The sequence below is a fragment of the Streptomyces sp. WMMC940 genome, from assembly GCF_027460265.1.
Lineage (GTDB): Bacteria > Actinomycetota > Actinomycetes > Streptomycetales > Streptomycetaceae > Streptomyces.
Genome location: NZ_JAPZBC010000001.1, coordinates 7,188,919 through 7,419,604 on the forward strand (window position 1 = coordinate 7,188,919; position 230,686 = coordinate 7,419,604).

169 protein-coding genes, 1 tRNA gene, 2 pseudogenes and 1 riboswitch (2 of these 173 running past the window's edge) are annotated in these 230,686 nt (G+C 72.7%); of the genes and pseudogenes, 99 read left to right on the forward strand and 73 right to left on the reverse strand.

Going from position 1 to position 230,686, the window contains the following annotated elements; all coding sequences use genetic code 11:
* From O7595_RS31690 to O7595_RS31715, 6 genes are all read left to right on the forward strand, one after another.
* Positions 1-156 carry the end of an ABC transporter permease gene (locus O7595_RS31690; RefSeq protein ID WP_269732014.1) on the forward strand. It extends 690 nt beyond the left edge of the window, so 156 of the gene's 846 nt are visible here — the last part of the coding sequence; its start codon lies beyond the left edge, outside the window; its stop codon occupies positions 154-156.
* Complete coding sequence (locus tag O7595_RS31695) at positions 153-1,097, forward strand: ABC transporter permease (RefSeq protein WP_269732015.1); 945 nt, start codon at positions 153-155, stop codon at positions 1,095-1,097. Before O7595_RS31690 ends, O7595_RS31695 begins: the two co-directional genes overlap by 4 nt.
* 4 nt (positions 1,098-1,101) lie before the next feature.
* A complete protein-coding gene (locus tag O7595_RS31700) occupies positions 1,102-2,229 on the forward strand; it encodes an ABC transporter ATP-binding protein (protein WP_269732016.1) in 1,128 nt (375 codons plus the stop codon).
* A gap of 66 nt (positions 2,230-2,295) precedes the next feature.
* The gene (locus tag O7595_RS31705) at positions 2,296-3,618 is read left to right on the forward strand and encodes a flavin monoamine oxidase family protein (protein WP_269732017.1); all 1,323 of its coding nucleotides are present in this window, start codon (positions 2,296-2,298) and stop codon (positions 3,616-3,618) included.
* Positions 3,619-3,625: 7 nt separating this feature from the next.
* Complete coding sequence (locus O7595_RS31710; protein WP_269732694.1) at positions 3,626-5,020, forward strand: aldehyde dehydrogenase family protein; 1,395 nt, start codon at positions 3,626-3,628, stop codon at positions 5,018-5,020.
* A 182-nt stretch (positions 5,021-5,202) separates the two neighbouring features.
* The gene (locus tag O7595_RS31715; protein WP_269732018.1) at positions 5,203-6,105 is read left to right on the forward strand and encodes a class I SAM-dependent methyltransferase; all 903 of its coding nucleotides are present in this window, start codon (positions 5,203-5,205) and stop codon (positions 6,103-6,105) included.
* Here the strand turns inward: O7595_RS31715 and O7595_RS31720 are convergent.
* Entirely contained in the window at positions 6,092-6,745 is a 654-nt protein-coding gene (locus O7595_RS31720; protein ID WP_269732019.1) for a hypothetical protein, read from the reverse strand. The genes O7595_RS31715 and O7595_RS31720 overlap by 14 nt on opposite strands.
* A gap of 39 nt (positions 6,746-6,784) precedes the next feature.
* Here O7595_RS31720 and O7595_RS31725 point away from each other — a divergent pair, with 39 nt between their 5' ends.
* Positions 6,785-7,390: a hypothetical protein gene (locus O7595_RS31725; RefSeq protein WP_269732020.1), complete on the forward strand. Its 606-nt coding sequence runs from the start codon at positions 6,785-6,787 to the stop codon at positions 7,388-7,390.
* A gap of 449 nt (positions 7,391-7,839) precedes the next feature.
* Positions 7,840-9,012: pseudogene (locus O7595_RS31730) on the forward strand (MFS transporter); the annotation flags it as partial.
* Between the two features lie 274 nt (positions 9,013-9,286).
* Here the strand turns inward: O7595_RS31730 and O7595_RS31735 are convergent.
* Positions 9,287-10,003: a trimeric intracellular cation channel family protein gene (locus tag O7595_RS31735; protein WP_269732021.1), complete on the reverse strand. Its 717-nt coding sequence runs from the start codon at positions 10,001-10,003 to the stop codon at positions 9,287-9,289.
* A 513-nt stretch (positions 10,004-10,516) separates the two neighbouring features.
* Positions 10,517-11,878: an FAD-dependent oxidoreductase gene (locus O7595_RS31740; protein ID WP_269732022.1), complete on the reverse strand. Its 1,362-nt coding sequence runs from the start codon at positions 11,876-11,878 to the stop codon at positions 10,517-10,519.
* 218 nt (positions 11,879-12,096) lie between these two features.
* Between O7595_RS31740 and O7595_RS31745 the strand changes: the two genes are divergently transcribed.
* Complete coding sequence (locus O7595_RS31745; RefSeq protein WP_269732023.1) at positions 12,097-13,398, forward strand: 4-hydroxybenzoate 3-monooxygenase; 1,302 nt, start codon at positions 12,097-12,099, stop codon at positions 13,396-13,398.
* A 121-nt stretch (positions 13,399-13,519) separates the two neighbouring features.
* Here the strand turns inward: O7595_RS31745 and O7595_RS31750 are convergent, their stop codons facing one another.
* Positions 13,520-15,097 carry a glutamate synthase subunit beta gene (locus tag O7595_RS31750; RefSeq protein WP_269732024.1) on the reverse strand — a complete coding sequence of 526 codons (1,578 nt, stop codon included), beginning with the start codon at positions 15,095-15,097 and terminating at the stop codon, positions 13,520-13,522.
* A 358-nt stretch (positions 15,098-15,455) separates the two neighbouring features.
* On the opposite strand from O7595_RS31750, the gene O7595_RS31755 reads away from it, so the two are divergent.
* Positions 15,456-17,498 (forward strand): transglycosylase domain-containing protein, encoded by a 2,043-nt coding sequence (locus tag O7595_RS31755; protein WP_269732025.1) that lies wholly within the window; start codon positions 15,456-15,458, stop codon positions 17,496-17,498.
* A gap of 23 nt (positions 17,499-17,521) precedes the next feature.
* Here O7595_RS31755 and O7595_RS31760 read toward each other — a convergent pair whose 3' ends face one another.
* A complete protein-coding gene (locus tag O7595_RS31760; protein WP_269732026.1) occupies positions 17,522-19,240 on the reverse strand; it encodes an alpha/beta hydrolase in 1,719 nt (572 codons plus the stop codon).
* A 293-nt stretch (positions 19,241-19,533) separates the two neighbouring features.
* On the opposite strand from O7595_RS31760, the gene O7595_RS31765 reads away from it, so the two are divergent.
* The 3 genes from O7595_RS31765 (at position 19,534) to O7595_RS31775 (ending at position 23,635) form a co-directional block, all read left to right on the forward strand.
* Positions 19,534-19,878 carry a hypothetical protein gene (locus O7595_RS31765; RefSeq protein WP_269732027.1) on the forward strand — a complete coding sequence of 115 codons (345 nt, stop codon included), beginning with the start codon at positions 19,534-19,536 and terminating at the stop codon, positions 19,876-19,878.
* Positions 19,879-20,189: 311 nt separating this feature from the next.
* Complete coding sequence (locus tag O7595_RS31770; protein ID WP_269732028.1) at positions 20,190-21,416, forward strand: MFS transporter; 1,227 nt, start codon at positions 20,190-20,192, stop codon at positions 21,414-21,416.
* Positions 21,417-21,835: 419 nt separating this feature from the next.
* Entirely contained in the window at positions 21,836-23,635 is a 1,800-nt protein-coding gene (locus O7595_RS31775) for a S8 family peptidase (RefSeq protein WP_443071780.1), read from the forward strand.
* A 253-nt stretch (positions 23,636-23,888) separates the two neighbouring features.
* On the opposite strand, the gene O7595_RS31780 is transcribed toward O7595_RS31775, so the two are convergent.
* On the reverse strand, positions 23,889-24,362 hold the full coding sequence (locus O7595_RS31780) for a lamin tail domain-containing protein (RefSeq protein ID WP_269732029.1): 474 nt from the start codon (positions 24,360-24,362) through the stop codon (positions 23,889-23,891).
* A gap of 596 nt (positions 24,363-24,958) precedes the next feature.
* On the opposite strand from O7595_RS31780, the gene O7595_RS31785 reads away from it, so the two are divergent.
* Both O7595_RS31785 and O7595_RS31790 read left to right on the forward strand, forming a co-directional pair.
* Positions 24,959-25,525: a PadR family transcriptional regulator gene (locus tag O7595_RS31785; RefSeq protein WP_269732030.1), complete on the forward strand. Its 567-nt coding sequence runs from the start codon at positions 24,959-24,961 to the stop codon at positions 25,523-25,525.
* A gap of 121 nt (positions 25,526-25,646) precedes the next feature.
* On the forward strand, positions 25,647-27,365 hold the full coding sequence (locus tag O7595_RS31790) for an acyl-CoA dehydrogenase family protein (protein ID WP_269732031.1): 1,719 nt from the start codon (positions 25,647-25,649) through the stop codon (positions 27,363-27,365).
* Between the two features lie 269 nt (positions 27,366-27,634).
* On the opposite strand, the gene O7595_RS31795 is transcribed toward O7595_RS31790, so the two are convergent.
* Positions 27,635-28,342, reverse strand: coding sequence for an AAA family ATPase (locus tag O7595_RS31795; RefSeq protein WP_269732032.1), 708 nt, complete (start codon positions 28,340-28,342; stop codon positions 27,635-27,637).
* A 337-nt stretch (positions 28,343-28,679) separates the two neighbouring features.
* Here O7595_RS31795 and O7595_RS31800 point away from each other — a divergent pair, with 337 nt between their 5' ends.
* The 6 genes from O7595_RS31800 to O7595_RS31825 all read left to right on the forward strand — a co-directional run bounded on the left by O7595_RS31800 (position 28,680) and on the right by O7595_RS31825 (position 42,090).
* Positions 28,680-30,086 carry an MFS transporter gene (locus O7595_RS31800; RefSeq protein ID WP_269732033.1) on the forward strand — a complete coding sequence of 469 codons (1,407 nt, stop codon included), beginning with the start codon at positions 28,680-28,682 and terminating at the stop codon, positions 30,084-30,086.
* A 163-nt stretch (positions 30,087-30,249) separates the two neighbouring features.
* The gene (locus O7595_RS31805; protein ID WP_269732034.1) at positions 30,250-31,545 is read left to right on the forward strand and encodes a non-ribosomal peptide synthetase; all 1,296 of its coding nucleotides are present in this window, start codon (positions 30,250-30,252) and stop codon (positions 31,543-31,545) included.
* A 374-nt stretch (positions 31,546-31,919) separates the two neighbouring features.
* On the forward strand, positions 31,920-35,051 hold the full coding sequence (locus O7595_RS31810) for a non-ribosomal peptide synthetase (protein ID WP_269732035.1): 3,132 nt from the start codon (positions 31,920-31,922) through the stop codon (positions 35,049-35,051).
* Positions 35,051-37,015: a non-ribosomal peptide synthetase gene (locus tag O7595_RS31815; protein WP_269732036.1), complete on the forward strand. Its 1,965-nt coding sequence runs from the start codon at positions 35,051-35,053 to the stop codon at positions 37,013-37,015. Before O7595_RS31810 ends, O7595_RS31815 begins: the two co-directional genes overlap by 1 nt.
* Before the next feature lies 1 nt (position 37,016).
* The gene (locus tag O7595_RS31820) at positions 37,017-38,897 is read left to right on the forward strand and encodes a non-ribosomal peptide synthetase (RefSeq protein ID WP_269732037.1); all 1,881 of its coding nucleotides are present in this window, start codon (positions 37,017-37,019) and stop codon (positions 38,895-38,897) included.
* A complete protein-coding gene (locus tag O7595_RS31825; protein WP_269732038.1) occupies positions 38,887-42,090 on the forward strand; it encodes a condensation domain-containing protein in 3,204 nt (1,067 codons plus the stop codon). Before O7595_RS31820 ends, O7595_RS31825 begins: the two co-directional genes overlap by 11 nt.
* Before the next feature lie 166 nt (positions 42,091-42,256).
* Here the strand turns inward: O7595_RS31825 and O7595_RS31830 are convergent, their stop codons facing one another.
* Positions 42,257-44,371, reverse strand: a complete 2,115-nt coding sequence (locus O7595_RS31830; RefSeq protein ID WP_269732039.1) for a SpoIIE family protein phosphatase — start codon at positions 44,369-44,371, stop codon at positions 42,257-42,259.
* 962 nt (positions 44,372-45,333) lie between these two features.
* On the opposite strand from O7595_RS31830, the gene O7595_RS31835 reads away from it, so the two are divergent.
* Together O7595_RS31835 and O7595_RS31840 are read left to right on the forward strand one after the other, a co-directional pair.
* Entirely contained in the window at positions 45,334-45,762 is a 429-nt protein-coding gene (locus tag O7595_RS31835) for a TIGR03668 family PPOX class F420-dependent oxidoreductase (protein WP_269732040.1), read from the forward strand.
* Between the two features lie 129 nt (positions 45,763-45,891).
* Positions 45,892-46,254: a DUF4180 domain-containing protein gene (locus tag O7595_RS31840; RefSeq protein ID WP_269732041.1), complete on the forward strand. Its 363-nt coding sequence runs from the start codon at positions 45,892-45,894 to the stop codon at positions 46,252-46,254.
* Positions 46,255-46,314: 60 nt separating this feature from the next.
* Here the strand turns inward: O7595_RS31840 and sbnA are convergent, their stop codons facing one another.
* Entirely contained in the window at positions 46,315-47,298 is a 984-nt protein-coding gene (gene sbnA, locus O7595_RS31845) for a 2,3-diaminopropionate biosynthesis protein SbnA (protein WP_269732042.1), read from the reverse strand.
* A 774-nt stretch (positions 47,299-48,072) separates the two neighbouring features.
* On the opposite strand from sbnA, the gene O7595_RS31850 reads away from it, so the two are divergent.
* The 4 genes from O7595_RS31850 to O7595_RS31865 all read left to right on the forward strand — a co-directional run bounded on the left by O7595_RS31850 (position 48,073) and on the right by O7595_RS31865 (position 54,655).
* Positions 48,073-50,616 carry a non-ribosomal peptide synthetase gene (locus tag O7595_RS31850; protein WP_332328336.1) on the forward strand — a complete coding sequence of 848 codons (2,544 nt, stop codon included), beginning with the start codon at positions 48,073-48,075 and terminating at the stop codon, positions 50,614-50,616.
* A gap of 79 nt (positions 50,617-50,695) precedes the next feature.
* Positions 50,696-51,697: a TauD/TfdA family dioxygenase gene (locus O7595_RS31855; protein ID WP_269732043.1), complete on the forward strand. Its 1,002-nt coding sequence runs from the start codon at positions 50,696-50,698 to the stop codon at positions 51,695-51,697.
* Between the two features lie 134 nt (positions 51,698-51,831).
* Positions 51,832-52,869 (forward strand): 2,3-diaminopropionate biosynthesis protein SbnB, encoded by a 1,038-nt coding sequence (sbnB, locus tag O7595_RS31860; RefSeq protein ID WP_269732044.1) that lies wholly within the window; start codon positions 51,832-51,834, stop codon positions 52,867-52,869.
* A gap of 436 nt (positions 52,870-53,305) precedes the next feature.
* Positions 53,306-54,655 (forward strand): PP2C family protein-serine/threonine phosphatase, encoded by a 1,350-nt coding sequence (locus O7595_RS31865; RefSeq protein ID WP_269732697.1) that lies wholly within the window; start codon positions 53,306-53,308, stop codon positions 54,653-54,655.
* Positions 54,656-54,940: 285 nt separating this feature from the next.
* On the opposite strand, the gene O7595_RS31870 is transcribed toward O7595_RS31865, so the two are convergent.
* Positions 54,941-55,702 carry a hypothetical protein gene (locus O7595_RS31870; RefSeq protein ID WP_269732045.1) on the reverse strand — a complete coding sequence of 254 codons (762 nt, stop codon included), beginning with the start codon at positions 55,700-55,702 and terminating at the stop codon, positions 54,941-54,943.
* Positions 55,703-56,066: 364 nt separating this feature from the next.
* Positions 56,067-56,993, reverse strand: coding sequence for an endonuclease/exonuclease/phosphatase family protein (locus O7595_RS31875; RefSeq protein WP_269732046.1), 927 nt, complete (start codon positions 56,991-56,993; stop codon positions 56,067-56,069).
* A 288-nt stretch (positions 56,994-57,281) separates the two neighbouring features.
* Here O7595_RS31875 and O7595_RS31880 point away from each other — a divergent pair, with 288 nt between their 5' ends.
* The gene (locus O7595_RS31880; protein ID WP_269732047.1) at positions 57,282-58,694 is read left to right on the forward strand and encodes an MFS transporter; all 1,413 of its coding nucleotides are present in this window, start codon (positions 57,282-57,284) and stop codon (positions 58,692-58,694) included.
* On the forward strand, positions 58,691-59,530 hold the full coding sequence (locus O7595_RS31885; protein WP_269732048.1) for a PIG-L deacetylase family protein: 840 nt from the start codon (positions 58,691-58,693) through the stop codon (positions 59,528-59,530). The genes O7595_RS31880 and O7595_RS31885 overlap by 4 nt, the downstream gene beginning before the upstream one ends.
* A 133-nt stretch (positions 59,531-59,663) precedes the next feature.
* Here the strand turns inward: O7595_RS31885 and O7595_RS31890 are convergent, their stop codons facing one another.
* Positions 59,664-62,822 carry an AfsR/SARP family transcriptional regulator gene (locus O7595_RS31890; RefSeq protein WP_269732049.1) on the reverse strand — a complete coding sequence of 1,053 codons (3,159 nt, stop codon included), beginning with the start codon at positions 62,820-62,822 and terminating at the stop codon, positions 59,664-59,666.
* Positions 62,823-63,113: 291 nt separating this feature from the next.
* Between O7595_RS31890 and O7595_RS31895 the strand changes: the two genes are divergently transcribed.
* A complete protein-coding gene (locus tag O7595_RS31895; protein ID WP_269732050.1) occupies positions 63,114-64,160 on the forward strand; it encodes a class I SAM-dependent methyltransferase in 1,047 nt (348 codons plus the stop codon).
* A gap of 107 nt (positions 64,161-64,267) precedes the next feature.
* On the opposite strand, the gene O7595_RS31900 is transcribed toward O7595_RS31895, so the two are convergent.
* A complete protein-coding gene (locus tag O7595_RS31900; RefSeq protein ID WP_269732051.1) occupies positions 64,268-64,531 on the reverse strand; it encodes a GlsB/YeaQ/YmgE family stress response membrane protein in 264 nt (87 codons plus the stop codon).
* A 313-nt stretch (positions 64,532-64,844) separates the two neighbouring features.
* Positions 64,845-65,252 carry a MerR family transcriptional regulator gene (locus O7595_RS31905; protein ID WP_269732052.1) on the reverse strand — a complete coding sequence of 136 codons (408 nt, stop codon included), beginning with the start codon at positions 65,250-65,252 and terminating at the stop codon, positions 64,845-64,847.
* Between the two features lie 420 nt (positions 65,253-65,672).
* On the opposite strand from O7595_RS31905, the gene O7595_RS31910 reads away from it, so the two are divergent.
* Together O7595_RS31910 and O7595_RS31915 are read left to right on the forward strand one after the other, a co-directional pair.
* On the forward strand, positions 65,673-67,163 hold the full coding sequence (locus O7595_RS31910) for a SulP family inorganic anion transporter (RefSeq protein ID WP_269732698.1): 1,491 nt from the start codon (positions 65,673-65,675) through the stop codon (positions 67,161-67,163).
* A 180-nt stretch (positions 67,164-67,343) separates the two neighbouring features.
* Positions 67,344-67,838 (forward strand): hypothetical protein, encoded by a 495-nt coding sequence (locus O7595_RS31915; RefSeq protein WP_269732053.1) that lies wholly within the window; start codon positions 67,344-67,346, stop codon positions 67,836-67,838.
* 285 nt (positions 67,839-68,123) lie between these two features.
* On the opposite strand, the gene O7595_RS31920 is transcribed toward O7595_RS31915, so the two are convergent.
* Together O7595_RS31920 and O7595_RS31925 are read right to left on the reverse strand one after the other, a co-directional pair.
* Entirely contained in the window at positions 68,124-68,960 is an 837-nt protein-coding gene (locus O7595_RS31920) for a DUF1206 domain-containing protein (RefSeq protein WP_269732054.1), read from the reverse strand.
* A gap of 285 nt (positions 68,961-69,245) precedes the next feature.
* Entirely contained in the window at positions 69,246-69,983 is a 738-nt protein-coding gene (locus O7595_RS31925) for a restriction endonuclease (RefSeq protein WP_269732055.1), read from the reverse strand.
* Between the two features lie 241 nt (positions 69,984-70,224).
* On the opposite strand from O7595_RS31925, the gene O7595_RS31930 reads away from it, so the two are divergent.
* Complete coding sequence (locus O7595_RS31930; protein WP_269732056.1) at positions 70,225-70,443, forward strand: hypothetical protein; 219 nt, start codon at positions 70,225-70,227, stop codon at positions 70,441-70,443.
* A gap of 17 nt (positions 70,444-70,460) precedes the next feature.
* Here O7595_RS31930 and O7595_RS31935 read toward each other — a convergent pair whose 3' ends face one another.
* Positions 70,461-70,802 (reverse strand): DUF5713 family protein, encoded by a 342-nt coding sequence (locus tag O7595_RS31935; RefSeq protein WP_269732057.1) that lies wholly within the window; start codon positions 70,800-70,802, stop codon positions 70,461-70,463.
* A 277-nt stretch (positions 70,803-71,079) separates the two neighbouring features.
* Between O7595_RS31935 and O7595_RS31940 the strand changes: the two genes are divergently transcribed.
* Both O7595_RS31940 and O7595_RS31945 read left to right on the forward strand, forming a co-directional pair.
* A complete protein-coding gene (locus O7595_RS31940; RefSeq protein ID WP_269732058.1) occupies positions 71,080-72,171 on the forward strand; it encodes an NAD(+)/NADH kinase in 1,092 nt (363 codons plus the stop codon).
* Positions 72,172-72,540: 369 nt separating this feature from the next.
* Complete coding sequence (locus O7595_RS31945) at positions 72,541-73,380, forward strand: alpha/beta fold hydrolase (RefSeq protein WP_269732059.1); 840 nt, start codon at positions 72,541-72,543, stop codon at positions 73,378-73,380.
* 338 nt (positions 73,381-73,718) lie between these two features.
* Here O7595_RS31945 and O7595_RS31950 read toward each other — a convergent pair whose 3' ends face one another.
* Positions 73,719-74,087, reverse strand: a complete 369-nt coding sequence (locus O7595_RS31950; RefSeq protein ID WP_269732060.1) for a hypothetical protein — start codon at positions 74,085-74,087, stop codon at positions 73,719-73,721.
* Positions 74,088-74,664: 577 nt separating this feature from the next.
* On the opposite strand from O7595_RS31950, the gene O7595_RS31955 reads away from it, so the two are divergent.
* Both O7595_RS31955 and O7595_RS31960 read left to right on the forward strand, forming a co-directional pair.
* The gene (locus O7595_RS31955; protein ID WP_269732061.1) at positions 74,665-74,991 is read left to right on the forward strand and encodes a hypothetical protein; all 327 of its coding nucleotides are present in this window, start codon (positions 74,665-74,667) and stop codon (positions 74,989-74,991) included.
* Positions 74,992-75,155: 164 nt separating this feature from the next.
* Positions 75,156-75,971 carry an SGNH/GDSL hydrolase family protein gene (locus tag O7595_RS31960; RefSeq protein ID WP_269732699.1) on the forward strand — a complete coding sequence of 272 codons (816 nt, stop codon included), beginning with the start codon at positions 75,156-75,158 and terminating at the stop codon, positions 75,969-75,971.
* Positions 75,972-76,107: 136 nt separating this feature from the next.
* On the opposite strand, the gene O7595_RS31965 is transcribed toward O7595_RS31960, so the two are convergent.
* Positions 76,108-76,332, reverse strand: a complete 225-nt coding sequence (locus O7595_RS31965) for a response regulator transcription factor (RefSeq protein WP_269732062.1) — start codon at positions 76,330-76,332, stop codon at positions 76,108-76,110.
* Positions 76,333-76,660: 328 nt separating this feature from the next.
* On the opposite strand from O7595_RS31965, the gene O7595_RS31970 reads away from it, so the two are divergent.
* The 4 genes from O7595_RS31970 (at position 76,661) to O7595_RS31985 (ending at position 81,352) form a co-directional block, all read left to right on the forward strand.
* Complete coding sequence (locus tag O7595_RS31970) at positions 76,661-77,671, forward strand: glutathione S-transferase family protein (protein ID WP_269732063.1); 1,011 nt, start codon at positions 76,661-76,663, stop codon at positions 77,669-77,671.
* Between the two features lie 343 nt (positions 77,672-78,014).
* Positions 78,015-78,410, forward strand: coding sequence for a TOBE domain-containing protein (locus tag O7595_RS31975; RefSeq protein ID WP_269732064.1), 396 nt, complete (start codon positions 78,015-78,017; stop codon positions 78,408-78,410).
* A 91-nt stretch (positions 78,411-78,501) separates the two neighbouring features.
* Positions 78,502-79,308 (forward strand): molybdate ABC transporter substrate-binding protein, encoded by an 807-nt coding sequence (modA, locus tag O7595_RS31980; protein ID WP_269732065.1) that lies wholly within the window; start codon positions 78,502-78,504, stop codon positions 79,306-79,308.
* 100 nt (positions 79,309-79,408) lie between these two features.
* Positions 79,409-81,352 (forward strand): ABC transporter permease, encoded by a 1,944-nt coding sequence (locus tag O7595_RS31985; protein ID WP_269732066.1) that lies wholly within the window; start codon positions 79,409-79,411, stop codon positions 81,350-81,352.
* 430 nt (positions 81,353-81,782) lie between these two features.
* Here O7595_RS31985 and O7595_RS31990 read toward each other — a convergent pair whose 3' ends face one another.
* A complete protein-coding gene (locus tag O7595_RS31990; RefSeq protein ID WP_269732067.1) occupies positions 81,783-82,133 on the reverse strand; it encodes a hypothetical protein in 351 nt (116 codons plus the stop codon).
* A gap of 408 nt (positions 82,134-82,541) precedes the next feature.
* Here O7595_RS31990 and O7595_RS31995 point away from each other — a divergent pair, with 408 nt between their 5' ends.
* A complete protein-coding gene (locus O7595_RS31995) occupies positions 82,542-83,462 on the forward strand; it encodes a hypothetical protein (RefSeq protein WP_269732068.1) in 921 nt (306 codons plus the stop codon).
* Positions 83,463-83,639: 177 nt separating this feature from the next.
* Positions 83,640-84,200, forward strand: a complete 561-nt coding sequence (locus O7595_RS32000) for an FABP family protein (protein ID WP_269732069.1) — start codon at positions 83,640-83,642, stop codon at positions 84,198-84,200.
* A 108-nt stretch (positions 84,201-84,308) separates the two neighbouring features.
* Here the strand turns inward: O7595_RS32000 and O7595_RS32005 are convergent, their stop codons facing one another.
* Positions 84,309-85,160, reverse strand: coding sequence for a class I SAM-dependent methyltransferase (locus tag O7595_RS32005; protein WP_269732070.1), 852 nt, complete (start codon positions 85,158-85,160; stop codon positions 84,309-84,311).
* Between the two features lie 731 nt (positions 85,161-85,891).
* On the opposite strand from O7595_RS32005, the gene rfbA reads away from it, so the two are divergent.
* The 4 genes from rfbA to rfbD all read left to right on the forward strand — a co-directional run bounded on the left by rfbA (position 85,892) and on the right by rfbD (position 89,659).
* The gene (gene rfbA / locus O7595_RS32010) at positions 85,892-86,836 is read left to right on the forward strand and encodes a glucose-1-phosphate thymidylyltransferase RfbA (protein WP_269732071.1); all 945 of its coding nucleotides are present in this window, start codon (positions 85,892-85,894) and stop codon (positions 86,834-86,836) included.
* A 50-nt stretch (positions 86,837-86,886) separates the two neighbouring features.
* Positions 86,887-87,516: a dTDP-4-dehydrorhamnose 3,5-epimerase family protein gene (locus O7595_RS32015; protein ID WP_269732072.1), complete on the forward strand. Its 630-nt coding sequence runs from the start codon at positions 86,887-86,889 to the stop codon at positions 87,514-87,516.
* Between the two features lie 269 nt (positions 87,517-87,785).
* Positions 87,786-88,760 carry a dTDP-glucose 4,6-dehydratase gene (rfbB, locus tag O7595_RS32020; RefSeq protein WP_269732073.1) on the forward strand — a complete coding sequence of 325 codons (975 nt, stop codon included), beginning with the start codon at positions 87,786-87,788 and terminating at the stop codon, positions 88,758-88,760.
* Positions 88,757-89,659, forward strand: a complete 903-nt coding sequence (gene rfbD, locus O7595_RS32025; RefSeq protein ID WP_269732074.1) for a dTDP-4-dehydrorhamnose reductase — start codon at positions 88,757-88,759, stop codon at positions 89,657-89,659. The genes rfbB (O7595_RS32020) and rfbD overlap by 4 nt, the downstream gene beginning before the upstream one ends.
* A gap of 188 nt (positions 89,660-89,847) precedes the next feature.
* Here rfbD and O7595_RS32030 read toward each other — a convergent pair whose 3' ends face one another.
* Both O7595_RS32030 and O7595_RS32035 read right to left on the reverse strand, forming a co-directional pair.
* Complete coding sequence (locus tag O7595_RS32030) at positions 89,848-91,122, reverse strand: glycosyltransferase (RefSeq protein ID WP_269732075.1); 1,275 nt, start codon at positions 91,120-91,122, stop codon at positions 89,848-89,850.
* Positions 91,123-91,128: 6 nt separating this feature from the next.
* Positions 91,129-91,731, reverse strand: coding sequence for a tetratricopeptide repeat protein (locus tag O7595_RS32035; RefSeq protein WP_269732076.1), 603 nt, complete (start codon positions 91,729-91,731; stop codon positions 91,129-91,131).
* 637 nt (positions 91,732-92,368) lie between these two features.
* On the opposite strand from O7595_RS32035, the gene O7595_RS32040 reads away from it, so the two are divergent.
* Positions 92,369-93,832 carry an FAD/NAD(P)-binding protein gene (locus O7595_RS32040; RefSeq protein ID WP_269732700.1) on the forward strand — a complete coding sequence of 488 codons (1,464 nt, stop codon included), beginning with the start codon at positions 92,369-92,371 and terminating at the stop codon, positions 93,830-93,832.
* Positions 93,833-94,125: 293 nt separating this feature from the next.
* Here O7595_RS32040 and O7595_RS32045 read toward each other — a convergent pair whose 3' ends face one another.
* The 4 genes from O7595_RS32045 to O7595_RS32060 form a co-directional block, all read right to left on the reverse strand.
* Positions 94,126-94,260: a hypothetical protein gene (locus O7595_RS32045; RefSeq protein WP_269732077.1), complete on the reverse strand. Its 135-nt coding sequence runs from the start codon at positions 94,258-94,260 to the stop codon at positions 94,126-94,128.
* A 212-nt stretch (positions 94,261-94,472) separates the two neighbouring features.
* A complete protein-coding gene (locus tag O7595_RS32050; RefSeq protein ID WP_171053232.1) occupies positions 94,473-94,613 on the reverse strand; it encodes a DUF6126 family protein in 141 nt (46 codons plus the stop codon).
* The gene (locus tag O7595_RS32055) at positions 94,603-95,280 is read right to left on the reverse strand and encodes a helix-turn-helix domain-containing protein (protein ID WP_269732078.1); all 678 of its coding nucleotides are present in this window, start codon (positions 95,278-95,280) and stop codon (positions 94,603-94,605) included. The genes O7595_RS32050 and O7595_RS32055 overlap by 11 nt, the downstream gene beginning before the upstream one ends.
* 477 nt (positions 95,281-95,757) lie before the next feature.
* A complete protein-coding gene (locus tag O7595_RS32060; RefSeq protein WP_269732079.1) occupies positions 95,758-96,240 on the reverse strand; it encodes a winged helix-turn-helix transcriptional regulator in 483 nt (160 codons plus the stop codon).
* Between the two features lie 96 nt (positions 96,241-96,336).
* Between O7595_RS32060 and O7595_RS32065 the strand changes: the two genes are divergently transcribed.
* Positions 96,337-96,822, forward strand: a complete 486-nt coding sequence (locus tag O7595_RS32065) for a PaaI family thioesterase (protein ID WP_269732080.1) — start codon at positions 96,337-96,339, stop codon at positions 96,820-96,822.
* Positions 96,823-96,938: 116 nt separating this feature from the next.
* Here the strand turns inward: O7595_RS32065 and O7595_RS32070 are convergent, their stop codons facing one another.
* The gene (locus O7595_RS32070; protein ID WP_269732081.1) at positions 96,939-97,193 is read right to left on the reverse strand and encodes an EF-hand domain-containing protein; all 255 of its coding nucleotides are present in this window, start codon (positions 97,191-97,193) and stop codon (positions 96,939-96,941) included.
* 332 nt (positions 97,194-97,525) lie between these two features.
* Complete coding sequence (locus O7595_RS32075) at positions 97,526-97,780, reverse strand: hypothetical protein (protein WP_269732082.1); 255 nt, start codon at positions 97,778-97,780, stop codon at positions 97,526-97,528.
* A gap of 161 nt (positions 97,781-97,941) precedes the next feature.
* Between O7595_RS32075 and O7595_RS32080 the strand changes: the two genes are divergently transcribed.
* Together O7595_RS32080 and O7595_RS32085 are read left to right on the forward strand one after the other, a co-directional pair.
* Positions 97,942-99,072 carry a sensor histidine kinase gene (locus O7595_RS32080; protein WP_269732083.1) on the forward strand — a complete coding sequence of 377 codons (1,131 nt, stop codon included), beginning with the start codon at positions 97,942-97,944 and terminating at the stop codon, positions 99,070-99,072.
* Entirely contained in the window at positions 99,069-99,722 is a 654-nt protein-coding gene (locus O7595_RS32085; protein ID WP_269732084.1) for a response regulator transcription factor, read from the forward strand. The genes O7595_RS32080 and O7595_RS32085 overlap by 4 nt, the downstream gene beginning before the upstream one ends.
* Positions 99,723-99,800: 78 nt before the next feature.
* On the opposite strand, the gene O7595_RS32090 is transcribed toward O7595_RS32085, so the two are convergent.
* Positions 99,801-100,082, reverse strand: a complete 282-nt coding sequence (locus tag O7595_RS32090) for a hypothetical protein (RefSeq protein WP_269732085.1) — start codon at positions 100,080-100,082, stop codon at positions 99,801-99,803.
* 333 nt (positions 100,083-100,415) lie between these two features.
* On the opposite strand from O7595_RS32090, the gene O7595_RS32095 reads away from it, so the two are divergent.
* Positions 100,416-101,684 (forward strand): ROK family transcriptional regulator, encoded by a 1,269-nt coding sequence (locus O7595_RS32095; RefSeq protein WP_269732086.1) that lies wholly within the window; start codon positions 100,416-100,418, stop codon positions 101,682-101,684.
* Between the two features lie 86 nt (positions 101,685-101,770).
* Here the strand turns inward: O7595_RS32095 and O7595_RS32100 are convergent, their stop codons facing one another.
* Positions 101,771-102,676, reverse strand: coding sequence for an NmrA family NAD(P)-binding protein (locus tag O7595_RS32100; protein ID WP_269732087.1), 906 nt, complete (start codon positions 102,674-102,676; stop codon positions 101,771-101,773).
* A 271-nt stretch (positions 102,677-102,947) separates the two neighbouring features.
* Here O7595_RS32100 and O7595_RS32105 point away from each other — a divergent pair, with 271 nt between their 5' ends.
* Positions 102,948-103,427 (forward strand): MarR family winged helix-turn-helix transcriptional regulator, encoded by a 480-nt coding sequence (locus tag O7595_RS32105; RefSeq protein ID WP_269732088.1) that lies wholly within the window; start codon positions 102,948-102,950, stop codon positions 103,425-103,427.
* A gap of 247 nt (positions 103,428-103,674) precedes the next feature.
* Here the strand turns inward: O7595_RS32105 and O7595_RS32110 are convergent, their stop codons facing one another.
* The 3 genes from O7595_RS32110 to htpX all read right to left on the reverse strand — a co-directional run bounded on the left by O7595_RS32110 (position 103,675) and on the right by htpX (position 106,470).
* Positions 103,675-104,148 carry a VOC family protein gene (locus O7595_RS32110; RefSeq protein ID WP_269732089.1) on the reverse strand — a complete coding sequence of 158 codons (474 nt, stop codon included), beginning with the start codon at positions 104,146-104,148 and terminating at the stop codon, positions 103,675-103,677.
* Positions 104,149-104,870: 722 nt separating this feature from the next.
* The gene (pspAB, locus tag O7595_RS32115) at positions 104,871-105,488 is read right to left on the reverse strand and encodes a PspA-associated protein PspAB (RefSeq protein ID WP_269732090.1); all 618 of its coding nucleotides are present in this window, start codon (positions 105,486-105,488) and stop codon (positions 104,871-104,873) included.
* Between the two features lie 67 nt (positions 105,489-105,555).
* Complete coding sequence (gene htpX, locus O7595_RS32120) at positions 105,556-106,470, reverse strand: zinc metalloprotease HtpX (RefSeq protein ID WP_269732091.1); 915 nt, start codon at positions 106,468-106,470, stop codon at positions 105,556-105,558.
* A gap of 318 nt (positions 106,471-106,788) precedes the next feature.
* Here htpX and O7595_RS32125 point away from each other — a divergent pair, with 318 nt between their 5' ends.
* The 3 genes from O7595_RS32125 to O7595_RS32135 all read left to right on the forward strand — a co-directional run bounded on the left by O7595_RS32125 (position 106,789) and on the right by O7595_RS32135 (position 111,541).
* A complete protein-coding gene (locus O7595_RS32125) occupies positions 106,789-108,555 on the forward strand; it encodes an ABC transporter transmembrane domain-containing protein (protein ID WP_443071784.1) in 1,767 nt (588 codons plus the stop codon).
* The gene (locus tag O7595_RS32130; RefSeq protein WP_269732093.1) at positions 108,552-110,396 is read left to right on the forward strand and encodes an ABC transporter ATP-binding protein; all 1,845 of its coding nucleotides are present in this window, start codon (positions 108,552-108,554) and stop codon (positions 110,394-110,396) included. Before O7595_RS32125 ends, O7595_RS32130 begins: the two co-directional genes overlap by 4 nt.
* Positions 110,397-110,473: 77 nt before the next feature.
* The gene (locus tag O7595_RS32135; RefSeq protein WP_269732094.1) at positions 110,474-111,541 is read left to right on the forward strand and encodes an iron-siderophore ABC transporter substrate-binding protein; all 1,068 of its coding nucleotides are present in this window, start codon (positions 110,474-110,476) and stop codon (positions 111,539-111,541) included.
* 99 nt (positions 111,542-111,640) lie between these two features.
* Here the strand turns inward: O7595_RS32135 and O7595_RS32140 are convergent, their stop codons facing one another.
* The gene (locus O7595_RS32140) at positions 111,641-111,850 is read right to left on the reverse strand and encodes an MbtH family protein (RefSeq protein WP_269732095.1); all 210 of its coding nucleotides are present in this window, start codon (positions 111,848-111,850) and stop codon (positions 111,641-111,643) included.
* A 78-nt stretch (positions 111,851-111,928) separates the two neighbouring features.
* Positions 111,929-131,077 carry a non-ribosomal peptide synthetase gene (locus O7595_RS32145; RefSeq protein WP_269732096.1) on the reverse strand — a complete coding sequence of 6,383 codons (19,149 nt, stop codon included), beginning with the start codon at positions 131,075-131,077 and terminating at the stop codon, positions 111,929-111,931.
* A 171-nt stretch (positions 131,078-131,248) separates the two neighbouring features.
* Between O7595_RS32145 and O7595_RS32150 the strand changes: the two genes are divergently transcribed.
* From O7595_RS32150 to O7595_RS32160, 3 genes are read left to right on the forward strand one after another with little or no spacing between them, the layout of a single operon-like run.
* The gene (locus O7595_RS32150; protein WP_269732097.1) at positions 131,249-132,289 is read left to right on the forward strand and encodes a FecCD family ABC transporter permease; all 1,041 of its coding nucleotides are present in this window, start codon (positions 131,249-131,251) and stop codon (positions 132,287-132,289) included.
* A gap of 3 nt (positions 132,290-132,292) precedes the next feature.
* The gene (locus tag O7595_RS32155) at positions 132,293-133,402 is read left to right on the forward strand and encodes a FecCD family ABC transporter permease (protein WP_269732098.1); all 1,110 of its coding nucleotides are present in this window, start codon (positions 132,293-132,295) and stop codon (positions 133,400-133,402) included.
* Positions 133,403-133,407: 5 nt separating this feature from the next.
* On the forward strand, positions 133,408-134,355 hold the full coding sequence (locus tag O7595_RS32160) for an ABC transporter ATP-binding protein (protein ID WP_443071786.1): 948 nt from the start codon (positions 133,408-133,410) through the stop codon (positions 134,353-134,355).
* 72 nt (positions 134,356-134,427) lie between these two features.
* On the opposite strand, the gene O7595_RS32165 is transcribed toward O7595_RS32160, so the two are convergent.
* Complete coding sequence (locus O7595_RS32165; protein ID WP_269732099.1) at positions 134,428-135,375, reverse strand: methionyl-tRNA formyltransferase; 948 nt, start codon at positions 135,373-135,375, stop codon at positions 134,428-134,430.
* Positions 135,376-135,494: 119 nt separating this feature from the next.
* Here O7595_RS32165 and O7595_RS32170 point away from each other — a divergent pair, with 119 nt between their 5' ends.
* The gene (locus O7595_RS32170; protein ID WP_269732100.1) at positions 135,495-136,832 is read left to right on the forward strand and encodes a lysine N(6)-hydroxylase/L-ornithine N(5)-oxygenase family protein; all 1,338 of its coding nucleotides are present in this window, start codon (positions 135,495-135,497) and stop codon (positions 136,830-136,832) included.
* Positions 136,833-137,119: 287 nt separating this feature from the next.
* Here O7595_RS32170 and O7595_RS32175 read toward each other — a convergent pair whose 3' ends face one another.
* Positions 137,120-137,533 (reverse strand): arsenate reductase ArsC, encoded by a 414-nt coding sequence (locus O7595_RS32175; RefSeq protein WP_269732101.1) that lies wholly within the window; start codon positions 137,531-137,533, stop codon positions 137,120-137,122.
* Between the two features lie 133 nt (positions 137,534-137,666).
* On the opposite strand from O7595_RS32175, the gene O7595_RS32180 reads away from it, so the two are divergent.
* Positions 137,667-137,981: an ArsR/SmtB family transcription factor gene (locus O7595_RS32180; RefSeq protein ID WP_269732102.1), complete on the forward strand. Its 315-nt coding sequence runs from the start codon at positions 137,667-137,669 to the stop codon at positions 137,979-137,981.
* 41 nt (positions 137,982-138,022) lie between these two features.
* Positions 138,023-138,820: an aquaporin gene (locus tag O7595_RS32185; RefSeq protein WP_269732103.1), complete on the forward strand. Its 798-nt coding sequence runs from the start codon at positions 138,023-138,025 to the stop codon at positions 138,818-138,820.
* Positions 138,821-139,184: 364 nt separating this feature from the next.
* Here O7595_RS32185 and O7595_RS32190 read toward each other — a convergent pair whose 3' ends face one another.
* Entirely contained in the window at positions 139,185-139,568 is a 384-nt protein-coding gene (locus O7595_RS32190) for an ArsR/SmtB family transcription factor (RefSeq protein ID WP_269732104.1), read from the reverse strand.
* Positions 139,569-139,917: 349 nt separating this feature from the next.
* Between O7595_RS32190 and O7595_RS32195 the strand changes: the two genes are divergently transcribed.
* From O7595_RS32195 to O7595_RS32215, 5 genes are all read left to right on the forward strand, one after another.
* Positions 139,918-141,285, forward strand: a complete 1,368-nt coding sequence (locus O7595_RS32195) for an NAD(P)-binding domain-containing protein (protein WP_269732105.1) — start codon at positions 139,918-139,920, stop codon at positions 141,283-141,285.
* A 26-nt stretch (positions 141,286-141,311) separates the two neighbouring features.
* Positions 141,312-141,785: an ArsI/CadI family heavy metal resistance metalloenzyme gene (locus O7595_RS32200; protein WP_269732106.1), complete on the forward strand. Its 474-nt coding sequence runs from the start codon at positions 141,312-141,314 to the stop codon at positions 141,783-141,785.
* Between the two features lie 158 nt (positions 141,786-141,943).
* The gene (locus O7595_RS32205; protein ID WP_269732107.1) at positions 141,944-142,465 is read left to right on the forward strand and encodes a putative immunity protein; all 522 of its coding nucleotides are present in this window, start codon (positions 141,944-141,946) and stop codon (positions 142,463-142,465) included.
* Between the two features lie 311 nt (positions 142,466-142,776).
* Positions 142,777-143,517 (forward strand): lysophospholipid acyltransferase family protein, encoded by a 741-nt coding sequence (locus O7595_RS32210; RefSeq protein WP_269732108.1) that lies wholly within the window; start codon positions 142,777-142,779, stop codon positions 143,515-143,517.
* Positions 143,518-143,857: 340 nt separating this feature from the next.
* Positions 143,858-144,475 carry a TOPRIM nucleotidyl transferase/hydrolase domain-containing protein gene (locus tag O7595_RS32215; RefSeq protein ID WP_269732109.1) on the forward strand — a complete coding sequence of 206 codons (618 nt, stop codon included), beginning with the start codon at positions 143,858-143,860 and terminating at the stop codon, positions 144,473-144,475.
* A gap of 135 nt (positions 144,476-144,610) precedes the next feature.
* Here the strand turns inward: O7595_RS32215 and O7595_RS32220 are convergent, their stop codons facing one another.
* From O7595_RS32220 to O7595_RS32230, 3 genes are all read right to left on the reverse strand, one after another.
* Entirely contained in the window at positions 144,611-145,633 is a 1,023-nt protein-coding gene (locus O7595_RS32220) for a polyprenyl synthetase family protein (RefSeq protein WP_269732702.1), read from the reverse strand.
* Between the two features lie 83 nt (positions 145,634-145,716).
* A complete protein-coding gene (locus tag O7595_RS32225) occupies positions 145,717-146,913 on the reverse strand; it encodes a tetratricopeptide repeat protein (RefSeq protein WP_269732110.1) in 1,197 nt (398 codons plus the stop codon).
* A 597-nt stretch (positions 146,914-147,510) separates the two neighbouring features.
* On the reverse strand, positions 147,511-147,738 hold the full coding sequence (locus tag O7595_RS32230; protein WP_269732111.1) for an ATP-binding protein: 228 nt from the start codon (positions 147,736-147,738) through the stop codon (positions 147,511-147,513).
* A 401-nt stretch (positions 147,739-148,139) separates the two neighbouring features.
* On the opposite strand from O7595_RS32230, the gene O7595_RS32235 reads away from it, so the two are divergent.
* On the forward strand, positions 148,140-150,854 hold the full coding sequence (locus tag O7595_RS32235) for a LuxR C-terminal-related transcriptional regulator (RefSeq protein WP_269732112.1): 2,715 nt from the start codon (positions 148,140-148,142) through the stop codon (positions 150,852-150,854).
* Positions 150,855-151,054: 200 nt separating this feature from the next.
* Here O7595_RS32235 and rfbB (O7595_RS32240) read toward each other — a convergent pair whose 3' ends face one another.
* From rfbB (O7595_RS32240) to O7595_RS32255, 4 genes are all read right to left on the reverse strand, one after another.
* A complete protein-coding gene (gene rfbB / locus O7595_RS32240) occupies positions 151,055-152,008 on the reverse strand; it encodes a dTDP-glucose 4,6-dehydratase (RefSeq protein WP_269732113.1) in 954 nt (317 codons plus the stop codon).
* A complete protein-coding gene (locus O7595_RS32245) occupies positions 152,005-153,069 on the reverse strand; it encodes a glucose-1-phosphate thymidylyltransferase (RefSeq protein ID WP_269732114.1) in 1,065 nt (354 codons plus the stop codon). Before O7595_RS32245 ends, rfbB (O7595_RS32240) begins: the two co-directional genes overlap by 4 nt.
* A gap of 199 nt (positions 153,070-153,268) precedes the next feature.
* Positions 153,269-154,489: a cytochrome P450 gene (locus tag O7595_RS32250; protein WP_269732115.1), complete on the reverse strand. Its 1,221-nt coding sequence runs from the start codon at positions 154,487-154,489 to the stop codon at positions 153,269-153,271.
* Complete coding sequence (locus O7595_RS32255) at positions 154,486-155,745, reverse strand: glycosyltransferase (protein WP_332328357.1); 1,260 nt, start codon at positions 155,743-155,745, stop codon at positions 154,486-154,488. The genes O7595_RS32250 and O7595_RS32255 overlap by 4 nt, the downstream gene beginning before the upstream one ends.
* 406 nt (positions 155,746-156,151) lie before the next feature.
* Here O7595_RS32255 and O7595_RS32260 point away from each other — a divergent pair, with 406 nt between their 5' ends.
* The 14 genes from O7595_RS32260 (at position 156,152) to O7595_RS32325 (ending at position 175,884) form a co-directional block, all read left to right on the forward strand.
* Positions 156,152-157,666: a flavin monoamine oxidase family protein gene (locus tag O7595_RS32260; RefSeq protein WP_269732117.1), complete on the forward strand. Its 1,515-nt coding sequence runs from the start codon at positions 156,152-156,154 to the stop codon at positions 157,664-157,666.
* Positions 157,663-160,929, forward strand: coding sequence for a ferritin-like domain-containing protein (locus O7595_RS32265; RefSeq protein ID WP_269732118.1), 3,267 nt, complete (start codon positions 157,663-157,665; stop codon positions 160,927-160,929). Before O7595_RS32260 ends, O7595_RS32265 begins: the two co-directional genes overlap by 4 nt.
* 80 nt (positions 160,930-161,009) lie before the next feature.
* The gene (locus O7595_RS32270; RefSeq protein WP_269732119.1) at positions 161,010-162,269 is read left to right on the forward strand and encodes a cytochrome P450; all 1,260 of its coding nucleotides are present in this window, start codon (positions 161,010-161,012) and stop codon (positions 162,267-162,269) included.
* Positions 162,270-162,312: 43 nt separating this feature from the next.
* Positions 162,313-163,140, forward strand: coding sequence for a methyltransferase domain-containing protein (locus O7595_RS32275; RefSeq protein ID WP_269732120.1), 828 nt, complete (start codon positions 162,313-162,315; stop codon positions 163,138-163,140).
* Positions 163,141-163,157: 17 nt separating this feature from the next.
* Entirely contained in the window at positions 163,158-164,591 is a 1,434-nt protein-coding gene (locus tag O7595_RS32280; RefSeq protein ID WP_269732121.1) for an NDP-hexose 2,3-dehydratase family protein, read from the forward strand.
* On the forward strand, positions 164,584-165,609 hold the full coding sequence (locus O7595_RS32285) for an NAD-dependent epimerase/dehydratase family protein (protein ID WP_269732122.1): 1,026 nt from the start codon (positions 164,584-164,586) through the stop codon (positions 165,607-165,609). Before O7595_RS32280 ends, O7595_RS32285 begins: the two co-directional genes overlap by 8 nt.
* A 67-nt stretch (positions 165,610-165,676) precedes the next feature.
* On the forward strand, positions 165,677-166,786 hold the full coding sequence (locus O7595_RS32290) for a DegT/DnrJ/EryC1/StrS family aminotransferase (RefSeq protein WP_269732123.1): 1,110 nt from the start codon (positions 165,677-165,679) through the stop codon (positions 166,784-166,786).
* 55 nt (positions 166,787-166,841) lie between these two features.
* The gene (locus O7595_RS32295) at positions 166,842-167,462 is read left to right on the forward strand and encodes a dTDP-4-dehydrorhamnose 3,5-epimerase family protein (RefSeq protein WP_269732124.1); all 621 of its coding nucleotides are present in this window, start codon (positions 166,842-166,844) and stop codon (positions 167,460-167,462) included.
* 230 nt (positions 167,463-167,692) lie between these two features.
* Positions 167,693-168,535, forward strand: a complete 843-nt coding sequence (locus O7595_RS32300; RefSeq protein WP_269732125.1) for an SAM-dependent methyltransferase — start codon at positions 167,693-167,695, stop codon at positions 168,533-168,535.
* 105 nt (positions 168,536-168,640) lie between these two features.
* Positions 168,641-170,281: an FAD-dependent monooxygenase gene (locus O7595_RS32305; RefSeq protein WP_269732126.1), complete on the forward strand. Its 1,641-nt coding sequence runs from the start codon at positions 168,641-168,643 to the stop codon at positions 170,279-170,281.
* 326 nt (positions 170,282-170,607) lie between these two features.
* Entirely contained in the window at positions 170,608-171,522 is a 915-nt protein-coding gene (locus tag O7595_RS32310; RefSeq protein ID WP_269732127.1) for a DUF4396 domain-containing protein, read from the forward strand.
* 271 nt (positions 171,523-171,793) lie between these two features.
* On the forward strand, positions 171,794-173,146 hold the full coding sequence (locus tag O7595_RS32315; protein ID WP_269732128.1) for a DUF2254 domain-containing protein: 1,353 nt from the start codon (positions 171,794-171,796) through the stop codon (positions 173,144-173,146).
* A gap of 398 nt (positions 173,147-173,544) precedes the next feature.
* Positions 173,545-174,051: a hypothetical protein gene (locus tag O7595_RS32320; RefSeq protein ID WP_269732129.1), complete on the forward strand. Its 507-nt coding sequence runs from the start codon at positions 173,545-173,547 to the stop codon at positions 174,049-174,051.
* A gap of 270 nt (positions 174,052-174,321) precedes the next feature.
* Positions 174,322-175,884: an MFS transporter gene (locus O7595_RS32325; protein ID WP_269732130.1), complete on the forward strand. Its 1,563-nt coding sequence runs from the start codon at positions 174,322-174,324 to the stop codon at positions 175,882-175,884.
* A gap of 251 nt (positions 175,885-176,135) precedes the next feature.
* Here the strand turns inward: O7595_RS32325 and O7595_RS32330 are convergent, their stop codons facing one another.
* A complete protein-coding gene (locus tag O7595_RS32330) occupies positions 176,136-177,938 on the reverse strand; it encodes a S8 family serine peptidase (RefSeq protein ID WP_443071788.1) in 1,803 nt (600 codons plus the stop codon).
* Positions 177,939-178,369: 431 nt separating this feature from the next.
* On the reverse strand, positions 178,370-181,183 hold the full coding sequence (locus tag O7595_RS32335; RefSeq protein ID WP_269732131.1) for a LuxR C-terminal-related transcriptional regulator: 2,814 nt from the start codon (positions 181,181-181,183) through the stop codon (positions 178,370-178,372).
* Positions 181,184-181,475: 292 nt separating this feature from the next.
* Here O7595_RS32335 and O7595_RS32340 point away from each other — a divergent pair, with 292 nt between their 5' ends.
* From O7595_RS32340 to O7595_RS32360, 5 genes and pseudogenes are all read left to right on the forward strand, one after another.
* Positions 181,476-181,925 (forward strand): hypothetical protein, encoded by a 450-nt coding sequence (locus tag O7595_RS32340; RefSeq protein ID WP_269732132.1) that lies wholly within the window; start codon positions 181,476-181,478, stop codon positions 181,923-181,925.
* A gap of 689 nt (positions 181,926-182,614) precedes the next feature.
* Entirely contained in the window at positions 182,615-183,739 is a 1,125-nt protein-coding gene (locus O7595_RS32345) for a PP2C family protein-serine/threonine phosphatase (protein WP_269732133.1), read from the forward strand.
* Positions 183,740-184,070: 331 nt separating this feature from the next.
* On the forward strand, positions 184,071-185,435 hold the full coding sequence (locus tag O7595_RS32350; protein WP_269732134.1) for a transaminase: 1,365 nt from the start codon (positions 184,071-184,073) through the stop codon (positions 185,433-185,435).
* 5 nt (positions 185,436-185,440) lie between these two features.
* On the forward strand, positions 185,441-185,881 hold the full coding sequence (locus O7595_RS32355) for an Lrp/AsnC family transcriptional regulator (protein WP_269732135.1): 441 nt from the start codon (positions 185,441-185,443) through the stop codon (positions 185,879-185,881).
* Positions 185,882-186,024: 143 nt separating this feature from the next.
* A pseudogene (locus tag O7595_RS32360) lies at positions 186,025-186,204 on the forward strand (enoyl-CoA hydratase-related protein); the annotation flags it as partial.
* Between the two features lie 67 nt (positions 186,205-186,271).
* On the opposite strand, the gene O7595_RS32365 reads toward O7595_RS32360, so the two are convergent.
* The 7 genes from O7595_RS32365 to aceA form a co-directional block, all read right to left on the reverse strand.
* Positions 186,272-187,780, reverse strand: a complete 1,509-nt coding sequence (locus O7595_RS32365) for a PepSY-associated TM helix domain-containing protein (RefSeq protein ID WP_269732136.1) — start codon at positions 187,778-187,780, stop codon at positions 186,272-186,274.
* 224 nt (positions 187,781-188,004) lie between these two features.
* Positions 188,005-188,697, reverse strand: coding sequence for a hypothetical protein (locus O7595_RS32370; protein ID WP_269732137.1), 693 nt, complete (start codon positions 188,695-188,697; stop codon positions 188,005-188,007).
* A gap of 140 nt (positions 188,698-188,837) precedes the next feature.
* Positions 188,838-189,209 carry a hypothetical protein gene (locus O7595_RS32375; RefSeq protein WP_269732138.1) on the reverse strand — a complete coding sequence of 124 codons (372 nt, stop codon included), beginning with the start codon at positions 189,207-189,209 and terminating at the stop codon, positions 188,838-188,840.
* Positions 189,210-189,312: 103 nt separating this feature from the next.
* On the reverse strand, positions 189,313-191,631 hold the full coding sequence (gene metE / locus O7595_RS32380; protein ID WP_269732139.1) for a 5-methyltetrahydropteroyltriglutamate--homocysteine S-methyltransferase: 2,319 nt from the start codon (positions 191,629-191,631) through the stop codon (positions 189,313-189,315).
* A 166-nt stretch (positions 191,632-191,797) separates the two neighbouring features.
* Positions 191,798-192,019: riboswitch (cobalamin riboswitch) on the reverse strand.
* 180 nt (positions 192,020-192,199) lie between these two features.
* On the reverse strand, positions 192,200-193,069 hold the full coding sequence (locus O7595_RS32385) for a 3-hydroxybutyryl-CoA dehydrogenase (protein ID WP_269732140.1): 870 nt from the start codon (positions 193,067-193,069) through the stop codon (positions 192,200-192,202).
* Positions 193,066-194,664 carry a malate synthase A gene (aceB, locus tag O7595_RS32390; RefSeq protein WP_269732141.1) on the reverse strand — a complete coding sequence of 533 codons (1,599 nt, stop codon included), beginning with the start codon at positions 194,662-194,664 and terminating at the stop codon, positions 193,066-193,068. The genes O7595_RS32385 and aceB overlap by 4 nt, the downstream gene beginning before the upstream one ends.
* A gap of 102 nt (positions 194,665-194,766) precedes the next feature.
* Positions 194,767-196,050: an isocitrate lyase gene (gene aceA, locus O7595_RS32395; protein WP_269732142.1), complete on the reverse strand. Its 1,284-nt coding sequence runs from the start codon at positions 196,048-196,050 to the stop codon at positions 194,767-194,769.
* 380 nt (positions 196,051-196,430) lie between these two features.
* On the opposite strand from aceA, the gene O7595_RS32400 reads away from it, so the two are divergent.
* The 4 genes from O7595_RS32400 (at position 196,431) to O7595_RS32415 (ending at position 200,260) form a co-directional block, all read left to right on the forward strand.
* Positions 196,431-197,837, forward strand: coding sequence for a short-chain fatty acyl-CoA regulator family protein (locus O7595_RS32400; protein ID WP_269732143.1), 1,407 nt, complete (start codon positions 196,431-196,433; stop codon positions 197,835-197,837).
* Positions 197,838-197,982: 145 nt separating this feature from the next.
* A complete protein-coding gene (locus O7595_RS32405; RefSeq protein WP_269732144.1) occupies positions 197,983-198,618 on the forward strand; it encodes a metal ABC transporter ATP-binding protein in 636 nt (211 codons plus the stop codon).
* Positions 198,615-199,481, forward strand: a complete 867-nt coding sequence (locus O7595_RS32410; RefSeq protein ID WP_269732145.1) for a metal ABC transporter permease — start codon at positions 198,615-198,617, stop codon at positions 199,479-199,481. The genes O7595_RS32405 and O7595_RS32410 overlap by 4 nt, the downstream gene beginning before the upstream one ends.
* A complete protein-coding gene (locus O7595_RS32415; protein WP_269732146.1) occupies positions 199,439-200,260 on the forward strand; it encodes a metal ABC transporter solute-binding protein, Zn/Mn family in 822 nt (273 codons plus the stop codon). The genes O7595_RS32410 and O7595_RS32415 overlap by 43 nt, the downstream gene beginning before the upstream one ends.
* Before the next feature lie 237 nt (positions 200,261-200,497).
* On the opposite strand, the gene O7595_RS32420 is transcribed toward O7595_RS32415, so the two are convergent.
* Both O7595_RS32420 and O7595_RS32425 read right to left on the reverse strand, forming a co-directional pair.
* Positions 200,498-202,180 (reverse strand): class I adenylate-forming enzyme family protein, encoded by a 1,683-nt coding sequence (locus O7595_RS32420; RefSeq protein ID WP_269732147.1) that lies wholly within the window; start codon positions 202,178-202,180, stop codon positions 200,498-200,500.
* Complete coding sequence (locus O7595_RS32425; RefSeq protein ID WP_269732148.1) at positions 202,177-203,958, reverse strand: CoA transferase; 1,782 nt, start codon at positions 203,956-203,958, stop codon at positions 202,177-202,179. Before O7595_RS32425 ends, O7595_RS32420 begins: the two co-directional genes overlap by 4 nt.
* A 144-nt stretch (positions 203,959-204,102) precedes the next feature.
* On the opposite strand from O7595_RS32425, the gene O7595_RS32430 reads away from it, so the two are divergent.
* Entirely contained in the window at positions 204,103-205,311 is a 1,209-nt protein-coding gene (locus O7595_RS32430; protein WP_269732149.1) for an acyl-CoA dehydrogenase family protein, read from the forward strand.
* Here O7595_RS32430 and O7595_RS32435 read toward each other — a convergent pair.
* The gene (locus O7595_RS32435; protein WP_269732150.1) at positions 205,298-206,377 is read right to left on the reverse strand and encodes a sugar ABC transporter permease; all 1,080 of its coding nucleotides are present in this window, start codon (positions 206,375-206,377) and stop codon (positions 205,298-205,300) included. The genes O7595_RS32430 and O7595_RS32435 overlap by 14 nt on opposite strands.
* A gap of 8 nt (positions 206,378-206,385) precedes the next feature.
* A complete protein-coding gene (locus O7595_RS32440) occupies positions 206,386-207,516 on the reverse strand; it encodes an MFS transporter (RefSeq protein ID WP_269732151.1) in 1,131 nt (376 codons plus the stop codon).
* 250 nt (positions 207,517-207,766) lie between these two features.
* Between O7595_RS32440 and O7595_RS32445 the strand changes: the two genes are divergently transcribed.
* Both O7595_RS32445 and O7595_RS32450 read left to right on the forward strand, forming a co-directional pair.
* Entirely contained in the window at positions 207,767-208,558 is a 792-nt protein-coding gene (locus O7595_RS32445; protein ID WP_269732152.1) for a hypothetical protein, read from the forward strand.
* A gap of 140 nt (positions 208,559-208,698) precedes the next feature.
* A complete protein-coding gene (locus O7595_RS32450) occupies positions 208,699-209,373 on the forward strand; it encodes a sigma-70 family RNA polymerase sigma factor (RefSeq protein ID WP_269732153.1) in 675 nt (224 codons plus the stop codon).
* A 130-nt stretch (positions 209,374-209,503) separates the two neighbouring features.
* On the opposite strand, the gene O7595_RS32455 is transcribed toward O7595_RS32450, so the two are convergent.
* Entirely contained in the window at positions 209,504-210,202 is a 699-nt protein-coding gene (locus O7595_RS32455; protein ID WP_269732154.1) for an NADPH-dependent FMN reductase, read from the reverse strand.
* Between the two features lie 709 nt (positions 210,203-210,911).
* On the opposite strand from O7595_RS32455, the gene O7595_RS32460 reads away from it, so the two are divergent.
* Positions 210,912-213,131, forward strand: a complete 2,220-nt coding sequence (locus tag O7595_RS32460; RefSeq protein ID WP_269732155.1) for an MMPL family transporter — start codon at positions 210,912-210,914, stop codon at positions 213,129-213,131.
* A 235-nt stretch (positions 213,132-213,366) separates the two neighbouring features.
* Here the strand turns inward: O7595_RS32460 and O7595_RS32465 are convergent, their stop codons facing one another.
* From O7595_RS32465 to O7595_RS32495, 7 genes are all read right to left on the reverse strand, one after another.
* Positions 213,367-214,566, reverse strand: a complete 1,200-nt coding sequence (locus O7595_RS32465; RefSeq protein ID WP_269732156.1) for a vWA domain-containing protein — start codon at positions 214,564-214,566, stop codon at positions 213,367-213,369.
* 13 nt (positions 214,567-214,579) lie between these two features.
* Positions 214,580-215,791 carry an AAA family ATPase gene (locus O7595_RS32470; protein WP_269732157.1) on the reverse strand — a complete coding sequence of 404 codons (1,212 nt, stop codon included), beginning with the start codon at positions 215,789-215,791 and terminating at the stop codon, positions 214,580-214,582.
* Positions 215,788-217,560 carry an ankyrin repeat domain-containing protein gene (locus O7595_RS32475; RefSeq protein WP_269732158.1) on the reverse strand — a complete coding sequence of 591 codons (1,773 nt, stop codon included), beginning with the start codon at positions 217,558-217,560 and terminating at the stop codon, positions 215,788-215,790. Before O7595_RS32475 ends, O7595_RS32470 begins: the two co-directional genes overlap by 4 nt.
* Positions 217,557-218,018: a hypothetical protein gene (locus O7595_RS32480; protein ID WP_269732159.1), complete on the reverse strand. Its 462-nt coding sequence runs from the start codon at positions 218,016-218,018 to the stop codon at positions 217,557-217,559. Before O7595_RS32480 ends, O7595_RS32475 begins: the two co-directional genes overlap by 4 nt.
* Positions 218,019-218,081: 63 nt before the next feature.
* Positions 218,082-218,157 (reverse strand) — tRNA-OTHER (locus tag O7595_RS32485).
* A 383-nt stretch (positions 218,158-218,540) separates the two neighbouring features.
* Positions 218,541-219,659, reverse strand: coding sequence for a site-2 protease family protein (locus O7595_RS32490; RefSeq protein WP_269732160.1), 1,119 nt, complete (start codon positions 219,657-219,659; stop codon positions 218,541-218,543).
* Positions 219,660-219,783: 124 nt separating this feature from the next.
* A complete protein-coding gene (locus tag O7595_RS32495; RefSeq protein WP_269732161.1) occupies positions 219,784-220,101 on the reverse strand; it encodes a hypothetical protein in 318 nt (105 codons plus the stop codon).
* A gap of 205 nt (positions 220,102-220,306) precedes the next feature.
* Between O7595_RS32495 and O7595_RS32500 the strand changes: the two genes are divergently transcribed.
* Positions 220,307-220,858, forward strand: coding sequence for a retropepsin-like aspartic protease (locus O7595_RS32500; protein ID WP_269732162.1), 552 nt, complete (start codon positions 220,307-220,309; stop codon positions 220,856-220,858).
* Between the two features lie 718 nt (positions 220,859-221,576).
* Here the strand turns inward: O7595_RS32500 and O7595_RS32505 are convergent.
* Positions 221,577-221,999, reverse strand: coding sequence for a DUF5959 family protein (locus O7595_RS32505; RefSeq protein WP_269732163.1), 423 nt, complete (start codon positions 221,997-221,999; stop codon positions 221,577-221,579).
* Between the two features lie 393 nt (positions 222,000-222,392).
* Positions 222,393-224,150 (reverse strand): lysyl oxidase family protein, encoded by a 1,758-nt coding sequence (locus O7595_RS32510; protein ID WP_269732164.1) that lies wholly within the window; start codon positions 224,148-224,150, stop codon positions 222,393-222,395.
* Between the two features lie 417 nt (positions 224,151-224,567).
* On the opposite strand from O7595_RS32510, the gene O7595_RS32515 reads away from it, so the two are divergent.
* Both O7595_RS32515 and O7595_RS32520 read left to right on the forward strand, forming a co-directional pair.
* Entirely contained in the window at positions 224,568-226,220 is a 1,653-nt protein-coding gene (locus tag O7595_RS32515; protein WP_269732165.1) for an alkaline phosphatase D family protein, read from the forward strand.
* An 83-nt stretch (positions 226,221-226,303) separates the two neighbouring features.
* Positions 226,304-226,543, forward strand: a complete 240-nt coding sequence (locus tag O7595_RS32520; RefSeq protein ID WP_269732166.1) for a hypothetical protein — start codon at positions 226,304-226,306, stop codon at positions 226,541-226,543.
* Positions 226,544-226,555: 12 nt separating this feature from the next.
* Here the strand turns inward: O7595_RS32520 and O7595_RS32525 are convergent, their stop codons facing one another.
* Both O7595_RS32525 and O7595_RS32530 read right to left on the reverse strand, forming a co-directional pair.
* A complete protein-coding gene (locus O7595_RS32525) occupies positions 226,556-226,987 on the reverse strand; it encodes a hypothetical protein (protein ID WP_269732167.1) in 432 nt (143 codons plus the stop codon).
* A 40-nt stretch (positions 226,988-227,027) separates the two neighbouring features.
* Complete coding sequence (locus O7595_RS32530) at positions 227,028-228,155, reverse strand: NADH:flavin oxidoreductase (protein WP_269732168.1); 1,128 nt, start codon at positions 228,153-228,155, stop codon at positions 227,028-227,030.
* Between the two features lie 114 nt (positions 228,156-228,269).
* Between O7595_RS32530 and O7595_RS32535 the strand changes: the two genes are divergently transcribed.
* Positions 228,270-228,704 (forward strand): MarR family winged helix-turn-helix transcriptional regulator, encoded by a 435-nt coding sequence (locus O7595_RS32535; RefSeq protein ID WP_269732169.1) that lies wholly within the window; start codon positions 228,270-228,272, stop codon positions 228,702-228,704.
* 253 nt (positions 228,705-228,957) lie between these two features.
* Here O7595_RS32535 and O7595_RS32540 read toward each other — a convergent pair whose 3' ends face one another.
* Positions 228,958-229,380: a hypothetical protein gene (locus tag O7595_RS32540; RefSeq protein WP_269732704.1), complete on the reverse strand. Its 423-nt coding sequence runs from the start codon at positions 229,378-229,380 to the stop codon at positions 228,958-228,960.
* Between the two features lie 239 nt (positions 229,381-229,619).
* Positions 229,620-230,686 carry the 3' portion of an NAD-dependent formate dehydrogenase gene (locus tag O7595_RS32545; protein WP_269732170.1) on the reverse strand. The gene runs 97 nt beyond the window's last position, so 1,067 of the gene's 1,164 nt are visible here — the last part of the coding sequence; the start codon falls outside the window, past its right edge; the stop codon is at positions 229,620-229,622.

Below are 230,686 nucleotides of genomic sequence, written 5' to 3' on the forward strand. Positions count from 1 at the left end.
GGCAACCTGATCCAGGACAAGTTCTTCCAGGGCCAGAACTGGCCGCTGGGCTCAGCGCTCACCATGCTGATGATGGCCGTGCTGTTCATCGGGATGCTCGGCTATCTGCGGCGGGCCCGCAAGGACGAGATGGACCAGGCGGAGGCAGGCCGATGACACTCCGCCCGGCCCTCAAACCGAAGCCCCGTCCCGCGGACGGGACGGCGCGTACGCCCGGCCCCCGCAAACGCGGCAGCCGCCCGGGGACCGCAGAGCGCTCCCGCCCGACCCCGCGCCGGGGCCGCCGCGGCACCGAACGCAAGCCGCGCTTCGCCATCGCCGTGACCGCCGCCTTCTTCGCGCTGCTCTACCTGCCGATCGGCGTCGTCGCCCTCTTCTCCTTCAACTCCCAGAAGTCCCTCACGGTGTTCAAGGACTTCAGCCTCCGGTGGTACGGGGCCTTCCTCCGCGACGACGGTCTGCTCGAGTCGCTCGACATGAGCCTGCGGGTCTCGCTGGTGGCCATGGCCGGCTCTCTGCTGCTGGGGGTGACACTGGCCCTCGGACTGGTGCGCTGCCGAAGCCGGCTCGGCTCCCTCGCCGGACTGATCATGCTCATTCCCCTGATCACTCCGGAGATCGTCACCGGGGTCGCGGCCATGCTGCTCTTCAAGGGCATGGGCATCACCCTGTCCACCACGACGGTGATGCTCGCCGAGATCACGTTCTCCATCTCCTACGTGACGGTCGTCCTGCGCTCCCGGATCGCCGCACTCAACCCGGAGACCGAGGAAGCGGCGATGGACCTGGGCGCCACCCGCTGGCAGGCCCTGCGGCTGGTCACCCTGCCCGCGCTGCTGCCCAGCATCCTGGCCTCGGGGGTCCTGATCTTCGCCCTGGTCTTCGACGACTTCGTCCTCGCCTACTTCACCACCGGCGTGGACCCGCAGCCGCTGTCCGTGCGGATCTACTCGGCGATCCGCTTCGGGGTCCAGCCCACCATCAACGCGGTGGGCACCCTGATGCTCGTCGGCTCGATCCTCCTCATCGTCCTCGCCCTCTTCATCCCGCGCCTGTTCGGTCGTCGCGGCGGCCTCGATCTGCTCTCCGGGAAGTGACACCGTGACGCCCACCGCCTCCTCGAAGCCCACCACCCCCACCTCCACCACCGCGCCGACGGGGGACCCCGCACCCGCCGTCCGGCTCGACGGGATCAGCAAGAGCTACGGCGACTCCTACGCCGTGCACGAGCTCTCCCTGGACATCGCCCGCGGTGAGTTCTTCTCGCTCCTCGGCCCCTCCGGCTGCGGCAAGACCACGACGCTCCGGATGATCGGCGGCTTCATCGACCCCACCGACGGCACCGTCCTGCTCGGCGGCGAGGACGTCACCGCCCTCCCGCCGAACAAGCGCGACGTCAACACCGTCTTCCAGAGCTACGCCCTGTTCGACCATCTCTCGGTCGCGGACAACGTGGCCTTCGGTCTCAAGCGCAAGGGCGTCGCACGTGCCGAGATCCGCGAGCGGGTCGGCACCATGCTGGAGCGGGTCCAGCTCGGCGGTCTCGGCGACCGCAAGCCCCGGACGCTCTCCGGCGGCCAGCGCCAGCGCGTCGCACTCGCCCGCGCCCTGGTCAACCGCCCGCAGGTGCTGCTCCTCGACGAGCCGCTCGCGGCCCTCGACCTCAAGCTCCGCCGCCGGATGCAGGTCGAGCTCAAGCAGATCCAGCGCGAGGTCGGCATCACCTTCGTCTTCGTCACCCATGACCAGGACGAGGCGCTGACCATGTCCGACCGGGTCGCGGTGATGAACGAGGGACACGTCGAACAGTGCGGAACCCCCGAGGACGTCTACGAGCGTCCTTCCGGCAGCTTCGTCGCGTCCTTCATGGGCACCTCCAACCTGGTCCCGGGCACCTATCGCGCCGGCGAGATCGTCGTCGACGACGGACCCGCGCTGCCCGTCGGCACCCGGGCCGGAATCGCCGACGGCAGCCGCGTCAGCCTCTCCATCCGCCCCGAGAAGATCTGGTTGTCCGACTTCGAACCGGGTATGGCCCTGGCCTCCGGCGTCATCCGCGAGACCGTCTACTCGGGCGCCACCACCACCTACCTCATCGAGCTCGTCCCCGGCATCACGCTCTCCGTGCTGGAGCAGAACACCGCCCGTTCCCGTATGGAGGACCGCTGGACCGGCGGGGAACGCGTCGAGTTCGGTTGGAAGCCCGAACACTGCCTCGTCCTGGACTGACCCCAGCCGCCCTGCCGCGCCCTCCGGCAGCGGCCGGCGCCCCATCCAGCGAAGGAACCAACGCCCATGAACCATGACGTCATCGTGCTCGGCGCCGGACTCGCCGGCCTCGCCGCCGCACGGGACCTGGCGGCCGGCGGCGCCGACGTGCTCGTCCTGGAGGCCCGGGACCGCGTCGGCGGACGCGTCGAGCAGACCGCGCTCCCCGACGGCCGGCTCGTCCAGCTGGGCGGGGAGGTCGTCGGCCGCGCGCACACCGCCTACCGCGAACTCGCCGCGGAACTCGGACTGACCCTGGTCCCCAGCTATGTCGCGGAACCCGGCCACATGGCCAGGGCCACCCCGGAGGCCGTCTCCGTGGGCGACCCGCCCCACTGGTTCGGGCCCGGCGACGACGCCTGCCACCGGCGCGTCACCGCCGCGTTCACCGCCCTCGCCGAGGGAGTCGATCCGGACGACCCGTGGTCCCACCCCGAAGCCGGCGCCCTCGACGCGCTGTCGGTCGCCGACTGGCTCCGCTCCGAAGGGGCGGGTCCGGCCGTCGTCCGCCTGTGGGAGATCGGGCAACTCGCCCTCGCTAGCGGCTCGTACGAGCGGACCTCGTTGCTGTCGGCCCTGCGCAAGCACGCCGCGGTCCCCGGCGGGGACGCACGCGAACACTACGACTACGAGGACTGGGAAGGACTGCGGGTCGCGGAGGGCTCCGCCACCGTCGCCCTCCGCATGGCGGGGGACCTCGGCCACCGTGTCCGTACCGGCGCGCCCGTGGACCGTCTCGCCGTACGCCCCGGCGGCTGCTCCGTACGGCTCGCCGGCGGCGAGACGCTCACCGCGGGCGCCGTCGTCAGCGCCCTCCCCGTGGGCCCGCTGCGCGCGGTCGCCGTCAGCGGCGTGTCCGACGAACGGCTCTCCTCGCTGCACCGGCAGCGCCAGGCCGTCGCCGCCAAGTTCACCGCCGCCTACGACAAACCCTTCTGGCGCGACAGCGACCTCAACGGGCTCTCCGAGTGCGAAGGCGTACTCGGCTCCACCTGGCCGCAGAACGAGGGAGTCCTCTCCGCCCTGGTGCCCCCCGAACGGTACGGCGTGCTCCTCGGCATGCCCGGCGCCCTGCGCACCCGGGAACTGCTCGCCGACATCGCCCGCCTCTACGGCGAGGAGGCCCACACCCCGCTGAGCACCCACATCCGGATGTGGGGCACCGATCCCTGGACCCAGGGTTACGTCACCCAGTGGGTCCCCGGCGACGTGATGGCCGTCGGCCCCCGGCACGGCACCCACGAACCACCCTTCTACGTCTGCGGATCCGACCAGTGGGTCGCCGGCTACATGGAAGGCGCGGTGCGCACCGGCCGCGCAGCGGCGAAGGAGGCACTGCGCCGTGGCTGACGCGCCGATGACCGTCCTCAACCACATCGGGGGAGCGGACGTCCCCGCCGTGTGCGGTGCGACGACGCAGCTGGTCGACCCCACCAGCGGTCTGGCCCGGGGCACCGCACCGCTGTCCGGCGCGGCCGACACCGACGCCGCCTGCGCCGCGGCGGCGGCCGCGTACGACCACTGGTCGCTGACCACCCCGGCCGAGCGGCAGCGCGCCCTGCTGCGCATCGCCGACGCCATGGAGGACCACGCGGACGCACTCGTGGCCGCCGAGACCGCGGACACCGGAAAGCCCGCGGCCCTGTTCCGAGCCGACGAACTGCCCGCCGCCGTCGACACCGTGCGCTACTTCGCGGGCGCCGCCCGGAACCTGCCGGGAGCCGCCGCCGGCGAGTACACCGAGGGGCGCACCTCCCTGCTCCGGCGCGAACCGGTAGGCGTCTGCGCCCAGATCACACCGTGGAACTACCCGCTGATGATGGCCGTGTGGAAGATCGCCCCCGCGATCGCCGCCGGGAACACCACGGTCCTCAAACCCGCCGACACCACCCCCTCGTCGTCCGCCCTCCTCGCCCGGCTCGCCGCCGAACACCTGCCGCCCGGCGTCGTCAACGTCGTCTGCGGCGACCGAGACACCGGCCGCGCCCTCGTCCAGCAGCCGGCCGTCCGACTGGTCGCCGTCACCGGAAGCGTCCGCGCCGGGCGGGAGATCGCCGCCGTCGCGGCGGCCGACCTCAAACGCGTCCATCTGGAACTCGGGGGCAACGCCCCCGTCATCGTCCACGACGACGCGGACATCGAGACCACCGCCGCCGAACTCGCCGCCGTCGCCTACTACAACGCGGGCCAGGACTGCACGGCCCCCACCCGCGTCCTGGTGCACGCCGCCGTGCACGACGCCTTCCTCGCCGCGTTCGCGGCGCAGGCGGAGAAGCAGCGCCCGGCGGCCGACTTCGGCCCTCTCAACAGCGCCGCCCAACTCGCCGCGGTCGAAGGCCTGCTGGAGCGTCTGCCGGCCCGTGCGGAGATCGTCGCCGGCGGCTCACGCGCCCTGCGGCCCGGCTACTACCACGAGGCCACCGTCGTCACCGGCGTCCACCAGGACGACGAGATCGTCCAGGAGGAGGTGTTCGGTCCGGTCGTCACGGTGCAGCGCTTCACGGACGAGGCCGAGGCGTTCCGGCTCGCCAACGGTGTACGGCTGGGGCTCGCCGCCGGTGTCTGGACCACGGACCACGACCGGGCCATGCGCGCGACCCGAGCGCTCCACACCGGGATCGTCTGGGTCAACACCCACGGGACCACCGTCTCGGAGATGCCGCACGGCGGCGTCAAGCACTCGGGCTACGGAAGTGATCTGTCCCTGGCAGGTCTGCTCGACTACACGCAGGTCAAGCACGTGATGCTGTGACCACCGGACGGTGCGTGGGCCGGTTGGCCCCGTACGCGGCGCGCCTCGGCCGGACGGCGGGGACGGCCGGGAGGATCGCTTCCGGGGTGGCACGCGACACGGCCGCCCGGAGCCCGTCCCCCGCACGACGAAGAGGTCCCCGCCATGACCGTGACCGACACCGCGGCCCTCGCCGTCCGGCCGTGACGCGCCCCGAGCACGGCGGTGCCGCCCGCCGCGACGCGCACGACGACGGCCGCTACGGCGAGGAGGTCTTCCCTCCCGGGCAGGCGGGCGAGGACGACCGGATCGACCTGGGCGCCCTCGCGTACGACGAGACGACCCTGGCCCGTCTGACGGCCCTCGGCGCAGGGCCGGACTGGCACTGCCTCGACATCGGTGCCGGTACGGGAACCGTGGCGCGCGCTCTGCTGCACCGGGCGGGAGTGCGGTCGGTACTCGCCGTGGACCGGGACGTCCGGTTCCTCGCGGCCCGGCCGACACCGGGACTCACCGCGTTGGAGGCCGACGTCACCGACCCGGCGTTCGACCCCGGCCGGTTCGACCTCGTCCACGCGCGGTTCGTCCTGATGCACCTTCCGGAACACGAGGAGCTCATCGCCAGGCTGAGCCGCCTGCTCACCCCCGGCGGCGTCCTCGTCCTCGGCGACGCGATCGACCTCACCACGGCGACGGCGCCCACCAATCCGTACACCCGGGTCATGCGGGCGATGTGGGAGGGGCTGCGGGACACCATCGGCACCGATGTCTCATGGGTGCCCCGCTACCCCGAACTGCTGCGCGGTGCGGGCCTCGTGTCCGTGGGTGCCGAGATCCATGTGCCGCCGCTGCTGCCCGGCAGCCCCATCAGCCGTTTCTGGGCGGAGACCTGGGACCGGGCGCGCGACGCGATCCTGGCCACGGGCCACGTGGACGACGGCGCGATCGACGAGGCCGAGGCGTATCTGGACTCGCCCGACTGCGCCGCGCTCTCGGCCGGGATGATCACGGCCTGGGGGTGGGACCCCGAGAGGCCGCCCCCGGCCGGCCGGCGGCCGGGGGCGGCAGGGGTGCACCGCGAGCGGCGGACGTCTACCAGTAGATGACGGCGTATCCCGCGCCGCCGTCCTCGCCGTCCTCACCGGGGCGGGCGAAGAACTCGTCGTCCTCGCCGTCGCCGCCGTCACCGCCGCTGCCACCGACGGCGGCATGGGCGGGCAGCGCGACGATGCCGTCGGCGACGGTCCCGCCCCCGTTGCCGGAAGAACCGTCCGAACCGGGCCGGTTCACACCGCCGGTGGTGCAGGAGCTGTCGCCGCCGTCCCCGCCGGCACCGGGCGCACCTGCGTCGGTGTCGTCGGACGTGCCTCCCTCACCGCCGCCACCGCCCTCGGCGGAGAGCAGCACGGTGCCGTTCGGGGAGTGGAAGGAGGTGGCGCCGCCGGACGACCCCTCCCGGCCGTCCCGGCCGGGGGCACCGCCGGATCCGTTGTCACCGGCGGTTCCGATGTCCACCAGGTAGTTCTTGCCCGGCTTGACCGGGACCAGGCACCAGGTGAATCCACCGCCGCCGCCACCGCCGCCGTCACCGCCGTCGGCTTGCGGCGTGCTGCCTCCGCCCCCTCCTCCGGCTCCACCGCCGCCACCTCCCCAGGCCTGGACGAACACCGAGGTGACGCCCGCCGGAGGGGTGAAGGTGTCGTCTTCGTTGAACTGCTCGATCCCGTGCAGGACTTCGGGGCGCATCGGCCTGTTCTTGCCGTGGTCCCAGCCGAACTCCTTGCCGTGCCCCTTCTTGACCTCACCACGGTGCCCGCCCTGGGCTTCGCGCTTGCCGCCCTGGCCCTCGCGCTTGCCGCCCTGGGCTTCGCCGTGGTTCGCGTCTTCGTCTTCCCCTTCGTCTTCGTCCCGGCCCTCGCCGTGGTTCGCGCTCTGTTCCCTGCCTTGTTGTTCCTGGCGGTTGTCGTCGCGGTCGGTTTCTTCGTCTTCGTCTTCGTTTTCGTCCCGGCCCTCGCCGCGGCCCTCGTCGCGGTCTTCGCCGTGGTTCGCGCTTTGTTCCCTGCCTTGTTGTTCCTGGCGGTTGTCGTCGCGGTCGGTTTCTTCGTCTTCGTCTTCGTTTTCGTCCCGGCCCTCGCCGCGGCCCTCGTCGCGGTCTTCGCCGTGGTTCGCGCTTTGTTCCCTGCCCTGGTCCTCCTCGCGGTCACCGTCCTGTTCCTGACCGCGGTCCCCGTCCTGGTTCTCGGCCCGGTCCTCCTCGCGGTCACCGGACGAGGAGGGACGGCTGTCGGCCGACTGGGGCCGGTGGTCGCCGCGGGGTTCCGGGTCGGCTGCGTGAGTGGTAGGGGCCGTCACCAGAAGCTGGCCGGTCACAGTGACCACGCCGGCGATTGAGGCAAGCAGGACCCGAGCGCGTCGCGCCCGGGGCAGTCCCATCGGTATACGAGTGTTCATGTCTTGGCTTCCTTCCCCGCGGTCACGAGGGACTGCGCGGGAGAGCTGGGTAACAGAGCACGGACCGACGGCCCGTACGTGGCCATCCCAGCCTTCGGTACCGGGGCTCGCGCGCCGCCCGCACACCGCAGTGATCCGGTCAGGTGATCGTTCTACCTGACTGGAGTCAGGCGCGGTCGGCGGAGGCAGCCTCGGCTTCCGCCAGGGACGGGATGCGTGCCCACGTCGGGCCCGGAGAGCCCGACGCCGGCGAGGGAGCCGACCGGTGGCGCCGTTCGTCCTCGTGCGCCACTCCCGCGGCCCGCGGCCGGATGCCGTCCCCGCCCCGGAGCGGGACAGTGGTCCGGATGGGCACCTTCAGGGAACTGACGCCGCAGCAGCGCGCGGCCATGATCGCCACCGTCACCGCGAGCGTGCTGCTGTTCTCCAGTCTGACGAGCGTCATCGTCGCCCTGCCCCGGATCCAGCGGGACTTCGGACTGGACGGTTCCACCCTGCACTGGGTCGTCGTCGTCGCCCTGCTCCCGCTGTGCGCCGTCGCCCTGATCAGCGGGCGGCTCGGCGATGTGCTGGGGCGGCGCCGGGTGTTCCTGCTGGGCATGGCCTGCTTCGGGATCGGTTCGGCGCTGTGCGCGGCCGCGCCCGACGGGCTCGTGCTGGTGGCGGCCCGCGGTGTGCAGGGGCTCGGCGTCGCCCTGGCCGTGCCGCTCGCGCTGGCCAATCTGACCGCCGCGCTGCCCGAGCGGCGGCACGGCTGGGCCATCGGGGTCCAGACGGCCGTCACCAGCTTCTTCGGCGTGGCCGTACCGCTGGGCATCGCGCTGCTCGTGGAGTTCGGCAGCTGGCGCTGGGCGTTCGCCGCCTGCGTTCCGCTGAGCGCGATGGTCGTCGTCACGGCCCGCAGGCACCTCGTGGAGAGCCGGGCGCCCGCCGGGACGTCCATGGACGTCCCGGGCGCGGTGCTCATCGCCGCCGGTCTCACCCTCGTCGTGCTCGCCTGCGAGCGTTCCTCCGATCTGGGCTTCGCCGCGCCGGGCACCCTGCTGCCGCTCGTCACGGGCGCCGCGCTGCTCGCCCTCTTCGTCGCGGTGGAGCTGCGGACCGCCGAACCGCTGCTGGACCTGCGTCCACTGCGTTCCCCGAAAGTCTCCGTCCCGATGACCGCCCTGGCCCTGGTGCAGTGCACCTCGCTCGCCGTCGCCGTCTATGTGACGCTCTATCTGCAGCACGTGCTGGATCTCGGCGCACTGCGCACGGGACTGCTCCTCACGGCGTCCAGCGTCGGCACGGTCGTGCTGTCGCCGCTCGTCGGACGGCTCACCGACCAGGGGTACGGTCGACGGCTCATCCTCACGGGACTGGCGGTGCTCGGCTGCTGCCTGCTGTGGCTGACCTACGGGGTGGCGAACCGCCACGGCACCCTGCTCGTCCCGGCCCTGCTGGTGTTCGGTCTCGCGCCGCCCCTGGTCTACCCGGCGGCGACCGCCCTGATCATGGCGTCCGTGCCCGGCTCGGCGCGAGGCGTCGCCGCGAGCCTGTCCGTGCAGAGCCGTCAGATCGGCGCGGCTGTCGGGCTGGCCCTGCTGAACGCGCTGTTCACCACGGCCGAGTGGGACGAGCGCAACGACCTGTTGGCCTCGGCCGCCGGTGACGGCGACGACTTCACCCCGCGGGAGCAGCGCGCCCTGGACACCGTGCTCTCGCGTGAGGAGGAGCGGCAGGAACTGCTCGCCCGGCTTCCCGGCGCCGCGCACGAGCGGGTCGGGGCGGCGGCCGACAGCGCGTTCGTGACCGCGCTCGAGGTCAGCCTGCTGACGCTGGGAGGTCTGATTCTGTTCAGCGCAGCCCTGCTCGCCCTGGTGGGCGGCCTCGGCCGAAGCGCCGTGCCTCCGGACGGGGCGGCGCCGGCCGCTCGCTCCTCCAGGCGAGCGGGCCCTTCCAGCCGTAGCGCAGGGCCAGCAGCCGGAGAACGAAGGTGGCGAGCATGGCGGCGGCGCTGCTGACCGGTCCGAGCAGGCCGAACTGCAGCAGTACGGCCACGGTGCCCGCGCCGAGCACGGAGGGCAGCGCGTACATCTCGCGGTCGCGGCGCAGCAGCGAGGGCACCTCCATGGCGAGCAGGTCCCTCAGTACGCCGCCGCCCACGGCCGTCGCGACCCCGATGGCGGCGGCGTGGAACGGCTCGATGCCCCACAGCGCGGCCTTGACCGTGCCGGCGACGCTGAACAGCCCGAGCCCTGCCGCGTCCACGACCTGCACCGCTCCGCCGATGCGGTTGATCGCGGGATGCAGGAAGAACACCAGCGTCCCGGCGATGATGGGGGTGACGAAGTAGCCCATGTCCCGGAAGGCAGCGGGCGGGACGTCGCCGATGACGAGGTCCCGGAAGATGCCGCCGCCGAGTGCGGTGATCTCGGCGAGCGCCATGATGCCGAAGACGTCGAACTTCATGCGCACGGCCACCAGCGCACCGGTGACCGCGAAGATGAAGATGCCCGAGAGGTCCGCCACCAGGTGCACCGAGTGATCGAAGATCTCGTAGGTCTGCGCCACTCCCGATCTGTTCCTGGCACGGTGGACCGCGAGGCTCCGCCATTGGGGCGACCCGGCGGGGCCGGAGCCCGGTGATCGCCGACACCCCTGCGGACCGGCGCCCCGGGCGGGACGGAGGCGGCGGACCGGCGAGCGTCGACCGCACCACGCGTGAGGCGGGTGGCGCCCTCCGGACCCGCCGGACGGCGCCCGGGGCAACGAGGTCCGTGCGGTCTTCCGGTCCGGACCGCTCCGACTCCCCGCGGCGGCCTGCCCCGCCGGAGCGTGCGCGCCCATGCACGTCGACGGGGCGAGCAGGCCGTGCCGAGAACGTGCCCGCCGTACTGAGAGCCGTCCCCGTTCGGAAACCGTGGCGGAACCCGCCCGCAGTGCCGCACCGAGTGGCGGGTCACGGCCGTGCGGGCGCGGTGGCCGCCCCGGCATGACCGGCAGCGGCCCCGGCGGGCAGCCGCACGGCCGTACAGCCGTGTGCCCGGTGCCGATGGGGCACCCCGGGGCCGCAGGCCCCGTCCGTCAGGCGCCGCTCGCGCGGAGCATCCCCTCGCGGTCCACGATCTTCACCCGCTCGCGGCCCTGGGGCTCACCCAGCGCGCGCTCGGCCTCGTCCAGCCGGTACCAGCCGTCCCACGTGGTGTACCGGACGTCCCGGTTCTCGAGGAAGGCCACGACCGCCTCGGGGTCCGGCGCCGACGGCGTGTGCAGACGGTCGTTGGCGTGGTCGTCGAGGAGGCTCGCGACCGTCTCGTTGGCATCGCCCTTGGTGTGGCCGATGAGTCCGACGGGTCCGCGCTTGATCCATCCGGTGACGTACGTCGACTGCAGGTGCTTCCCGGCCTCGACCACGCGGCCCGCCTCGTGCGGCACCGTGCCGCTTCCCAGGTCGAAGGGCAGTTTGGCGACCTCCTCGGAGAGGTAGCCGACCGCTCGGTACACCGCCTGGACGTCCCAGTCGTGGAACTCACCCGTGCCGGTGACGTTCCCGCTGCCGTCGAGCGCCGTCCGCTCGGTGCGCAGCCCCGTCACCCTGCCGTCCTCGCCCACGACCTCGATCGGGGACTCGAAGAAGTGGAGGAACAGCTTGTGCGGCCGGTCGCCGACGTCCCGGATCGCCCAGTTCTCCAGCGTCTTCGCGACCATGTCCGCCTGCTTGTTGGCGCGGCGCGTGGCGATGGAGCCCTCGTCGTAGTCGATGTCCTCGGGGTTGACGATGACCTCGATGCTGGGGGAGTGGTCGAGTTCGCGCAGCTCCATGGGGCTGAACTTCGCCTGCGCGGGGCCACGGCGGCCGAACACGTGCACTTCGCGGGCCCTGTTCACGGCCAGCCCGTCGTACACGTTCGGCGGGATCTCCGTGGGCAGCAGTTCGTCGGCGGTCTTGGCGAGGACACGGGCCACGTCGAGCGCGACGTTGCCGACGCCGAGCACCGCCACCTTCTCCGCCTCCAGCGGCCAGGTACGCGCCACGTCCGGGTGGCCGTCGTACCAGGACACGAAATCGGCCGCGCCGTAGGAGCCCTCGAGGTCGATGCCGGGTATGTCGAGCGCCCGGTCGGCGTTGGCGCCCGTGGAGAAGACCACCGCGTCGTAGAAGGTGCGGAGGTCGTCGAGGCCGATGTCACCCGGGTAGTCGACGTTGCCGAACACCCGGATCTGCGGCTTGTCGAGCACCTGGTGGAGGGCGGTGATGATGCCCTTGATCCGCGGGTGGTCCGGTGCCACGCCGTACCTGATCAGCCCGAACGGGGCCGGCAGCCGCTCGAAGAGGTCGATGGACACACCGGGGTCGGCGGCGGCCTCGGACTTCAGCAGGGCGTCGGCGGCGTAGATCCCCGCGGGTCCGGCTCCGACGACAGCGACCCGCAGGGGGCGAGGCATGACGATTTCCCTTCGAACGGCAACGACGGTCTCGCCGATCACTCTCTCACCCGGATGACCTGGTCAGGTAAGGGGGCCCTAATTTATGACCTCATAAGCGGGGCTTATGGGTTCTCAAAGTGGACGCCGATGAGTGCGTGTCGTTCCCGGCCGGACCCCTGCGGGGCGGGGCTCCGTGCCGCCCCGATGTCTTGACTGATCACCGTCATAATGGCCGGGTGACTTCCGACACCCCCACTCCGTCACCGGCCGCTCCCACGTCGTCACCCACCGCGGCCCCCGCGCCGCGCCCCGCCCCCACGACGTCCCCCGCGACCTCCGCGGCGCCCGCACCGCACCGCACCCGTGTCGTCGTCGTGGGGGCGGGCCCCGCCGGGCTCACCGTCGCGAACATCCTTCGGGCCGCCTCCGTCGACTGCCTCGTGCTGGAGACCGAGAGCCGCGCGTTCATCGAGCAACGGCCTCGGGCCGGATTCCTGGAGGAGTGGGCGGTGCGGGCCCTGGAGCGGCGCGGCCTCGCCGACGGCCTGCTGGAACGGGCCGAGGCGTACGGCGAGTTCGAGTTCCGGTTCGCCGGCGAACGCCATCGCTTTCCGTACGGCGAGCTGGCGGGACGCCGTCACTTCGTGTACCCGCAGCCGCTGCTGGTGACCGACCTCGTGCGCGGATACGCGGACGACATGGGCGGTGACATCCGGTTCGACGTCCGCGACGTGGAGTTGCACGGTCTCGACACGGACCGGCCCTCCGTCACGTACACGGATCCGGACACGGGCCGGCGGCAGCGCGTCGACTGCGACGCCGTGGCCGGGTGCGACGGCGCGCGAGGGGTGTCCCGCGGAAGCGTGCCACCGGAGCACTCCACCGTCGCCAGGCACGACTACGGCATCGGCTGGCTCGCCCTCCTCGCCGAGGCCCCGCCCTCCAGCGACTGCGTCGTCCTCGGCGTCCACCCCGACGGCTTTGCCGCACACATGGCCCGCAGTCCCCGGGTCACCCGCTACTACCTCGAGTGCCCGCCGGGGGACGACCCCGCGAACTGGCCGCACGAACGCGTGTGGTCCGAGCTGCGCCGCCGGCTCGCGGCCGCGGGTGCGCCGCCGCTCACCGAGGGCCGGCTCATCGAGAAGCGCGTGCTCGACATGCACAACTACGTCGTGGAGCCCATGTCGTACGGCCGGCTCCACCTCGCCGGGGACGCGGCGCACCTCACCGCTCCGATCGCCGCGAAGGGGTTGAACCTGGCCCTGTACGACGCACTGCTGCTCGGCGACGCGCTCGTGGCGTACTGCACCGCGGGTGAGACCCGTGGGCTGCGTGCGTACTCGGCGGAGTGCCTGCGGCGGGCGTGGCAGTACCAGGAGTTCTCGCAGTGGCTCTCGGAGGTCATGCACGGTGCCTCCTCGGGCGATCCGTTCCGCGCGGGCATCGCGACCGCCCGCCTCAGGCGCATTTTCGACTCGCCCGCCGCCGCGGCCGCGTTCGCCGAGCTGTACATCGGCAAGGAGATCGACTGCTGACCGGCCGCCCGGGGCCGGTGCCGACGCCCCGGGGACGCCGGCGGCGTCCGGTCCTGGGGTGCCCGGGCCCCGGTGCTCATCCGCCCGGATCCACGCCCTCCCGCGTCCCGGGCGCCGGTGCTCAGGCGACCAGGGGACGGTCCCACGGTGCGATCGGCGCCGGCAGCACCGTGGAGCCGGTGAGATAGCGGTCCGCCGCCGCGGCGGCCGCCCGTCCCTCCGCGATGGCCCAGACCACCAGTGACTGCCCGCGTCCCGCGTCGCCGGCGACGAACACCCCCTCCGTGCGCGGGTGCTCGCCGTCCCGCCCGGCCCGACCCGACGCGGGGTCCGCACCGGTCGGGGAGTCCCGTCCACCGGCGGCGTCACGGCCCGACGGAGGTGCCGGCAGGGCGCCGAAGTCACCGCCCCGGGCGAAGTTGCCCCGGCCGTCCACGGACAGCCCCAGCTGCTCCATCAGGCCCGAGCCCTGCTCGGGCCCTGAGAAGCCCAGGGCGATCAGCACCAGCTCCGCCGGCAGGACCCGTTCGGTCCCCGGCAGCGGACTCCTCGCCGCCGGCTCCACCTCGGTCAGGCACAGCCGGCGCACATGCCCCGCCGTATCGCCTTCGAAGTGAAGGGTCGCCGAGGAGAACAGCCGAGGGTCGATCCCCTCGCGACCGCGTGCCTCCGCGTGGGCGTGGGATATCCGGTACACCTTCGGGTGCGTCACGGGCCACGGCTGCGCGTGCGGCCTGGCCTCCCCGGGCTCCGGATTGATGTCCAACTGAACCGCGGAGAGCGCACCCTGGCGCAGGACGGTGCCGAGGCAGTCGGAGCCGGTGTCCCCGCCCCCGACGATCACGGCGTGCTTGCCCTCGGCGGTCACCGGGGGAGCGGCGTAGTCGCCCTCCTGGACGCGATTCGCGTACGTCAGGTAGTCCATGGCCTGGTGGATGCCGAACAGCTCCCGGCCCGGCACCGGCAGCTCGCGCCGCTCCGTGGCGCCCACCGCGACGATCAGCGCGTCATGGCGCCGTCTGAGCTCGGCGGCGTCCAGCTCCCCGCCGACGTCCACACCCGTCCGGAACTTGGTCCCCTCCTCACGCATCTGGTCGATGCGGCGGTCGAGATGGCGCTTCTCCATCTTGAACTCGGGAATGCCGTAGCGGAGCAGGCCGCCCAGCCGGTCGTCGCGCTCGTAGACGACCACGGTGTGGCCCGTGCGGGTCAGCTGTTGCGCCGCCGCCAGTCCCGCCGGACCGGACCCGACGACGGCCACGGTCCTGCCGCTGAGCCGCTGCGGCGGCTGCGGCGGCGCGTACCCGCGCTCCCACGCCTCGTCGGCGATGGTCTGCTCGACGTTCTTGATCGTCACCGGGTCGGTGTTGATCGCCAGGACGCACGCGTCCTCGCACGGCGCCGGACACAGCCTCCCGGTGAACTCGGGGAAGTTGTTCGTCGCGTGCAGCCGTTCCGCCGCGGCCTGCCAGTCCCCGCGCGAGGCGTACGCGTTCCACTCCGGGATGAGATTGCCCAGCGGACAGCCGCTGTGGCAGAAGGGGATGCCGCAGTCCATGCAGCGCAGGGCCTGCTCGGACACGAGCGGGAGCAGCGCCTGCCCCGCGTAGACCTCCCGCCAGTCGTCCAGGCGCTCCTCGACGGGGCGCGGCGGGACGGGCCGCCGGGGGATCCTGAGGAAGCCGCGTGGGTCGGTCATGCGCCGCCTCCGTCATCCACTCTCACCGCACTGCGACGTTCTGACCAGCCTACGCCTGGTTCGTCCCGTCTTGTCACGGTCCGAGGAGCACCCGGCTGCGCACGGCCGTGCGCAGCCGGGTCCACGCATGCCGCACCTGCACGCCGGACCGCTCGAGCACCGGCGGTGCCGCCGTGCCCCTGGACGTGACCCGCCGGTAGCGCCACGAGGCGGAAATCGGCCCCGGGGTTCCCGTCGCGCGGCGTGCCGTCCTTCACAGTGCCGCCGGGCAACGCCGGGGCCGCGCGCAGCGTATTGCTCGGTGAGACCGCGTGCCGCGGGGGCGTGCGCGCGGGGCCCGACCGAGGAGCAGCCGCAGATGAGCGAAGAAGCCCAGCCGTCCCGCTCGCGCCTCCGGCGGAGCGTGCCGAGTCGCCGCCGCCGGATCGACTACCCGCGCCGCGGCAGACAGGGTTTCCGGCGGTGGCTCCCCTCCTGGAAGCTGCTCCTGGGCGCCTTCTCGACCGCGGTCGTCGGGCTGCTGGCGCTCTTCGCCGCCGTCTACGCCTATGTCGACATTCCCAGCGAGAACGCGGCGGCGCGCCAGGAGGCCAACGTCTACTACTGGTCCGACGGGACCCAGATGGTGAGCGTCGGCGCGGTGAACCGGCAGAACCTGCCGCTGTCGCGGATCCCCGTCTCCGTCCGCAACGCCGCCATCGCGGCCGAGAACGCCCGCTTCTACGAGGACTCCGGCGTCTCGGTCTCCGGTCTCGCCCGGGCCGTCGCGAACATGGCCCGGGGCCAGGAGACCCAGGGCGGCTCCACCATCACCCAGCAGTACGTCAAGAACACCTACCTCTCGCAGGAGCAGACGCTGTCCCGGAAGGTGCAGGAGTTCTGCATCGCACTGAAGCTCGACAGCCGCAAGACCAAGGACGAGATCCTCCAGGGGTACCTGAACACCAGCTGGTTCGGCCGCGGCGCCTACGGGATCCAGGCCGCCTCCAACGCGTACTACGGCATCGGTGCCGAAAAGTTGAATCCCAGTCAGGGAGCTTTTCTCGCCGCCCTGTTGAAAGGCGGCAACGACTACGACCCGGCGCTCGGCGCGAGCCGGCACAAGCGCGCGGTGGAGCGCTGGTCCTGGATCCTGGACCGCCAGGTCGAACTGGGCATGATGAGCGCGGGGGAGCGGGCCCGGTACAAGGCGTTCCCGGCGCCCCGCCCCCAGTCCAAGTCCACCAATCTGAGCGGACAGACCGGCTATCTCGTCGACCTCGCCAAGCGCTACGTCAAGAAGCGGACCGACCTCACCGACGCCGACCTGGACCGCGGCGGCTACCGGATCCACACCACGTTCGACCGGGCGGCCGTCCAGCAGCTCGAACGCTCCGTCCAGGGCGTACTCAAGCGGAACATCGACCCGAAGTCCCGTGCGGAGGACCGCCACGTGCAGGTCGGCGCCGCCTCGGTGCGGCCCGACGACGGCGCGATCGTCGCCGTCTACGGCGGCCCGGACGCCACCGCGCACTTCACCAACAACGCCGACACCTCCGGGGTGCCCGCGGGCTCGGTCTTCAAGCCGTTCGTCCTCGCCGCGGCGCTCCAGCACGGTGCCGTGGCCGACGACGGCTCCGTGCAGGCCGTCTCCACCGAGAGCGCCTTCGACGAGTCCGGCCGGCTGACCACGGGGCTCTCGCCGGTACGGCAGGAGCGGGCGTTCGTGTCCCCACTGGACACCGCCCGCGGCCTGCTGACCCTGCGCAAGGCGATGGCTGCCGGTGTCAACGCCCCGTTCGAACGCCTGGGTTCGGCCATCGGACTGGCACGGGTCGAGGACATGGCGGTGGGAGCGGGCATGCTCCGGGACAGCATGGCGCCCCGTACCCGGGAGTTCCCGCTCGGCACCTCCTCGCCCAGCGCCATCCGGGTGGCAGGCTCGTACGCGACCTTCGCCGGCGCGGGCGTGCGGCACGAGCCGTACTCCGTCACCAAGGTGCTCCGCGGGGACGAGCCCGTCGCCGGCCTCGCACGGCCCGCGTCGCGCCGCGTCATGGACCCCGAGGTGGCCCTCGACGTCACCTCCGTACTGGAGGACACCGCGTTCGGCACCCCGGCGGCGTCCGCCACCGGCGCCCTCGGCCGGTTCGCCGGTGCGGCCACGGGGCGGAGCGACACCCAGCGTGCGGCATGGTTCGCCGGGTACACCGGGAACCTGTCCACGGCCGTGACGATGTTCCGTTCCCAGCCGGGGAAACCGCTTCTCCCCATGGCCGGCACCGGCGGTGAGGGAACGGTGCGCGGCAGCGTCTTCCCGGCCCGGATCTGGGCGGACTACATGACCTCCGACGCCCTGCGGAAGATCGCGCCGACCCGGCCCGTCGCGGCCCCGGCCCCCACCGCCCCGTCGCCGGAGTAGGGGGCCGCCGTCCGGCCGGGGCCTCAGGTGCAGTGGGTGCCGTCCGCGGGTGGCACGCCCTCGATCAGGTACCTGTCGACGGCCCTGTCGACGCAGACGCTGCCGACGTTGTACGCGCTGTGCCCGTCGCCCTCGCGGGTCAGCAGCACACCGGACTCCAGCTGCCCGGCCAGGGACTCCGCCCAGTCGTACGGCGTCGCCGGGTCCCGGGTGGTGCCCACGACCAGGATCGGCGGAGTGCCCGGAGCGGAGACCGTGCGCGGCGTGCCGACGGAGTCGACGGGCCAGTCCGCGCAGCCGAGCGCGGCCCAGGCGAGCCATTCGCCGAACACGGGGGACGCCTCCCGGAAGGAGGGCAGCGCGGCCTGCAACTCCTCGGCCGACGTGACGGCCGGCGGCAGGTCCAGACACGAGATCGCCAGGAAGGAGTGGCCGTACGAGTCCTCGCCGGCGTCTGCGACCATCCCCGAGAACTCCGTGCCGTTGCCCGCGAGTGCCGCGGCGACGGCTGACTCCAGCACGGGCCAGGAGTCCCTGCTGTACAGCGACTGCGCCATGATCACCACAGCGCTGTCCCGGTCGAGGAGTTCGGTGCCGCTCACCGGGAGCGGGGCACGGTCCAGCCGTGCCAGCAGATCGGTCAGGCGCTTCGCCGCCCTGGCCGGATCGGTGCCGAGGGGGCACTCCGGCCGGCTCGCGCAGTCGGCGAGGAAGGCGTCCAGGGCCCGCTGGAAACCGGCGGCCTGGCCGCGGAGCGACTCCAGCGCGTCCAGCCGGGGGTCCACCGCGGCGTCCAGGGCCAGCCGGCCGACCCGGTCGGGGAAGAGGTCGGCGTACAGCGTGCCCAGGTACGTGCCGTAGGAGACGCCCAGGAAGTTCAGCCCGGGATCGCCCAGGACGGCGCGGAGCACGTCCATGTCGCGGGCCGTCTCCAGGGTGGACACATGGCCCAGGCGCGGTCCCGTCACGGAGCGGCAGGCGGCCCCGGTCTCCCGGGTGGTCCGGACGAGTCCGTCGACCTCGGCCGGGGTGTCGGGGGTGATGTCGACCGGGCCGGCGTCCCCGGCCGCCCGGACGGGCGCACAGCGCACCGGGGCGCTCTCGCCGACACCGCGCGGATCGAAGCCGACGACGTCGTACCTGGCGGCGAGTTCGGGGGTGGTCGGCAGCTCGGCAGCGGACTTCACGGCATCGACGCCCGACACACCGGGCCCTCCGGGGTTGTAGAGCAGCGAGCCGAGCCGGCGGTCGGGATCGGCCGCCCGCACGCGGGCGAGCGACAGCCGGATGGTGCCGGCGGCCGGGTCGGCGTAGTCCAGCGGTACCTCCAGCAGGCCGCACTGGACGTCGGTGCCGCAGGTCTCCCAGTCGATCCGCTGCGCGTAGTACGGGCGGAGCCCTTCCGGGACGGAGGAGGGGATGCTCGCCGCGGTTCCCTGGGAGCGGGTCGCCGAGCTCCCGTCGTCGGCTGCCGCCGAGGCCGGGAGCCCCGCTCCGGCGGTCAGCGCCAGCGGCACGGCCGACAGCAGCGCCGTCGCCCGGCGACCGCGCAGGTCCGCGGGCCGGTCGCGGCCGGAGCGTTTGATCGGCGCGCCGGCGGCGGCCACGGCCCGGTACAGGGCCGCTCGCAGCCCGGCCGCCCGGCGTCGGGCGGCCCGGCGCGCACGGCCCGGGACGCCGCGCGCGGGGCCGGCGTGCACGGGCCGGCCGGGGCGGTCGTGGCCGGGCACTCGGGTGTTCATCGTCGCTCCCTTCTGCGGACGGCCGCGGCAGCGGCCCACTCCCGAGTGAAGCGGCGGAGCGCGCGCGGGAACACGTCCGGGAATGCGTGGCTTGACAGTCCGGGCACCCTCTGGAACGGGGTGTATGCGCAGGTCGGAGGCGGGGTGCCGCGATCCGTCAGGTCCACCGCCCGCGAGATCGTGTGATGACGTGGTTTTGGCGGCGTACGGGTGATGTGCGGGACGAGCAGGAACCGCTACGCCGCCGGGGAGCGCCCTCAGTGGTGTCAGTGACGCAACCACTGGAGGCTTTCATGACTGCTGAGCCCCTTCTTTCGCTGTCGTCGGTGCTGTCGGAGGCGGGCGCCGATCCCTACCGGGTCCCCGGTGCGCGTGACATCGACGGGCTGTACCCCGCGATGGCGGGTGACGGAGCCGAACTCCTGCCGCCCGCCCCGCGGGAGCGGCTGCCCATCCCGCTCGCGGCGCACGACCGGCGGCGACTGGACCTGCACTCGGCCCTGACCGCCAACGGCGTCGCGCCGCTGCCGGGGGACCTAGACGCGATCAACATCCTGAGCGCGCTCGACGACCGGACGGTGGAGACCATCCTGCACTGGATCACCGTCCCCGGCCCGAGGCCGGCCCGCGCCAGTTGACCGCCCGGTGCGACGGGCCGTTCCCGAACGCCGCGAAGGGCCCGGAGTCGGGGGAGGGAGCACCGCGAGCGTACGCCCGCGACCGCCACGGCGGCCGCGGGCGTACGTCTGTCCCGGGCCGGCGCACGCCACGAGGGCGCGGTTGCGGCTGATCGTCTGATGGACACGGGCAGCGCCGTCCGCCACGGCCCGCCTGTGTCATGAGTGCGGGTGCTCCGAACACGCGGCCTCGTCACCTCCGGCCGGCGGACCGCGACGCCCGTACGTCGTGGCGGGCGTCCCGGACGGCGCACCGCTCGTAGGGTGCCGGGATGGCGGACGGCACGGGCGGAACAGGCGGGGTGGGGCAGGGCGGAGCACGAGGGGGAGGACGCCCGGGATATCCGGCGGCTGCCGCCGTGTTCGCGATCGGCATGGCCGGGACGACCCTCCCCACGCCGCTGTACGGGCTCTACCAGGAACAGATCGGCTTCTCCGAGCTGATGGTGACGGTCGTCTTCGCCGTGTACGCGGTCGCCGTCATCACCGCCCTCCTCGTGGCCGGCAACTACTCCGACGTCGTCGGGCGCCGGCCCGTACTGCTGGCCGCCATGGGCTTCTCGGCGGCCAGCGCCTGCTGCTTCCTGCTCGAGACCGGTCTGCCGTTGCTGTTCGCGGGACGGCTGCTCTCGGGCTTCGCGGCCGGGCTGCTCAGCGGTGCCGCGACGGCCGCCGTCATCGAACTCGCCGCGCCGGCGAAGAAGGCGCGCGCCGCCTTCGCGGCCACCGCCGCGAACATGGGCGGCCTGGGCTGCGGGCCACTGCTGTCCGGACTGCTCGCGGAGTACGCGCCGTGGCCGCTGAAGCTGGTCTTCTGGGTGCACCTCGGACTGATCGCGGCGGCCTGCGTGCTGACCTGGCTGCTGCCGGAGACGGTGGAGGACCCGCGGCGATGGCCCCGGCTGAGCCCGCAGGGGCTCTCCGTGCCGCCCGGGGTGAAGGGCGTCTTCGTGCCCGCGTCCGTCGCGGCGTTCGCCGGGTTCGCCCTGCTCGGCCTCTTCACGGCCGTGGCGCCCAGCTTCGTCGCGCGGACCCTGGACGTGCACAACCTGGCCGTGACGGGCGCCGTCGTGTTCTCCGTGTTCCTGGCCTCGACCTTCGGCCAGTCGATGACACCGAAGGTCGGCGCCGCCCGGGCGCTCCCCGCCGGCTGCGGCGTACTCGTCGTCGGGCTGCTGTTCGTGGCCTCGTCGCTGATCGTCCAGTCCCTGCCGCTGCTCGTTCTCGGCGCGCTCTTCGGCGGCGCCGGCCAGGGCCTCGCCTTCCGCGCCGCCCTCACCCTGGTCAGCGGCGCGGCGCCGGCGCACCACCGGGGCGGGACCATCTCGGCGTTCTTCGTCGTCGCGTACGCCGGGATCTCCTTGCCCGTGGTCGGCGTCGGCGCCCTGGCCATGGGGCTGGGGCTGCGCACCGCGGGACTCGTCTTCGCCGGCTGTGTCACGGTGGTCGCCGCCTGCGCGGGCGCGTACGCGGCACTCCACCCGCCGAGCCAGGGCTGACGGTCCCGCGTCGCGCGGGCCCCGCCGTTCGGCGTGCTGCTGAGCACTCCACTTCGGCAAGGCGCCCCGCCGGACCGATGCGCATCCGTTTCGTGCGCCGCCCGGCCGTGCCGTCCCCGCGGCGCTGCAACGGCCGCCGCCCGCCGTGACCCGCGGAGTCCGTCTCCGCGGGTCACGCATGCACCGTCAGCCCGCCTGCCACCGTCCGCATGCCGGGGGCGCGTGGCCGCCCGCCGGTGAGACAAGCCGTCCGACTGAGGCTCAAAACAGGCGGAATGGACGCCAACCATTTGTGTTCCGGGGCCAGTTGGGCGACGGAACACCTTCCCTTGCGGCGTCGTCGTCTGAGATCTTGCGTCCATTCCGTTCATCACACGCCCGGTGCGCGCCTCGGCGCGGCCGGGCTCTCGGAGGACGCATTGCCTACCCCCCTCATATCCAGCCGACTGAGACGTCCGCTCGTGGCGGCCGCCGCCATCGGCGCGGCCCTGGTGACCGCGGTCCCCGCGAGCGCGGCGCAGGCCGCGCCCGGAGCGGCGAGCGGTCCCACCACGTCCGCGGCGCCCACCGCGCCGCAGGCCGCGTGGGCCGCCGGGACCCGTGCGTACCTGGTGATCACCGCACCCGGTGACACCTCCGCGGTGCGCGGCGCGGTCACCACCAACGGCGGCACCGTGTTCGCGCACTACGACGCGATCGGTGTGATCGTGGCGCACTCCACGTCCTCGGCGTTCGCCGGCAGCATGCGCGGCGTCGCCGGGGTGCAGCAGGTCGGCGCGACCCGCACCTCGGACGTCCCCGCTGACGCGTACAACCCCGCGCTGCCCGCGACCCCGTCGCAGTCGCCGACCACCCTCACCGAGTCCAACCGCTGGGACATGACCCAGATCAAGGCGGACAAGGCGTGGGCGGTCAGCACCGGTTCCTCCTCGGTCAAGGTCGGTGTCCTCGACACCGGCGTCGACGACCTGCACCAGGACATCGCGCCCAACTTCAACGCGGCGGACTCGGTTTCCTGCGCCTACGGCCGGCCCGACACCCGTGCCGGTGCCTGGCGCGACATCGGCGACCACGGCACGCACGTCGCGGGCACCATCGCCGCGGCCAGGAACGGCAAGGGCGTCATCGGTGTCGCCCCCGGTGTGCGGATCTCCTCCGTCCGTATCGCCGAACCCACGACCAGCATGTTCTTCGCCGAGAACACCATCTGCGGTTTCATGTGGGCCGGTGACCACGGCTTCAAGGTCACCAACAACAGCTACTACACCGATCCGTGGATGTTCAACTGCCCGGACAACGCCGACCAGGCCGCGATCATCGAGGGTGTGAAGCGCGCCCAGCAGTACGCGGAGGGGAAGGGCTCGCTCCAGGTCGCCGCCGCAGGCAACTCCAACTACGACCTGGCGAACAAGCGCACCGACCGCTCCAGCCCCAACGACTCGAATCCTGTGACCCGCACCATCACCAACGCCTGCATCGACATCCCGACCGAGTTGCCGGGCGTCGTCACGGTCGCGGCGATGGGGAACGGCAACGTCAAGGCGTCGTACTCCAACTTCGGGCGGAGCATCATCGATGTCGCCGCACCCGGCGGTGACGGTGCGTCAGGGGTGTACTCCACGCTCCCGGGCGGCAAGTACGGCAACATGAACGGCACGTCGATGGCGTCCCCGCACGTGGCGGGAGTCGCGGCGCTGCTGGCGAGCACCGACCCGGGCGCCACACCGGCCGATCTGCGTGCCCGGCTCGCCGCGCAGGCCAACGACACCGCCTGCCCGTCCGACAGCCGCTGCACGGGTACGACCGCCGACAACGCCTTCTTCGGCGAGGGCCAGGTCGACGCGCTGAAGGCGGTCGGCGGCACGCCGCCCCCGGCCCGCTACTTCGAGAACACCACCGACGTGGCCGTCAACGACAACGCCACCGCCGAGTCGTCCATCGCCGTGACCGGGATCGCGGGCAACGCCCCGACGGCGCTCAAGGTCGGTGTGGACATCAAGCACACGTACCGAGGTGACCTGGTGCTGTCCCTCGTCGCCCCGGACGGCACGGTGTACCCGCTGGAGGACTTCCCGGACGGCGACAGTGCCGACAACGTCGTGAAGACGTACACGGTGAACGCCTCGTCGGAGGTCGCCGCCGGCATCTGGAAGCTGCGCGTACGGGACACCGCAGCCCAGGACACGGGTCGTATCGACGCCTGGAACCTCACCTTCTAGCGGTTCGGGCCGAGCGCAACACGGGCCCCGGGGAGCGCATCCGTGCCTTCCCCGGGGCCCGTCCGTGCCCGGGCCCCGGAAGGGGCGGTTCCCGCGAAGGCCGTCAGCCGCGCGGTCGGGGAAGGCGTGGCGAGCGGCCGGGCGGTCCGTGGATGCATAGGTTCTGCACCATCACCGTCCGAAAGGTGCAAAGTGGACATGGACCGGGGCCCGGCCGCATCGAGCGGCCGGGCCCCGGGTGTGCGGTGCCGCGTCAGCGGCGGTGTCCGAACCGTCCCCAGGACTTGGTGTCGAGGACGCGCCCGCGGTCGTTCCGGAGGGTCGCGGTGTCGCGGTTGTCCCAGACGTAGTTGCGGCGGTCCTGGTAGACGTCGGTGCGGGTGTCGCGGCCGATGCCGGTGTGCACCCGGACGCTGGAGCGTCCGCCCAGGCGCAGGTTGTCGAAGCGGTAGCGGTTGCCGTCCCGGTCGCTGAGGGTGTAACCGCGGAGGTTGACCGCGTGCCGGCCGGTGTTCCTCACCTCGACCCATTCGGCGTTGAGGCTGCGGTTGGACCGGTCGTCCCTGCCGGGGCTGTCGTACTGGACCTGCCCGATGACGACCGTCGACCGGAAGGAGTGGTGCCGGTCGTGGCCGGCAGCCGTCGCCGGCAGCGCGGCTGCCGCGACCAGAGCACCGGAGGCGAGTGCGGTGGCGACGACGCGGCGGGTGATGCGAGAAGCAGACATGGAATGCCCCTTCGAGGACGTGCCCGACAAGACCCTGCTCAGGGCCTCTGCGTGGCGGTTCGGGTTCCCGGCTTGCTGCCGAGGGCCCTCACTCTGGCCTGGTCGTGGGCCCTACGAGACGCAAACCGGACGCTATGACGAAATGCGGACATCTCCGTAACTCTTGCCTGTATGGATCAACCTTTTCGCGTCCACCGCGATCGAAGATGGTTTCATGTTGCATCGATCGGTTGACTGATCAACAACAAGCGGTTTCCGGCGCCCCGCGCGCCCCTCGCTCACGCATGTGCGCGCCCCCGGGAGGGGGTCCGATTTATGTAACAGTGCCCGTGTCGTCAGGGTCGAACGAGTGGCCCTGAGTCCAGCTTCCGTGCGAATTCCCACTACTCGCAGGGCCGGTGACTCGACAGGGCCGGCGCCTCGGCGGCTCGTCCGGCCGTGTGCGGCGCGACGTGGTTCCCTCTCCCGGATCGGCAGGTGGGCGGTCGAGCTGAAGGGTTCGGGGGAGTGGCGTCGCGACCTGCCTCGGGTGAGCCGCGTCTCATCCGCTCGCGGTGCCTTGTCTATGCAACGAGTTGCATAGAAGGATCGGGAGCATGGCGCTCGAACACGCGATCCTCGTCTCGCTGCTGGAGAAACCCGGCTCCGGCTATGAGCTCGCCCGCCGGTTCGAGCGGTCCATCGGGTACTTCTGGACCGCCACCCACCAGCAGATCTACCGCGTCCTCAAGCGCATGGAGGGCGACGGCCTGCTGGAGGCCCGCGAAGTGGCCCAGCAGAGCCGTCCGGACAAGAGGGAGTACTCCGTCGCCGGCCCCGGCCGCGCCGCCCTCTCGCGGTGGCTGCACGAGCCGGTCGAACCGGAGAGCATCCGGCACGAACTCGCCGTGAAGATCAGGGGTGCCGCCTTCGACGACCCGGCGGCGCTGATCTCCGAGGTCGAACGGCACCGCAGGGCGCACGGCGACCGGCTCGCGCACTACCTCTCGGGGGAGCGGCGGGACTTCACCGGTCCGGAGGCGTCCCTGCCGCTCGACGCCGGCCAGGAGCTCCAGCACGTCGTGCTGCGCGGCGGCATCGCCTACGAGCGGATGACGATCGCCTGGCTCGACGACGTCCTCGTCACCCTCCATCGGCTCGGGGCCGCTCGTCCGCGCACCTGAACCGCGCCGGCCGCGTGACGGCGCACCGGTCGCGCCGGCACACCCGTGGCCACCCACCCGTACCCGCTCCGCACCACCCTCGACGCACCGCATCCGACCCCGACCACGGAAGGCGTACCCCATGGCCGACCAGCTCCTGTTCAACCCGCGCACCTACGACCCGGCGCACTTCGACCCCGAGACCCGCAGGCTGCTGCGCGCCACGGTGGACTGGTTCGAGGCCCGCGGCAAGCGCAGGCTGATCGAGGACTACCGTTCCCGCGTCTGGCTGGAGGACTTCCTCGCCTTCGCCGCCAAGGAGGGCCTGTTCGCCACCTTCCTCACGCCGGCCCCCGACGCCGCACGGCCGGACCAGCGCTGGGACACCGCGCGTATCGCCGCGCTCAACGAGATCTTCGGGTTCTACGGCCTCGACTACTGGTACGCCTGGCAGGTCACCATCCTCGGCCTCGGGCCGGTGTGGCAGAGCGACAACGCCGCCGCCCGGGCACGCACGGCCGAACTGCTCTCCCAGGGCGAGGTGTTCGCGTTCGGTCTGTCCGAGAAGAGCCACGGCGCCGACATCTACTCCACCGACATGCTGCTGGAGCCCGACGGAGACGGCGGATTCCGGGCGACCGGTTCCAAGTACTACATCGGCAACGGCAATGCCGCCGGGCTCGTCTCCGTGTTCGGCCGCCGCACCGACGTCGAGGGCCCGGACGGCTACGTCTTCTTCGCGGCCGACAGCCGCCACCCGGCGTACCGCCTGGTGAAGAACGTCGTCGACTCCTCCAAGTACGTCAGCGAGTTCCGTCTCGAGGACTACCCGGTGGCGGCCGAGGACGTCCTGCACACCGGCCGCGCGGCCTTCGACGCCGCCCTCAACACCGTCAACGTCGGCAAGTTCAACCTCTGCACGGCCTCGATCGGCATCTGCGAGCACGCGATGTACGAGGCCGTCACCCACGCCCACAACCGCATCCTGTACGGCCGCCCCGTCACCGCCTTCCCGCACGTGCGGCGCGAACTGGCCGACGCCTACGTACGGCTCGTCGGCATGAAGCTGTTCAGCGACCGAGCCGTCGACTACTTCCGCTCCGCCGGCCCGGACGACCGCCGCTACCTGCTCTTCAACCCGATGACCAAGATGAAGGTCACCACGGAGGGCGAGAAGGTCATCGACCTGATGTGGGACGTCATCGCGGCCAAGGGCTTCGAGAAGGACAACTACTTCGCCCAGGCCGCCGTGGAGATCCGGGGCCTGCCGAAGCTCGAGGGCACGGTCCACGTCAATCTCGCGCTGATCCTGAAGTTCATGCGCAACCACCTGCTGGACCCGGTCGCCTATCCGGAGGTGCCGACCCGGCTCGACGCCGCCGACGACGGCTTCCTCTTCCGGCAGGGCCCTGCCAGGGGCCTCGGCTCCATCCGCTTCCACGACTGGCGCACCGCGTTCGACGCCTACGCCCGGGTGCCCAACGTCGCCCGCTTCCGCGAACAGGCCGACGCGCTGTGCGAGTTCGTCACCACCGCGGCCCCCGACGAGGCGCAGAGCCGTGACCTGGACCTCCTGCTCGCCGTCGGCCAGCTGTTCGCCCTGGTGGTGCACGGCCAGCTGATCCTCGAACAGGCCGGGCTGACGGGCCTGGACGAGGACGTGCTCGACGAGCTCTTCTCGGTCCTCGTCCGCGACTTCTCCGGCTACGCCGTGGAACTCCACGGCAAGGACTCCGCCGACGAGCGGCAGCAGAGCTGGGCGCTGGGGGCCATCCGCCGGCCGGTCGTCGACGAAGCCCGTTCCGCGCGCGTCTGGGAGCGCGTCGAGGCACTCTCGGGTGTCTACGAGATGGCTCCGTAGGCCACGAGGCCGACGTCCGCGGGTGCGCGACGGCGGCCCGCCCGGGCCGGCCGCCGGTCCGTGGCTCCGGGCTTCCGCCCTCCGCGCGGCGGTTCCGCGGCACCGCCGGAACCGCCGCCCGGCGGAAGGCCGCCCCTGCTCCGGAACTCCAGTGCATCCGATGGTGGATCGGGGGCAGAAGAAGACGCCGGAGCCCCTGTCCCACACGTCGGCGGGGCAGGGGCTCGTCGTATGCGTGAGGCCGGTGGGCCGCGCGGGGGAGGGGCGGCTCAGCCGAGGACGTGGCGCAGATAGGACCGCGGGTCGGCGAGATAGCGGCGCCAGTGGTCCACGAGGGCGAGCCGGTCCCAAGCGGTCCGGCGCATGCCGTGCTCGCCCACCTCCACGATGTCGGCGCCCGGGAGTGCGGTCAGCAGCGGGGAGTGGGTGGCGCAGACCACCTGTCCGCCCCTGCTCACCAACTCGTCGATGTGACCGAGCAGTTCCAGGCACGAGCCGAACGACAGGGCGGCTTCCGGCTCGTCCATGACGTAGAGGCCGGGCAGCAGGAACTTGTGCCGGAAGGCCGCCAGGAAGCCCTCGCCGTGACTGACGGAGTCCGGTGCGAATCCCTCCCGGTCCAGTGCGTCCAGTGCCGTCTCGGCACGGAGGAAGAAACCCTTGCGCGCCGACCAGCTGCCCATCATGCGCCGTCCCCGGGGCGCGGCGTCGAAGCGGATCCGCTCGCCCAGGGCGGACTTGGGGCGGTGGCCGGCGTAGCGCCAGTCGTGCGAACCGCCCCAGGAGTCGAGCCCGAAGCCCTCGGCGAGTGCTTCGACGAGGGTCGACTTGCCCGAGCCGTTCTCCCCGACCAGGAACGTCACCGGTGCCGTGAAGCGCAGTCCGTCCGCCAGCAGGGCACGTACGCACGGCACGTTCCACGGCCATGCGTCCTCGCGGTGCGGACCCACGGCTGCGTACGCGCGTTCGATGATCACCGACCGAGTCTCTCACGGCGTGTGTCCCCCGGTGTCGCTCACGTTCCCTAGCTGGCGGAATGACCGGTTCAGTCCCGCGGCGATCGTAGGTGGTTGTTTTCGGTCAGGATTTGAGTGGTCACGCTATGTGGCGGGTCGTGGGTGGGGATTCCGGGAGCCGCTCGCCCCGTCCCGGCTCCCCGTGTCCGGCGCGGGTGGGGCGGGGGCGGCGTTCATGCGCATGTACCTCGGGTATGGCGAGATTTTTCCTGAAGAGTCCCCAAGGTGGCGCAAGAATCGACCGAAAGTGACTGTGGGCTTTTGACTACTGATCAGCCATTCAGTGACTGTCGTTCACATGTCCGTCACATCCCGAGCCGCCGTCGGCGGCCCGATGCGCATGCGTGACTTCCGGCTGCTGCTCGCGGGAGCGGCCACCGGACAGCTCGGTGCCCACGTCACGCTGGTGGCCCTGCCGCTCGTGGCCGTCCTCGAACTCGACGCCACCGCCTTCCAGGTGGGCCTCCTCACCGCCGCGGAGACCGCGGCGTTCCTGCTCATCGGTCTGCCCGCCGGTGCCCTCGCCGACCGGATGCGCAAGCGGCCCCTGATGATCCGGGCGGACGTGGTGCGCGCCGCGGCGATGGCGAGCATTCCCGCGGCGGCCGTGGCCGGCGCCCTGACCATGGTCCAGCTCTACGCCGTCGCGCTGGTCGTCGGCGTGGCGACCGTGTTCTTCGACGTCGCCCACCAGAGCTACCTCCCCCAGCTGCTGCCCCGCGACCAGCTCGTCGCGGGCAACGGCGCGCTCGAGACGGTCCGTTCCACCGCCCAGGTGACCGGCCCCGGCATCGGCGGCGGACTGGTCCAGCTCGTCGGAGCCCACCTCGCGGTCATCGCCGACGCCGTCGGCTACGCGCTCTCCGCCCTGTTCCTGCTCGGCATCAAACGGCCCGAGGAACGGCCCGTGCCCGCCGCCGGCGGTTCCCTGCGCAAGGACATCGGCGAGGGCGTCCGCTTCGTCACCCGTCATCCGCTGCTCCGCGTCATCGCCGTCACCACGGGCCTCGCCAACCTCTGCACCGCCGTCCTCATGGCGACGCAGACCGTCCATCTCGTCCGCACCGTGGGGCTGCAGCCCGGGGCGCTCGGACTGGTCTTGTCCGCGTCGGCCGCCGGAGGGCTCCTCGGCGCCCTGTGCGCCGCGCGCCTGGCCGCACGGCTGGGCCAGGCACGGCTCATCCGTCTCTCCGCCCTCGCGACCGGACCGTTCGCCGTGCTGTGGCCCCTGTCCGGCCCCGGCGTCCCCGGGGCGGTCCTCTTCGCCACCGGATCCGCCGCCGTGTCCTTCGGTGCCGTCGTCTACAACGTCGCCCAGGTCAGCTTCCGCCAGGCACTGTGCCCGCCCCGGCTGCTCGGCCGGATGAACGCCACCCTGCGCTTCCTGATGTGGGGCACCCTGCCGCTCGGCGCCCTCCTCGGCGGCGCGATCGCCGAGTCCTTCGGCGCGCGCACTGCGCTCGCGTGCTGTGCCCTCGGCTTCCTCGCCGTACCACTGCCGCTGCTGCTCTCCCCGCTGCGCCGGATGCGCGACCTGCCGGGGCCCGACGCCCTCCCCGACGGCGCCGCGCAGGAGGCGTCGGACGGCCCACCGAACGGAGTCCCGCACGGAACACCGCACGACGGCGGACCCGGGTGCGGGAGACCGGGGGACGGCCGAAGCGCCGACGGCGACGAGCGGACCTTCCCCGCGTCGGCCCGCTGACCCGCCGTCGGCCCTCCCCGGCCGGGACCTCCCCGTCCCGGACCCCGGCTCGCGGCCCCCGTGCCCCACCTTCGCGCCCCACGCCGGACACCGCCGGTGCCCGCCCGCATCGCGCGCCCCATCGCCCCTCCCGCGGAACCGCGGTGACGACAGAGAGGATCACGTGCCTAGCATCACGAGCCAGTACCTGGCCCGCTACCGGCACCTCACCGCCGGCGACCGGGCCGGCTCCCTGCTGCCCGTCACCGGAGCACAGCGCCGCTTCGTGCTGGTGCGTTCGCTGGACCCGACGGGACGCCCCGACGTGGTGCCGATGTTCTTCGCCTTCCCGCCCGGCACCGTCGACGTCGAACGCCTCCGGTCAGCGGCCCGCCGCCTGGCCGCCCGGCACACGGCCCTGCGCTCGCGCCCCGCCGTGGTCCGCGGCACGCCCGTGCTCGTCGCCGGCGGACCGGAGGTCCCCGTGACCCGGCCCGCCGTCGTTCCCGGAGAGCGGCCCGCCGACACGCTCCGCCGTGCGCTGGCCGGCTGGGACCCGCACGGGTCGCCGCTGAGGCTGTTCCTCGTGCGCGACGACGATGGCAGGGTGGACGACGTCCTCGCCGTCGTCCTCGACCACGCCGTGTGCGACGGCCGCTCGTTGGCCCGGATCGTCGAGGAACTCGGCGCCGCGTACGCCGGGGGCGCCGACGCGGGCGAACCCGCCCCCGAGGAGACGGAGGCCGAACTCTCCGCCTACCGGGAGGCCGTCCTCCTGCAACTCGCCGCGGAGGAGCGGGCGGACACTGCCGAGGCCGCGGCGTACTGGGCGGACCGGCTCCGCGCCGTACGCGAACAGGCCCCGCCGCCGCGCCCGGAGCGCGTACCCGACGGCACGCTCCCCAGCGGCTCGGCCGAGGCCAGGCTGCCGGCACACGACGACACCGTGCCCTTCCCCGAACTGCTCGACGCCTGCCGCGCCGCCGCGCGTGCGCTCTACGGCCCGGGCGGCGTCGTGCCGCTCGGCTACCCCTGGGGCGGCCGCCCCACCGGTGCCGAGCCGGTCGTCGGCTGCTTCCTCAACACCGTCGTCTTCCCGGCCGCCACCTGCCACGGCCCGGCACCGGAGGTGACCGCCGACGCCTGGTGGGACGACCTCGACCGCGCCGACGCGCCCTTCGACGCGGTCGTGAGCGCCGCACGGTCCGCCGGTTCCGGCTGGACCGGACGCCTCGACGGACTGCTGACCGTGGACGACGACCGCCGCCGACCGCCGCTGCGGCTGGGCGGTGTCGAGGGGCGGGAGATCCACATCGACGGCAGGACGGTCCGGGGGCCCTTCGCCGTGTCCGTCACCCAGGGGGCCGAGCTCCGCGTGCGGATGGTCTGGGACCGCGCGGTCCTGGACGACGACACGGCGAACGAGGCGTTCGACTCCCTCGCCGGCGCGCTGCGCCCACCCGGGCGGGCCGTGGACTGACACCCCCCCGCACGGCGTGGCGGCGCGGCCCGGGCGAAGGACCCGCATGAACCGGACCGGTGCCCCCCCGAGTCGGCCCGGCGCCCGGACCACCGGGCACCACCGCGCCCGCGACACCACGGGCCGGACGGCGGCGCGCACCAGGGCGTCACAGCGCCCCCCACCACCCCGCACGACCGCATGTCGACGCACAGAGCCCGCACGACCGCACGTCGACGCGCACCACCCGGACCTCCCGCCGACGTACGACGCAACCCCGACGTGACCACCGTCCGAAGCGCCACCGCGCGACCCGCGGAGCGCCCGTACGACCACCGCCGGCCACGACCGTGACCGGCGCAGGACAACCGACCCGACGACCTCAGGGATCGCCCATGCTTCCGCTCTCCTCCTCGCAGGAGATCGTCTGGCTGCACGAGCAGATGCAGCCGGGCAGCCGCGCCTACAACTTCACCGCCGCACTCGACCTCTGGGGCACGCTCGACACCGAGGCGCTGCGCCGCGGGCTCGCCGCCACCCTGGATCGCCACCCCGGCCTGCGGCTCGAACTCGTCGCCTCCACCGGGTCCGTACCGGGGCAGCGGGTCGCGCAGAAGTGCCGGCCGAGGCTGAGCACGGTCGACATCAGTGGGGAGGAGGACCCCGAGGCGGCGTTCGCGGAGCTGCTGCGCGCCGAGGCCGAGTCGTCGCTCGACACCTTCGAGGCCCCGCTGCTCCGCTGGACACTCGTCCGTCTCGCGGAGCGCCACCACCGCCTGATCCACGTCGAGCACCACCTGATCCACGACGGGCACTCCTTCGCGATCCTGCTCGACGACGTGTTCGGCGTCTACCGCGCCCACGTCCTCGGCGAGCCCGCGGAGCTCCCGCCCGCCCCGTCGTACGCGGACCACGTCCTCGCCCGGGCCGGGGCGGCGATCGCCCCCGAGAGCCTCGACTTCTGGCGGACGGCACTCCGCGACCAGCCCCACGATCTGCCACTGCCCGGCCTCGCCCGCCCCGGCGCCGGGCGCAGGCACCACGGCGGGCAGCTGCGGCAGTCGATCGGTGCCGACCTCGCCGGGCGGCTGCGCGAGCACGCCCGCTCACGCGGCCTCACCCCGTTCGCCACGCTCCTCGGGCTCTTCGCCGAACTGCTGCGCCGGCACAGCGGACGCTCCCGGATGGTGGTCGGCACGGCGGTCGGCAACCGGCCCCGGGGCTACGAGAACTCCGTCGGCATGTTCGTCAACACCATCCCGCTGCCGATCGCCCTGGACGCCGGCTTGCCCGCGCAGGACACCATGGACGAGGTCACCGACACCCTCATCCGCGCCCTGCCGCACCAGGACGTGCCCGTCCAGGAGCTGACGCGCGCGCTCGGCATGCACTCCTCGGGCGCCGACAACCCGCTGTTCTCCGTCATGTTCAGCGCCCACGACGCCCCGCTCCCCGAGATCGACGTACCCGGCCTGGACATCACGCTCTTCGAGGGGTTCAACACCGGCACCACCCGGTTCGACCTCGACGTCGTGCTGCTGCCCGACGACCGGCGCGGTGTCACCCCGCGCCGCGGCGCGGCCGGTATGACACTGGTCTGGGACTACGACGCGGACCTCTTCGGCGAGCACGTGGCACGCCTGCTCGCCGGCCGCTTCCTGGAGCTGCTCCGGGCCTACCTCGACGCCCCGGAGACCCCGCTGGCCGATCTGGCGCCCGCGGCCCTGGAGCCGGCCGCCGAAGCCGTCGCCGTACCGGCGGACCGCGACCCGCTCGATCCCACGGCCGGCCACGACCCGTCCCTGCCGGCCCTGCTGTCCGGCGCACGGCGCCTCACCTACGGCGAACTCGACGCGCGCGTCGGCTCGCTCGCGCAGCGACTGCGTGCCGCGGGTGTCACCCCCGGACAGCCGGTGGCCGTCGTCCTGCCCAGGGGAGCCGACTCCGTCGTCGCGCTGCTGGCCTGCCTGCGCACCGGCGCCGTCCACTGCCCGCTGTCCCCCTCCGATCCGCCCGCCCGGCTCGCACTGCTCCTGGAACGGCTGGGCCCGGCGCTGGTGCTCACCGGCGAAGGCGGGCCGGCCGTACCGGACGGACTGCCCGCCGCCCGGGTCGACGCACCCGTGCTGCCCCCCGTGCGCGAGGCCCCGGTACTCCCCGGCACCACGTACGTCATCCACACCTCCGGATCCACCGGGACCCCGAAGCCCGTCGCCGTCGGGCGCGCGGCGCTGGAGCACCATGTGACGGCGGTCGCGGACCGGTTCGGCCTCGCCGCCGGGGACCGGGTCCTGATGTTCGCCCAGCCGTCCTTCGACGTGGCGCTGGAGGAGGTGCTGCCGACCCTGTACGCCGGGGCGTGCCTGGTCCTCCCCGACCACGAGGTGCCCACCGGCGCGGAGCTCGCCGACCTGCTCGCGTCCGCGCGCGTCACCGTCGCCAATCTGCCCACCAGCTACTTCCTCGCCACCCGCGACGACCTGCGTCCCGCGCTGCGCGACGGGAGCTGGGCACCGCGGCTGCTCGTCCTCGGCGGCGAGCGCCTTCCCGCGGACGCCCTCCGCGACGTCCTCGCCGACACCGGGGCGACCGTCCTCAACGCCTACGGCGTCACCGAGGCCGCCATCAGCTCCACCGTCCACGAGATCTCCCGCGACGCCCTCTCCGACGGTGCCGAGATCCCCCTCGGCACCGAACTCCCGGGCGAACGCGTCCATGTCCTCGACGCCCACCGCCGTCCGCTGCCGCCCGGCGCCGTCGGTGAACTCGCCATCGCCGGGCCGGGTCTCGCCGAGGGGTACGCCGGGAACCCGGAGGCGACGGCCACCCGTTTCGTCACCGTCGGCGCGCTCGGCGGGGAGCGCGTCTACCTGACCGGAGACCTGGGCTACCGCGGACTGGACGGCCTCCTGTACTTCCTGGGCCGGCGGGACAACCAGATCAAGCTCCGAGGGCACCGCATCGAGCTGGAGGAGATCGAGGCGGCGGCGTCCGCCGCACTCGGTGGCCGGTCCTGCGCCGTGGTCCTGGACCGCGAGACCGCCGGAGGCCCCCGGCTCGTCGGTTTCCTCGAGGACGGCGGCGGCCTCGCGGCGTTCGACGAGAAGACGCTGCACGCCGAGCTCAGCCGCCGACTGCCGGGCCCCCTCGTCCCCGCGCGCTGGGCACTGCTCGACACCATGCCGACCCTCGCCGGAGGCAAGCCCGACCGGACGGTGCTCGCCCGCCGTGCGGCGGCACTCGAGCCCGCGGCACCCGCCGCGTCCTCGCCCGCCGCCGTGCCGGACGATCCGATGACGGCCCTGCTCGCGGAGGGCTGGCGCGAGGTCCTCGGCCACAGCAGGTTCGACGCGCGCTCCCACTTCTTCCGCAGCGGAGGCCACTCGCTCCTCGCCGCCGAGCTCGCGGCCTGGCTGGAGCCCCGGCTGGGCACCCGCCCGCCGCTCAGGGTGCTCTTCCGCAACCCCGTGCTCGCCGACCAGGCCGACGCCCTCGCGGCCACCTCCACCCTCTCCACGGAGTCGTGATGACCCAGCCCCTGACCACCCCTGACACCACGGAAGCCGCCGCCGGCGCGATCGTCCGCGGTGCCGAGGCCGCCGGTACCGGACCCGCCGTTGTCACCGCCGCCGTCGCCCATGGTCCCGACGGCACCCCGCTGAGCGTCGCCCACGGCCCCGCGGCCCGACCGACCGGCGTGCTCGCCCGCTTCGAGGACTGGGTCCTGCGCACCCCGCAGGCCCCCGCCGTGATCGACGGCGACCGCACCTGGACGTACCGGGATCTCGACACCACCGCCGCGCGCGTCACCACCGCACTGCGCGACCGCGTGGGACCCGGGGACCTGGTCGGCGTCTGCCTCGACCGCTCCGCGGCCCTCGTCGTGACCGCCGTCGCGCTCGCCCGCCTCGGTGCCGTCTACCTGCCGCTCGGCCCCCGCCCCGGCGAGCGACGCACCGAGGCCGTCACCGAGGACCTCGACGTCGCCTGCCTCGTCGGCGACCCCGGAGTCCTGCCCGCCCGCCACCGTGCCGGGGACCTGACAGCGCTGCCGCTGCCCACCGAGGGCAGCAACGCCCCCACCGCCCCCGTGGCCGCCTTCGCCGCCCCGGCCGACGGCGCGCGACGGGCGCCCGAGGACGCGCTGTACGCCGTCCTCACCTCCGGTTCCACCGGCCGCCCCAAGGCGGTCGCGGTGGCCGGGCCCGCCCTGTCCGTCGCCCTCGACTGGTACCGGGCCGAGACCGGTCTCGCACCGGGTGACCGTCAGTCCCTGCTCATCGGTGTCGCGTTCGACCCCCACCTGCTGGAGCTGTGGGCCGGGCTCACCTCCGGAGCCGCCCTGGTCCCCGCACCCGACGACGTCCGCTGGGACTCGCACGTCCTCACCGACTGGTGGCGCGACGCCGCCGTCACCGTGTCCGTGGCCGCCACCCCGATGGTGGAACCGCTGCTGGACCGGCCGTGGCCCCAGGACCTGAGGCTGCGTCATCTCGTCGTCGGCGGCGACCGGATGCGCCGGCGGCCCGGCCCCGACGTCACCGCCACCGTCCACAACGCCTACGGTCCCGCGGAAGCCACGGTCGTCACCACCACGTACGCCATGCGCGGCACCGACGCACAGGCGGGCAGCGCGACCCCGCCGCCCATCGGCACCCCCCTGCCCGGCGTCACCGTCGTCGTCACGGGGGAGGACGGCCGGCCCGTCGCCCGCGGACGGGACGGCGAACTCCGCATCGGCGGACACTGTCTGGCGCTCGGCTACCTCGACCCCGAGCTGACCGCACGGCGCTTCGCCGCCCCTCCGCAGGATCCGCCGCTGCCCGGCGTCGACCGTCTCTACCGCACCGGCGACCGGGTGCGGATGACCGCCGACGGAAGCCTCGAGTTCCTGGGACGCCTCGACGACCAGGTCAAGATCAGCGGCGTACGGATCGAACCGGCCGAGGTGGAGGCCGCGTTCGAGCGGGACCCGGCCGTCCGGAGCGCCGTCGTGACCGTGCTGCGCGACGAGTCCGGCCACGCACGCCTCGTCGCCCACGTACGGCCCGCCGCCGGCACCCGGCCCGCTACCGGTGACCTGCTGGCGGCGGTCCGCGCCTGGCTTCCCGAACAGGCCGTGCCCACCGCCGTGCGCATCGTCGAGAGCTACCCCCTCGACGCCAACGGCAAGGTGGACCGGGCCGCGCTGGCGGCGGGGACCTCCGCTTCCGGCGGCTCCGCGCCCCCCTCCGGCGACGCCGGGGCGACACCCGCCGAACGGCTCGTCCTCACGACCGTACGGGACCTCCTCGCCCGGCCCGGCACCTCCCTCGGCGACAACTTCACCGACGCGGGCGGCACTTCCGTCGTCGCCGCCCGGCTGCTGGCGGCGGTCGAGCGCGAGACGGGCGTCCGCCTGCGCGCACCCGAACTGCTGCGCAGCCCGGACCTGCGCGCCTTCGCCGCCCTCCTCGACGAGCGCCGGACCGCACGGCCGGCAGGAGCCTGAGATGTCACACAGCACCCCCCAGCCCCTCGACACCACGACGGACGTGCCCGCGCGGCCGCTCGCCGACCCGGCCGGCCCCGGAACGCGGCCGTCCGCGCCACGGGCCGGACTGCCCGCACTCGTCGCCCGGCACGCAGAACTCGACCCCAACGCCCTGGCCGTGGTCGACGGCGACACCACCCTCACCTACGGCCGGCTGGTCGCGGCCGGCCGTGCTCTCGCCGCACGCCTGCGCGACCACGGGGTGGCCCGCGGCGACCGGGTCGCGCTGCTCACCACCCGCTCGGCCCGTACGATCGTGGCGCAGCTCGCGCTGTGGTGGGCCGGAGCCGTGTGCGTGCCGCTCGACCCCACCCAGCCCCGACCGCGCACCGAGGCGATGACGGGCGACGCGGAGGTGACGCTCACCGTCGGCGACGCCAAGCTGCTGGACGCGTCCGTGGTCGCCGGCCCGGTGCTCGCCCTGCCCGAGGAGCCGCTGACCAGCAGCACCGATCTCCCGGAGGAAGTCGACCCGGACAGCCCTGCGTTCATCATGTTCACCTCCGGCTCCACCGGACGTCCCAAGGGCGTCGCCGTCCCGCACGGCGCCATCGCCGAACTGGTCACCGCACCGGAGTACGTCACCGTCACCGCACGGGACCGCGTCCTCTTCCACTCGCCGATGACCTTCGACGCCTCGACGTTCGAGGTGTGGGCCGCCCTGGCCAACGGTGCCGCAGTGGTCGTGTGCACCGTGGAGCGCCCCACCCTGGAGGACCTGTCCCGGCACGTCGAACGCCACGGTGTGACGGTGGCGTTCTTCACCACCGCCCTCTTCCACCAGCTCGCCGCCCGCCGCTCCCGCGTCTTCGACCAGCTCCGTTCGGTCGTCGTGGGCGGTGAGGCGCTGGCCGCCGCCCAGGCCCGCGAGGTGCTGACCGCCTTCCCGTGGCTGGAGTTGGTCAACGGCTACGGACCGACCGAGACGACCACCTTCGCCACCGCCCACCGGGTCACCCGGGCCGACTGCGACGGCCCGATACCGATAGGCCGGCCCATCGCCGGCGCGACCGTGCACGTCCTGGACACGGACGGCCGCCCGGTCGCGGACGGCGACCGGGGAGAACTGTGGATCGGCGGCAGCAGGCTGGCCCACGGCTACACCGGACTGCCCGCGCTCACCGCCGAGCGGTTCGTCGACCACCCCGGCACCGGACGGCTCTACCGCACCGGCGACATCGTCTCCCACCGCCCCGACGGCACGCTCGACTTCCACGGGCGCAACGACGACCAGGTCAAGGTCCGCGGATTCCGCATCGAACCCGGCGAGGTCGAACACGCCCTGCGCGAGTGCCCCGACGTCGAGGACGCCGCCGTCACCGTCGACCGGGTGGGAACCCCCGAGGCGCGCCTCGTCGCCTTCGTCGTGCCCGCGCCCGGCCCGGTGCCCCGGCCCGCGGCGCTCCGCGACCGGCTCGCCGACGTCCTGCCCGCCCATCTGGTGCCCGACGCGGTCACCGTGGTGGAGCAGCTGCCGCTCACGCCGTCGGGCAAGGTCGACCGGCGCGCGCTCGGCGGACTCAACGGAACAGGCGGGAACGCCGGTACGCCGGCGGCGCCGCTGGCACCGCTGGAGGGGGCCGTCGCCGAGGTGTGGAGCCGAGCGCTCGGCAGCGAGGTCACCCGTGCCGACGCCGACTTCCTCGCTCTCGGCGGCCATTCGCTGCTCGCTCTCGCCGTCACCGACGACCTGCGTGAGGAACTCGGTGTGGAGATCGCCCTCGCCGACTTCTTCACCGCCCCGACCGTCGCCGGCCAGGCCGCCCTGGTCGAGCGCGCCCTGCTGGCCGCGCACGGCGACCTCCACCCCGAGATCCCGGAGCACAGCGATGCCCACTGACGCCGACCCCGTGCCGCCGGCCCGGCAGGAACTCCAGCGGGAACTGCTGCGCCGCGCCCGCGCCGCCCGGCGCACCTCGGCCGCACCCGTCCCGTCAGCGCCGGATGCGACCGGCGAGGGTGCCGTCGCCGCAGGAGCGGCCGGCGACGCACGGCAGGACGCCGCCGCCCGCCCCGACGGCACGCGGCCCGACCCGACGCCGACCGGCTCCGCTTCGCAGGCCGGGCTCGGCGGCCGGGCCCCGCTCTCCCGCGCCCAGCGCCGCATGTGGCTGATGGAACGGCTCGGCGGCTCGGGCGACTCCTACCACGTGCCGTTCGCCACCCGGGTGCGCGGTCCGTTCGACCCGGCCGCGCTCGGCATCGCGCTGACCGGGCTGGTGCGCCGGCACGGGATCCTGCGCACCCGCTACGCCCAGCACGACGGCGAGCCGTACCAGGAAGTGCTCCCGGCCCCGCGGGCCGTGCCCGTGCCCGTGGTCGGCAGCACCGAGGCGGAGGCCCGGCAGGCTCTGGAGCGGGAGGTCGCCCGTCCGTTCGACCTCGCGGCCGGGGAAGCGGTACGGGCGCTGGTCCTGCGTCACGGGGAGCAGGACCACACCGTCTTGCTGACGTTCCATCACATCGCCGTCGACGGCGGGGCGCTGGAGACGGTCGCGAAGGAGCTCGCCGCCCTCTACACCGCGGCCGTCGACGGAACGGGCGGGGACGGCCTCGCCGTACCACCGCAGTACGCCGACCACGCGCGCCGCGAACGGGCCGGCGCCCCGGAGCTCGAGGACGGGCTGCGCCGCTGGAGCGGCCTGCTGGCCGAGGCCGCGCCGCCCCGGCTTCCCCGCCCGGCGGCCGCTCAGGACGGCGCCCCCCGGCGGGCGGCCGTCCGCACCGTGCCGCTCGCCCCACGGCTGCCCGGCGCCCTGCGCGCACTGGGCGCCGAGCGGCGCGCCACGCTCTTCGCGGTGGCGCTCGCCGCGGCCTTCGCCGCACTGCACCGGCTCACCGGCGACGACGACCTCGTCATCGGAGTGGCCGGCACCCACCGCCGCGGAACGGCCATGCGCGGCCTCGTCGGACTGTGCGTCAACACCCTGCCCGTACGGGTCGACGCCTCCGGCGACCCTTCCTTCGTCGAACTGCTGGACCGGGTGCGCGACGCGCTCCTGGAGGCCCAGCGCCACCGGCACATCCCGTTCGACCTCGTCCTCGAACGCCTCGGTGCCGGTGCGCGCGGCGTCGACGGCACCGCGCTCGTCCGTGTCACCTCGGACGTCCTCGGCGAGCCCACGGTGCTGCGGCTGCCCGGCACGTCGGCGGAGTACGTCGACGTGGCGGCCACCGGGGCGAAGTTCGACCTGTCCTTCGGGCTGGGGCTGGGCGACCCGGCGGAGCCGGTGGCGCTCGTCCAGTACGACAGGACCGCGCTGGACGACGCCGTGGCCGAGGCGACCGCCCGGCACTACGCGGCGCTGCTCGACACGGCGGTCTCCGACCCGAGCCTTCCGTTGAGCGGGCTCCCGGTTCCCGGCACGGTGGTCGGCTCCGGCTCCGTCGCCGGGTCAGGTCCGGCCGCCGCCCCGGACGGGACCGGCGACGCACCCGCCGCCGGCGCCGCGGACATGCCGGTAGCCGCCGTGTGCGGGCACGACGGGCGGGCCGCCGCGAGTTCGCGGGACGAGGCGTCCGCGCACGAGGCCGGCACAGCTGCAGCCGGGACCGGTCCGGACGACCCCCATGAGCACCCGGCCGCACGGATCCTGCGCGCCCACCCGCGAGTCACCGACGCCGCGGTGGTCCACCCCGCCGAGGGACCGTCACTGGCCTACGCCGTACTGCGCGACGGAGTCGGTCCCGCACGCGACGACCTCCTGGGTCTGCTCCGGCGGACGCTCGCCCCCGAGTCCGTGCCCGCCGCCGTCACACTGCTCGACGTGCTGCCGCGCGCGGCCGACGGCACGGTCGACCGGACCCGGTTGCCCGGTCTCCCCGTGCCGGACGCCCCGACGGGACCGCGTGCCCGGGCCGTCACCGAGGGATTCACCGCGCTGCTGGGTCTGGTCCCCTCGCCGGACGACGACTTCTTCGCCCTCGGCGGCCACTCCTTGGTCGCGGTGCAGCTCGCCGAGCGGCTGCGCACCGCCGTCAAGCTGCCGCTGACGGGACTCGACGTGCTCCAGGCACGGACTCCCCGGGCGCTCACCGCCCTGCTCGACGTCCGGGCGGCCGAGCAGACCGCCGCCGGTACCGACAAGGCGGCGAAGGCCGCGTCCGGCCGGCCGCGCGGTACCCGTGCCGGCACGGTGCTGGTGACCGGGGCGACCGGTGGCGTGGGCGCGTTCGTGCTGCGTGAACTGGTCGCCCGCGGACGGCCCGTGCTGGCCCTGGCCCGGCCCGAGTCGGCCCATCTGGCCGCCGCGGAGGGCGTCGACGTCGTGGAGGGCGACCTCGGCGATCCGGAAGGGTTGCGGGACGCCGTCGCGGGCGCGGACGCGGTCGTCCACGCGGCCTGCACCTTCACCCGTCCCGAGGTGGACCTGGCGGCCATGGAGGCCATGACGGCGGCTTGGCGGCGCGGTCCGTTCGTCTTCGTCAGCAGCGTCGACGCCTACGGCCACCCCGAGGGGGACCGGGTCGCCGAGGAGTCGCCGTCGTACGAGCCCCTGAGCCCGTACGGGAGGGCCAAGCTCGACTGTGAGGCGATGCTGCTGAGGGCGGCCGGGACCGAGGGACGCGGAGGAGCCAGCGCCGTGCGCTCACCGATCGTCTGGGGCGCGCACGACAGGCTCCGCGAACAGCTTCGCTGGGGCGCCACCGGCCGCCTCTACCAGGCCGCCCGTGAAGGCGGACCGATCGAGCTGCCCCGCCCGGGCACCGCCGGTCACCCCTGGTACGGGGTCGCCTGGGTGCACGCCGCCGCACTGGCCCGGGCGGTGGCCGACTGCGTCGACCGGCCCGTGCACGGCGTCGCCAACGCCTGCAGCGGGCACGTCTCCTGGCGGGACCTGACCGGAGACCTCACCGAACTGCTCGGAACCCGCTGCGAGTTCCGCGAGACCGACGGGACGCCCCGTGATCTCGACCACCACTGGCACTACGACAGCGCCCGCCTGGCCGCATCTCTCCGGGCTAGGCCGGGGGAGGATCGCAGGACGGTGCTGGCGGAGATGGTCAGCGGCATGTCCGACGGCAACGGCTGATGCGGTGGCGACGGCGGCGCCCGGGGTCCATGGGGGCTGCCGGGCGCCGCCGTCGCGTGGTCCGCCGTCCCCGGCAGCGCGTGCCCCTCCCGGCGATGGCCCGCCGACACCGGACGGACGGGAGGCCACGGCCGGCCAGGAGGCGCGGCGCATGCGGACGCCGACGTCATCCGCCGGTCGTGGGGAAGCGCATGAGCAGCAGGGCGATGTCGTCGACGGGGTTGGGGACGTGCTGGATGAGCGTGTCCGCCAGGGCGTCCAGGTCGGCGGGATCGGCGCTCCGGAGCAGGTCGCCGAGCGAGTCGAGCGCGTCGTCCGGATCCACCCCCGGCTCCTCGACGAGGCCGTCGGTGTAGAGGAGCAGCACGCAACCGGGCGGCAGGGGGAAGCCCAGCGTCGGGTAGTCGGCCTCCGGGTCGATGCCGAGGAGCAGGCCCGGTGGCACGGCCAGCACTTCGGTGCGGCCGTCGGCATGCCGCAACAGGGGCCGCGTGTGCCCGGCGGTGGCCATGCAGAGCTCCCGCCGGGCCATGTCCACATGGGTGTAGAGACAACTGGTGAACAGATCGCTGTCGAGGTCGATGAGCAGACGGTTCGTGCGGCGGAGGACGTCGTCGGGAGGGGCGCCGGCGGTGGCGTGGGCGTGGACGGCGGTGCGGACCTGGCCCATCAGCGCGGCGGCGTCGATGTTGTGGCCCTGGACGTCGCCGATGGCCGCCGCGGCGGTGGTGTCGTCCAGCCGGATGAGGTCGTAGAAGTCGCCGCCGACATCGAGACCCCGTCCCGCGGGCAGATAGCGCGCGGTCACGTCGAGTCCGGGCACGCGGGGGAGGCTGTGGGGCAGCAGCGCGGCCTGGAGACGGCGGGCGACGTCGTGTTTGGTGTCGTACAGCCGGGCGCGCTCCAGGGCCTGGCCGATCAGCCCGGCGAGCGAGGTGAGGACGGCCCGCTCGGTGGGAGGGAACCGCTTGTGCCGGTCGTACGCCAGCACCAGGGACCCGATCGGCCGTCCGGACGCGATCAGCGGCAGCACCGCCCAGGACTCCATGCCGTCCCGGTGGACGGCCTGGGGATGGGCGCGCCTGAGCTCGGCGAAGTCGCCGAAGAAGCCCGCCTCGCCGGTGAGCATGGTCCGGGCGGCCGGAGTGTCCGGCGTCAGGGGGACGTCGTCGAAGCGTTCCATGAGCGCGTCGCTGTAGCCGCGGTGACCGAGAACCCGCAACCGCCCGTCCTCGGCGGCCAGCAGGGCCATGGCCTGCGCTCCGAGTGCCGGCATGAGCTGGTCCGCGCTCTGCTCGACGACGTCCTTGACGCCGGCGGCCTCGGTGAGTGTGGCGGCCAGATGCATCAGGTGGTACAGCACGGTGGCGCGACTCGGGCCGGCCGGTGGCGCGGCCCCCGGCCCGGGCGCCTTCGGACCGGGGCCGCAGGGGGTGATGCGGACGCTGATGCCGGAGGCGTCCGGGTACAGCTCGAAGGTGAGCCGGGTGTCCGGTGGGCGGAGCGCGGTGAACGAGGTGGGCAGCTTGCTGACCAGGGCCGCTCGGTACCGGTCCTCGACCTCGGGCACGTCCGTCCACGGCAGCGCCTCCCACGGCAGTGCGCCGAGCAGGTCCGCCGGATCGGCGCCTACGAGCTCGGCGGCCTCACGGGTGATGAAGGCGATCCGCCCGTTCAGGTCCAGGGCACAGGATCCGCCCGGCAGCCGTTCGACGAACGCGGCCAGCGCCTCGGGCGGTCCCAGCTCCCGGTCCGGTTCCGGAGCGACGGTGCGGGGACGTTTGCAGGGCACCAGTTCGCCGGCCTCCGCGGCCGTCCGCAGGGCGCGGCCGAGTCGGCGGCAGGCGGCCTCGACGAGTGCCCGCTCGTCGGAGCCGAGCCGAGCGGAGTGCGTTCCCGGCCACAGCAGCACCAGCCCGCCCTGAAGGGCGCCGTTGTCGACAACCGGCGCAGCCGCCAGCACGAAGTCGTAGGGCAGCACGAGGGACGGCCTCGGGTACCGCCGCGCCATTTCCTCCGTGCCGCCCACCCACACCAGTCGTCCTTCCCGCACGGCATCCGCGACGGGAAGCGGATCCGTCAGCGCCACCCGGATCCACGGGGCGGCGATGTGGCGGGGAACGCCGGTCAGGAGCGCCAGCCACAGGGCGTCCGCGCCGGCCTCGAAGACGTACAGCATCGCGGCGGAGGCGCGGGAGTCCCGCACCGCGTCCACCAACGCGGCTTCCACGTCCCGGCCCGGGCCCTCCGCGGCACGCGAACCGGCGGGCTTGTCGCTCATCCGTACGCCCCGCTCATCCGAACTCCCCGGTCACCCCGGCGGTCCCGGTCCGCGCGTCGGACCCCGTCCGCGGCCACGTCCACGGCGCGTCCGCCTCGCGCTCCGGCAGGGGCCGGAGGCCATCGGTGTCCGGAGTCGCACGGGTCGGCGTCTCCCGGCACGGCGCGCCGGCCGTACCTCCCGGCGTTGTGCGGCTCCGCGACGCCGGCGGCCGTATGCGGCCGTGTGCGGCGGTCCCACCGAGCATCGCCCATATGCGGACCATAAGCCCGGCCGCCGCCGAGGACACCCGGGCGGTCGCACGCGCCCCCCGGGCGGGCGCGCGGCCGTACGCAAGCGGTCACGGCAGGACGGCACCCAGTGATCCACGGACCGGGCGCCGGGCGTCTGTGCGGGGCCGTTGCCCGTCCCGCACGGACGGCCCGGCGGGCCCGGCGCGGCCGGGAGGACGGCCAGCGGCCTTCCCCGGGCCGGGGCCTGCGCCCGCGCCCCTTGCCCCCGGTCACGGTGGCGCCCCCGGCGCCGGAACCCGTGGCGGTACCGGGGGCCGTGGCGGGACCGGGACGTGCGGCCCTGACGAGGCCGTACGTCGACCACCCTGCCCGGCCCGGTACCGGTGACCTCCGGCGTTGACGAGGCAGCGCATCTCCGACTGTCCCGGCCCCACCTCTGCCCCGGCACCTGCTCTCCGCCCCGGTCCCGCTCCGTTCCGGTCCGCGCGCCACCTCCCTGCCACCTGGGAGAATGGACCACGTGTGATGTGCCCTGCCGCAGTTCCTTGCCCGGCCGCCCCCCGCGGGAGCGCCACGACCCGTCGACTCCCGTACCCGACCCCGAGGAGTGGTTGTGGAATTCGGTGTCTCGCTCGTCATCACCGACCAGGGAATCCGCACGGCACCGCTGGGAACGGCATACCGGGAGCGCGCGTTCGAGTCGTTCGGGTTCCGCGGAGACGGGGCGCGATGCCTGCCCTGACGAGCGCCGAGGCACGGGAGCGGTTCGCGGCGGCCCGGGTGGCCCGGCTCGCCACGGTCGGCACTGCCGGCCGTCCGCATCTGGTCCCCGTCGTGTTCGTCCTGGACGGCGACAGGGTGATGACGGCCGTGGACCACAAGCCGAAGGGCACGACTCGGCTCAGGCGCCTGGCCGACATCGAGGCCGCCCCTGCCGTCTGCCTGCTCGTCGACCACTACGAGGAGGACTGGGACCGGTTGTGGTGGGTCCGCGCGGACGGGGAGGCACGTGTGCTCCCTGGGGCGGGCCGGTCCCCCGAGGCCGCACGCTGCACCGCGTTGCTGACGGCGAAGTACGGGCAGTACGTCGGCCGGCCTCCTGCCGGCCCCGTGGTTCTGGTCGACATCGTGGGCTGGAGCGGTTGGCGTGCCTCGTGAGGGCCGGGCGGGGCGGGTGTCGAGGTCCAGCCGGGGTGCCGGCGACCACGCCCGTCGGCCCGGTCCGGAGTCGGTCCGGCCGGTAATGCCGTCGACGCCCGACCGCAGTGGGAACTAGGTTGGGTCGCCATGACCACCCTGGAGGAGATCCACGACGTTCCGGTGCTGCTCTGCACCGCGGAGGGGAAGCCCATCGGCGGCGAAGCCGACGCCCTGGACCTCATCGGTGATGCGATGTACCAGGGTGCTCGTTGGGTCGCCGTGCCCGCCGAGCGGTTCGACGAGTCGTTCTTCAGGCTCCGCACCCGCGTCGCCGGTGACATCGTGCAGAAGTTCGTCAACTACCGGCTGGGTCTGGCGATCGTGGGCGACATCTCCGCCCACACGGAAACCGCCCCCGCCCTCCGGGACTTCGTCCGTGAATGCAACCGTGGCCGACAGACGTGGTTCGTCGCCGACGGTGAGGAACTGCGGGAGCGTCTGAAGGGCTAGGGACCTGCCGCCTGCCGCCTGCCGACCGGCAGGCGGCGCTCCCGGGCCCGGGCCGGGGAGTCAGACCACGGGGGAGGGGGCCACCGCGGCCGGCGGGGCGAGTACGTGCTCGCCGTAGAGGTCGTGGACCCAGTTGGTCTGGTAGACCGTCTCCAGGTACCGCTCGCCCAGGTCCGGCGCGATGGCCACCGCGGTCGGACTCTCGTCGCCGTGCGCGGCGAGCCAACTCGTCGCGCCGCTGACGACCGTTCCGGTGGAACCGCCGAAGAGGAATCCGCGCCTCGCCAGCCGGTGACACGCCCGGATGGTGTCGGCCTCCGGGACGTGTACGACCTCGTCCACGTACGAGGTGTCCAACAGCGGCGGACGGACGCTGGTGCCCAGACCGGGGATCATCCGCCGGCCCGGGGTGTCGCCGAAGGTGACCGAGCCGGCGCTGTCCACCGCCACGATCCGCACGGGGCGGTGCCATTCCCGGAAGTAGCGTGCGCAGCCCATCAGCGTTCCGGTGGTCCCGGCACCGACGAACAGCACGTCCAGGTCGGGGAACTGCCGGGCGATGGCCGGAGCGGTCCTGCGGTAGTGGGCCATGCCGTTGTTCGGGTTCGTGTACTGGTTCAGCCATACGTAGCGGTCGTCGGACGCGCACAGAGCCCGCACATGGTCGATGCGAGCACCGAGGAACCCGCCCTCGCCGGGCTCGGTGACGACGTGCACCTCGGCGCCCAGGGCCTCCATCAGCAGCCGGGTGGACAGATTGCAGCGTGAGTCCGTCACGCAAAGGAACCGGTAGCCCTTGCTGGCGGCGATCATGCTCAGTGCCACGCCCAGGTTTCCCGACGAGGACTCGATCAGGATCGAGCGCGGCCCCAGAAGGCCGTCGCGCTCGGCGGCCTCGACCATCTCGGTGGCGGCCTTGAGCTTGATCGAGCCGGCGAAGTTGAACCCCTCGCATTTCAGGAACAGCGGGTGCCCGGAAAACGACTCGAGGTCGACATAGAGATCGTCTTCGTTGAAGTCCTGCGGGACGGATATGACAGGCACGGCGGCCTCCTGCCAGGGCGTGTGGGAATCGGGGACGAAAGCCGTCCGGGTGTCGCCCGAACGCCTCTCCAGTACGCCCTCCGGGAGACCCTCCGTCATGCCACCGGAATTCGGGACTTGACATCGAAGCGCAGTGTGCTTGTCGATCAGACTTCGATGTCTGTGCAGGTCAGCGCTGTGATCGAGAGAACGGGACGAGATCAGCGGACACGCGGCGAAATGCGGTCGCGCCGCCTGACCCGATACGGCTCCCGCGTCAAGTGGCGAATTCCCGTAGCAGGACAGGGCCAGCCCCGATGGGGCCTACTGGATTGCGTTCGACTCCGGCGGAACCCAAGAAGGGGTCCGCCGTGGGACGGCCTGGGAAGGGTCGGCCCGGGAACGGACGATTCCAAGGGAAAAGGCAGTGCAATGGTGCGGATTGCAGGTGTGCGACCGATGCGTTCGTGGTTCCGTGACGAGGACGGGGCCCATGGCCCGTCCTGCCCCGGCGACCCCCATCGGGCGCAGGCAGGGCCTTCGGCCGGCCCGCCAGGGACAGCCCCCGGCGGCATGACGCAACGTGACCGTGAGTCCTTCGGCCATGAAGTTCCCCCTAACGCTCGGTGGGGCGGCAACCCGGCCCGGGAAGTACGGGACCACGAGGCTCTCCAGCACGAGGCCGTGCACAACGCCACCATCCACCACACCGCGGCCCCGGAACACGCCCACCGACGGCCCACCGGCACCGCGACGTCACCCCACACACCACCAGAGCAACCGAGGAAAGAAGCGATGGACATGCATGCGGACACGGGCCGGGACTTCTGGCGCGACGTGCTCGGCGCCGGCGGGCTGACCATGATCCCGAGGTGGACGACCGAACCGGTGCCGGGGAGCGCGGAGCACGTGGCCGGGGTTCCGGACGAGCTCGCGCAGGGCCTGCGGCGACTGGCCGAGGAGCTCGGGGTCCCGGCCACCTCACTGGTCCTCGCGGCCCACGCGCGCGTGCTGGCGGTGCTGTCGGGCGAGGACGAGGCCGTCACCGGCTGGGTTCCCGCTCCGGGTGCTCCGGCGCTGCCGCACCGGGTGGCCACCGACGTCCCCTCGTGGCGGACCCTCGTCCGGGACGCCCATGACACCGTGACGCGGATCGCCGAGTACCGGGACTTCCCCGTCGAGTCCCTGCGCCGGCAGATGGCGATCGCGGGGCCGGTCACCGAAGCCGAGTTCGACCCCCACGGGATCGACGGGGACGTGGGTGGCGGTGCTGTGTTGCGTGTGTCGGTGGTGGAGGGGGTGGGCGGGGAGTTGGTGCTGGGGTTGCGGTTCCGCACCGATGCGCTGGACGGGGAGGCGGCGGGCCGGATCGCCGGCTACCACCTGGCCGCGCTGGAGCAGATGGTCGCAGGTCCGGACACGGCCCCGGCTTCCGTGGTCTCCGACCAGGAGGTGGGTTTTCAGGTGGAGGGGCTGGCGGGTCGGCGGCGGGAGTTGCCGGGGTTGCGGGTGCACGAGTTGTTCGAGGAGCGGGTGCGGATGCATCCGGATGCGGTTGCGGTGGTGCACGGGGGGCGGGAGTGGACGTACGGGGAGTTGAACGGGCGGGCGAACCGGTTGGCGCGGGCGCTGCGGGTGCGGGGTGTGGAGGGGGAGGGTGTGGTGGGGGTGGTGCTGGAGCGGAATGCGGACTGGTTGGCGTCGGTGTTGGCGGTGTTCAAGGCGGGTGGGGTGTATCTGCCGATCGAGCCGGGTTTCCCGGCGGGTCGGATCGCGGCGACGTTGTCGCGGGCGGGGTGCCGGGTGGTGGTGACGGAGTCGGGGAGTTCGGCCTCGTTGGACGAGGCGTTGGTCGCGGTCGGTGGGGTGGAGCGGCTGTTGGTGGATGTGGCGTATGCCGAGGGGCACGCTCGGGAGGATCTGGGTGTGCCGGTGGCGGCGGGGCAGTTGGCGTACATCTACTTCACCTCCGGTTCGACGGGTGAGCCGAAGGGTGCGATGTGCGAGCACGCGGGTCTGGTCAATCATCTGTTCGCGAAGATCGACGATCTGGGGATCGGTGAGGGCGGTGTGGTGGCGCAGGTCGCGCCGCAGTGCTTCGACATCTCCTTGTGGCAGTTGGTGGCGGGGTTGTTGGTGGGTGGGCGGACGGTGCTGGTGGAGCAGGACGCGGTGCTGGATGTGTCGCGGTTCCTGGACACGGTCATCGGGGCCGGGGTGAACGTGTTGCAGGTGGTGCCGTCGTATCTGGAGGCGGTGTTGGCCGCGCTGGAGCGGGAGCCGCGGCGGCTGGGGGAGGTGCGGTGTGTGTCGGTGACGGGTGAGGCGTTGAAGCGGGAGCTGGTCGAGCGGTGGTTCGCCGCGCAGCCGGGGATCGCGCTGGTCAATGCCTATGGGCTGACGGAGACCTGTGACGACACCAACCATGAGGTGATGACGGGGGTGCCGGGGCGGGTGCTGCTGGGGCGGCCGGTGGCCAATGTGCATGTGTATGTGGTGGACGAGGGGTTGCGGCCGGTGCCGTTGGGTGCGCCGGGGGAGATCGTGTTCTCGGGGGTGTGTGTGGGGCGTGGGTATGTCAATGATCCGGAGCGGACGGCGGCGGTGTTCGTGCCGGATCCGTTGCGGCCGGGTGAGCGGTTGTACCGCAGTGGGGATCGTGGGCGGTGGGATGTGTCGGGGAAGTTGGAGTTCCTGGGTCGGCGGGACACGCAGGTGAAGGTCCGTGGGTTCCGGATCGAGATCGGTGAGGTGGAGAACGCGCTGCTGGGTCAGGCGGGGGTGCGTGAGGGTGCGGTGGTCGCCGCGCCGGGGGCGGCGGGGACGCAGTTGGTGGCGTTCTACGGTGCGGTGGCGCCGTTGGAGAGCGGGGTGTTGGCGGCGGGGTTGGGTGCGGTGCTGCCGTCGTACATGGTGCCTTCGGTGTTCCACTGGCGGGGGGCGGGGTTGCCGCTGACCGCGAACGGCAAGGTCGACCGGAAGGCCCTGACCGCGCTCGCGGCGGGTCTCGGGAGTGCGGCCGCGGCCGGTGGTGGCGGGCGTGAGGCGCCGGCGACCGCGGCGGAACGGCGGCTGGCGGCGGCCTGGTCGGCCGTGCTCGGTGTGCCCGAGGACCGGATCGGCCGGGGCGACCACTTCTTCGACCGCGGTGGCACATCGCTGTCCGCGGTGAAACTCGCGATCGCCCTGGACCGGGCCGTCACCCTCAAGGACGTCACCCGCCACCCCGTCCTCACCGACCTCGCCGCACTCCTCGACACCGACACCGACACCGACACCGACACCACCAACGACACCACCAACGACACCACCAACGACCAACCCGCCCCCGCCTCCTGAACACCGTGCCGACCGAGACCGAACGCCGAACACCGAACACAGCAGTCAACGGAACACCGCAGCAAGGAAAGGACACACGATGCCATCCCCCGCCACCCTGCCCCAGGTCACCCTCCAGCCCGGCAGGCCGCCGGTCCTGTCCGTCGACACCCCCGACGACACATCGTCCTGGACCGCCGCCCACGCCCCCGCACTGCGCGCCCTCGTCGCCGAGCACGGTGCGGTCCTCGTGCGCGGTCTGGGACTGCGCGACGCGGACCAGGTCGGCGTCGCGTTCCGGCAACTCGCCGGTGGCGCTCTCCTGCCCGACAGGGAAGCGTTCGCCGCCCGGGAGGCCCACGCGGGCGGTGTCTACTCGTCATCGGCCTGGCCGCCCAACCAGCCGATGTGCATGCATCATGAACTCAGCTATGCCCTCACTCCGCCCGGCCTGATGATGTTCGCGTGCCTGACCGCTCCGGCCGCCGGCGGGGTCACCGGGGTCTCGGACGCCACCGCCGTGCTGGAGGCGCTGCCACCGGCGACGGTGGAACGCTTCGAGCGGGAGGGCTGGCTGCTCACCCGCAGCTACAACGACGAGATCGGCGCCTCCTGGACCGAGGCCTTCGGCACCGACGACCGGGCCGCCGTCGAGGACTACTGCCGGGCCAACGCCATCGACCTCGCCTGGCAGGGCGACGGCGGACTGCGCACCCGCCAGCACCGCAGCGCCGTCGTGCGCCACCCGTTGACCGGAGCACGCTGCTGGTTCAACCAGATCGCGTTCCTCAACGAATGGACCCTCGCCCCCGAGGTCCGCGAGTACCTCGTCGACGAATACGGCGAGGACGGCCTGCCGTTCAACACCCGCTACGGCAACGGCGACCCCGTCGGCGAGGACGTCGTCCAGACCCTCAACCAGGTCTACGAGGCCCACACCGACCGCGAACCCTGGCAGCCCGGCGATCTGATGCTCGTCGACAACATCCGCACCGCCCACAGCCGCGAGCCCTACGACGGCCCCCGCGAGATCCTCGTCGGCATGGCGGACCCGCAGAAGCTCACCGACGCCCCGTCGGCGGGCGGACCGGCCGTGCGATGACCTCTCCGACCTCCGGTTCCCCCTCGAGCCCGACCGGTTCGGACCACGGGGCCACTGCCGCCACCACGACCCGGCCGAAACCGTCCACCACCGCGACCGTACCCAACAGCAGTTCCGTCTCCCGGGAGTCCTCCATGTCCCAGCCGACCGCCGTGCCGCCGTTCGCCGTGATCTCCGGCGCCCAGGTCCAAAGCGCCCTGCAGAATCGCGAGAAGCAGATCACGGACCTCGTCGAGGCCACGTACCGACTGCACGCCGCGGGTGACTCGGTGAACCCGCCCTCGTACTTCCTCCGCTTCCCCGACCGCCCCAACTCCCGGATCATCGCACTGCCGGCCTCGATCGGCGGGCAGGTCCGTGTGGACGGCCTCAAGTGGATCTCCAGCTTCCCCGACAACGTCGCGGCCGGCATCCCCCGCGCCTCGGCCGTACTGATCCTCAACGACCACGACACCGGCTACCCCTTCGCCTGCCTGGAGAGCTCCATCATCAGCGCCACGAGGACCGCCGCGATGGCGGCGCTCGCCGCCGACCGGCTCGGCCGCGCCCGGCCCCAACGCCCGGCGCGGGTCGGGTTCTTCGGCACCGGACTGATCGCCCGCTACATCCACACCTTTCTCGCCGGCACCGGCTGGTCCTTCGACGAGATCGGCGTGCACGACCTGTCGGCCGACAGCGCCACCGGGTTCGCCGGTTACCTCCGGCAGACCGGCACCCCCGGCCGGGTCACCGTCCACCAGGACCCCGAGGAGCTCATCCGCTCCAGTGACATGGTCGTCTTCGCCACCATCGCCGCCAAGCCGCACGTCACCGACCCGTCCTGGTTCAGCCACAACCCGCTCGTGCTGCACGTCTCCCTGCGCGACCTCGCCCCCGAGATCCTGCTCGCCTCGGCCAACTTCGTCGATGACGTCGAGCACTGCCTCAAGGCCGACACCTCCCCGCACCTGGCCGAGCAGCTCACCGGCAACCGGGACTTCCTCACCGGGACCCTCGACGACGCCATGACCGGCAAGGCGCAGGTGCCGGACGACCGGCCGGTGGTCTTCTCGCCCTTCGGACTCGGGGTGCTCGACCTGGCCGTCGGCAAGTACGTGTACGACGAGACGGAACGCGCCGGTCAACTGCACGTCGTCGACGACTTCTTCCACGAACTGCGCCGGTACGGCTGAGGCTCCGGCCCGCGGCCCCGCCGGTTCCGTGCCGCCGGGGCCCGTGCCGGGCACGGCTCCCCAGCACCGGGAAGCCGAACGGGTGAGGTCGCGGCCGTGCTCCCGGGACGCCGGTACGACGGGGCGGGGCATGCCGCGTAAGGAGTAATGGGCAGCCGCACCGATCGACCGTGTCACGCTGGGAGGATTCCGCAGCCGGTCACCCGCAGGTCAGGATGCCCGCGGCACGACGAAGGACACCACCTCGCATGAGCCCCGCACCGACCAACGCCGACGCGGTGCGCAGTCATCCGGTGCCTCGGGGGCGTCCGCCTGTGCCCGAGTCGGTTCTCCTGCCGGAGCCGGAGCCGGAGCCGCGGCGAGGATCGGGCCCGGGACCGGGATCCGGACGTCGGGTCTGCCGTCCCGGCCGGGGCCCGACCACCGGGCCGTCGTGATGGACGGGCAGGAGCCACCGCAGCCCGGTGACGAACACCCGCCGCCGCCGGGCACCGGCGGTTACACCGTCCCCGAACTCGGCCGGATCGCCGAACAGGTCCAGGAGCTGGCCTGGGCCAAGGACCGGATCCAGGGCCTGCTCGACGCGGTGCTGGCCATCAGCCGGGAGGTGGAGCTGCCCGCGGTGCTCCGCCGTATCGTCACCACCGCCATGGACCTCGTGGGCGCCCGCTACGGCGCACTCGGCGTGCTGCACGAGTCGGGCGGGCATCTGGAGCAGTTCATCACCGCCGGCCTGTCCGAACAGGAGCGCGCCGACCTGGCGGGCGTCGACTTCCCCCGCGGCAGGGGCGTCCTCGGCCACCTCATCCACCACCCCCAGCCGCTGCGCGCCGACGACATCGCCGCCCACCCCTCCTCGGTCGGCTTCCCGCCGGGCCACCCGCTTCTGCGCACCCTGCTCGGCGTCGCCATCAGCGTCCGCGGCGAGATCTACGGCGACCTCTACCTCTCCGAACGGCGCGACGGCCGGCCCTTCGACGCCCACGACGAGAACATCGTCATCGCCCTGGCGAGCGCCGCCGGCATCGCGATCGAGAGCGCCCGGCTGTTCGAGCAGCTCCGCGCCCGGGCCGAGCAGTTCCAGCGGCTCCTGCTGCCGAGACTGTCCGACCTGAGCCCGTTCGATGCCGCCGCCGTCTACCGGCCCGCCACCGAACCCAACTCCGTCGGCGGTGACTGGTACGACGCCATCATGCTGCCGGACGACGCCGTCGCGGTCGTCATCGGCGATGTGGTCGGCCACGACCTGCACGCGGCGGCCGCCATGGCCCAGACCCGCAACATGCTGCGCGCCCTGCTCTTCGACCGGCGCACCCCGCCCAGCGCCGTACTCGCCCAACTGGACCGAACCCTGCAGGCCATCACCGACAACCCCGTCACCACCACCAGCCTGGCCCGCATCGAGCCCGACGGATCTCAGTGGCGGCTGCACTGGAGTTCGGCGGGGCATCTTCCGCCGCTGCTGGTCACACCCGACGGGCAGGCGCGGTACCTGTACGCCGAACCCGGAGTGCCCCTCGGCGTCGACACCTCACTGCCCCGCCCCGACCACACCCACCCCGTGCCCCCGGGCGCCACCGTGGTCTTCTTCACCGACGGGCTCGTGGAACACCCCGCCCACCCCATCGACCGCAGCCTCCGGGACCTCGCCGAACTCGCCGTCACCCACGCAGCGCTTCCCCTGGAGGAGTACGTCACGACACTGGCCGACAACCACCCGAGCGACGGCCATGACGACATCGCCCTCCTCGCTCTCCGTACCCCGGCCGCCGAAGCGAGTCCGTAGCGGCCCCACCCTGCGAGTTCCCACTGCGTGACTACCACTGCGCGGGGTGCCATCGGGCGATTCCCCGCGGTGCGGGTTCCCCTGGCGTGCCGACCGCGGTGCGAGCAGCTTCCGGCCGCGGTCAGGAGGCACCGTCCCGGGGCGACGCCCGGCCGTCCGTCGAAGGGGGCTCCGTCCCGGTGGCGCGCCCCGCACCGCCTCCGGACGGCCCCGCACCGCACGGCCGCACTCCAGGGCGGGGTGCGGCGGGGCGACAGGGGCAACGCGTCCGGGGCGGCGAGCGGTTCAGCCGGTGGGCGACTGGTAGAGGCCGCGGCCCGCTCGGTGGGCGCGTGAGGTGGCGACCAGCCGGTCGAGCGTGCTGCGCACGGTGTTGATGTTCCCGGCGCTGTCGTCACGGCCGAGCGCCCGGGCCACGTCCCGGGCCCGCAGGGCCGTGTCCGCGTGACGGGTCAGCACGGCGATGACCTGCTCGGTCAGGCCGCCGGGCTCCTGGGCCGCCTCGGCCGGTGCCGTGCTCCCCGCCGACTTCTTCGCCGCGCCCGCGGTCTTCGCCTTCGACTTCACGGACTTGGCCGGCGTGGTGGGCGCCTTCTTCGCCGGACGGCGCCGGGAGTCGGAAGCGGCCGACCTCTTCGCCTTGGACGGCTTCGGGGCGGCGGCGCTCTTGCGCGGAGCACGAGGACGGCCGGACTTCGTCGCAGTCCCGTCCTGGACCGCGGAGGGAAGCTCACCCGTGTCGTCCGGGACGGCCGACTCGGTGACGGGCTCCCCGGCCGCCGCGGCGACGTCCGTGGCGGGCTCGACCGGCACCTCCTCGGCGACGGGGGCCTCGACGACCGGCTGGGCGGCGCGCGGCGCCGGGACCACCGTCGCCGACAGCGCGCTGAGCGCCGCCAGAGCCGCACGTACCGTCTCCAACCGCTCGGAGACCGACGCGAGTTCCTTCTGCAGTGTGTTCTGCTGCTCCTCCAGCTGCGGAAGCTCCGCCTGCAGCAGCGCGGTTGTCGCTTCGATGCTGTGTGTTGCCGTGGGCGTCGATGTCATGGTGCTCTCCTGACGCGGCTGTGCCTGCTGCCGGTGGTGGGAATGTTGTGATGCAGGGTACGCCGTTCGCCCGGAGTTCGGGGCATGTGGTCGTGACACCGTCCGTGAGTGCGAGGGCGCGACGGAGTGCGGTGGGACCGTCATCCGCCGCGGACACTGCGGTGTTGTGCCTGATCCCCGCTGGTGGGCCCCCCGTCCCTGTGCCGGTGCGGATCCGCGGTGCGAACACGTCCCGCCGTTGCCCTGCGATGAGTTGGCCTTCGTCGGGAGGCCGCCGCGACAGCCCCCGGCCTCGGGCGCCCGAGGCCGTGTGCGACGACGTGGACGACCGTCGTGTCACCGCCCCGAGGGACGGTCGCGGTCCTCAGAAGCCGATACGCGCGGCGACGGGCAGGTGGTCGCTGCCCGTCGCGGGCAGCGACCAGACCTCCGCCACCGTGGCGTTGCGCGCCATGATCTGGTCGATCCGGGCCACGGGAAAGGACACCGGCCAGCTGAACGCCATGCCCGTACGCGGTGGACTCAGCCGCGCGAGAACCGGGTCCAGAGCACGGTCGTCCACCGTGCCGTTGAGATCTCCGAGCAGGACCGTCCGCTCCAACGGCTCCGCCGACAGCGCGGCACCGAGCAGACGTGCGCTCTCGTCGCGATGCGCCGTGGTGAAGCCCCTGTCCCAGCCGAGGCGGACCGAGGGCAGATGGGCGACGTACACCGCCACGTCCCCGTACCCAGGGAGCCGGACCGTTGCCCTCAGCCCCCGGTCCCAGCCCTCGGCGATGCCCTGCGGTCTGATGTCGACCCGGCGTACGTCGGAGAGCGGGTGTACCGACCACAGCCCCACCGTTCCCACGACCGCGTGGTGCGGATAGCGCGGTTCCAGCGCCGCCGTGAGCTCCGGCAGGGCCGCACCGGTCACCTCCTGCAGGGCGATGAGACCGGCTCCGCTCCCGGCGAGCTCGCGCGCCGCCGCCGCCGGGTCGGGGTTCTCGTCGCTGATGTTGTGCGTGACGGCGGTGAGGTCGTCACGGGCCGTGCCGGGCGGCGGAAGCAGCCGGCCGCCGAAGACGCAGGCCCACACCGTCATCGGCAGCAGCACGGCGCACGCGGCCACGAGCGAGCGGCGCAGCAGTGCCAGGAACAGCAGCGCCGGGAAGGCCGATGCGAGCCAGGGGAGGATCGTCTCGAGGAGACTGCCCGGGTTGCCGGCCACGTCGGGCACCGCCGAGTGGAACGCCAGCAGGCAGGCGAGGGCCACGGAGACCAGAACCGGCACCGCGTCCCGGGACCGCACTCGGCTCCGGCACCGCGCCCTGCCCCCGGGCCGAGGTGTCCGCCGTGCCCCGGCCCGTCGCGGAGCCGTCCACCGGTACACCCGTACGGCCCCCGTTCCCACCCGGTCGCTCTCGCCCGCCACAGCCCGCTCCCCGCTTTCCGCCCCGGATCGTCCCACTCGGCCGACATCCCTTCGCGGCCCGGTCGTGATCGGCGACGCGTGCGTGTGCGCCTCCGGTTCCCACCGACCCGGGGCCGAGCACGGTGACAGCGCCGCGGTAGGGCGCTGCCAGTCCGTGCCCGGACGATGCGGGAGACGGACCTGGAGGACGGCATGGGCGACGGTGTGACCGCCACCGCGGTGCGGGAGCCGGCAGTGCGCGGACCGCGACGGCCCCGCGCCGCACGGCGCACCGTCGCGGTCCTGGGGACCGGTGTCTTCGCGATCGGTACCGACATGTTCGTCGTGGCCGGAGTGCTCGGTGGTATCGCGACGGACCTCGGCGTCTCCGTCGGCGGCGCGGGACTGACCGTGACGGTGTTCGCACTGACGTACGCGGTGGGTGCGGTCCTGCTCGCTCCGCTGCTCTCCGTGCGGCCGCCGCGTCACGTCCTGGTCGTGTCAGCGACCGCCTTCGCGGTGCTGAACGTATCGGCGGCCCTGGCGCCCGCCCTTCCCGCGCTTCTCGCGGCGCGGGCGCTGGGAGCGCTTGCCGCGTCGGCCTATGTGCCGGCGGCGTCCGCGTCCGCCGCCGCAGTCGTGCCGGCGAGCCATCGAGGGCGCGCGCTCGGCACGATCGTCGGGTGCATGTCGGCCGCGACGGTACTCGGCGCTCCTGCCGGAGTCCTGCTGGCATCGATGCTGTCCTGGCGGGCTGCGTTCGCCCTGCCGGCCGTCCTGGCCGCCTCCGTCGCCGGTCTGCTGCTCACCCGCGACGAACCGCGCCCGCCCGAGTGCGGGGAACGTCCCGCGTCCGGCGGCGAGGCGCCGCGTCCCGGGTGCGCCGGGCACCGCGCCCCGCAACCGTTGCCCCCTCGCCGACGGCAGCCCCGGCCACGGCCGGTCCTCCGCCACCGGCCGCTCCTCCCGTATCGCGACCCGGAGCAGGGCCCCCGTCGCCGTGCGGCGGTACGGGCACCGCTCCGGCCGCTCGGGTCCCCGGCGGTCGCCGCGACGCTCGTCGTGACGTTCCTTCTGATGACGGCCTCGTACAGCACGTACACCTATCTCCCCCAGCTGCTGGCCGAGGCGGCGGTACCGCTGGGGAGCGGGCTGTTCATCGCGGTGTTCGGCCTCGCGGGGACGGCGGGGACCCGGTGGGGCGGCTCGGTGGCCGACCGGCGCGGCCCGGGCCGCGTGGTGGGTCCGGCCCTGGTCGTCTCCGCCGCCGCCTTCGCGGTGCTTCCGCACACGGCGGCGACGACGGTGGGCGCGGCGGTCGCCGTGGCCGGCTGGGGAGCGGCGGTGTGGGGGTTCGTCCCCGCGCAGCAGCACCGGCTCATCGGCCTGGGCACGGTCGCACCGCCGCTGTTGCTGGCGCTGCACAGCGGCGCCGTCCACCTCGGGTCCGCGGCCGGCTCGCTGCTGGGCGGACTCGTCGTCGACGCGGCGGGAGCGGCACGGCTCTGGACGCTCGCCGTCGTCTGCTGCGGAGCCGCCTGGGTCGTGCACACGGTCCTCGTCAGGACGGCCCTCGTCAGGAAGGAGAAACGGTCATGAACAGGATCGAGTCCGCGACGGACGTCGCCGGACTGGGGACGGTACTCGGAGTCTGGGCGCACCCGGACGACGAGGCCTACCTCTCCGGTGGGTTGATGGCGCTGGCCCGCGACGGCGGATCGCGTGTGGTGTGCGTGACCGCGACCCGGGGCGAGAAGGGCACGGAGCACCCGGAGGTGTGGCCGCCCGACCGGCTGGCCGCGGCCCGTACGTACGAGCTGGCGCACTGCCTCGCGATCCTCGGGGTGCACGAGCACCACTGGCTCGGTCACCCGGACGGTCGGTGCGCGGCGGTGCCCGGCACGCGCGCGGTGGCGCGGCTGCGGAACATCATCGAACGCGTACGGCCCGAGACCGTGCTCACCTTCGGCCCGGACGGCATCACCGGCCATCCGGACCACCGGGCGGTCTCGGCCTGGACCACGGCCGCGTTCGGGCAGGCCGCCCCGTCCGGGGCGAGACTGCTGTACGCCACGTTCGCCGAGCGGCGGGGCCCGCGCTGGGCACCGCTGAACGAGCGCCTGGGGATCTTTCCGCCGGGCCTTCCGGTGCTCACCCCCGACCGTGACCTGGCGGTCGACGTGGTGCTGGACGCCGGTACGGCGGACCGCAAGGTGCGCGCGCTGGCGGCGCAGCGGACCCAGACGGCGGAGCTCATGGCGCTCCTGGGGCGGGAGCGTTTCACGGCCTGGGTCGGTGACGAGTCGTTCGTCGAAGCGGAGCACGCCAAGGACGCCAAGGACGCCGAGGACGCGGGAGACGTGCCGGAGACGGCGGACACGCCGGATGCGGGGGACGTGGCGCGCGCGGCGGACGCCGTGCGGGCGGCGGGGTGAGTGTGCCGGGCGGTGGCCGGAGCGGGAGCGGCTGCCGGCGCGCCTGCCGGGGTGGCGTACGGCTGCACGGGAGCGCCGATCAGTACCATCCGCGTCCGCACTGCCGGCCCCTCCGGGACGCCGTGCCGTCGCCTCACGGCCGCGCCGCCCCGGACAGGTTCCGCTCGATCGCTCCGCGGGCCGCGTCCAGCACCGCCGCCCGGCCGACGGCGGGAGCGCCGCGGAACGGGGTGCCGGACGGGACGGGTCCGTCTCGCGGTCGGCCTTCCCCCGGGTGGGGGGTGTGTTCTTCGGGGCCCTCCCCGGTGTCCTTCTCGGCACCCTCCACGGCGGGCGCGTCGGGGGCCGCGTCGGCCGCCGTCTCGATCAGCGCCGCGGTCTCCTCGTCGCCGAGCCGGCGGAGAAGTCCGGCGAGGTTGCGCAGAGTGACCCAGAGATGGGTCCAGTTGCCGTTGCGGGCGAAGTAGTCGATGACCTCGCGGTAACCGCCCAGCGCCTGGTGCACCCGGCCCGTACGGGCCCGCAGCGACAGCAGCCCCACCGTCGCGACCCCGACGAGGAACGTCGCCCCCGAGACGCGGGCCAGTTCGACGGCTCGCACGTACCGTTCCTCCGCCGCGTCGTTGTGCCCCGCCAGACTGTCGATCTCCCCGGCGACATAGGCGCCCCACGCCTGCATCGAGGGTGACACCGCACCGGCCAGTCCCCGCTCGTTCAGGTGGCGTGCCTGTTCCAGATCGCCCGAGTAGGCCATGGCCAGGGCGGCGATGCCCAGGTTCTCCCGTTGCGGGCCGACGAGCGCGACGGCGGCGAGGGAGTGCTCGACCACGTCCTCGTACGCTCCACGGGCCAGGTCGGCCACCGACAGGACCGACAGGCAGCGCCACGCACCCGTGTTTCCGGTCGTCCGTTCCAGCCCGGTGCGGGCGAGCAGATCGGCCCGGCGGTACTCACCGCGGTGGTAGGTGGCTTCGGCCGCCGTCCCGAGTACCTCGCCGGCCAGGGGGTGGCCGTCGAGTGCGTCGTCCGCGGCCAGTTCCACCGCCCAGTCACGGATTTCGACCAGGTCGCGGTAGGTGACGGCGTCGTAGAGGGCGGTGACGACGGCCGCGGCGTCGTCCACGGCCCCCCGGGCCCGGGCCAGTCGCCACGCGGCCCGGAGGTTGGGGAGTTCCCGGCGGAGCGCGCTGTCGGCCTCGCCCTCCCTCGCGGAGTCCAGGGTCCGTCCGATCCACGCGGTCAGCCCCCGGGCCCAGGCCAGCAGCCGGCCGGCCGCGGCGTCGTCCTCCCCGGCTGCGGCGAGCCGGTCCAGAGCGAACGCCCGCAGTGTCTGCAGCATCCGGTAGCGGGTGGCGCGTGCGAAGGAGGCTTCGATCATGGAGGCGTCGACGAGCCGGGCCAGTGCGGCTCCCGGGTCGCCGCCGAGGCGCAGGTCGTCGGCGATCCGCTCGGCGGTGTCGGGGTCGACACCGTCGGGGAAGACCGCCAGATGTCTGAAGAGCCGCTGCTCGTCCGGTGTCAGGAGCTCGTACGACCACTCGAGCGTGGCCCGCAGCGTGCGGTGCCTGCGGTCGGCGCTCGATGTGCCACCCGCGAGCAGGTCGAGCGAGCGTTCGAGCCGGCGCTGCAGATCGGTCAGGGAGAACGTCGACAGCCGGCCTGCCGCGAGTTCGATGGCCAGCGGCATCCCGTCGAGCCTGCGCACGATGCCGGCCACCGTCCGCAAGTCCTCCTCGGTGGGCGGCGGACCGGGCCGGACACGGCGGGCCCGCTCCAGGAACAGGGCGGAGGACGGGACCTGCGCGGGGTTGTCACCGGGCCGGGGGAGGGCGAGGGGTGCCAGCCGGTAGAGGTGTTCCACGGGTAGGCCGAGGGGCTCGCGGCTGGTCGCCAGCAGGGTGGTCCCGGGACAGTCGGTGAGGATCGTGTCGACGGCGTCGCGGACGCCGTCGAGCAGGTGCTCGCAGTTGTCGACCACCAGGAGGCCGGGGTGGTCGGCCAGTACGGCGAGGCAGGCGGCGAGCACGTCGCCCCGGTCGACCTTCAGGTTGAGTGCCGTGGCCAGGGCGTGCGCGAGGGCGGCGGAGTCGGTGACCGGCGCGAGGCGCAGCACCGCCTCCGCGCCGTTCTGCCGCGCGACCTCCAGCGCGAGCCGGGTCTTGCCGACACCGCCGGGCCCGACCAGTGTGACGAGCCGCTCGGTCGCGAGCAGTTCTCGCAGGGCCCCGAGCTGTGCTTCCCGGCCGATCAGAGGGGTGGTCGCCCGGGACGGTGAGTCGGGTGCCGCCGGTGAGCCCGGTGTCCCCGTCGCGCCGGGCCCTGGCTGTGCCGGTCGCTCGGGTGCGTCGGGCCGTGGCTGTGAGCCCGGTTGCTCCGGTGCCGCGGCCGGCTCCCCGGTTCGCCGTGAGGGCGGGGACGGCGCCGGGTCGACGGTTGCCGGCGGCGCGGCGCGCGGCGGCGGCGGAGGAGACGCGGGCGTCTCCGGTGCGGACGCCGTCTCCGCGAGGTGCGCCGTCTCCGTGAGGGGGACGGGGCCCGCGAGGGGCACGGTGCCCGTGAGGATGTCGTGCTCGGTCGCGTCCAGCGCGGGGGAGGGGTCGAGCCCGGTCTCGTCGATCAGCCGCCGCCGGTACTCCCGCGCCGTGTGCAGCGCCCGGGGTGCCTGCCCGGTGGCTGCGAGCGCCCGCATGAGGAGCAGGACGGCGGGCTCGCGCAGGGGATCGGCGGCCGAGGACGCGGCCGCCAGGCCGACGACCTGTTCGGCCCGGCCCGCGGCGACGGCCCGTGCGATCAGGGCGTCGGTCACGTCCTGCCGCAGCCGCGCGCAGTCCTCGACCGCGGCCGCGATCGGTCCGACGCCGGTGAGGTCGGCGAGCACGGGCCCCCGCCACAGCTGGTGCGCCTGGCGGAGCAGTGCGTATCCGCCGGTCCCGTCGTGCCGCGCCGCCGCGAGGAGCGCACGGGCCTGGGCCAGGTCGAGTTCGCCGTCCCCGAGGACGAGCCGGTAACCGTCGTGCCGGGTCTCGAGCCGGTCCGAGGCGGCGCCGAGGTGCCCGCGCAGCCGGGAGACGTGGTTGTGCAGGGCCTGGCGGCCGGAATCGGGTACCTGCGAGGGCCACAGCGCGTCCACGAGACGGTCGACCGTGACGATCCGGCTTTCGGCGAGGGCGAGCAGTGCGAGCACGGCCCGCCGTTTCGGCCCGGGCACCTCCACGCCGGCGCCGTCGACGAGGAGCCGCAGGGGCCCGAGCACCTCCACCCGGACCGACGGCGGCGGACACCCGACTGCCATGGGACCCCCCGGTACGAGGACGAGAAGCGGAAGGGACGGAGGAAGACGGTGAGGGGACGGGGAACACGACCGGGCAGCGAGTGCGAGCGGTTCGCCGGCGGACCGGTCACCACGAGCGGGCCGCGGGCGAACCCCGGTCACGGGGACGACCCCGGTCACGAGGACGAGGCCCGGGAACCGGGATGTGCCTGTTAGCTCGACGATAGTCCGTGCGAGAGCCGTGACAGGCGACGCGCCGAGGCTTTCTGCCGTGGCCGGTACGGGCCGGTCGCGGAGGGAAAGGAGCCAGTGATGGATCAGGACAACGTGACGGCGTTCCTGGAGCGGTTCGTGAGCGACCTGGGTGCCACCGGTGCCGCGGGTTCCGTGGTGATCGGCCACCGACTCGGCCTCTACCAGGCCCTCGCGGACGGCCCGGCGACCCCGGAGCAGTTCGCCGAGCGCACCGGGTGCCACCAGCGGTATCTGACCGAATGGCTGTGCGGCCAGGCGGCGGGCGGCTACGTCGACTACGACCCCGGGACCGGGACGTTCTCGCTGACCGAGGAGCAGGCGTACTGCCTCGCCGACCCGGAGGGCCCCAATCTGGCTGCCGCGTTCCGCGTGGTGCTGGGATATCTGCGGGCCGAGCAGCGGATCACCGAGGCGTTCCGTACGGGTGAGGGGGTCGGCTGGCACGAGCACGACGAGGACGTCTTCATCGGATGCGACGCGTTCTACCGGCCCGGATACGCGGCCGAGCTCGTCCGTACGTGGATTCCGGCGCTGGACGGGGTCGACGCCAAGCTGAGCGCGGCCGGCCGGGTCGCCGACCTGGGCTGCGGCCTGGGCTCGTCGTCGCTGCTCATCGCGGAGGCCTACCCACGTACCACCGTGTCCGGCTCCGACTACCACACCCAGTCGGTCGAGCTGGCCCGGAAGAAGGCCGCCGAGGCGGGTGTCTCGGACCGCGTGTCCTTCGAGGTGGCCACGGCGCAGACCTTCAGCGGCACCGGATACGACCTCGTGACGATGTTCGACTGCCTCCACGACATGGGCGACCCGGTCGGCGCCGCGCGCCGGGTGCGCCAGGCCCTGGCTCCGGACGGCACCTGGCTGCTGGTCGAGCCCGCTGCCTCCGACCGCGTCGAGGACAACCTCAACCCCGTCGGACGGCTGTTCTACAGCGGTTCCACGTTCCTGTGCGTGCCGAACGGTCTGTCGCAGCCGGGCGGTTACGCCCTCGGCGCCCAGGCCGGTGAGACGGTGATCCGCGAGATCGCCGCGGAGGCGGGCTTCACCCGCTTCCGTAAGGCCGCGCAGACCGGCTTCAACGCCGTGTACGAGATCCGGCCGTGAGCCGCCCCGGCTCCGTCCGTCCACGGAACACCCGGTAACCGGACGCCCGCGCACGCCTGGGCCCCTGCGGATCCGATCCGCAGGGGCCCAGGCGCGTGGAAGTCGACTCAGCGCAACGCCTTGGCACGGTCGAGGGCGGCGACACCGACAGCGGCGAGGCCGATCTGGATGAGCCATTCGATCCAGTCGACGCCGTCGGTGTCCGCGACACCGAGCGCCGCGGCGACCGCCGTACCGATCAGTGCGGCGGCGATGCCGACGAGGATCGTCCACAGGATGCCGATGCGCTGCCGCCCCGGCAGCACGAGCCGTCCGAGCACACCGATGACGATGCCGATCACGATTGCGCTGAGGATGCCGGAGATTTCCATCGTTGTCCCTCCCGAGGGGTCCTGGACGACGTATGCCCCTCATCGCCCGGCGCACGCGTGCGCCGACGCGCCCGGGAGCCGCCACGGTCGGTCGAGGCGTCCACCGCCCGTCCGCCCTCAGCAGCCGGCCCCCGTCCGGGCCTCGGCCCGCTGTCCCGATGCGTCGTTCCGCGCCCTCTTCCACGAGGGCGCAGGCCGGGAGACGCGAACGGACGGGGCGGCAGGCGCCCACCCGCTCGCCCCGGGAGCGGGACAGGGCCGGGAGCGGTCCCGCGCGAGCGCGCCGGCACGCGCGCTCCGGGGCCTGCGCCCGCTACCCGGCCGGAGCGTTCTGCTCCAGGCGAGCGCCCAGGGTGGCGGCGAAGTCCTCGGCGCGGGCCAGTTGGACGCGCAGCTTCTCCACCTGCTCGGTGGCGGCCTGCTGGTAGCTCCGTACGCGTTGCAGAAGGGCTTCGCGCTCGTCGGTCTCGAGGGTGGTGCCGGCGTCGAGGCGGTCGGTGGCCTCCAGCAGGTCGCGCATCTGCTCCAGGGTGAAGCCGAGTGGCTTCATACGGCGGATGACCATGAGCCGGGCGACGTCGGCTTCGGTGTAGAGGCGGAAGCCGCCCTGGGAGCGGGCGGAGGGAATGACCAGGCCGGTCTCCTCGTAGTGCCGGATCGTGCGCAGGGACAACTCCGTACGCGCGGCGACCTCGCCGATCTGCATGTGCTTGCCGTCCACGCCCGTGATCCTCCGGCCCTTCTCGCCGTCGGCGGTCTCGGCCCGGATGGGCGCCGCCGGTCCCTACTCTAACGTTAGGGTAGGGTTGTCGGTGGTGAGGGCGGCCTTCCGTTCCCTCGCCGTTGCCGTGTCGGGGCCGATGGCGCCCCCGGCGAGGATCCGAGTTCCCGCAGGAGAGAAGTGTGCGCGAGCCCCTGATGCCCGGCGCCGCCGCCTGCCCGCCGTGACGCCTCGCCCCCGGGTGTGAGGTAGGGCCGCAGGCCCGCTCCGCCCTTCTCCGACCTCGGGTTCCGCATGGCGCGGAGCCGCCCCGCGGGGTGCCGCCCCGGCCTCTCTGCATCCTCCCGCACGCCCCGGCCCGACGCAGGGCGTGCCCGAGCACGACAGGTTCCTTCTCCCTTGTCTTCTGCTGCCACTGCTGTGTCCCCGGCCGCGCGTCCGCGCGGCCTGAAGCCCGACTGGATCTCCGACCCGAGGGTCTGGCGCACCGAGGTCCTCGCCGGCCTGGTCGTCGCCCTCGCCCTGATCCCCGAGGCGATCTCGTTCTCGATCATCGCCGGTGTCGACCCGGCGATCGGCCTCTTCGCCTCCTTCACCATGGCCGTGGTGATCTCGATCGTCGGCGGCCGGCGGGCGATGATCTCGGCCGCGACCGGCGCCGTCGCTCTCGTCATCGCCCCGCTCAACCGCGAGCACGGTCTGGGCCACCTGATCGCCGCCGTCATCCTCGCCGGTGCCTTCCAGGTCGTCCTGGGTGCGCTCGGGGTCGCCCGGTTGATGCGGTTCATCCCGCGCTCGGTGATGGTGGGCTTCGTCAACGCGCTGGCCATCCTGATCTTCATGGCCCAGGTCCCCGAGATGACCGACGTGCCGTGGGCGGTGTACCCGCTGATCGTGGGCGGCCTCGCCATGATGGTGTTCTTCCCGAAGATCACCACCGTGATCCCGGCACCGCTCGTCTCGATCGTCATCCTGACCGTGATCACCGTCGGCGCGGCCGTCGCGGTGCCGACCGTGGGCGACAAGGGCGCACTGCCGTCCTCGCTGCCGGTGCCGGGGCTGCCCGACGTGCCGTTCACCCTGGACACGCTGACGACGATCGCCCCGTACGCGTTCGCGATGGCGCTGGTCGGCCTGATGGAGTCGCTGATGACCGCGAAGCTGGTCGACGAGATCACCGACACCCACTCCAGCAAGACCCGCGAGTCCATCGGCCAGGGCATCGCCAACATCGTCACCGGCTTCTTCGGCGGCATGGGCGGCTGTGCCATGATCGGCCAGACGATGATCAACGTGAAGGTCTCCGGGGCCCGCACCCGCCTGTCGACCTTCCTCGCGGGCGCGTTTCTGATGGTGCTGTGCATCGTCTTCGGCCCGGTCGTCTCCGACATCCCCATGGCCGCCCTGGTCGCCGTCATGATCATGGTGTCGTTCGCGACGTTCGACTGGCACTCCATCGCGCCGAAGACCCTCAAGCGGATGCCCGCCGGCGAGATCGCCGTCTTGGTGATCACCGTTGCCTGTGTGGTGTCCACTCACAACCTCGCCGTCGGCGTGGTGGTCGGCTCCATCACCGCCATGGTCATCTTCGCCAAGCGCGTCGCCCACCTCGCCGAGGTCACCGCCGTGACGGACCCCGATGGCACCACGGCGGTGTACCGGGTCACCGGCGAGCTGTTCTTCGCCTCGTCCAACGACCTCGTCGGCCGGTTCGACTACGCAGGGGACCCGGACAGGGTCGTCATCGACCTCAGCGCAGCACACGTCTGGGACGCCTCCTCCGTCGCCGCGCTCGACGCCGTCGAGACCAAGTACGCCCAGCGTGGCAAGACCGTCGAGATCACCGGCCTGAACGACCCCAGCGCCGACCTCCACGGCAAACTCACCGGCGAACTCTCCGGCAGCCACTGACCCACGGCGCCCCGGGCGGCGAGAGGGCCCCGGCCGGGCGCCGGGGCGGAAAGGGGCCCGTGCCGGGGCAGCCGGACGGATGAACGGGCACGTTCTCAGTGTTTCGGAATTGAATCCACGTCAGGCCGGAGGCGATTCTGTGCCGCACCCGAGGAGCCGACGGCATCAGGCGAGGAGAACATGCTTTCCCTTCCCAAGTGGGGTGTGGTGGCGGCTGCGGCATTGTCCGTGGCCGTCTTCGTCAGCCCCGTCTCCGCATCCGACAACCCCTCCGACCCGTACCGCACCGCGGCACAGACCCGCGTCCAGGTCATCAGTCTGACGTCGACCGGCACGGGAACGACGATGGTCGACAACGGAACCCCCGGACCGGGGATCGGCGACCAGATCGTCATCACCGCCGATCTCTTCCGCAACGGACGGAGCTACGGCACCGAAGCCGCCGTCTGCACCCGGGTGGCACCCGCGACCACGCACTGCACCGGCACGTTCAGCCTCCCCCTCGGCCAGGTGACCTGGCAGCACCTCAAGACCACTCCCGTGGGCACCCCGCCCAGCGACTTCGATGTGGCCGTCACCGGCGGTACGGGTGTCTACCGGACCGCGCGCGGCCACGCCCACATCGGCCGCATCGCCGAGCAGGGCGGCTCCTTCACCCTCTACCTCGTGCGCTGACCTCCCGGCCCCGCCCCCCGGCGTCGGCCATCGGCCGTCTGCCGCGGGGCGGGGCCGGGAGGCGTGCGGTGGGGGCGACGGTGTGCGCGGCCCGTCGGCTCGGGCGGATGCGGGCCCCCGAAGGAATAAGCACCCGCAGGACGGGGAGACCCGCCCGCGCCCGTCAGTCGTCGGGAAGGGGTCCTTCCCGCGACGATCGCGATGGACCGTTCCGCGACGGCGTCGCAACCCGCGCCCCCGATGCCCCGGTGGCACAAGCACGGACCGAGGCGCGGCCGGCCGGTCTCAGACCCTGCGCCACCGGGCCATCAGAAACGAGAAGACACCGAACAGGACCAGCCCGGTGGCCGTCGCGACCAGCAGCCAGGGGCCCGCGGCCGTCGTGGCGAAGGTGCGGAGCGTGTCGTCGAGCCCCTTCGCGTCGGACGGGTCGTACGTGATCGCCGCACGAGCGGCGAAACCTCCCGCCACCGCGAAGACCAGACCCCGGGCGACACCGCCGGCCACGCCCGTCACATCCACGGCCTGCCGGGACCGCCGGCCCATGGCCCCCGTCCTGAGGTGTTTGCGGTACTTCCGCAGAGCGGCACGCACACCGATCCACACACCCGCGCACGCGATCCCGACACCGCCGAGACCCACGATCCACTGGCCGGCCGGAAGTTCGAGGACTCGGGCGGTGACGTCCCGCGACTGCCGGTCGCTCGAACCCGAGCCCCGCTCGCCCACGGCGAAGGCCAGCACCGAGTAGGCGACGAAGGCGTAGATGACACAACGCGCCGCCGACAGGGCGCGCTTGCGGGCCTTGCGTCCGTCGGGGCCGGCCGCTCCGAACGCTGCCTCCGACAGCCGCCAGAGCACCATGCCGATCAGACCGACGCCCACGGCCCACAGCAGAACCGCGCCGAAGGGCTGCGCGGACAGCTCCTCCAGTGCGCCGCCGCGGTCGGCCTCACGGCCGCCGTCCGACCCGAAAGCCACCTGCAGGGCGAGCACACCGATGAGCAGATAGATCAGTCCGCGTGCCGCGAGTCCCCAGCGTGCTCCGGTCTCCACCGCGTCGCTGCGTGCCGCGCGGTGTGCCACCGTGCGGCTCCGGAATGTCAATGCGCGTGCGTTCATGCCGCTCGCTTGCCCCCGAAACACCGGGACGAACGCGGTGACTTGAGGGGGCACGGCCGGAGTAGGCGCAATGTCCCGTGGAGCATGCACGGGCACGGACCGGGGGGACGGGCCGGAGCCCGGGTACGGCGACCCCCGCGCACAGGCGGCGGCAACGCCGGGGTGTGGTGTGACACCGCAACGGACCCATTGGGAAATCGCGGTGTCACACCACCGCCACGGCGCGGCAGGCGAACACGGGTGTCGTGCGGCCACCTCCGCGAGACGATCGCGTCACCGCACGCATCAGGGGTTGCCGCCGTGCCACGGGGCGGGGGACGTGCCGTCGGCCCATGCGCTGAGAGCGGTCTGATCCAGACAGAGGATGCCGCACTGATCCGCGTAGTCCGCTGCGGGGCCGGTGAAGCCACCCGTGGTCACAACGGCGGCGACGTCCGCCTCGTGCACGGCGAAGCAGGTGCCGCCGAAGCGCTGCATGTCCTGCGAACCGACCTTGTTGACGGGCCCGTACCGCTTGCACTGGATGACCACACGTCGCCCGTCCGGCGCGACGGCCAGCACATCGGCGCCGAGATCCCCACTGCCACCGACCACCTCGACGTCCGTGCAGCCGTCGCGCTCGCACAGGCCGGCGATCGCCAGCTCGAACGCCTCGGCGTCCATCGCCGCGAAGTCCTGGCCGCTCCCGGCCCGTGCCGTCCTCGCCCCGGCCCACTCGGTGCCGGTCACCGACTCGGTCTCCCGCTGCTCCTCCGGTACGGGCTGCTCCTCCGGTACGGGCTCCGGGCGTGGAACGGCCCGCCGCCCGCTGCCGGCACCTCGCAGCCCGAGGAGCGCGAAGGCCGTGCCGATCAGCGCGACACCACCGAGCGCGCCGCCCACACCGGCTGCCTTCACCAGCGACTTGAGCATCAGTCCGCACCCGCAGAGCACGGCCGCTGTCAGGGCGAACCACAGAATCGTCTGCCGCATGCTGAAGACGGCTCGATCGGCGGACCGCGGACGCCGGACGGGTATCGTCATGTGCAGCGCTCACCTCATTCGGGATCGGCTCATACCAAGATCGTCCCGATCCCCTCTGCCCCGTCCCCGCCGCCTCTAACAGGCAGGTTCCTCCACGGCCCGCCTTCTCGCCGCCCGGGCCGGCGTACCACGTCCGCGGGCGGGGAACGGACTTCGGGAACCTGTTCCGGCACTCGAACGTCATTAAGGGGGAGACCGACGGTCCTTGATGCGCGTGCGATGTCTACCGAGGAGATCTGTCATGGGGGAGAAGGACCCGGCGAAGGTGGAGACCGTACTCGCCGACGGCAGGCGGATGACGCTGTCGCTCCCGCCGACCGAGGCGCAGTGGGCGGCCGACGGCATCGACGCCCTGCGTGCGGTCCGCCCCACGCACACCGGCCGCGGCGAGGAGCCGCCGGCCCTCCCCGCACGACCCGTTCTGCCGCTCGAGGTGGCGCTTCTCGGCCTGGGGGCCTGATCCGCCTCCGCGACCGCTCACCAGTCCCTGGGGGCGATCAACTCCTCCACGTCCGCGTCCGCGAAACCGTACGCCGACGCAACGAACCGGAAGTTCTCGGCGATCTCCTCCCGGGCCACCGTCTCGAACTCGCTCCCGTCCGCCGCGAACTCCGCCTCCAGCAGGTTGAATTCCTCCGTCGACGCGTGAGCGAGCCCGTACAGGCCCGCCAGATCCGACGGCAGATCCGCCTCGATCCGTTCACAGAGCCGCAGGAGGATCGCTCTGCCCTTGTCGACGAGGTGATCCGGAAAGTACGCGTCCGTGTACAGCTGCCGCAGAAACGCGTGCCTCGCCACCCGCTCGTTCGTGATCGCCATGGTGCCTTCCACCCCTCGGAGAACCGACGCGCCGATCATGCACCACCCGACTGACACAGGCCCGCACGAAGTCCCCACCCGAGGCGTTCACCACGCCGTCGTCGAGACCGGAGCGGGATGCCGACGGCACCTCCCGGGACCGACCGGCTCTTGCGAGACGCAAGGTGCATTCCGTTCGCTGCGGGAAAGCACTCGACGGCACGGCCGGGCAGACCCCCGCCGGCGTCCCGGCCGGTGCTTCTGCGCGGTGGCAGCCAGCGGTCTAGCGTGGAAGGCGATGCCCTTGAACCGGCTGGGACTGGTCGTCCACCAAGGCCGTCCCGCCGCCGTCGCGGCGGCGCGGACGGCCCGGGCATGGTCTGCCGCACACGGCGTGAGCTGCACCGACATCGACGTGTGGCGGGAGGGCGAACCGAGGCGCGGGGGCCAGGCGGAGGCCGACGCCGCGGGCCACCCGGAGGTGATCATCACGTTCGGGGGCGACGGCACCTTCCTGCGAGGCGCCCGTATCGCGGCCAAGGACGGCGCGTCCGTCCTGGGTGTGAACGTGGGCCGGGTCGGCTTTCTCACCGAGATCACCACCGACCAGGTCGAGGAGGCCCTCGACGTCCTGCACGGCGACGAGGCCGTGATCGAGGACCGTATGGTGCTGACCCTGCGTGCGTCACGCCCGCTCCGCACGCCGGTGGGCCTGGACACGCTGCTGTGCTACGGCCGCGGTCCCGCGCTCCCGGCCCCGGCCGTGCGCCCGGACGAGGTGGAAGCGGTGGACTGGGGCGTCGCGCTGGACGTCACCGCGGTGAACGACGTCGTCCTGGAGAAGCTCGCCCGCGACCGGCAGGCGAGTGTGGCCGTCTATCTGGCCGGGCAGCTGCTCGCCTCCTACTCGGCCGACGCGGTGATCGTGGCCACCCCGACCGGTTCCACCGCCTACAGCTTCGCAGCCGGAGGGCCGGTGGTGGACCCGGCTACCGACGCCATCGTCTTCACGCCGGTCGCTCCCCACATGGCCTTCGGCAGGACGGTCGTCGCCGCGGCCGACGAAGCGATCGCGATGCGCGTGCTGCCGCATTCGGGTCGGGTGGCCGTCAGCATCGACGGACAGCACCGCGGCGTGCTGGAACCCGGGGACTGGGTCGCCGCCTACCGTGCGTCGTACCGGCTGCGTCTGGCGCGCCTTGCACCCCTGGAGTTCTACCACCGGCTGCGTGAGCGCTTCCATCTGACCGACGCCCCGGCTGCGGCCGTCGACCAGGCTCCGCTCTTCCACCGGCCCGACACCCCGCCGCCCGACGACCTTGCCCATCTGCGTGACCTGCGCAGGCCCTTCCGCGATCGTGCCGTCGGCGAGGCGCGTCGGGCGCTCTGACGCAACCGGGCCGGGGGTACGCCGCTGATTCGCCGGGCTACGAAGCCGGAGGAGGAGCTGAGCCGTGGCGCCGGGCTGAGTCGCGCAGTCGCGGAGCGAGGAACCGACGCCCCGCGCCACCGGGCGCCGGCGGGCCCGGGTGACCCGCGTGCCGCCGACCCGGGCTCACGGATGCCGCGGTGGAGGCGTTCGTCAGGCTCCCCGAAGAGCGTGTCTTCTTGATCGATTACTCGTTGTCGTGGAGCGGGCCGCGGGGCCCGCTCGATTCTGCCTTCTGGTGCGATGCCGCGCCCGGCGTGGAGGAACCTCCACGCGCGGGGCGCAGGCGCCGTCCGTTGGCAGGGGGTTCGACTGCTGAAGGAGGATGCCATGCGCGATGAGCGCGATCAGTTCGCGGAACTGTCGACGGTGAGGATGTGCTTCCGCGACGAGGGAGACCCGTCGGGGGAGCCGCTGGTATTGATCATGGGGCTCAGCTCGCAGCTGATCCACTGGCCGCAGGAGATCGTCGACGCGCTCGGTGAGCGGGGCTACCGGGTGATTCGCCCCGACAACCGCGACAGTGGCCTGACCGAATGGAAAGAGGCCCCGAGCCAGTACTACCTGCGCGCCATCGCGCGTGACACGGTCGAGTTGCTCGACCATCTCGGCATCGAGCGGACGCACGTCGTCGGCGCTTCGATGGGCGGAATGGTCGCCCAGCTCCTGGCGATCGAGTACACGTCGCGCGTGCTCAGCCTGTGCTCGATCATGAGCACGCCGCACATCAGCATCGGTATGGCCGACGGCGAGGTGCTGGAGGAGCTGACCAGGCCGCTTCCGCCGGATCGCGAGGCCGCCATCGAGCAGATCGCCGGCCTGTACGCGACCATCGGCTCGAAGACGTACGCGGACAGCGAGCGCGAGCGCCGCCTCGCGCTGGCGACCCAGGCATACGACCGCGCGAAGAACCCCGACGGGGGAACACGCCAGGTGACCGCAGCCATGATCGCTCCTGACCGCAGGAAGGGCCTCCGGGAACTCTCGCTCCCGGCGCTGGTGATCCACGGGGCGGAAGATCCACTGATCAAGATCGCCGGCGGCGAGGCGACCCACGCCGCGCTCGCAGACTCGACGTACCTGCCGATCGACGCGATGGGCCACGACCTGCCCGCGCCGCTCCTCGACCAGATCGTCGCGAGCATCGCCGAGAACGCCGCGCGCGCCTGAGAGGGCGGCGGACCCGTTCCCGAGCCCGGGCCCTTGGTGGCTGGGCGTCCTCGAGGACGCTGCCCATGGGACGGGGAACGGTGTCCTGGACGTTCATCGGTCCGCAGTACGGCGGCAGCCGCGCCTTTCCGCCCGTGGCGGTGCGCTCCTGGCGGTGCTCGGGCCCCTGCCCAGCGACGGCGCGCGATGCTCGCGCCCGGCAGTCCGCCCCGCCCCGTTGAGCCGGGATGCCGACTCGGCCGGGAAGCGGCTGCCCGCCGTACCGCGGACCCGGCGGACTGTCGGACAGTGCTGCGCCCCGCCCTCGGAGGGACGGGGCGCAGTGGCGACGGGGAGGATCAGGCGTTCGCGCAGATCGCGTACACCGAGATGCCCACGTTGCCGTACGCGTTCTGACGTCCGAGGCCGACCCAGCCCCGCTCGTCCTCCGTCGGGAACGACCCGACCAGGACGGCGTCGTTGCCCTGCGCCTCCGCGCCGCCGCCGATGGCGACCTTCCCCGCCGGGCAGTGCACCGTCCGCCGCTGGAAGTTGGGCACGTTCGCGTTCGGCAGCTTCACCAACTGGTACCCGTCGACAGCCGCAGCCCGGGACTCCTGCCCGCTCGCCGGAGCCGTCCGACTGTCCGACGCCTGCGCCGCCCAGCCCACGCCCGACACCAGCGCCACCGCCAGCGCGCCTGCTCCGAGAGCCTTCAAGCCTCGCATCCTGCTCCTTCATGTCCGGCAAGGCCCCGACGACCGGAGCCTCGTCCACGACCGCCACCCTGCCGGGACCAGGCACCCAGAGCACCACTTACGCGACTAAACGCCCGTATCTGACGAACAGGGAGCACAGACTCTCCCGACGCGCGCCCGGGGCGCCCGCCCCGAGCACCCCGGGCGGGAGGTCGGCGGACAGGCCGGGACGCCGCGACTTCCCCGCCCGCGCCGGGACCGCACCGCTCGTCGTCACCCGCCCCCTCCAGCAGCGCCGCCAGCAGACGCCTTCCTTGTGGAAGAGGCCCCGGCGGTCTGGAACCGGCGGTCGCACGGCGCTGACACTGTGCCGGTGGGCCACCTGTTCCCCGGTGTCCGGGCCGCCGGACTCGCAGGTCAGTGGAGTCGCCGGGTCCCAGTTGCGGCTGGTGACGCATTCGTTGACGGCCCCCGCGTTTGCGCCGTTGCCGTCGGGCAACCCATCACATGGCGTCCCGGAGGGAGCGACCCGCGCACCGTGTGGCCGCCGGGGTTCCGCACGGCCGACAGCGAGACCCGCTCGGGCACGAACCGGAGGAACCGCCGCATGAAGACGGACGACCCGCCGGACGGAGTCCCCGGCCGCACCCGTGGGACCCGCGTCGCCGAGTGGGTGCTGTGCGGCGTACTCACCACGGCCGTGCTCCTGACTGCCGTCGAGGCAATCGCCCGACCGACGGCGCCCTGGTGGCCCTTCGTCCTGGAGAACGCCTGGACGCTCAGCGCCGTCACCCTCGGCTGCCGGGCCGTCCTGCGCATCACCGAGAAGGCCGACGCCCGCGACGTCGAGGGCCGCGCCGGGCCGCCACCCGACCACGGTCCCGCGCCGCAGGACGGCGGCGACGTGCCGCCGTCCCGGCGCTCCGGCCGGTGAGTGGGTCCCCGCAGTGCACACGCGCTCCCGCCCATGGAATCCCCCGACAGGCCCTGCGTTCCACGCGGACACCCTGATGCTCATGAATGTGCATAGTCATATTCATGACTATGCTGACCCTGTTCCCTCCACTGTTCGTGGGGGACGGGTACGGCGAGGAGGGGATGCCTGTGGCTGGTGCCGAACCGCGCCTGCTCCGCTACGTGGCGCTGGGTGACAGCCAGACCGAGGGCCTGGGGGACGGCGACGACGTGGCCGGGCTCCGAGGGTGGGCCGACCGGCTCGCCGAGCAGCTCGCACGGCACAACCCCGGTCTGCGGTACGCGAACCTGGCCGTACGGGGACGCCTGGCCGGCGAGGTCCGCGCCGGGCAGCTCGCTCCGGCCCTCGCCCTGCGCCCCGACCTCGTCACCGTCGTCGCAGGGGTCAACGACCTGCTGCGGCCGCGGTTCGACGCCGACGAGGTCACCGGTCACCTCGAGGCGATGTTCGCGGCGCTCACCGCGGAGGGTGCCCGTGTCGCCACCCTCACCTTCCCCGACATAGCACGCGTCATCCCGCTCGCCCGGCCGCTCGGCTCCCGTGTGACCGCCCTGAACGACGGCGTTCGCCGCGCGGCCCGGCGCCACGGCGTGGTGGTCGCCGAGACCGGCCACCATCCCGTCGTCGCCGACCCGAGGCTGTGGAGCCCGGACCGGCTCCACGCCAGCCCCCTCGGCCATCAGCGGATCGCCGCCGCCATGGCGCAGGCCCTCGCGCTCCCAGGCAGCGACGACACCTGGACGCTCGCCCTGCCCCCTCCGGTCGCTCCCCTCCCTGCGGGGTGGCGGGCGGCCGCCGCGGAGTTCCGCTGGGCCGCCGGGTATCTCGGCCCCTGGCTGGGCAGACGCCTGCGCGGCCGGTCGTCCGGGGACGAGCGCACCGCCAAGCGCCCGCACCTTCTGGCGGTGGAGAGTCCGACCGGTTCCGCGGGACCCTGAGGGGCGCGGAGGCACGGGCCACTCGGCCGGCAGGGGCTGCGTTCGTCGGCGGTCCCCCGGCTCGATGCCGGGGGACCGCCGACGAACGCAGCCCCTGGTCGTCGTCTTCGTCGTGGTCGGTGCCGTCGCCGGGGCGTCACAGACCGAGGGAGATGGCCAGTCGGGTGAGTTCCGCGGTGGTGTTGATGTTGAGCTTGGCTCGGATCCGCCGGAGATAGGCGTCGACGGTGTGCTTGGACAGGCCCATGTGGCGGGCGGTCTGCACGTAGGTGCGTCCTGCGGCGATATGTCGCAGAGTCTCGCGCTCACGCGGGGCCAGGGCGGGGGTCTCGACGTCCGGGGTGGTGAGGGTGAGGCTCATGGGATTTCCTCCGGCGAGATCGGCTCGGTCCTCACTGCTCACACCCTCGGAAGCAGAGTGGGCATATGCCCGAAGAGTGCGTTTTGCCCTCTTTCCAAATAGATTGCGGGTCCGATTTCACCGCGATGTCCGTCGACTGTCACAGGCGCGTCACAGGGGATCCCGTCGGCGCATCAGAACCCGATGGACGGGGGAGTGGTGTGCGCCCAGGGGGCGAATGGGGCGGGAGGCCGGCGGACAGAGCCGGTGCGGGGCCGAAGGCGCCGGCCGCGTCCGTCCGAGGTCCGCGCAGGCGTTCGTCAAGGCCGCCTGCGGGTAGTGCGATCAGATGAGCTATGTGAACCCCGGCGGGGAATACGCGCGGGACAGTCGGTACATCACCACGAGGATCACCGCCGACGGACGTGAGGGCTTCCCGGTGGAGGCGGGCCGCTACCGCCTGGTGGTCAGTCGCGCCTGCCCGTGGGCCAGTCGCGCGGTGATCGTGCGCAGGCTCCTCGGCCTGGAGCGGGCGCTGCCGATGGCCATCGCCGGGCCCACGCACGACGAGCGCAGCTGGACCTTCGACCTCGACCCGGGCGGACGTGACCCGGTCCTCGGCATCGAGCGGCTCCAGGACGCGTACCTCGCGGGGGATCCCGGCTACGACCGGGGCGTCACCGTCCCGGCGATCGTCGATGTGACGACCGGCAAGGTGGTCACCAACGACTTCGCGCAGATCACGATCGACATGTCCCTCGAGTGGGCGGCGTACCACCGCGCGGGCGCTCCCGAGCTGTACCCGCCCGCGTCGCGTCCGGAGATCGACGCGGTGAACGAGGCCGTCTACAAGGACGTGAACAACGGGGTCTACCGGGCCGGGTTCGCCGGCTCCCAGAAGGCGTACGACGCCGCGTACGAACCTCTGTTCATGCGCCTCGACCGGCTCGCGGACCGGCTGGAGCGGTCGCGCTACCTCGTCGGCGACTCGGTCACGGAGGCCGACGTACGGCTGTTCACCACGCTGGTGCGCTTCGACGCCGTCTACCACGGCCACTTCAAGTGCAACCGGCGGAAACTCTCGGAGATGCCGGTGTTGTGGGCGTACGCACGGGACCTGTTCCAGACGCCGGGCTTCGGTGACACGGTCGACTTCGACCACATCAAACGGCACTACTACGTGGTGCACCGCGACATCAATCCGACCGGAATCGTGCCGGCCGGCCCGGACCTGTCGAACTGGCTCGAGCCGCACGACCGCGCGGCCCTGGGTGGAACGCCCTTCGGTGACGGCACGCCGCCCGAACCGGTCGCGCCCGAGGAGGCGGTACCGGCCGGCCACGGTCCGACCGCTGCGTGAGCCCGTTGCGGGCCTGGCTCCGCAACTCTGCGGCGGCCGCCCGCGACCGGCGGCGGCCCGACCCGAGGCGGCCCGACCCGCAGCGGTCGGCGATACGGCAGCGGCCCGTGACCGGCGGTCGGCCGTGGCGTACCCACGGCGCCTCCGGTGTCCTGTCGCGCGACGGTGACGCGACCGGGGTGCGCCCAGCCGTCGGATCCGGGCGCCCGGCGCTTCATGGTCGGGGAGTCCCGAGTGCCGTGGTCCCGTGGCGTCGTTCGCTCCTCCAGCGCATCTCGCACATGCCAAGTGCATCGCATGAAAAGTTTGCAGATAAGAGGCTGAGAGCTCTATCGTGGCGCACATGCAGTCCTACACCATCGGACAGGCGGCGCGGCTGCTCGGCGTCAGCCCGGACACCGCACGCCGCTGGGCTGACGCCGGCCGGATCGCGACCCATCGCGACGAGGGCGGGCGGCGCCTCATCGACGGCCGGGACCTGGCCGCCTTCTCCATCGAGCTCGCACAGTCCGACGGAGCGGAGGAGGACACCTCGTACACCTCCGCCCGCAACGCCTTCCCCGGCATCGTCACCGCCGTGAAACTCGGCGACGTCGCCGCACAGGTGGAGATCCAGGCCGGGCCGCACCGGCTGGTGTCGCTGCTGACCAGGGAGGCCGTCGAGGAACTGGAACTCGAGGTCGGCATGCAGGCCACCGCCCGTGTCAAGTCGACCAGCGTGTACATCGACCGCAGCTGAGCCTCGCGCACCACGGTGACGTCGCCGTCCCGGCTCGGCGCGGCCCCACCGACGGCCGACGCGCCGACCCCGTCCTCCAGGAGCCAGCCCCATGCCCCTCACCCTCGCCCGACGCCGCGGGGCCGCCTCGGTCCTGACGGCAGCCCTCCTGGTGCCGCTCGCCGCATGCGGCAGCGACACCGCGAACTCCGACAGCGGCGCCCGGGCCGCACCGTCCGCCCGCGGCGCCTCCAAGGCCGACCTCACGGTTCTGGCCGCCGCCTCCCTCACCGACGTGTTCAGGACCGCCGGCGCCGCCTACGAGAAGTCCCACCCCGGCACGCGGATCACCTTCTCCTTCGCCGGGTCGCAGGAACTCGCCGCGCAGGTAGAGCAGGGTGCGCCGGCCGACGCCCTGGTCACCGCCGACACCAAGACCATGGAGCGCCTCAGGGCCGACACCGGTACGCCGGAGGTCATCGCCGGGAACCGGCTCGTGATCGCCACGGCCGAGGGCAATCCGGAGGAGATCGACGGCCTCGAGGACCTGGCCGATCCCGGGTTGAAGGTCGTGCTCGCGGCACCAGAGGTCCCCGTCGGGCGCTACAGCCGGAAGATCCTGGACGCCCAGAAGATCACCGTGAAGCCGGTCTCGCAGGAGCCCAGCGTGCGTGCCGTGCTGAGCAAGGTCGAGCTCGGCGAGGCCGACGCCGGGCTCGTCTACAGGACCGACGCAGCCACCGCACCGGGCAAGGTCGACGCCGTCGAGATCCCCGACGAGCAGAACGCCATCGCCGAGTATCCGGCCGCCACCCTGAAGACCTCGAAGAACGCCGAGGCGGCCGGGGCGTTCGTGGCATGGCTCTCCTCGCCCGAGGCGCAGAAGATCCTGGGGGACGCCGGTTTCCAGCGCCCCTGACGCCCGGCGCCGTCGTGGGGGCAGCCCGCTCACGAGCCCACGGGCGGCCCGCCACCCGCCGCCTCGCCCTGGACCGCCTCCTTGCCCCTGGACCACGCCGATGCCACAGCTCCGTCGCCGCACAGGCCACCGTTCCCACCCGCCGCTCGCCCTGACGGTCCCGGCCCTGCTCGCCGTGGCGTTCCTGCTGCTGCCCCTCGTCGGCATCCTCGCCCGTACGCAGTGGGGCGAACTCGCGGACCATCTGACGACCCCGGGCACGGTGGAGGCGCTGCGTCTCTCGCTCCTCGTCTCGTTCTGGGCACTGGGGTTGTCCCTGCTGCTGGGGGTGCCACTCGCCTGGCTCCTGGCCCGCGTCCCGTTCCGCGGCAAGGTGTTCGTGCGTTCCCTGGTGCTGCTCCCCATGGTGCTGCCGCCGACCGTCGGCGGTGTCGCGCTGCTGCTCGCCTTCGGTCGGCGGGGCGTGCTGGGGCCGCCTCTGGAGGACTGGTTCGGCATCACGCTGCCCTTCCACACCTCGGGCGCGGTGCTCGCGGCCACCTTCGTCGCGATGCCCTTCCTGGTGATCAGTCTGGAGGGGGCACTCGGCGGACTGCGTCCGCGCTACGAGGAGACCGCGGCCTCGCTCGGCGCCTCGCCCGCGCGGGTGTTCTCCACCGTGACCCTGCCCATGGTCGCGCCGGGACTCCTCGCGGGAGCCGCCCTGACCTGGGCCCGGGCCCTCGGTGAGTTCGGCGCCACCATCACCTTCGCGGGCAATCTCCCCGGCACCACGCAGACCCTGCCGCTCCAGGTGTACCTGCTCCTGCAGGAGGCGCCGGAGGCCGCCACCTCCGTCTCCCTGCTGCTGCTCGCCGTCGCGATGCTCGTGCTCATCGCGCTCAGGGGACGCTGGAGCGGTACTCCCACCGGCCGCGACCGCGCCGCGCAGGTCGTCGCGAACGCGGCCGAAACCGCCGCCCCGGACGGCCCCGAGACCGCCGCTCCGTCCCCTGCGGACACCAGCGAGGTCTGGTCCCTGCACGCCGACGTCACCGGCTTCAACCAGCTGACGCTCGACGCCGGGCCCGGCACGACCATCGCCGTGGTCGGCCCCAACGGCGCCGGCAAGACCACGCTGCTGCGCGCGCTGCTCGGCCTCACCCCTCGCGCGCACGCCCGGCTGAGTCTGGGCGGCACGGACGTCACCGGACTACCGCCGCACCGAAGGGGGGTCGCCTGGGTACCCCAGGACGGCGCGCTGTTCCCGCACCTCACGGCCCTCGCCAACACCGCCTACGGGCTCCGCGCCCACGGCACGCCCCGCGCCGACGCACGGCGCGAGGCCCGGCAATGGTTGGACCGGCTCGGCGTGGGGCACCTCGCGCACCGCAGACCCGCCCAACTGTCCGGCGGCCAGGCCCAGCGCGTAGCGCTCGCCCGCGCCCTCGCCGCACGCCCCCGCGCCCTGCTGCTCGACGAACCCCTCGCCGCCCTGGACCAGACCACCCGCGCCCACGTCCGGCACACGCTCCGCCACCACCTCGACGGCTTCGGAGGCGTCTGCCTGATCGTCACGCACGACCCGGTCGAGGCGGTCGCACTCGCCGACCGCGTCCTCGTACTCGACGACGGCCGGGCCATTCAGGACGCGCCGCCCGCCGACGTCACCCGCCACCCCCGTTCGCCATGGGTCGCCCGCATGCTCGGACGCAACGCCTGGCCGGGCACCACCGTGCCGCAAGGGCTACGGCTCCCCGACGGCGGCACCCTCGTCGTCGCGGACCCTCTGCCGCCGGGCACCGACGCCCTCGCGATCATCGCTCCCGAAGCCGTCTCCGTTCACCGGGAGCGGCCGTCCGGCAGCCCTCGCAACGTGTGGCGCGGCACCGTCCGCGAGATCACCGCCAGTGGCAGCCGGCTGCGGGTCCTGATCACCTCGGACGCCGCCCCCGACCTGGTGGCCGAGATCACCCCGCAGGCCGCGGCCGAACTCGGCCTCGCCGACGGAGCGACGGTGTGGACCAGTGTGAAGGCGACCGAAACGACTCTCGTGCCGCGCTGAAGGCCCGCGCTGAAGGCCCGCGCTGAACGTCCACGGCGGCGAAGGCCCGCGCGGAACGTCCTCCCAATCGGCGCCGAGCGCGCGCAGAGGCGTTGGGACCGACCTGAGGTCCGCGCAGTGCCGTTGTCGACCGTGCCGGGGGGTCCGCCGTCCGGGCCTCTCCGAGGCGCCCGCATCTCACCTTCCACCCCTGTCGGAGTGCCCGCAACAGCGCCGCGGAGCACCGCCCGCGGTGCACGGGGCGCAGGCCCATCTCATGCCGGCCCGACAGCAGGTGACGCGGGAAGGGTGACCCCGGGACGGCGTCGGACCCGGTTTGGCCGATGCGGTACCGGCCTGCGCCTGCGCCTGTTCCCGGAGAATCCGTCGAGGCCGGTGACACACCACCACGCCCGCCGTCGGAGGCCGGGAGGACTCGGCGTGCCCACGCCTACTCCGTGTCGATACCGGTGATCACCGGTTGCCCCAGGGGCACTTCCTCCTCGGAGACCCCCACCGACCTGAGCGCGTCCGTGGCGAGTTCGCGCGCCTTGGCCTCCGCGGAGGCGTTGTCGTGGGCCTCGACCTCGAGGCGGAGGCTGAACGCGGGGGAGTCCGGATAGAACGTGAGGATGTCGAGGTCCTCGGCCGCGCCGAAGTCCGTGGTGCGTGGGTCGGCCGGCCGGAGAGCCCGGACGAGATCCGTGCGGGCCGACGCGGAGAGCTCCTTGAGGAAGGTGCCGGGAATGGTGACGACGTAGACGGTCATGAAGACGGCCTTCCCGGTCGTGCCCCGGAGCACGCCATCCTTCTCACTCGCGCTCCCGGCGCGCCGGGAGCGCCAGTGCGGGCAGGTAGCGGAATCACCCCTCGCTTTCCCGTCCGGTTTCCTCGGCTGCCGGAGTCTCCTCGGTTGCGCGCCGACCGGCGGCGTCCCCCTCGCGCGTGGTGCGGCTGACGTCCCTGTGGCCGGGGCAGTCCGGGGTCCCACGCCCGTCCTCCCCGGGCCGCCCGAACTCCTCGGCGTTCCGGTACTTTCCCATGTCAGGCACCTTCCTGCGGCCGCACGCAAGGCCGGGCCGCGCATGGTTCCAGCAGAACACGGCGGCCGGGTGGGTGCACGTCGCCGGACGTGTCCGCCAGGCCACCACGGATGCGCCGAGAGCCGTGTGGTGACGATCCACTCCGGCTCGTTGCCGGCGGAGCGTCTGTGACGCCGACGGAACTGGTGGCACCATGGCGGTACCCACCGGTCCGCGACCGGATCCACCTCTCCTGGGGCGCATGTATGAACACCTGGCTTCCGTTGCGGCACTTCGCCGCGGCAACAGCGGCCGCCCTGGCCCTGATCGGCTGCAGCGGTGCCGGCGGATCCCCGAGCGCGTCGGGATCGGCGACCGCCGCTCCGGGGACACCCGCGCCGTCGCCCACGACGTCCGTGGGCACGCCTCCGACGGCAGCCCCCCCGACCTCGTCGGCCACCCCCGCCGTACCGACGCGGACTCCCAACGACGCGCCGCCGCTGGGCTCGTGGGGCCTCCAGCCGGTGTGGCCCTTCACCACGCTCGCCCAGGCCGAGGCGTGGGAACGTTCCTACCGCTCGGGCGGTCACCAGGCGTGGCACCTCGACCCCGATCAGACCGCGCTCTCGTTCACCCGCGACTTCCTGGGCTTCGAGGAGATCGACAGAGTCACGTCGAGCAAGGTGAGCGGCAGGCACGCCCGTGTCGGTGTGGCGCCCACCGGGACGGAGGGCGGCACCGCCGCGGTGATCCACATGGTGCGCTTCGGCACCGGCGCGGACGCCCCCTGGGAGGTCGTCGGCACCGACGACACGACGTTCTCCCTGACCACACCGGCGTACGGGGCGCTCGTACGCTCCCCCCTGGCGACCGGCGGCCGGATCACCGGAGTCGACGAGAGCATCCACGTCCAGGTACGCCAGCCGTCGTCCGACGCGCCACTGGGAACCTCCAAGTGCTGCACCTCCGCGGGCGGTGAGAACCAGCCCTGGAACGTCACGGTCCCCTTCTCCGGGGCCCGGGACCCCGTGCTCACCGTGGTCGCCTCCACCGGTGGGCATGTCGCCGCAGTGGAACGCTTCACCGTGACGGCGGTACGCACCCGCTGACCTGCGAGGCATCCCTCGCGCTCCACGGACGCGTGCCTCCGTGCCTGCCCTCGGACGGCGCTGAACGGGCCCGCTCCAGCGATGTCGTCCATGACCACCCCGGCATTCCGGGGCGGCGGCGACGACGAGGTCCTAGGCTGCCCCCGGCACCCGCCCCGACCCAGGAGCAGAGCACGCATGGCCTTCGATCCCGCCCCGCAGCCCCCGTACCCCGACGCCCACCGACCGGACGAAGCGCCCGAGCCGCACGCGCTGCTGGCGCCGCTGGTCGGGTTCCTCGGCACCTGGCTCGGGCGGGGGCACGGCGGATACCCGACACTCGCCGATGACTTCGCGTACGGGCAGGAGGTCACGTTCAGCCACGACGGCCGGCCCTTCCTCCGCTACGAGGCGCGCGCATGGCTCCTCGACGCGGACGACACCCCGCTGAGGCCGGCGGCCCGGGAGAGCGGTTGGTGGCGGGTCCAGCCCGATGGGCGCGTGGAGGCACTCATCACCCAGCCCACCGGTGTCGCGGAGGTCCTGGTCGGCCGTGCGGACCGGGGCGCGGTCGATCTCACCACCCATCAGATGGCGCTCACCCCGACGGCCAAGGAGGTCACCGCCACCCGTCGTCGCTACACCCTGACGGACGCCGCTACGTTCGACTTCGTCCACCAACTCGCGGCGGTCGGCCGGCCGCTGCAGCACCATCTCTCGGCGCGGCTCCGACGCGGGGGGCGGAACAGGGCGTTGTGATCGCGGGCGTCGATCGCCTCGAAGCCGCTGGACCCGGGTTCGCGCGTCCGCGGAGTCCTCGAGACCCGGTGTCCTCGCGTCAGCGTTCCTGGTGCCGGAGTCCTCGTGTCAGCTGCGGTGTGCCGTCACGAGCAGATACTCCCAGTCCATGGCCATGCCGCCGCCTTCGGCGCCGTCCGTCGCGGAAGCCTGGTCGCGTGCCAGCGCGGCCAGTTCCCGGTCCAGAGCCGCGACGCGTTCCGGGGTGTCGGCGATGTTGCGGTAGACCGCGATCGTCGGACCGTAGTTCTCCTTGAAGTAGTCGCCCACTTCCCCGGGGGTCGTGAACCGGTCCACGCGGACGGTGCCCCGTCGGGCTCGTACCGAGGTGACGCGCTCTCCGAGCAGTGCCCGCACATGCCTCTCGTCACCCCACAGCGGCGGGGGCTGCGCACCGGGCGGTGGTGGGGGAGCGTAGGGCTTCATCGTCGCGAACATGCGGCCGATGAAGCCCTCGGGGGTCCAGTTGAGCAGCCCGATCGTGCCGCCGTGCCGGCAGACGCGCAGCATCTCGTCAGCGCCGGCCTGGTGGTGCGGTGCGAACATGACTCCCACGCAGGACATGACGGTGTCGAAGGTGCCGTCACCGAAGGGCAGCGCCTCCGCGTCGGCCTCGCGCCATTCGAGCTCCGCGCCGAGTCCCTCCGCGATCCGTCGGCCCGCGCGGAGGAGTTCGGGCGTCAGGTCCGAGGCGACGACGTCGGCCCCGGCCAGTGCCGCCGGGATCGCGGCGTTGCCGGTGCCGGCCGCCACATCCAGCACCCGCGTCCCGGCGCGGATGCCGCATGCGTCCACCAGCGCCGTGCCGAGTGCCGGGATCAGTTGGTCCGCCACCGCGGGATAGTCGCCCAGGGCCCACATCGCCCGGTGCTTGGCCTTCACCGCCCGGTCGGCGTCACTCGCGCCCGTCGCGTCGCCCATGACGGACACCTCCCTCGCCATCCTGCCGCCGGCGCCCACGAGACGGCCCCGCGGCCACGTCGTCGTTCCTCCCATCATCCGCCGCGGACCGTTCCGGCGCCGTTCGACGAGAGAGGGCCGGGGGACGGCGGGCGCGCCCCGGCTCCGGGGACCCCGGGCCCTGCTCGCAGGGCGTTCACGGACACCGTGAACCGGGCCCTCCGCGCCCGGCGCGGGGCGCGGAGGGCACCGGGTCCGGGCGACGACGGGCTCACCGTCCGGCGCCGGATACGCCGCGCCGACGCGGTGGACGTCCTCGTCCGCACCGACCTCGCCACCCGTGCCTGGGTGCTGCGCTCGTCGCCCGCCCGCGCCGTACCGGACACCGTCCTGCGCAGCGTCCTCGCCACCGCGGCCGGACGCCGCCTGCTCGCCGAGGCGGTCGCCGGACCGCGCCCGGCCCGGTCCGGAGCCAGGGGGCACGGGTACAGTGCCCTGCCACCGGGTGAACTGCCCGAGCGGACCGCCCTCGTGGGCGGACCGTGCGAAGAGGTCGGTGACCGCGCGCTGCGGCAACCTCCGGCAGACGTGCCCGTGCCCCCGCGTCCTGGCTCCGTCGGCGCGGCGCGGTGGGACGGTCGCACGGCGCGGTGCGAGGTGATCCGGTGGGATCGATCCGGTGCCGTGCGGATTCCCGCAACCGCCGCGCGCCGCGTCCGAGTTTGTGAGGCCTGGGCCCTTACGGTTTCCTCATGCGTGGAATTCTGCTGGCCGGGGGCAGTGGGTCGAGGCTGTGGCCGCTGACCCGTTCGGTGTCCAAGCAGCTGCTGCCGGTGTTCGACAAACCGATGGTCTACTACCCGCTCTCCACGTTGGTGATGGCGGGCGTCTGCGAAATCCTGGTCATCACGACCCCGGATCAGCAGGACCAGTTCCGCCGGCTGCTCGACGACGGCAGCCGGCTGGGCCTGCGGATCACCTACGCCGAGCAGGAACGGCCGGAGGGCATCGCCCAGGCCCTCCTGCTGGGCGCGGACTTCATCGGGGACGAATCCGTCGCGTTGATCCTGGGCGACAACATCTTCCACGGCAGCGGGCTCGACACCCGGCTGGCGCACTGCGGGAAGACGGTGGGCGGACGGGTGTTCGCGTACCAGGTCGCCAACCCCTCGGCCTACGGCGTGGTGGAGTTCGACGAGCACGGAAGGGCCCTGTCGATCGAGGAGAAGCCGGACCGGCCCAAGTCCCGTTACGCCGTGCCCGGTCTGTACTTCTACGACAACCGTGTCGTGGAGATCGCCCGCGGCCTGCGCCCGAGCGCACGTGGTGAGTTGGAGATCTCCGACGTCAACCGCGCCTATCTCGAAGCCGGTGAGCTCCAGGTCACCAGGCTCGATCGGGGCACTGCCTGGCTGGACACGGGCACCTTCGCGTCGATGGTGCAGGCCTCGGAGTTCGTCCGGGTCATCGAGGAGCGCCAGGGCTTCAAGATCGGCTGTGTCGAGGAGGCCGTCTGGCGGGCCGGGCTGATCGACGACGACAGGCTCCGGTCCCTGGCCCAGCCACTGCTCAGGAGCGGATACGGCCAGTATCTGCTCGGACTGCTGAGCGACGCCCCGTGCACCGTCGTGCCCCAGCGCGGCAGCGGCCCGTCGAGGCACGAACCGCTGCGGACGGAACCGGTGCCGGCCGTGTGACGACGGAAACGGCAGTCAGCACACGCGTACGTGCGGAAGGAACACCTCACATGAGACCGCTGGGCATCGAAGGGGCCTGGGTCGACACCCCCCGGGTCTTCGACGACAGGAGGGGCAGCTTCCACGAGTGGTTCAGGGCCGACCGGTTCCGTGCCGTGACCGGTCACCCCCTCCGGCTGGAGCAGGCGAACTGTTCCCGCTCCGTGCCCGGCACACTGCGCGGCATCCACTACGCGTCGGTTCCACCCGGACAGGCGAAGTACGTCACCTGCGTCAGCGGAGCGGTGCTGGACGTGGTGGTGGACATCCGTACCGGTTCCCCCACGTTCGGGCAGTGGGAAGCCGTCCGGCTCGACGACCGGGAGCACCGGGCCGTCTGTCTGTCGGAAGGGCTGGGCCATGCGTTCATGGCCCTGGAGGACGGCGCCACCGTGGTGTACCTCTGCTCAGAGGGCTATGCGCCGCACCGTGAGCACGGGGTCCACCCCCTCGACCCGGACCTGGCCATCGAGTGGCCCCGGGACCTCACCCCGGAGCTCTCCGAGAAGGACGCCGCGGCCCCTCCGCTCGCGGAAGCGGTGCGGTGCGGGACGCTGCCCTCCTACGCGGAGTGCGTCGCGTACCGCCGGGGTCTGCGGACCCGAGCGGACGTCGGTGCCGCGGCCATGACCACGGCATAGCCGGGGCGACCCGAGCGGATGCGTGCCGTGCGCGCTCCGTCGACATGGTTCGTCCTCACGGGAGGAACCATGTGCGTCGACCGCGGGCCCGGGGCGGGCGTGCCCGCCAGGGCCGGTACGCGCGACGGGCGGCGCCGCGGCCCGGTTCCCCCGTCGGAGTGGGCGGAGTCCGGTGGAAACCGTCAGAGTCGTTCGAACTCCGCCGGGTTGCGCTGGTACGGCAACCAGCGCCCGGACGATGCCGGGCGACAGAGAAGCATCGGAGGATCATGCGCGTCCTAGTGACCGGCGGTGCCGGATTCATCGGTTCGGAGTACGTCCGGCAGCGGCTGCAAGCGGACCCGGCGCTGCGTGTCACGGTCCTGGACAGTCTCACGTACTCCGGCGTCGAGGCGAATCTGGCATCGGTGGCCCGGCATCCCGGCTACCGGTTCGTGCACGGCGACATCTGCGATCCCGAGGTCGTCGACCAGGTGATGGCGGACCATGACGCGGTGGTGCACTTCGCGGCCGAGTCGCACGTGGACCGGTCGATCGAAGGGGCCGGCCCCTTCGTCCGCACCAATGTCGTCGGCACCCAGGTACTGCTGGACGCGGCGCTGCGCCACCGGGTGGGACGGTTCCTGCATGTGTCCACCGACGAGGTGTACGGCTCGATCGGCGAGGGCTCGTGGACCGAGACGTCACCGCTCGCGCCCAACTCCCCGTACTCCGCCTCCAAGAGCGCCGCCGACCTCCTCGTCCTCGCCTACCACCGCACCCATGGGCTGGACGTGGTCGTCACGCGGTGCTCGAACAACTACGGACCCCACCAGTTCCCCGAGAAGGTCGTCCCGTTGTTCATCACCAACCTGATCGACGGGAAGCCCGTCCCCCTCTACGGCGACGGTCGCAACATCCGGGACTGGCTGCACGTCTCCGACCACTGCCACGGCATCGACCTCGCCCTCAGCCACGGGAAGGCGGGGGAGGTCTACCACATCGGCGGTGGGACCGAGGTCAGCAACCACAAGCTCACCGGACTGCTCCTGGACGCCGTCGGCGCGGACTGGGACCGGGTCGAGTACGTGGCCGATCGCAAGGGCCACGACCTGCGCTACTCACTGGACGACGGCAAGATCCGCGAACAGCTCGGCTACGTACCGCGGGTCGCCTTCGCCGAAGGACTGGCGGCCACCGTCGCCTGGTACCGCGAGAACCGGGCCTGGTGGGAGCCGCTCAAGGCCGGGGCGGCGCTGCGATGACCGCGACATGGCTGGTGACCGGCGCGGGCGGGATGCTCGGTCGCGACGTCCTCACGGAACTCACCACCGTCCGGGGCGCCGATGCGACCGGACTGACCCGGCACCAACTCGACATCACCGACCCGACCGCCGTGCGCGCGGCCCTCGACGGGCACCGCGTCGTCGTCAACTGCGCGGCGTGGACGGACGTCGACGGCGCCGAGGGGGCCGAGGAGACGGCAACCGCCGTCAACGGCACGGGCGTCCGCCATCTCGCGCGAGCGTGCGCGGACAGCGGGGCGGTCCTGCTGCACGTCTCCACCGACTACGTCTTCCCCGGCGACGCCCACCATCCCTACGCCGAGGGCGCGCCGACCGCACCGGTGAACGCCTACGGACGGAGCAAACTGGCAGGGGAGCGCGCGGTGGCCGAACTCCTGCCCGACACCGGCTACACCGTGCGCACCGCCTGGCTCTACGGGACCCACGGACGCAACTTCGTGACCACGGTGCTGGAACTCGCCCGCCGACGCGAGACGCTGGACGTGGTCGCGGACCAGCACGGTCAGCCGACCTGGTCCCGCGCGCTGGCCCGCCAGCTGACCGCGCTGGGCCGCGCCGCCCTCGCCGGCCTGGCGCCGGCGGGCGTCTACCACGGCACGGCGACCGGCCGTACCACGTGGTACGGGCTCGCCCGGGAGACCTTCCGGCTGAGCGGCCTCGACCCCGAACGGATCCGCCCGGTCCGCTCCGTGGCCTTTCCGCGGCCGGCTGCCCGGCCGGCGTTCGCCGTGCTGGGGCACGACCGTTGGCCGGCCGCCGGCGTTCCGCCCCAGCCCCGGTGGGACGTCCAACTGCCGAAGGCCCTGAGCGCACCCGCGTTGGCCGCACTGGCCGCCGCGGCACGCAACCCGCGCTGACGCCGTACCGGTGGTACCAGCGACGGGCCCGTGGCACCCGGTCCCCGCCCGGCAGGCGTCTCGGAGCACCGGCGCCGCCGCTCATGGCTGCGGGCCCGGCCGCGGCCGGGCCCCGGGCGTCGACGAGCGGACGAGGCCGCAGCCGGGAGGCGGCGACTTCGCTCCTTCTCACACACCGGAGGGCGGCACTAGACCAGCAGCGGCCCGCCGCAGCGGGCTGCGCCCTCCTTCATGGCGATGAGGTTCGCCACCACGTAGGAGATGTCGTTCTTCGAGTGCCAGTCGGTCGGGAAGTACGTGACCAGGCGGGAGTTCTGGAAACGCGCCTCGATCTCGGGGACGAAGGAGCGGTACTGGTTGTCGGTGTAGTACCAGAACGAGTTCTCGTTGTAGAACGCGACGTGCGTGGGATCCTGGTACGCACCTCGGCCGTCGGAGCTGGGTGTCATGGTCAGGAGCATTCCGCCGGGCGCGAGCAGCCGGTACAACTCGTTGATCAACGGCACCTTCGCCGGCACGTGTTCGAGGAAGTCGACCGCTCGCAGCAGTCCGACGGAGTTGTCCGGCAGGTCCAGCCTGGCCGGCAGGGTCGCGACGATGTCGACGCCGTCCGCCGGGTGCTGGTCCACCCCCAGGTAGCCCGGCGGCTTGCGGTGCGCCGCTCCGAGGTCCAGCGCGAGCAGCCCGCGGCGGCGCGTCCAGGCGAGGGCGTTGGCCTCGATGTACTTGTCGTACAGCGCCACCGTCTCCCGCTGGATGTGCGCGTTGATCTGCGGGTCGCGCTGGGTGTTGGCGGTGTGGATGCGCTGGAGGTACAGGCAGGACTCGATGTGGTGGAAGTCGCCGACCTGGAAGAGCCGGCACATCAGGTCCTGGTCGTCCAGCACGGTGCGGGTGGCGTCGTACCCGCCGACCCTCTCGTAGACGTCCTTGCGGAACGACCGCACGTGGTTCGGCGCGTACCAGATGTACGAGACGTTGTGCGGCGTCGGTGACATCGTCTTCGCGGCCAGCAGCCGGCGGCCGTCGACGTCAACCTCCTCGTACTGCCAGCCGTGGGTCTCGTTGAAGCGGGTGTCGTCGCGCCCGCCGTCCTCGGTGATCTGGGCGGTGTTGCTGTAGACGAACACCGCCTCGGGCTGCTCGTCGAACGCCTTCCCCAGCTCGGCCAGGCAGTCCCTCGCCAGCAGGTCGTCGTGGTCGAGTTCCACGAGGATCTCGCCCCGGGCGAGTTCACACGCCCTGCGCTTCGCTGCTCCCACCCCCCGGAGCTCGTCCGCGATCTCCACCCGTACACGCTCGTCCGGACGCTCCGGCCGCCACCTGGCGCCGTTGTTGAGCAGGACGATCCACTCCCAGTCGGAAAGGGACTGCGCCTGCAGGGTCGCCAGGCACTCGTCCAGGAAACGCGGCCGGTGGCTCGGCGTGAAGACGGAGAACCTCGGTGTCGCACTCGGCGTCATCTGGGGTTACCTGCCTGCGCTCGTGGTGGATGAGGGGCTCGGCCTCGTGGAGTCCCTGAACTTCTTCGGCACCTCGGAGCGCAGCGACGGATCAGCCGCGACGGCACGTCGGTAGGCGTCCCGCGCCTGGCTGTCCCGGCCCTTCCGCGACAGCGCGTCGCCGAGCTGGAAATGGGCCGTCGAGGCCTTCGGGTTGATGGTGACGGTCCGCTTCAGCAGCGCGATCGCCCGGTCGGGATCACTCGTCTTGAGCAACACGGCCTGATTGAAGAGGGCCGAGGTGAACGATGGATCGATCTTCAGCGCGGCGTCGTAGGCCTTGAGCGCGTCGGCCGGCCTGCCGTCCCGCGCGGAGACGACGCCCACGTTGTACCAGGCGAGCTTGTTGCGCGGTTCCATCTCCAGGACCCGCTTGAAGGTGGCCTCCGCTCCGTCGAAGTCCTGGTGCTGGGCCTGCACATGGCCGGCCTGCAGCAGCGCGTGCGCTGTGAGCGGGGTGAGGGGTGCCTTTTCGGACTTGCCGTCCGGGGTGGTCGCGGGGTGGGACATGACCGCCCAGGTGACCGCCCCGGCGGCGACCGCGACCGATGCGCCGAGGCCTGTCCACAATGCCCAACTTTTCACTTGGTCACATCTCATGGAGTGGGAGCGGCGGTCCGGCTGCTGCCGGACGGCCGCAGGAGGGATGGCGGAGGGGACGGTGCCGACGGGGGAGAACCCGAACCACCGTCACTGCCGCCAAAGTTACGAGCTGACCCGGTATGTCGTCATCCGTCATGCGTACTTGAGGCGAACAGACCACCCGAACGTACGCACTCCGGTACCGGGTCGCGGTGTCCTGGTCCCGCTCGGTCCCGGAGAGGGAAGCTCCGCGTCGGCGGCGCGCCGGCGGATCGGGTGCCGCTGTGGGGCACCGCCGTGACCGCCGCCTTCGACGACGGCCGTGTCCCGGGCCTTCGCTCCGTCGACGAGCCCGGCACCTGAGGCCGGTGCCGGGCGCCCGCTCGGCGGTGCGCGGGAGCCGAGCAGTCGCGTCCCGTTCGTCTGTGCGCGGCCCCGGAGACCGGGACACGCCCTGTGGGCGCTGCCGCCGGCGCCGAGCCGCGCCCGCGGGCACCGTGCGGTGGCACGCTCCCGAGGTGGCCGACGCTGCCGGCCGGAGCAGAATGGGAGACGTCTCCGGCACGTCCCGTGGCGCGCCGACGCCATGGCCGCCGGCCGGCGAAAGGTGCACGGCGTGGCCCGTATGCGTGAGATCGCGATCGTCGGGGGTGGCGGGGGAGCGGTGTGCCTGCTGGACGCGTTGTCCCAGGCCTCCGCGCCGCCGGCCGCGGTCACCGTTTTCGAGCCGTCGGACCGGTTGTGGCGCGGACGCCCCTACCAGCGCGATGCCGACTGCATCGTGGTGAATCTCCCCTCGCATGCCATGTCGGTCCGGGCCGGGGACGCCCGTCACTTCGACCGCTGGCTCGCCGACCGCCGGTGGCGGCCCGGTGACATGCGGGACGTCGGACCCTTCGACGTCGCACCCTTCCCTCCTCGTGCACTCTTCGGTGACTATCTGGAGTCGGTGGCCCAGCAGAGCGTGTCCCGGCTCGACGAACGCGGATGGAGGATCAGCCTGGTACGGGAACGCGTCGTCCACGCCGCTCCGGGCGCCGGGGGAGCTCTGCTGACCACTGACCGCGGCACACGCCGCAGAGCGGACCGAGTGGTCCTGTGCCTGGGAGCGGGAGCGCCGCACGACGGGTTCGGTCTGCTCGGACCCGGGTTCGTCCCCGACCCCTACCCGGTCTCGAAGTCCCTGGCCGATGTCGACCCGCAACACACCGTCGCCGTCCTCGGCACGGGCCTGACCGCCGTGGACGTGGCCCTCGCCCTGCGGGCGGGCGGGCACCGGGGGCCCGTCTTCCTGCTGTCCCGGCACGGGGTCCTCCCCGCCGTCCGTCAGCGACCGATCGCCCACACCATGCGGCACTTCACACCCGACCGCTTCCACCGGCTGAGCGGCGGGGGAGAGGTCGGCCTCGCCGACGTCGTCGGGGTGCTGCGCGATGAACTGGGTTCCGCGGGGCAGGAGTTCGCCGACCTGGAGGCCGAGTTCACGCTGCTTCACGAGGACCCCGTCCGCCGGCTGCGGCGCCAACTGGGCCTCGTCCACGGGCAGAGCCTCGGAATGCGCATCCTTCAGCACACCCTGCCCGTCGCCGTCGACGTCTGGCCGCTGATGGCGTACCGGGACCGCGCCGAACTCCTCGACCGCCACTACCGCGCCATCCATTCGCTGTGCTGCCCGATGCCGCCGTCCACCGCGGCCCGGCTGCTGGCGATGAGCGACGCGGGCCGGCTCCACGTGTGGGGCGGGCTGCTCGACGTCCGCCGCACCCGGCGGGGGTTCGGCGTCGCCGCTGACGGTCGCCGGATCCACGCGGACACGGTGATCAACGCCGCGTCGGTCGCGCCGCACCGGGTTCCCCCGGCCGCGGCGCCCCTCGTACGGTCATTGATCGAGGCGTCCGCGGCCTCGCCGCACCCGCACGGCGGTCTCCGGGTGCGGCGCGAGAACAGCCGGCTGGTTGCCGACGGCGGTTCCCAGGAGTGCTTCCACGCCCTCGGTGACGTGACGTTCGGCTCCCTGTTCATCACCGCCGCGATTCCCGTGATCGTGAAACTGGCCCAGGAGATGGCCCGCCAGGTGCTCGCGCCATGAGAGCGGCCGGTCGGCGGTAGCCGGTGGCCGACGGACGGCTCAGGCGCCGGACCGCTTCGGCAGCCGTCGGCCGGGCCGTGAGGGCGGCGGGTGCAGCCGTCCGGGCGACGAGCCGGGTGGTCCTGGTGGCCCGGCTCGGCCTCCCGGAACTCAACGGCCGGGACCACTCACGTCACCGCCTCCTCCGAGCTGGTGCGTGGTTCGTGGCAGGCGGGTCCCGCATCCCGGTTCGGGCGGGGATGCGGGACCCGCCGGATCAGGGCCCGGTCAGAACCGGCCGGTTCCGCACCGGGTCATACGGCGGTGGCGTGGACGGTGACGGGTATCTTGCCGCGGATGGCCCTGGAGTACGGGCAGATCTGGTGGGCGGCGTCCGCGAGTCCGGTGGCCCTGCCGCTGTCCACTCCGCCGGGTTCGAGGTTGAGCACCGCGGCGAGGGAGTATCCGTCGTCGCCGTGCTGCAGGTGGTGTTGGTCGGCTTCACCTTGCGTTCGGCGGCGGCGATACGGACGGCGCCGAGGAAGCAGGCGGCCCAGCCGGCCGCGAAGAGCGGCTCGGGGTTGGTGGCGGTGCCGGCCGCTGCCCCTGGGGGCGGTCGGGCGGGTGTCGGGCCCGAAGCGTACGCCGCTTCCTGGGCCGCCTACTTCGCGCCGACGGAGAACAGCAGGTAGAGGAAGCCGGCCACGAGGTGCCCCGCCACGATGTAGGCGAACAGGCGGAGCGCGAACCCCTTGGGGAAGCGGCCGTCCCCGCGTTCGACACCCGTCTTCTCACTCGGCACGGTCGTCTCCTTCTGGGGGGCTCGAGCGCCGTCCGGCTCCGAGCGATGTCGGACGGTCCCCGCCGCCTACGCACAGATCACTCACGTGGCTCTGCAGAAGGGTGTGGACGAAGAGGAGGTCCGCGCCTCCCGGTGGCACGGCGGTGATCCGGTGGGGGGTGAGGCTGTCGTAGTGGGCGGAGTCGCCCGGCTCGAGGGTGTGGTCCCTGCCGCCGAGCGAGAGCCGGAGCCGGCCCGTGAGCAGGTAGAGCCACTCCTCGCCGGCGTGGACCCGGACCAGCTCGTCCCGGACGTTCGGCGGGACGTGCACGCGGAGCGCCTGCATCGCGCGCTGTGAGCCGCCGGCCTGCCGGTAGGTCCACCCGTCCGCTCCCACCGACCCCGTCGTGGAGGCCCGGATCACGGGGTCCCGCTCGGGAGGGGTCTCGCCGAGCAGATCGGAGACCGTGGTGCCGTAGGTACGGGCCAGAGTCAGCAGCACGGGCAGCGACGGCTGCCGCTGCCCGGTCTCCAGCCGGGAGAGGTGCGCCGGGGACAGCCCCAGCCGCAGTGCCGCGGCCTCAACGGTGAGGCCGCCGCGTTTCCGCAGGTCCCGGAGCTGTGATGCCACACTGGAGAGCGCGGCGCTCGTCTCCCCGGTGCTCGGCGCTGTGGCGTCTTCGGGCATGTCGCCATTGAGCCACACTCATTCCCTCCTGGGCAAACGTCTTGCCTCAGAGGCAAGAACTGCTCCGGGAGCGCTGGCGACGCCGCGGTGGCGCCGGACCGTGCACACCCCGGTGCTCTCCCGGCAGCCGCACACCCAGCCGCACACCCGGATCGCGGCCCGCGTCTCCCGCCGCGGCGGATCGCCCGACGAGGGTCCGTCGGCGGTCGGTCTTCCGGTCGGCAACGGCGGAACCGGCGGCCGGACCGGCGGGCGTGCCGTCGGCGTGCCGACGTTCCTCGGGACCGCCCCGTCGCACGGTGTCACGTCGCCGCGGCGGGCGCGCCGGGGGTGAGCGGGAGCGGGTTCCGTCGCCGGTCGTCACGGTCTGCCGCAGGGGCGCGGGTGCCCTCTCCGGGGCGAGCGGCGCCTCGGCGGGACGTCGCCCGGGGTGCCCGCCCGTCACGGGTCGCGCCGCGCCGCGCCGCGCTCCGGTCCTCAGGCCTCGCGCCGGGGTGAGTGCCGAAGTGCAGACGGGCCGGGGGCCGCCGTGACATCACGCGGTGTGAGTGCGTCGTGCCCCTCGCCGCAGACGACGGAGAGGCGGACGGGGGCGCCGCAGCCGGTGTGCCGGATGGTCACCGACGGCCCCCCCGGGTCCGCGGTGTGCTTGTCGCCCCACTGCATGAGCGCGACGACCACGGGCCACAGGTCCCAGCCCTTCGGGGTGAGGCGGTACTCGTGGCGAGTGCGGTTGCCCGGGTCCCGGTAGGGCGCGGTCTCGAGGATTCCGGCGGCCACCAGTCTGCGGAGCCGGTCGGCGAGGACGGCCTCGGAGAGCCCGACGTGCCGGCGGAAGTGGTCGAAGCGGCGGATCCCGTTGACGGCGTCGCGCAGGATCAGCAGTGACCACTTCTCCCCGACGAGGCCGACCGTCCGCTGGACCGAGCAGTTGTCGGTGCTGAAGTCGAGCCATTCCATGCGGGCAATCGTACGCCTGCTGGCTTCGACATTGACAGTCAGGTGAGGGTGCATCTAGCTTCGGACGCCGAAGCCAGCGGACGAGGGGAAGCGGACATGGGCAGGTCACGGACTTTCGAGTGGGAGGACCCGGCGATCTCGTCGGCCGCCGTCGGGCGGCAGTCGGGCCTCGATTTCCTTCGGGACCTGGTGGTCGGCCGTCTGCCGGCACCGCCCATCAGCGCCGCCCTCGGCTTCACCCTGGACGAGGTCGAACACGGGCACGCGGTGTTCTCCCTGGTCCCCGGGGAGGAGCACTACAACCCCATCGGCAGCGTGCACGGAGGGGTCTACGCGACCCTCCTCGACTCGGCGGCGGGCTGCGCCGTCCAGACCACCCTGGCCGCGGGCGAGGGATACACCTCGCTCGATCTGTCGGTGAAGTTCCTGCGTCCCGTCTCCGCGGAGACCGGGAAGGTCCGGGCCGTCGGCACCGTACTGAACCGGGGCCGCCGCACCGCGCTGGCGCAGGCGCAGCTGTACGACGGTGCCGACCGGGTGCTCGCCCACGCGACCAGCAGCTGCCTGATCTTCCCCGTGTGAGGAAGCGGCTGTCGGCCGGCCGACGCGCCCGGGCGGCGGCCGAGGTCCCGGGCGACCCCGTCACCCGCTCGGGGACCCGTTCGCCGCCCTGACGACGAGCCGGCCCGGTGCGGATGTCAGCGCCAGCCGAAACGACGGTCCACCACCGCCGCGAACTCCTCGAGGGTGAGCACCGCGTCCCCGTTCTGGTCGGCCGCGTCGAACAGCGCCGAGGAGGCATCGGCGTCCACCACGCCCCAGAACGGGAGATCGCCCGCCGCGGCCAGGTGCGGACCCTTCGTCCGCAGGGCCGTGATCACTTCCTCGCGGGTCAGTGTTCCGTCGCTGTCCAGGTCGAGCGCCTCGAACAGCTTGCGGGCCTTGTCGCTCATCACGTCGTCCCCGTCCCCTTCACCTTCACGGTCGGGCGGCGCGGCCCGCCGCTCGGGAAATCAAACGCTGAGCGCCGCGTCCTGGTTCCGCCGTGCCGGCACGCGTGACCGGCATCGCCTCCGCGACGGCGCTCGTCGCGCGGCCGCCGGGCGTGGTTGACGCACGGCACCGTGAGGCGCCGCGGCAAGTCCCCTGTCCCTGCCGCGGCGCCCCGGGCGCAACAGCCCTGACACATGCGCCCCGCCGTGGTCGTCTGGCGGCGGGTGGTGCCGGGCCACGTCCGCGCCGCCCCCCTCGGGCCGGGATCGGCGTTCCGGGCGCGGTGGGCCGCTCAGCCCCGGACGCCGGTGGAGTCGTACTGACGGTCGTGGACCGGGGTCCAGAGGCTGGGGTACGGCTCGGCGTCGCCGCGCACGTCCAGGCACTGCCACGAGTACGAGGCCCGCATCCCGTGGACGGCCGCATTGGTGAGCCACGACGTGTAGCGGACGTGCGGGTCCGCCGCGGCGGCGGTACCGGGGATCAGCAGAACGAGCAGTGATGCCAGGACCGCGAGTATTCCCCCTCCGCGCACACTTCGAGCCACTCTGCCTCCTTCATTGCCTGAAATCCGGGCGGCGCGGCGACCCGACGCGATGGTCTGATGACTCGTCGGGTCCGGTGCCGGGACGCTTGGCAGACTACGGGCCGCGGCGACCGGGCCGTACCGCCGTTTCAGGGGGGTTGCGTGGGCGGGGGAGACCTGCCGTGAGTGTGGGTTCGGGGCTTCAGCGGGCCCAGGCGTTCCTGGTCCTGGCGACCGGCCTGTACCGGGCCAGCCACCTGGTGGTGGGTGTGCTCGCGGTGGTTCAGCACCAGCGGGCGAGTGTCCTGTCCTGGGCCGGGATCGCGGTCGCCGTGTCGACGAGTCTGCTGGTCTTCGGCACGGCCAGGTCCAAGGGCTGGTTCGGCACCTGGCCGCCGCTGGTGGACCTGGTGCTCGTGGGATGCGTACTGCCCTTCCCGGTGTACGCGGGTGGTGCCAACCGGCCGGCGGACATCGCCTGGTCGATGCTGCTGGGCGGATCGGCGAGCGCGGTCGCGGCGGTCGCGTTCTCCAGGCCGGCGGCGGTGGCCGGCGCGGTCGTGGCGCTGCTGGCGACCCACACGGCGGGCTACCGGTCGACCGGTGCGGACGTCGCCGTGATCGCCGCGCACCTCAACGCGATCGTCTCGTCGGCCGTGCTGGCCCGCGTCTTCTGGTGGTACCTGCGACGCCAGGGCAGTCTGCTCGACGCGGCGACGGCCCAGGCGCTCGCCGCCGAGGCCGAGAGGGCCCGGTACGCGGAACGCATCGCCCACCACCGGGCGTTGCACGACACCGTGCTGGCGACGCTGACCGCGATCGCGAGCGGCCGGGCCGACGCCGACGCGCTGCCCGTGCGGGAACGGTGCGGCAGGGAGGCGGCCTATCTGCGGCGCCTGGTCGTGCAGCAGCAGGCGGAGGAGGAGGACCGCGCGCCGGGGACGGCGGCGGCGATCGAACGCGCGGTGCGGTCGGCGGAGAGCCTGGGGCTGCGGGTGAACGCCCAGTACGACGGCCTGGTGGAGATACCGGCACCTGCCGCTGCCGCCCTCGGCGACGCGGTCACGGAGGCGCTCAACAATGTGCTGCGGCACGCGGGTACCGGCCGCGCCCAGGTGACGGTCACCGGGGGAGCCGGCCGGGTCGTGGTCACCGTGGTCGACCGCGGCGTCGGCTTCGACCCGGGCACCGTCCCCCGGGGGCTCGGGCTGCGTTCCTCGGTGGGCGCCCGGATGCGCGAGAGCGGAGGCGCCGCCGACGTGGACAGCGCCCCCGGCGAGGGCACCCGTGTCGAACTCAGATGGCCGGCATGATCACCGTGGCGGTGGTCGACGACGACCGGATGCTGCTCGACGGGCTGCGGGTCTGGCTGGACGGGGTTCCGGACGTACGCCTGGCGGCGACGGCGTGCACGGTGGAGCAACTCCTCGCCCAGGGGTGCCCCGTCGTCGGCGCGGCGGCCCGACTGCCCTACGACGTCGTCCTGCTGGACCTGGTGCTCGGCGACGGATCGCAACCACCGGAGAACATCCGGCGGCTGCGGGCCGCCGGACCGCGGGTCCTCGTCATCAGCACCGTGGCGGACCGCAGGCGGATCGTGGCCGCGATCGCGGCCGGCGCGGACGGCTACCTCACCAAGGACCACGATCTGCCGACGCTGGTGCGGGCGGTCGGGGAGGTCGCCGCGGGCGGTACGGCCCACTCCGCGGAGCTCGCCTTCGCCTGGGCGCACGACGACGGGCCCACCCGGCCGAGCCTGTCCCCGAAGGAGCGCCAGGTGCTGGTCGAGTACGCCTCCGGGCTCACGCTGAAGGCCACGGCGCGCCGTGCCGGTGTCAGCCCCCACACGGCCAAGTACTACCTGGACCGGGTGAAGGACAAGTACCAGCAGGCCGGCCGCCCCACGTACACCAAGATCGACCTCGCGGCGAGGGTGCGGGAGGACGGCTGGGAGGACGGCTGACGCCGCTCACCGCCCTGGTCGGATGACGTTCTCCGAGCGGCCGGACGGGACCGGCGACGGGTCCGTCCGACCGCGTGGTCAGTCCGAGGGACCGCCGGACGCAGCCCGGACGGAGGCCACGACCCGGCCGGCCATGACCTCGGGAGGGTCGGGGAGCAGCGGGGCGAGGTGGTCCCGCACGAAGTCCGCCGCCTTCCGGACCGACTCCTCGGCACCCGCCTCGTCCTCGAAGACGCTGGTCGAGACCATGACCCCGGTTCCGGCGTCGACCCAGTAGTAGGCCAGGAGGCCGGGGATCTCCCGCATGAGCGGCACGAAGCCCTCGTCCACGCGGCGGCCCGCCTCGACGGGATCGGTCACGCCCGAGTACCTTCTGACGGCTGCGTACACGGCTGGGTCTCCTCACGGGTGCGGGGTTTCCGGTGCCCACGCCGTACCCCTGCGCCCGGGGTCACTCCCGGGAGCCGCGGAGCAATCACCGGAAGGGACCGGTGGCTGGTCCGAACGGCGGTCCGTACGGGACCTCGCCCCCTCAACCGGTGGGAGCCGTGACCTGCGGGATCCGGCGGCCCGGCCGGAACCGGCACGGACCGTTCCGCGGGTGCCGGTACCGGAGCCGGTTCCGTGGGGAGCGGAACTCTTAGACAACGCCGTTGCCGAACCGGAGGGCGGGCGCACAATGAGAGTGTGCGTGTGCACTGGGCAGATGCCATCGGCCCGTCGGGCCAGGAGGCGGCCGTCCCGGCGGCCGGCGACCAGGGGAGCGGCCAGGGCGGGAACCTGTCCCTGCTCAGGAACCACAATGCGTCGCTGGTGCTCGATCTGCTGCGGACGGCCGGGCAGGTCGGCATCAGCCGTCCCGAGATCGCCGACTACACGGGCCTCACCCCGCAGGCGGTCAGCAAGATCACGGCCCGGCTCCGGGAGGCGGGGCTCCTGGCGGAGGCCGGACGGCACGCGTCGACCGGGGGCAAGCCGCGCACGGCGCTGCGACTGGAACCCTCGGTGGCGTACGCCGTGGGCGTGCAACTCGACCGGGACGAGATGACAGCGGTCCTGGTGGACCTGTCCGGTGCGCGGGTGGCGACGCGGGCGGTGTCCGCCGACCTCGGCGCGGGTCCGGATGTGGTCACCGACCGGGTGGCGGACCAGGTGCGCGCGCTGCTGGACCAGTCGCCGGCCGGCCGGCCCGGAGGCGGCTCCGATCGGGCGGTTACCGGCGGGGCTCCGGAGGCGGGGGAGTCCGGACGGGGGTGGCAGGGGCCCGAGGGCCCGGCGGACGCCGGCGGCGAGGGGGCGCCGCGGGTGCTGGGAGTCGGCGTCGCGATGCCGGGGCCGCTCGACCACCGCGCGGGCGTTCCGCTCCGGGTCACGGGCTACCCGGAATGGGACGGGTACCGGCTGCGCGACGAACTGGCGGGTCGGCTGGGTCTGCCGGTGGCACTCGACAAGGACACCAACGCCGCAGCCCTCGGGATACTGCTGCAGGGCGAGAGCGGTTCCTTCGCCTATGTGCACCTCGGCACCGGCATCGGCGCGGGTCTGGTGCTGGACGGGGCCGTGTACCGGGGCGTGCGGACCGGGGCCGGGGAGTTCGGGCACCAGGTCGTCCAACTCGACGGACCCGCGTGCGCCTGCGGCAAGCGAGGGTGCCTCGAAGCGCTGTGCATGGCCGCGATCGCCCGTGGTGACGTCGCCGATGCCGCCCGCGTCCTCGCCGTCGGCGTCACCAACCTGGCCGAACTGCTCGACATCGACGAGGTGCTGCTCGGGGGCAGGGCCGTCGCCGCGGCGGAAGCGGAGTTCGTACGCGGCGTGCGAGCCGCGCTCCGGTCCCGGACGCACCTGATGGTCGCGCCGGCGGGAGGCAGCGCCTACCGCATCGCCGAGGGGGCGGCCCAGCTGATTCTCGCGCCCGTGTTCGGGCGTACCGAGACCTCGTCCGGGCTGCGCATGCGCTGAGCGCTGCCGCGTCCCCCTCCTAGGCCCCCCTCCGGCCGGTTGCCGCAGTTCGGTCGGAGCGGATCGGCCCAGATGGTCGGGGCGGATCAGCCCAGGTAGAAGCTTTTGCGGGCGGCCACGAACTCCTCGACCGAACGGGCGGCGACGCCCGTTACGCGCTCCACGTCGTCGGAGGCGCGGTCGTAGCGGTTCTCCCGGTGCAGCCGGGCCATCGTGGCGATGTGCTGCTCGGTGTGCGGCGGAAGCCCCACCTCGGCGAGCACCTCGGCCCGCCACCGGTCCAGGGGGAGGTCCACGTACGTCACCGATCGGCCCAGTGCCCTGGAGAACTCCTCGGCCATCTCGTGCATGTCGACCGTCCGCGGCCCGGTCAGTTCGTACACGTGCCCGATGTGCGGGGCGGGGTCGCGGAGCACCGTGGAGACGACCCGGGCGACGTCGGCCACGGCGACCGGCGAGGTGCGTCCCGCACCGAAGGGCAGCGCGATCGTGCCGCTCTCCCGGATCGTCCGGGCCGGAAGGGTGGTGAACAGCGGGTTGTCCAGGAAGGTCGTGGGGCGGATGTGCACCACGGGCAGGCCCGACCAGTTCAGCACCTGCTCGGCCAGCCAGTGCAGACGCTGCTGGTGCGACTCCCCGGTGCTGGTGGCGGTCATCTGCGACACCGTCATCTGGGACATGCCGACCAGCCCGTCCAGTACCCCCTGCTCCCGGGCCACGCTCGCCACCACGGTCGCCGCGAGCAGGTGGTCCGGCGACACGGGCATCGCGAAGTACATCCTCCCGACCCCGTCGAGCGCCGACGCGACGCTCTCGGGCCGGGTCAGATCCCCGACGGCGACCTCCGCCCCGAGTGCCCGCAGGCGCGCCGCACGGTCGTCGTCGCGGCGGACCATGGCGCGCACGGGGACGTCCTGCGCCCGCAGTTGTTCCAGGACGGCACGGCCCACGCCTCCGGCGCCGGCGATGAGGACGGGGTTGCCGGCGGCCATCGTTCGATCTCCTTCCGGGCGGCTGAGGAGGTGGGGTCCACGGGTGGCCCGGGTCGTCCCCGCCGAGTACGGCCGGGGCGTCCCGCGCTGAGGGGCCGACCCGAGGGGACCCTCATGACGAGGCTTGCCGATGGACGGAGAGACGGCCACCGGGGGAGGGCCCGGCGCGCCCGGAGCGGCACCCCGTACCCAGCGGGTGCGTGTGGGCCGCGCCGGCCCCGTACGCCGTGACGGCAGCGGGCCTTCGCATTTACGAGTATCTGCTCCTATCATGGACGGGTACGTTCTGGAGGAGATCATGAGCTCAGCGCCGACGGACCTCGGGGACCTGTGCAACAACTTGGCGCTGCGCAAAGCGGCCCGGTACCTGGGCGCGACGTACGACAAGGCCCTCGGGCCGGCGGGCCTTCGCGCGACTCAGTTCAGCATCCTCCAGATGCTGAACGCGCACGGAGAGGTGACGATCGGCGGTCTGGCCGACATGATCGCCATGGACCGCACGACGCTCGCCTCCAACCTCAAGCCGCTGGCGCGTGAGGGCCTGGTGACCGTCGAGACCTCGGCGGCCGATCGCCGTGCGCGGATCGTCGCGATCACACGCGAGGGACTGTCGAGGATGAACGAGGCGCTGCCCCTGTGGGAGGCCGTGCAGGCCCGGTTCGAGGGAAGTTTCGGCGCCGACGAGGCGGCCCGGATGCGCGCATCCCTGAAAGCGGTGCTCCGCACCGGCTTCGAGCCGTGGGCCGAGTAGGCGGCGACCTCGTCCGGCGGAGATGCCGCGGCCGGCTCGCCGCATCCGGCCGGTGCCGGTCCCGGCGGCACGCCGTGCACCGGGGGCCGATTCCGGGTGCACGGGGGGCCGGTCCACGCGGTGTCGGGGCCGGGAGGGGATCCCGGCCCCGAGGCCCGACGGTGGACGCCCGCACGGTGGGCCGACGCCGCCGGCCGTCGAGCCCCGTCGGGGCCGGCGCCGTCCGGGTGGTCGGTCCCCTCCGGTGTCAGCGTCCGGGGGCGCGCTGGGTGACCTCCTGGATCACCCAGCCGTTGCCGTCGGGGTCGCTGAAGGTGGCGTACGAGCCGTAGCTGGCACGGTCGGGGTGCGGGCCGGTGATGCGTTCCTGGCCGGCGAGGCGGTGGGTGACGTCCCCGGCGTCGTGTCCGTGGTGGAAGATCCCTCCGGCGTCGTGGAACACGTCGCTCACCTCGACGCCGCGGCCGACGAGCTCCGCGCGGGCCTCCTCGATGTCGGAGACGACGAGGTACAGGCCCTGGACGGAGCCCGGTGCGCCGTTGGTGAGGCCCGTGCCGAACATGATCGAGCACTCGGAGCCCGGCGGCGTGAGGTGCACTGCGCGCCACTCGTCACTGGGGGCGGCGTCGAGGTCCAGGCGGAACCCCGCCGACTCGTAGAAGGCCTTGGCCCGGTCGACGTCGGAGACGGGCAGGACGACGACTTCGAGTTTGAGATCCATGGAATGTCCTTGTTCTGTGCAACGGTCGCACGGCGCGACCGCTCTGCTCGTGGGTCCGTGCCACCGCTCCGGATGTGGGGGTCCGGGCGGCGACTCGACTCGGACCTCAGGTGGATACGAGCATATGCTCATATTGCGGAAGAGGCAAGGATGTCCCGATTTGGGTGGCGTCGGAGTCGGTCGCTCGGACGAGCGCCGACCCCGGGCTATCGCCGCGAGTGAGGTGGAACCGGCCCGGCAACCCGCGACCACCCCAGCGCGTCGAGGCGTGCGGCCCCGAGAGGATCGAGGTCCCCGCATGATGCCGATCCGAGCGAGCGGTCGTGGTCGACGCGGCCACGCGCGCGGAACGACAGGTCGCGTGTGCGGGACGATCCGGCCGGACGCCACGTGCCGGCGCGGGAGTTCCACCGGCGCGCCACGGGCCCCGCCACCCGTACCGCCGTGCCGCCGTGCCGCCGTGCCGCCGTGCCGCCGTGCCGAGCTGAGTTTCCCGCGCTGGTCGCGTCACTGGACGAGCCGCGGCTCACGACCCTGCTGGACGACGGGATTCCGCCCATGCGTGGCCGCACGCGGACCGGGCGATCCGGTCCGTCGGCAACACGGGCCCCGCCTCCGGGTCATCGCCCGTACCGGCGGAGCACACCATCTCCGGGAGCCGTCGCCGCTGCGGCCCGCCCACCGCGGACGCCGCCGGTGATCACACCGCGTGCGGAGGTCCGTCATCCGTCTCCCCCGTCCTCCGCCCGCACGGCGATTCCGGGTGCGCCCCAGAGGGGGAACCACCGGCTCAGATCCTCCTCCACGGGCAGATCGTCCGCGAGCAGGGCCCGGACCTGGAGTTCCAGCGCGTTGTCGCGCTTCTCGGCGGCACCGGGGAGAGGAGCGAAGGGATAGAAGGTGCCCCGCTTGTAGAGGTACACCAGGGCCAGTTCCCGGTCTGCGGTGGCGTCGTGGAACCCCACCAGCGAGCAGAGCAGATGCGGGCCGAACCCGGCGTCCTGGAGGAGGACGTTGACGGCGTGCAGGTCGTTCACCAGCGAGGCCGTGTCGTCGGCCGGGTGACGGGCCAGAAGCCAGGTGTACCCGTACGTGTCCCGTGTGAACTCCACGGGCGTGCCGCCCCGGCCGGTGTCGGCGTCGAGCAGTTCGCGCACGTCGTCCTGGATCCTCGCGAAGGCCGCGCCCTCGACACCGGCGAAGCACACCGAGCCGGCCCCGGTCGGGGCGAAGCCGGCTCCCGCCTGGAGGGTGATCGCCGCGGCGGGCAGGCCGAAGAGCCGGTCGAGGTCGGGCCGTACCGGCCTGCTGCGGCCGAGGATGGCGTCGAGGAGTCCCATGGGAAGTGTCCCCTTCCTGGCGTTCCGGCGCCCTCCCGCGGGTACGGCCGGGAGCGTGCCGGGCCCGTCACGGGCGGCCGAGCCGCAGGGAGATCCTGCCGAGCTGGTCGAGGCGCTGCTCCAGCGTCGGGTGGGAGGAGAGCAGCCGGCTCAGGCTCTCCTTGGAGGAGAAGGCCGGGGCGAACCAGAACGCGTTGAACGGCTCCGCCTTGCGCAGGTCCTGCGTCGGGATCCTCGCCATCTGGCCGGTCACCTTGGTGAGTGCCGACGCGAGCGCCGACGGGCGGCCGGTCAGGAGTGCGGCGGCACGGTCGGCGGAGAGCTCCCGGTAACGGGACAGCAGCCGGGTCAGCAGGAAGCTGATCACGTAGACCACGGCGCTCACCAGGGGTATCACGAGAACCGCTATGGCCGTGTTGCTGTCGCGGCTGCTGCGGCCGAGCCCGCTGTAGAGCCAGACCCGGGCCATCATCCCCGCGAGCACGCCGAGGAAGGAGGCCACGGTGATCACCGCGACGTCGCGGTGGGCGACGTGCGACAGCTCGTGCGCGATCACTCCCTCCAGTTCCTCCGGCTCCAGGCGGCGGAGGAGGCCGGTGGTGGCGCAGACGAGGGCCGTCTTCTCGCTGCGTCCGGTGGCGAACGCGTTCGGTACGTCACTGTCGGCGATCGCCACCCGCGGTTTCGGCATGTCGGCCAGGGCGCAGACGCGGTCCACGGCCCCGTGCAGCTCGGGCGCCTGCTCGGGGGTGACCTCGCGGGCGCCCATGCTGTACGCGGCGATCCGGTCGCTGAACCAGAACTGCGCGATGAACAGACTGCCCGCGATCAACAGGACGAGGGGCCAGGAGTCGCGCAGGACGGCCAGCAGCACGCCCACGAAGACGACGTACAGCAGCCCGATCAGGAACATGGTCGTCACCATGCGGGTGGTCAGTCCCCGGTCGGCCGCATAGCGTGAATGAGAACGGGTCCCTGGCATCGCTCACACTCCAGGCGAAGGTTCCCCCACCCCTTGCTACCGAGTATGCGCCGCTGCGGGCTATGGCGTGCATAAGGCCGTCCCGGTCCGCAGACCGCACGCGACAGGCATCCACCGCTCGGACGCCTGTCAGTGGTCACGGCCGAGGGCCCGGCAGCCGGCCGGGAGGAGGCGTACCGGTGCCGGAGGCACACCCGCCGCGGACGAGGCGGACCGAGCCGGTCCAGGGCGCCGGGACCGCCTCACCCGAACGGGTGACCTCCCCCTCCGGAGGGGTGGCCAAGGCAGTCGAAGATGGTTAGCCTTGCCTAAGTTGACATGCGGTTCCCGGGCACTTCTGAGCCGTATCCGGAGGGATGCGTGGGGGAGTTGGAGCTCCGGGGACGGGACGTGCTGCGGAGCGCGATCCGCGGCCAACGTCGCTCCGTCGCGCTCGGCGTGCTCCTCGGGGCGTGCCACCAGGGCGGCGAGGCGCTCGTGCCCGTCCTCATCGGACTGGCCATCGACCGAGGGGTCGTCGAGGGGGATGCGACCGGACTGATGCTGTGGCTCGGCGTACTCGCCGTCGTCTACGTCGGACTCTCCTTCGGTTTCCGGTACGGCGCGCGCGCCGGTGAACGCGCCTCGGTGACATCGGCCCATCTGCTCCGCGTGGCACTCGTCGAGCGTGTCCTCGCGCCCGAGGGCGGTGCCGAGGACGGCCGGCTGCCCGGTGAGTTGGCGAACATCGCCACCGAGGACGCCAGACGGGTCGGCGCCGTGACCATGGCCGTGATCGTCGGCGCGGGCGCGGCCGTGGGGCTGGTGGTGGGCGCCGTGGTCCTCCTCGGGGTCTCCGTCACCCTCGGTCTGCTGGTGCTGCTCGGCACCCCACTGCTGCTGTGGCTGGGGCACCTGCTGAGCAAACCGCTGGAGCGGCGCAGCGAGACCGAGCAGGAGTGCGCGGCACGCGCCTCGGGCGTCGCCGCGGACCTCGTGGCCGGACTCCGGGTCCTGAAGGGCATCGGCGCCGAGCCCGCGGCCTCCGCCCGCTACCGGGGCATCAGCCGTGACTCACTGTCGGCGACCTTGCGCGCGGCCCGTGCCGAGGCGTGGCAGCACGGCGTCGTGACCCTCCTCACCGGAGCCTTCATCGCCCTCGTCGCGCTCGTCGGCGGCCGGTTGGCCGCCCGCGGCGACATCGGCATCGGTGAACTGGTGTCGTGCGTCGCACTCGCCCTCTTCCTCATCGGTCCGCTCTCCGAGTTCTCCTGGGTCAACGCGGAACTGGCGCAGGGGCGGGCGTCGGCCGACCGGATCGCCGGAGTCCTCGGCGCCCGCTCCGCCGTGACCACGGGGCCCCCGGCCCCCCGCGGGACCGCCGCACCCCCCGTGCCCGCCGAAGGGCGCCTGCGGCTGAGGGACCTCACGTACGGCCCGCTGGACGCGGTCGACATCGACATCGACGCGGGGGAGACCGTCGGTGTCGTCGTCGTGAACCCCGCGGACGCCGCGGCGCTGCTGCACTGCCTGGGGCGGCGCGCGGACCCCGAGCGCGGCGCCGTGGAGCTCGACGGGAGGTGCCTCACCACGCTGGACCTGGCGGAGGCGCGCCGCGCGATCCTCGTGGCCGAACACGACGCGGACCTGTTCGAGGGGACGCTCCTCGAGAACGTCGTCGCCGCCGGCCCGGCCGACGGGCGCGGAGCCGTGAACTCCGCCGCCGCGATGGCCGCTTCGGGCACCGACGAGGTCGCGCGCTCCCTGCCCGACGGCGTCGACACCGCCGTCACCGCCCGCGGACGCTCCCTGTCCGGCGGTCAGCGCCAGCGCGTCGCCCTGGCGAGGGCACTGGCCGCGGACGCGCCCGTCCTCGTCGTCCACGAGCCGTCCACCGCCGTCGACGCCGTCACCGAGGCACGGATGGCCGCCGGCATCAAGCAGATCCGCAGGGGGCGCACGACCGTGCTCGTCACCAACAGCCCGGCCCTCCTGGCCGTCACCGACCGGGTCGTCCTCCTGCGGGACGGCAGGGTCGCCGCCGACGGCGACCACGGGCACCTCGCAGGCACCCACGCCGACTACCGAACGGCGGTGCTCGCATGACCGGAACCCCCGCCGGCCGCGAGCCGGACGCGAGCCGTCCGCTGCTCCCCGTCGCCACTCCCGCCCGCACCCGGGTCGCACTCGCCCGGCTGCTGCGCCCGCACCGTACCCTGGCGGTCTCCGCCTTCGGCGTCATGACCGCCGCCACCGCCGTGGGCCTTCTCGTACCGCCGTTGCTGGGCCGGATCGTCGACCTCGCCGCCGAGCGCGGTCCGGCCGGCGCCCTCACCGCCACCGCCGCACTGCTCGTGGCGGTGGCCGTGGCCCAGGGCGTCACCACCGGTCTCGGGCTGTCCCTGATCTCCCGGCTGGGCGAGACGACGCTCGCCCGGCTGCGCGAGCGGTTCGTCGAGCGGGCGCTCGAGCTCCCGCTCGACCGGGTCGAGAGGGCCGGCGCCGGGGACCTGACCGCCCGGGTCACCGCCGATGTGTCCCTGATCGCCGAGGCCGTGCGCAACGCCCTGCCCGAGCTGGCCCGTTCGGTGCTCACCATCGTCCTCACCTTCGGGGCGCTCGCCCTGCTCGACCGGCGGTTCCTGCTCGCCGCGCTGATCGCGGTGCCCGTCCAGGCGCTCACCGCACGCTGGTACGTCCGCCGCGCGGTGCCGCTCTACGCGGAGCAGCGCGTCGCCGGAAGCGCCCAGCAGCAGCAGTTGCTCGACACCATCGCCGGCAGCGACACCCTCCGTGCCCTCCGCCTGGAACGGGAGCACACCCGACGGGTCACCGAACGGTCCCGGTCGGTGGTCGGGTTGACGATGCGGGGTGTGCGGCTCGTGCTCGGCTTCTACGGCAGGCTGCACATCGCCGAGTACCTGGGTCTCGCCGCCGTCCTGGTCACCGGCTACTGGCTGGTCCGCCAGGGCACGGCGTCCGTCGGCACCGCGACCGCGGCCGCCCTGTACTTCCACAGCCTCTTCACCCCGGTCAACGCCGCCCTGGTGCTGCTCGACGACGCCCAGTCGGCCCATGCGAGCCTGGCCCGGCTCGTCGGCGTCACCGACGCGCCGGCGCCCCGGGACCTGAGGCGCACCGGCGCGGCCGTCGGCACCGAGGTCACCGTGCGGGGCCTGGGCCACGCCTACCGGCCGGGTCGTCCGGTGCTGCACGACATCGATCTCACGATCCGTCAGGGGGAGCGGGTGGCGCTCGTCGGCGCGAGCGGCGCGGGCAAGACCACCCTGGCCAGGCTGGTCGCCGGCGTTCAGCCGCCGACCACGGGGACGGTCCTGGTGGGAGGAGTCCCGCCGACGGAACTCGGCCCCCTCGCCGCGGGCGGCACGGTGGCCCTGATCACCCAGGAGACCCATGTCTTCGCCGGCCCGCTCGCCGACGACCTGCGGCTGGCCCGGCCGGGCGCCACCGACGGCGAACTGCGGGCCGCGCTCGACCGCGTCGACGCCCTCGGCTGGGCGGAGGAACTGCCGGACGGCCTCGCGACGGTGGTCGGCGACGGCGGGCACCGGCTCGACGGGGCGAGGACGCAGGCCCTCGCGCTCGCCCGGCTGATCCTGGCCGACCCGCCGCTCGTCATCCTCGACGAGGCCACCGCCGAAGCGGGCAGCGCCGGAGCGCGCGCGCTCGAGAAGGCGGTGGCGCGCGCCGTGGACGGCCGGACGGCGCTCGTGGTCGCCCACCGGCTCAGCCAGGCAGTGGCGGCGGACCGCATCGTGGTCATGGAGTCCGGGCGGATCGTCGAGTCCGGCACCCACGAGGAACTGCGCACCGCCGGGGGGCCCTACGCATCACTGTGGGAGGCCTGGTCGGACACACGCGACACCGGCTCCCGGCCGCCGTCCGGCACGACCGTTCCCCCCACCCACCGCCCGCACGACCGCTGAATCCGGCACCGTACGCACGCTCCAGCCGCCACCCCCCGCACCACCGCTCCTCCGGAGCCCGAACGAAGGAACGACCGATGCCCCGCTCCCGCAGAGCCCCACGCCTCGCCGCCGCGCCGGTGTCCGTCTTCATACTGCTCGCCACCGCGGCGTGCGGAGGCGGCTCCGGCCCGGGTACCGGCGACTCCGGACCCGAGGCGAGCACGTCCGGCGGCCCAGGCGCCTTCCCGGTCACCATCTCGCACAAGTACGGCAGCACCACGATCGCGTCGGAACCCAGGCGGATCGTCACCGTCGGCCTCACCGACCAGGACGCGGTCCTCGCCCTCGGCAAGGTCCCGGTCGGCACGACCGAGTGGCTCGGCGGCTACGAGGGCGCCATCGGTCCCTGGGCGCAGGACGAACTGGGCGACGGCCGGGCCCCGACCGTGCTCAAGGACACCGGTACCGGCCCCCAGGTGGAGCGGATCGCCGCACTCAAGCCGGATCTGATCCTGGCGCTGTACGGGGGACTCACCAAGGAGCAGTACGCGTCGCTCTCCGCGTTCGCCCCCGTGGTCGCCCAGCCGAAGGAGCACAACGACTACGGCATCCCCTGGCAGGAGCAGACGAAGACCGTGGGACGCGCGCTCGGCAAGGCGGAGGAGGCGGCGAAGGCCGTGGAGTCCGTCGAGGCGAAGATCGCGGCCACGGCCGAGGAGCACCCGGGCTTCAAGGGCACCACCGCCGTCATGGCCACGCCGTACGAGGGCATCTTCGTCTTCGGCAGCCAGGACTCCCGGTCCCGCGTCCTCACGGGCCTCGGCTTCACCATGCCCGACGGTCTGGACAAGGCGATCGGCGACAAGTTCGGCGCCAACATCAGCAAGGAGCGCACCGATCTGCTCGACCAGGGCGCCGTCGTCTGGATCGTCGGCGACGTGGCGAAGGACACGCAGAAGCTGCACAGGGACGCCTCGTACAAGGACCTCGACGTCGTGAAGGAGGGGCGCGAGGTCTTCGTCGACGAGACCAGCGACTACGGTCACGCCACGTCCTTCGTGTCCGTGCTCAGCCTGCCGTACGTCGTCGATCGGCTCGCCCCGCAGCTGGCGGCGGCCGTCGACGGCTCGCCCGCGACCAGGGTCGAGCAGCCCGCGTCCTGACACGGTTGCGGACGAACCGGGCCGGCCGCGGCGAACTCCGCGGCCGGCCCCGGCGGTTCCGGACGTGCTCCGCCCCGGCCGCCGTGCGACGCCCCGGGCTCAGCCGTCCGTCGACTCCGCCAGACTCCTGGGGCGCATGTCCGTCCAGTGCGCCTCGATCCAGTCCAGACAGGACTGCCGGGACGCGGGCCCGTGGACGGCCCGCCACCCGGCCGGCACGTCGACGAAGTCGGGCCACAGGCTGTGCTGGTTCTCGTCGTTGACGAGCACCGCGTAGACGCCCTCGGCGTCCTCGAACGGATTGGTCATGTCCTCGCTCTCCTCACGGGTGTCGTGTTCATGGAATCGGTGCCCGGTCCCCGCCCGGCCGAGGGACGCCGACGCCGCTCACCCACGCCCCTTCCGCTCGGCCCGGGCGACCAGTCCCCTCAGTGCCCGGAACCAGGTCTCCGCCAGGTCCTGGACGGTCTCGCGGGGCACCACTCCCTCCAGGTAGGACCAGTGGGCCGCCAGCACGGGTCCGTCCGCCCGGTCCTCGGCGACGACGTTGATGCTCAGCACGTGCCCCTCCCGCATCGCGGGGCCCGGGCCGATGTCGGCGTGGTCCTCCTCGGGGGCGTACGACCAGTCGGTCTCCTCCGGGATGCCGAACCGGCCCAGGTAGTTGAACTCCACGCGCGGACGGACGCGGTTCGCCAGGATCTCCCGGGTGCGGGGATTGAGATGGCGCAGCATGCCGTAGCCGGTACCGCCCGCGGGCAGTGAGGCCAGATGCCCGCGTACCCGCCGTACGGCCTCTTCCGCCGCCGGGCCGCCCGCCATCGCATCGGCGGGATCGGCGTCCCCGGCGTCCAGCCGGACGGGGAAGACACTGGTGAACCAGCCCACCGTGCGGGAGAGCCCGGCCTCCTCACCCGCCAGCTCCTCCTCCCGGCCGTGACCCTCGAGATCGACCAGGACCGAAGTCGCCGGGCTCCCGTCGCGGCGGCGCCGGTCCGCGAAGGCCACGGCGAGACCCGCCAGCAGCACGTCGTCGACGTCCGCCCCGAAGGCGGCCGGCACGGCCGACAGCAGCGGCCCGGTCAGCTCCGAGGGCAGCCGCAGCGACAGCTCGCGCAGGGACGCCGTGGTGTCGCGGTCCGGATCCGGCTCGCGTACCAGCGGGAACGGTTCCGAGTCGCCGTCCAGCACCGCCGTCCACAGCGGCAGCTCCGCCTCCCGGTCCCGGGTCACGGCCGACTCGGCCAGCAGCCCCGACCAGCGCGCGAAGGACGTCTCCACGGGGTCGAGCCGCACGTGCCTCCCGGCGGACACAGCACGCCACGCCGCCGCGAGATCCGGTAGCAGGACCCGCCACGACACACCGTCCACGACGAGGTGGTGGGCCATCAGCAGCAGCCGTCCGGGCGCGCCGCCGGCGTCGAACCACACGGCCCTGACCATGGCTCCCGCGTCCGGGTCCAGCAGGGCCCGGGCCGCGTGGGCGTGTTCACGGACGGTCTCGCCCAGAGCCGCCGCGTCGAGCCCGGAGACGTCCACCCGGACGAGCCAGTCCGCGGCGTCGACCGTGCCGGGCCCGGGCACGTGCAGCGACCAGTCGCGGGTGTCGTCGCGCGACGGCCGTACCAGCGTCGCCCGCAGCATGTCGTGCCGGTCCGCGACCGCCTGGAGCACGGCGGTGAGTCCCTGCCGGTCGAGTTCGCCCGGGGTGCGCACGAGCGCTGCCTGGTGGTACGTCGCGATCGGGCCGCCGAGCTCCCGCAGCCAGTGCATGACGGGGGTGAGCGGCACGGTACCGGTGCCGTCGTCCTCGGGCGGTGGGGCCGCGGCGCCCACGGCCCGCGCGACGGCGCTCAACCCCGCGGGCGTGCGGTGCCGGAAGACCTGGCGCGGACTGATCCGGACCCCGGCCGCACGGGCCCGGCTGACGAGCTGCATCGCCACGATGCTGTCGCCGCCGAGGGCGAAGAAGTCCGCCTCGGCGCCCACCTGTTCGAGACCCAGCACCTCCGCGAAGGCCGCGCACAGGGCCCGCTCCCGTTCGTTGCCCGGTGGCCGGCCCGAGGCCGGCGCGGAGAAGTCGGGGGCGGGCAGCGCGCCCCGGTCCAGCTTGCCGTTCGCCAGCTCCGGGAAGCGCTCCAGCAGGACGACGGCCGCCGGGACCATGTGGTCCGGGAGGAGCGCCGCGACATGGGCGCGCAGCGCTCCCGCGTCCGGCGCCGCGCCCCCGGCGGCCACGGCGTACGCCACGAGGCGTCGTCCCGCCCCTTCCTCATGGACGGTCACCAATGCCCGGCGCACGGCGGGATGCCCGGTCAGCGCCGACTCGATCTCCGCCGGCTCGATGCGGAAGCCCCGGACCTTGACCTGCTCGTCGGCCCGCCCGAGGAAGTCGACGCGTCCGTCGGAGGTCCAGCGGGCCAGGTCGCCGGTGCGGTAGAGCCGGGAACCGGGCGGGCCGAACGGGTCGGCGACGAAGCGCTCCGCCGTCAGTCCCGGGCTGCCCAGGTATCCGCGGGCGAGACCGCCACCGGAGAGGTACAGCTCACCCGGCACACCCGGCGGCACCGGCTGCAGCAGGCCGTCGAGCACATGGGCCCGGGTGCCGGCCACCGGCCGCCCCACGAGCGGGCGTTCGCCGTCGCCGACACGCGCCACCAGCGCGTCCACCGTCGATTCGGTCGGCCCGTACAGATTGAACGCCTCGGTCCCCCGCAGCGAGGCCAGCCGTCGCCAGAGTGCGAGCGGCACCGCTTCGCCGCCCACGCCGACGACCGCGAGCGGGCACTCCTCACCCCGCACCAGTCCGCTCACGGCCATCTCGGCGAAGAGGGACGGGGTGACCTCCAGGAAGTCGAACCCGTGCCGGACGACCGCGGCGACGAGCAGTTCCGGATCGCGCCGGACCTCCTCGGAGACGATGTGCACGCAGTGCCCGTCGAGCAGCCACAGCTGCGGCTGCCAGGAGGCGTCGAAGAAGAACGACCATGCGTGGCCGGCCCGCAGATGCCGCCGGCCCGTCGACGCGACCGCGGGAGCGTACAGCGTCTCGCGATGGCTGTGGAACAGGTTCCCGAGGGCCTCGTGGGTCACCACCACTCCCTTGGGGCGGCCCGTGGAACCGGAGGTGTAGATGACGTACGCGGGGTGCCGCGGGTTCAGCGGACCCGTCCGCTCGGCGTCGGTGACGGGGGCGGCGTCCTGGGCGGCGATCCGTTCGGCCGTCGTCGGGTCGTCCAGGACCAGCCGGTCCGCACCCGGCGGCAGCGCGGCGGCGAGGTCCGCGGTGGTGACGGTGAGGACGGGCCGGGCGTCCGCGAGGACGTGCGCGGTGCGCTCCGGCGGCGCGTCGGGGTCCAGCGGCAGATAGGCGGCGCCGGACTTGTGGACCGCGAGGACCGCCTCCATGAAGCCGGCGGTGCGCGGCAGGGCCAGGGCCACGAGGCGTTCCGGCCCCGCGCCGTGCCCGACGAGCAGCCGGGCGAGGCGGTTGGACCGTTCGTCGAGCCGGGCATAGGTGAGTTCGACACCGTCCGAGGCCACGGCCGGCGCACCCGGCCAGGCGCGTACACACGCGTCGAACAGCGCGGGCACCGTCGTCGGCTCCGGCTGCAGTGGGCGGGAGTGCCAGCCGCCCGCCAGTCTGCGCCGCTCGTCGTCGCCGAGGATCCCGACCCGTCCCACCGTGACGTCCGGATCCGCGGCCACGGCCCGCAGGACCCGCCGCAGCCGGTCCGCGAAGGACTGGGCGGTGGCGTGGTCGAACAGATCCGCGCTGTACTCCAGCACGCCGTCGACGCCGCTGCCGTCGGCCCGTTCGACGAAGTCGAACGACAGGTCGAACTTGGCCGACGTCTGCGCCACCTCCGCCCGGCGGGACCGCATTCCGAAGAGGTCGGCCTCCTCCTCGCCGGACGCGAGGTAGACCACCATCACCTGGAACAGCGGATGGCGTGCGAGCGACCGCTCCGGGTTGACCACCTCCACCAGCCGCTCGAAGGGCACGTCCTGGTGGTCGAACGCGGACAGGTCGGTCTCCCGCACCCGGGCGAGCAGTTCCCGGAACGTCGGATCGCCGGAGGTGTCCGTGCGCAGCACGAGGGTGTTGAGGAAGAACCCGACCAGATCCTCCAGGGCGGCGTCGGTCCGCCCCGACACCGGGCTGCCGATCGGGATGTCGTGGCCCGCGCCGAGCCTCGTGAGCAACGTGGCCACCGCGGCCTGCAGCACCATGAACACACTGGCGCCGTGCTCCCGGGCCAGTCGGTGGAGATCCGCGGCCAGTTCGGCGTCGAGCGAGAGGTCGGCCGAACCGCCCCGGTGGCTCGCCTCCGCGGGGCGGGGCCGGTCGGCGGGCAGCGCCAGCTCCTCGGGGAGCCCGTCGAGGGCCTGCCGCCAGTAGGCGATCTGTCGTGCCGCGCGGCTTCCCGGATCCCGCTCGTCGCCGAGGACCTGTCGCTGCCAGAGCGTGTAGTCGGCGTACTGGAGCGACAGCGGCGCCCAGTCGGGGGCCCGGCCCGCGGCGCGCGCGGCGTAGGCGACGCCCAGGTCCCGGTGCAGCGGGGCCTCCGACCACTCGTCACCGGCGATGTGGTGCAGCAGGAGCAGCAGCGTCCACTCGTGCTCGCCCGTGCGGAACACATGGACGCGCAGCGGGGGTTCGCGGTCCAGTTCGAAGCCGTACGCCCCCGCCTCCGCCAGCCGGTCCGCGAGGCGTTCCGGCGCGACGTCCTCCACCGCGAACGGGACACGGAGCCCGCCGGGGTCGAGCACCCGCTGGAAGGCCCGGCCGCCCTCCTCGGGGAAGACCGTCCGCAGCGTCTCGTGCCGCCCGGCCAGGTCGTGCACCGCGGCCCGCAGTGCCTCCACGTCCAGGTCGCCCGTCAGCGACCACGCGGAGGGGATGTTGTACGTGGGGCTGGGGCCCTCCACCCGGTAGAGCACCCACAGCCGCTGCTGGGCCGAGGACGGCGGAAGCCGCTCCGGGCGCGTCCGCACCACGGGTGCCGGGCGGGCACCCGACGCGTCCGAGCCGTCCGCCGCCAGCCGCTCCGCGAGGCGCGCCGGTGTCGGTGCGTCGAACACCGTGCGCAGGGAGACCTCCGTCCCGAGCACGGCCCGGATCCTCGCCGTCAGCCGCATCGCCAGCAGGGAGTGGCCGCCGAGCGCGAAGAAGTCGTCGTCGACGCCCACGTCGCGTACGTCGAGGACGGCGGCGAACGCCTCGCACAGCACGTCCTCGCGGGGCGAGCGGGGCCGCCGGCCCGGGCCCGACCCGGCGAACTCCGGCGCCGGGAGCGCCTTCTCGTCGAGCTTGCCGCTCACCGTGCGCGGGAGCGCGGGCACGGTGACGAAGGCCGCGGGCACCATGTGCGCGGGCAGTGCGGACGCGGCCCGGAGGCGCAGTTCGGCCGCGTCGGGAACGCGGTCCCCGACCGGCAGGACGTACGCCACCAGCCTGGGCACCCCAGGGGTGTCCTCACGGACCACCACGGCCGCGGAGGCCACCTCCGGGTGCCCGGCGAGCGCCGACTCGATCTCGCCGGGCTCGATGCGGAAGCCGCGCAGCTTGACCTGGCCGTCGGCCCGCCCCAGGAACTCCAGCGCGCCGTCGCCGCGGCGCCTGACGAGGTCGCCCGTGCGGTACATCCGGCTGCCCGGCGGGCCGAAGGGGTCCGCCGTGAACCGCTCGGCAGTCGGCCCGGGACGGTTCAGATAGCCCCGTGCCAGCCCGACGCCCGCCAGGTACAGTTCGCCCGCCACCCCGATCGGTAGGGGACGCAGCGCGCGGTCCAGGACGTGCGCGCGGACGTTGTCGAGCGGGGCGGCCCACGGGGCGGAGCCGTCCGGCCCCGGGCCGTGCCGGCCGTAGGCGTCGACCGCGCACTCCGTGGGGCCGTACAGGTCATGGGCCTGCACCCCGGGCAGCCCGCACAGCCGCTCCCACAGCGGGGCGGGCGTCGCCTCCCCGCCGACGGCGATCACCCCGGGCGTCCCGCCGCCGGGCGCGAGGAAGCCGTGGTGGATCAGCTCGCGCAGATACGTCGGTGTGACGTCGAGGAAGTCGATGCGCTCCCGGCCGAGATACGCCATCAGCGCGGCCGGGTCGGCCGTCGTGGACTCGTCCGCCACGTGCAACTCGTGCCCGGCGAGCAACCAGAGCAGCGGCTCCCAGGAGCCGTCGAAGCTGAACGAGGCCGCGTGCACGGCCCGCAGACCGCGGCGCCCCGCCGCCCGCCGCGCCGGCCCGATCAGGTCGTCGCGATGGGCCGCGAACAGATTGCTCAGCCCCTGGTGGGTGCCCACGACACCCTTCGGGGTGCCGGTGGAACCGGAGGTGAAGATGACGTACGCCGCGTTCGACGGCCCAGGCTGTGCGGGAGTGCCGCCGGCCGGCCGCTCCGGTACTCCTCCGGCCGCCGGGCGGACGGCCGTCGCACGGCCCGGCGCGGCACCCCCGGCCGCGTCGGTACCGTCCCCGGGCGCCTGCGCCGCAGGCCCCCCGGGCCCGTCCGTGCCGCAGGCGCCGGTCCCGTCCACCGCAAGGCCCGCGGTCCCGTCCACCGTGGAGTCGCCGGGCGATGCGCCCCGGCCCGCCCCCGGGTCGTCGAGCAGGACGCGCTCGCAGCCGTCCGGGAGCCGGGCCGCGAGGGCGGCGGTGGTCAGCACGCACAACGCCCCCGCGTCCCGCAGCATGAACTCCAGCCGTTCGGAGGGGTACTCGGGATCCAGCGGAAGGTAGGCCGCCCCCGATCGCAGCACGCCCAGGAGAGCGGGCACCATCAGCCGCCGGGGGAGCGCCAACCCCACCACCGCCTCGGGGCCCGCGCCCCGGCGCAGCACCGTCCGCGCCACCGCCTCGACCCGGCCGGCCAGTTCCCGGAACGTGAGCCGCTCCCCACCCGCGACCAGGGCAGGGGCGTCGGGCGCCGTGCGCACCGCGTCGTCGAGGATCTCCGGGACCGAGCGGGTCTCCAACGGCCGGTCCGTGGTGTTCCAGCCGGCCGCCGAGGCGGCCTCCTCCTCGTCGGTGAGGACCCGGAGCGAGCCCACCGGCCGCCAGGGGTCGGCGGCCACCTGCTCCAGCAGGCCCACCAGCCGCCGGGCCAGCAGCGCGGCGGTCCCGGCGTCGGCGAGGTCGGTGGCGTACTCCAGCAGCAGCGTCATGTGGCGGCCCGGCCCGTGGTCCACCACGGTGAAGTCCAGGTCGAACTTGGCCATGCCGCTGTCCGTGTCGAGCCATTCGGTCGGCAGCCCGAACAGGTCCGGATCGCCGTCGGGGCGGTGGTGGTAGCCGAGCATCACCTGGAACAGCGGGTTGCGGTCGGCCGTTCTGGCCGGGTTGACCGCCTCCACCACGTGGTCGAACGGCACGTCCTGGTGCTCGAACGCGGCCAGCGCCGCTTCCCTGACCCGTCCCAGCAGCTCCGCGAAGGACGGGTCCCCGGACACATCGGTGCGCAGGACGAGTGTGTTGACGAAGAACCCGACGAGGTCGTCCATCGCGCTGTCCGTGCGCCCCGCGATCGGGGCGCCGAGCGGGATGTCGTCCCCCGCGCCTAGCCGGTGCAGCAGTGCCGCCGTCGCCGCCTGGAACAGCATGAACATACTGACCTGGTGCGTGGCCGACAGCTCCCGCAGGGCCGCCGCGGTACCGTCCGGCAGCGCCGTCCGGACGACGGCGGCCCCGCCCGTGGTGCGGGCCGCGCCCGGCCGGTCCAGCGGCAGCGGGATCTCCTCGGGCAGCCCGCGCAGCGTCCGCGTCCAGTGGGCGAGCTGCTCCTCCTCGACCTCGGCGAGCAGCCGTTCCTGCCACAGCGTGTAGTCGGCGTACTGGACCGGCAGCGCGGTCCACTCCGGCTCCCGGCCGGCGGCCCGGGCGGTGTACGCGCGGTCCAGATCGGCCAGGAACGGACGGTCCGACCACTCGTCGGTGGCGATGTGGTGCAGCACCAGCGCCACCACGGTGTCCTCCGCCCCGAGCCGCAGCACCTCCGCACGCAGGGGCAGGTCCGCCGCCAGGTCGAACGGGCGCCGCCGCGCCTCCTCCACGCGCGCGGCGAGTTCGTCCTCGGCGCAGTCGGTGGCACGGAACTCCGGCTCGGCCTCTCCGGCCGGCACGATCCGCTGGTACGGCTCGCCGTCCACCGTCCCGAAACAGGTCCGCAGCGCCTCATGACGGCCCATCACATCGATGAGGGCGGCCCGCAGCGCCGCCTGGTCGAGAGGGCCGCGGACCCGGAACACCAGCGGAAAGTGGTACGCCGTCCCGCCCCCGGCGATCCGCTCCACCAGCCACAGCCGCCGCTGCGCCGCCGAGAGGGGGATCCGCCCGGGCCGTCCGGCCGGTGCCGGCACGGGCCGGGCCGGCCTTCCCGCATCCGCCCGCAGCGCCAGGGCCTCGGGCGTCGGGGCCTCGAACAGATCCCGGATCGCCAGCTCCGCACCCAGTTCGGTGCGCGCCCTGCTGATCAGCCGGGTCGCGAGCAGCGAGTGGCCGCCGAGGTCGAAGAAGTCGTCCTCGGCGCCGGTGCGGGGGAGCCCCAGGACCTCGGCGAACAGGCGGCAGAGCACCTCCTCGGCCGGTGTGCGCGGCCCGCGCCCCTCCGAGAGCGCCACGGCCGGTTCCGCGTCCGGCAGCGCCCGCACGTCCAGCTTGCCGTTGTCGTTCATCGGCAGGGCGGGCAGCACCACGAAGGCAGCCGGGACCATGTAGCCCGGCAGCCGCCGCCCCAGGTCCTCGCGCAGCCTGCGCACGAGCGCCCCGTTGCCGCGGTTCGCGGCCGGGGCGGTGGCGTACGGGCCGGTGCCCGGGGCCGGGCGCGGCCGGTACAGCCCCGTCGTCCTTGTGCACCGCGCGCCGCGCACGAACACGGCGTCGAAGAAGCCCGGTTCGTCCGACCAGGTGGTCAGCACCCGGTAGCCGTGCGCCTCCCCGAGCTCCCGCAGGTCGTCCGGTTCCACGCCGGCCGCGGCCGGCGGACCGGGCGGCACGGCGTCCACCGCCCGCAGCACGGCCAGGTCCGCGGCGGTCCGCGCGTCCGGCACCCGGCGCACCCGCAGCCGTTCCGGGGCGTGCTCCGCGGCGCCGAGACGGGCCGAGAGGTCCCCGGACCCCGTCCAGTCGTTGGCCTGCGCGTCCTCCAGTCGGACCGCACCGGACGTGTCCCCGTACAGGACGACGTCGTACCGGTAGCGCGTCAGCTCGTTGTGGTGCCGGCCGGCCTTGGTGCGCACCTCGGCGCCGAGGCCGAGGGTGGTGAACCAGTCCGGGTGCACGAGGAGTTCCTTCTCCAGGGCGAGGCCCCGGTCGACCGCCCGCCGCAGCGATCTCGGATCCGTGTCCGCGGACGCCCGGGCCGCCTGGACACCGGCCTGGAAGGCCCGTGCCTGACGGAGGTCGCGGACGTCACCGAGGAACAGCGCGCCGCCCGGGGCGAGCAGCGCCATCGCGCCCCGGACGACCCGGTGCAGATGGTCCAGACTCGGGAAGTACTGGACGACGGAGTTGATCACGACGGTGTCGAAGAACCCGGCAGGCAGACCGTCGGTGTCCTCGGCGCTCTGGCAGCGCAGTTCGACCTTCTCCGCCAGCCCCGGGTCCGCCCGGAGGTCCTCGCCGAGCTTGCGGATCACCGGCTCGGCGAAGTCCGTGGCCCAGTACGACTCGGTGTCCGGGGCGAGCCGGGACAGCAGCAGTCCGGATCCGACGCCGATCTCCAGGACGCGGCGCGGCCGCAGCTCGCGGATGCTCCGTACCGTGGCCTCCCGCCATTCGCGCATGTGGGCGAGGGGGATCGGGTTCCCGTCGTAGGAGCTGTCCCAGCCGGCGAAGTCCTCGGCGAACAGGGCCGTGCCGATCTCCGTGTACTCGGCCGAGTAGATCTCCCGCCACTCGCCGACCTGTTCACGCTCGGCCGACTCTCGGGCCTCGGCCCCCGGCGCGGCCGGGACGACGTACCCCACCAGCCGCCGGGTGCCGGGCGCCGCCGGGTCGTCCCCGGCGACCACCGCCGCCTGCGCCACCTCGGGGTGCTGCGTGAGCACCGTCTCGATCTCGCCCAGCTCCACCCGGTGACCGCGGATCTTCACCTGGTCGTCCGTGCGGCCGAGGAAGTCGAGATTGCCGTCGGCCCGCCTGCGCACCAGGTCGCCCGTGCGGTACATGCGCTCGCCGGGACGGCCGTACGGATCGGCCACGAACCGCTCCGCGGTGAGCCCCGGCCTGCGCAGGTAGCCGCGGGCGAGACCCACGCCGGCGATGTAGAGCTCGCCGGCCACCCCGTCCGGCACGGGCCGCAGCCAGGTGTCGAGGATCCGTGCGCGGGTGGCGCGGATCGGGCGCCCCACGGTCGGGGTCGCGCTGTCGTGCGTCCCGCCGCCGAGGGTGTTGATGGTGTACTCGGTGGGCCCGTACAGGTTGTAGCCGTACGTCCCCTCGGTGTCCCGCAGCGTCGCCCACACCGCCTCGGTGACCGCCTCCCCGCCGAGCAGCACCAGCGGTGGACGATGGCCCTCCAGCAGGCCCTCCTCGATCAGGAGGTGCGCGTACGTGGGGGTCACGTTGACGACGTCGACGCGGTGCTCCTCGCAGTAGGCCACCAGGGCGGTCGCGTCACGCCGCAGCTCCTCGTCGCAGATGTGCACCTCGTGGCCCTCGACGAGCCACAGCAGTTCCTCCCAGGACATGTCGAACGCGAACGACACCGTGTGCGCGATGCGCAGCCGCCGACCCCCGGCCGAGGCGACCGCCGGGGCGAAGATCTCCCTCCGGTGGTTCAGCTGCATGTTCGTCAGGCCCGCGTAGGGGGTGACCACGCCCTTCGGCCGCCCCGTGGAACCGGAGGTGTAGATGACGTACGCGGGGTGGTCCAGGCTGAACGACGTCCGTACGGCGGCGGAGGACAGGCCGGTCAGCTCGGCGGCCACCCCGGGGTCGTCGAGCAGCACCCGGTGGGTGCCGTCCGCGAGGGTCCGGGACACCGCCTCCGTCGACAGCAGGAGCAGGGGGCGCGCGTCGGCCAGCATCAGGGACAGCCGCTCGGCGGGATGGTCCAGCTCCAGCGGCAGATACGCGGCGCCGGTGCGCAGCACGGCGAACAGCGCCACCACCATGTCGATCGAGCGCGGCAGGCCCAGCGCGACGACCCGCTCCGGCCCGGCTCCGCGGGCGAGGAGCAGCCGCGCCACGCGGTTGCAGCGGGCGTCCAGTTCGGCGTACGTCACCGAGGCGGAACCGAAGACCAGGGCCGTCGCCCCCGGTGTCCTGGTGGCCTGGGCGGCCAGCATGTCGGCCACCGTCTCGTGCGGCACCCGTCGGCGGTTCCCCGACTCCTCCCGCGCCAGGGCGAGGGACTCGGCCGGGAGCAGCGGATCCAGCGAACCGACGGGCGCCGTCGGGTCGGCCGCGAGCCGGCCGGCCAGCAGAGCGAACCGGTCGAGAAGGCTCTGCGCGTGCGGCCGGTCCAGCAGGTCCGGGCGGTATGCGAGGGTGACGCGGATCCGCTCCCCGGGGGTGACGACCAGGTTGGCCGGGTAGTGGGTGGCGTCCACGTTCGCCACGGCGGTGGCGCCGTGCCTGTCGCGCAGCGCCGCGAGCCGCTCGTCCGTGTCGGCGTTGCGCAGCACGAACAGCGTGTCGAACAGCCGGCGGTGCCCCGTCTCCGCCTGGAGCACGCCGAGACCCAGGTATTCGTACGGCATGAGCGCCATCCGCTCGGCCTGGACACGCCGCAGGAGATCCAGGACGGGCTCGCGCGGGTCGAACGCGATGCGCGTGGGGACGGTGTTGAGGAACATGCCGACGACGTGCTCGACGTCCGGAACCTCGCTCGGCCGTCCGGCCACGGTCGTGCCGAAGGCGACGTCGGTGCGTCCGGTGGCGCTGGCGAGGGCCAGCCCCCAGGCGGCGTTCAGCACCGTGTTGAGGGTCAGGCCGTGCCCGCGCGCGGTCGCGCGCAGCCGGCCGGCCGTCTCCGCGTCGAGGACGGTGTCCAGGTGCTCCGGGACCACCGGTTCCCGCCCGCGGTCGTCGACGGCCGGCACCAGCAACGTGGGCTCGTCGAAGCCGGCCAGCGCCGTCCGCCACGCTTCGGTCGCCCGTGCGTCGTCCTGGTGTTCCAGCCAGCTCAGATAGTCGCGGTACGAACCGGGGGCGCGCAGTCCCGCCGCGTCGCCCCCGCTCTCGTAGAGGGCGAACAGTTCGTCCAGGAACAGCCACGCGGACCAGCCGTCCCACAGGATCAGATGGCGGCCGATCACGAGCCGGTCCCCGCGGCCGGCACCGAGCCGGACGATCAGCATCCGGAACAGCGGCGGCTGGGACAGGTCGAAGCGCCGCGACCGCTCCTCGTCCATCAGCGCCCGCATGCGCCGGTCCTGTTCGTCCCGCGAGAGATCCGTCAGGTCCAGCTCACGGACCGGTACCTCGGCGTCGCGCACGATGAACTGCACCGGCCGCCGCTGACCCTCGCTCGTGAAGCCCGCGCGCAGACCGGGGTTGCGGTCCAGCAGCGTCCGGGTCGCGGCCCGCAGCCGCTCCGCGTCCACCCCGCCCGCCAGGTCGAAGGACTCGTGGACGGTGTAGACGTCCAGGGCGCCGTCGTCGTAGGCCGAGTGGAAGAACAGGCCCTCCTGCAGCGGAGCCGGCGGCCACACGTCCTCGATCCGGCCGGGGGCGAGCCGCTCCACCCGCTCCCGCTCCTCGCCGGTGAGGGCGAACGCGGACGCGACCGCGTCCCACCCGGTCCCCGCCACCGTGCCGGCCGCCGCGGCGAGCGCCACGGGTGTGCGGTGCTCGAACACCTCACGCGGGCCCAGCGCCAGACCCGCGCGGCGGGCCCGGCCCGCGACGGCGATGGAGCTGATGCTGTCGCCGCCGAGCAGGAAGAAGTCGTCGTCGATGCCGACGTCCGGAACGTCCAGCACCGCCGCGAAGATGTCCGTGAGCAGCCGCTCGCGGGCGTCGCGAGGAGCCCGGGCGGCCGCCCGCACGGCACGCGGGGCGGGCAGCGCGGCCCGGTCCAGCTTGCCACTGGGGGCGAGGGGCAGGGCATCGAGGACCACCCAGGCACCGGGAACCATCGGGGAGGGCAGCAACTCCGCCAGCCCCGCGCGCAGTTCGCCCACCCTGGGGGCGTCCCCGCCGGAGGCCGACGGCACCACGTAGGCGACCAGCGCGCCGTCCCGTACCGTCACGGCGGCCCGGCCCACGCCCCGCAGACGTCGCAGCGCCGCCTCGATCTCGCCCGGCTCGATGCGGTTGCCGTGCAGCTTCACCTGCCGGTCGGTGCGGCCCAGGTACTCGATCACGCCGTCCGCGCGGCGCCGCACCAGATCGCCGGTGCGGTACATCCGGCTGCCGGGCGGCCCGTAGGGGTCGGCCGTGAACCGCTCCGCCGTCAGCGCGGGGCGGGCGTGGTAGCCGCGCGCGAGCTGGACACCCGTCAGATAGAGCTCCCCCGGCACCCCGTCGGGGACCGGCCGCAGGCACGGGTCCAGCACCCGCAGCCCGGTGTTCCACACCGGCCGTCCGATGGGCACGGCGGGGCCGTCGCCGCCCTCCCGCGGGTCGAACGGGTGGTGTGTGACGTCGACCGCGGCCTCCGTGGGGCCGTACAGGTTGTGCAGGGGTACCCCGGTCAGCGCGTGCCACCGGCGCGCGACGGTGAGCGGCAGCGCCTCGCCGCTGCTCAGCACGCGGCGCAGCGAAGCCGACCAGTCCGGGTCACCGGCGAGCTCGTCCGACCCCAGGAACGCCTCCAGCACGGACGGCACGAAGTGCATCGTGGTGATCGCCTGTTCCCGCACCAGCGCGGCCAGGTACGCAGGGTCCCGGTGGCCGTCCGGGCGGGCGAGGACGACGGCGGCTCCTTCGAGGAGAGGCCAGAAGAACTCCCACACGGACACGTCGAAACTGGAAGGCGTCTTCTGCAGCACGCGGTCGTCGGCGCGCAGACCGTAGGCGTCCTGCATCCACGCCAGGCGGTTGACGATGGCCCGGTGGGTGACGACGACGCCCTTGGGCCGTCCTGTGGAACCCGACGTGTAGATGAGGTAGGCGGGGTCGTCGGGACGGGCGGCGCGGCCCTCCACGGGCACCGGGTCGGTACGGTCCCCGTCCCCTTTCCCGTCGTCCCCGGGGGAGTCGAGCAGCAGCACCGAGGTCCCGGCACGGTCCGGCAGGCCGTCGGCCGTCGCGGTGACCGCGACCACCGTCGTCGCACCGGAGTCGGACAGCATGTGGGCGACCCGGTCCGCCGGGTAGTCGGGATCCAGCGGCAGATAGGCGGCGCCCGAACCGAGCACCCCGAGCAGGGCCACCATCAGCTCCGCCGAGCGGGGTACGGCGACCGCCACGAAGTCGCCAGGTCCGACGCCGCGTCCCCGCAGCCGGGCGGCCAACGACGCGGCCCGGACATCGAGTTCGGCGTAGTCGAGCCGTTCCCCCTCGAAGACCACTGCCGTGGCACCGGGGGTCCGGGCCACCTGCGCCGCGAACGCGGCGGCCAGCGTCGTGTCCGGCACCGCGCGCTCCTCACCGGCCTGACGGGCGCGCGACGCCTCGTCCGGTGCCAGCAGGTCGACGGAACCCGCCGCCCGGTCGGGGTCCCCGGCGAACGCCTCGAGGACCCGTGCCAGCCGGCCGCCGAGCGCCCGTGCGGTGCCGGCGTCGAGCCGATCCTCGTGGTGCTTGAGGCGCAGGTCGAGTCGAGGGCCCGGCCGGGCCACGAGGGCGAGCGGGTAGTGCACGGCGTCGTGGAAGACGTCACCGGTGATCCGGATGCCGCCGGACGGGTCCGTCAGCCGCTCGGCGGCCGGGTAGTTCTCGACCACCAGCAGCGTGTCGAAGAGCTCGCCCTCCCCGGCGTGGCCCGCGAGCCGCTGGATCTCCGCGAGCCCGAGGTGCTGGTGGTCGAGCAGCCGCGCCTGCTCGTCCTGGAGACGGCACAGGATGCTCCCCAGGGACTCCCGCGGCGTCCAGCGCAGCCGGGTGGGCAGGGTGTTGATGAACAGCCCCACCATCGTCTCGATGCCGTCGACCTCGCTGTCACGGCCCGACACGGTGGTGCCGAAGACCACGTCGTCGCGGCCCGTGAGCCGGCCGATCAGCAGACCCCAGGCGGCCTGCAGGACCGTCCCGAGCGTCACCCCGTGCTCGCGGGCCCGTTCGGCGAGACGTGCGGTGGTCCTTTCGGACAGCTCCACCCGGACGTGGGCGGGACGCACCGGCACGCCCGCGGACGGGGAGTCCACCAGCCGCGTCGGCCCGTCCAGTCCGGCGAGCGCGGAGCGCCATGCCTCACGTGCGGCGTCCCGGTCCTGTTCGCCGAGGCGGCGCAGGAAGGCGCGGTACGGCGTGACCGGCGGGAGCGCGGGGGCGGACGTGCCGTAGCAGGCCATCAGTTCGCGGTGCAGCACGGGCAGCGACCAGCCGTCCGCGATGATGTGATGGAACGTCAGCACCAGTCGGCTGCTCCGCTCGCCGAGCAGGACCAGGGCGCAGCGCACCAGCGGCGGGGCCCCCAGGTCGAACGGGGCTTCCCGTTCCTCCGCTGACACCGCCTCGGACAGGGCGTCACGGACCGCGTCCTCCTCGGCGGAGAGGTCGACCGCACGCCACGGCAGCACCGCGTCCCGGACGACGACCTGCACCGGAGTGCCGTCGGGACGCAGCCGGAACCCGGCCCTCAGCGGCGCGTGACGGTCCAGGAGCCGCTGTGCCGCCCGGCGCAGCGTGCTGCCGTCGACCGGGCCGGCCAGGTCGAGGACCTGCTGCACCACATAGGTGTCGCCGCCCGGCCCACCGGTCAGCGCATGGAAGTGGAAACCCTGCTGGAGCGGGGTCAGCGGAAGCACTTCCTCGATCGCGAGGGGAGCCCGCCCCTGGACGGCGGCGAGTTCTGCGGCGTCCGGCACCGGGGGGGCCGCGGCGGGGGAGCCGGACGTCACCGCCCGGTCGACGGCGGCCTTCGCCAGTTCCTCCACCGTGCGGTGCCGGAAGACCTCGCGAGGTGTGAGCCGCAGCCCTGCCTCCCGAGCCCTGATCAGCAGCTGGACGGCGGTGATGCTGTCGCCGCCGAGCGCGAGGAAGTCGTCCTCGGCCGTGACCCGCTCCAGCCCGAGGACCTCCGCGAACAGCCGGGCGAGCAGCGCCTCGCGCGCGGTGCGCGGCGCACGTCCAGAACTCGTCGCCGCATGGTCCGGGACGGGCAGCGACCCGGTGTCGATCTTGCCGCTCGGGGTGACGGGCAGGGCGTGGACCGGGACGAAGGCCGCGGGCACCATGTAGTCCGGCAGCGACGCGGACGCGTGTTCGCGCAGCGCCCTCATCAGGGCCGCGGGGTCGCGGAAGGGCGCCGGACGGTTGGCGCGCGGGTACGCCCCGGCGGTGCGGTACAGCCCGGACGGGGGGCCGTCGAGGGCGAACACCGCGTCGAACGCCCCGTCGTCGGCACCGCCGTTCCAGGTGAGGGCCACCTGGTAGCCGTGCTCGGCGGCGACGGCGTGGAAGTCCTCCGGGTCCGCACCCGGATCCGCCGTGCCGCCCGCGCCCTCCAGCCGGCGCAGGTCCGCCAGGTCGTCGGCCAGGCGGGCGTTGGGCACGCCCGTGATCCGCAGGCGCCGCGGGCGGTGCGCCAGCAGTCGGCCCGGCCCGCCCGACTCCGCCGCCGCGGCCCAGTCGACCTCCTGCTCGGCGGTGACGGCCGCCGTCCGCTCACCGGGGCGCAGTACGACGTCGTACCGGTATCGGCTGAGCTCGTTGTGGCAGACGGCCCGCTTCATCCTGACCTCGGCGTCGAACCCGTCGAGGGCGGCGAAGAAGTCCGGGTCGAGGAGCAGTTCGCCCTCCCAGCGCACCGATCGGTCCACGGCGGTGCGCAGTGCGGTCTTGTCCGGGTCGTCGTCTCCGCGCAGGGAGGCACGGCGGGTCTCGACCGCCGCCCGCAGCGTGCGCAGCAGCCGCAGGTTGCGCACGTCCCCGAGGAATATCCGGCCGCCGGGAGCGAGCAGCTCCGACACCTTCCGCAGGACGTCCTCGAGGTATTCGGCGCTCGGGAAGTACTGCGCCACGGAGTTGAGGACGATCGTGTCGAAGTGGGCGGCGGGAAGCCCCTCCGTCTCGTGCGCGGGACGGGCCAGCAACCGGACCCTGCCCGCGAGTTCCGGGTCGGCGCCGACGTGGGCGCGCAGTGCCTCGACCGCCTCCCGGGACAGGTCGGTGGCCCAGTACGACGCGCAGCCGGGGGCGATCCGCGACAGGATCAGACCGCTGCCCGCCCCGATCTCCAGGACGCGGCGGGCGGGACCGGTGTCACGGATGCTCCGGACGGTCTCCTCGTGCCACTCGCGCATCTCCTCCACGGGGATGGGCCGTCCGTCGTACATGCTGTTCCAGCCGGCGAAGTCCTCGCGGAGGCCGTCCGGTCCCGCCGCCCGGTAGAGCAGTTCGTGCATCTCCTTCCACTCCTCGACCCCTGCGTACGGGTCGGCGTCCCGCGGCTGGTCGAGTGCGGGCACGACATAGGCGGCGAGACGCCGGTCACCGGGCCGGTCCTCGCGCGCGATCACCGTGACCTGGTCGACGGCCGGGTGGCCGCGCAGCACGGACTCGATCTCGCCGGGCTCGATGCGGAATCCGCGGATCTTGACCTGGGCGTCGGCGCGACCGAGGAACTCCAGCCGGCCGTCGCCCTTCCAGCGGACCAGGTCGCCGGTGCGGTAGAGCCGTTCGCCCGGTTCGCCGAACGGGTCGGCGACGAACCGCTCGGCCGTCAGCGCGGGGCGGCCCAGATAGCAGCGTGCGAGACCCGCGCCCCCGAGGTACAGCTCACCCGTGACACCGGCGGGAACCGGCCGGAGGGAGGCGTCGAGCACATACGCCCTGGTGCCCGGGTCGGGTACCCCGATCGGCACGATGGCGCCCGCGGGGATGTCCGGATCGCACAGTCCGAGCGTGGAGTTGGTGGTCGCCTCCGTCGGACCGTAGGCGTTGAACATCATGCGTCCGCGGGCGTAGCGGCCCACCAGCTCCGGCGAGACCCGCTCCGTGCCCGCAAGCAGCGTCGCGTAAGGCGGCAGGCGCACGTCGTCGGGCATGGCCGCGAGCAGTGCCGGCGGCAGGATCATGAAGGTGACGCCGTGCGCGTGTGCGTAGTCCGCGAGGGGAGCGCCGGGCACCCGGAGTTCCGCCGGTACGACGACGAGCCGCCCGCCCGAGAGGAGCCCGAGGCACAGGTCCCAGAAGGCGACGTCGAAACTCGGGGAGGCGAACTGCAGCACGCGGCTGTGCGGGCCGATACCGAACCGCTCGGTCTGGGTGGCGACGAGTTTGGCCACACCGCTGTGCGTCAGGACGACGCCCTTGGGGCGGCCGGTCGAGCCGGAGGTGTAGATGACGTAGGCGGCGCCCAGGACGGTGAGGGGCGTGCCGCGGTCGGCGTCGGTCGGGTCGTGCGCGGGTCGCCCCGCCAGTTCGGCGGCGGTGTCCGGCGCGTCCAGTGCGAGCACCGCCATCCCGTCCAGCCGGGGGAGTTCGCCGGCGGTCTCCGCGGTGGTGACCATGCAGACGGGAGCGGAGTCCGCCAGCATGTGGGCGACGCGGTCCACCGGGTAGTCGTGGTCGACGGGCAGATAGGCGGCACCGGATTTCAGCACCGCGGCCTCGGCCACGATCAGGTCCACCGAGCGCGGCAGCGCGAGCGCCACGATCCGCTCGGGGCCCGCGCCGCGCGCGATCAGCGCGTGGGCGAGGCGGTTGGCTCTCCCGTCCAGCTCGGCGTAGGTGAGTTCCTCCTGCCCGAAGACCAGGGCGACCGCGTCGGGACGGGTGCGGACCTGCTCGGCGAACAGCGCGGGCCAGGTCGTCGCCGGCACCTCGTGCCCCGTGGCGTTCCAGTCGTGCACGACCTGCCGGTACTCGTCACCGTCCATGAGCCCGAGGGCTCCGAGGGGCGCATCGGGGCGTGCCAGGGCGTCGGTCAGCAGGGTCCGGTAGTGGCCCAGCATGCGCCGCACGGTGGCGTCGTCGAAGCGGGCGCTGCTGTACGTGGCCCGCACCGAGCCCTCGCCCACCTCGAACAGCAGGTCCACGGAGTCCCGTAAGCCCGCCGCGGGCCGGGAGGCGGTGGCGAAGGCCGTGTGGAACAACGCCCCGGCGCCGGCCCGCCCCGGCCGCGGCCGCAGTTCTTCGAGAAGCACGTCGAGAGGGGCGCGATGGGCCTCCGCGTCCTGTCGCGCCTGCTCCGCCCGCCTCTCGAACTCGGCGAAGGTGGGGGAGTGTTCGACGGACACCCGCAACGGCACTCCGTCGTGCCCCACGGTGAGGTCGGTGGCGCCGCCGTACCGGTGAAGCAGCGTCAGGAACGCGGCGAGCAGCTCGGAGTCGGTGGCCTCCGGCACTCCGGACAGGACTTGTGACTGCCGTTCCCCCTCGGCCGCCGGCGCGTACGGGCGGTCTCGGGGGAGCGAGATCTCCTGCGGAAGCGGCGTCAGCACCCGCCGCCAGTAGGCCAGAACTTCCTCGGAACCGCACACGGCTTGCCGTCCCTCCCCAAGCGGGCCGGTCCCGGCACTGGGCCGGGGGATCGGCGTCATACTAAGGTAAGGGTTACCTAATTGACAGGGTGCCTGTGGGCTTCCCCCCAAGCGGGTACGACGGCCACACTCGTCCTGAAGTCGACACACCCGACCGTGGAGGAAGGCGACGTGGGGACCTCGGCGGTCCGGGCGGCGAAAGGCCCCCGCGCAGTGCTGCTGCTGACGCTGACCGGTGCGTTGCTCCTGGCGCTGTGCGGCGTCTCGATGACGTTCGGCGCCCTGAGCGTCCCGCTCGGCCAGGTGTGGGACACCCTGCTCGGAGACGCCCCCGACTCCCGTGTGGACAACGTGATCTGGTCCGTCCGGCTGCCGCGCACCGTCCTCGGAATCGCCACCGGCGCCGCCCTGGGGCTCTCCGGTGCGCTGATGCAGGCGCTGACCCGGAACCCGCTCGCCGATCCGGGCATCCTCGGCGTGAGCGCCGGGGCGGCCTTCGCCGTCGTGCTCTCGGTCGGCGTCCTCGGCCTCGGCTCCCTCCACGGCCACATCTGGTTCGCGTTCGCCGGCGCACTGGCCGCGACCGTCCTCGTCCATCTGCTCGGCGGACTCGGCCGGTCGGGGTACACGCCCGTCAAACTCGCCCTGGCAGGCGTCGCCGTGACCTCCGTGCTCTTCTCCCTCACCAGCGCCGTGGCCCTGACCGACCCCGACGCCCTCAACCGCTACCGCTTCTGGTCGGCGGGCTCCCTCGCCGGCCAGGACGGCGAAGTCCTCCTGCGGGTGCTGCCGTTCCTGGCCGTCGGTGCCGTCCTCGCCCTCGCCTGCGCCCGCGGACTCAACAGCCTGGCCCTCGGCGACGACGTGGCCAGGTCCCTGGGACTCGGCACCGGCCCGCTGCGCGCCCAGGGCGTCGTCGCCGTCACGCTCCTCACCGGCGGGGCCGTCGCCGTCATCGGCCCGGTGGTCTTCGTCGGCCTCGTCGTGCCGCACATCGCCCGCGTCCTCGCCCAGTACGCGGGCATCGGGCCCGACCACCGCTGGCTGCTGCCGCTGTCGGCGCTGCTCGCCCCCTGTCTGCTGCTCGCCGCCGACATCGCGGGCCGGCTGGTCGCCCGACCGGTCGAGATCCAGGCCGGAGTCCTGGTCGCCTTCGTCGGCGGGCCGTTCTTCATCGCGATGGTACGCCGTCGACGACTCGCGGAGCTGTGACCCATGACCACCGAATTCGCCCCCGGCCGGAACCGCGGACTCCCCGCCGGGCCGCGTCCCCCGGGACACGGTCCCGGCCGGTTCGCCTACCGCCTCGCCGTCCCGCCGGTATCGGGTGTCCTCAGACCCCGGCTGCTGGGGGTGTGCACCGTGCTCGCCGCCGCCGCGTTCGCCGCCTTCTGGGTGGGCATCTCCGTCGGGGACGTCTCACTCCCGCTCCCCGACGTCCTGCGGGCGCTGGCAGGTGGGGGCGACCCCGGCACCCGGCTGATCGTCCACGAACTCCGTCTGCCCAGGGCGGTGGCCGGCCTGCTCGTCGGCGTCGCCTTCGGCGTCTCGGGCGCGCTGCTCCAGACCATGACGCTCAATCCGCTGGCGAGCCCGGACATGATGGGCATCACCCAGGGCGCGGGCACCGCGGTGGTCGCGAGCATCGTCCTCGGCTGGGACTTCGGCGCCGGTCCGCAGTTCATGGGGCTGCTCGGCGCACTGACGGCGGCTTCCCTGGTGTACGTGCTGGCGTGGAAGCGGGGGACGACGGGATACCGGATCGTCCTCGTCGGCGTCGGCGTCGCCTGGATCTGCACCAGCGCGACCGACTACCTCATGGCCCACGGCAGGCAGTTCGAGGCGCAGGCGGCCCTCGGCTGGCTCGTCGGCAACCTGAACGGCCGCACCTGGCAGCAGATCGTCCCGCTCGCCCTGACCCTCGCGGTGCTCCTGCCCGCGGCCCTGCTGCTCGGACGGCAGATGCGGACCCTCCAACTGGGCGACGACGTGGCCCGGGGCCTCGGCACGCGCGTCCAGGCCGTCCGCGTCGCCGTACTGGTCTGCGCCGTCGGGCTGGTGGCCTTCGGCACGGCGACCGCCGGCCCGGTGGCGTTCGTCGCGCTGGCCGCCCCGCAGATCGCCCAGCGGCTGGCGGGGACGGCCTTCCCGCCACCCGTCGCCTCGGGACTGGCCGGCGCCTTCATCGTGCCGGCGTCCGACCTGGCAGCCCGGAGGCTGATCCCCGGCACCGAGCTGCCCGTCGGGATCGTCACCGGTGTGCTCGGCGCCCCCGTACTGCTCTGGCTGCTCGTCCGCGCCAACCGCGCCGGCTCAGGAGGTTGAGGAACGTGTCATCGACGTACGAGGACCGCCCGTACGGTACGGAGCCGCGCACACCGTCCCGCGAGCTGCGGGACCGGAGCCCCGAAGGGCTCCCGCCGGCACCGGGGTCCGGGGCGGCGCCTCCCGAACTCGGCGCGCGGGGACTGCGGTTGGCGTACGACGAACGGATCGTCGTGGAGGACCTCGACGTGACGATCCCCCCTGGGCGCGTGACGGCGATCGTCGGAGCGAACGCCTGCGGCAAGTCGACGCTGCTGCGCGCCCTCGCCCGGCTGCTGAAACCCCGGGCCGGTGCCGTGCATCTCGACGGGCGCTCGCTGCACTCCATCCCGACCCGTGAACTGGCGCGGCGGCTCGGCATCCTGCCGCAGTCGCCCGTGGCCCCCGAGGGGCTGACCGTCGTCGACCTGGTGGGGCGCGGTCGCTCACCGCACCAGACATGGTGGCGCCAGTGGTCGTCGGGCGACGAGCAGGCGGTCGACGACGCGCTGCGCGCCACCTCGATGACGGACCTCGCCCATCACGCCGTCGACGAGCTCTCCGGCGGGCAGCGGCAGCGGGCCTGGATCGCGATGGCGGTCGCCCAGGGCACTCCCGTACTGCTGCTGGACGAGCCCACCACCTATCTGGACCTCGCACACCAGATCGACGTCCTGGACCTCGTCACCGATCTGAACCGGCACCAGGGCAGGACCGTCGTCATGGTGCTGCACGATCTCAACCACGCGTGCCGCTACGCCGACCACGTCATCGCCATGAAGGCCGGCCGCGTCGTGGGCGAGGGCACACCGGCCGAGGTCGTCACCGCCCCCATGGTGGAGGAGGTCTTCGGGCTGCGCTGCGTCATCGGTACCGATCCCGTCAGCGGGACCCCCATGGTGGTCCCGGTCGGCCGCCACCACGCGTCGGAGCCCGGTGCCGAGGGAGTTCCCGTCCCGGACGCCGTCGGGTGACCCGGCGCCGGGCGGGCCCGACACCTCCGGCCGCCCGACCGGCCCCCGGCCGCTGCCCGGGAGGACGGCGCGTCAGGGACGGTGCGTCAGATAGCCGCCCATGGTGCGGAAGTACTCCGTCGCGGCCAGCTCCGAGCCCTCCTCGGTCCGCACGCGCCTGACCACCAGACCGGGGAGCCGTCCCGAGCGCGCCTCGGCGCCCGCGACGATGACGACCCCGTCCCCCTCGCGGATGAAGATCCGCCCGGGTGTCCCTCCGTAGCGCCCCCGCGAGACGGCGGCGGAGACGATCCGCAGGCGCCTGCCGCGGTGATGGGTGAACGCGTTGGGATACGGATCGGACTGTGCGCGGACGAAGCGTTCGAGCACCTCGGCGGGCCAGGTCCAGTCCATCCGGCTGTCCTCCGGGGAGCGCTTGTGGAAGAAGCTGGACCGAGTGGTGTCCTGCGGTGTCCACACCGCCTTCCCCGAGGAGACGAGGGCGAGCGAGTCGGTGACCAGGGGGCCGATGAGGTCGACCGTGCGGTGGAAGAGGTCGGTGGCGGTGTCGGTGGGTCCGACCGGCACCGATCGCTGCAACAGCACGTCGCCCATGTCGAGTTCGGCGTTCATGCGGTGGGCGGTGACGCCCACCTCCTTCTCGCCGTTGATGAGGGCCCAGATGAGCGGGGAGAAGCCGGCGTAGGCCGGCAGCAGGGAGTCGTGGACGTTGAGGGTGCCGTGCGGGGGGAGGCCGAAGATCTCCGGGGGGAGCCAGGTGCGCCAGTTGTTGGCCACGATGAGGTCCGGCTCCGCCCGTGCGACCGCCTGGAGGAGTTCCGCGTCGTCGGGGCGGTTGCGCAGCAGCACGGGCACGCCGTGCTTCTCGGCGAGGTCTGCCACCGAGTCGCTCCAGATCCTCTCGTAGGCGTGGTCGCTCTTCGGATGTGTGACGACCAGGGGGACCTCGTGCCCGGAGTCCAGCAGCGCCTGCAGCGTGCGATGTCCCCAGGTCTGATAGCCGAACATGATGACCCGCATATGAGCCCTCCTCAGCCATTGAAAGGTAAGGCTTACCTTATCTAATATGTGTCTGCTCAGGGGAGCCCGTGTTCCCGACTCGGGGCACTGTGAACCCCCTTGGGGGAGGCGATGACGCGGTGACGACATGGCACGGCAACCCGGAACACATCCACGACGTACTGGGCATCGGCTTCGGACCGTCCAACCTCGCACTCGCCATCGCCGTCCAGGAGCGCACCGCGAGAACCCCCGGAGATCCGTTCCGCGCTCTCTTCCTCGAACGGCAGACGGGTTTCGGCTGGCACCGGGGCATGCTCATCGACGACGCCACCATGCAGGTGTCCTTCCTCAAGGACCTCGTGACCCTGCGCGACCCGACCAGCGACTTCAGCTTCCTCGCCTATCTCCACGAGCGTGGCAGACTCGTCGACTTCCTCAACCAGAAGTCGCTGTTCCCCCTGCGCATCGAGTTCCACGACTACTTCGAGTGGGCCGCGGCGCGCCTGGCCCACCTCGTCGAGTACTCCGCCGAGGTCGTGTCGGTCCGGCCCGTGGCCGAGGACGGGGAGGTCCGCTGGTTCGACGTCGTCAGCCGCGACCCCGCGCACCCGAGGCGCACGACCGTCCGCCGCACCCGCGACATCTGTGTCGCCACCGGCCTCGAACCCCATCTGCCGCCCGGAACCGTGCTGTCCGAACGCGTCTGGCACAACAGCGAGTTACTGCCCCGCGTCGGTGAACTCCGGCGCTCCGGCGCACCGGTGCGCCGCGCCGTCGTCCTCGGTGCCGGCCAGAGCGCCGCCGAGGCGGTCGACTTCCTCCACCGGAGCTTCCCCGACGCCGAGATCTGCTCCGTGTTCGCCAAGTACGGCTACACGCCGGCCGACGACAGCCCGTTCGCCAACAGGATCTTCGACCCCGAGGCGGTCGACGTCTACTACGGCGCGCCCGCCGACGTGAAGCGCTCCTTGTTCGACTACCACCGCAGCACCAACTACTCGGTGGTGGACATGGATCTGATCCAGTCACTGTCCCGGACGATGTACCAGGAGAAGGTGCGGGGCCGGCGACGGCTGCGCATGATGAACGTCTCCCGCATCCGGGAGGTCGGGACGCACCCGGGCGGCGTCCGGACGACCGTGGAGTTCCTGCCCACCGGCGAACGCGAGGTGCTGGAGGCGGACCTGCTCGTCCATGCCACCGGATACCGGCCGCGGGGCCTGGGGGACGACCTCGGGGAGGTCGGCAAACTCTGCCTCAGGGACGAGGAGGACGCCCTCCGGGTCGGCCGCGACCACCGGGTGGAGACCGCGCCCAATGTGACGGCGGCCGTCTACCTCCAGGGCGGCACGGAGCACACCCACGGTCTCGCGTCGACCCTGCTGTCGACCACCGCGATCCGTGCCGGGGAGATCTGCGGCGCGCTCTTCGCGCGTCGTGGGGTGAGCGCGCCCGGAAGGGGTTCCGCCGCCTGACCGCGCGGGTGCCGGCGGCTCTGCCGCCGTCCGGCGGGCCGGGCGGGGGCTTTTCGAGGAGGGAGCCGCCGAGTGTGTCTCCGGCCGCGAGTGGAGGGCCTCGGTGAGCCGCGCGTACGGGCTCACCGCGGCCGTTCCGGGCGACGCGGGGGCCGAACCGCGGGGTCGTCCGTGGTCCGCCACCCGCGGCCCTGGTGCGCCAGGACGGCGGGCGCCGCTCGGCATCCCGAGCCGAGGCGGATGCGGCTATCGGAGGGGGAGCCCGCCGCGACGACGTCCGGTTCCGCTCACGCGGTCTTCTCCGGGGCGAGTTCCTCGATCAGTCCCTCGACGAGCTTCCTGATCTCGTCGCGGATCGGGCGTACGGCCTCGACCCCCTGGCCGGCGGGGTCCTCCAGCGTCCAGTCCAGGTAGCGCTTGCCGGGGAAGACGGGGCAGGTGTCGCCGCAGCCCATGGTGATGCAGACGTCGGACTCCCTGACCGCGTCCACGGTCAGGATCTTCGGCGTCTCGGCGGAGATGTCGACGCCGACCTCGCGCATGGCCTCGACCGCGGCGGGGTTGACCCGGTCGGCGGGAGCGGAGCCGGCGGAGCGGACCTCGATACGGTCGCCGGCGAGGTGGGACAGCCACCCGGCGGCCATCTGGGAGCGGCCGGCGTTGTGGACGCAGACGAACAGGACGGAGGGCTTCTCGGCCATCGCGGGTCTCTCTCTTGTCTCGCGTACGGTGTCTTGCCGCGGCACGGTCCTGCCGCGTCACGCGGGGGCATCAGGCGCGTATGACATCAGCACCTGGTGGCGTCAGCGGCCACTGATGTGAAAGTATCACCCCATGATGACGTCAGTCGACGCTGACCTGATTCGGGTGCTGGCCGACCCGCTCAGGCTGCGGATCGTGACCCTCCTCGCCCGGGAGACGCTCTGCACCACGCACCTGGTCGAGGAGACCGGCGCCAGGCAGACGAACCTCTCCAACCACCTGAAGGTGCTGCGCGAGGCGGGCGTGGTCGAGACGGAGCCGTGCGGGCGCTTCACCTACTACCGGCTGAAGCCCGACGTCCTCGACTCGCTGGCCGGTCGGTTCGCCGAGCTGGCCAGGACCGCGCACGCCACGGCCGCGGCGAACACCAGGCGTTCCTGCCCCTGATCCACCGCGCACCGCGCGACTGCACGCATCGAGGAGTTCTGTTGAGCGCCACCGAGGCCGCTTCCGCCCGCCCGGACGATTCCGTCATGGCTCCGGCCGCGGACCCGCAGCCCGCGCCGGGCGCCACGCCGCCCCGCACCCCCCTCGTCGCCCGGGCGGCCGCCGAACTGGTCGGCACCGCCGCCCTGGTGGCCGTCGTCGTCGGCTCCGGAATCCAGGCCACCGCACTCACCCGGGACGTCGGCCTCCAGCTCCTGGCCAACTCGCTCGCTACGGTCTTCGGCCTCGGCGTGCTGATCGCCCTGCTCGGCCCCGTCTCCGGAGCCCACTTCAACCCCGCGGTCACGCTCGCCGAACGGTGGACCGCCCGCCGCGGAGGCGGCGGCGTCACCGCCCGCGAGGCCGTGGTCTACGTACCGGCCCAGATCGTGGGAGCGGTTGCGGGCGCCATTCTCGCCGACGCCATGTTCGGCGAGCCCTTGGTGAAGTGGTCCACGCACGAGCGGTCCGCCGGCAACCTGCTGCTCGGCGAGGTCGTGGCCACCGCCGGGCTGATCCTGCTCGTCTTCGGCCTGGCGCGCACCGACCGGCTCCGGTTCGCTCCCGTCGCGGTCGCCTCCTACATCGGCGCCGCCTACTGGTTCACCTCCTCCACGTCCTTCGCCAACCCGGCGGTGACCATCGGACGTGCCTTCACCGACACCTTCGCGGGAATCGCCCCGTCTTCCGTCCCCGGGTTCATCGCTGCCCAGCTCGCCGGCGCCGTCGTGGGCCTCGCCCTGGTCGCGCTCATCTTCATGCCCGACCGCCGCACCGCCCAGGCGCAGCCGGCCGTATGACCCGTGCCGGCGCGGAGGTCCCGGTCGTGCCCGTCCGGTGCCGCCGCCGGGTGCCTCGCCGTCGAGTCGGTCGTTCCCCTCGTCCTCGCCGGGGCCGCGTCGCAGACCGCCACGCGGACCGGGGCGGCGAGGCGGGCGGCGCATCTGGCGCAGGCGGGCGCGACGCCGTGGGGGTGGCCGCCGGTGTCGCGACCGCCGGTCCGGGACGGGAACGGCGCGCCGGGCCATCGAGGTCCCGTGGCGGGCCGGGGCCCCGCCGCCGCCCGGCAGTGGCGCGGCGGCGGCTCTCCACGGCGCCGTCCCCTTCGGTCAGGCGGGTGCGGGACGCCTCGGCCGGCCGGCGGCACGGGATCCCGCCCCGCGGTCACGCGGCGGGGGCCGCCGCCGTGGCCGTCGTGAGGAGTTTGCCCATGGCCGCAAGGACCGACGGCTCCACGCGGTAGTAGACCCATGTGCCGCGCCGCTCCGAAGTCAGCAGCCCGGCCTCCTTGAGCTTCTTCAGGTGGTGGGACACCGTCGGCTGGGACACGCCGACATCGGAGATGTCGCACACGCACGCCTCACCGCCCTCGTGCGAGGCGACCGAGGAGAACAGCCGCAGCCGGACCGGATCGCCGAGCGCCTTGAACATGCGCGCGGCCGTCTCTGCCTCCTCGGCCGTCATCGGCCGCTCGGTCAGAGGGGGGCAGCAGGGTGCGGCACCCTCGTCGGTGGGCTCGACCAGCGGCAACGTCTTGGCGTTCGACATGCGTCTATGTTGACATGCGTCGAATCAATCGCCCAGTGGCAGGTGCGGCCCGCCCCGTCGGCCGCCGTTCCCCGGAGGGCGATCGCTCGCCGGCGCCGCACCGCTCGCCGGTCGCGCGGACCGGTCTGGCGGACCGGTCTGCGCGGGGGTGCGTGACGGCAGAGCGGGGCGGTCGCGCCGCTCCGATCCCTCGCCGCGCCGACGTGGGTCGTGAGCGGTGTCGCGGCTCGACCGGCCTGGGCGGACCCCATCCGATATCGATGGCTGTCTATATTGACTCATGTCGAATCAGATGCCATGCTGGCAGGGCAAGCCATCGACGGATGTCGAAACAGAATGGGGAGTCATCGTGAACGTGCCCACCGCCACCCTGCCCGTCGTGGTGATCGGGGCCGGCCCGATCGGTCTGGCCGCCGCTGCCCACCTCGTCGAACGCGGTCTGGAGCCCCTCGTCCTGGAGACCGGCCCCAGTGCGGGCAGCGCGGTGCGGGAGTGGAGCCATGTGCGGCTGTTCTCCACCTGGGCCGAGGTCGTGGATCCCGCCGCCGAGAAGCTCCTGGCCCCCACGGGCTGGGTGAAGCCGGACGGCGCCGGCTACCCGACCGGCGGCGACTGGGCGCAGCGCTACCTCGAGCCCCTGGCCGACGTCCTCGGTGACAGGGTCCGCTTCGGCGCCCGCGTCACCGGTGTCTCCCGCGTCGGCCGCGACCGCGTCGTGGACGCCGACCGCGAGCGGCAGCCCTTCACCGTCCACCTCGTCCACGCCGACGGCACCGAGGGGCGGATCACCGCCCGCGCCGTCATCGACGCCTCCGGTACCTGGACGACCCCCGGGCCCGCCGGCGGAGACGGCCTGCCGGCCCTCGGCGAGCGGGCAGCCGCCGACCGCATCTCCTACCGCGTGCCGGACCTGCGCGACGACGCCGTACGCGCCCGGTACGCGGGCAGGCGCACCGCCGTCATCGGCTCCGGCGCCTCGGCCTTCACCGCGCTCGCCCAACTCGCGGACCTGGCCACGGACGCACCGGGCACACACGCGGTGTGGGTCCTGCGGCGCGGCATCTCCGGCTCCACCTTCGGCGGTGGCGAGGCCGATCAGCTCCCCGCCCGCGGCGCGCTGGGCCTGGCGGCGAAGGCGGCGGTGGACGACGGACACGCCGATGCCGTCACCGGCTTCCGGACCGACGCGATCGAGCGGGACGCCGACGGACGGCTGGTGCTCGCCGCCGAGGACGGCCGCCGTCTGGACCCGGTCGACGAGGTCATCGTCCTCACCGGCTTCCGCCCCGACCTCACCCTCCTGACCGAGCTGCGTCTCGGCCTCGACGAGCGCCTCCAGGCCCCGGTCGCGTTGGCACCGCTGATCGACCCGAACGTCCACTCCTGCGGAACCGTCTATCCCCACGGCGTGGGAGAACTGTCGCACCCGGAGAAGGACGTCCTCCTCGTCGGCATGAAGTCCTATGGTCGCGCCCCGACGTTCCTCGCCATGACCGGCTACGAGCAGGTCCGCTCCATCGCCGCCGCCCTGGCCGGTGACCACGAGGCCGCCGCCCGCGTCGAACTCACCCTCCCCGAGACCGGCGTCTGCGGCGGAGCCGGCCTGTTCGACGAGCCCGAAGCCGACCAGGCCGACGGCGGCGGCGCAGGCTGCTGCGCCGTGCCCGGCACCCTCCGGATCGGTGTCGGCGCCCCGGCCGCCTCAGGCGGCTGCTGACCACCCACTCGAGCAGGAGGCACATCATGTCCCGCCTACAGCTTGCCCTCCGTGTCCCCGACCTCGCCGCGTCGGTCGCGTTCTACACCAGGCTCTTCGCCACCGAGCCCGCCAAACTCCGCGACGGCTACGCCAACTTCGCCATCGCCGAGCCCCCGCTCAAACTCGTCCTCATCGAGGGGAGCCCGGAGGAGTCGACCCGCATGGACCACCTCGGCGTCGAGGTCGACAGCACCGACGCCGTGCACGCCGCCGCCACCCGCCTGGGCGAAGCAGGCCTGGCCATCGAAGAGGAGAACGACACCACCTGTTGCCACGCCCTCCAGGACAAGGTCTGGGTCCACGGCCCCGGCCGGGAACCCTGGGAGTTCTACGTCGTCAAGGCCGACGCCGACACCCTGACCGAACAGCAGGACAGCACCTGCTGCCCCGGTCCGGGACCCGCACCTTCCCATGCGCACCCCACCCGCACCCCGCGCGATCCTTCCCACCCGATCTGAGGCATCGTCACCTGAGGGTCCCGGTGCCGCACTGCGGCGACCGGGCCACCTGGGGGGCGAATCGACCTTCACGGCTGCTCGGTTCCGCGCGAGGCGGCCCGCACCTCACCGATGCGCCCGGCAACGACGGACAGCGCACGAACGGGCATGATGTGCGGGTGGATGAAGTGGCCATCAGTGACGAAGACCGCCGGCTTCTCGGCCGCTGGGCCGCCGACTGCGTCGAGCGGGCGCTCCCGCTGTTCGAGGCCCGGGCTCCCGGCGACACCCGACCTCGCGAGGCCGTCGAGGGCATCCGGGCCTTCGTGCGCGAGGGGAAGCGGACCGGGCGGCTGCGTTCCCTCGCCTGGGCAGCCCACGCGGCCGCACGCGCGGTGGACGACCCCGCTGCCGCAGCCGCCGCCCGCGCCGCGTGCTACGCGGCGGCGACCCCCTACATCCACCCCCTGGCCACCCCCCACCAGTCGAAGCACGCCCTCGGACCCGCGGTCCATGGGGCACGGGCCCGCGAGCTCGCGTCGGGCGACGACACCGGGGTCGGCGACGAGGAGCTCCGATGGGCGATCGAGCACGCCCCGGAGGAAGTTCGGGAGCTCCTGCGACGGATGCCGGCGCGCAGCCCGGGCCGCAGCCGCCTGGACACGCTCTACCACCAACTCGACGCGGCCCTTCGCCGCTGACCGGTTATGTGTGCTCGGCCGCGATCGCCGGAATCCTCGCGGTGGCGGTACGACTCCCGGTCTCGGCATCCGTCCCGCCCGCGTCGGCTGACCGGGGAGCGCCGCCCCATGGTGGCGGCGCCGTGATCCGCGCACCGCGCCCGCATGCCCGGCATTGCGATCGAGACCCCGATCCGGGCCCTCGGCCGGCGCCCGTGCCGGCACCACTGGTCTGGGTACCCCGCACCGGTGACGGTGAGTACGCGTGCTCATGCCCGCTGGCGTCGCGCGCCCGACGATGAGGACCATCATCGCCGAGACCGGGAGACCACATGCTCAGCAGCCTCGCCGAGGTCCTGGTGCCGGCCGTCGGACGGCTCACCGTGACCACGGACACCGGCACCGTCCTCGCACCGGGCAGCATCGTCGCCGCCAACCACACCTCGCTCGCCGACCCGGCCGTCGTCCTCGCCGCGCTGCACCACCTCGGCGTGGAACCCGTCGTCATGGCGACCGCGGGTCTCTGGCGCATCCCCCTGTTGGGCCGTGCCCTCGCTCGCGGAGGCCATATCCCCGTACACCGCAACGACCGGCGCGCCGCCCGGTGCCTGGACCTCGCCGTGGCCGCACTGGCCGAGGGTCGGCTGGTCCTCATGTACGGCGAAGGCGGTCTCCCGCCCCGCACGGACGCCGCGGAGGCCCCGCCCGTCGCCTTCCGCAGCGGCCTGGCGAGGCTCGCCGGGCGCACCGGAGCGCCCGTCGTACCCGTGGGCCAGGCGGGTGCCCGCCGGATCACCTCGGGGAACGCCGCCAAACAGATCGCGGGGCTGGCCACCGCGCCACTGCGCCGCCCGGCCCTCCACGTCCACGTCGGGACACCGGTGCGCCTCAGCGGCAACCGGTCCGCCCGTACGGCGGAGGCGCACGAACTGGTGACGGCCGCCTGGCGGACGGCGGCGGCCCGACTCGGCGAGCCCGCCGCGCGCCGGCCGCTGGAGCGGGCACCGACCCGGCACGAGGGGCGGCGTCAGACGGAGCCCGGCGCAACTCCCGATCTCGCGCGGCGGCGGTGACACCGCACGGTGCTGCTCCGTCCCGTCGGCGGCAACCAGGCTTCCGGAAGGACATGATAGGACGCCGTGCCGACCCGCCCCTCCGGGGCAACGACCACGGACGAAGCGCCCGCCGGCGTCGGAAACGCCCCCGCCGGCCGGCCGCGCAGCCTTCGCCCGGACGCGCCCGACGGGGACGACCCGTCACCCAACCGCGAGAACCGCCCCGGGCAGCCGGCCCGACGCCCCCGTTCCGGAAGCCGGAGGACCGATGAGACCCCGGCCCCGACCGGTCACCGCCGGTCGACGCACCCGCGGTAATTCGCTACCGCGGCGGCCGGAACCGGCGGAGACTCTTCCCATGACTGACATGGGGGCGTTCCGGGAAGCGGTCACCGTATGGGCGGCAGGCGGCCCCGGCGACCCCGCGCGGGACCTGGCCGCGCGGCTGCGCGTCCGGGCAGTCGTCCTGCTCGAAGGACCGAGCGACGTCGCGGCCGTCGGCGCGGTCGCCGCCGGTCGCGGCCGGAACCTGGCGGCCGAGGGAGTCTGTGTCCTGTCGATGGGCGGCGCGATGAACGTCGGGCGGTTCGCCTCCCTCCTCGGACCGCCCGGTCTCGGACTGCGCCTCGCCGGGCTGTGCGACGAGAGGGAGCGTCGGTACTACGCCCGAGGCTGGGAGCGGGCAGGCGAAGCACGGCAGGGGTTCTTCGTGTGCGCGGCGGACCTGGAGGACGAACTCGTCCGCGCACTGGGCGAGACGCGGGTGGAGGAACTCGTCCGGGCCGAGGGCGAGCTCCGTGCCCTGCAGACCTTCCTGCGCCAGCCCGCACAGCAGGGCCGCACCGCACAGCAGCGGCTGCGGCGCTTCCTCGGCACCAAGAAGGGACGCAAGATCCACTATGGCCGCGTTCTCGTCGAGGCCCTCGATCCCGAACGCGTACCCGCTCCCCTCGACGAACTGCTGGCGTACGTCTGACGCCTGCTGGGTCGGTTCCGGCGGACAAGGCGGTGCGTCGCAGGCCCCCTTGGCCGGGCGGGCCGCGAACCGCACGCTCGACGACCTTCTTTGGTGACGCCCACTGCCAGTCGGCACCCCGCGACCGCCGGCGCTTCACCGGCTGCGGTCCAGCAAGGAGGTGAACAGCGCGTCCAGATCCCCCGCCGCATCCGGCGCCAGTGCCCGTCCCCGCAGCCCCTGGCGCGCGGCCTCCAGATGCCGGAGCGCCTCGTCGCGGGTCGCGGCCCGTCCGCCCGCCTCCTCCACCAGCTCGGCGGCACGCGCCGCAGTCGCACGGTCCGGTGGCTCGGGCGACTCCAGCAGCGCCGCCAACTCCCGCGCCGCCGGCCCTTCCCCGGCGAGCGCGGCGAGCACCGGGAAGGTCTTCTTGCGTTGCCGCAGGTCACCGTGGACGGGCTTCCCGGTCACCGTGGGCTCACCCCAGATGCCCAGCAGGTCGTCCACCGCCTGGAAGGCCACCCCCAGATGCCGCCCGGCGCGTTCGAGCTCCGCCACCGTTGCGGCAGGCCCACCGCCCAGCACGGCGCCGAGCGCGACCGCGCAGCCCAGCAGGGCCCCCGTCTTGTGCTCCGCCATCGACCGGTACTGGTCCATCCCCACCGCACCGGGCCCGCTCCACGGCTGCCGCTCGAAGCGCAGGTCCTCCGCCTGCCCGCGCACGAGCGCGTCGAGCGTCCCGCACAACCGCCGGACCGCCTCGCCCGTCCGCGGCCCCGGTGCCCCGGCCAGGCCTTGCACGGCGAGGGCGTGGAGCGCGTCCCCGGCGAGGACGGCCGGGCCCGTCCCGTAGGCCTTCCACACCGCCGGGCGTCGCCGCCGCAGCTCGTCGCCGTCCATGATGTCGTCGTGCAGCAGGGAGAACGTGTGCACCAGCTCCACGGCGACCGCCCCGGCGACGGCCACCCCACCGTCCGCACCGACAGCCTCGGCCCCCAGTACGGCGAGAGCCTGCCGCACCCCCTTGCCCTCGGTGCCGTCCGGATCCGGCGTCCCCTCGGCATCGCTCCAGCCCAGCGCGTACGCCGCCATATCAGCGGTCCACGGGTGCAGCCGCCCCACCGACTCCACCAGCGCCGGCCGCACCAGTTCCCGGCATCGTCGCAGCACATGGCCCACATCGGTTTCGCGGCGGTGCGGCGCGTCAGTCGCAGCGGCGTCCGACGGTCGGGAAGGGGAGTGCACCGGCGAGAGTGAGGAACTCACCGCAGCCCCTCCGCGTCCGCGGCCCGCAGTTCCTCGGCGTTCGCCGTGCGCAGTCCTTCCGCGTCCGCGGCCCGCAGCGCCTCCGCACCGCCGGCGGGCAGCACCCGCCCCCCGCCGCCCGCGGCCCCGTGGCTGTCCGGCAATGGCCCCAATCCCAGCTCGGCCGCGGCCTTCTCGACCATCTCCCGGGCGTGCCGCAGCCCGATGCGGTCCAGGGTCGAGCGGAGCTCGGCCAGTTCGGCGGCGCTCCGAACCGCGTCCCGGCCGAGCCGGGCGCGCGCCTTGACCAGCCCCAGCCGCGACAGTGCCGTCCCCCGTGGCTCCTCGATGTCGCGGAACTCGGCCAGCGCCCGCTCGTACAACTCACGCGCCTCGGCATACCGGCCCGCCCGGTACAGCACGTTGCCCCGCATCTTGTGGTTGTAGGCGAGCGCGCTCGACAACCGCATGTCCCGGCACACCTCCTCAGCCTGCGAGAGCAGCGACAGGGCACGTTCCACATCACCGTCGCGCACGGACACCACATCCGCGATGCCCCGCAGGGCCCACGCCCACCCGCGCCGGTCCTCCGCGAGCAGTGCCGTGTCCGCGGCCTCCTCGAACAGCGCCAGCGCCTCGTCGTGGGCGCCGGTGTTGCGGTGCATCTGCGCGATGCCCTCCAGCGCCCACACCGTGTGCCTCGCCTCACCGCGCCGGCGGGCCTCGGCCAGCAACTGCTCGTGCAGTCTGCCCACGGCCTCGTAGTCGCCCTGAATGCGCCCCGTCTCGGCAAGTCCCGCCAGCGAATAGCCCCGTACGACCACATCGTCGCCCCGCTCGCCCATCTCGGCGGCCAGCCCCAACAGCCGGTACGCCAATGCGAACGACCCCCGCTGGCGGGCCAGCGTGCCCCCACTCCACAGGGCCCACGCCATCGCGCCCACGTGACCGGCCGAACGAGCCGCCCGGTAACTCGCCTTCCACGCCCGGTCGGCCTCCTCGATCCGCCCCAGCCTCCGGTTCGCCTCCGCGACCGCCAGACCGCAGCGCGCCGCCTCCTGCCGGTCACCGGCCCGCTCCGCCGCCCGCAGTTCCTCGGCGCCCCGGGCGAGCACCTCCGGAAGGGAGGCGTTCACCGACAGCGACCCGAGAGCCCCTTGGTACTCCGGCGCCGAAGCCTTCGCCCGCTGCGTCCCACTCACCTGACTGGCCATCAACTGTCTCTCTTCTCCGGTCGACTCGGTGATCAAGATGCCGACTGGGGGCGGAGGTTCCGCGGAGACCGCGATATCAGCCTGGATAGGGGGGCCGGGTCATACTCAAGTGCTACGGGTGCGCCGCGAGGTCGTCGGCGAGGCGTACGGAGGACCGGTGCCCGCCCGGGCGGGCCCGCGGCGGGCTACGCGATCGACGCGTTCCGGCGTCACCGCCTCGGGAGCGTCCTCACTGCCCACCTGCGGGGCCCCTCACGGACCGGCCTGCCGCCCACGCCCACAGGGTGGGGCCGGCCCGGAGCGGCTGCCGCTGCGCCGCTGATCTCCTGCCCCGCGAACCTCCGACCAGGGCGCTGTCCGGCGCCCGGGTCACCCGACGCCGGCCCGTCCCGCGTACGGCGGTGGCGGTTCCCGCCCGGTCATGACGACGGCCGCCACGTCCGAGCCCGCTCGCAGCAGCGCCACGGTCCGTGCGGAGATCCGGTCGAGACGCGTCCGCAGGACGCGTTGGGTCTCCGCCGGGCCGGTGGGCCGGCCGGTGCAGGGTGCCGGGCAACTCGCGCACGGCGGGAACGCCGCTGGCGCCGTCGAGCTCGCTCACGCAGCGGCCCGCCGCCGCGCCTCGTCTGCGAAGCGCCGCAGCAGCGTCGATTTGCCGATGCCGCTGGGGCCGGTGAGGAGGAGTACCACGAAGGGGTCGGCGGGGCCGTAGAGGGCTGAGCGGAATTGAGCCAATTCCTCGTGCCGCCCGACGAAGGTGCACAGTCGGGACGCGTGCAGAAACTGGCCAAAGGTGGCGGGAAAACGGTCGTCATTCCGAGGCATCTTCGGTAGGGCTCCGGGCGAGACTGAGCGCCTTTGCGAACAAGGCGGTCGCCGCAATGATCGGGTTCCATGCGGCGCGCCCGGGGGGCGAATCCCTTGCGCGCATGGGGCGGTGACCCTGCAGGATGGCTCGTGGGCCGACGCCCGACGCCTTGTTGCTCGATTTCGCCGAGTGGTTTTCCGGGCGGTTTCCGGGCGATTTCCTGACGGCGTCGGTGCGGTAAAGAGTCGCTATGGGTGGTCTTGCCCGCCGAGCGGCCTTATGATCGGATGTGAAATTGCGTGATCGAAGTTGGTCGATGAGGGAGAAAATGCACGCCTCTTCGCGGTCGGTAATGGAGAGAAGCGAGAAAGCGATTTCTGGCCCGGTTCACGCGGGGGATCCCATTTCCCGAGCAGAGGTGCGCGGTCGGGAAAAACAGCTGGCCCAGACCGGCGCGCAGCTGCGCCGAGTGGCGCGCGGCGGGCGCAGTGCGGTCCTCCTGGTGGAGGCGGCACCCGGCGCGGGGAAGACCCGTCTCCTGGCGGAAGCCGCCACGCTCGCCGACGCCGACGGCTTCGTGGTCGTGGGCGGTGCCCCGGTCGGCTCCGACGCCGCGATCGAGGCGGCACGGACACGGCTTCGCCATGCCGGCGGCGCCCGCACCGCCGTCGTGCTCGACGATCTGCACCTGGCGAGCCTGCCCGCCCTGACAACGTTGTGCGACCTCGTGGTGGCCCTCAGGGGGCTTCCGATCCTCTGGCTGCTCGCCTTCACCACGGACCGGGGCGACGCGCCGCACGAGCCGCTGAAGGGCAGTCTCGGCAGGCTCCGTGCCAGACTGCCGGTGGAAAACGTACGGGAGTTGGGGCCCATCGAGGGTGAGGCGCTGGCGCATCTGGTCGCCGACTGCACCGGGGCCGCCCCCGACCCGGCTCTCCTCGCCCTGGCGGAGAGCGTCAACGACACGCCCCGTGCCGTGATCGAGCTCATGCGCGGGCTCGCGGACGACGACCTGTGCGTGGTCGACGGGACCTCCCGGCTGCGGCTCGGCCCGTCCGGCGCCGCCCAAGTCGGGGGCGGTGTGCCCGCGCCGGTGCCGAAACGCTTCTCCGTGCTCATCCAGCGAAATCTCAGGTCACTCTCCGAGCCCACCCTGAAGGCGCTCAGACTGGCCGCGGTGCTCGGATCGCCGTTCGCACCGGAGGATCTGTCGGCCCTGCTCGGCGAAGCACCCGTCGGCCTGCTCGCGGCGGTCGACGAGGCGGTCGAACGAGGGCTGCTGGTCTGCGGCGAACACGACCTCGCCTTCCGGACCGAGCCGATCTGGCGTGTCCTGCTCGACTCCGTACCGCCACCGGTGTGCGCCCTGTTGCGCCGACAGGCGGCGAAGATGCTGCTGCCGCGTTCCGACGGCGTGGAACGCGCCGCCCTCCAACTGGTCCACGTCGCCCAACCCGGGAACGCGGAGGAGATCCGCGTCATCTCCGAAGGCGCACGGAAGCTGCTCGTGGCCGATCCGTCCACGGCGGCTTCGCTGGCGACCCGCTGCATGGAACTGCTGGCCCCCGGTCAGGCCGAACGCGTACGTCTGGCGCGCACGGCGGTCGAGGCGTGCACCAGGGCGGGCCACCTGGAGCGGGCGATCACCCTGGCCAAGGCCGCGATCGACGACGCGGCGCCCCTGGCCCCCCCGTTACCGGCGGAACTCGCAGAGGACGTGGCCGCGCTGCAGGCGTCGATGTCGACCGCGCTGCTGCTGCTCGGAAACGTGCAGTCGGCGCGTCGTGCCGCGGGCGACGCGCTGGCGGCGCGACGCGGCGGGGGCCAGCACCGCGAAGCGATGATCGCCCACCTCGCCGCTTCCTACCTGACCGGCGACGGTACCGCGGTGGACCGTGCGCAGAAGATCCTCGACGCGCCCGACCGCCACACACGGACCGTGCTGGTCGGTGCGATGACCTTCCACGCCTTCGGCCAGTGGCGCGACGGCGCGGTGGGGGAGGCGGTGAGCACCCTGCGCGAGGCGGTCGCGCTCGACCGCACGGGCGAGGAGGCGCAGATCCTCGATCCTCGCTGGTTCCTCGCCTTCGCCCTCACCAGGACCGACGAGTACGAGCAGGCAGCGGCCGTCATCCAGAGTTCCGCCGCGACGACCGCCCCGGAGACCGGAGCGCTGAGCGCCGCCGTCCCGGCCGTACTCCGCGCCCAACTGCATCTGGCCCAGGGCCGACTGGACGAGGCCGAGGCGGAGGCCAGGACCGGTGTGGGCACCGATGGCTCCCACATCCCGATGCTCGCACCGCAGGCATGGCTGGTCCTGGCCTCCGTCGCTCTGCGCCGGGGGGCGCTCACCCAGGCCGAGGAACACGTCAGGACCCTGGAGAAGGACTTCCCCCAACACGCCTCCAGTCCCTGGTGGGCGGCGCGCCTCCTGCTGAACGCCCAACTGGCCGAGGCCCAGGCCGACCCCCTGGCGGCGGCGGAAGTGCTCGCGGAGATCGGTGCACAGGCCGGGGCGCTCCGCGAAGCCGTCCTGGAGGACCCGGCCGCCGCGGCCTGGTGCGTGCGCTCCATGCTCGCGGCCGACCGGCAGGATCTCGTCGAGATGGTGATCGACACGACGGAGCACCTCCTTGTCCGCAACCGTCGCCTCCCCTCGGTGCTCGCCACCGCCATGCACGCCCGCGCGCTCGCCGAGGGCGACGCCGACGCCCTGGCCCGCGCCGGCCGGCTGCACCGCAACCCGTGGGCACAGGCCGCCGCGGCCGAGGACCACGCCGCTCTCCTGCTCGACCGCGGGGACCACGAGAACGCGATCAGCGAGCTGGACCGGGCCATGAGCGCCTACGGTGCGCTCGGCGGCGAGCGGGACGCCGCCAGGGTACGTGCCCGCCTGCGCGGCCTCGGTGTACGGCGCCGGCACTGGACGCACGCCAAGCGGCCGGTCTCCGGCTGGGAGAGCCTCACCAAGACCGAGCGCAAGGTCGCGGAACTGGTGGCCGGCGGCCTCACCAACCAGCAGGCCGCCCGCCATCTGTTCATCTCCCCGCACACGGTGGGGTTCCATCTGCGGCAGATCTACCGCAAGCTCGGGATTCGGTCCCGTACGGCACTGATCCGTCTCAAGGCGTAGCGCTTCGCCACGAGGGCCGCCACAGCCGTCCGGTAGGCAGGTGCCGTGTCGCCGGGCGGCGGCTTCCCCGTGCGGCGGGGCGGCATCGGTTCCGTCGTGTGCGCTCGCTCCTCCGTTCTCGACCGCGCTCGAGCCGAAGGCCCCTCCGCTGCGGAACTGCCGGTCGGCACGACTCCGTTCCGCCGTCGGACCTTCGCACCTCAGCGCACTCCGCGCTTCTTCAGCGGCTCCCACCACTCGCGATGGGTCGTGTACCACTCGACGGTCTCGGCCAGGCCCAGGTCGAAGGGGACCGACGGGGCGTACCCGAGTGCCCGCAACTTGGCGTCGGTCAAGGAGTAGCGGCGGTCGTGGGCCTTGCGGTCCGGGACCCGCTCGACGCGTTGCCGGTCGGCGCCGAGCGCGTCGAGCAGCCGGACCGTGAGCTCCAGATTGGTCAACTCGGCGGTGCCGGCGACGTGGTAGACCTCACCCGGTTCCCCGCGGTCGGCGACCAGCCGAACGGCTCGGCAGTGGTCGGCCACGTGGATCCAGTCGCGTACGTTGGTGCCGTCGCCGTAGAGCGGGACGGTCAGGCCGTCGAGGAGGTTGGTGACGAAGAGCGGGACGACCTTCTCCGGGTACTGGTACGGCCCGTAGTTGTTGCCGCAGCGGGTGATACTGACCGGCAGCCCGTGGGTGCGGGCGTAGGCGAGCGCGATCAGATCACCGCCGGCCTTGGAGGCGGCGTAGGGCGAGTTGGGGCTGAGGGGGGCGGTCTCGTCCCAGGAGCCGCTGTCGATGCTGCCGTACACCTCGTCGGTGGAGACGTGGACGATTCTCGGTACGCCCGCGTCGAGGCAGGCCTGCATGAGGGTCTGCACGCCGAGGACGTTGCTGCGGACGAACTCCTCGGCGCCGGCTATCGACCGGTCCACGTGCGACTCGGCGGCGAAATTGACGACGGCGTCGTGGCCGGGCACCACCTCGGCCATGAGCGCCGCGTCGCAGATGTCGCCGTGCACGAACGTGAAACGGTCCTCGACGGGTGCCAGGGCGGCCAGGTTCCCGGCGTAGGTCAGCTTGTCGAGGACGGTCAGCTCGTCCCCGACGGCGAAGGTCCGTACGAAGTGGGAGCCGATGAAGCCGGCGCCCCCGGTCACGAGGATTCTCATGACGCCACCTGCACCTTGCTGTGGTCGCCGAGGACGAGGCGGTGGGCCCGCAGGACGCGGGGCGTCGACGTCACCTCGACCTCACGTCCGATGAGCGAGCGCTCCACGCGCCGCACTCCGGCGATGGACGCCCCGCGCAGCACGATGGAGTACTCGACCTCGCTGTCGACGACCGAGCAGCCGCTGTCGATGGAGGTGAACGGACCGATGTAGGAGTTGTGGATGCGTGAACCCGTCGCGACGACCGCGGGACCCACGATCCGCGATCCCGTGACGGTCGCGCCCTCCTCGATCACCACCCGGCCGATCAGCTCGCTGGACTCGACCTCGCCCGAGCAGTCGGTCTCGACGCCGTCCAGGACCAGCCGGTTGACCTCCAGCATGTCGGCGACGTTGCCGGTGTCCTTCCAGTAGCCGGAGACGAGCGTCGACTCCACACGGCAGCCCGAGTCGATCAGCTCCTGGATCGCGTCCGTGATCTCCAACTCCCCCCGCCAGGACGGTTTGAGCCGGCCCACGGCGTCGTGCACACGGGCGGTGAACATGTAGACGCCGACCAGCGCGAGGTCGCTCTTCGGGTGCTCCGGCTTCTCCTCCAGACCGATCACCCGGCCGGTGTCGTCGAGCTCCACCACGCCGAACGCACGCGGGTCCGACACCCGGGTCAGCAGGATCTGGGCGTCCGGACGGTTCACCCGGAAGCGGTCCACGAGTGTGCCGATGCCGCCGACGATGAAGTTGTCGCCCAGGTACATCACGAAGTCGTCGTCGCCGAGGTAGTCCCGGGCGATCCGTACGGCGTGGGCGAGCCCCAGCGGTGCCTCCTGCGGGAGGTAGGTGACGTCCAGACCGAAGCGTGAGCCGTCGCCGACCGCGGATTCGATCTCGGCGGCCGTGTCGCCGACGACGATGCCGACCTCGTGGACGCCCGCCAGGGCGATCGATTCGAGGCCGTAGAAGAGGACCGGCTTGTTGGCGACGGGCACGAGCTGTTTCGCCGACGTGTGGGTGATCGGCCGCAGCCGGGAACCGGAGCCGCCGGCGAGTACGAGCGCCTTCATCGGCGCCCCACCCGTACGTCGGCCGCAAAGGTAGGAGTCATCATCTCCCCAACTTCCTTGGAAGGGCTGGATGCCCGAGCCGTCCTGGTGAGCGCCCGGTGGCCGGGCCCCGGGGGGTCGGGCACGGGGCCGGGCGCCCCGTACGGGCGTCCTCCGCCTCCCGGTGTCGAGAGGCGGGAAAACGCCGGTGGGCACGTCGTCAGTTCAGTAGGGCGGGCAGGGCGCTCAGTCGCCGGATCATCCACTCCGACTCCCACACCACGGCGTCCTCGCCGCTCAGCCGCGCCTTGGGGAAGCGCCGCAGGAACTCCCGTACGGCGATCTGTGCCTCCAGGCGGACCAACGAGGCGCCGATGCAGTAGTGCATGCCGAGGCCGAAGCTGACGTGGCCGTGCCCGGCGCGTGCCGCCTCGAAGCTGTCGGCTCCCTCGCCCGGCTCCCGGTTCGCCGCCGCGATGCTGACCTGCACCGGGGCCCCCTTCGGGATCAGATAGCCGCCGAGTTCGATGTCCTCGGTGGGGAAACGCCACGTCGGGTGCGGGAACGGCGGATGGACCCGGAGGGCCTCCTCGATCCAGCCCTTGATGTCCTCCTCGGACTTCGGCCGCTCCTCCGGAGGCCGGCGCAGCGCCTCGTACAGCGAGGCGGAGATCAGGCTTCCCGTCGTCTCGTAGCCAGTGATGATCATGCCTACGGTCCAGACGACGACCTCGCCCTCGGTGACCGCGTCCGGCCCGTCTGCCGCGGCCAGGAAACCCGTGATCACACCCTCCCGCAGCGGGGCCGGGTCCTTCACCCAGCCCTCGACCGCCCCGAACAGCGCGCCGACCGCCTCTCGGCGTGCGGGGTAGTCGGAGGAGTAGAGCATGACGTCGGTGATGCTGCGCAGCCGTCGCTCGGCTTCCAGGGGGAGGCCGAGCATCTCGGAGATGAAGGCCAGCGGGACCCGGTGGGTGTAGTCGGTGACCACGTCGACCTCGGCGGACGCCGAGGCCCGCGACTGCTCCAACTCGGTGAGGAAGCCACCGACCTTGACGCCGACCCGTTCGCCCCACTTCTCGGTGTTGCGCGGGCTCAGCACCGGCTGGTGCACCCGCCGGATGCGGGCATGGTCCGCCCCGTCGCTCATGATCATGGCGCGTGCGTACTCCGGGGGCGGCTGCGATCCCACCATCAGACCGGGCCGGCGCATGAATTCGGGGACCAGGGTGATGTCCTTGGCCATCTTGGGGTGGGCGAGCGCGGTCCGCACCAGCTCGGGGTCGCAGACGACCCAGGCGTGCTCGCCGAGGTAGGGGATGCGGACGACCGGCGCCACGCGCGCTGCGGCCAGCAGCTCCGGCATGCAGTCGAAGGGGCCCGGGTCCACGGGCATGCTGGTCTCGGGGGCTTCCTTCAGGTCGGTCTTCGTGGTGTTCAACGTGTGATACCTCCTCCGGTGGGGATCTGGCCCTGGGAATCGGCCATGGACTCGATGAGATCGGCGGCCCGTCGCGGGGCGTCGCAGCTCTGGTGCTCCTGGGCCAGTGCGCGTGCCCGCCGTCGGTGGCCACCGTCGTTCAGCACGGTGGCCACCGCGTCCCGCAGGTCGGCCCTCGACACGGGCCGCTCGAGGACGACACCGGCGCCCGCCCACTTGACCCGCGCGGCCACGTCGGGTTTCTCCTCCGAGCCCGGTACGACGACCAGGGGCACACCCTGGGCGAGGGCCGCGTTGACACCGTTGTAGCCGCCGTTGGTCACCATCACGTCCACGTGCGGCAGCAGATGGTGGTAGGGGATGAACCGCTCCAGCCGTACGTTGTCCGGAAGCGGTCGGAGCCGGTCGACGTCCAGGTCGGTGCCGGTGGTGACCACGAAGAGGACGTCCTGGTCGGCCAGGGCCCGTACGGCCGGGACGAGCATCCCTTCGACGTCGTTGGCGGTGGTGCCCTGGGTGATCAGCACCACCGGCCGGCCGCCGTGCAGGTCCTCCCACCAGGCGGGCGGGTCGAAGTCCTCCGGGGGCAGCCCGAGGAGGGGGCCCACGAAATGGGTGCCCCGGAGCAGATCGCTGCGGGGGAACTCGAAGGACGGTACGGTGCCCAGCAGATAGAGCGTCGGCGGACGGGCGATGTTCTCCATGGCGGCGGTGTTCAGCCTCGGCAGGTTCACGGAGGCCCGGACCCGGTCGGCCTCCCGGCGCAGGTCCCGCATCACCACCTGGTCCGAGACGAAGCGGAGCAGCGCGTTGCGGATCCGGCCGAGCGGCGACGAGCTCGGCCCCAGCCCCCGGCCGAGCGGGGCGGTGTCCCTGCTGCCGAGGATGTAGACCGAATTGGCCAGCCACGCCAGTGGGATGCCGGTGCGTTCGCTCGCGAAACAGGCGCCGTAGCACATGTCGTCGGCGAGGACGCAGTCGGCCGGGAACCGTTCGAGGACCGCCAGGAGGTCGTCCATCTGGCGGGGTGCGGTCCGGTAGAAGATGTCCCGGACACCGGTCTTGAAGTTCGCGAGTCCGGTCAGCCCGGCGTGGTCGGGGTAGGCCTCCTCGCGGCTCCTGCCGCCGAAGTCGACTTCGGGGTGCATGGGTTCGAAGTGCGCCCCGGCCTGTTCCACCTGCCGCTGGAAGGCCCGGCCGGTGTACCACCGCACCTCGTGGCCGCGCCGGGCCAGTTCGCATGCGACCTCGAGCATGCTCACGACGTGTCCCTGTGCCGGTGTGGTAGCGATCAACACGCGCGTCAACGTCGCCTCCTCAGGGGTCTCGTGTCACGGATTGCATCGGCGACCCCAGGCACCCACGGGGGTCCGGGCCGACCGTCCACGCACGCCAGCATCACCCTGCCGGGGGGCTGGACGGCGGCGGTGGGAAAACCCCGCGCACTCGCGCAGGGTGGCGCCGCCACGCCACCCCGATGACGCCGACGGACGGCTCGTCGAACCACTCGTGCGCAGGTCCGCCGGGGGATACGGACGCAACTCCGCCCCCCGAAGAATTGCCGATGCGCAATCCCCGGCATCGCCCCTTCCGAAACACGGAAAGGCGCCGCGCTCATCCCACACAGCCCCGGCCTTGGACTTCGCGTACTGGAGGAAACCTGTGACGGCACCCTTGCAGGACAGTGACGGGCCGGACGGCGCCCTCGGCGGACCGAAGAAGGTGACCGTCATCGGCGCCGGCATCGCCGGTCTGGTGACGGCCTATGAACTGGAACGCCTCGGACACGACGTCCAGATCATCGAGGGAAGCCACGAGGTGGGCGGCCGGATCCACACCCACCGCTTCGCCGGTGCCGGTGAGGCCGGGCCGTTCGCCGAGCTCGGCGCGATGCGCATCCCCGCCGGGCACCGGCTGACCATGCACTACATCGCCGAACTCGGCCTGCAGAACCAGGTCCGCGAGTTCCGGACGCTGTTCTCCGACGACGCAGCCTATCTGCCCAGTTCCGCGGGCTACCTTCGGGTGCGCGAGGCGCACGACACCCTGGTCGACAACTTCGCCGCCGGACTGCCGAGCGCGCACTACCGGCCCGACACCCTGCTGTTCGGGGCCTGGCTGGACGCCAGCATCAGGGCCATCGCACCCCGCCAGTTCTACGACGGGCTGCACAACGACATCGGCGTGGAACTGCTCGACCTCGTCGACCACATCGACTTGACGCCGTACCGGTGCGGTACCGCGCACAACAGGATCGACCTGCACGCCTTCTTCGCCGACCACCCCCGAATACGGTCGTCCTGCCCGCTCCGGCTGGAGCGCTTCCTCGACGACGTGCTCGACGAGACCAGCTCCAGCATCGTGCGGCTGCGGGACGGGATGGACGCGCTGCCCCGGCGGCTCGCCGCACGGATCCGCGGCAGGATCTCGCTGGGCCAGGAGGTCGTGGGCATCGACGTGCGCGACGACGCGGTGGTCCTGCGGATCCGCCAGGGTGTCACGACGGTCACCAGGACCTGTGACTACGTGGTGTGCACCATTCCGTTCACCGTACTCCGGAGGATGCGGCTGACCGGCTTCGACCAGGACAAACTGGATATCGTCCGCCAGACGAAGTACTGGCCGGCGACGAAGATCGCCTTCCACTGCCGCGAGGCCTTCTGGGAGAAGGACGGCATCAGCGGGGGCGCCTCCTTCACCGGCGGCCACGTCCGGCAGACGTACTACCCGCCCGCCGACGGCGACCCCGCGCTCGGCGCGGTGCTCCTCGCCAGCTACACCATCGGCCCGGACGCCGACGCCCTCGCCCGGCTCAGCGAGACCGAGCGGAACGCCCTCGTCACCAAGGAACTCAGCGTGATGCACCCGGAGTTGCGCAGGCCTGGCATGGTCCTGGGAGTGGCGGGCCGGGCCTGGGGCGCACGCCGATGGTCCTGGGGAGCGGCCACGGTCCGATGGGGCCAGGAGGCCGCCCTCCGCGAGGCCGAACGGCGCGAGGCCGCCAGGCCGCAGCGCAACCTCTTCTTCGCCGGCGAGCACTGCTCGTCGAAGCCCGCGTGGATCGAGGGCGCCATCGAGTCGGCGATCGACGCCGCGCACGAGATCGAGTGGTGCGAGCCGCGTGCCAGGGGCGTGTTCGCCGCCTCCCGACCGAGCCGATCGGACCGGTCGGCGTGAGCGTCTTCGACCTGCCCCGGCTGCACTTCTCCGGAACCGCCACGACCCATGCGCCCACCGGCGCCCGCAGCGGACTCGTCGACCTCGCCACCAACACGGCACTCACCGCCGACGGGCAGCCCTTCCCGCCCCACCGTCCACCGGGCGAGTACCACGACCACCTCGACCGGATCGGGCCGCGGTACGACAGCACCGGCCGCCCGGCGCCCGACGGCCCCTTCAGTGCGGCCAAGGGCGAGGACTTCGCGGGCAACGGGCACTTCGCCGTCGACGCGCGGATCGTCGGCGTCGAGTGCCGCGCGGGCGACCTGGACACCCGGGACCCGGTGATCGGGCGCGCCGTCGACATGTGGGGGCACTACAACGAGTACCTCGGCACCACGGTCAACCGGGCCCGGGTCTTCGACGTCGATCCGGCCTCCGACTGGACGACGACCCTCATGGTCGGACAGTTCTGCTTCGGGCGCGACGGTCGCTCCCACGACGTCGGCTACATGGCCACCGGCGCCGTCCACGGCTTCCACCCCCCGAGGTGGCACAACTCCCACCACGTGAGGGACGTCGGAGAGCACTGGCTGGCCAAGCGGCTGCGCCGGTCCGTGGTCCACCAGTTCGTCGTGGCCGAGGACGACGAACTGACCTGGCTCGACGAGGCGGCCGTCTCACCGGCCGTACGGCTCCTGCGGGACACGGTGGCCTGCGGGGAAGCGGGAGGGCTGGTCGTGCAGTTCGCCCTCGGCCAACCGTCCGCACCCGAGGCCCCCGACCGGCCGAGCCGCTGGCGACTGCGCGGGACCATCGCTCCCTGGCGGCCGTGCGAGTCGCGCACCTACCCGGCGGGCCGTCTGCTCGTTCCGAACCGCCCCGGGCCCTGCGGGCCGCACAACCTCACCGTCGAGCTGACGGACGACCACGCCATGCTCAACATGATCACCGCGATGCCCGTCTCCGGCTCGGTGCGGGACGGCCGGTCCGAGGCCGCGCCACTCGACCTCGGCGATCTCGAACTGCGGACGGCGGACAGCGGTCGACTGGTCGCCCGGGTGCCCCGGCAGACCTACCTCGGGGAGGCGTACGCCCTCGCCGGCGGCCTGGTGACGGTCCCCATCGAGATGCCGGCGAGGGAGGCCGCCGAGGAGGCGCTGCACCTGGTCGGGACCGGCCCCGACGGCCCGGTGGTGCACCTGCGCGAGAAGGAGGTCACCGTCCAGGCCGACGACGCGGCCCTCATGCTGGAGCACCCCCGGGACGCGGACGACGCGGACCACGACGTCGAGGTGCTCGTGCGGTCCTTCGTCCGGGGCCGTCCGGCCGCCGTCGGCGAGATCGGCGTGCGGCAGTTCTTCAACCCCCGGGCCCTGCCGCGTGACCCGGTCGCGGCTTCCCCCGACGCGCGGTCCTCGGACGTCGACGTCGTCCGGGTGCGTGCCGGACGGCGGGGCGGTGACGGTGCATGGTCGAGTACGTGTGTTCTGGGCACGGATGACGCGGGCCGGGGCTGGTTCACTCTGCGGGGCGCGGCGGCCGGGACCGCCCGGGTCCTGCTGTCCACCGGCCCCGACGACCTGCCGTGCGACCCGGACCGACCCGGCTCCGCCACGCTGGGCTACGACCACGACGACGCGCTCGGCTACTGGCCCGGCGCCGGGTACCTGGCGGTGCGGGTGCTGCCCGACGACTGGCGGCTGGCCGGGACGGGCCAGGACGAGGTGACCTTCGACCTGGTGTACGAAGAGGTCTTCGCGTTCTACGAGCACACGTACTCGTTCATGAAGGCGGAGGTCTTCAGCCTCGCGGACCGCTGCAAGGTCGAGACGTACGCCAAGCTGATCTGGCAGATGTGCGATCCGCGCAACAAGTCGAAGACCTACTACATGCCGCCCACGCGGGAGCTCTCCGAACCGAAGGCCCAGCTCCTGCTGACGTTCCTGCGGGCCCAGCAGAAGCCCGACGAGGTCCTGTCGACGGTGCGGGCCACGAGCCGCAGAAGCCGGAGGATCACCACCCGGGACCAACTCGTCGAGGTGCTGCGCGACGCCGCCGCGATCGAACTGGCCGTCATGCTGCAGTACCTGTACGCCGCCTACTCGGTGCCCACCCACGGCGCCGGCGCCGAGTACGTGCGGCGGGGGCTGTGGACGTCCGAACAGCTTCGGCTCGCCTGCGGTGACGGCGGGGAGACCCTCGACGAGGGCATCCGCAGCATGCTGCTGGACATCGCCCGCGAGGAGATGATCCACTTCCTGCTCGTCAACAACATCCTCATCGCGGTGGGCGAGCCGTTCCACGTGCCTCGCATCGACTTCGGCACCGTCAACCACGAGTTGGCGGTCCCGCTGGACTTCTCCCTGGAGCGGCTGGGACCCGGCAGCGTGGAGCGGTTCGTGCAGATCGAGCGTCCGGAGGGCCTCGTCGAGGAGGTACGGCGCGGCGACGGACCGGCAGCCCCCGCCGCGTACGACGAACGGCACCCCTACGGTTCGCTGAGCGAGCTCTACGCGGACCTCAGGGAGGGACTGAAGAGCGTCCCGGACCTCTTCATGGTGGACAAGGGCAGGGGAGGCGGGGAGCACCACCTCTTCCTGCGCAAGTCCCTCAACCGGACCCACCCCGACTACCAGCTCGAGGTCGACGACCTCGCCAGCGCGCTGTTCGCCGTCGACGTCATCACCGAGCAGGGGGAGGGAGGAGTGCTCGGCCCGCGAGGCGACGAGACGTCCCACTACCACGCGTTCCTGAGGATCTCCGAGCTGCTCCGCAGCGCGCCGACCGACGGGCCGCACCCGGGCGCCGAACGGTGGAACCCGGCCTACCCCGTCGTACGGAACCCGACCCTCGGTCCGGGGAACCCGGCGACGGAGACGGTCACCGATGCCGGCGCCCGGGCGGTGATGAAGCTGTTCAACCGCGCCTACTTCATGGCGCTTCAGCTCATGGCCCAGCACTTCGGTGAGTGCCCCGACGCCGCCCTGCGGCGGTCCGACCTGATGAACGCCGCGATCGACATGATGACGGGCCTGATGCGCCCGCTGGCGGAACTGCTCGTGACCATGCCGTCGGGTCGCCGGGGCATGACCGCCGGACCGTCGTTCGAACTGCTCGAGCAGCCGATGGCCGTATCCCGTCCGGACGTGGCCCGGCGCGGTATCGCCCGGCGCCTCGACGAACTCGCGACGGAATGCGGCAAGCATCCCGTCGTACCCGCGCGCGTCGGTGAGATGAGCGCGTTCTGGGCCGATCACTTCCGGCCGCCGGGCCGCTAGCGGCCCGGCCCCCTCGGGCCGTCCCGCAGCCGAAGGGCGCCCCGCACCACACCGCCGCACTGCCGACCGAAGGAGACCGCATGCCCCGCGCGACGCTGCCGCGGTTCGACCTCATGGGCTGGGACAGGGAGGACATCAGCCACCCGTACCCCGTGTACCGGCGCTACCGGGAGGCCGCGCCGGTCCATCGCACCACATCGGGCCCGGGCGGGCCGGACACCTTCTACGTCTTCACGTACGACGACGTCGTCCGCGTCCTGTCCGACCGGCGGTTCGGACGGGACGCGCGCGTGGCGTCCGGCGACACCGGCACCGGCACGGCCCCCGTCCCGATCCCCGCCGAGCACCGGGCCCTGCGGACCATCGTCGAGAACTGGCTGGTCTTCCTGGACCCGCCGCGCCACACCGAACTGCGCTCCCTGCTCAACACGCGGTTCTCGCCCTCGGTCGTCACCGATCTCCGCCCACGCATCACCCGGCTCGCGCAGGAACTCGTGGAGCGGCTGGGAGGCCACCGCGAGGCAGACCTCGTCGAGGGCTTCGCCGCGCCCTTCCCCGTCCTCGTCATCTCCGAACTGCTGGGCCTCCCCGAAGAGGACCGCGCATGGCTGCGCGCCGGCGCGGTCGCCCTCCAGGAGGCCAGCACCACCCGATCACGCGGCGCCGGTGGTTACGCCCGGGCCGAGGCGGCCTCCCGGGAGTTCGCGCGCTACTTCCGGCAGGAGGTGGGCCGGCGGAGCGGGGGCGACGGTGCCGACCTGCTCACCCTCCTCGTCCGGGCCCGGGACACCGGCGCACGGCTGAGCGTGGACGGGATCGTCGGGACGTGCGTCCATCTGCTCACCGCCGGACACGAGACCACCACCAACTTCCTGGCCAAGGCCGTGCTGGCCCTGCGGGCGCACCCCGAGATCCTGGCGGAGCTGCGTGGCACGCCCGAGGTGACGCCGCTCGCGGTCGAGGAACTCATGCGCTACGACCCGCCGGTGCAGGCGGTGACGCGTTGGGCCTACGAGGACGCGCGCCTCGGCGGGTACGACGTGCCGCGCGGCAGTCGCGTGGTCGCCCTGCTGGGCTCGGCGAACCGGGACCCCGCGCGCTTCCCGGACCCCGACGTCCTGGACGTCCACCGCGCCGCCGACCGGCACCTGGGCTTCGGCCTCGGCATCCACTACTGCCTGGGCGCGACGCTGGCCCGCGCCGAGGCCGAGATCGGCCTCAGGACCCTGCTGGACGGAATCCCCGGGCTCGGCCGCGGCCGTCACCGGGTCGAGTACGCCGACGACTTGGTCTTCCACGGCCCGACGCGGCTGGTCCTCGACCTGTCCGACCTACCGTGACCCGCGGCGAGACATCGACAACGCACAACAGGAAGGCACAGCCATGACGCAGAAGTCCGACACCACCGCCGACTCCGTGGGCGAGGTGTACGACCAGTTCGCCGACGCCGGCGCCACCACCGCCATGGGCGGCAACATCCACGTCGGCTACTGGGACGACGACCCCGGCGTCCCGCTCGCCGAAGCCACCGACCGTCTCACCGACCTGGTCGCCGCCCGCCTCGACCTCCGGCCGGGCCGGCACCTGCTGGACGTGGGCTGCGGCATCGGGGTGCCGGCCCTGCGTATCGCGGTGGCGCACGACGTGCACGTCACCGGCATCACCGTCAGCCAGCAGCAGGTCGCCGAGGCGGCGGGGCGGGCGGTCGGGGCCGGCCTCGGCGGCAGGGTCTCCTTCCGGCTGGCGGACGCCACGGACCTCCCCTTCCAGGACGGCTCCTTCGACGGTGCCTTCGCGATCGAGTCGCTGTTGCACATGGCCGACCAGACCCGTGCGCTGAAGGAACTCCATCGAGTCGTCCAGCCCGGCGGCCGGCTCGCCGTCGCCGACCTGTGTCTGCGGCAGCCGTTCAGCGGCGGCGACAAGGCCGTACTGGACGGGATGCTGCGCATGTACGAGATCGCCGGGATCAACACGCCCGACGAGCACCGCGCCCATCTGGCGGCAGCGGGCTGGGAACTGCTGGAGCTGACGGACATCGGTGAGCAGGTCCGCTCCAGTTACGGGCACGCCGCTGCGGCCTTCCGGGGGCTCGCCGACTCCCTCGACTCCGGCGCGGCGGAGCAGATGGCCGCGGCGGCGGACCTGATGGAGGGCGTCGGGAGGCACCCGCACACCGGCTATGTCCTGATCACCGCGCAGCGGTCCTGACCGGCAAGGAGCCCTCGATGTCGTCTCGGATCGTTCCACCGCCCGCCGCCCCGGCCGTACGCCCGCGCGAGGACGGCCGGTTGGCCGACCGCATCGCCCTGTCGGCCGCGACCGGGCGAGGGGCGCGGGTGCGGACCGAGGACGTGCGCGCCTGGCTGGCCGACCGCCGCCGGGCCCATGTGTTCCACGTGGAGCGGATACCGTTCGCGGAGCTGGGCCAGTGGCGCTTCGAGCAGGGCACCGGCAATCTCGTGCACCGCAGCGGGCGGTTCTTCACCGTCGAGGGCATGCATGTGGTGGAGCTCGACGGTCCCTCCGGCGACGGCCCGTACCGGGAGTGGCAGCAGCCGGTCGTCAGACAGCCCGAAGTGGGCATCCTCGGGATCCTGGCCAAGGAGTTCGACGGGGTGCTGCACTTCCTGATGCAGGCCAAGATGGAGCCGGGCAACGCCAATCTGCTCCAGCTCTCCCCGACCGTGCAGGCCACCCGCAGCAACTACACCGGGGCCCACCGGGGTACGGACGTCAAGCTCATCGACCACTTCTTCCGGCCCGATCCCGACCGCGTCGTCGTCGACGTCCTCCAGTCCGAACAGGGCTCGTGGTTCTACCGCAAGACCAACCGCAACATGATCGTGGAGACCGTCGGCGACGTCCCCGAACTGGACGACTTCCGCTGGCTCACCCTCGGCCAGATCGCCGAGCTGCTGCACGAGGACGACATGGTCAACATGAACGCCCGGACCGTGCTGTCGTGCGTGCCGTACCAGGACACGTCCCCCGGCGCGCTGCTGTCGGACGCGCAACTCCTCTCCTGGTTCACGGGCGAGCGCTCCCGCCACGACGTGTGCGCCGAACGCATACCGCTCGCCGACGTGCGCGGCTGGAAGCGCGGAGCCGAGGCGATCGAGCACGAGGACGGCCGCTACTTCAAGGTCGTCGCCGTCTCCGTACGGGCCGGCAACCGCGAAGTGGTCAGCTGGGACCAGCCGTTGGTGGAGCCCGTGGGGCTGGGGATCGCCGCGTTCCTCGTACGCGAGATCGACGGAGTACCCCATGTGCTGGTGCACGCCCGGGCCGAGGGCGGCTTCCTGGACACCGTCGAGCTGGCCCCGACCGTCCAGTGCACACCCGGCAACTACACCCACCTGCCCCCGGCGGACCGCCCGCCGTTCCTCGACGCCGTGCTCAACGCCCCACCGTCGCACATCCACTACCAGGCCGTCCTCTCCGAGGAGGGCGGGCGCTTCCTCAACGCGAGGAGCCGGTACCTCGTCGTCGAAGCCGACGACGCCTCGCTCGACCCGCCCCCCGCCTACACCTGGGCCACCCCGGCCCAGCTCAGGGCCCTCACCCGGCACGGCCACTACCTGAACGTGGAGGCCCGCACGCTTCTGGCCTGCCTCAACGCCGCCGTGGCGCGGTCCCGGGAAGGGGAGCGCCATGGATGAGGGCACCGCTGACATGAAGAAGAGGAGCGCCATGAAGCGCACACCGCTGGTCACCGTGCTCGGTGCCTCCGGCTTCGTCGGATCGTCCGTCACCCGCGCGCTGGCGGGCCGCCGGATCCGGTTGCGGGCCGTTGCGCGCAGGCCGAGCGCACCTGCTCCCGGCCCGGCCGAGACCACCGTCGTCACCGCCGACCTCACCGACCGGAAGGCCCTCGCCGAGGCGGTCGCCGGCTCGGACGCGGTGATCCATCTGCTGCTGGGGGAGGGCGGCTGGCGGGCCGCCGAGAGCGACCCCGGCGCCGAGCGCGTCAACGTCGGGGTCATGCGGGACCTCGTCGACGTACTGCGGCCGGCGCCCGGCGAGGTGACGCCTCCACTGGTCGTGTACGGCGGTGCCGCCTCACAGGTCGGTGTACCGCAGCGGGAGCCGCTCGACGGCACCGAACCCGACCGCCCCGAAACCGCCTACGACCGGCAGAAGCTGGCCGCCGAGCAGCTCCTGCTGAAGGCCACGGCCGAGGGCCGGGTACGTGGCATCAGCCTGCGTCTGCCCACGGTGTTCGGCGAGAGCGCGGCGCCCGGTGCAGGCGACCGGGGTGTCGTGTCCGCCATGGCGCGGCGGGCGCTCGACGGCCGGACGCTCACCATGTGGCACGACGGCACGGTTCGCCGCGACCTGGTCCACGTCGACGACGTCGCGGCGGCGTTCACGGCCGCCCTGAGCCACCCGGACTCCCTGGTGGGCGGCCACTGGTTGATCGGCGCAGGCCGCGGTGACGCACTGGGCGACGTCTTTCGGCTCGTCGCCCGCACCGTGGCCGACGTACTGGGACGGCCGCCGGTCGACGTGGTGTCCGTCGAGCCACCCGCGCACGCCCCCGCGACGGACTTCCGCAGCGTGACCCTCGACTCCGCACCGTTCCGCGCGGCCACCGGCTGGCACCCCCGGATCCCGCTGCCAGAAGGCGTGCGCCGCGCCGTGACCGCCCTGGCCCGGGAGCGGAACGACCCCCGGTGACGGCACCCCTGACACCCACCTACCGCGGACGCACCGCCGTGCGCCGCCGTTCTGGAAAGGCTGGAAGATGACGACGCGTGTATGGGACTACCTGGCGGAGTACGAGGCCGAGCGCCCGGACATCCTCGACGCCGTTGAGACGGTCTTCTCCTCGGGTCGGCTGGTGCTCGGCGCGAGCGTACGCGGCTTCGAGGAGGAGTTCGCCGCCTACCACTCGGTGGGCCACTGCGTAGGTGTCGACAACGGGACGAACGCGATCAAGCTGGGACTGCAGGCCCTCGGCATCGGCCCCGGCGACGAGGTGATCACGGTGTCGAACACGGCGGCACCCACCGTCGTCGCCATCGACTCCACCGGCGCCACTCCCGTCTTCGTCGACGTCCGCGAGGACGACCACCTCATGGACACCGGCCAGGTGGGGGCGGCCATCACCGAACGCACCCGGTGCCTCCTCCCCGTCCATCTGTACGGCCAGTGCGTGGACATGGGCCCATTGAAGGAACTCGCCGCCCGGCACGGGCTGGCCGTCCTGGAGGACTGCGCGCAGGCCCACGGCGCCCGGCAGGGCGGGACGATGGCCGGCACCACCGGTGACGCCGCCGCCTTCTCCTTCTACCCGACCAAGGTACTCGGCGCGTACGGCGACGGCGGTGCCACGATCACCTCGGACCCCTCCGTGGCGAAACGACTGCGCCGACTGCGCTACTACGGCATGGACGAGCGCTACTACACCCTGGAGACCCCCGCCCACAACAGCCGCCTGGACGAGCTCCACGCCGAGATCCTCCGCCGCAAGCTGGGGCGGCTCGACACCTACATCGCCGACCGCCGCGCCGTCGCCCGGCGCTACGCCGACGGTCTCGCCGACACCGACCTCGTCCTGCCGCGCACCGTGCCGGGCAATGAGCACGTGTACTACGTGTACGTGGTCCGCCACCCCCGGCGCGACGACATCATCGAGCGCCTCAAGGCGTACGACATCCACCTCAACATCAGCTATCCGTGGCCGGTGCACACCATGACCGGATTCGCCCACCTCGGATACGCCAAGGGGTCGCTCCCGGTCACCGAGGCGCTGGCCGGCGAGATCTTCTCGCTGCCGATGTACCCCTCACTCGCCCCCGACCTCCAGGACAAGGTCATCCATGCCGTGCGCGAGGTACTGGGGACGCTGTGACGCCCAGCCGCCCGCCGCGTTCCGCCGAGCCGACCACCGAGCCACGGGAGAAGATGTGAAAGCACGCGCACTCACCGTCGAGGGAGCAATCGAGTTCACCCCCCGCGTCTTTCCCGACGACAGGGGCAAGTTCGTCTCGCCCTACCAGGAGCAGGCGTTCACCGAAGCCCACGGCGCTCCGCTCTTCCACGTCGCGCAGACCAACCACAGCGTGTCCCGGCGCGGCGTCGTACGCGGCATCCACTACACGGTGACGCCACCGGGTACCGCGAAGTACGTCCACTGCTCCCGCGGCAGTGCGCTGGACATCGTCGTCGACATCAGGGTCGGCTCACCCACGTTCGGCCGCTGGGACGCGGTACTGATGGACCAGCGCGACCACCGGGCCAGCTTCATTCCCGTGGGAGTGGGCCACGCGTTCCTGGCGCTGGAGGACGACACCGTCATGTCGTACATGCTCTCCGAGAGCTACGTCGCCGAGAACGAACTCTCCCTCTCCGTCCTCGACCCGGCCCTCGCACTGCCGATCACCACGGACACCGAACCGATCCTCTCCGAGCGCGACCGCGCGGCGATCACCCTCGCCGAGGCGCAGCGGCAGGGTCTGCTCCCGGACTACGCCCGCTGCCGGCAGATCGAGAGCGGGCGGCTCGCGCCGGCGAAACCCGTGCCGTGACGCCTGTGCGCCCACTCGCGGTCCGTATCCCCCGGGGCACCGGGGAGCGCATGGGTTGTACGGCGCCCGACCCACCCGGCCGGTCGTGGCGGACGCGCCTCCCCACGCGAACGAGTGGGTCCTGACCGGCGCTCCCGCCCAGTGGCCCGCCCACCGGGATGCTGTGCCCCAGCCGGGGCCGCGCCCCGCCCGCCTGCTTCCTGCACCTGCCAACCAGAGAGGCCGTTTCCATGACCGACCCCGTCCAGACCCTGCCCGAGCCGGAGGCCGTCGGCAAGCTGTACGACCGACTCACGCTGAGCGCGATGAACGACGGAACCTTCAACCCCAACGTGCACATCGGCTACTGGGACACACCGGACTCCGAGGCCACGATCGAGGAGGCGATGGACCGGCTCACCGACGTCTTCATCGAGCGGATGAGGGTGGACGACTCCTCCCACGTCCTCGACCTGGGCTGCGGGGTGGGCGGTCCCGGTCTGCGGGTCGTGAGGCACACGGGCGCACGGGTCACCGGCATCAGCATCAGCGAGGAGCAGATCAAGACCGCGGGACGGCTGGCGGCCGAGGCCGGGCTCGCCGACCGGGCGGTCTTCCAGCACGGTGACGCGATGGAACTCCCCTTCGCGGACGCGTCGTTCGACGCCGTGATGGCCCTGGAGTCCGTCTGCCACATGCCGGACCGGCAGCAGGTGTTCACCGAGGTGTGCCGGGTGCTCCGACCCGGCGGCCGGATCGTCCTGACCGACGTGTTCGAACGTCACCCGCGTAAGGCGGTACGGCACCCGGGCATCGACAAGTTCTGCCACGACCTGATGTCGACCACGGCGGACATCGACGACTACGTCGCCCTGCTCCACCGCTCCGGCCTGCGGCTCCGCGAGATCCTCGACGTCACCGAGCAGACCACGCTGCGCCTCGCCGACGAGTTGGGGAAGCTGACGGCCGTCGGGGACCGCCCCGTGGCCATGGACGAGGGCAACTTCGACTTCGGCGAGGGCGCCTTCAAGCCGTCCGACCTGGCGGGTGCCGACGACTTCGGCTGCCTCCTGGTCACTGCCGAACGCCCCTGACCCGGTGCGCGCGGGGAGGGCACACCCGCGTGCCCTCCCCGCGCGGTGCGGACGGACCGTGAGCCGCACGAGGAGGACGGATCGACGAGGAGAGGCAGGAACGAGATGACGCATTCCGGCGAGCGGACCGATGTGCTGATCGTGGGCGGCGGCCCGGTCGGGATGGCGATGGCGCTGGACCTGACGTACCGCGGGATCGACTGCATGGTCGTCGACGCCGGTGACGGACAGGTCCGGCATCCCAAGGTCAGCACGATCGGTCCTCGCTCGATGGAACTGTTCCGTCGCTGGGGCGTCGCGGACGCCGTCCGGGGGGCGGGCTGGCCCGCCGACCACCCTCTGGACATCGCCTGGGTCACGAGGGTGGGCGGTCACGAGGTGTACCGGTACCGCCGTGGAACCGCCGCGAACCGACCGGCCTTCACGCACACTCCCGAGCCCGACCAGATCTGTCCCGCACACTGGCTGAGCCCGGTGCTGTCGCAGGCCGTGGGCGTCCACCCGGACGGCCCGGTGCGGCTCCTCACCACCGTGGACCACGTGCTGCCGGCCGACGACCACGTCGATGCCGTACTCACCGACCAGGCCACGGGCAGGACCGGCACCGTCCGGGCACGCTTCCTGGTCGCCTGCGACGGCGCCTCTTCCCCCATCCGCCGTGCCTGCGGCATCGAGGCACCGGGCCGTCACCGTACGCAGGTCTTCCGCAACGTCCTCTTCCGGGCCCCCGAACTCAAGGAGCGACTGGGCGACCGCGCCGCCCTCGTGTACTTCCTCATGCTGTCGTCCACGCTGCGCTTCCCCATGCGCTCGCTGAACGGCAGCGACCTCTACAACCTGGTCGTGGGCGCGGACGGCGACGACGGCGCCCGTGTCGACGCGCTGTCCCTGATCCACGACGCCCTCGCCTTCGACACGCCGGTGGAGCTGCTCGGCGACAGCGAGTGGCGTCTCACCCACCGGGTCGCCGACCGGTACCGGGCCGGGCGTGTCCTCCTCGCCGGTGACGCGGCGCACACCCTGTCGCCTTCGGGCGGTTTCGGGCTCAACACCGGCATCGCGGACGCCGCCGACCTGGGCTGGAAACTCGCCGCCACACTGAACGGCTGGGCGGGTCGGCGCCTGCTCGACACATACGACACCGAGCGCAGGCCGATCGCCCTGGAGAGCCTCAACGAGGCCAACACCAACCTGCAGCGCACGATGAGCAGGGAGGTCCCGCCCGAGATCCACCTGGACGGGCCGGTGGGCGAGCGGGCCCGCACCGAGATGGCCGGGCGGCTGGCGAGCAGCGGCGCGCGGCGGGAGTTCGACGCCCCGCAGATCCACTTCGGACTGCGCTACCGCTCGCCGGCGATCGTCGACGACCCCGGCGTACCGATCCGCCACGGTCAGCCGGACGCCGACTGGCGGCCCGGCAGCGAGCCCGGCCACCGCGCCGCGCACGCGTGGTGGGATGCCTCCACCTCCACGCTCGACCTGTTCGGGCAGGGCTTCGTGCTGCTTCGCTTCGCGGACCACGACGACCTCCCGGCGTTCGAGCGCGCGTTCGCCGAACGGGGCGTACCGCTGACCGTGCACCGGGGCGGTGACCCGGAGATCGCCAAACTGTACGAGCGTTCCTTCGTGCTGGTACGCCCCGACGGCCACGTGGCATGGCGCGGCGACGACCTCCCGGGGGACCCGGTGACCCTCGTCGACACGGTCCGGGGCGACCGGGGCGAGGCGGGGTCCGGCAAGCGGTGACCGCGCGGAACGCATGACCGGTCGAGGGCCACCCGCACGTGCGGCAGGCGCCGAACGTGCTCCGGCCGGACGGCCCGCGAGCCTGTCCGGGACGAGCCGCGTCCGGCGCAGCCGGGCTCTACTTCCTGGCGGAGTCGGGGTGGCTCTGCCTGGTCCCGCTGCCGGCCCGCAGACGGGCGAGGGGGCCGCTGCTGCGCCGACTCCGCGGTGCGTCGGTCGGCCGTTGCCGCCGGTCGACGCCTCCACCGGGGTGAGAGCGAACGCCGAGACGGCGCGGCGGTGCGTCGGCCCACCCCGAGACATGCCTCCACGGCCCATGATTGACGGTGAAACCCGGTACAGCGGCCATCGACTGGATGATGAGGGGCACGGCGTACATGTATGTGGCCGGCAGCGGCATCAGCGGGAGCACGGCTGACGCACTGATGTATTTCTGGTTCCTCCTGGTCGCACTGTCCACCGTCTACGTCGCCTACGACGCGTTCACCAAGAACCCCGAACTGACCGTCATGAAGTGGGGCTGGGTCCTGGTGACGCTCTACATCGGTCCGGTCGGCGCGGCACTGTACGTGCTCTCCTGCAAGGAACCCGGGCCCGGAACCCACGAGCGGTTCGTGGCACCCCTGTGGAAACAGGCTTTCGGATCGACCATCCACTGTGTGGCGGGAGACGCCAGCGGCATCATGATGGCCGCGGTGGTCGCGTCGGTGCTGGGCCTTCCTCCCTGGGGCGACAGTGTGCTCGAGTACCTCGTGGGTTTCGGCTTCGGGCTGCTCGTCTTCCAGGCCCTCTTCATGCGGGACATGCTCGGCGGAAGTTACCTCCGGGCCGTGCGATCCACCGTGTTCGCGGAGTGGCTGTCGATGAACTGCGTGATGGGCGCCATGGTGGCCGTGCTCGTGATCATCCGGAGTCATGTGCCGGGTACCGACGACGCGGGCAGCGTCCGCTTCTGGGCCACGTTCTCCGTCGCGGTCCTGGCCGGACTCGCCTTCGCCTACCCCGTGAACGTCTGGCTGGTGGCCAATCACCTGAAGCACGGGATGGGTACCGTACGGGTACTGGGCGAGGGCGGCGAGGCGGTACGCGCGGCGGCCCCCGGGCCGGTCCCGGCCGGCGCCGGAACGGACATGCCGCAGAGCGAGGTGACCGGGGCGCAGAAGGCCGCGATGGCGACCCTGACCGTCGTCTTCCTCGCCTCCGGTGTCCTGCTGGCGGGCATCTTCGGGGATCTCGGCTGACACGGCGTCGGTTTCCCTCCCTCGGGGGAATCCGGGACCAGCGCGGGAGCGGCCCGGCTGCTGGCCGGCGGGGAAGTCGGCGACGCCGGGCAACCGGACGCCGGCGCGACGGCACCCACGAGCCCGCGCCCGCACGAGCGCCGCACGAGTTGTGCCACGTGTCGTGGTCGGTAACCTGATCTCGTGCCGATGCCGAAGCACTCCCTCCGGTTCGCCGCACCGGGAGCCTCCGTGGCCGCGGTCGGCGTGCCGGCCCGTACTCCTCGCGCCCATGCGTGAGAGACTCCGGGCCCAATTGTGGCCCCTGCCGACGCTGGGTGTCGCTCTCGCCATCGTCGCGGGTGTGGGACTGCCCGTCCTGGATGGGCGGACGCAGCACGACATGCCGCCCTGGCTGCGGGCCTACCTGTTCGGCGGCAGCCCCGACGCCGCTCGCTCGGTGCTGGCGGCGATCGCCGGCTCGATGGTCACGGTCACGGCGCTGACCTTCTCGCTCACCGTGGTGACACTCCAACTGGCCAGCAGCCAGTTCTCCCCGCGTCTGCTGCGCACCTTCACCGCAGACCGGTACGTCCAGGCGACCCTGGCCCTCTTCCTGGCGACCTTCACCTTCGCCCTGACCGTGCTGCGCACCGTCCGCACCGGCGAAGACGGGCGGACCGGCTTCGTCCCGCAGACGTCGGTCACCGTGGCCTTCGTTCTCACCCTGGCGAGCGTGCTCGCTCTGGTGCTGTTCCTGTCGCACCTGGCACGCGAGATCCGGATCGAGACGATGATGAGCAGCGTCCTCTCCGCCGCCGACCGCACCATTCACCGGCTCCTCCCGGAGAATCCGGACCTCACGGGTGAGTCCTCCGCGAGGGGGGTCTCCGCTGCCGCTCCACCGGAACCGCCCGCGAACGCGCTCACCCTGGCCGTCGGAGCCTCCGGCTTCCTCACCTCCGTGGACGAGGCGGCTCTGCTGAAAGCAGCCGTCGAAGCCGACGCCCTTGTGCACATCGACCGCCAACCGGGAAGCTCGCTGATCGCCGACACGCCCGTCGGAGCCGCCTGGCCGCGCGCCGGACGGCCGTTCACCCCCGGCACCCGGGAGCGTCTGGCCGAAGAAGTCTCACAAGCGGTGCGGACCGGTGACGAACGCACCGACCTCCAGGACGTGGCCTTCGGACTCCGCCAGCTCACCGACATCGCCGCCAAGGCGCTCTCCCCTGGCATCAACGATCCGACCACCGCCGTACACGCCCTGTCCCACTCCTCCGCCCTGTTGTGCGAGCTGGCAGGCCGTGATCTCGGCCCTCGGCTGCTGCGCGACGAGCACCAGCAGGTCAGGGTCGTGCTGCGCCGTCCGGACCTGCAGGACCTGCTGGACCTGGCGGTGGACCAGCCGCTCCGCTACGGCGCCGCCGAGCCGGCCGTCCTGGCGCGCATCGCGATGCTCCTGCGCGAACTCGCCTGGTGCACCGCCCCCGCCCGCCACAAGCCCGTCGCGGCCGCACTCGCCCGGTTGCGTTCCACCATCGACGCCCAGGACCTCCACGCCTCCGAGCGCCTCCGTCTCACCGAGCTGGCCGCACACGTCGACGAGGCCCTGACCGGGCGATGGGCTCACGCCCCCAGGGGCTGACCGCACGCCCGTACGGAAACGGCGGGGAGCAGGTCCGCTTCCGCCACGCCGGGCAGTGGCCTACCACTCGCCGCCCCCAAAGGCCGTCCGACCGACACGTCCTCCGGTGGCCGGGGGCCGCCGCCTCTCCCGGAAGGGCTCCCTCCTCGATGGCCTTTCGGACATACGAGCAGCGGCGCCGGTCTTGGACTCGTCACGGGACTCTGGACGAACCGCAGGTCACAGATGTCCGCGGTACGTCCGATCTTCGACGCAGCAAGGGGGACGCACTTGCCCCCCGGCAGACCCGGCTGCGAGCATCCCAGCGCGCGCTGCGGCGACCGGAGCACGGGACAGACGCCGGTCGACCCCCCACCCGTTGGTTCTGCCCGTCGGACGACCAACACAGGAGTGCCCCCATGCTGCGCTCGAAACTCCGGTCCCTGTCAGTCGGCGTCGGCTCGGCCGTCGCCATGGTGGGCGTCGCCCTTGCCCCCACTACGGCATCCGCCGCCCCGGCGCTCCCGTCGCACACCGAGGGCGGCGCTTCAAGCGTCTCCTCGCAGACGACCGCCGCCGGGTTCTGGTCGTGCACGGTACCGCCCGGCTACACGTACACCAACACTCAGAACACCCTGTCCTGTTCGACCAGTGGCGGGTTCCGGACGATGTACTACGTGCAGCCTCCCGCGGACGGCCTGTGGGCCTGCACCACCATGCCCGGCTTCACCTACAGCAATACCCAGAACACCCTGTCCTGTTCGACCAGCGGTGGGTTCCGCACCATGTACTACCTGCGCACGCCCAAGACGGGCCTGTGGGCCTGCACGGTACCGCCCGGCTTCACCTACACCAGCACTCAGAACACCCTGTCCTGTTCGACCAGTGGCGGGTTCCGCACCATGTACTACCTTCGGGCGCTGTGATCTCCCGTTCCGCGCGCCGCTCCGGGCGGCGCGCGGAACGGCGCGGTCATCGTCGGCGTCGGAGCTCCTGCCGCAGGCCACGCCCGTGCCCCTTGTCCACGATCGCTGCCGGTCCGGCGTACGGCGAACAGGCCGGCACGGACTGCTGAACACCCCTGCGGCTCGGATCCCTTGGGCCGGCACCGCCCCCGTACCTTCCGCAGTAGCGGATCGACGACGGGGGAGCGCTGCGTCTGATCGAATGCACGGACGCGCTGCTACGCTCCGACCATGTCGTCCGAAATGCCCTCTGCGCCTCTTCGCTCCTATTGGAGCAACGGCCGGCAGGGAACTCTCCTCGCGGCATATCTCGGGCTGTTCGTCGTCAATGTCAACGTCCTGATCACCTACGTCGGGATCTTCGACATGCAGCGTCGTCTGGGCATGGGGGAATCCGACCTGCAGTGGCTCGTGGGTGTCTACAGCATCGGTATGGCCTCGGCCACGATGATCAGCGCGACACTGGCGGACGTCTTCGGCAGGAAGATCGTCTACGTGGTGAGTCTGAGCGTGTACATCGCGTGCTCGTTGGGCGCTGCCACCACGTCGAGTGTGCTCGTCCTCGTGGTGGCAAGAGGAGTTCAGGGGGTTTCGGCCGCTGCGGTCATCGTCACCTCACTCGCCCTTGTGAGCAGGGTGAGCACCACTCGGGAGGCGGGAACGAAGGCTGTCGGGACCTGGGTTGCCGTGGGGAGCGTGGCGGTGGCCATGGGGCCGCCCGTGGGAGGAATCCTGGCCCAGTTGATGGGCTGGCGCGGCCTCTTCGTGGCCACGGTTCCGCTCTGCTTCGTCGTGCTGGTCATCACACTCCGACGGGTGTCCGAACCTCAACACGTGCCCATCCGCAGATTCGACTGGACGGGCCAGTTCTTCTTCATCACGACGGTGGCGTCACTGGCCTTCGTGATGATCCAGGGGCCGTCCTTCGGATGGCTCTCGGGCATCACGCTCTCGCTGCTCGGGCTGAGTGCGGTGGGATTCCTCGCCTTTGTGGTCCGTGAATCCCGAGCCCGCCATCCCATGCTCGACATCTCCCTGTTCCGTAACCGGTTGTACGCCCTCGCCGTGGCCACGGTGTTCTTCGCCGCCTTCTGCAACGAAGGGGCGTTCTTCGTCGTGATGCAGTACTACCGGAGCATTCGAGAGTATTCCCCGGTGGAGGCCGGGTTCCTCGTCCTTCCGTTCGCCGTCGGGTATGCGGCGGTGGCCCTGAAGGCCGCAGGGCTGCGCAAGAGATTCGGCCTGCGGCGTTTGCTCCTGTCCGGTCAGGCGGGTCTGCTGCTCGGTCTGCTCACCATGGTGCTCGGCTTTCCCGTCGGCAGAGGCACGGTGCTGCTCGGCATGGCCGTCGTCGGCATGGCCTCGGCCATGGTCATCACACCGGTCGTCGCACTGGTGCTGGAGATCATGCCACCGGACCGGTCGGGTATGGCGTCCGGAATCGTGAACACCCAGCAACCGCTCGGCGGGGCGATGAGCTTCGCCGCACTCGGCACGGTGATGACCGTGTGGTTGGGAGCCACCCTCGGCAGGGACATCGAGCAGGTGATTCCCGATCCGGCCGAGAGGATCGGCGCCAGCCGCGACATCATTCTGCACGCGGATCCACACACGCATGTCTCGATGAGCGCACCCGGCGCGCAGATCCGCCACTTCGACGCGCGCCTCGCGGACATCGCGGAGCGGAACTTCATCCAGGCCGGCCAGCTCAGCCTGGGAGTGGCGGCGCTCGTCGCCGCCGCCGTTCTCGCCGTGCTCTTCGCGGCTTTCCCCGGCGGTGCGGAGCGCCCCTGAACCGGTCGTGCGCGGTGCGGACCGCCCCTGCCCACGGCCCGTGCGCCCGGGTTCACGACGGGGAGGGCGGGCCGGGAGTGCAGCAGTGAACCGGGAGTGCGACTTCGGCGGGGCAGGGGGCGAAGGGCGGCACGGGGCACCTGGGCAGCGCGACGCCCGCACTCGCGCGTGGCGCTGCGGGATCCCGACCGGAAGGGGAACGCGTGATCTGCCGGTGCCCCGAGGCACCGGCAGATCAGCGGGCGGAACCGTCAGAAGGTCAGGCCCCAGGAGTCGATGTACCCGGTGTCGCCGGCGTAGACATCGGACACCCGCAGCTTCCAGGTGCCGTTCGCCGCGACCCCGGAGGCGTCGACGGTGTAGGTGGTGAGCAGGTTCGCGGTGCTGTCGCCGGACGCTTCCTTCAGGCGCGCGGACGAGCCGTTCGGGGCGACGATCTCGATGATCAGGTCACCGCGGTAGGTGTGCTTGATGTCCACGTCGATCTTCAGGCTCGACGGGGCGTTGCCGCTGCGGCCCGTCACCGCCACGGACGAGGTCACCCAGCTGCCGTTGTCGGGGATGCTGACGTCGGCGGTGTTGCGGAAGACGTTCGAGCCCGTGGGCGTGGTGCCGCCGGAGCCGAGAGCGGCACCCGCGTCGGCGAGGCCGGCGCCGCAGCCACCGGAGCAGGAACCCGGCAGTGTGCGGGCCTTGCTCTTGATCGTCGACTCGATCTGCGCCGGGGTCAGGGACGGGTCGGCGTCGACCATCAGCGCGGCGAGGCCGGCGACGTGCGGTGCGGCCATGCTGGTGCCCTGGTAGGCGACGTAGTTCTCGCTCCCGATGCTGCGCGCACCGCTGTTGAGCGTGGAAAGGATGCCGTTGGAACTGCTCGGCGAGGTCTCGCCGCCGGGGGCCGTGATGTCGACGACGCTGCCGTAGTTGGAGTAGTAGGCGCGGTTGCCCTGGCGGTCGCTCGCGGCGACGGTGATGACATTGCCGCAGCCGGCCGGGTTGAAGTAGGCGGCGTTGGCGTTGTCGTTGCCCGCGGCGACGACGATCGTCGTCCCGCGGCCCACGGCCGCGTTGATCGCGCTCTGGGTGCCGGAGTCGCAGCCGCCCTCGCCGCCGAGGCTCATGTTGATGACGTCGGCGGGGTGCGGGTTGTTCGCCACGCCCTGGACGGAGCCGCCGGACGCCCAGGTGATGGCGTCGATGATGTCGGACGTCAGCCCACCGCACTTGCCGAGCACGCGCACCGGCTGGATGGTCGCGTCGTAGGCGATGCCCGTCACGCCCTTGCCGTTGTTCGCGGCGGCGGCGATCGTGCCGGCGACGTGCGTGCCGTGCCAGGAGTTGTCGGTGTTCTGCCCCGGCACGGGCAGGCCGTCCTCGTCCACACCGCACTCGCCGCGGTTCATCCAGTCGCCTGGGTCGGCCGCGTTGCCGTCCCGGCCTCCTCCGTCCTGGGAGATGAATGGGTCGGAGATGAAGTCGTAGCCGCTGACGACGTTGACGGCGAGGTCCGAGTGCGCGACGTAACCGGTGTCGATCACCGCGACGTTGACGCCCTGTCCGGTGGCCTTGCCCCAGGCCGCGGGAACGTTCATGCCCGCGGTGCTCTCGAAGAGGTCCCACTGGTGGCTGTACTCCGGGTCGTTCGGGGAGACGGCCGTGGCGTACATACGGGTGTCCGGGACGACGTAGGCGACGTCCGGGTCGGAGCGGAAGGCTTCCATGACGTCGGCGGCCTCGCCCTCGTCCAGCTTGCCGCCGAGGTCGAGGAGGGCTGCGCCGGTGCCGAGGCGGCGGTCGAAGCCGACCGATTCACCGGCCTTCTCTCCCTTGGCCCGGGCGTCCTTGTCCGCGGCGGAGTCCGATGCGGCCTCCGCCGCGCGGGACTTGTATCCGACGATCAGGCGTTCGACGGGCGTGTCCGCGGTGGAGGGCGCCGCGGAGGCGGCGGGTTGCGGGGAGGGCGTTGCTGCGGCGGAGGTTGCGGCTCCCGTGGCGAGAAGTGCGGTGGTGGTCACCGCGAGCACGGATATGCGAAAGGGTCTGGAACGGTTCAAGTCGTGTCGCCTTTCCGGTCTGCTCCCGGCCGGTCGAACCGAAATGGGTTGGTTCGGTCATGACAAGCCGACCCCTGGCCGCGTCAGGGAGATGTGGGGGTCGGTCGAGCCGGGCGGGGCCTCGTGGGAGACCCCGCGCACGGCGCCGGCCGGCCGGCGTGCATCAGGTGGTACCTCGCGGCGGATGCAGGTCGACCGGGCAAGTGGAAGGAACGTACGGCCGGAGTCCGCACACGAATATCCGGGGCCCGGGGACTACGGATACGTGATTAACCTCTGACCAAGCGCTTGCCTGTCCGATTGATCACTGAATGTGCATGTCATGGCGCGGATCGACCGGAGCGCAGAAGCACATGTGCGGGGATGCGGGTGCACATGAGGTCGCGCAGGGATGCGAAGCCGAGGTCGCGCAGGGATTCGAAGCGGATCGGTCAGGCGTCGCCGGGAGTGCCGACCGGGGCGTTCCGCGTCCGCTCCGGCCCCTCCGGCGCGGCCGGCCCCCGCCAATCGGCGAGCTCCTGGCGAGAGGGCGTCCCCTGCTTCCGCATGGCCCGGGCGACGTGCTGCTCGACCGTGCGCGGTGACAGATGCAGGATTGCCGCGATCTCTCTGTTGGTGAGCCCGGCCGACGCCAGCTCGGCGACCTCCCGTTCACGCGGGGAGAGTTGACCGCCGTACGCGGGACGACCCGGCGGACGGCCCTCCTTGGCCGGCTGGTGACGGCGTAGCTCGGCACGGGCGCGGGCGGCATCCCACACCGCGCCGAGCTCGGTGAACAGAGCCGCGCAGGACGTGAGTTCGTCGACGGCGAGGGTGGCGGCCGCTCCGGGACCGTCCTGCCGCTCGGACGGCTTCCGGCCGTTGGCGCCGAGCGCCTCGAGCGTGCAGCGTGCCGCGCCCTCGGTGACCAGCGCCCTCGCGTAGGGGCGCGGCGCGCGTTCGAAGGCCGCGGCGGCCTCACGGTACAGGGGGACGGCATCCAGCGGGCGGCCGTCCACCTCGGCCAGTGCCGCCCGGCTCCAGTCCAGCGCGGCCGTGGCGGAGGGCGCGTCCACCCCTGCCAAGCCGGACGACAGTTCCTCGAGCATGGCACGGGCCGCCGCCACATCGCCCGCTCGGGCCACCGCCTCGACGGCCCAGGGAGCCAGCTCCGCGGCCCACACCCACACGCCTTTCGCCGCGGCCTTCCGCCAGGCGCTCCCGGCCTCCTCGGCCGCGGCCGGCACGTCCTGACGGGCCAGTGCCAACCGGATCAGGGCTCCGGACGTGGCGGCGGCGTGCGGCGCGGCGGCATGCTCGGCCGAGGACGCGTCAGGGCCGGCCAGCCATGAGAGTGCGGCGCCCCAGTCGCCCTGGGCCAGCGCGATCATCCCGCGTACCATGCGCGCGTCCGCACTGATGACCGGCATGTCGGCGGTCGCGGCGACGAACTCCTCGCAGCGCTCGGCAAGCCCCGCCCAGCGCCCGGTGAACCACTCGAGCAGGAGCCTCGCCCCCAGGGCGGTGTGCTCGGTGTACGGGGCGCCACTGCGTGCCGACAGCTCGAGTCCCTCACGCAGCAGGTCCTCGGCCCCTCCGAAATGGCCGAGCCACACCGCGGAGTCGGCCGCGTTGCACAGCCCGCGGGCGGCGTGCCGCCGGATTCCGGGGTCGGGGTGGTCGGTGGGCAGTGCCTTCAGCAGGTCCCAGCCCTCGGGGTCACCGCAGCTCATGGCCAGCCCGGCGCGGTTGGCCCGTACCGCCGTGCGGACGACTTCGTCTCCGCTGTCGTCCGCGGCCACCGCGGCGCCCTCCAGCCAGGCGCGGTGGACGTCGATGGAGGAGCCGGGCCAGTACGGCATCGCGAGGGCCGACATGGCGCGGGCGGACAATCCGGGGCGCTCACTGCGAAGTTCGGAGGCGGCCCGCTCCAGCTCCGTCCAGCCGGTGCCGCCCATTCCGACCTGATTGCACAGCAGCAGTCCCAGGTCGAGACGGATCTCGCCGCGCAGCACGGCGGGAAGGCTCTCGTCCTCCACGATCTGCGAGAGCACCTCGACGGTCTGGTCCGAACGCAGCCCGTTGACAGCGATGTCAGCCAGTCGCGGCGCCAGCCCGGCCCGGGCGGCACGGGGTATGTCCGGGGACGCGAGGGCCTCTTCCAGCAGTTTGATCGCGGCCTGGTGGTCTCCGGCGCCGGTGGCCAGGGCAGCTGCCCGTTCCACGGCACGCAACCAGGCTTTGACGGGTCCGGCCTCCCGGCGGTGCCGCGCCAGCGACGTCCACGGCACAGGCTGCCTGCGCACCAGCACGTCGGCGGCCCTCGCATGCAGTTCCTGCCGCACCGGGCCGGGCAGCACCCGACGCACGGTGCGCGCGGCGAGCGGGACGAGCAACCCGTACCGGCGGCCCGGGTACTCGGTGAGCACGGCCGCATCGAGCGCTCCGGCCAGAGCGTCGCCGAGTGCGGGGCTGCACCCGGCCCTCCTCCCGGGTGCGGGTCCGCTCCCGCAGGCGCCGCCGTGCGTCGCCCCCGCGGCGACGGTCAGCAGTTCCTCCCGCGTCACCGGCTCTCCGAGCACCGCGGCTGCCCACACCACGGCCCGCTGCGACGCGGGCAGCGAAGCCGTCCGGCTCAGTACCAGTTCGGCGAGGCGAACGGGCACGCCCGCGGCGTCCACGTCGGCCGCGGTGCACCGCGGCAGGTCCTGTTCGCCCAGCACCACCAGCAGGTCCACCACCACCTGCGCCACGCCACCGGACTGCTCGTGCAGCCGTGTTACGGCCTCGGGCGTGCAGCGGTCGCCGAGGACGGCCGCCACGGCCCGCTGCACCTGCTCGGTGGTCCACGGCGTGACCCGGTGCTCGAGGACGACCATGTCGCGCGGGTAGCGCAGTGGCGGCGTGCCCAGTGGCAGGCCGGGGTGGGGCAGTTCCTCGGGTCGGTACAGCACCACGGTCGCGCGCGCGGGCCGGGACTGTTCCAGCAGCCGGCGCAGTGCGCCGCGTTCGGCCGCGTCCGCCCGGTGCAGGTCGTCGACCAGCAGCAGGACGGGCCCGTCTCCTGCCGGTTCGGGCACGGCGGATTCCTCGCCGCAGGTCCAGGTGAGCACCTCGGCCCCGGTGGCCTCGGGCAGATCGGCGAGACGCCGTGCCAGGTGGCTCTTTCCGGTGCCGGCGGCTCCGGCCGCAAGGACGAGCAGCGGTTCGGCCGTCTCCGATGCGAGGGTCCGTCTCAGCCTGCGCTCCCAGGCGGGTGTGCTCATGCTGCCTGCCCCCTCACCGACGGTCCCCTCCGCGGCCTTGGCCGTGTGCCGGCCCCAAGTCTGCCGCATCGGTCGCATGTTCGGTCGTGGAGTCCGGCGGGCCGGGATCCGGGATCCGTCCTCGACCGGTCGCCGAGGTCCTTCCCGTACGGCGCGGTCGGCGGGTGGGCGGATCGTGACGGCACGGGCGCGGCGAGCTTCAAAGGGGATTCTCATCCCGCTCCCAGCTTCGCCACAGCCTTGTGTCCGATCTTGGATGACGACAAGGATCCCGGAAGCGGAGGAGTGTTCCATGGTGACCAAGAGAGCTCGGGTGGGGCTTGCCGTCGCAGGAGTCGCGAGCGTGGGGCTGCTGTTCCCCGCCGTGGCCCTCGCGGAGGACAGCGCTCCGGCCACGGTGACGGAGTCGACCGCGCCTTCCGGTGAGACGCCGAATCCGCGGGAGGAGCGCCGGGAAGCCCGGAAGGACCGTCTGGAGGAGCGACAGGAGGAACTGGCGGCCGCGCTGGCGAAGGAACTGGGCGTGTCCGAGGACAAGGTGAAGGCGGCGCTGGAGAAGATCCGGAACGAGAGGCAGCAGGAGCACAAGGAGGAGCGCGAGAAGCGGCTCTCGGAGCGTCTCGGGAAGGCGGTGTCCGAGGGGAAGCTCACCCAGGAGCAGGCCGACGCCGTCCTCAAGGCCGCGGAGAGCGGCGTCCTGCCCGGAGGCCCGGGCGGGGGAGCCGGTCGCGCTCGCGGCTGAGGTCGCGGACCTCCCTCCCCGCAGCTGGGCGCGGGGCGGCCGCCCGCCGGCCCCGCCGGACGGGGCGGCCCCCCGCCGTTCGGATCCGCGCCGCAACCGGTGGCGACGCCGGGTGCCCGTCCCCTTCCTCCCGGGCGACGGGGACACAGTACGGCCGGGGCACCCCCACCACCGCGGTGCCGGTACCGCTCGCGCCCGAGCAGCACGGCAGGGCTCCCGCCTCAGGGGCCGGCGGAGGCCGTGTACCCGCCGCGCCGAGCGCGACCACCTGACGCGCCAGGCCGCCCGGCTCAACGCCCGCCGACGCCACTGACGGTCCCGCTCGGATGCTCCCGCCACGCGCCCCGTGGCCGGACGCCGGTGTACGTCCCGTGTCGCGCGTCCGTTCCCTGCCGGGCAGGAACACGCGGTGCGATGCGCGGCCTCCCGTCGAGCGGCGCGACCACCTGCCTGACCGTCCCGACACGGCGGGCAGGGTCACGGATGGGGATGTCGAGGAGCGAGTCGGGGGGTGGGCGCCGGACGAGGCATCGAGCTGTCGCCGCAGCTGCACACGGGCGGCCTCGTCGAGAAGGGGGCACGGCAGGCCGGCCGCATGAGTGGAAGCCACCCCTCGTACCGTCCGCGCCGGCCGCCGGTGGCGACCGCGATGAGTGGAAAGGTGTGCCCGTACCAGGCAGGCTGATGGCATGCGGTCGGACATCCGCTCATCCGTACGCCCGCGAGCGGACGGTCGTCACCGGGTCCTCTGGGTGCTCGCGCAGTGCCTGCCGTTCGCGATCGCGGTCCTGGTGGTGGTCATCGAGCTCACGCCGCTGCACGTCATGTACACGGGGCCGCTGCTGACCGCGACACCGGCATTGGCGGCCGTGACCATGGGCCCCCGGGGCACGATCGCGGCGGCCGCCTTCGCCCTCGTCGTCAGCGTGATCACCGCCACCTACAACCAGGCCTGGCAGAATCAGCAGGTCTACACCAACCTCCTCGCCCTCGCACTGGTGTCCGCGGCGAGCATCACCACCAGTAGCGCCGCCCGCACACGCAGCGAGAACGAGCTCAATCAGATCCGCAGGATCGCCGCCGCCGCACAGGAGGTGCTGCTGCGACCGGTGCCCGCCCGGATCGGCCCGCTGCACGCGGGCAGCAGGTACGTCGCCGCCGAGACCGGCGCCCAGATCGGCGGCGATCTCTACGAGGCCGTACAAACCCGCTTCGGGGTACGGCTGATCATCGGTGACGTCCGGGGCAAGGGCCTTCCCGCAGTGCGCGCCGCCGCTGCCGTGCTGGGTGCGTTCCGGGAGGCGGCCCACTACCAGGAGGACCTGCCGGCCGTCATGGACCACTGTGCGGCGGCCCTGGAGCGGGAGCGCCTGTCCCCGGGGGTGGACCCGGACGCCCGTGTGGAGGGGTTCGTCACGGCGCTGGTGGCCCAGGTCCCGCAGGAGCCGGTGGTCGAGATCGTCAACCGCGGACATCCGCCCCCACTGCTGCTCCACTGCGGCAGGGCGGAGGCCCTGGCACCGGGGTGCCCGCTGCCGCCGCTCGGCCTCGACGAGCTCCTGCCCGAGCCCTCCGAGGCCAAGGTGGAGTCCTATCCGTTCGTCCGCGGCGACCGCCTGCTGCTGCACACCGACGGTGTGATCGAGGCACGCAACAGCGACGACGCCTTCTTCGCGCTGCCCGACGCCTTCGAGGCCGTGCGCGGCAACGCCCCCGGAGAGTTCCTGGACGAACTCCACCAGGCGCTGATGCGGCACTCCGCGGGCTGCCTCGCCGATGATGTCGCGATGTTGATCATCGAGAGGGCCGAGTAGGACGGGGACCGGCCGGTTCGGGTGCGGCCTGCGTCGCATCCGCTCCGACGGGTCGCCGCTCACCGTGCCCAGGTGCCGCCCGCCTCGCGCGCCCTCCGGTCCGAGCGTCGGGCCCTTCCTCGCGGGCCGCGGGCCGTTCGGCGCCTCCCGTACACCACAACGGTGGCCGACAGACCCGGTCCACACCGGCGCCATGTCCGGAAGGAGGAAGGGCGGGACCGGAGTGGTATCGATTCGATCGCTGTCACGCTCGTTTCGAGCGTGAGGGCTAGCCGGATCGATGAATCCGCGTGTAACGTCAAACGCAAGCGCTACCGAGGAAGGCTTACCTATGTCCATGCCCATCGATCGCGCCCGGCTGCGGCAACTGCTCTCCCGCGAGACCGCCGAGGCGACGGCCCGCAATCCACGCTCGAAGGCCGCCTACGAGGCTGCCGACCACCTGTTCGGGCGGGTGCCGATGACGTGGATGAACAAGAACGCCGGGACCTTCCCCCGCTACCTCGCCGGCGCCCACGGCGCCCGGGTGACCGACATCGACGGTCACGAGTACGTCGACTTCTGCCTCGGCGACACCGGCGCCATGGCCGGTCACTCCCCGGCCCCCGTCGCCGACGCCGTCGAGCGCCGATTCCGCGAGCAGGGCGGCGCCACCGCGATGCTGCCCACGGAGGATGCCGAGTGGGTGGGCGCCGAGCTCGCCCGCCGCTTCGGCCTGCCGCGCTGGTCCTTCTCGCTCACCGCCACGGACGCCAACCGGTGGGCCATCCGGCTGGCCCGGGCGGTCACCGGCCGCCGGAAGATCCTCTTCAACAGCTACTGCTACCACGGAAGCGTCGACGAGTCCCTCATCGTCACCGGTCCGGGAGGGCGCGGTGCGACCAGCCGTCCCGGCAACGTCGGAGCTCCGTGCGACGTGACGCTGACCAGTCGCGTCGCCGAGTTCAACGACCTGGAGGGGCTGGAGCGGGAACTGGCGCACGGTGACGTCGCCGCGGTCCTCATGGAGCCCGCCCTCACCAACATCGGCATCGTGCTGCCCGAGCCGGGCTACCTCGAGGGCGTCCGCGAGCTGACCCGCCGGCACGGCGTACTGCTGGTCAACGACGAGACCCACACCTTCTCCGCCGGCCCCGGTGGTGCCACCGCCGCCTGGGCCCTGGAACCCGACATCCTCACCATGGGCAAGGCCGTCGCCGGAGGAGTCCCGGCCGGCGCCTACGGCCTGTCCGCCGACCTCGCCGACCGACTTCTCCGCCGTGGGGACCTCGACCTCGTCGACATGGGCGGGGTCGGCGGCACCCTCGCCGGCAACGCCCTGTCCGTCGCCGCCATGCGGGCAACCCTCGAACACGTCCTCACCGACAGCGCCTTCGCGGCCATGTCCGCGCTCTCCGCCCGCTTCGAGCAGGGCGTCCGGAGCGGCATCGACAAGCACGGTCTGCCCTGGTCGGTCAGCCGCCTCGGTGCCCGCACGGAGTACCGGTTCACCGCGCCCGCGCCGCGCACCGGCACCGAGTCCGCCGCCGCCTCCGACCCGGAACTCGAGGACTTCCTGCACCTGTGGATGGCCAACCGGGGAGTCCTCATGACGCCGTTCCACAACATGGCGCTGATGTGTCCCGCCACCACCGAGGCCGACGTCGACACCCACACCACGCTCTTCGCCGACGCCCTGGCGGAACTGGCAGGCTGACCCCCGTGGACGACATCGACCGCGCCATTCTCCGCGAACTCCAGACGGACGGCCGCATTCCCTACGCGGACCTCGGCCCCAAGGTGGGTCTCTCCCCCTCCGCCGCACGGCAGCGCCTGCAGCGGCTCATCGACACCAAGGCCGTCCAGGTCGTGGGCGTCACCGACCCCATGGCCATGGGCGGCCAGGCCATGGCCATGCTCGGTATCCGCGTCGACGGCGATCCGCGGGCCGTCGCCGACGCCCTCTCGTCCCGCGACGAGGTGGTCTACGCGGTGCTCACCGCCGGGCACTACGCCCTCTTCGCCGAGGTCGTCAGTCCGGGGCCGGCCGACCTGCTCGACTTCGTCAACGACACCGTCCGGCTCATCGAGGGGGTGGCGGGTGTCGACACCTTCCCGTACTTCGGCATCCACACCCACCGCTTCATGTGGGACGTCGGCTGATCGGTCCGCCACCACCGCTTCCGGCTCCCGGCGTCACGGCCGTCCCCGTCCCCGTTGCGTCGGCACGCCGGCCGGGGTCGGCCGATCTCGATCCGGGGACGGCATCCCACCGCACCGCGGCTCGGCGTGCTCACCGTCCCGTGGTGGCCTTGCCCCTCGCGAGGACGGCGGAGGAGGCGGTGTCACGGGCCTTCGGGACCACGCTCGCCGAAGGCGTCCGTTTCGAACGCCGGCTGTTCCACGCGGTGTTCGCCGCCGCTGATCAGAAGGAGGGCATGGGCGCCTTCGTCGACGAGCGCCCGCCGGAGTTCCGCCACCACTGACCCGGCGTCCACGGCCGTGTGGCCCGCGCTCGGCACGAGCGCGGGCCACACGGCACGGAACCGGTCGTCAGGAACTCGCCGCCCCACCGGCCGTGCGTCGCCGGTGGATCAGCGCGAGCACACCGTCCAGGACCAGGAAGGCCAGCAGGGACCAGCCCAGCAGCGGGAACGCCCAGCCGACGGCGATCACCAGCGGCACGGCCACGGCCAGGGCGGGCCAGGGCAGGTGCCGCCACGTACCGCGTGCGGGCGCGCGGCCCATCAGGGCACGGCGGTCCGCCCGGGTGGGCCGGCGCTGCCACCACATGCGGTAGCCGAGCACGATGCCGACGCTCAGCCCGAGCGCGATGACCGCGAGGACGATCTGGTTGGCCAGGCCGAAGAGGGTGCCCATGTGGGCGCGTACACCGAGGCTGCTGAGCTTGGCCAGCACCGGGTGGTCCGCCCAGTCGACACGCGAGGTGATCTCGCCGCTGTGCGGGTCGACGGCCGCCTGGTCCATGCGGACCGGCCACAGGCCGTCGGTCTGGGCGACCGTCCAGGTGCTCTTCTCGTCGGCGGGCACGCTGAGCTCCACCGGGCCGTCGAGACCCGCGGCACGGGCCTTCTCCAGGATCCGGTCGACGCTGAGCCCCTCCGGAAGGCCGCTGCCCGCGGCATCCCCTCCGGCCTCCTGCCCGTCGGAGTGGTCGTGTCCGGAGGAACCCTCAGCGGATGCGGTGGTGTTCAGCTCGGGCGCGTACGCGCTCAGTGAGGTGCGCAGTTCGGTGAAGCGTTCGCCGGCGTACGCCGACCAGGTCAGACCGGTGGCACTGAGGACGAGCAGCCCGGCCGAGATCCACACGCCGGTGATCGCGTGGAGGCTGCGGCTGCGGCGCACGCCGCGTGCCCCCCGCTCGGGCAGCAGCGTGTTGCGCTTCGCTCCGCCCGCGTAGGCGCGCCGGCGTCCGAACCACAGCAGCAGACCGCCCAGGACCAGCACCCACAGCCAGCTCGCGGCGAGTTCGGAGTACAGCCGGCCCGTCTCCCCGAGGTGGAGGTTGCGGTGCAGGTCGTCCAGCCAGGTGGCCAGGGGTGTCGAGCCGAACCAGGTCGTCAGGGCGCCGCGTACCTCGGCGGTGTAGGGATCGACGTATACGGTGCGCTGCTTGTCCTGCTCGGCGAGCTCGGGGACGGAGAGCACGACCTTGGTGGTGTGGTCGGCGGCCTCGGGCGGGACGACCGACATGATGCTGCCCTCGGGGTGGGCCTCGCGGGCGGCCGCTATCTGCTCCGTCAGCGGTTTCGCCGTCCCACCCACCTCCTCCACGCGCAGCTCCTGGCCGTAGACGAGTTGGTCCAGCTGCGGAACAGCGGTGTACGCCAGCCCGGTCAGCGCCGCTACCAGCAGGAACGGGGCGACCAGGATGCCGGCGTAGAAATGCAGCCGGGTCAGCAGGGGCCACCAGCCGGAGCGTGTACGACCGTTGGCCGGGGTGACGGGCGGGGTGCTGCCGGACTGGTCGGACATGGGCTTCTCGTCCGGGGAGTCGGCGGTCGGCGCCCCGTCGGGAGAGGCGTCGGATGTGGTGCTCATGAGTGGGCTCAGCTCCTGAAGTCCTGCCCGGCCCGCACGCGGGCGGCCGGGGGCTGTTCACTGCCGGAAGGGCGCGTGCCACGGATCGGTTCCGGCGCGACGAGCGGAGCCGCGCGGAAGCCGGGGTACGCATGAGAGCCGCCGCGTGCGGCCGGATGGTCCGGGTTCACGGGCGGTGGGGACACCGGCCGGGCGAGCGGCGTGTCTTCACCGCTTCGGCCGGGTCAGTGGGTGAACAGCACAGGCGGACCACGCCGGGCGACCGTGTGCTCCAGGAGCCGGGTGCGGTACGGCACCTCGCGGTCCGTGCCGCGGTCCAGCGGAATGCGGCGGCGTGCGAGCATCGCCCGGAACCGCGACCACCGCCGCAGTAGGACCGGAGCGTGCAGTGCCGCCGACAAGGGTGCGCCCAGAAGTCGGCACAGCCGCCATACCAGGGCCTCCCCCTGGCGCAGCCACCAGGCGGCACCGAGCCCGGCGGCCAGGTGGGCGAGCAGCATGAGCGGACTCAGATGGGCGGGGGCCAGGGCCGCGCCGAAAGGTTCGGCCCCTGCGCCGGCGGCTCCGGTCACGACCTCCGGGCCGTAGGTCCCCATCTGTTCCGCATGAGACATATGCCCGACATGCGGGCCGCTGTGCACGGAGGGCGACGTCCGGGAATGGTCCGGGCCGGTGAACGCGAACAGCAGGTGCAGCGCACCCTGCGCGACCGTGACCGCACCCGCGATCTGCCCGAAAGTACGCTCCCGTCCGGCGAGGCGCCCCGCCGTGACCGCGACGGCCGTGCCGCCGACCGCGAGCAGGACGAGGGGCGGATGATGCCCGCCGGCCACGCTGTGCCCGGTTGCCGCCAGCAGCACGCACACCAGACTGAACACCGCCACCCGCGCGCCACGGAGCAGGCCACGGTCGGCCATCACTCCTCCTCGCGTTCGTCGGGCGGCTCACGCCTCTTCCGCACTACTACGTGTGCGGACCCGTCACCGTTCAATCCCGGCCACACATGGTCTCCCGACAGCGGTCGGGCCGGTTGACGTGACCGAACCCGTGCGGCACGTCACGGGGATCGTTTGGGCGCGCGGCTCGGGCCGGGTGAGCTTACCGTGACCGAAATCAGCCGCATCATTGGGCGTGACCGAGGCCCGATGCGGCGCGGCCCGCGGGTTCCGTCACCGATCGTGGGTCTCCACCGCGTCGGCGGATCGGCCCGCGGCGGCCTGGTCCACTCGGACACCGTGCCGTTCGCCAGATGCGCGACGAGTGGGTCGGCGCCGCGCCCCGGACGCAGGCCGAGCGACTCCGCCATCACCTGGATGTTGTCGAGCAGGGCTTCGACCACCGCGCGCGGCAGCGGGCGGGCAACGGTGTCGAGGAGCGCGTCGCGCAGGGCGCGTATCCAGGCGGTCTGACTACCGAGCTGTCTGCGCATGTCGAGCAGGCTCTCGAACTCCTTCGCTTCTTGCTTCTGCTCGTGGCGGTACTGCTCGTCGGGGCCGGGGCGCCCGTGACGCCCCGGCCCCGGGATGTGCGGGTCAGGACGCGGACAACTCGCCGCGTACGGCACGTGCGGCGGCGACCAGGTTCTCCAGCGAGGCCCGGGTCTCGGGCCAGGCGCGGGTCTTCAGGCCGCAGTCGGGGTTGACCCAGAGCCGCTCCGCCGGGATGGCCCTCAGACCCGTGCGGAGCAGGTCGGCCGCCTCCTCGGCGCTGGGGACGCGCGGTGAGTGGATGTCGTACACGCCCGGGCCTGCCTCGCGCGGGTAGCCGTGGGCGGCCAGTTCGCGGGCGACCTGCATGTGCGAGCGGGCGGCCTCCAGGCTGATGACGTCGGCGTCGAGGTCGTTGATGGCCTGGACGATGTCGCCGAACTCGGCGTAGCACATGTGCGTGTGGATCTGGGTGTCCGGCCGGACACCGCTCGTGCTCAGCCGGAACGCCTCCGTCGCCCAGGCCAGGTAGGCCGGGTGGTCGGCGGCGCGCAGCGGCAGCGTCTCGCGCAGCGCGGGCTCGTCCACCTGGATGACGGACGTACCGGCCGCCTCCAGATCGTTCACCTCGTCGCGCAGGGCGAGGGCCACCTGGCGGGCGGTCTCGCCGAGGGGCTGGTCGTCGCGGACGAAGGACCACGCGAGCATGGTGACCGGGCCGGTGAGCATGCCCTTGACCGGGCGGGACGTGAGGGACTGGGCGTACCGCGTCCAGGGCACCGTCATCGGCTCGGGGCGGGAGATGTCGCCGGCCAGGATCGGCGGGCGGACGTAGCGGGTGCCGTAGGACTGCACCCAGCCCTGCTGCGTGGCGAGGTAGCCGGTGAGCTGCTCGGCGAAGTACTGGACCATGTCGTTGCGTTCGGGCTCGCCGTGCACCAGGACGTCGATCCCGGTCTTCTCCTGGAAGGAGATGACCTCCTGGATCTCGGCCTTGATGCGCTCCTCGTAGCCGGCGGCGTCGATCCGGCCGGCGCGCAGGTCGGCGCGGGCCGTGCGCAGCTCGCCGGTCTGCGGGAAGGAACCGATCGTGGTGGTCGGCAGCAGGGGCAACCCGAGATGGGCGCGCTGGGCGGCGGCCCGTTCGGCGTAGGGCTGGGAGCGGCGGCCGTCGGCCTCGGTGACCGCCGCGGCGCGGGACCGTACGTCCGGGTCGTGCGTGATCGGGGAGCCCGCTCGGGAGCTCAGGTCGGCGCGGTTGGCGGCGAGTTCCGCGGTGATCGTGTCGGTGCCCTGGGCGAGTCCCTTGGCGAGGGTGACGATCTCGGCCGTCTTCTGCTTCGCGAAGGCGAGCCAGCGCAGGATCTGCGGCTCGATGTCCCGCTCCGGGGCCGTGTCCAGCGGCACATGGAGCAACGAGCAGGAGGCGGCCACGTCGACCCGGTCGGCCAGTCCGAGCAGGGTGGCGAGGGTGGACAGCGACTTCTCCAGGTCGTCGACCCAGATGTTGCGGCCGTTGACCACACCCGCGACCAGGCGCTTTCCGGGAAGTCCGCCGACGGCGGCGAGGGCGTCCAGGTTGGCGGCGGCGGACTCGGTGAAGTCCAGGGCGAGTCCCTCGACCGGGGCCTTGGCGAGCACCGGCAGGGCGTCGCCGAGCCGGTCGAAGTACGAGGCGACGAGCAGCCTGGACCGGTCGGCGAGGGCGCCGATCTCGCGGTATGCGCGCTCGGCGGCGTTCAGCTCGGCCGGGGTGCGGTCCTGGACGAGGGCGGGCTCGTCGAGCTGCACCCATTCGGCCCCGGCCGCGCGCAGGTCGGCGAGGACCTCGGCGTACACGGGCAGCAGCCGGTCCAGAAGGGTGAGCGGCTCGAAGTCCGCGGGCACGCCGGGGGCGGGCTTGGCGAGCAGGAGGTACGTGACCGGGCCGACCAGGACGGGGCGTGCGGTCAGGCCGAGAGCCTGGGCTTCCGTCAGCTCGGCGACCTGCTTGGTCGAGTCGGCTGTGAAGACGGTGTCCGGACCCAGTTCCGGGACCAGGTAGTGGTAGTTCGTGTCGAACCACTTCGTCATCTCCAGCGGCGCCACGTCCTGCGTGCCGCGCGCCATGGCGAAGTATCCGCCCAGGGCGTCCGCCTCGACGGCGGCGCGGTGGCGCTCGGGGATCGCGCCGACCATGACGCTGGTGTCGAGGACGTGGTCGTAGTACGAGGAGTCGCCGGTGGGCACCTCGTGGATGCCGGCCTGGGCGAGCTGCTGCCAGTTGGAGCGGCGCAGTTCGGCGGCGGTGGCACGGAGGGCGTCGGCGGTGACTCGGCCCTTCCAGTAGCCCTCGATCGCCTTCTTCAGTTCCCGGTTCGGGCCCTGGCGGGGGTAGCCGTACACGGTGGCCCGTGCTGCCGCGGCTGCGGACTTCGGTGTCACGGAGATCTCCTTCGCGAGATGAATCCCTGAGATCCCGGAGGTGGGACGAGAGCGCGAAGGGGTGACGAACCGGACGGTACGAGCGTGCGCGGCAAGGCACGGTCGATCGCCTGGTATGTACGCCGACCCGCCCTCGAGGTCACCGGGATGTCCACGCACGGAGTGGTCCGCGCGCGGGCAACGGGCAGGTCTTCGGACTCGCGGGCACGTCCTCCTGACCGGAGGGCACCTACTGGCCGTCGCTTCCCAGGTCCGGTACGGAGGACCCAGTGCGTTTGACGGCGGTCGTTCCCGCTCACCGCTGCGGGGCAGTCCCGGATTCCCACCGGGTTCCCTCTTGCGACGTCCCGCCTGGAGGACGGGGCGAACCAGCTGCACGGGTCAGCCTAGTCGGTGACACGAGCCTGAGCGGCGCGGCGTCCACGATCCGGATGGTGAAGTGGACCGCGAGGCGGTGACGCCGCAGGGCGGGAGCGCCGCACTCGCGCTCCCGCCCTTTCCCTGTGACGCCACCCGGGCCTCCCAGCCCGGGCCCTCCCGGGCCCCTCAGCCCGGTGGACTTGGATCGTCAGGCACGGTCGTACGCGTGGAACCCGCGTCCGGTCTTCCGGCCCAACAGTCCTGCCTCGACCATCCGCTGGAGCAACGGCGGCGGGGCGTACAGCGGCTCCTTGAACTCGTCGTAGAGGGACTCGGCGATCGAGGCGACGGTGTCGAGGCCGATCAGGTCGGCGAGCTTGAGCGGACCCATGGGGTGGGCGCAGCCAAGTTCCATGCCGGCGTCGATGTCGGTGGCCGTGGCGAATCCGGACTCCGCCATGCGGATCGCGGACAGCAGGTAGGGGATGAGCAGCGCGTTGACGACGAAGCCGGCCCGGTCCTGGGAGCGGATCACGGTCTTGCCGAGGGTGCCGGTCGCGAAGTCCTCGACGGTGGCGGCCGCCACCGCCGACGTGTGCAGGGAGGTCACGACCTCCACGAGCGGCAGTACGGGTACCGGGTTGAAGAAGTGCAGTCCCACGACCCGGTCGGCCCGACCGGTCGCCATCCCGAGCCGCATGACGGGGAGGGAGGAGGTGTTGGTCGCCAGGACGGCTTCCGGGTCCTCGACGATCTTGTCGAGGTTGGCGAAGACCTCGGTCTTGGCGTCGGTGTTCTCGATGACGGCCTCGATCACGAGCTGCCGGTCGGCGAGGTCTTCCAGGCTGCCGGTGAACACCATGCGGGTGAGGGCGTCCCGCGCGGCGGACTCCTCCAGCTTTCCGCGCCGCACCGCACGGTCGAGCGACGCCGCCACCCGGTCCCTGGCTGTGCGCGCGGCGATCGCATCCGCCTCGCAGACCACGGTGTCGAGCCCGGCCCGCGCGCACACCTCGGCGATGCCGGCGCCCATCTGCCCTCCGCCGACCACACCGACGCGCGTGATGTCCCCGCTCATGCCCCGGCCTCCGTCCGCTCCACGAGGTGACGGGTGTAGGCGTCCGGTGTGAAGAACAGCGGCAACTCACCGGCCAGGGTGGCCCGTTCGAAGAGCGCCCGGATGTCCTCCAATGGCGCCCAGGGGTGCTCGGCTCCGAGCGCCGCGAGCTCGTCGTCGAGCAGCAGCAGCACCGTCTGCCGTTCGATGACGCGGTGCCGCAGCCACTGCCAGATCTGCACGCGGGCGATCTCGGCGGTGGCGGCGTCCTCCATCAGGCCGTACAGCGCCACGGCGCCCTGTCCGCGCAGCCAGGCGGCGAAGTAGCGCAGTGCCACGGCGATGTTGGTGCGGACCCCCTCCGGCGTGGGCGGGCCGCTGATGCGACGCACCGACAGCAGGTCGGCCGGGGTCACCTCGACGTCGTCGCGGGTGCGGTCGATCTGGTCGGGCCGCTTGCCGAGGACGCCGTCGAAGACCTCGCGGCAGACGGGGACCAGGGCCGGATGGGCGACCCAGGAGCCGTCGAAGCCGTCCTCGGCCTCGCGTTCCTTGTCGAGCCGGACCTTGGCGAGCGCGGCCTCGTTCGCGGCAGGGTCCTTGCCGGGCACATGGGCGGACATTCCGCCGATGGCGTGGGCACCGCGCTTGTGGCAGGTGCGCACGAGGAGTTCGGTGTAGGCGCGCATGAACGGGGCGGTCATCGTGACCTTCGCCCGGTCGGGGAGGAGGAAGTCGGTCCGGTGCCCGAAGGTCTTGATCAAGCTGAAGAGGTAGTCCCAGCGGCCCGCGTTGAGGCCGGCGCTGTGCTCGCGCAGCTCGTGGAGGATCTCCTCCATCTCGAACGCGGCGGTGATCGTCTCGATCAGGACCGTGGCCCGGATCGTGCCCCGCGGGATGCCGAGCAGATCCTGGGAGAGGAGGAAGACGTCGTTCCAGAGCCGGGCCTCGTACCGGTTCTCCAGTTTCGGCAGGTAGAAGTACGGGCCGTACCCGGCGTCGATCTGCCGCTGGGCGCAGTGGAAGAAGTACAGGCCGAAGTCCACCAATGCGGCGGGCACGGGGCGGCCGTCGTACTCCAGGTGCTCCTCGTCCAGATGCCAGCCGCGGGGGCGGACCATGATGGTGGCGAGCTCGTCCGGGTCCGCGAGCCGGTACTCCTTGCCCTCCGGCGTGGTGAAGTCGATCCGGCGCTCGATGGCGTCGAGGAGGGTGAGCTGCCCGCCGATGACGTTCCCCCAGGTGGGGGAGGTGGCGTCCTCGAAGTCCGCCATCCACACCGTGGCGCCGGAGTTGAGCGCGTTGACGGCCATCCGGCGGTCCGGCGGCCCGGTGATCTCCACACGGCGGTCGGCGAGACCGGGGGCGGGAGGCGCGACGCGCCACGACGGGTCCGCGCGCACGGTGCGGGAGACCATGGGGAAAACGAGGGGGGCTCCCGATGCCAGTCGCAGTGCCTGCCGGCGGCGCTCCTTCATGAGGTCCAGGCGGCGCTTTCCGAAGGCTTCGGCCAGATGACCGACGAAGTCGAGGGCGGCGGGGGTGAGGATCTCGTCGTGCCGGTGGCCGGGCGTGGCGAGGACACGGACCTGCTGGGTGAGTGCGGTGGTGGACATCGGGATCTCCTGAGGGGTGGGAGCGGAGGGCGGACGGGGACGGTCGTCCGCCTCTCCGCTCGGCCATGGGGAGCCTCGCGGCGAGGCTTCCGGCCGGGTGGCCTAGTGGAACTGCTCTTCCTCCGTGGAGCCGGCCAGGGCGGTGGTGGAGGAGGCGGGGTTGACGGCCGTGGAGACCAGGTCGAAGTAGCCGGTGCCGACCTCGCGCTGGTGCCTGACCGCGGTGAAGCCGTGCTCCTGGGCCGCGAACTCCTTCTCCTGGAGGTCGACGTAGGCGGTCATGCCGTGCTCGGCGTAGCCGCGGGCGAGGTCGAACATGCCGTGGTTCAGGGAGTGGAACCCGGCCAGGGTGATGAACTGGAACCTGTAGCCCATGGCGCCGAGTTCGCGCTGGAACTTGGCGATCCGGTCGTCGTCCAGTGCGGCCTTCCAGTTGAAGGACGGGGAGCAGTTGTAGGCGAGCATCTGGTCCGGGTACCGGGCGTGGATCGCCTCGGCGAACTCGCGGGCCTGTGCGAGGTCCGGGGTACCGGTCTCCACCCAGATCAGGTCGGCGTACGGGGCGTAGGCCAGACCGCGCGCGATGACCGGCGCCATGCCGTTGCGCACCCGGTAGAAGCCCTCGGCGGTGCGCTCGCCGGTGACGAACTCGGCGTCGCGCTCGTCGACGTCGCTGGTCAGCAGGTTGGCGGCGAGCGCGTCCGTACGTGCGATGATCACGGTCGGTGTGTCGGCGATGTCGGCGGCGAGGCGCGCCGCGTTGAGGGTGCGGATGTGCTGCGAGGTCGGCACCAGGACCTTGCCGCCGAGGTGGCCGCACTTCTTCTCGGACGCCAGCTGGTCCTCGTAGTGGATGCCGGCCGCACCGGCGGCGATCATGCCCTTGGTCAGCTCGAAGGCGTTCAGCGGACCGCCGAAACCGGCCTCCGCGTCAGCGACGATCGGCGCCAGCCAGTCCGTCGTGTCGCCCGCGCCCTCCGCGGTGGCGATCTGGTCGGCACGCAGCAGCGCGTTGTTGATCCGGCGCACCACCTGCGGCACGGAGTTGGCCGGGTACAGGCTCTGGTCGGGGTAGGTGTGTCCGGCCTGGTTGGCGTCCGCGGCCACCTGCCAGCCCGACAGGTAGATCGCCTGAAGGCCCGCCTTGACCTGCTGCACCGCCTGGCCGCCGGTCAGCGCGCCCAGCGCGTGGACGTAGTCCAGGTCGTGCAGCTGCCGCCACAGCCGCTCCGCGCCGCGGCGCGCCAGGGTGTGCTCCTCCCGGACACTCCCGGAGAGCCGGAGCACGTCCTCGGCGCTGTAGGTGCGCTCGATGCCCTTCCACCGGGGGTCGGTGGCCCAGCGCTGAGCCAGCTCCTCGGCCGCCTGCGTCCTCGCTTCTGCCATGACTGTCACCGTCTCCTCGGTCTGTTGCTTCTGCCAACCTCACCGTTCGGATGAACAGAGGTGGCACTGCGTGTCGTCCTGCTGGGATGCGGCCCGCCGTCACCTGGTGGTGAAGCTGAGCAATGCTGCCGGTGCAGGTCGCTGCCGTTGCCGGGGGTCTCCGACGTCAGGGCAGAAATCGTGCCCCGGATCCGGCTGTGCCTACCGGATCCGGCGGGCCGCACTACGACTGTGGCACTGGCACTGAGTGCCATCAAGCTGGGATGCATGCCAATCCTTGCGAATCTTCCCGCCGGTTTTTGCCAATCTTGCGAAGGGTGCGAGCGGCTCCGGTTCGCCTACGCTGACGGAGTCCCGTCCCGGATCTGGAGGAACGCACGGTGAGCAAGACCTACGCGGGTGCGCGGCTGCGGCGGCTGCGCGAGGAGCGCCGGATGAGTCAGGCGGAGCTGGCCCGTGTGCTGGGTATCTCCCCGAGCTATCTGAACCAGATGGAGCACGACTCGCGCCCGCTCACCGTGCCCGTCCTGCTCAGGCTCACCGAGACGTTCGGCGTGGACCCGGGCTTCTTCTCCGAGCGCGACACCGCCCGCCTCGTGGCCGACCTGCGCGAGGCGCTGACCGGTGAGATCGCCGCTGCCCGCGTCTCCCGCTCCGACCTCGCCGAATTGGCTTCGCGCATGCCCGCGGTCGCGCAGGTCCTCCTCGACCTGGGGCGCCGCAACCAGCACCTGGCCGAGCGCCTGGCCGGAGCCGCCGACGGCCGCGGGTCGGATGAGCTGCCCCGCTCGGCGCACGAGGACATCCGCGACTTCTTCTACCGCCGCCAGAACTACCTCCACGACACCGACGTCGCCGCCGAGCGCCTCGCCGAGGAGATCGGCATCCGGCCCGGCGACGTCCTCCGGGCCCTGACCGCCCGCCTCGCGGAGGCCCACGGCATCCGCCTGTCCACCGACTCGGGCGACCACCTGCACCACTACGACGAGCCGACCCGCACTCTCCATCTCTCGACCCGTCTGCGCCCTGGCCAGCGCGCCTTCCGCATGGCCACCCAGATCGCCCTCCTCGAACACGGCGGCGACCTCGACCGCCAGGCCGCCGACGACTTCGATCCAGGGTCACCCGCCCACGCCCTGGCCCGCATCGGCATCGCCAACTACTTCGCCGCCGCACTGATCCTTCCGTACACCGCCTTCCACACGGCGGCTGAGGAGTTGCGCTACGACATCGAACGCCTCACCGACCACTACGGCCTGGGCTACGAGACCGTCTGCCACCGCCTCAGCACTCTCCAGCGTCCCCGACTGCGCGGCGTGCCCTTCTCGTTCGTCCGGGTCGACCGCGCGGGCAACATGTCCAAGCGGCAGTCGGCCACCGGCTTCCACTTCTCCCGGGCAGGCGGCACCTGCCCGCTGTGGAACGTCTACGAGGCATTCGCCTCGCCCGGCCGCATCCATGTCCAGATCGCCGAAATGCCGGACGGTCAGCGCTACTTGTGGACCGCTCGTGCGATCACCCGGCATCGCGGGGGCTGGGGCGAACCCGGCAGGACGTACGCCATCGGACTCGGCTGCGAACTCCGCCACGCGCACCGCCTCGTCTACTCCGACGGCCTGGACCTCACCAGACACTCCGCCGCCACCCCGATCGGCATGGGCTGCCGCGTCTGCGAACGCCTCGACTGCCCCCAGCGGGCCGCGCCGCCCCTGGACCGCACCCTGCGGATCGATCAGAACAGCAGCACCTTCGTGCCGTACCCGGTCGACGAGACCGGAACGGGGTGACCACCTGCCCACGCGACCGGTCCGCGTGGGCAAGCGAAATTCGTCGACTGCCGGGAACCGGCACGCCACTCGGGCCGACTACTCACCCGTGGGCGGGCTCGTGGGGCTCGTCCGGGCAGTGGCCGAGGGCCGGAAGGACACGTGGATGGGCGGGCTGGACATACATATGCGGGGCGTTGCCTGCCGTCACGGCCGCGTCGAAGCAGTCGCCGACATCGATCTCGAGATCGCGGCGGGCGAGACCGTGGCGCTCACCGGGACCAACGGTTCGGGGAAGACGACCCTGCTCCGAGCCGTGCTCGGCCTGCACAGACAGGTGGCAGGCACCATTCTCGTCGGAGGACGAGGGGCGCAGTCGGCGGCCGAGTGGGCGTGGCGGCGCCGGTCGTGCGCCTGGATCCCGCAGAAACCGGCCGCCGGGAGGTTTCCCCTTCGAGGGGAGGAACTGCTCGCCAGCAGTGGCGCGCCGGTGGAGGCGCAAGAGGCCGCCGACCGGCTCGGCGTCGGCCCACTGGCCCGGCGCCCGCTGCACACCCTCTCCGGAGGGCAACTGCAGCGTATGTACCTGGCGCGGGCGATCGGTTCCGTGGCGGCCGGCGCGGGGGTGCTCCTGGCCGACGAGCCCACAGCGGCGCTCGACTTCGCGGGACAGGAGGAAGCAGCCGACGTGCTGACCTCGCTGCCGGTCACGCTCGTCGTGGTCACCCACGACCGTACCCTCGCCGAACGGTGCGACCGCGTGCTCGAGATGGCCGCCGGACGGCTCCGGGAGGGCCGGTGACCCTGGCGACCGCCGACCTCGGAGCACTCCTGCAACTCGTTCCCGTACAGCGCGCGGGCTTCGCCCTCGTGCTTGCGGCCGTCGGCCTGCCGATCGTCGGCGTGATCATCGTCGGGCTCGACATCATGCCCGTGCGCTTCGCGATGATGCACGTCGCCCTGCTCGGCATAGCCGTCGGACTCCTCACGGGCCTCGACCCGATGCTCTGCGCGCTCCTGGCGTGCGCCCTCTCCGGCGCGGGCATCGCCCCACTGGCACGCACGCCGGACGGGCTGTCCGGCGCGATGGGCCTGCTGATGAGCCTGGCCATCGCGGCCGCCCTCCTCGTCCTCGCGGTGTCCGGTGTCAACGCTTCCGGAGCCTTCGCCCTGCTGTGGGGCTCCATCCTCTCGGTGGGCGCCGCGGACCTCACCGTCCTCGGTGTGCTCGCCGCACTCGTGCCGGGCCTGTTCTGGTGGCGCCGCCGGGACGTGGCGCTGTTGCTGTACGACCGTGAACTCGCCCAGTGCTCGGGCGTTCCGGTGCGTGGACTCACCGTGGCGCTTCTGGTCCTGGTCGCCGTCGCGGTCGCCGGCGCCATCAAGCTGACCGGCGCGCTCCTGGTCGACGCCCTCACCCTGCTCCCCGCCCTCGCCGCGCGCCGGCTGGGCAGCTCCCTCAAGTCGATCACTCTTTGGGCGGTCGGTATCGGCGTCGTGGTCAACGCGGCGGGATTCCTGTTGGCCCTCTGGCTGGACTGGCCACCCGGCCCGGTCCTGGTCCTCACCGCGGGGGCGGTCGTCCTCGCTGTCCATCTCGTACCCGAACGGAGAAACACCTCATGGCGCGCACCCGCGTCCGTATCGCTTCCCTCGTCGCACTGAGCACCGCACTGCTCCTGACCGCCGGCTGCGGAGGGGAAGGCGACGGCGACACGTCGGCCAGGGCCGGCACCGACGGCGCAAAGGGCGGTGCAAAGGACAAGCCCGTCGTGGTGGTGACCACCACGTGGGAAGGCGCCTTCGCCAAGGCCGCAGGCGCCGAGGACGTGAAGGTCATCGTGCCCCAGTCCGTGCACCACGCTCCCGACTACGACCCCAAACCCTCCGACCTCGCCGCCGTCGCAGGTGCCGACTTCGTGCTGTACGCGCCCTTCGAGCCGTACGCGGCGAAGATCAAGGAAGCAGCGGGCTCGAAGGCGGAACTCGTCGAAGTCGATCTCGACAACGACGTCGACAAGGTCGGTGCCGAGGTGGCTCGGCTGGGCAAGCTGTTCGGTACGGAGGATGCCGCAGCCGAATGGAAGACCGCCTTCGCCGGCGAGTACGCCAAGCTGACCGCCGATGTGAAGACGGCCTGGCCCGCCGGCAAGAGCCCGAATGTCGTCACGCAGGTGTTCACCGCCTGGTCGGCGAAGCTCGCCGGAGCGAACGTGGTCGGCACCTACGGTCCCGAGCCCGTGACACCGGCGCAGCTCGCCGACCTGTCGAAGAAGAAGCCCGCCCTGGTCCTGGACAACGCCCACATGTCAACCGGACCGGTGCTGCCCGACTCAGGGGCGAAGCAGGTGAAGATCGTCAATTACCCCGGTGACGACCTGGACCTGCTGCCGGTCTACCGCAACGCGGCAACGGAACTGAAGAAGGCCATGGGCGCGTCCTGAGGCGTGCCGCGCGGCACGGGTCGTCACAGCCGTGCGGGCGGTCCGCCGCCGGCTGTCGCCAGTGCATGCCATGACGCAGGAAAGCGCTCGGCCCGTCCGTCCGCCGCGACCGGGTCGTGGCGGACACGAGCAGGGACGATGCCTCGCAGTGCCGCGGTAGCCCCCTGTTGCCCGGTGAGCGCGAAGGGCGGGAGGGCACCTCGGTGCCCTCCCGCTTCGTCGTTCCGCTCGAGGCCGTCAGCCGGCTGATGCGAGTGAGCCCGTCCCGGCCGTTACGGGCGACGGCGCTGGTGCGGACAGGCGCTCCCGGAGCGCGGCCCGGTCGGGCTTTCCGGCCGGAGTCAGCGGGAGCTCTTCCACCACCAGCAGGTGCTCGGGCCGCTTCCGCTGCTCCAGCCCGCGGGTGGTGAGGTGCTCGCACAGTTCCTCGAGCGTGGGGGCCTCTGCTCCGCGGACCACCACACAGGCCGCGAGTCTTTCGCCCATCAGCGCGTCCGGGACGCCGACGCACACCACGTCCCGGACGAGGGGGTGGGAGGTGAGTTCGCGCTCGACCTCGGCGGGGCTGATGTTGGCCCCGCCGCGGATGACGACGTCCTTGAGTCGTCCGACGACATGGAGAAGGCCCTCCTCGTCCAGGAAGCCGAGGTCGCCGGTGCGTACCCAGCCATCGGGCGTGCGGTAGCGGGCGTCGAGGTCCGGTGCCCCCACGTAGCAGAGCGGGGTCATCGGCCCGCGGGCGACGATCTCACCGATCCGGCCGCGGTCCAGGACTTCGCCGTCGTCCGGGTCGGTGACGCGGATGTCCGCCACGCGGGGGTCCGGGCGACCCGCCACCACGCCGTGGCTGTCGGTGGGCGGGGTGCGGTGGTCGAGGCCGGTATGGCAGTTGACGCCGTCCGCGGAGCCGTAGAGGTTCACCACCGGGCAGCCGAACGCCTCGGCCGCAGCGCCGGCGGTCGTGACGTCGAGCGGTGCCCCACCGAGGACCAGGGCGGTGGGAGCCGGGAGTTCCCCGCCCGCTTCGTCGAGCCGGTCGAGCATCATGCGCACCATGGTCGGCACGCCCAGCACATGGGTGGGCTTGTGGTCCCGTATCGCCGCGAGGGCGCTCTCCGGTGTGAAGTGGTCGAGCAGGACGAGTGTGCCGCCGTGCCGGGCGAGGGTGACGGCGGTGCCGTTGGATCCGAAGGCGGTGGAGAGCGGTACGAGGAACAGGCACCGGGGCGGGGTGCCGTCCGTGATGAGTGAGGCCAGGAAGTTGCCCCGCCCTCCCGCGAGGGCGTTGTGCGAGTAGGCGACCATCTTCGGCTCCGCTTCGGAGCCGGAGGAGACGAGGATCCGGGCCGCGCTGTCCGGGTGGGGGCGCGCCGCGACGAAGCCGCTCGGGTCGGAGCGCATCAGCCGAGCGAGCGGAATCGTTCCTTCGGGGGCGGTGTCCGAGCCTGCGGCGACGACGTGACGCAACGCCGGCAGGGCTGCGGACAGGGTGAAGAGGTCGGCGGCGTGCCGTGTGCCGCGGTGCTCGGTCGCCGCGATGACGGCGACGGCTTCGGCCCGCCGCAGCAGGCACTCCGCCTCCAGGCTCCCGCGGCCGACGGGGAACGGCAGAGCGATCGCGCCCAGCGCCGCGAGTGCGAGATCGGCGATGACCGCGTTGCGATCGTTGGGCAACTGGACGCCGACCACATCACCGGGACCTATGCCCAGATCCCTGAGCCCTCCGGCGAGACGTCGGACTTTGCGGTCCAGGGCGGTGTAGCAGAGCTTGCCCTTGCCGTCGAGGACGGCGGTGCGGTGCAGGTCCGAGATCTGGCGTGCACGGAAGAGGCTGTAGAGGTCGAGGTCGGGGCAGGTCCCGTCGACCACCCATGAGCGGCGGAGATCGGCGGGCAGCAGGTCGTGCAGTTCGACGGTCACACGAAGCTCCAGGGGTCGGGAACGGCGGGTGCACCGTGCGCGTCGCGGCCGATCGAACCGGCGAAGCGCGGATCACGGTGCAGGCTGGACAGATCGGTGGTGACCGAGGTGGCGGTCAGGCCGTCCGCGCGCAACTGCTGCACCGCGTCGGCCGTGGTCAGTTCCCGCAGGTCGTGTGCGGCCGCGTCGACAGCCGAGTCGTCGCAGGGGGCAACCCAGCCGTCGGCGGTCGGCAGGGGGCGGCGGAACCCTGCGGGCCTACGGGGGTTCTCGCCGTGCGCCGCTCGGGCCAGTGCGGGAGCGGTCAGGATCTCGGCAGCACCGAGCAGCGAGGACTCGACGTGCACGCCGTGCCCGGATCGTTCGCGCTGCAGCAGCCCGGCGAGGATCGCCTCCGCTCCCAGCAGCCCGCCCAGCACGTCGAGGAGCGTCATCAGGGACGGCGCCGGCACCTCGCCGTCGGGGCGCACTGCCTCGCCGACCCCGGTGCGGGCCTGGACCATGAAATCGGTACCCATGGGGGCATCGGCGACCCTGCCGGCCCAACCGCTGGTGTACGCATACACGAGGGCGGGATTGACCGAGGCGAGGTCGCGGCTGTCCAGGCCCAGCTCGGAGGCCTTGCCCGGCGCCCAGTTGTGCAGGAAGACATCGGCTTCGGCCGCCATTTCGCGCAGTCGGCGGCGGTCCGCGTCCGCTTTGATGTCGATCTCGACAGCGTCCTTGCCCCGGTTGAGGGCGAGCCAGCGGGCCGAGATGCCCGAGGAGGCGGGCGGCATACCCCGCAGCGGGTCCCCGCCCGGCGGCTCGATCCGGATCACTTCGGCACCGAGCAGCCCGAGCAGATGCGCGGCGAGCGGCGCCTGGATGCGTCTGCCGGCCTCCAACACCGTGGTTCCGGCCAGCGGACGCCCGGGAGGCGGCGGAACCGGCGGGCCGGGCCGGTCGCCGCAGGGATCGAGGAGGCTCAGCCGCCAGGGGTCGGCGTCCTCGTGCTCCGCTGCCCTGCCGGCCAGCGTTCCCAGGACGCACACCTGGGCGCCGGCGTCCGAAGCGGCCCGGCGGATCCGTGCCAGCGGGTACCGCCGGGTCGTGGCGTGCAGGGCCGGCGGAAAGGGAGCGCAGGCCGTGGCGTACCGGAACTGGAACGGCCGCCAGCCGCTCCGGACGGCGTCCGCCGGCGTGTCCAGGGCGCGCCAGAAGGCGGCCCACGCGGCCGGATCCAGAGTCTCGAGTTCGAAGTGGAGGCCCTCGGCCGAGGTGAAAGGCGGCCCTCCGGCGGCGATGTCGGCGGCTTCCCCTTCGTCGGCGCCGGCGGCGGCGAGATATTGGGAGACGGTCAGCAGCCCGGCGTGGTCGGCCCGGGTGGACACCCGGGTCGGGCCACTGCCTCTTGCCTGGGCCAGCAGACCCGCGAGCAGCCCCTGCACGGTCAGCACGGCGGTGGCGGTGGCGGTGTAGTCAGCCGCAAGGCCGCACGGCACCCCGTGCTTGCGCCCGTGCACGCCCATGAGGCCGGTCGCTGCCTGCACGGTGGCCTCGTCGACGATGCCGGTCCCCGGCTCCGACCAGGTCGTGCTCGCCTCCGCGGGACGGAAGCCTCCGCCGGCCAGGACGGTTCGCCCGGTCGGTGCCGTGCCGGACACCGAGCCGGCTGCCTGCGCACCGAGGCGGAGCAAGTGATCCGTGACGACGCTCGTGATCTCCGGCGGTCCGGACGTCTCGAAACGCAGTGTGTCGAGTGGCCGGACCGTCCTCGTGGTGACTGGTGACGCCATGCCTCTCCTCTCCTGGCGCGGCGGTGGCCGCCGCCGGGGGTCGTTCGGAACGCGGGAACTCCCGGGCGTCTCCACCCGACCAGTTCCACGGAGAGTGAGTCGGACGGACGTTCCCATGGGTTCCCACCCAACTGGAGGAAAACAGTGGCGAGTACAGAGCGGACGAGCAGCGGGCATCCCCACGGCACCGCGACAACGCAGCACCTGCGGGACCGGGTTGAGGGATTCGTGCGGAACCGGGTGGTCCCGCGGGAAGGGGTGCTGGACGCAGGGGGGCCTGACGCCGGAAGGGCTCTGTCCGAGCTGCGCGGTGTGGCCCGCTCCGAGGGGCTGTGGGCGCTGGCGCTGCCCGCGGAACTGGGTGGCGGCGGTCTGACGCTCGCCGCCTATGCCGAGATCGCCGAGGCCGAGGGCGCGAGCGACCACGGTCCCGCGGCGCTGGGTTCGGCGCCCCTGCTGGACGTACGGATGCTCGCCCGTCACGGCGGCCCACGGGTCCGGGAGCTCTACCTCGAACGCCTGGTGGCGGGGGAGATACGGTCCTGCTACGCGATGACCGAACCGGACGTGCCCGGCACGGACCCGTTCCTGACCGCCACGCGGGCCGAACAGCAGTCGGACGGGACCTGGTCGATCACCGGCCGCAAATGGTTCACCTCCGGGGCCGCGGACGCCGATCTGGTCACGGTCCTGGCCCGAACCGACGGCACGGCCGGTGACCGGGACGGCCTTTCCCTGCTGCTGGTCCCGACCGCCTCCCCCGGATTCCAGGTGGGGCGCGAGCTGCCCCTGTTCGGAGCCGGTGGGCAGTGGGAGATCGAGCTCGACCACGTCACCGTGCCCGGCGACCACATGATCGGCGAGCGCGGCCGGGCCTTGGCGGTGGCCGGAGAACGGCTCCAGCTCGGACGTGCCCTGCGATGCCTGCGTTGGCTCGGACAGGCCCAACGCGCCTTCGACCTCATGTGCGAACGAGCCGTCGCACGAACCGGATCCCGCGGACCGCTCGCCGGCCACCAACTCGTCCAGCAGCACGTGTTCGACGCACTACTCGCCCTGCGTACGACACGACCGCTGGTTCACGAGGCGGTGGCCCTCCTCGACGCCGGACGGGACGCGCACACCGAGGTCGGACTCGCCAAGGTCGCCGCGGCCCGTACGCTCCAGCAGGTCACCGATGCCGCCATCCAGATCCACGGCGCCGCAGGACTCGGTCCGGACACGGCCCTTCCGGCGCTGTTCCGCACCGGCCGAGCCGCCCGCATCCTCGACGGCCCGGACGAACTGCACATCACATCGGTCGCCCGCCGCGTTCTGCGCACCTACGGACGGAACCCGGCTACACCTCGCTGACATCGACGAGTCCGCTGACTGCCGCCAGCCCCAGGGCCAGGAAGAAGTCACCCCAGATGAGTTCATGGCCGACCGCAGTGCCCCGTCCGGCGTCGTAGCATCCGTTGAGCAGCATGCCGTCCGGTCGGCCGTCGTCGCCCTCGGACATCTGGGTGCCGACCAGATGGTCCAGTACGGCACCGGCCCGACGCGAGAACTCCGAGGCTCCCGGCCCGCCGAGGCGCGACAGCTTGAGGAGCGCGACAGCGGTGATCGCGGCCGCCGAGGTGTCCGGGGGCCCCTCCGGTCGGGACTCCTCGGCAGGCGGGACGAGCGGTCCCGCAAGGACATCGCCCTCGGCGAGCAACCTCTCGACAACGGCCCGCAGACGCTCGGGCCGCCAGTCCGGCGCCTCGGGACGGTTCAGGGCGTCGGCGACGGCCAGCAGCAGCCAGGCGCGTCCACGGCTCCAACCCGGCTGCGGGTCCGCACAGGGACGCCACCCCGCACCCTCGTCGAAAGCCCATGCCGGGTGCAGGAGGCCACCTGCCGCGCCACCGACGTCCAGGCCGAGGTCGAGCTGGCGATGGAGATGGGAACCCGCCGCAGCCACCCCCTCCCCACCCGCAGAGGCCAGCAGCTGCACCATGCCGGGCACACCGTCGACGCGCGCCAGCAACCGGGGCCCGCCCAGTGCCGACCCCCAGGGCACCAGGCCCAGTTCCGGATCCCAGGACTCCAGGCACGCGCGGGCAGCACGCTTGCGCAGCGCTGCGGCCGCACCGTCGTCGGCCGCCAACGCGGTCCCGTACCAGAGGATCAGACCCCGCGTGGCCGTGTCGGCATCGGCCCAGGGCGCGAGTCGTGCCAGGCACGACGACGCGGCGTCCCGGTCCTCGGCCGCGCCCGTCCAGCGCGCGCGCAGCCACAGCAATCCCGCCCAGAAACCACCGGTCCACGAACCGCGGCCGGTCGTGGTCCAGCGGCCGTCACACGGATCGGCGAACAGCGGAAACCGCACGCCGACCTCGGCTCGGGTGACGGTCGCCCGGTCGAGAACCGACGCCAGCGCGTCCTGTCGGTCCACCCTCGCCGTCATGCCTGGGACCCGGACCGCTCACGACGGTCGCGCCCGGCCCACACGAAGGCGACCGCGGCGGCCGCCGCGAACTCCACCGCCACGCACAGCCATCCCCATCCGTAGTGACCCGCTTCGGCCAGGAGTCCGAAGAGCGGGGGCCCGACGGCGAACCCCGCGAAGAACCCGGCGGCGACGAGTGCCGAATCCTGGCCCGCCCGACCGGGGACCGCCCGCTGCATGACCAGCACCATGGACACGGCATTGCCCGACACCGCGAACACCCCCACTGCCACGGCCGCCACCCATGCCAACGGGGGAACGAGGAGTGCCGCCGCAAGCAGCCCGGCCGCGCCGACGGCCCCGGCGCCGAGCCACCCCGGCAGCCACTCGGCACGTCCCGGCCGGGCGGCCTTCGCCCAGCCCACCCGCCCGGCGATCCCGGCGACGCCCAGCACGGCCACCAGAGCGGCGGCCGCCGTCGGCCCCAGGCGGAGTCTCTGCGCCCCGAAGAGCGAGAGATAGGTGTTGACGGAGGCGATACCGCAGCCCAGGAAAAGGGAGTACACCGCCAGCCAGACGATGTGCCGTCCCCGGCCCAGGGCGGCACGTGGCACCGCGGCGCTGGGCCGGGGCGGATCGGCAGGCAGCGCTCGCAGGGTCCACACCGCCACCGTCACGGCCGAACCGGCAGCGGTCCACACCGCCCCTCGCCATCCGATGCCACCGGCCAGAGCCGCGAGGGGCAGTCCGGCAGCGAAGGCGCCCAGTTGCACGCCCGACTGCTTCAGCCCGGTGACCGCTCCCCGTCGCTCGGTGGGGATCACGGCCAGAATCGCCTTGTTCGTCGCGGGGTTGGCCAGTGCCTGGGGCAGTCCGCCGAGCGCGACGGCCCCGAGCAGCAGCCCGGCTCCGGGCGCCGCGCCGATCGCCGCAAGTGCCGCCGCCGCGACCAGCAACAGCACGACGAGCCCGCGGCGAGGGCCTATCCAGTCCACGATCCGTCCGCTGACGGGCGACAGCACCGCCGCGGTTCCGAAGCCGATCGTCGTCGTGAGGCCGAGCAGCGTGGCAGAGATGCCGAGTTCCCCGACCAGGCGGGGGCCCAGGGCGCCGAGAAGGAACAGTTGCAGCATCGAGAAGGCCATTGCGCTCGTGAGTACTGCCGTCAGCCCCCGGCCCCCCCGGCCTTGCCCGTCCGTTGTCGCCACCGCCACCGCTGTCCCCTCTCCCGTCGCAATCCGTCCTGCGCCCACGAGAGGTAGTCGGGTCGCTCAACCCCCCGGTTCCGCACAGGTCTTGTGGCGTACAACACAGACAGGGAATGAGATTTCCGTCGTCGAGGATCCGTACCAGCCGGTGCTCCACCAGGCGACGGGATGCGAGGATGAGTCCGCCATGACCTCAGGCCGATGTTGCCGCGCGGTACGGGCTGCCACGTTCGCAGCCACCTGCGTGCTGCTCGCCGCCGTCGGCCACGTCCTGATGTCGGGCATCCATGTGCCGTGGTGGGCCGTGGCAGGTGCGTTCGTCGCCGCGTGCGCGACGGGCTGGGCGCTCACCACATGTGAACGCGGCTTCCTCGTCGTCACCTCGGCCACCGTCCTCACCCAAGGCGTCCTGCACTCCTGCTTCTCCCTCGCCCAGGCGGCCGTACGTCCCCGGCTGCCGCAGAGCGCCCCCCTCGGGAGACAGTGGGCCGACTACCTGCTCTGCGGAACCACTGCGGCCGGCGGATCCTCCGGTCCGGCAGCCGCCGGTGGGGGCCTCCACGCCACCACCCTGACCGAGTCGGCTCACCTGCTCGTCCCCGGTACGCACTCCGGGATGCCCAGCGCCGGAACCCACCTCCATCACGCTGCGGGGGCCATCACCGAGAGCGCCGTTCCGGCGGTCGGACACGCCGTCAGCGGACACGCCTCACCCTTCGGCATGCTGGCCGCACACCTGGCCGCCGCAGTGCTGTGCGGTGTCTGGCTCGCTCACGGCGAGCGGGCCGTCTTCCGTCTGCTGCGCGCGTTCGCCGGTTGGTTGCTGGCTCCGCTGAGGTCGATGCACCGTCCCCTGGTGCCGGCGCACCGCTCGCGCATCCATGTCCGCAGGTCACGCCAGTCAACACCGCCGCGCGAGATGCTGCTCGTCGGCGCCTTCACCACTCGGGGTCCACCCGCGAGGATCGCTGTCGTCTGACAGCCGGCTCCTCGAAGGCACGCCCCTCGCGTGCTTCGGGCATCGGCCGTGCCATCCGGCAGGCCGTACCACTCACCGGACTCACGCCGTCTCGCAGCGGCGCCGGATCTCCCGAAGGACCTCTGGCGATGAGACTTGCCATGACCCTGCAATCCGACCCGGACCAGCTCGAACACGGGATCGACACCGACGCGACAGTGACTCGATTGGCCCTCACCGCGCGTACCGGAGACCCCGCCGCCGTCGAGCAGTTCGTGCGGGCCCTCCACCGCGACATCTGGCGCTACGTCGCCTACCTCAGCGCCGACAGACAGGCGGCGGACGACCTCACCCAGGAGACCTTCCTCAGGGCTCTGGGCAGCCTCCACCGGTTCGAAGGGCGTTCCTCGGCCCGCACCTGGCTGCTCTCGATAGCCCGACGCACCGTGGTGGACAGCCTCCGGCACGCGGCCGCACGTCCCCGTCTGTCCGATCGGGACGACTGGCAAGCGGTGGCCGAGGAGACCCAGCCGCGTGGAATGCCGGGGTTCGAGGACGGGATCGCACTCGCCGAACTCCTGGCGCAGATTCCGGCCGAACGTCGGGAGGCTTTCGTCGTCACCCAACTCCTGGGACTTCCCTACGCCGAGGCGGCCGAGGCGATGGGCTGCCCGATCGGGACGGTGCGTTCGCGTGTGGCCCGCGCTCGCACGTCACTGATCGGGCTTCTCACGGACGGCGACGCACCGACGGCTGCGCAGAACCGCACGTCTCCGGGGAACGAGGGACAGCGTTCAGCGGCCAAGAAATGGAGCGTGATGGCAGCCGTGGCCTGATGCGCCCTCGAGGCCGGGGTTCGTCGTCCGTGTCGACGACGAACCCCGGCCCGGCAACCGGAGTGAGCACGTCGCCGGGGTGCGTCGCCCGATTGTCGGGATCCCGGGGCTCGGTACCCGTCCTCCGGGTTCAGGACTCGGCGCGCTGGGTGACCGGGGCACTGCTGCGGTCGCCGAGGAACTCGTACCAGCGGTGCTGCAGGCACGGGTACTGGATGTCCGCCTCGACCAGGTCCAGGAACGAGTTCACGGTCGCCCCGAGACGCTCCTGGAGCCCGCCGTCGGTCAGGTCACCACTGTCGGTGAAAGCCTGGTGAGCGGCGGCGAGACTGAACATGCCGGGGTAGACGCGGGCCCCGAGGTGCTCCAGGGGTACGCGAAGGGCCCACAGGCCCCGGTTGCCGCCCACCATGGACGGTGACGCCGAGACCAGCAGCGTCTGCTTGTCCTTGAAGGGCTGCGGCCGGAAGCGGGAGACCCAGTCGACGGCGTTCTTCACGGTGCCCGGTACCGAGGCGTTGTACTCGGGGGAGGCGATGACGAGGGCCTGCGCGGCCTCGATCCGCTCCCGCAGGGCCGTGGAGCCCGGCGGAGGCCCCTTCGCCTCCTCGGCGTCCCCGTCGTACGGGGGAACGGAGAAGTCGCGCAGGCCGGCGAGGTCGACCAGGGCGCCCGCCCGTCCGACGAGCCTGCCGACGAGCATGGCCAGGCGCTCGTTGAGGGAGCCGGTCCGGGACGAGCCGGAGAGGACGAACACCCGCAGAGCCGAGCGGCCGACAGATGAGGACGGCACTCCGGAGCCGTCCGGGACGGGGGCGGAATCTTCCATGATCGTGCCCTTCTCTTCGCGGGGGTGGCGCTCATCGCTGATCGAGGCCGTGGACTCCCTCCGGCGCCGATCATGACGCCGATGTCCTCCCCGCGCACCCGTGGCGCGGCTCCGGCGCGCCTGGAACGTACGGACGAGCAGAGGCAGGATCGGCCGATGGGAGCAGTGGCCGGCCCCGCCCCGGCCGCAGTCCGCTGCCATGGCCGACGCCCGGACCCTGACACCTCGTTGGGCCTTCGAGATGCTGCGGGCCGGCCACCAGCGGTTCGATCCCGGCCTCCGCCGCCGCACCCCCACTCCTGACGGGCACGCGGTGTCACCACCGACTGCGAGCCGGTCCCGTTCAGTTGACAGATCCCGTGTCCGGCGGCCGGGCCGCCGTCGTGCGACGCATCCGCCCTTCACGAGCCTGTTCGCGGAGCTCGGGATCGTCCGCTGCGGCCCTGGGCGGAACGCGACGGCCGATGGCCGGCCGGCAGGCACTGGTTCGGTGAGGGAACGAAATGCGGCGTACACGCATATGTGGATCTACTCCTCGGGGGAGAGGCGCACGGAGCCGCGCTACACCCGATGCAGTACGCCGGTCCAGCCCCAGGGGCGGATCAAATGAGGCCCAACCCGGGCGAGCATGAACGGGTAGCCCGGTCAGAACCCCTGCCTCCCCATCTGCCGGGTCTCGTCCTGCCCGTATCCGACGGATTGGTCCCAGGTGGCTACGTTCCTCTATCGACTCGGCCGACGCGCCTTCCGGCGCCGCGGTCTCATCGCCCTGCTGTGGGTGGCCGTACTCGTGGGCGCCGGCGTTGCCGCGTCCGCCGCCCCCGCCCCTCCCGAAGACTCCTTCTCCATGCCCGGCACCGAGTCCCAGAAGGCGTTCGACCTGCTCGATGAGCGTTTCCCGGCGGCCGGGGCCGAAGGCGCCACGGCGCGAGTCGTGATCCGCGCCCCCGAGGGCGCGAAGATCTCCGACCCGGCCGGCAAGACCACGGTCGAACAGCTGGTCACCGCCCTCGGGGAAGGCCCGCAGGTCGCCTCGGTGGCCGACCCGTTCGAGGCGGACGCCGTCAGTCAGGACGGCACGACCGCGTACGCCTCGGTGACGTACACCGTCAGCGCCATGGAGTTGACCGACCGGGCCCGCGAGTCGCTCACCGCGGCCACCGACGACGCACGCAGCGGCGGCTTCACCGTCGAAACCGGCGGTGACGCGGTCATGGCCGAGCAGGAGATGGGCGGCACCGCCGAGCTGATCGGCATCGGTGTTGCGGCCGTCGTGCTCGTGCTGACCTTCGGCTCTCTCGTCGCGGCCGGTATGCCGCTGCTCTCGGCGATCATCGGAGTCGGCATCGGCATCTCCGGTATCGCGGCACTCGGCAGCACACTGGAGCTGTCCGCCACGACCTCCACGCTCGCCACGATGATCGGCCTGGCGGTCGCCATCGACTACGCCCTGTTCATCGTCTCGCGCTACCGCGCCGAGATCGCCGAGGGCCGCACGCCCGAGGAGGCCGCGGGACGCGCGGTCGGCACCGCCGGCTCCGCCGTGGTCTTCGCGGGACTCACCGTCATCGTGGCCCTGGCGGGCCTCGCGGTGGTCAACATTCCGATCCTCACCAAGATGGGTCTGGCCGCCGCCGCCACGGTCGGCATCGCCGTGCTGATCGCGCTCACCATGACCCCGGCGCTGCTCGGCTTCGCCGGCAGGAAGGCACTCAGCCGCAGGGACCGCAAGGCGGCCGCCGGACAGCGGACGGCGTCCGCCGCGCCGAAGCTCGGCACTCGCTGGGCCCGCTTCGTGCTGCGCCGTCCGGTGACCGTGCTGCTCACCGCGGTGATCGGCCTCGGCGTCGTTGCCGTGCCGGCCACCAGCCTGGAGCTGGGCCTGCCGGACGAGGGCAGCTCGGCCCCCGACACCACCCAGCGCAAGGCGTACGACATGCTGTCCGAGTCCTTCGGTGCCGGGTTCAACGGCCCGCTGATGGTCACCGTCGACACGCGGGGCGCCGACGACGCGAAGGCAGCCGCCGCGACCGTCGGCAAGGAGATCAGCGGCCTTGGCGAGGCCGCCGCCGTCACCCCGGCGAACTTCAACGAGCAGGGCGACACCGCGGTCCTCACCGTCGTGCCCAGGACCGGGCCGAGCGACGCGGCCACCGAGGAACTGGTCAAGGACATCCGCTCCCTGTCCGACGGCATCAGGTCCGACACGGGCGCGACCATCCTGGTCACGGGCATGACCGCGATGACGATCGACTTCTCCCAGACCCTGGACGATGCGCTGATCCCGTACCTCGCCCTGGTCGTCGGCCTCGCCTTCCTGCTCCTGATGCTGGTGTTCCGCTCCGTCCTCGTCCCGCTGAAGGCGGCCCTGGGCTTCCTGCTCTCGGTGGCGGCGGCGCTCGGCGCGGTGGTCGCGGTGTTCCAGTGGGGCTGGCTCGCGGACGTGTTCGGGGTGGACCAGCCGGGCCCGATCATGTCGATGATGCCCATATTCATGATCGGCGTGGTCTTCGGACTGGCGATGGACTACGAGGTCTTCCTCGTGACCCGTATGCGCGAGGCCTACGTCCACGGATCGTCCGCCGCCGAGTCTGTCACCACCGGCTTCACCCACGGCGGCCGGGTAGTCGCGGCAGCCGCGATCATCATGATCAGTGTCTTCTCCGGGTTCATCATGGAAGACGACGACATGATCAAGATGATGGGCTTCGGTCTCGCCATCGCGGTCCTCTTCGACGCCTTCGTCGTGCGCATGGCCATCGTTCCCGCCGTGCTCGCCCTGTTGGGCACCAACGCGTGGTGGCTGCCCACATGGCTGGACCGCGTCCTGCCGAACGTCGACGTCGAGGGCGAAAGGCTCCGCAAGGAACTCGGCGACACCGCCGAGTCCGCGGAACCTGCCCGCGAGCCCGAGACGGCCGGGGTCTGACGGTCCCCCGCGAGGACGCGGCTGCTCCGCGGCAGCCGCGTCCTCGCCGACTCGGCCTCACCGCAGAGTCTCCCCACGGTGGTTCCTCGGCTCACACCCGGACCTCGTGCAACGCCGGTCCGCCCGGGTCGCCGCCCGGTCCCCGTCGTCGGCGGACGCTCGTACCCGACGCCGCGCGCGATCGCCGAGGAACCTGTGCGCGCCAAGGCCGTGTGGCCCATGGCGTCGCTGGAGTTCAGGCCCCGTCCAGTGGGACCCGCACCGTCTCCACCCAGCAGGGAGGGGCCGGAGCGTCGGAGCCGATCAGCGCGGCGACAACCCGGCAGGAGGAGGGTTCGGCATCGGGCCAGGGCGTATGACCGTCCGTCAGGACGACGACGAGGTCGGGCCGGTCGGGCCGGGCGAGGGCCGCCCCGATCCCGACGCGCATGTCCGTGCCCCCGCCCCCGGCCAGTTCGATCTGTTCTGCCGAGGTCACCCTTGACACGGTGTGCACTTCGGCGTCGCACGCCAGCACCGTGACCCGGTCGTCCCGCACGCCGACCTCCCGCAGCACTCCGGTGATCTCGGCCATGGCGGCGGTGAGTTCGTCCTCGCCCATGGAGCCGGAGGTGTCCACCACGACGGCCACGCGCGGCAGCGGGCGCCGCAGACTCGGCAGGACCACCCCGCGCAGCGCCGGAGTGCGGCGGGACGGGCGCCGATAGGTGTAGTCGACGGCGCCGCCCGCCCACGCCGCGGCCGCCCGTACCGCGCCGGACAGCGCCTGGCGCCAGTCCACGGTGGGTTCCAGGATCTGTTCCGCCCAGCGCCGCCAGCCGGCGGGGAGGGTGCCCCGGGCTCGCCGGTGGGCCCGCATGGCCTCGGCAGTGGTGCGGCGCAGGGCCTCCGCCTCGGCCGGGCCGAGGCGGGCGGGGCCGTGCGGTCCCCCCAGCTCCCACGGCACCCTCTGCCCATGGGCGCCGGACCCGCAGTCGGGTGCGCGCAGGTCGGGCGGGAGCCGGTCGACGTATGCCTCGAACAACTGCCCTTCCGGCAGGCCGAAACGGCGGGGCTCCATCCGTCCCTCGGGGAGGGGAAGACCGTCGGCGAGGAGGTCGTCGTTGATCTCGCAGTCCTGAGCGACGTTGACGCGGTAGCGGTCGAGCCGGTCGGCCGAGGGGAGCCTGTCGGCCCGGCCGTGGTGGTCGCGCAGCACGTGGGACGCCTCGTGCACCCACACGGCGGCGAGTTCCGGTACGGGCGTCGCGTCCACGAACGCCGCAGACACGTAGCAGCGCCAGTGCCGGTCCACACCCATGGTCGGGACGTGGCGGGAGGGAACCACCGTCAGGGCGTACAGGGCCGACGCCAGGTACGGGCGTTCGGTCGCCGCGCGGTAGCGCGCGGCGAGCAGTTTGGTCATGTCGAGCGTCGGCTCCGGCCCGTGGCTCATGGCGGCCGGGTCCTCAGCCGTCGGCCAGGGCGCCGGACTGCCTGAGCAGGTCCAGGAACGCGTCGATGCCCGCGGGCACCGGCCAGTCGGTGCGGCGCATCGCGGCGAGATCGGTGGCGGCGCGGGCGGCGACGTCGGGCACACCCGCGTCGACGGCCTTGGCGAGAACCGCCCAGCCCGCCTCCCAGCGTTCCCGGGTGAGGTCGCTGCGGACGGCAGCCACCACGGCGATGAGGAAGGCCAACTGCCGGTCGCCGCGCTCGGGCAGGGCGAAGGCGTCCGGGGCGGCCAGGACCCGGTCCGGGTCCGGCAGGTCGAGGTGCTCCAGAAACGACAGCAGTTCGATGCCCGCGCCGTCGCCGACGGCGCCCGTGAGCGCGGCCGCCAGGGCCTCGCGGCCGGCCCCGGTCGCGTAGCCGATGGCGAGCATCCGCAGGGCCATCTCCCAGGTGCGGGGTGAGGGCCAGGCCCGGCCCCGGCTCTCGGCGTCGCCGGGGATGTGGTGGACCAGCCCGGGGCGAGCGGTGAGGAAGCCGGAGACCACACCACGGGCGCGGGCGGCCGCGCCGGGGGCCTTCGCGGGATCGACGACGGGGACGGCGAACTCCGGCCAGGTGCCGGCCATGCCCCGGGCGACGGTGTGCGGGTCGTGGGTCCAGCTCAGGTGCACGAACCGGTTGGCGAGCGGCGGGCTCAGGTGCCAGCCGTCGGCGGCGCTCGACGGCGGGTTCGCGGCGGCGACGATCCGGACGGCCTCGGGCAGGGCCAGGCTCCCGACGCGACGCTCGAGGACCACGCGCAGCAGTGCTGCTTGGACGGCGGGCGGCGCGGAGGACAGCTCGTCGAAGAAGAGCAGTCCGTGTCCGGTGCGGGCGAGACGGACCGCCCAGTCGGGAGGAGCCATGGGCACGCCGGTGGTGGCGGGCTCGTCGCCGACGACGGGCAGGCCGGCGAAGTCGGACGGCTCGTGCACGCTGGCGATGACCGTCTCCAGCGGCAGGCCGAGCCCCGCGGCCAGCTGTCGGAGTCCGGCGGACTTGCCGATGCCGGGCTCACCCCACAGCAGCACCGGCTGGTTGGCCGTCACCGCGAGGGCGAGGGCCTCCAGCCGGGGGTTGGCGGCCGGCTCGGTACGGGTGGCGCCCAGCGCGCGGTTGACCGCGTCGGCGGCGGCGAGCGGGCCGGCCGGGTGAGCCGGGCCGGGCCGGGCGGTGGCGGCGGTCACGTGTGCGTGTCCTCATCGGTCGTCTTCTTCTTCGTCCTGGTCTCCGAGACGCGAGCCCGTGCCTCCCACGCGTCGTCGCCGAGGCCGGGATGTTCACTGCGGACGCGGTCGCGGAGGAAGGCCAGGTCGCCCCTTCTGCGGAGCCTGATGACGTGGGCCAGGGACATGTCCGGCGGGACCACCGTGTCGATCCTCGCTCCGGCGTCGATCAGCGCCTCCACGAAGGTGCGCGATCCTCCTTCGGAGGCGGCCGTGAACAGCGGCGTCCGGCCGAAGTCGTCCGTGGCCTCCAGGTCAGCTCCCGCCGCCAGCAGCCGGGGCAGCAACTCCTCGTGGTCCAGGAGGTAAAGGGCGTGCAGCAGGGTGCGTCCGGCACCGTCGCGAACGTGCGGGTTGACGCCCGTGTCCAGGAGTGCCCGCACGCCCGGGGTGTCGCCGTGCTCGGCGTACCGGAAGAGATCGGACCGCTGGGCGCGCAGTGCCTTCGGCAGCCGGCCGGAGGCGGACGTCCAGGCCTGCTCCACGGCGAAGCAACCGGTGACGGCACCGCCGAGGGCGCGCAGGGCGCGTTCCCGGCGCTGCTCCTCCTCGGCGTGGGGCATCCGGAGGCCGCCGTCGGCCCAGGCGACCCGGTGCCACTGGCCCCGGCAACGCACGCGGAACGGTTCGGGGGCCTTCGGACCCGGTGGTCCCGGGGCGCCCTCGGTGACCTCCAGCGCGGGGAACAGCGCCCCGACGACCAGTGGGTGCAACCGTGCGGGTGTCACATGCCCGTTCCGGACGAGATCGAGGTCGGGCAGTCGGCGCCAGAGGGCTTCGGGCATGTGTGGCACGGTTGCGAGCTGGTCGGGCACGGCCAGGCTCGCCCGGAGCGACCCGGAAGGGCCGGGCTCGGAGAGCTCCAGCAGGATGGCCGCTCCGCGGTTCTGCGGGATCTGGAAGCTGCTGCTTCCTCGCTCCCGGGAGAGCCGCCGGACCTCGGAGGTGAGGCGGGGGAGAGCGAGGGGGCACCCGCGCAGCAGGGAGTCCGGCTCCACGCGGTACCAGCTCTTGGTGGCGGGCGGGGTCAGATCGAGGCCGATGCCCGCGGCGGCGAACGCCGCTTCCAGTTCGCCCTGCTCGTGCAGCCGGGTGATCCACTCGGTGCGGGCCGCCGCGTCGCCGGAGCCGGGATCGGCCGTGGGCAGCTCGTCCGGCGGCAGAGGCGTGCCGTCGGCGCGGCAGAACGGTGCCCGGTCCCGGCCGCCGCCGCACCGCTCGCGGAGCGCGGCCGTGTGCCGGGCGTCCCACAGGTGACGGGCCGAGGTCCAGTCGTGGACACGGGGACCGGTGTTGCCGAGGAACTCCTGGACACCGGGGATCGCGCAGTGCAGCACGAGGCGTTGGGGGCCTACCGGCCGGCCCGGGGTCGTTATGCAGAGCAAGGGCCCGGCCGGCCGTTCGGCGGATGGACCGTAGCGGGCCAGCAGAACCGTCGTGCCGGGAACGAGCCGGGTATGGCCGCCTCGTGCGTAACGGGGCAGGTGCCAGCGCAGCAGGTCGGGCACGAAGTACCGCAGGTCGTCCAGGAGTACGGCGGCCGTCTCGGCGCCGTGACGGGCGGCGATGTCCGCCGGGTCGAAGGCGAGGTCCACGCGGGCCGCGGCGCAGGCGGCGGCCCAGTCCCCGGCGAGGCGGTGCGCGGTGGCCTGCTCGATCATCCAAGGGGGCACGGCATGGTGGCGGATCCGTCGCCAGGCCGTAGCTGCTTCGGGTGGGAAGGAGCTCACCGGTGAACACTTCCTTTCGCACGCGGGTCGCGGTGTGCGGTGGGCCCGGAGACGGGCCGCAGCCGCGGGTGGTGGCGCTCCCTCCTGCGGGGGAGACGGGGGCGGGGACCGACGCGTTCCACGAGTGGACCGTCGGGGACGGCCGCCGGAAGCGCCTTGGCACCGCGGCGGGTCAGGCCGGTGCGGCGCGGTTCCGGACGGCTCGGCGGGCTGCCGGGCGGGGCGGTGGCTTCGGCGTCACCGGTCGGGTCGGCGGGGGCACCGGGGCTGTGCCCGGAGGGCGGTAGGCCCGGGTCGAGGGCCCCGGTGCCGTCCGAGGCGTCGCCGAGGGCGCGGGTTTCGGTGGGACCGACGGCGTCGCCCCCGAGGTCGAGGCGGACCGGGCGGGCGGCGGGGGCGGTGAGCGGGATGATCGGGTGCTCGACCGCCGGACGGCGTACGGGGGACGGCTGCGTCATCACCACTCCACCGGTGTGTGTCGCCGGTGCCCGGCGTTCGGCGTCCTCCACGGGGAACAAGGGTGGCAAGACCGACCGGATTCGAACCGGCGTCCTCCTACTTGACGTTTGGGCGCGACGACCTCTGCGCTACGGCCTTGCCAGGCGTGATCATAGCGACCGATCGCACAGGCGGTCGACGCCTTTCACCGTGGAGGTCGGCGCCCGCGGAACGTGCGGCCCCTCGCCGCACTCGACGGCGACCGAGGCGTCGTCATATCCGCTTCGGCAAGGCGTCGGCCTGTCAGCGGCCCGTCGGCCTGCCAGCGGCATTGCGGGCGGGGGGCCGGGACAGCACCACGGTTGTGACGGGCCCGTCGTCGCGCTCCACGCGGACGGTCGGGAACATGGTCGTGGCGGCAAGCCGCCCAGTCACTACGTGACCAAGGGCGAAGCCCTCCTGCTTTGCGGGAGCCGGAACGGTCGTCGCTGATTCCCGCCGCGGGACGCCCACCATCCCCGACCCCGAAGTGCGCGGCTTGGTCACAGGGTCCTGCGCGACCACACGGACGACGAGTTCAGCCTGGAGGTGACACGGCCGATGTCCGAGGTGGTGATGATGCCGACCAGTCGTCCGCCTTCCAGCACGAGGGCACGATGGGCGGAACTCGCCTGCAGTTCGGGGACCAGCCTCGCCAGCGGGTCACCGGGTTGGGAGGTCGGCACCTCCTCGAGCGGCATCGAGACGCGTGCGACGGAGAGGGACGGACGTTCCTCCACGGGGACAGCGTCGGCGCTTTTCAGCGTGATCAGGCCGATCGCGGTGTTCCCGTCGTCGACGACGGGGAAGGCCGAGTGGCGGAAGCGGTAGTGAGGGTCGGTGAGGAAGTCGCTGATGGTGGCGGTTGCCGGGACGGTCTCCGGACCGGGCGTCATCGCCTCGCTCACCGCGATTCCGCCCAGCTGTTCACGCAGTGCCGCCTGGCTGCCTTCCATCGTGGCCATGACGATGACGAACCAGCCGATGACCACGAGCCAGATGCCGCTGAACGCAGCCCCGACGACGACGAGGTACAAACCGATACCGACCAGCGCCCACCCGAGGCATCGTCCCGCGATCGTGGCCACCGCAGTGGCACGCAGCCTGCTTCCGGTCCTCCACCACACGAGGGCTCGCAGCAGCCGTCCGCCGTCCAGGGGCGCGGCGGGCAGGGAGTTGAAGAGGGCCAGCAGGACGTTGATCCCCGCCAGCCAGGCCAGCGCCTCCACCACGAGCCCTGCCCCGAAGAGTGCGGCGACCAGCCAGGCCGTCAGGGCGAACACGGCGCCCAGCGCGAGGCTGACGAGCGGTCCCACGCCGGCGATGCGGAATTCGGCACCCGGCCCGGCTGCCTCGCTCCTCAGCCGGGCGAGTCCTCCGAGCAGCCAGAGGGTGATGTCGTCGACGGGGACTCCGTTGCGGCGAGCCACCAACGCGTGGCTGACCTCGTGTGCCAGAAGCGACAGCAGGAAGACCACCGCGGTCACAGCGGACGCGAACCAGTACTGCCACGTCGGGCGACCGGGACCGGCTTCCGGGAATCCGCCTTCCGCCAGCCCGAACAGGATCAGAGCGAAGACGAAGAGGACGCTCCAGTGCGCGCGCACCCGAATACCGCGCACTTGCCCCAGTGAGAGTGTCGCTCGCACGGCAGCCACCTTTCCGACCCTGTCCTGAGCACCGGCTCCGCACCGGGAACGAGCGGAGGCGCGCCCACGACCGGTTTGCGGCCGATGCGCGCTCCGGTCAGTGACCGAGGAGCCTGCGGTGCCGGTGTGCCGGCTGCGACCGCGGCGCCTCCGGTTCCGCCGGCGCGGCGGAGGCGAGAGCCCTCTGCACACGCCTGCGCTGCTTGAGCCCGGCAGCTGCCATCGCGAGCCCCGAGCAGAAGATCAGTGCCAGCGCCACTCCGGACAGGAACAGCCCAGGCGGGCCCAGCGTCGCGATCTGGTTGCCGAAGATCTCCACCGCGTACTGCGGGCCACCCTGGAAGTTCTCCGCGACCGCTATGGCCGCGAACCCGCCGGCGGTCAATGCCAGCAGAAATCCCAGTACGATCACCACTCTCACCTCCTCATTCGGACTTCTTGGGCGACTACCCGATGATTTTTGGGCGAAACGCAACCATGATCATGAATGGGGTTTTTCATTCCGAATGCCTGATATCTGGAGGGTGGAGTCCACGCCTCAGCGTGGCCGAGCCGTTCACGGACGCAGCGGACGGCCGACGCGGTCGTTTACGCGGCCGTAGCGCGGGGACCCCGAACGCATGGACATGTGGGGCACCGCAGCGTCCCGGCCCACGCCTCTGCGCAGGCTGCGATTCCTCGTGGCGCTGCTGCCGCTGCTGTTGCTCGTCGGTTGCCTGGTGTACGAGGACCCCGGAGACCGGGGTGCGGCCCAGCGCTCGCCGGGGGTGACGCGCGAGGTACCGCTCAGGGTCGCGAAGGAGGGCGGCCGGACGCTCGCGTTCGTCCCGGTGAGCATCGAAGGCACGGGGCCGTTCATGTTCGCTCTCGACACCGGCGCCTCCATCAGTGTGGTCGACGACGACGTGGCGGACCGCGCCGGTCTGGAGCGCACGGGCGAACGACGTCCGGTGAGCGGGATCCTCGACGCGGGACAGGTGCCGGTGGCCCGGGTGGAACGCTGGGAGCTCGGCGACATGGTTCTCGACCCGGCCGAGGTCGCGGTCATCGACCTGGGGCAGCCGAGAGGAGACCACGGCATCCAGGGGCTGCTCGGTTCGGATGTGCTCAGCGGCTTCGGTTCGATCACCGTCGACTACGACGAGGGCGTGCTCGAGATCCCCGCCCCGTGACGAAGCGCCTCCGGTCGGAGGAGGCTCCCCTGCGGTCGCTCGCGGCCGGGAGGAGCGGCCGGCGGTGGCGACCGACCGCGCTCCGGCCGTGGAGCGGGCGCGGGAGCGCGGCCTGTACAACTCCGCTGCTCGATGTGGGCATCCGGCTCATCGGACCTGACGGGACCGCCTCGGGCGGACCGCAGCCGGAGGCGCCCGTACCACTGCCCCACGACGCTCCCGAGCCCATCACGGTGCGGGACGGGGACACCGGCTGGCGTGCCCTGTCGGTGCGGAAGCCCTGTGCAAGCGCGTCCCCAAGATCGAGAAGCGCATCGAGCGCGCTCTGGAGCGCATCAACGGCGACGCCGACGAGCGCGGTTCACTGGCCCGGCTGGAGCAGCGCGCGGCCGCTGCCGAGGACGCCGGCCACACGGAGATCCACACCTTCTCAAGATTCGTCTCACCACCCGCAAGACGTTGAAGACGACTCTTGAGCAGCGCCGGAAGGAGGCGGCCGCGGTCAAGACGTGGTGCCAGTCCCAGAGGAACGGGAGCGACCACTGATGCACCCGCTTCCGCGCCGCCGGGCTCATGGTTCGGCTCGTCGTCGACCGCCATACCCTCGGCGGCGACATCATCGAACCGGCGGCTCCTACCGACTCGCCACTACCCGAGCCCGAGCCGAACAGCAAGCAGCCGGCTGACGACCACGCTGAGCAACACCGCACCAGGACGGTCAGCCCGCAAACGCTCGCCGCACCCTCTCGAGTCGCCCACGCTGATCATCGATCCAGCCAGCCGATGGGAAGAGCGGCAAGCTGACCGTCACCTGCGACGACGGGCCGTCATGGACCGATACGCCGATCACACCTGGGCTCAGCGGCTTTATCCTGAGCTGGACCGTCCGTCCCGAGTTCAGCCACGACACGAACCGATTCCCGGCGAGCGCCCCCAGGGCCTCCTCCCAGTCATCGAGGTCATCGGACGTGACACAGACGGGGAAGCTGCCCTTGACGGTCTCGGTCTCCACGACGAACTCGCAGTCCAGAAAGTCCCTGCCGGGGGATGGCAGCTCCAGCACACGCAGAAGGACGACGTGACCGCTCGTCCCCGGCGGGTCGGCCAGATGAATCAGCTCGCCCAGCTCGTCCTCCACCACAGCCCCTCTCCATCGGCCTCCAACGGAAGCATCATTCCCGAACCCGTCGACGCACACGGCGCCGAGGTGGGAGTCACTGATTCCCACTGACATTCCGCAGCCGGTTGATCACCTGCTGCTGCCGAGACTCCCCTACAAACGTTCTTCGTTGTCACCTACGGAGCCACGTCCGGTGCACACCGGCATCCCCGTCCCCGGCGGACGCCAGAACGAGTGGCCGTCGGTCGTGTCGTTCTTGGTGGTCGTGTCGTGGCGGCCGGTGTGGTGCCGCCACGCGAGCGAAGCCCGGCCCGGGCGGTGGCTACCGCCGACCTTCTGCGTACCGAGCCGGTCGTCGAGGCGCCGTGGTCCGTCTGCCACCGACGACGCCCCGCCGGGTCGGTGAACGTACCGTCAGTTCGCGTTCACCAGGTCGTGTGCCGGCACCGTCACCGTCCGCTTGCCGGGCTTGCCGCCGAGCACGACCTTCCGCAGAGCGCTGTTGTTGGCGGTGCTGGTCTCCTTCAGCCGGTTCTCCGGGTTCGCCAGCACCTGGATGTAGTACGTGCCGTTGGGCAGGTTGGTGATGTCGAAGGACTGGCCGGGCAGGTCCTGGGTGTAGGTGTCACCGGAGCCGACGTCCAGCACCTCGCGGACCGAGATCGAGTTCTCCTGGCCGCAGGCAGTGGCCAGATCGGTGTTGTACGGGTGCCAGTTGGCGTTCTTCACCGTGTAGTCGACCGCGTCGGTGTTGGCCAGGCAGAAGGCCTCCTTGCCGCTGCGCACGGTCTCCTTCTTGTCCGCCTTCAGCAGCCGGTAGCTGGCGAAGTCGGTGAAGTGCCAGTGCATGTGGCCCGGCCGCGGGTCCCATTCCATGGTGCCGGTCGGGGTGTAGCCGACCTGCTTGCCTTTGGCGTCGTAGAAGTACTGGTAGGCGTCCATCTTGGCCTTGCCGGGCGAGCGGAATCCGTCCACCACGAGCTGCGCCGGGCCCGCGTTCCAGACATTGGCACTGAAGGCCAGGTAGTCCTTTCCGGGGACGTCCTCTCCGCCGTCGCTGATGGTGATGCCGTAGGCCGGCAGCGACCGCAGGTCGGGCTTGGGGACGTCAGGGACGGAGGGCTTGCCGGCGGGCCGCTTGGACAGCGGCCCCAGGGCGGGGGCTTTGCGCGAGCCGTCGGTCTGGCCCGCGGTGTCGCCGACCTTTGCCGAACGTGCCGCCTGCTGCTTCTTCAGTGCCCAGGGCAGAGCGGGAGGGGCGGCCCTCAGCGGCCCGTGACCGACGTTGTACGAAGGACCCGCGCCGCTCGTCACCGCCGCGGCGGCCTGGGCGGGGGTCGGGGCGTGCCCCGGCCCGTGGCCGGCGTGAGCGGCGCCGGCTGCCGACGGCGCCGGGTGGGCGGTGCCGTGTCCGGCGTGCCCACCGGGCTTTGCTGTCCGAGCCGCGGCGCCCCGGCCGTCCTCGAAGCTGCGCTCCTGCACGGTGACCTTCACCGTGGCGGGCTTGTTCGCGATGCCGAACAGGTCGCGGTACTTCTTGGCGACCGAGACCTTGGCGGTGTAGGTACCGGCGGCCAGCTTGACCGGCTCGGTGTACGAACCCGCGTACGTGTTGGCGGCCCAGCCCTTCTCCACGCCCCACACGGAACCGAGGGTGAAGGGGTTGGTGGGGCAGCTCTCCGGATACTTCGAGGTGGCGGGCGCGTCGGGCCGTACGCGCCCACTGGCGTTGTTCGGGCAGAAGTTCTCCGCCCGTCTGAGGACCTGCTTGCCCGCCCTGTCGGTGATCGTGATCTCCGCGAAGCCCGGCAGCCCGGAGAAGTCCTTCACGGTGCCGTTGGGCAGTGCCCTGGCCTTGGCCCTACCGCCCTCGTACACGGTCTGGGTGATGGCCACCGGGTCCTTGTAGGACTTCCGGGTCACCTTGAACTCCAGCGGCGACCCCTCCGCGGTGAGGTAGGTTCCGAGATCCAGGTAGACGCCCGGATCCTCCTTCCAGGAGGTGAGCGTGATCGACGGGCTCGCCGCGATGAGGCTCAGACCGGGCCCCGCCGCGGCCTTCGCCGAATTCGACGTGGTGGCCACGAAACCGGCCGTCACAGCCATGACAGCGATGGCCGTGGTTCCCGCGAGCAGCGGGCGCCGCAGCCGGGTGGTACACGTTGTGGTCATCGTTCCCTCGTCCTCCGGGGTGCTGTGAGAAGCAGGCGGAGGGCGTCCCGGCTCGACGACGTACGACGGCCGGTCGCCCGAGTGGTGAGAGGAACGGACCGGATGCTCGGTTGTCCGCAGGATCGAAAACGCTGCGAGGTTGGCCGGATAGGGCCGTTGCGGAGGAGAGCGGCCATGGCCGCCGGTGCGGCCCCACCGGGTGGCGACCCTCGACCGGTCGTCTCGGAATGAGATCGGCGTGCTGGTGCGGCAGTTGGGTGTGGCGGCGTCAGGGTCCGCCGGGTGTCCGATGATCTTGTGCCTGACGGCCTGTGACACGCAAGACCCCCGACCGCACGCGGCGGTCCGCGAACGGGCGGTCGAGCGTGCCTGAATGCGACTGCCCGTTCGTGCGACTCGGCAGTAGCCTGATCCGACGTGACTAGCAGAGTCCGCACAACCACGAGTCGGCGCACGGTCGTCAAGGCCGCTGCCGCCACCGCTGTCGCCGGATCCGTGATGGCCGGCACCGATGTTTCCTCGTCCGCGTCGGCCCACGAGCGGGTCGTTGCTTTCCTTCACGGGGTCGCCTCGGGCGACCCGCTCCCCGACGGCGTGCTGCTGTGGACCCGGGTCACCCCGGCCCCCGACGCGCTGCCCGGTTCCGGCAAGGGCCCCGACACCGAGGTGAGTTGGGAGATGGCCGAGGACAGGGGCTTCACCAAGGTCGTCGCCCGGGGCCTGACCACCGCCACCGCGGCCACCGACCACACCGTCAAGGTCGACGTCAGGGGGCTGTCCCCGGCCACCGCCTACTTCTTCCGCTTCGCCTCCGCGGGCACCGTCTCCGCCACCGGCCGCACCAGGACCGCGCCCGCCGCCGACGCCGCCGCGCCCGGGGTGCGCTTCGGCGTGGTCTCCTGTGCCAACTGGGAGTCCGGATACTTCGCGGCGTACCGTCATCTCGCGGCCCGCGCCGACCTGGACGCGGTCCTTCACCTCGGCGACTACATCTACGAGTACGGCACCGGACGTCTCCCGGCCGACGAGTACGTGGTGCGCCGGCACGAGCCCGCGCACGAGATCACGACGCTCGCCGACTACCGCGTCCGGCACGGCAAGTACAAGACCGACGCCGACCTCCAGGCAGTGCACGCCGCCCATCCGCTCGTCGCGATCTGGGACGACCACGAGATCGCCAACAACGCCTGGGCGGGCGGCGCGGAGAACCACACGCCCGGCACCGAGGGCGACTACGCGGCCCGCGCGGCGGCCGCCAAGCGGGCCTACTTCGAGTGGATGCCCGTGCGCACCTCCACCGAGGGCACCGTCTACCGCCGGCTGCGCTTCGGCAAGCTGGCCGACCTGCACCTGCTGGACCTCCGCTCGTTCCGCTCCGAGCAGGCGTCCGTGGGCAGCGGAAAGGTCGACGACCCGGAGCGCACCATCACCGGCCGCGCCCAGCTGGACTGGCTCAAGTCCGGCCTCGCGTCGTCGGACGCGACGTGGAAGCTCGTGGGCACCTCGGTGATGATCTCCCCGGTGGCCTTCGGCGCGTTGCCTGCCCATCTGCTGGGGCCGATCGCCGAACTGCTCGGCCTGCCCAAGGAGGGCCTCGCCGTCAACGTCGACCAGTGGGACGGCTACACGGACGACCGGAGGGAACTGCTGAAGCATCTGACGGACCGGGGGATCGAGAACACCGTCTTCCTCACCGGCGACGTCCACACGGCGTGGGCCAACGACGTGCCCGTGAAGGCCGCGACCTACCCGTTCTCGCCTTCGGCGGCCACGGAGTTCGTGGTGGCGTCGGTGACCACCGAGAACCTGGACGACATCCTGCACGTCGCCCCCGGCACGGTATCCCTGGTCGCGGCCACCGCGATCAAGGTCGCGAACCGCCATGTGAAGTGGCTCGACATGGACCACCACGGCTACGGCGTCCTCGACGTGACCCCCGAACGGTCGCAGATGGACTACTACGTCCTGTCCGACCGGACGAAGAGCGACGCGACCGCGGCCTGGGCACGCTCCTACCGGACGCTGAGCGGAACGCAGAAGGTCGAGCGAGTGAGCCGGCCGGTGCGCTGAAGCCGAGGGCGCGGGCCGCCGGGCGGGCTGTCGGAAGGAGCGACGGGCCGCCCGGCGGCGGCCCGCTGCCGCCGGACGGCCATGTGTCGGAGCCGGGGCGCAAGACGCTCGTCGACGGCCCGCCGGTGCGCGGGATGCAGCACGAGCCTCAGTCGCGCACTCCCTCGCCCGATCCGGGCAGCCCCGGTCGACTGCCGCGAGCGCCAGCGGCCGAGTGCGGGATCAGCCGCCTCGAGCGCCGTCGGGCCGTGGCCTTCTCCGACGAGCTCGCGGTGCGCCATGGGGCGACTGTCCTCGTCGCGGCCATCGACGAGTGGCTGTGATCGCAGGGGTCACTAGAGCTCGTAGTCCCAGGCCAGTTCCTCCCAGTGGATGTCGCGGAGGGCGAGAGCAGCACCGTCGCCTGACGGGATGTCCGGGGTCGGCTGGAACCACACGACGGTGAGGCCGGAGCGGTACAGCACCGGATCGTGGTCAGGGTCGACCGCGGTTGAGTGGAAGGCGCCGATACAGGCCACGGGGGGCAGCACCTCGACGGGGCCGAAGGCACCCGCGGTGTGGTCCGGGTACTCACGGGAGGGCTGAACGAGATGGACCGGCGTGGCGGGAAAGGCGCGTTCGGCGGTCCGCAGAAGACCGCTGACCCTCAGGTCGTTGACGGGTTTGCACGGATAGCCCTCCAGCATGCCGCCGTAGGTCGAAGACAGCCGCACCTCGGACAGCTCGATCGAACGGCCGGACAGGAGGACCATGCGGCTCAGCGACATGCCAACACCCTACGCGTGAGATCCACTTCCCATACACGCCTCAGCTCAGCGTCTTCAGCGCCGCCGCGTCGTACGGCTTCAGCTCCTCGAACCGGCCCTCCAGCACCTTCGCCGCCCACTCCGGGTCCTGGAGCAAGGCGCGGCCGACGGCGACCAGGTCGAACTCGTCGCGCTCCATGCGGTCGAGCAGGTTGTCGAGGCCCTGGACCGGGGCGCCCTCGCCCATGAAGGCGCCGATGAAGTCGCCGTCCAGGCCGACCGAGCCGACGGTGATGGTGGGCCTGCCGGTGAGCTTCTTCGTCCAGCCCGCCAGGTTCAGGTCCGAGCCCTCGAACTCCGGGAGCCAGTAGCGGCGGGTGGAGGCGTGGAAGGCGTCGACGCCGGCCGCTGCGAGCGGCGCCAGGATCGACTCCAGCTCCTCCGGGGTCTCGGCGAGCCTCGCGTCGTAAGCCTCCTGCTTCCACTGCGAGTAGCGGAAGATCACCGGGAAGTCGGGCGAGACGACCTCGCGGACCGCGGCCACGATCTCGGCCGCGAACGTCGTACGGGCCACGCCGTCGCCGCCGTAGGCGTCCGTACGGCGGTTGGTCCTCTCCCACAGGAACTGGTCGAGGAGGTAGCCGTGGGCGCCGTGCAGTTCGACGCCGTCGAAGCCGATGCGCTCGGCGGCCTCGGCGGCCTCGGCGAACGCGCCGATGACGTTGTCCAGGTCGCTCCGGGTCATCGCCTTTCCGGTGCCCTCGGTGCCGTCGACGCGGATGCCGGAGGGGCCGACGGCAGGGGCGTCGGCGTAGGGCGGCTGGCCCTGCTTGCGCACCATGCCGATGTGCCACAGCTGCGGCACGATCGTGCCGCCCGCCGCGTGAACGGCCTCGGCGACCTTCGCCCACCCCGTCAGCTGCTCCTCACCGTGGAACCGGGGCACACGGTCACTTTGGCCGGCCGACTCGTGGCCGACGTAGGTCCCCTCGGTGACGATCAGGCCCACGCCCGCTGCGGCGCGACGGGCGTAGTACGACCGCACGTCCTCACCGGGGACGCCGTCCGGGGAGAACATGCGCGTCATCGGCGCCATGGCGATGCGGTTCGGGACGGTCAGACCGTTCAGTGTGACGGGCCGGGACAGGATCTCGGCCGCGCGGGAGGTGGGGGACGCAGTGACGGTCACGGGGATGCTCCTCACAGGTACTTGACAACCTTGATGCTTGAGAACTTCAGGCAACGAGGAGACGGTAGATGTAGATATTTGAGATCGTCAAGTTTCCTGGGTAGGATGACTCCCATGACAGGACCTCCCCGCGTCGACACGGCCCAGCTCATGGAGCTGCTCTCGGTGTCGCTCGGCGCCTACTACGGCGACTTCACTGTCGCGGCGGCGAGCGAGAACCTCACAGCGAGCCAGGGCAAGGCGCTGACCGTGCTGCGCCGGGGGCCCGCCGCGATGCGTGCCCTGGCCGACACCATGACCTGCGACGCCTCCAATATGACCGGGATCATCGACCGGCTGGAGAAGCGCGGCCTCGTGCGCCGCGAGGCCAGCGCGTCCGACCGGCGTGTCAAGAACGTCGTCCTCACGGCCGAGGGCGAGCGTGTCACCGACGCGATCCGCGCGAGGATGCACGCCACACAGGATGGCCTGGACAGGCTCAGCGACCAGGACCGGGACTGTCTGTACACCCTGCTGGAACGAGTCTTCGTCTCCCGGCCCGTCGCCTGACCGGGGGTGACCTGCGGTCGACCGAGTCGATCAGTTGGCCTGGGGCCCGGGGTTCGTGCCCGCCCTCACAGACCGGAGCGCACCGGCGGAAGCCGGGCGGGAGGGGCGCCGGCCGGAGACGGCGGATCCGAAACCCCGCTTCCGGACGGTGCCGCTGGCAGTCCTGGACAACAGCGGCACCGGCACCGCAAATCCACGGCCCCTACCGGCAGTCGCACCGCCGTACAGCGGGGTGATCGGGCCCGTCAGCGCGTCAGAGCGGTCCGCCGATCTCGCACGCCTGGCAAGGCGGTCGGCCGCAGGTGCACTGCATGATCGCGTCGAGGACGTCACGGTCGTGGTACAGGCACTCGTCCTTGCAGGTGTGGCGCGGAATGAACCCGGCCGGAATCTCGCCGGGCCACGGCTCGTGGCCGTCCCGGCAACGGGCGAACCGCTCGGGGTCGGTGGAATGCAGTTCGTGCATGCTCGACCGCGCCTCGTCCTCCAACTCCCGCACCCGCTCCACCAGGGCCTTCAGCTCCGTGGCGAGTCCGGCGTAGCGGTCGGCGCCCGTCCTCACGTGTGCGGCACGCAGTGCCATTGCTGCGTTGCCGAGAAATCTGGTGGCATCCTGAAGGTCGGTCACGTGATGCAACTGAATGCCGTTCACGCCCCGTACCCACACGGCGTCCATGCTGCTCACTGACCCACCTTCCCGGCGTTCTTTCGCCTTGTTCACCTGCGGAACAGTATGCGCGGCGCCGGTGCCCTCGCATAGTGATAAAACAAACTATTCAAGGACGCTAAAACCCTCGCGCCTGCCCGTCCAGTGAATTCGGCGTGAGTCCGCTCACAGCCGCAAACGGGGACTCGCGGCATATGTGGATCCTTCGCGGAATCTTCCGCTGATTTGTTGTCCGCGACTGTTATTCGTTATCCGGCGACCGTGTAGGACCGCGCCCCGGTCCCGGCGAGACCGCCGCCGTCGACGATCAGGTACTCCGGGCGGATGGGACGTCCGTCGAACCAGCACTCCAGGATCTCCCGGGTGCCGGCCGCGTAGCGCGCCTGTGCGGAGAGGCTCGAACCGGACACGTGCGGTGTCATCGCTTCGTGCGGCATGGTGCGCCAGGGATGGTCGGGTGGTGGTGGCTGTGGGTACCACACGTCACCTGCGTAACCGGCCAGCCGGCCGCTGCTCAGGGCCCGCACCACCGCGTCCCGGTCGACGATCAGCGCGCGTGCGGTGTTGACGATGTACGAGCCGCGTCTCATCACCCCGATCAGTTCGTCGTCGAAGAGGTTCAGCGTCTGCGGATGCAGGGGGGTGTGGATCGACAGCACGTCGACCGAGGAGGCCAGCGCGCGGGCGTCGGGGTGATACGTCAGCTCCAGTTCCTTCTCGACCTCCTCGGGGAGCCGGTGCACATCGCTGTAGTGCAGCCTGACATCGAACGGCTTGAGGCGGCGCAGCACCGCCTGGCCGATACGGCCGGAGCCGAGGACGCCGACGTCCATGCCCTCGATGTCGTAGTTGCGCGAGACGGCGTCGGCGATGTTCCAGCCCTTCTTCGTGGTCACCCACTCGTGGGCGGCCATGTAGTCGTGCACCAGGGTCAGAATCTGCATCACGGCGTGTTCGGACACGCTGATGCTGTTGCTGTAGGTGATCTCCGCCACCGTCATGCCGTGCGATATGGCGCTCGGCAGGTCGACGTGGTCCGACCCGATCCCCGCCGTGATCGCGAGTCTGAGCCGGGGAGCCGCGCCGATCCGCTCGGGGGTCAGATAGGCGGGCCAGAAGGGCTGCGAGATCACCACGTCGGTGTCGGGCAGCTCGCGGTCGAGCGTGGAGTCCTCGCCCTCCTTGTCGGACGTGACGACGAACGTATGGCCGCGTTCCTCCAGGAAGCGGCGTAGTCCCAGTTCCCCCGATACGCAGCCGAGGAGCTGCCCCGGGGCGAAATCGACGGCTTGCGGGGTCGGCGCGGTCTGACCGC

Excerpts from the sequence above, each read along its gene's own strand:
- O7595_RS32065 (WP_269732080.1), top strand. The coding sequence starts at position 96,337 with ATGGGCAGGTCACGGACTTTCGAGTGGGAGGACCCGGCGATCTCGTCG.
- O7595_RS32130 (WP_269732093.1), top strand. The coding sequence starts at position 108,552 with ATGACCGGAACCCCCGCCGGCCGCGAGCCGGACGCGAGCCGTCCGCTG.
- O7595_RS31965 (WP_269732062.1), bottom strand. The coding sequence starts at position 76,332 with ATGAGCCTCACCCTCACCACCCCGGACGTCGAGACCCCCGCCCTGGCC.
- O7595_RS32480 (WP_269732159.1), bottom strand. The coding sequence starts at position 218,018 with ATGACGCAGCCGTCCCCCGTACGCCGTCCGGCGGTCGAGCACCCGATC.
- rfbB (WP_269732113.1), bottom strand. The coding sequence starts at position 152,008 with ATGAGAATCCTCGTGACCGGGGGCGCCGGCTTCATCGGCTCCCACTTC.
- O7595_RS31940 (WP_269732058.1), top strand. The coding sequence starts at position 71,080 with ATGCCCTTGAACCGGCTGGGACTGGTCGTCCACCAAGGCCGTCCCGCC.
- O7595_RS31850 (WP_332328336.1), top strand. The coding sequence starts at position 48,073 with ATGGACATGCATGCGGACACGGGCCGGGACTTCTGGCGCGACGTGCTC.
- O7595_RS31890 (WP_269732049.1), bottom strand. The coding sequence starts at position 62,822 with ATGGCAGTCGGGTGTCCGCCGCCGTCGGTCCGGGTGGAGGTGCTCGGG.
- aceB (WP_269732141.1), bottom strand. The coding sequence starts at position 194,664 with ATGTCCACCACCGCACTCACCCAGCAGGTCCGTGTCCTCGCCACGCCC.
- O7595_RS31950 (WP_269732060.1), bottom strand. The coding sequence starts at position 74,087 with ATGCGAGGCTTGAAGGCTCTCGGAGCAGGCGCGCTGGCGGTGGCGCTG.
- O7595_RS32450 (WP_269732153.1), top strand. The coding sequence starts at position 208,699 with ATGACCCTGCAATCCGACCCGGACCAGCTCGAACACGGGATCGACACC.
- rfbB (WP_269732073.1), top strand. The coding sequence starts at position 87,786 with ATGCGCGTCCTAGTGACCGGCGGTGCCGGATTCATCGGTTCGGAGTAC.
- O7595_RS31960 (WP_269732699.1), top strand. The coding sequence starts at position 75,156 with ATGCCTGTGGCTGGTGCCGAACCGCGCCTGCTCCGCTACGTGGCGCTG.
- O7595_RS32200 (WP_269732106.1), top strand. The coding sequence starts at position 141,312 with ATGTCCCGCCTACAGCTTGCCCTCCGTGTCCCCGACCTCGCCGCGTCG.
- O7595_RS31800 (WP_269732033.1), top strand. The coding sequence starts at position 28,680 with ATGTCCGTCACATCCCGAGCCGCCGTCGGCGGCCCGATGCGCATGCGT.
- O7595_RS32280 (WP_269732121.1), top strand. The coding sequence starts at position 163,158 with ATGTCGTCTCGGATCGTTCCACCGCCCGCCGCCCCGGCCGTACGCCCG.
- O7595_RS31985 (WP_269732066.1), top strand. The coding sequence starts at position 79,409 with ATGCCACAGCTCCGTCGCCGCACAGGCCACCGTTCCCACCCGCCGCTC.
- O7595_RS31835 (WP_269732040.1), top strand. The coding sequence starts at position 45,334 with ATGCCTGCCCTGACGAGCGCCGAGGCACGGGAGCGGTTCGCGGCGGCC.
- O7595_RS32175 (WP_269732101.1), bottom strand. The coding sequence starts at position 137,533 with ATGGCCGAGAAGCCCTCCGTCCTGTTCGTCTGCGTCCACAACGCCGGC.
- O7595_RS32210 (WP_269732108.1), top strand. The coding sequence starts at position 142,777 with ATGCTCAGCAGCCTCGCCGAGGTCCTGGTGCCGGCCGTCGGACGGCTC.
- O7595_RS32110 (WP_269732089.1), bottom strand. The coding sequence starts at position 104,148 with ATGGATCTCAAACTCGAAGTCGTCGTCCTGCCCGTCTCCGACGTCGAC.
- O7595_RS31780 (WP_269732029.1), bottom strand. The coding sequence starts at position 24,362 with ATGTCTGCTTCTCGCATCACCCGCCGCGTCGTCGCCACCGCACTCGCC.
- O7595_RS32315 (WP_269732128.1), top strand. The coding sequence starts at position 171,794 with ATGCGTGAGAGACTCCGGGCCCAATTGTGGCCCCTGCCGACGCTGGGT.
- O7595_RS32225 (WP_269732110.1), bottom strand. The coding sequence starts at position 146,913 with ATGGCCAGTCAGGTGAGTGGGACGCAGCGGGCGAAGGCTTCGGCGCCG.
- O7595_RS32270 (WP_269732119.1), top strand. The coding sequence starts at position 161,010 with ATGCCCCGCGCGACGCTGCCGCGGTTCGACCTCATGGGCTGGGACAGG.
- O7595_RS31945 (WP_269732059.1), top strand. The coding sequence starts at position 72,541 with ATGCGCGATGAGCGCGATCAGTTCGCGGAACTGTCGACGGTGAGGATG.
- O7595_RS31810 (WP_269732035.1), top strand. The coding sequence starts at position 31,920 with ATGCTTCCGCTCTCCTCCTCGCAGGAGATCGTCTGGCTGCACGAGCAG.
- O7595_RS32350 (WP_269732134.1), top strand. The coding sequence starts at position 184,071 with ATGTCCATGCCCATCGATCGCGCCCGGCTGCGGCAACTGCTCTCCCGC.
- O7595_RS32370 (WP_269732137.1), bottom strand. The coding sequence starts at position 188,697 with ATGGCCGACCGTGGCCTGCTCCGTGGCGCGCGGGTGGCGGTGTTCAGT.
- O7595_RS31930 (WP_269732056.1), top strand. The coding sequence starts at position 70,225 with ATGGGGGAGAAGGACCCGGCGAAGGTGGAGACCGTACTCGCCGACGGC.
- O7595_RS31755 (WP_269732025.1), top strand. The coding sequence starts at position 15,456 with ATGAGCGAAGAAGCCCAGCCGTCCCGCTCGCGCCTCCGGCGGAGCGTG.
- O7595_RS32105 (WP_269732088.1), top strand. The coding sequence starts at position 102,948 with ATGGACGGGTACGTTCTGGAGGAGATCATGAGCTCAGCGCCGACGGAC.
- O7595_RS31770 (WP_269732028.1), top strand. The coding sequence starts at position 20,190 with ATGGCGGACGGCACGGGCGGAACAGGCGGGGTGGGGCAGGGCGGAGCA.
- O7595_RS31740 (WP_269732022.1), bottom strand. The coding sequence starts at position 11,878 with ATGCCTCGCCCCCTGCGGGTCGCTGTCGTCGGAGCCGGACCCGCGGGG.
- O7595_RS31865 (WP_269732697.1), top strand. The coding sequence starts at position 53,306 with ATGGACGGGCAGGAGCCACCGCAGCCCGGTGACGAACACCCGCCGCCG.
- O7595_RS32375 (WP_269732138.1), bottom strand. The coding sequence starts at position 189,209 with ATGCGCAGACAGCTCGGTAGTCAGACCGCCTGGATACGCGCCCTGCGC.
- O7595_RS31885 (WP_269732048.1), top strand. The coding sequence starts at position 58,691 with ATGAACAGGATCGAGTCCGCGACGGACGTCGCCGGACTGGGGACGGTA.
- O7595_RS31880 (WP_269732047.1), top strand. The coding sequence starts at position 57,282 with ATGCGGGAGACGGACCTGGAGGACGGCATGGGCGACGGTGTGACCGCC.
- O7595_RS32015 (WP_269732072.1), top strand. The coding sequence starts at position 86,887 with ATGAGACCGCTGGGCATCGAAGGGGCCTGGGTCGACACCCCCCGGGTC.
- O7595_RS32255 (WP_332328357.1), bottom strand. The coding sequence starts at position 155,745 with ATGCTCGAGGTCGCATGCGAACTGGCCCGGCGCGGCCACGAGGTGCGG.
- O7595_RS32405 (WP_269732144.1), top strand. The coding sequence starts at position 197,983 with ATGGGCGGGCTGGACATACATATGCGGGGCGTTGCCTGCCGTCACGGC.
- O7595_RS31720 (WP_269732019.1), bottom strand. The coding sequence starts at position 6,745 with ATGCGCCCCGAAGTCCTGCACGGGATCGAGCAGTTCAACGAAGACGAC.
- O7595_RS32385 (WP_269732140.1), bottom strand. The coding sequence starts at position 193,069 with ATGAGCGGGGACATCACGCGCGTCGGTGTGGTCGGCGGAGGGCAGATG.
- O7595_RS31970 (WP_269732063.1), top strand. The coding sequence starts at position 76,661 with ATGAGCTATGTGAACCCCGGCGGGGAATACGCGCGGGACAGTCGGTAC.
- O7595_RS32135 (WP_269732094.1), top strand. The coding sequence starts at position 110,474 with ATGCCCCGCTCCCGCAGAGCCCCACGCCTCGCCGCCGCGCCGGTGTCC.
- O7595_RS32180 (WP_269732102.1), top strand. The coding sequence starts at position 137,667 with ATGATGACGTCAGTCGACGCTGACCTGATTCGGGTGCTGGCCGACCCG.
- O7595_RS31820 (WP_269732037.1), top strand. The coding sequence starts at position 37,017 with ATGTCACACAGCACCCCCCAGCCCCTCGACACCACGACGGACGTGCCC.
- O7595_RS32040 (WP_269732700.1), top strand. The coding sequence starts at position 92,369 with ATGCGTGAGATCGCGATCGTCGGGGGTGGCGGGGGAGCGGTGTGCCTG.
- O7595_RS32070 (WP_269732081.1), bottom strand. The coding sequence starts at position 97,193 with ATGAGCGACAAGGCCCGCAAGCTGTTCGAGGCGCTCGACCTGGACAGC.
- O7595_RS31925 (WP_269732055.1), bottom strand. The coding sequence starts at position 69,983 with ATGACGATACCCGTCCGGCGTCCGCGGTCCGCCGATCGAGCCGTCTTC.
- O7595_RS32230 (WP_269732111.1), bottom strand. The coding sequence starts at position 147,738 with ATGCCTCGGAATGACGACCGTTTTCCCGCCACCTTTGGCCAGTTTCTG.
- O7595_RS31750 (WP_269732024.1), bottom strand. The coding sequence starts at position 15,097 with ATGACCGACCCACGCGGCTTCCTCAGGATCCCCCGGCGGCCCGTCCCG.
- O7595_RS32155 (WP_269732098.1), top strand. The coding sequence starts at position 132,293 with ATGACCACCGAATTCGCCCCCGGCCGGAACCGCGGACTCCCCGCCGGG.
- O7595_RS32335 (WP_269732131.1), bottom strand. The coding sequence starts at position 181,183 with ATGAGCACACCCGCCTGGGAGCGCAGGCTGAGACGGACCCTCGCATCG.
- O7595_RS31975 (WP_269732064.1), top strand. The coding sequence starts at position 78,015 with ATGCAGTCCTACACCATCGGACAGGCGGCGCGGCTGCTCGGCGTCAGC.
- O7595_RS31815 (WP_269732036.1), top strand. The coding sequence starts at position 35,051 with ATGACCCAGCCCCTGACCACCCCTGACACCACGGAAGCCGCCGCCGGC.
- O7595_RS31705 (WP_269732017.1), top strand. The coding sequence starts at position 2,296 with ATGAACCATGACGTCATCGTGCTCGGCGCCGGACTCGCCGGCCTCGCC.
- O7595_RS32300 (WP_269732125.1), top strand. The coding sequence starts at position 167,693 with ATGACCGACCCCGTCCAGACCCTGCCCGAGCCGGAGGCCGTCGGCAAG.
- O7595_RS31840 (WP_269732041.1), top strand. The coding sequence starts at position 45,892 with ATGACCACCCTGGAGGAGATCCACGACGTTCCGGTGCTGCTCTGCACC.
- O7595_RS32190 (WP_269732104.1), bottom strand. The coding sequence starts at position 139,568 with ATGTCGAACGCCAAGACGTTGCCGCTGGTCGAGCCCACCGACGAGGGT.
- O7595_RS32535 (WP_269732169.1), top strand. The coding sequence starts at position 228,270 with ATGACAGGACCTCCCCGCGTCGACACGGCCCAGCTCATGGAGCTGCTC.
- O7595_RS32320 (WP_269732129.1), top strand. The coding sequence starts at position 173,545 with ATGCTGCGCTCGAAACTCCGGTCCCTGTCAGTCGGCGTCGGCTCGGCC.
- O7595_RS31760 (WP_269732026.1), bottom strand. The coding sequence starts at position 19,240 with ATGAACACCCGAGTGCCCGGCCACGACCGCCCCGGCCGGCCCGTGCAC.
- O7595_RS31695 (WP_269732015.1), top strand. The coding sequence starts at position 153 with ATGACACTCCGCCCGGCCCTCAAACCGAAGCCCCGTCCCGCGGACGGG.
- O7595_RS31920 (WP_269732054.1), bottom strand. The coding sequence starts at position 68,960 with ATGAACGCACGCGCATTGACATTCCGGAGCCGCACGGTGGCACACCGC.
- O7595_RS31900 (WP_269732051.1), bottom strand. The coding sequence starts at position 64,531 with ATGGAAATCTCCGGCATCCTCAGCGCAATCGTGATCGGCATCGTCATC.
- O7595_RS32525 (WP_269732167.1), bottom strand. The coding sequence starts at position 226,987 with ATGTCGCTGAGCCGCATGGTCCTCCTGTCCGGCCGTTCGATCGAGCTG.
- O7595_RS32005 (WP_269732070.1), bottom strand. The coding sequence starts at position 85,160 with ATGGGCGACGCGACGGGCGCGAGTGACGCCGACCGGGCGGTGAAGGCC.
- O7595_RS32030 (WP_269732075.1), bottom strand. The coding sequence starts at position 91,122 with ATGACGCCGAGTGCGACACCGAGGTTCTCCGTCTTCACGCCGAGCCAC.
- O7595_RS32100 (WP_269732087.1), bottom strand. The coding sequence starts at position 102,676 with ATGGCCGCCGGCAACCCCGTCCTCATCGCCGGCGCCGGAGGCGTGGGC.
- O7595_RS32290 (WP_269732123.1), top strand. The coding sequence starts at position 165,677 with ATGACGACGCGTGTATGGGACTACCTGGCGGAGTACGAGGCCGAGCGC.
- rfbA (WP_269732071.1), top strand. The coding sequence starts at position 85,892 with ATGCGTGGAATTCTGCTGGCCGGGGGCAGTGGGTCGAGGCTGTGGCCG.
- aceA (WP_269732142.1), bottom strand. The coding sequence starts at position 196,050 with ATGGCAGAAGCGAGGACGCAGGCGGCCGAGGAGCTGGCTCAGCGCTGG.
- O7595_RS32345 (WP_269732133.1), top strand. The coding sequence starts at position 182,615 with ATGCGGTCGGACATCCGCTCATCCGTACGCCCGCGAGCGGACGGTCGT.
- O7595_RS32340 (WP_269732132.1), top strand. The coding sequence starts at position 181,476 with ATGGTGACCAAGAGAGCTCGGGTGGGGCTTGCCGTCGCAGGAGTCGCG.
- O7595_RS32000 (WP_269732069.1), top strand. The coding sequence starts at position 83,640 with ATGGCCTTCGATCCCGCCCCGCAGCCCCCGTACCCCGACGCCCACCGA.
- O7595_RS31825 (WP_269732038.1), top strand. The coding sequence starts at position 38,887 with ATGCCCACTGACGCCGACCCCGTGCCGCCGGCCCGGCAGGAACTCCAG.
- O7595_RS32440 (WP_269732151.1), bottom strand. The coding sequence starts at position 207,516 with ATGGCCTTCTCGATGCTGCAACTGTTCCTTCTCGGCGCCCTGGGCCCC.
- O7595_RS31870 (WP_269732045.1), bottom strand. The coding sequence starts at position 55,702 with ATGACATCGACGCCCACGGCAACACACAGCATCGAAGCGACAACCGCG.
- O7595_RS32445 (WP_269732152.1), top strand. The coding sequence starts at position 207,767 with ATGACCTCAGGCCGATGTTGCCGCGCGGTACGGGCTGCCACGTTCGCA.
- O7595_RS32245 (WP_269732114.1), bottom strand. The coding sequence starts at position 153,069 with ATGAAGGCGCTCGTACTCGCCGGCGGCTCCGGTTCCCGGCTGCGGCCG.
- O7595_RS32140 (WP_269732095.1), bottom strand. The coding sequence starts at position 111,850 with ATGACCAATCCGTTCGAGGACGCCGAGGGCGTCTACGCGGTGCTCGTC.
- O7595_RS32125 (WP_443071784.1), top strand. The coding sequence starts at position 106,789 with ATGCGGTTCCCGGGCACTTCTGAGCCGTATCCGGAGGGATGCGTGGGG.
- O7595_RS32285 (WP_269732122.1), top strand. The coding sequence starts at position 164,584 with ATGGATGAGGGCACCGCTGACATGAAGAAGAGGAGCGCCATGAAGCGC.
- O7595_RS32305 (WP_269732126.1), top strand. The coding sequence starts at position 168,641 with ATGACGCATTCCGGCGAGCGGACCGATGTGCTGATCGTGGGCGGCGGC.
- O7595_RS31895 (WP_269732050.1), top strand. The coding sequence starts at position 63,114 with ATGGATCAGGACAACGTGACGGCGTTCCTGGAGCGGTTCGTGAGCGAC.
- sbnB (WP_269732044.1), top strand. The coding sequence starts at position 51,832 with ATGTCCCAGCCGACCGCCGTGCCGCCGTTCGCCGTGATCTCCGGCGCC.
- O7595_RS32325 (WP_269732130.1), top strand. The coding sequence starts at position 174,322 with ATGTCGTCCGAAATGCCCTCTGCGCCTCTTCGCTCCTATTGGAGCAAC.
- O7595_RS31785 (WP_269732030.1), top strand. The coding sequence starts at position 24,959 with ATGGCGCTCGAACACGCGATCCTCGTCTCGCTGCTGGAGAAACCCGGC.
- O7595_RS31710 (WP_269732694.1), top strand. The coding sequence starts at position 3,626 with ATGACCGTCCTCAACCACATCGGGGGAGCGGACGTCCCCGCCGTGTGC.
- O7595_RS32540 (WP_269732704.1), bottom strand. The coding sequence starts at position 229,380 with ATGGACGCCGTGTGGGTACGGGGCGTGAACGGCATTCAGTTGCATCAC.
- O7595_RS31765 (WP_269732027.1), top strand. The coding sequence starts at position 19,534 with ATGACTGCTGAGCCCCTTCTTTCGCTGTCGTCGGTGCTGTCGGAGGCG.
- O7595_RS32215 (WP_269732109.1), top strand. The coding sequence starts at position 143,858 with ATGACTGACATGGGGGCGTTCCGGGAAGCGGTCACCGTATGGGCGGCA.
- O7595_RS31955 (WP_269732061.1), top strand. The coding sequence starts at position 74,665 with ATGAAGACGGACGACCCGCCGGACGGAGTCCCCGGCCGCACCCGTGGG.
- O7595_RS32510 (WP_269732164.1), bottom strand. The coding sequence starts at position 224,150 with ATGACCACAACGTGTACCACCCGGCTGCGGCGCCCGCTGCTCGCGGGA.
- htpX (WP_269732091.1), bottom strand. The coding sequence starts at position 106,470 with ATGCCAGGGACCCGTTCTCATTCACGCTATGCGGCCGACCGGGGACTG.
- O7595_RS32085 (WP_269732084.1), top strand. The coding sequence starts at position 99,069 with ATGATCACCGTGGCGGTGGTCGACGACGACCGGATGCTGCTCGACGGG.
- O7595_RS31935 (WP_269732057.1), bottom strand. The coding sequence starts at position 70,802 with ATGGCGATCACGAACGAGCGGGTGGCGAGGCACGCGTTTCTGCGGCAG.
- O7595_RS32165 (WP_269732099.1), bottom strand. The coding sequence starts at position 135,375 with ATGCGGGTCATCATGTTCGGCTATCAGACCTGGGGACATCGCACGCTG.
- O7595_RS32425 (WP_269732148.1), bottom strand. The coding sequence starts at position 203,958 with ATGGCGTCACCAGTCACCACGAGGACGGTCCGGCCACTCGACACACTG.
- O7595_RS32415 (WP_269732146.1), top strand. The coding sequence starts at position 199,439 with ATGGCGCGCACCCGCGTCCGTATCGCTTCCCTCGTCGCACTGAGCACC.
- O7595_RS31830 (WP_269732039.1), bottom strand. The coding sequence starts at position 44,371 with ATGAGCGACAAGCCCGCCGGTTCGCGTGCCGCGGAGGGCCCGGGCCGG.
- O7595_RS32055 (WP_269732078.1), bottom strand. The coding sequence starts at position 95,280 with ATGCCCGAAGACGCCACAGCGCCGAGCACCGGGGAGACGAGCGCCGCG.
- pspAB (WP_269732090.1), bottom strand. The coding sequence starts at position 105,488 with ATGGGACTCCTCGACGCCATCCTCGGCCGCAGCAGGCCGGTACGGCCC.
- O7595_RS31790 (WP_269732031.1), top strand. The coding sequence starts at position 25,647 with ATGGCCGACCAGCTCCTGTTCAACCCGCGCACCTACGACCCGGCGCAC.
- O7595_RS32275 (WP_269732120.1), top strand. The coding sequence starts at position 162,313 with ATGACGCAGAAGTCCGACACCACCGCCGACTCCGTGGGCGAGGTGTAC.
- O7595_RS32465 (WP_269732156.1), bottom strand. The coding sequence starts at position 214,566 with ATGAGCCACGGGCCGGAGCCGACGCTCGACATGACCAAACTGCTCGCC.
- O7595_RS32365 (WP_269732136.1), bottom strand. The coding sequence starts at position 187,780 with ATGAGCACCACATCCGACGCCTCTCCCGACGGGGCGCCGACCGCCGAC.
- O7595_RS32060 (WP_269732079.1), bottom strand. The coding sequence starts at position 96,240 with ATGGAATGGCTCGACTTCAGCACCGACAACTGCTCGGTCCAGCGGACG.
- rfbD (WP_269732074.1), top strand. The coding sequence starts at position 88,757 with ATGACCGCGACATGGCTGGTGACCGGCGCGGGCGGGATGCTCGGTCGC.
- O7595_RS32455 (WP_269732154.1), bottom strand. The coding sequence starts at position 210,202 with ATGGAAGATTCCGCCCCCGTCCCGGACGGCTCCGGAGTGCCGTCCTCA.
- O7595_RS31855 (WP_269732043.1), top strand. The coding sequence starts at position 50,696 with ATGCCATCCCCCGCCACCCTGCCCCAGGTCACCCTCCAGCCCGGCAGG.
- modA (WP_269732065.1), top strand. The coding sequence starts at position 78,502 with ATGCCCCTCACCCTCGCCCGACGCCGCGGGGCCGCCTCGGTCCTGACG.
- O7595_RS32500 (WP_269732162.1), top strand. The coding sequence starts at position 220,307 with ATGGACATGTGGGGCACCGCAGCGTCCCGGCCCACGCCTCTGCGCAGG.
- O7595_RS31915 (WP_269732053.1), top strand. The coding sequence starts at position 67,344 with ATGCTTTCCCTTCCCAAGTGGGGTGTGGTGGCGGCTGCGGCATTGTCC.